This window comes from Pontibacter burrus, assembly GCF_010686685.1.
In the GTDB taxonomy this organism is placed as follows: Bacteria; Bacteroidota; Bacteroidia; order Cytophagales; family Hymenobacteraceae; genus Pontibacter; species Pontibacter burrus.
The window spans coordinates 287,346-474,329 of sequence record NZ_JAAGWD010000004.1 but is presented as its reverse complement, the minus strand read 5'-3'; the positions used below and the strand labels follow the sequence as shown (position 1 = coordinate 474,329).

167 protein-coding genes and 1 tRNA gene (1 of these 168 cut by a window edge) are annotated in these 186,984 nt (G+C 45.7%); 68 read left to right on the top strand and 100 right to left on the bottom strand.

Going from position 1 to position 186,984, the window contains the following annotated elements; genetic code table 11:
* Nucleotides 1-142: 142 nt before the first annotated feature.
* The 9 genes from GXP69_RS11640 to GXP69_RS11600 all read left to right on the top strand — a co-directional run bounded on the left by GXP69_RS11640 (nucleotide 143) and on the right by GXP69_RS11600 (nucleotide 9,270).
* A complete protein-coding gene (locus GXP69_RS11640) occupies nucleotides 143-613 on the top strand; it encodes a hypothetical protein (protein WP_163915231.1) in 471 nt (156 codons plus the stop codon).
* A gap of 163 nt (nucleotides 614-776) precedes the next feature.
* Entirely contained in the window at nucleotides 777-2,324 is a 1,548-nt protein-coding gene (locus GXP69_RS11635; protein WP_163915230.1) for a TlpA family protein disulfide reductase, read from the top strand.
* 125 nt (nucleotides 2,325-2,449) lie between these two features.
* Nucleotides 2,450-2,791, top strand: a complete 342-nt coding sequence (locus tag GXP69_RS11630) for a hypothetical protein (protein WP_163915229.1) — start codon at nucleotides 2,450-2,452, stop codon at nucleotides 2,789-2,791.
* 131 nt (nucleotides 2,792-2,922) lie between these two features.
* Nucleotides 2,923-3,426: a DUF2306 domain-containing protein gene (locus GXP69_RS11625; RefSeq protein WP_163915228.1), complete on the top strand. Its 504-nt coding sequence runs from the start codon at nucleotides 2,923-2,925 to the stop codon at nucleotides 3,424-3,426.
* Nucleotides 3,427-3,516: 90 nt separating this feature from the next.
* Nucleotides 3,517-4,560, top strand: coding sequence for an alpha/beta hydrolase (locus GXP69_RS11620; RefSeq protein WP_163915227.1), 1,044 nt, complete (start codon nucleotides 3,517-3,519; stop codon nucleotides 4,558-4,560).
* 100 nt (nucleotides 4,561-4,660) lie between these two features.
* Complete coding sequence (locus tag GXP69_RS11615; RefSeq protein ID WP_163915226.1) at nucleotides 4,661-5,605, top strand: hypothetical protein; 945 nt, start codon at nucleotides 4,661-4,663, stop codon at nucleotides 5,603-5,605.
* Nucleotides 5,606-5,651: 46 nt separating this feature from the next.
* Nucleotides 5,652-5,864, top strand: a complete 213-nt coding sequence (locus GXP69_RS11610) for a hypothetical protein (protein WP_163915225.1) — start codon at nucleotides 5,652-5,654, stop codon at nucleotides 5,862-5,864.
* A 99-nt stretch (nucleotides 5,865-5,963) separates the two neighbouring features.
* A complete protein-coding gene (locus tag GXP69_RS11605; RefSeq protein ID WP_163915224.1) occupies nucleotides 5,964-7,556 on the top strand; it encodes a hypothetical protein in 1,593 nt (530 codons plus the stop codon).
* Nucleotides 7,557-7,617: 61 nt separating this feature from the next.
* Nucleotides 7,618-9,270, top strand: a complete 1,653-nt coding sequence (locus GXP69_RS11600; RefSeq protein WP_163915223.1) for a hypothetical protein — start codon at nucleotides 7,618-7,620, stop codon at nucleotides 9,268-9,270.
* Between the two features lie 83 nt (nucleotides 9,271-9,353).
* On the opposite strand, the gene GXP69_RS11595 is transcribed toward GXP69_RS11600, so the two are convergent.
* The 6 genes from GXP69_RS11595 to GXP69_RS11570 all read right to left on the bottom strand — a co-directional run bounded on the left by GXP69_RS11595 (nucleotide 9,354) and on the right by GXP69_RS11570 (nucleotide 15,936).
* Nucleotides 9,354-9,839: a hypothetical protein gene (locus GXP69_RS11595; RefSeq protein ID WP_163915222.1), complete on the bottom strand. Its 486-nt coding sequence runs from the start codon at nucleotides 9,837-9,839 to the stop codon at nucleotides 9,354-9,356.
* 100 nt (nucleotides 9,840-9,939) lie between these two features.
* Nucleotides 9,940-10,695 carry an SDR family NAD(P)-dependent oxidoreductase gene (locus GXP69_RS11590; RefSeq protein WP_163915221.1) on the bottom strand — a complete coding sequence of 252 codons (756 nt, stop codon included), beginning with the start codon at nucleotides 10,693-10,695 and terminating at the stop codon, nucleotides 9,940-9,942.
* Nucleotides 10,696-10,702: 7 nt separating this feature from the next.
* Entirely contained in the window at nucleotides 10,703-11,476 is a 774-nt protein-coding gene (gene porT, locus GXP69_RS11585; protein WP_163915220.1) for a type IX secretion/gliding motility protein PorT/SprT, read from the bottom strand.
* Complete coding sequence (ubiE, locus tag GXP69_RS11580) at nucleotides 11,425-12,147, bottom strand: bifunctional demethylmenaquinone methyltransferase/2-methoxy-6-polyprenyl-1,4-benzoquinol methylase UbiE (RefSeq protein WP_163915219.1); 723 nt, start codon at nucleotides 12,145-12,147, stop codon at nucleotides 11,425-11,427. The genes porT and ubiE overlap by 52 nt, the downstream gene beginning before the upstream one ends.
* A gap of 140 nt (nucleotides 12,148-12,287) precedes the next feature.
* Nucleotides 12,288-14,243 carry an OmpA family protein gene (locus GXP69_RS11575; protein ID WP_163915218.1) on the bottom strand — a complete coding sequence of 652 codons (1,956 nt, stop codon included), beginning with the start codon at nucleotides 14,241-14,243 and terminating at the stop codon, nucleotides 12,288-12,290.
* Nucleotides 14,244-14,637: 394 nt separating this feature from the next.
* Complete coding sequence (locus GXP69_RS11570) at nucleotides 14,638-15,936, bottom strand: tetratricopeptide repeat protein (RefSeq protein WP_163915217.1); 1,299 nt, start codon at nucleotides 15,934-15,936, stop codon at nucleotides 14,638-14,640.
* A gap of 141 nt (nucleotides 15,937-16,077) precedes the next feature.
* Here GXP69_RS11570 and yihA point away from each other — a divergent pair, with 141 nt between their 5' ends.
* The 4 genes from yihA (at nucleotide 16,078) to GXP69_RS11550 (ending at nucleotide 18,034) form a co-directional block, all read left to right on the top strand.
* Nucleotides 16,078-16,680 carry a ribosome biogenesis GTP-binding protein YihA/YsxC gene (gene yihA / locus GXP69_RS11565; RefSeq protein WP_163915254.1) on the top strand — a complete coding sequence of 201 codons (603 nt, stop codon included), beginning with the start codon at nucleotides 16,078-16,080 and terminating at the stop codon, nucleotides 16,678-16,680.
* A 44-nt stretch (nucleotides 16,681-16,724) separates the two neighbouring features.
* The gene (locus tag GXP69_RS11560) at nucleotides 16,725-17,126 is read left to right on the top strand and encodes an energy transducer TonB (protein WP_163915216.1); all 402 of its coding nucleotides are present in this window, start codon (nucleotides 16,725-16,727) and stop codon (nucleotides 17,124-17,126) included.
* A gap of 18 nt (nucleotides 17,127-17,144) precedes the next feature.
* A complete protein-coding gene (locus GXP69_RS11555; protein WP_163915215.1) occupies nucleotides 17,145-17,654 on the top strand; it encodes a DUF5606 family protein in 510 nt (169 codons plus the stop codon).
* Nucleotides 17,655-17,719: 65 nt separating this feature from the next.
* Entirely contained in the window at nucleotides 17,720-18,034 is a 315-nt protein-coding gene (locus tag GXP69_RS11550; RefSeq protein WP_163915214.1) for a hypothetical protein, read from the top strand.
* 13 nt (nucleotides 18,035-18,047) lie between these two features.
* Here the strand turns inward: GXP69_RS11550 and fbp are convergent, their stop codons facing one another.
* Complete coding sequence (gene fbp, locus GXP69_RS11545; RefSeq protein ID WP_163915213.1) at nucleotides 18,048-19,052, bottom strand: class 1 fructose-bisphosphatase; 1,005 nt, start codon at nucleotides 19,050-19,052, stop codon at nucleotides 18,048-18,050.
* A 102-nt stretch (nucleotides 19,053-19,154) separates the two neighbouring features.
* Here fbp and GXP69_RS11540 point away from each other — a divergent pair, with 102 nt between their 5' ends.
* From GXP69_RS11540 to GXP69_RS11520, 5 genes are all read left to right on the top strand, one after another.
* Entirely contained in the window at nucleotides 19,155-20,414 is a 1,260-nt protein-coding gene (locus GXP69_RS11540; RefSeq protein WP_163915212.1) for an aspartate kinase, read from the top strand.
* Between the two features lie 125 nt (nucleotides 20,415-20,539).
* A complete protein-coding gene (locus GXP69_RS11535) occupies nucleotides 20,540-20,776 on the top strand; it encodes a hypothetical protein (RefSeq protein WP_163915211.1) in 237 nt (78 codons plus the stop codon).
* A gap of 92 nt (nucleotides 20,777-20,868) precedes the next feature.
* The gene (locus GXP69_RS11530) at nucleotides 20,869-21,642 is read left to right on the top strand and encodes an enoyl-CoA hydratase-related protein (protein WP_163915210.1); all 774 of its coding nucleotides are present in this window, start codon (nucleotides 20,869-20,871) and stop codon (nucleotides 21,640-21,642) included.
* Between the two features lie 550 nt (nucleotides 21,643-22,192).
* Nucleotides 22,193-22,660 (top strand): Fur family transcriptional regulator, encoded by a 468-nt coding sequence (locus GXP69_RS11525; RefSeq protein ID WP_163915209.1) that lies wholly within the window; start codon nucleotides 22,193-22,195, stop codon nucleotides 22,658-22,660.
* 29 nt (nucleotides 22,661-22,689) lie between these two features.
* A complete protein-coding gene (locus GXP69_RS11520) occupies nucleotides 22,690-23,319 on the top strand; it encodes a peroxiredoxin (protein WP_163915208.1) in 630 nt (209 codons plus the stop codon).
* Nucleotides 23,320-23,425: 106 nt separating this feature from the next.
* Here GXP69_RS11520 and GXP69_RS11515 read toward each other — a convergent pair whose 3' ends face one another.
* Nucleotides 23,426-24,097, bottom strand: a complete 672-nt coding sequence (locus GXP69_RS11515; RefSeq protein ID WP_163915207.1) for a hypothetical protein — start codon at nucleotides 24,095-24,097, stop codon at nucleotides 23,426-23,428.
* Between the two features lie 120 nt (nucleotides 24,098-24,217).
* The gene (locus tag GXP69_RS11510) at nucleotides 24,218-25,129 is read right to left on the bottom strand and encodes a ClpXP adapter SpxH family protein (protein WP_163915206.1); all 912 of its coding nucleotides are present in this window, start codon (nucleotides 25,127-25,129) and stop codon (nucleotides 24,218-24,220) included.
* 122 nt (nucleotides 25,130-25,251) lie between these two features.
* Between GXP69_RS11510 and GXP69_RS11505 the strand changes: the two genes are divergently transcribed.
* Nucleotides 25,252-25,566 carry a winged helix-turn-helix transcriptional regulator gene (locus GXP69_RS11505; protein ID WP_163915205.1) on the top strand — a complete coding sequence of 105 codons (315 nt, stop codon included), beginning with the start codon at nucleotides 25,252-25,254 and terminating at the stop codon, nucleotides 25,564-25,566.
* A gap of 86 nt (nucleotides 25,567-25,652) precedes the next feature.
* Here the strand turns inward: GXP69_RS11505 and GXP69_RS11500 are convergent, their stop codons facing one another.
* The 4 genes from GXP69_RS11500 to GXP69_RS11485 all read right to left on the bottom strand — a co-directional run bounded on the left by GXP69_RS11500 (nucleotide 25,653) and on the right by GXP69_RS11485 (nucleotide 27,928).
* Complete coding sequence (locus tag GXP69_RS11500) at nucleotides 25,653-26,300, bottom strand: SUMF1/EgtB/PvdO family nonheme iron enzyme (protein WP_163915204.1); 648 nt, start codon at nucleotides 26,298-26,300, stop codon at nucleotides 25,653-25,655.
* 100 nt (nucleotides 26,301-26,400) lie between these two features.
* Nucleotides 26,401-26,772: a fluoride efflux transporter CrcB gene (gene crcB / locus GXP69_RS11495; protein ID WP_163915203.1), complete on the bottom strand. Its 372-nt coding sequence runs from the start codon at nucleotides 26,770-26,772 to the stop codon at nucleotides 26,401-26,403.
* A gap of 12 nt (nucleotides 26,773-26,784) precedes the next feature.
* Nucleotides 26,785-27,216, bottom strand: a complete 432-nt coding sequence (locus GXP69_RS11490) for a VOC family protein (RefSeq protein WP_163915202.1) — start codon at nucleotides 27,214-27,216, stop codon at nucleotides 26,785-26,787.
* Nucleotides 27,217-27,298: 82 nt separating this feature from the next.
* On the bottom strand, nucleotides 27,299-27,928 hold the full coding sequence (locus GXP69_RS11485; protein WP_163915201.1) for an HAD family hydrolase: 630 nt from the start codon (nucleotides 27,926-27,928) through the stop codon (nucleotides 27,299-27,301).
* A gap of 116 nt (nucleotides 27,929-28,044) precedes the next feature.
* Here GXP69_RS11485 and GXP69_RS11480 point away from each other — a divergent pair, with 116 nt between their 5' ends.
* Both GXP69_RS11480 and rsgA read left to right on the top strand, forming a co-directional pair.
* Nucleotides 28,045-29,289 carry a 3-deoxy-D-manno-octulosonic acid transferase gene (locus GXP69_RS11480; RefSeq protein WP_163915200.1) on the top strand — a complete coding sequence of 415 codons (1,245 nt, stop codon included), beginning with the start codon at nucleotides 28,045-28,047 and terminating at the stop codon, nucleotides 29,287-29,289.
* Between the two features lies 1 nt (nucleotide 29,290).
* The gene (gene rsgA, locus GXP69_RS11475) at nucleotides 29,291-30,214 is read left to right on the top strand and encodes a ribosome small subunit-dependent GTPase A (protein WP_163915199.1); all 924 of its coding nucleotides are present in this window, start codon (nucleotides 29,291-29,293) and stop codon (nucleotides 30,212-30,214) included.
* 53 nt (nucleotides 30,215-30,267) lie between these two features.
* Here the strand turns inward: rsgA and GXP69_RS11470 are convergent, their stop codons facing one another.
* Nucleotides 30,268-30,693, bottom strand: a complete 426-nt coding sequence (locus GXP69_RS11470; protein ID WP_163915198.1) for a vWA domain-containing protein — start codon at nucleotides 30,691-30,693, stop codon at nucleotides 30,268-30,270.
* Nucleotides 30,694-30,907: 214 nt separating this feature from the next.
* Here GXP69_RS11470 and GXP69_RS11465 point away from each other — a divergent pair, with 214 nt between their 5' ends.
* Entirely contained in the window at nucleotides 30,908-31,609 is a 702-nt protein-coding gene (locus GXP69_RS11465) for an SDR family oxidoreductase (RefSeq protein ID WP_163915197.1), read from the top strand.
* A gap of 44 nt (nucleotides 31,610-31,653) precedes the next feature.
* On the opposite strand, the gene GXP69_RS11460 is transcribed toward GXP69_RS11465, so the two are convergent.
* A complete protein-coding gene (locus GXP69_RS11460) occupies nucleotides 31,654-32,280 on the bottom strand; it encodes a fasciclin domain-containing protein (RefSeq protein ID WP_163915196.1) in 627 nt (208 codons plus the stop codon).
* A 127-nt stretch (nucleotides 32,281-32,407) separates the two neighbouring features.
* On the opposite strand from GXP69_RS11460, the gene GXP69_RS11455 reads away from it, so the two are divergent.
* Nucleotides 32,408-32,866: a peptidylprolyl isomerase gene (locus GXP69_RS11455; protein WP_163915195.1), complete on the top strand. Its 459-nt coding sequence runs from the start codon at nucleotides 32,408-32,410 to the stop codon at nucleotides 32,864-32,866.
* Between the two features lie 273 nt (nucleotides 32,867-33,139).
* Entirely contained in the window at nucleotides 33,140-34,444 is a 1,305-nt protein-coding gene (locus tag GXP69_RS11450; RefSeq protein WP_163915194.1) for a dicarboxylate/amino acid:cation symporter, read from the top strand.
* Here GXP69_RS11450 and GXP69_RS11445 read toward each other — a convergent pair.
* Nucleotides 34,422-35,165, bottom strand: coding sequence for a hypothetical protein (locus GXP69_RS11445; RefSeq protein ID WP_163915193.1), 744 nt, complete (start codon nucleotides 35,163-35,165; stop codon nucleotides 34,422-34,424). The genes GXP69_RS11450 and GXP69_RS11445 overlap by 23 nt on opposite strands.
* A 169-nt stretch (nucleotides 35,166-35,334) precedes the next feature.
* Here GXP69_RS11445 and GXP69_RS11440 point away from each other — a divergent pair, with 169 nt between their 5' ends.
* Entirely contained in the window at nucleotides 35,335-36,126 is a 792-nt protein-coding gene (locus GXP69_RS11440; protein WP_163915192.1) for a class I SAM-dependent methyltransferase, read from the top strand.
* A 127-nt stretch (nucleotides 36,127-36,253) separates the two neighbouring features.
* On the opposite strand, the gene GXP69_RS11435 is transcribed toward GXP69_RS11440, so the two are convergent.
* The 6 genes from GXP69_RS11435 to GXP69_RS11410 all read right to left on the bottom strand — a co-directional run bounded on the left by GXP69_RS11435 (nucleotide 36,254) and on the right by GXP69_RS11410 (nucleotide 43,507).
* Complete coding sequence (locus GXP69_RS11435; RefSeq protein WP_163915191.1) at nucleotides 36,254-37,771, bottom strand: sigma 54-interacting transcriptional regulator; 1,518 nt, start codon at nucleotides 37,769-37,771, stop codon at nucleotides 36,254-36,256.
* A gap of 150 nt (nucleotides 37,772-37,921) precedes the next feature.
* The gene (locus GXP69_RS11430; protein WP_163915190.1) at nucleotides 37,922-39,022 is read right to left on the bottom strand and encodes a vWA domain-containing protein; all 1,101 of its coding nucleotides are present in this window, start codon (nucleotides 39,020-39,022) and stop codon (nucleotides 37,922-37,924) included.
* Nucleotides 39,023-39,179: 157 nt separating this feature from the next.
* Nucleotides 39,180-40,160, bottom strand: coding sequence for an acyl-ACP desaturase (locus GXP69_RS11425; RefSeq protein WP_163915189.1), 981 nt, complete (start codon nucleotides 40,158-40,160; stop codon nucleotides 39,180-39,182).
* Nucleotides 40,161-40,350: 190 nt separating this feature from the next.
* A complete protein-coding gene (locus GXP69_RS11420) occupies nucleotides 40,351-41,298 on the bottom strand; it encodes a glycosyltransferase family 2 protein (protein WP_163915188.1) in 948 nt (315 codons plus the stop codon).
* A 683-nt stretch (nucleotides 41,299-41,981) separates the two neighbouring features.
* Nucleotides 41,982-43,097, bottom strand: coding sequence for a DegT/DnrJ/EryC1/StrS family aminotransferase (locus GXP69_RS11415; RefSeq protein WP_163915187.1), 1,116 nt, complete (start codon nucleotides 43,095-43,097; stop codon nucleotides 41,982-41,984).
* A 2-nt stretch (nucleotides 43,098-43,099) separates the two neighbouring features.
* A complete protein-coding gene (locus tag GXP69_RS11410; protein ID WP_163915186.1) occupies nucleotides 43,100-43,507 on the bottom strand; it encodes a sugar 3,4-ketoisomerase in 408 nt (135 codons plus the stop codon).
* Between the two features lie 147 nt (nucleotides 43,508-43,654).
* Between GXP69_RS11410 and GXP69_RS11405 the strand changes: the two genes are divergently transcribed.
* A complete protein-coding gene (locus GXP69_RS11405) occupies nucleotides 43,655-44,257 on the top strand; it encodes an IMPACT family protein (protein ID WP_163915253.1) in 603 nt (200 codons plus the stop codon).
* A 207-nt stretch (nucleotides 44,258-44,464) separates the two neighbouring features.
* Here the strand turns inward: GXP69_RS11405 and GXP69_RS18970 are convergent, their stop codons facing one another.
* From GXP69_RS18970 to GXP69_RS11395, 3 genes are all read right to left on the bottom strand, one after another.
* Nucleotides 44,465-44,683 (bottom strand): hypothetical protein, encoded by a 219-nt coding sequence (locus tag GXP69_RS18970; protein ID WP_204281999.1) that lies wholly within the window; start codon nucleotides 44,681-44,683, stop codon nucleotides 44,465-44,467.
* Nucleotides 44,684-45,031: 348 nt separating this feature from the next.
* Nucleotides 45,032-49,897, bottom strand: a complete 4,866-nt coding sequence (locus GXP69_RS11400) for a choice-of-anchor J domain-containing protein (RefSeq protein ID WP_163915185.1) — start codon at nucleotides 49,895-49,897, stop codon at nucleotides 45,032-45,034.
* Nucleotides 49,898-50,124: 227 nt separating this feature from the next.
* Nucleotides 50,125-51,282 (bottom strand): trans-sulfuration enzyme family protein, encoded by a 1,158-nt coding sequence (locus GXP69_RS11395; protein WP_163915184.1) that lies wholly within the window; start codon nucleotides 51,280-51,282, stop codon nucleotides 50,125-50,127.
* A gap of 210 nt (nucleotides 51,283-51,492) precedes the next feature.
* On the opposite strand from GXP69_RS11395, the gene GXP69_RS11390 reads away from it, so the two are divergent.
* The gene (locus GXP69_RS11390; RefSeq protein ID WP_163915183.1) at nucleotides 51,493-52,524 is read left to right on the top strand and encodes a hypothetical protein; all 1,032 of its coding nucleotides are present in this window, start codon (nucleotides 51,493-51,495) and stop codon (nucleotides 52,522-52,524) included.
* A 443-nt stretch (nucleotides 52,525-52,967) separates the two neighbouring features.
* The gene (gene lysS / locus GXP69_RS11385; RefSeq protein WP_163915182.1) at nucleotides 52,968-54,515 is read left to right on the top strand and encodes a lysine--tRNA ligase; all 1,548 of its coding nucleotides are present in this window, start codon (nucleotides 52,968-52,970) and stop codon (nucleotides 54,513-54,515) included.
* 75 nt (nucleotides 54,516-54,590) lie between these two features.
* Here the strand turns inward: lysS and GXP69_RS11380 are convergent, their stop codons facing one another.
* The 3 genes from GXP69_RS11380 to GXP69_RS19300 all read right to left on the bottom strand — a co-directional run bounded on the left by GXP69_RS11380 (nucleotide 54,591) and on the right by GXP69_RS19300 (nucleotide 56,210).
* On the bottom strand, nucleotides 54,591-55,136 hold the full coding sequence (locus tag GXP69_RS11380) for a YtxH domain-containing protein (RefSeq protein ID WP_163915181.1): 546 nt from the start codon (nucleotides 55,134-55,136) through the stop codon (nucleotides 54,591-54,593).
* A gap of 210 nt (nucleotides 55,137-55,346) precedes the next feature.
* Nucleotides 55,347-55,658, bottom strand: a complete 312-nt coding sequence (locus GXP69_RS11375; RefSeq protein ID WP_163915180.1) for a YtxH domain-containing protein — start codon at nucleotides 55,656-55,658, stop codon at nucleotides 55,347-55,349.
* A 153-nt stretch (nucleotides 55,659-55,811) separates the two neighbouring features.
* Nucleotides 55,812-56,210 (bottom strand): CsbD family protein, encoded by a 399-nt coding sequence (locus GXP69_RS19300; protein WP_163915179.1) that lies wholly within the window; start codon nucleotides 56,208-56,210, stop codon nucleotides 55,812-55,814.
* Between the two features lie 208 nt (nucleotides 56,211-56,418).
* On the opposite strand from GXP69_RS19300, the gene GXP69_RS11365 reads away from it, so the two are divergent.
* Entirely contained in the window at nucleotides 56,419-56,655 is a 237-nt protein-coding gene (locus GXP69_RS11365) for a Kazal-type serine protease inhibitor family protein (RefSeq protein ID WP_163915178.1), read from the top strand.
* Nucleotides 56,656-56,663: 8 nt separating this feature from the next.
* Nucleotides 56,664-57,038, top strand: a complete 375-nt coding sequence (locus tag GXP69_RS11360) for a cupin domain-containing protein (protein ID WP_163915177.1) — start codon at nucleotides 56,664-56,666, stop codon at nucleotides 57,036-57,038.
* Nucleotides 57,039-57,606: 568 nt separating this feature from the next.
* On the opposite strand, the gene GXP69_RS11355 is transcribed toward GXP69_RS11360, so the two are convergent.
* The 9 genes from GXP69_RS11355 to GXP69_RS11320 form a co-directional block, all read right to left on the bottom strand.
* Nucleotides 57,607-58,419 (bottom strand): enoyl-ACP reductase FabI, encoded by an 813-nt coding sequence (locus tag GXP69_RS11355; protein ID WP_163915176.1) that lies wholly within the window; start codon nucleotides 58,417-58,419, stop codon nucleotides 57,607-57,609.
* 91 nt (nucleotides 58,420-58,510) lie between these two features.
* On the bottom strand, nucleotides 58,511-60,190 hold the full coding sequence (recN, locus tag GXP69_RS11350) for a DNA repair protein RecN (RefSeq protein ID WP_163915175.1): 1,680 nt from the start codon (nucleotides 60,188-60,190) through the stop codon (nucleotides 58,511-58,513).
* Between the two features lie 159 nt (nucleotides 60,191-60,349).
* Complete coding sequence (locus GXP69_RS11345; RefSeq protein ID WP_163915174.1) at nucleotides 60,350-60,580, bottom strand: hypothetical protein; 231 nt, start codon at nucleotides 60,578-60,580, stop codon at nucleotides 60,350-60,352.
* Nucleotides 60,581-60,647: 67 nt separating this feature from the next.
* Nucleotides 60,648-61,553 carry a type IX secretion system protein PorD gene (gene porD / locus GXP69_RS11340; RefSeq protein ID WP_163915173.1) on the bottom strand — a complete coding sequence of 302 codons (906 nt, stop codon included), beginning with the start codon at nucleotides 61,551-61,553 and terminating at the stop codon, nucleotides 60,648-60,650.
* Nucleotides 61,546-62,208: a bifunctional phosphopantothenoylcysteine decarboxylase/phosphopantothenate--cysteine ligase CoaBC gene (gene coaBC, locus GXP69_RS19295; protein WP_317164589.1), complete on the bottom strand. Its 663-nt coding sequence runs from the start codon at nucleotides 62,206-62,208 to the stop codon at nucleotides 61,546-61,548. The genes porD and coaBC overlap by 8 nt, the downstream gene beginning before the upstream one ends.
* Nucleotides 62,189-62,749: a flavoprotein gene (locus tag GXP69_RS19290; RefSeq protein ID WP_317164588.1), complete on the bottom strand. Its 561-nt coding sequence runs from the start codon at nucleotides 62,747-62,749 to the stop codon at nucleotides 62,189-62,191. Before GXP69_RS19290 ends, coaBC begins: the two co-directional genes overlap by 20 nt.
* 9 nt (nucleotides 62,750-62,758) lie before the next feature.
* Nucleotides 62,759-63,088, bottom strand: a complete 330-nt coding sequence (locus GXP69_RS11330) for a DNA-directed RNA polymerase subunit omega (RefSeq protein WP_163915172.1) — start codon at nucleotides 63,086-63,088, stop codon at nucleotides 62,759-62,761.
* 13 nt (nucleotides 63,089-63,101) lie between these two features.
* Nucleotides 63,102-63,938: an outer membrane protein assembly factor BamD gene (locus tag GXP69_RS11325; protein ID WP_163915171.1), complete on the bottom strand. Its 837-nt coding sequence runs from the start codon at nucleotides 63,936-63,938 to the stop codon at nucleotides 63,102-63,104.
* A gap of 72 nt (nucleotides 63,939-64,010) precedes the next feature.
* Complete coding sequence (locus tag GXP69_RS11320) at nucleotides 64,011-65,717, bottom strand: OstA-like protein (protein ID WP_163915170.1); 1,707 nt, start codon at nucleotides 65,715-65,717, stop codon at nucleotides 64,011-64,013.
* Nucleotides 65,718-65,839: 122 nt separating this feature from the next.
* Between GXP69_RS11320 and tilS the strand changes: the two genes are divergently transcribed.
* Complete coding sequence (tilS, locus tag GXP69_RS11315; RefSeq protein WP_163915169.1) at nucleotides 65,840-67,180, top strand: tRNA lysidine(34) synthetase TilS; 1,341 nt, start codon at nucleotides 65,840-65,842, stop codon at nucleotides 67,178-67,180.
* Between the two features lie 163 nt (nucleotides 67,181-67,343).
* Nucleotides 67,344-68,285 carry a malate dehydrogenase gene (gene mdh / locus GXP69_RS11310; protein ID WP_163915168.1) on the top strand — a complete coding sequence of 314 codons (942 nt, stop codon included), beginning with the start codon at nucleotides 67,344-67,346 and terminating at the stop codon, nucleotides 68,283-68,285.
* 78 nt (nucleotides 68,286-68,363) lie between these two features.
* Here mdh and GXP69_RS11305 read toward each other — a convergent pair whose 3' ends face one another.
* Complete coding sequence (locus tag GXP69_RS11305) at nucleotides 68,364-68,744, bottom strand: hypothetical protein (RefSeq protein WP_163915167.1); 381 nt, start codon at nucleotides 68,742-68,744, stop codon at nucleotides 68,364-68,366.
* 510 nt (nucleotides 68,745-69,254) lie between these two features.
* Between GXP69_RS11305 and GXP69_RS11300 the strand changes: the two genes are divergently transcribed.
* Nucleotides 69,255-69,659, top strand: a complete 405-nt coding sequence (locus GXP69_RS11300; RefSeq protein WP_163915166.1) for a hypothetical protein — start codon at nucleotides 69,255-69,257, stop codon at nucleotides 69,657-69,659.
* Here GXP69_RS11300 and GXP69_RS11295 read toward each other — a convergent pair.
* The 3 genes from GXP69_RS11295 to mutL all read right to left on the bottom strand — a co-directional run bounded on the left by GXP69_RS11295 (nucleotide 69,643) and on the right by mutL (nucleotide 73,351).
* Nucleotides 69,643-70,548: a rhomboid family protein gene (locus tag GXP69_RS11295; RefSeq protein ID WP_163915165.1), complete on the bottom strand. Its 906-nt coding sequence runs from the start codon at nucleotides 70,546-70,548 to the stop codon at nucleotides 69,643-69,645. The genes GXP69_RS11300 and GXP69_RS11295 overlap by 17 nt on opposite strands.
* Nucleotides 70,549-70,642: 94 nt before the next feature.
* Nucleotides 70,643-71,401: a rhomboid family intramembrane serine protease gene (locus tag GXP69_RS11290; protein ID WP_235925673.1), complete on the bottom strand. Its 759-nt coding sequence runs from the start codon at nucleotides 71,399-71,401 to the stop codon at nucleotides 70,643-70,645.
* A gap of 120 nt (nucleotides 71,402-71,521) precedes the next feature.
* Nucleotides 71,522-73,351 carry a DNA mismatch repair endonuclease MutL gene (mutL, locus tag GXP69_RS11285; RefSeq protein WP_163915163.1) on the bottom strand — a complete coding sequence of 610 codons (1,830 nt, stop codon included), beginning with the start codon at nucleotides 73,349-73,351 and terminating at the stop codon, nucleotides 71,522-71,524.
* 424 nt (nucleotides 73,352-73,775) lie between these two features.
* On the opposite strand from mutL, the gene GXP69_RS11280 reads away from it, so the two are divergent.
* Both GXP69_RS11280 and bshA read left to right on the top strand, forming a co-directional pair.
* Nucleotides 73,776-76,727, top strand: a complete 2,952-nt coding sequence (locus GXP69_RS11280; protein WP_235925671.1) for a glycoside hydrolase family 3 N-terminal domain-containing protein — start codon at nucleotides 73,776-73,778, stop codon at nucleotides 76,725-76,727.
* A gap of 76 nt (nucleotides 76,728-76,803) precedes the next feature.
* The gene (bshA, locus tag GXP69_RS11275; RefSeq protein ID WP_163915162.1) at nucleotides 76,804-77,946 is read left to right on the top strand and encodes an N-acetyl-alpha-D-glucosaminyl L-malate synthase BshA; all 1,143 of its coding nucleotides are present in this window, start codon (nucleotides 76,804-76,806) and stop codon (nucleotides 77,944-77,946) included.
* A gap of 688 nt (nucleotides 77,947-78,634) precedes the next feature.
* Here bshA and GXP69_RS11270 read toward each other — a convergent pair.
* Nucleotides 78,635-79,156: a DUF7935 family protein gene (locus GXP69_RS11270; RefSeq protein WP_163915161.1), complete on the bottom strand. Its 522-nt coding sequence runs from the start codon at nucleotides 79,154-79,156 to the stop codon at nucleotides 78,635-78,637.
* A gap of 155 nt (nucleotides 79,157-79,311) precedes the next feature.
* On the opposite strand from GXP69_RS11270, the gene GXP69_RS11265 reads away from it, so the two are divergent.
* Complete coding sequence (locus tag GXP69_RS11265) at nucleotides 79,312-79,659, top strand: HesB/IscA family protein (protein ID WP_163915160.1); 348 nt, start codon at nucleotides 79,312-79,314, stop codon at nucleotides 79,657-79,659.
* Between the two features lie 75 nt (nucleotides 79,660-79,734).
* Here the strand turns inward: GXP69_RS11265 and GXP69_RS11260 are convergent, their stop codons facing one another.
* A complete protein-coding gene (locus GXP69_RS11260) occupies nucleotides 79,735-80,577 on the bottom strand; it encodes a ChaN family lipoprotein (RefSeq protein WP_235925669.1) in 843 nt (280 codons plus the stop codon).
* A 98-nt stretch (nucleotides 80,578-80,675) separates the two neighbouring features.
* On the opposite strand from GXP69_RS11260, the gene GXP69_RS11255 reads away from it, so the two are divergent.
* Entirely contained in the window at nucleotides 80,676-81,062 is a 387-nt protein-coding gene (locus GXP69_RS11255) for a DMT family transporter (RefSeq protein ID WP_163915158.1), read from the top strand.
* Nucleotides 81,063-81,179: 117 nt separating this feature from the next.
* Here GXP69_RS11255 and GXP69_RS11250 read toward each other — a convergent pair whose 3' ends face one another.
* The 8 genes from GXP69_RS11250 to GXP69_RS11215 form a co-directional block, all read right to left on the bottom strand.
* The gene (locus GXP69_RS11250) at nucleotides 81,180-82,541 is read right to left on the bottom strand and encodes an ABC transporter permease (RefSeq protein WP_163915157.1); all 1,362 of its coding nucleotides are present in this window, start codon (nucleotides 82,539-82,541) and stop codon (nucleotides 81,180-81,182) included.
* Entirely contained in the window at nucleotides 82,534-83,445 is a 912-nt protein-coding gene (locus GXP69_RS11245) for an ABC transporter ATP-binding protein (RefSeq protein ID WP_163915156.1), read from the bottom strand. Before GXP69_RS11245 ends, GXP69_RS11250 begins: the two co-directional genes overlap by 8 nt.
* Before the next feature lie 193 nt (nucleotides 83,446-83,638).
* The gene (gene dnaJ, locus GXP69_RS11240; RefSeq protein WP_163915155.1) at nucleotides 83,639-84,784 is read right to left on the bottom strand and encodes a molecular chaperone DnaJ; all 1,146 of its coding nucleotides are present in this window, start codon (nucleotides 84,782-84,784) and stop codon (nucleotides 83,639-83,641) included.
* A 4-nt stretch (nucleotides 84,785-84,788) separates the two neighbouring features.
* Nucleotides 84,789-85,361: a nucleotide exchange factor GrpE gene (locus tag GXP69_RS11235; protein ID WP_163915154.1), complete on the bottom strand. Its 573-nt coding sequence runs from the start codon at nucleotides 85,359-85,361 to the stop codon at nucleotides 84,789-84,791.
* A gap of 247 nt (nucleotides 85,362-85,608) precedes the next feature.
* Entirely contained in the window at nucleotides 85,609-86,601 is a 993-nt protein-coding gene (obgE, locus tag GXP69_RS11230) for a GTPase ObgE (protein ID WP_163915153.1), read from the bottom strand.
* A gap of 36 nt (nucleotides 86,602-86,637) precedes the next feature.
* Entirely contained in the window at nucleotides 86,638-87,231 is a 594-nt protein-coding gene (locus tag GXP69_RS11225) for an adenylate kinase (RefSeq protein ID WP_163915152.1), read from the bottom strand.
* Nucleotides 87,232-87,345: 114 nt separating this feature from the next.
* Nucleotides 87,346-87,888 (bottom strand): hypoxanthine phosphoribosyltransferase, encoded by a 543-nt coding sequence (hpt, locus tag GXP69_RS11220; protein ID WP_163915151.1) that lies wholly within the window; start codon nucleotides 87,886-87,888, stop codon nucleotides 87,346-87,348.
* 106 nt (nucleotides 87,889-87,994) lie between these two features.
* A complete protein-coding gene (locus GXP69_RS11215) occupies nucleotides 87,995-90,241 on the bottom strand; it encodes a sodium-translocating pyrophosphatase (RefSeq protein WP_163915150.1) in 2,247 nt (748 codons plus the stop codon).
* Between the two features lie 90 nt (nucleotides 90,242-90,331).
* On the opposite strand from GXP69_RS11215, the gene GXP69_RS19210 reads away from it, so the two are divergent.
* Complete coding sequence (locus GXP69_RS19210) at nucleotides 90,332-90,466, top strand: hypothetical protein (RefSeq protein WP_262887435.1); 135 nt, start codon at nucleotides 90,332-90,334, stop codon at nucleotides 90,464-90,466.
* Nucleotides 90,467-90,560: 94 nt separating this feature from the next.
* Here the strand turns inward: GXP69_RS19210 and GXP69_RS11210 are convergent, their stop codons facing one another.
* A complete protein-coding gene (locus GXP69_RS11210; protein WP_163915149.1) occupies nucleotides 90,561-91,475 on the bottom strand; it encodes a M20/M25/M40 family metallo-hydrolase in 915 nt (304 codons plus the stop codon).
* 108 nt (nucleotides 91,476-91,583) lie between these two features.
* Between GXP69_RS11210 and GXP69_RS11205 the strand changes: the two genes are divergently transcribed.
* Nucleotides 91,584-92,834: a tetratricopeptide repeat protein gene (locus tag GXP69_RS11205; RefSeq protein WP_163915148.1), complete on the top strand. Its 1,251-nt coding sequence runs from the start codon at nucleotides 91,584-91,586 to the stop codon at nucleotides 92,832-92,834.
* Here GXP69_RS11205 and GXP69_RS11200 read toward each other — a convergent pair.
* The 3 genes from GXP69_RS11200 to GXP69_RS11190 form a co-directional block, all read right to left on the bottom strand.
* Nucleotides 92,827-93,891, bottom strand: a complete 1,065-nt coding sequence (locus GXP69_RS11200) for a glycosyltransferase family 4 protein (protein ID WP_163915147.1) — start codon at nucleotides 93,889-93,891, stop codon at nucleotides 92,827-92,829. The two genes, GXP69_RS11205 and GXP69_RS11200, sit on opposite strands and share 8 nt — an antisense overlap.
* Nucleotides 93,888-94,778: a glycosyltransferase gene (locus GXP69_RS11195; protein WP_163915146.1), complete on the bottom strand. Its 891-nt coding sequence runs from the start codon at nucleotides 94,776-94,778 to the stop codon at nucleotides 93,888-93,890. Before GXP69_RS11195 ends, GXP69_RS11200 begins: the two co-directional genes overlap by 4 nt.
* A gap of 322 nt (nucleotides 94,779-95,100) precedes the next feature.
* Nucleotides 95,101-96,327: a glycosyltransferase family 4 protein gene (locus GXP69_RS11190; protein ID WP_163915145.1), complete on the bottom strand. Its 1,227-nt coding sequence runs from the start codon at nucleotides 96,325-96,327 to the stop codon at nucleotides 95,101-95,103.
* A 113-nt stretch (nucleotides 96,328-96,440) separates the two neighbouring features.
* Between GXP69_RS11190 and GXP69_RS11185 the strand changes: the two genes are divergently transcribed.
* Nucleotides 96,441-97,688, top strand: coding sequence for a polysialyltransferase family glycosyltransferase (locus GXP69_RS11185; protein WP_163915144.1), 1,248 nt, complete (start codon nucleotides 96,441-96,443; stop codon nucleotides 97,686-97,688).
* A gap of 47 nt (nucleotides 97,689-97,735) precedes the next feature.
* Here the strand turns inward: GXP69_RS11185 and GXP69_RS11180 are convergent, their stop codons facing one another.
* The 3 genes from GXP69_RS11180 to asnB all read right to left on the bottom strand — a co-directional run bounded on the left by GXP69_RS11180 (nucleotide 97,736) and on the right by asnB (nucleotide 102,110).
* Complete coding sequence (locus tag GXP69_RS11180; protein WP_163915143.1) at nucleotides 97,736-98,704, bottom strand: UDP-glucuronic acid decarboxylase family protein; 969 nt, start codon at nucleotides 98,702-98,704, stop codon at nucleotides 97,736-97,738.
* A 2-nt stretch (nucleotides 98,705-98,706) separates the two neighbouring features.
* Nucleotides 98,707-100,053, bottom strand: a complete 1,347-nt coding sequence (locus GXP69_RS11175) for a UDP-glucose dehydrogenase family protein (protein WP_163915142.1) — start codon at nucleotides 100,051-100,053, stop codon at nucleotides 98,707-98,709.
* A gap of 89 nt (nucleotides 100,054-100,142) precedes the next feature.
* Complete coding sequence (asnB, locus tag GXP69_RS11170) at nucleotides 100,143-102,110, bottom strand: asparagine synthase (glutamine-hydrolyzing) (protein ID WP_235925667.1); 1,968 nt, start codon at nucleotides 102,108-102,110, stop codon at nucleotides 100,143-100,145.
* A 91-nt stretch (nucleotides 102,111-102,201) separates the two neighbouring features.
* On the opposite strand from asnB, the gene GXP69_RS11165 reads away from it, so the two are divergent.
* On the top strand, nucleotides 102,202-103,098 hold the full coding sequence (locus GXP69_RS11165; RefSeq protein WP_163915140.1) for an alpha/beta fold hydrolase: 897 nt from the start codon (nucleotides 102,202-102,204) through the stop codon (nucleotides 103,096-103,098).
* A gap of 17 nt (nucleotides 103,099-103,115) precedes the next feature.
* Complete coding sequence (locus GXP69_RS11160) at nucleotides 103,116-103,358, top strand: hypothetical protein (RefSeq protein WP_163915139.1); 243 nt, start codon at nucleotides 103,116-103,118, stop codon at nucleotides 103,356-103,358.
* Between the two features lie 463 nt (nucleotides 103,359-103,821).
* Here GXP69_RS11160 and GXP69_RS11155 read toward each other — a convergent pair whose 3' ends face one another.
* Complete coding sequence (locus GXP69_RS11155; RefSeq protein ID WP_204281998.1) at nucleotides 103,822-104,067, bottom strand: hypothetical protein; 246 nt, start codon at nucleotides 104,065-104,067, stop codon at nucleotides 103,822-103,824.
* Nucleotides 104,068-104,373: 306 nt separating this feature from the next.
* Here GXP69_RS11155 and GXP69_RS11150 point away from each other — a divergent pair, with 306 nt between their 5' ends.
* The 10 genes from GXP69_RS11150 (at nucleotide 104,374) to GXP69_RS11105 (ending at nucleotide 116,528) form a co-directional block, all read left to right on the top strand.
* Complete coding sequence (locus GXP69_RS11150; protein ID WP_163915137.1) at nucleotides 104,374-106,191, top strand: M61 family metallopeptidase; 1,818 nt, start codon at nucleotides 104,374-104,376, stop codon at nucleotides 106,189-106,191.
* Nucleotides 106,192-106,280: 89 nt separating this feature from the next.
* Entirely contained in the window at nucleotides 106,281-106,865 is a 585-nt protein-coding gene (locus tag GXP69_RS11145) for a TonB-dependent receptor (RefSeq protein ID WP_317164587.1), read from the top strand.
* A 118-nt stretch (nucleotides 106,866-106,983) separates the two neighbouring features.
* On the top strand, nucleotides 106,984-108,000 hold the full coding sequence (locus GXP69_RS11140) for an MBL fold metallo-hydrolase (RefSeq protein ID WP_163915136.1): 1,017 nt from the start codon (nucleotides 106,984-106,986) through the stop codon (nucleotides 107,998-108,000).
* A 65-nt stretch (nucleotides 108,001-108,065) separates the two neighbouring features.
* On the top strand, nucleotides 108,066-109,538 hold the full coding sequence (locus tag GXP69_RS11135; protein ID WP_163915135.1) for a sodium:solute symporter: 1,473 nt from the start codon (nucleotides 108,066-108,068) through the stop codon (nucleotides 109,536-109,538).
* Nucleotides 109,539-109,841: 303 nt separating this feature from the next.
* Nucleotides 109,842-111,659: an ABC transporter ATP-binding protein gene (locus GXP69_RS11130; protein WP_163915134.1), complete on the top strand. Its 1,818-nt coding sequence runs from the start codon at nucleotides 109,842-109,844 to the stop codon at nucleotides 111,657-111,659.
* 136 nt (nucleotides 111,660-111,795) lie between these two features.
* Nucleotides 111,796-112,317 (top strand): hypothetical protein, encoded by a 522-nt coding sequence (locus GXP69_RS11125; protein WP_163915133.1) that lies wholly within the window; start codon nucleotides 111,796-111,798, stop codon nucleotides 112,315-112,317.
* Nucleotides 112,318-112,396: 79 nt separating this feature from the next.
* Nucleotides 112,397-113,263, top strand: a complete 867-nt coding sequence (locus tag GXP69_RS11120) for a DUF2911 domain-containing protein (protein WP_163915132.1) — start codon at nucleotides 112,397-112,399, stop codon at nucleotides 113,261-113,263.
* 74 nt (nucleotides 113,264-113,337) lie between these two features.
* Nucleotides 113,338-114,261, top strand: coding sequence for a class I SAM-dependent methyltransferase (locus tag GXP69_RS11115; protein WP_163915131.1), 924 nt, complete (start codon nucleotides 113,338-113,340; stop codon nucleotides 114,259-114,261).
* Between the two features lie 316 nt (nucleotides 114,262-114,577).
* Complete coding sequence (locus GXP69_RS11110; RefSeq protein ID WP_163915130.1) at nucleotides 114,578-116,041, top strand: sensor histidine kinase; 1,464 nt, start codon at nucleotides 114,578-114,580, stop codon at nucleotides 116,039-116,041.
* 52 nt (nucleotides 116,042-116,093) lie between these two features.
* On the top strand, nucleotides 116,094-116,528 hold the full coding sequence (locus GXP69_RS11105) for a response regulator (protein WP_163915129.1): 435 nt from the start codon (nucleotides 116,094-116,096) through the stop codon (nucleotides 116,526-116,528).
* Between the two features lie 9 nt (nucleotides 116,529-116,537).
* Here GXP69_RS11105 and GXP69_RS11100 read toward each other — a convergent pair whose 3' ends face one another.
* The 20 genes from GXP69_RS11100 to GXP69_RS11005 form a co-directional block, all read right to left on the bottom strand.
* Nucleotides 116,538-117,140 carry a ribonuclease HII gene (locus GXP69_RS11100; RefSeq protein WP_163915128.1) on the bottom strand — a complete coding sequence of 201 codons (603 nt, stop codon included), beginning with the start codon at nucleotides 117,138-117,140 and terminating at the stop codon, nucleotides 116,538-116,540.
* Between the two features lie 94 nt (nucleotides 117,141-117,234).
* The gene (locus tag GXP69_RS11095; protein WP_163915127.1) at nucleotides 117,235-118,290 is read right to left on the bottom strand and encodes a DUF4249 domain-containing protein; all 1,056 of its coding nucleotides are present in this window, start codon (nucleotides 118,288-118,290) and stop codon (nucleotides 117,235-117,237) included.
* A 6-nt stretch (nucleotides 118,291-118,296) separates the two neighbouring features.
* Complete coding sequence (locus tag GXP69_RS11090; protein WP_163915126.1) at nucleotides 118,297-120,699, bottom strand: TonB-dependent receptor; 2,403 nt, start codon at nucleotides 120,697-120,699, stop codon at nucleotides 118,297-118,299.
* A gap of 109 nt (nucleotides 120,700-120,808) precedes the next feature.
* On the bottom strand, nucleotides 120,809-121,321 hold the full coding sequence (locus GXP69_RS11085; protein ID WP_163915125.1) for a lipid-binding protein: 513 nt from the start codon (nucleotides 121,319-121,321) through the stop codon (nucleotides 120,809-120,811).
* Between the two features lie 42 nt (nucleotides 121,322-121,363).
* Complete coding sequence (locus tag GXP69_RS11080) at nucleotides 121,364-121,993, bottom strand: DUF5011 domain-containing protein (protein ID WP_163915124.1); 630 nt, start codon at nucleotides 121,991-121,993, stop codon at nucleotides 121,364-121,366.
* Between the two features lie 23 nt (nucleotides 121,994-122,016).
* Nucleotides 122,017-123,486: a SusD/RagB family nutrient-binding outer membrane lipoprotein gene (locus tag GXP69_RS11075; protein ID WP_163915123.1), complete on the bottom strand. Its 1,470-nt coding sequence runs from the start codon at nucleotides 123,484-123,486 to the stop codon at nucleotides 122,017-122,019.
* A gap of 21 nt (nucleotides 123,487-123,507) precedes the next feature.
* A complete protein-coding gene (locus GXP69_RS11070; RefSeq protein WP_163915122.1) occupies nucleotides 123,508-126,612 on the bottom strand; it encodes a SusC/RagA family TonB-linked outer membrane protein in 3,105 nt (1,034 codons plus the stop codon).
* Between the two features lie 449 nt (nucleotides 126,613-127,061).
* Nucleotides 127,062-128,139, bottom strand: a protein-coding gene (prfB, locus tag GXP69_RS11065; protein ID WP_163915121.1) for a peptide chain release factor 2 whose coding sequence is annotated in 2 segments (ribosomal slippage) — nucleotides 127,062-128,078 and nucleotides 128,080-128,139 — 1,077 coding nt in all. Because the reading frame shifts where the segments join, the coding sequence is not laid out codon by codon here.
* A 104-nt stretch (nucleotides 128,140-128,243) separates the two neighbouring features.
* Nucleotides 128,244-129,317 carry a branched-chain amino acid aminotransferase gene (locus tag GXP69_RS11060; RefSeq protein ID WP_163915120.1) on the bottom strand — a complete coding sequence of 358 codons (1,074 nt, stop codon included), beginning with the start codon at nucleotides 129,315-129,317 and terminating at the stop codon, nucleotides 128,244-128,246.
* 24 nt (nucleotides 129,318-129,341) lie between these two features.
* Nucleotides 129,342-129,893 (bottom strand): cob(I)yrinic acid a,c-diamide adenosyltransferase, encoded by a 552-nt coding sequence (locus GXP69_RS11055; protein WP_163915119.1) that lies wholly within the window; start codon nucleotides 129,891-129,893, stop codon nucleotides 129,342-129,344.
* Complete coding sequence (locus GXP69_RS11050) at nucleotides 129,877-130,620, bottom strand: ABC transporter ATP-binding protein (RefSeq protein ID WP_163915118.1); 744 nt, start codon at nucleotides 130,618-130,620, stop codon at nucleotides 129,877-129,879. The genes GXP69_RS11055 and GXP69_RS11050 overlap by 17 nt, the downstream gene beginning before the upstream one ends.
* 11 nt (nucleotides 130,621-130,631) lie before the next feature.
* Nucleotides 130,632-133,682: a tetratricopeptide repeat protein gene (locus GXP69_RS11045; protein ID WP_163915117.1), complete on the bottom strand. Its 3,051-nt coding sequence runs from the start codon at nucleotides 133,680-133,682 to the stop codon at nucleotides 130,632-130,634.
* 15 nt (nucleotides 133,683-133,697) lie between these two features.
* Entirely contained in the window at nucleotides 133,698-133,985 is a 288-nt protein-coding gene (gene gatC / locus GXP69_RS11040; protein ID WP_163915116.1) for an Asp-tRNA(Asn)/Glu-tRNA(Gln) amidotransferase subunit GatC, read from the bottom strand.
* Nucleotides 133,927-134,739, bottom strand: a complete 813-nt coding sequence (locus GXP69_RS11035; RefSeq protein ID WP_204281997.1) for a lysophospholipid acyltransferase family protein — start codon at nucleotides 134,737-134,739, stop codon at nucleotides 133,927-133,929. Before GXP69_RS11035 ends, gatC begins: the two co-directional genes overlap by 59 nt.
* Nucleotides 134,740-135,756: 1,017 nt before the next feature.
* Nucleotides 135,757-136,323, bottom strand: coding sequence for an NUDIX domain-containing protein (locus tag GXP69_RS11030; RefSeq protein WP_163915115.1), 567 nt, complete (start codon nucleotides 136,321-136,323; stop codon nucleotides 135,757-135,759).
* A 59-nt stretch (nucleotides 136,324-136,382) separates the two neighbouring features.
* Nucleotides 136,383-136,763 carry a RidA family protein gene (locus tag GXP69_RS11025; protein ID WP_163915114.1) on the bottom strand — a complete coding sequence of 127 codons (381 nt, stop codon included), beginning with the start codon at nucleotides 136,761-136,763 and terminating at the stop codon, nucleotides 136,383-136,385.
* 26 nt (nucleotides 136,764-136,789) lie between these two features.
* On the bottom strand, nucleotides 136,790-137,368 hold the full coding sequence (locus GXP69_RS18965; protein ID WP_204281996.1) for a hypothetical protein: 579 nt from the start codon (nucleotides 137,366-137,368) through the stop codon (nucleotides 136,790-136,792).
* 166 nt (nucleotides 137,369-137,534) lie between these two features.
* Complete coding sequence (locus tag GXP69_RS11015; RefSeq protein ID WP_235925666.1) at nucleotides 137,535-138,173, bottom strand: alpha/beta fold hydrolase; 639 nt, start codon at nucleotides 138,171-138,173, stop codon at nucleotides 137,535-137,537.
* 468 nt (nucleotides 138,174-138,641) lie between these two features.
* Complete coding sequence (gene acs, locus GXP69_RS11010) at nucleotides 138,642-140,540, bottom strand: acetate--CoA ligase (protein ID WP_163915113.1); 1,899 nt, start codon at nucleotides 140,538-140,540, stop codon at nucleotides 138,642-138,644.
* A gap of 329 nt (nucleotides 140,541-140,869) precedes the next feature.
* The gene (locus GXP69_RS11005) at nucleotides 140,870-141,607 is read right to left on the bottom strand and encodes an SDR family NAD(P)-dependent oxidoreductase (RefSeq protein ID WP_317164586.1); all 738 of its coding nucleotides are present in this window, start codon (nucleotides 141,605-141,607) and stop codon (nucleotides 140,870-140,872) included.
* A 338-nt stretch (nucleotides 141,608-141,945) separates the two neighbouring features.
* Here GXP69_RS11005 and GXP69_RS11000 point away from each other — a divergent pair, with 338 nt between their 5' ends.
* A complete protein-coding gene (locus GXP69_RS11000; RefSeq protein ID WP_163915112.1) occupies nucleotides 141,946-142,740 on the top strand; it encodes a hypothetical protein in 795 nt (264 codons plus the stop codon).
* A 177-nt stretch (nucleotides 142,741-142,917) separates the two neighbouring features.
* On the opposite strand, the gene hslU is transcribed toward GXP69_RS11000, so the two are convergent.
* The 3 genes from hslU to lon all read right to left on the bottom strand — a co-directional run bounded on the left by hslU (nucleotide 142,918) and on the right by lon (nucleotide 147,964).
* The gene (hslU, locus tag GXP69_RS10995) at nucleotides 142,918-144,312 is read right to left on the bottom strand and encodes an ATP-dependent protease ATPase subunit HslU (protein WP_163915111.1); all 1,395 of its coding nucleotides are present in this window, start codon (nucleotides 144,310-144,312) and stop codon (nucleotides 142,918-142,920) included.
* Nucleotides 144,313-144,356: 44 nt separating this feature from the next.
* Nucleotides 144,357-145,400, bottom strand: coding sequence for a type IX secretion system protein PorQ (porQ, locus tag GXP69_RS10990; protein WP_163915110.1), 1,044 nt, complete (start codon nucleotides 145,398-145,400; stop codon nucleotides 144,357-144,359).
* A 74-nt stretch (nucleotides 145,401-145,474) separates the two neighbouring features.
* Complete coding sequence (gene lon, locus GXP69_RS10985; RefSeq protein WP_163915109.1) at nucleotides 145,475-147,964, bottom strand: endopeptidase La; 2,490 nt, start codon at nucleotides 147,962-147,964, stop codon at nucleotides 145,475-145,477.
* Between the two features lie 221 nt (nucleotides 147,965-148,185).
* Here lon and GXP69_RS10980 point away from each other — a divergent pair, with 221 nt between their 5' ends.
* Both GXP69_RS10980 and GXP69_RS10975 read left to right on the top strand, forming a co-directional pair.
* Nucleotides 148,186-150,165, top strand: a complete 1,980-nt coding sequence (locus GXP69_RS10980; RefSeq protein ID WP_163915108.1) for an OmpA family protein — start codon at nucleotides 148,186-148,188, stop codon at nucleotides 150,163-150,165.
* A gap of 11 nt (nucleotides 150,166-150,176) precedes the next feature.
* Entirely contained in the window at nucleotides 150,177-150,926 is a 750-nt protein-coding gene (locus tag GXP69_RS10975) for a DUF4184 family protein (protein WP_163915107.1), read from the top strand.
* A gap of 338 nt (nucleotides 150,927-151,264) precedes the next feature.
* Here the strand turns inward: GXP69_RS10975 and rseP are convergent, their stop codons facing one another.
* The 3 genes from rseP to GXP69_RS10960 form a co-directional block, all read right to left on the bottom strand.
* The gene (rseP, locus tag GXP69_RS10970; RefSeq protein ID WP_163915106.1) at nucleotides 151,265-152,578 is read right to left on the bottom strand and encodes an RIP metalloprotease RseP; all 1,314 of its coding nucleotides are present in this window, start codon (nucleotides 152,576-152,578) and stop codon (nucleotides 151,265-151,267) included.
* 47 nt (nucleotides 152,579-152,625) lie between these two features.
* A complete protein-coding gene (locus GXP69_RS10965; RefSeq protein WP_163915105.1) occupies nucleotides 152,626-153,786 on the bottom strand; it encodes a 1-deoxy-D-xylulose-5-phosphate reductoisomerase in 1,161 nt (386 codons plus the stop codon).
* Nucleotides 153,787-154,495: 709 nt separating this feature from the next.
* A complete protein-coding gene (locus GXP69_RS10960) occupies nucleotides 154,496-155,995 on the bottom strand; it encodes a GH3 auxin-responsive promoter family protein (RefSeq protein ID WP_163915104.1) in 1,500 nt (499 codons plus the stop codon).
* Between the two features lie 156 nt (nucleotides 155,996-156,151).
* On the opposite strand from GXP69_RS10960, the gene GXP69_RS10955 reads away from it, so the two are divergent.
* Nucleotides 156,152-156,586, top strand: a complete 435-nt coding sequence (locus tag GXP69_RS10955) for an OsmC family peroxiredoxin (RefSeq protein WP_163915103.1) — start codon at nucleotides 156,152-156,154, stop codon at nucleotides 156,584-156,586.
* A 58-nt stretch (nucleotides 156,587-156,644) separates the two neighbouring features.
* A complete protein-coding gene (locus GXP69_RS10950; RefSeq protein ID WP_204281995.1) occupies nucleotides 156,645-157,154 on the top strand; it encodes a hypothetical protein in 510 nt (169 codons plus the stop codon).
* Nucleotides 157,155-157,266: 112 nt separating this feature from the next.
* On the opposite strand, the gene GXP69_RS10945 is transcribed toward GXP69_RS10950, so the two are convergent.
* On the bottom strand, nucleotides 157,267-158,673 hold the full coding sequence (locus GXP69_RS10945) for an FAD-binding oxidoreductase (RefSeq protein ID WP_163915102.1): 1,407 nt from the start codon (nucleotides 158,671-158,673) through the stop codon (nucleotides 157,267-157,269).
* A gap of 127 nt (nucleotides 158,674-158,800) precedes the next feature.
* Here GXP69_RS10945 and GXP69_RS10940 point away from each other — a divergent pair, with 127 nt between their 5' ends.
* The 5 genes from GXP69_RS10940 to GXP69_RS10920 all read left to right on the top strand — a co-directional run bounded on the left by GXP69_RS10940 (nucleotide 158,801) and on the right by GXP69_RS10920 (nucleotide 167,656).
* A complete protein-coding gene (locus GXP69_RS10940; RefSeq protein ID WP_163915101.1) occupies nucleotides 158,801-159,382 on the top strand; it encodes a C40 family peptidase in 582 nt (193 codons plus the stop codon).
* Nucleotides 159,383-159,556: 174 nt separating this feature from the next.
* Nucleotides 159,557-162,679 (top strand): TonB-dependent receptor, encoded by a 3,123-nt coding sequence (locus GXP69_RS10935; RefSeq protein WP_163915100.1) that lies wholly within the window; start codon nucleotides 159,557-159,559, stop codon nucleotides 162,677-162,679.
* Between the two features lie 551 nt (nucleotides 162,680-163,230).
* Nucleotides 163,231-166,578, top strand: coding sequence for a TonB-dependent receptor (locus tag GXP69_RS10930; protein ID WP_163915099.1), 3,348 nt, complete (start codon nucleotides 163,231-163,233; stop codon nucleotides 166,576-166,578).
* Nucleotides 166,579-166,690: 112 nt separating this feature from the next.
* Nucleotides 166,691-166,764 (top strand) — tRNA-Ala (locus GXP69_RS10925).
* A gap of 229 nt (nucleotides 166,765-166,993) precedes the next feature.
* Nucleotides 166,994-167,656 (top strand): YbjQ family protein, encoded by a 663-nt coding sequence (locus GXP69_RS10920; RefSeq protein WP_163915098.1) that lies wholly within the window; start codon nucleotides 166,994-166,996, stop codon nucleotides 167,654-167,656.
* A 113-nt stretch (nucleotides 167,657-167,769) separates the two neighbouring features.
* On the opposite strand, the gene GXP69_RS10915 is transcribed toward GXP69_RS10920, so the two are convergent.
* The 6 genes from GXP69_RS10915 to GXP69_RS10890 all read right to left on the bottom strand — a co-directional run bounded on the left by GXP69_RS10915 (nucleotide 167,770) and on the right by GXP69_RS10890 (nucleotide 173,918).
* Nucleotides 167,770-168,438 (bottom strand): winged helix-turn-helix domain-containing protein, encoded by a 669-nt coding sequence (locus GXP69_RS10915; RefSeq protein WP_163915097.1) that lies wholly within the window; start codon nucleotides 168,436-168,438, stop codon nucleotides 167,770-167,772.
* A gap of 11 nt (nucleotides 168,439-168,449) precedes the next feature.
* Complete coding sequence (locus tag GXP69_RS10910; RefSeq protein ID WP_163915096.1) at nucleotides 168,450-169,346, bottom strand: BT4734/BF3469 family protein; 897 nt, start codon at nucleotides 169,344-169,346, stop codon at nucleotides 168,450-168,452.
* 131 nt (nucleotides 169,347-169,477) lie between these two features.
* The gene (locus GXP69_RS10905) at nucleotides 169,478-170,485 is read right to left on the bottom strand and encodes an AAA family ATPase (protein ID WP_163915095.1); all 1,008 of its coding nucleotides are present in this window, start codon (nucleotides 170,483-170,485) and stop codon (nucleotides 169,478-169,480) included.
* Nucleotides 170,486-170,796: 311 nt separating this feature from the next.
* Nucleotides 170,797-171,183: a helix-turn-helix domain-containing protein gene (locus GXP69_RS10900; RefSeq protein ID WP_163915094.1), complete on the bottom strand. Its 387-nt coding sequence runs from the start codon at nucleotides 171,181-171,183 to the stop codon at nucleotides 170,797-170,799.
* Nucleotides 171,184-171,231: 48 nt separating this feature from the next.
* Entirely contained in the window at nucleotides 171,232-172,620 is a 1,389-nt protein-coding gene (locus GXP69_RS10895) for a hypothetical protein (protein WP_163915093.1), read from the bottom strand.
* An 11-nt stretch (nucleotides 172,621-172,631) separates the two neighbouring features.
* Nucleotides 172,632-173,918: a tyrosine-type recombinase/integrase gene (locus GXP69_RS10890; protein WP_163915092.1), complete on the bottom strand. Its 1,287-nt coding sequence runs from the start codon at nucleotides 173,916-173,918 to the stop codon at nucleotides 172,632-172,634.
* Between the two features lie 465 nt (nucleotides 173,919-174,383).
* Between GXP69_RS10890 and GXP69_RS10885 the strand changes: the two genes are divergently transcribed.
* The 5 genes from GXP69_RS10885 to GXP69_RS10860 all read left to right on the top strand — a co-directional run bounded on the left by GXP69_RS10885 (nucleotide 174,384) and on the right by GXP69_RS10860 (nucleotide 178,080).
* Nucleotides 174,384-174,551, top strand: coding sequence for a hypothetical protein (locus GXP69_RS10885; RefSeq protein WP_163915091.1), 168 nt, complete (start codon nucleotides 174,384-174,386; stop codon nucleotides 174,549-174,551).
* 25 nt (nucleotides 174,552-174,576) lie between these two features.
* The gene (locus tag GXP69_RS10880; RefSeq protein ID WP_163915090.1) at nucleotides 174,577-175,062 is read left to right on the top strand and encodes a hypothetical protein; all 486 of its coding nucleotides are present in this window, start codon (nucleotides 174,577-174,579) and stop codon (nucleotides 175,060-175,062) included.
* Between the two features lie 3 nt (nucleotides 175,063-175,065).
* Nucleotides 175,066-175,704 (top strand): AbiJ-NTD4 domain-containing protein, encoded by a 639-nt coding sequence (locus GXP69_RS10875; RefSeq protein WP_163915089.1) that lies wholly within the window; start codon nucleotides 175,066-175,068, stop codon nucleotides 175,702-175,704.
* A gap of 468 nt (nucleotides 175,705-176,172) precedes the next feature.
* A complete protein-coding gene (locus GXP69_RS10865) occupies nucleotides 176,173-177,135 on the top strand; it encodes a hypothetical protein (RefSeq protein WP_204281994.1) in 963 nt (320 codons plus the stop codon).
* A 12-nt stretch (nucleotides 177,136-177,147) separates the two neighbouring features.
* The gene (locus GXP69_RS10860; RefSeq protein WP_163915086.1) at nucleotides 177,148-178,080 is read left to right on the top strand and encodes a DUF4062 domain-containing protein; all 933 of its coding nucleotides are present in this window, start codon (nucleotides 177,148-177,150) and stop codon (nucleotides 178,078-178,080) included.
* Between the two features lie 241 nt (nucleotides 178,081-178,321).
* Here GXP69_RS10860 and GXP69_RS10855 read toward each other — a convergent pair whose 3' ends face one another.
* The gene (locus GXP69_RS10855; RefSeq protein WP_163915085.1) at nucleotides 178,322-179,614 is read right to left on the bottom strand and encodes a Y-family DNA polymerase; all 1,293 of its coding nucleotides are present in this window, start codon (nucleotides 179,612-179,614) and stop codon (nucleotides 178,322-178,324) included.
* A complete protein-coding gene (locus tag GXP69_RS10850; protein ID WP_163915084.1) occupies nucleotides 179,611-180,063 on the bottom strand; it encodes a LexA family protein in 453 nt (150 codons plus the stop codon). The genes GXP69_RS10855 and GXP69_RS10850 overlap by 4 nt, the downstream gene beginning before the upstream one ends.
* Nucleotides 180,064-180,314: 251 nt before the next feature.
* On the opposite strand from GXP69_RS10850, the gene GXP69_RS10845 reads away from it, so the two are divergent.
* Nucleotides 180,315-180,749: a DUF2267 domain-containing protein gene (locus GXP69_RS10845; RefSeq protein WP_163915083.1), complete on the top strand. Its 435-nt coding sequence runs from the start codon at nucleotides 180,315-180,317 to the stop codon at nucleotides 180,747-180,749.
* A 47-nt stretch (nucleotides 180,750-180,796) separates the two neighbouring features.
* Here the strand turns inward: GXP69_RS10845 and cysK are convergent, their stop codons facing one another.
* The 6 genes from cysK to GXP69_RS10815 all read right to left on the bottom strand — a co-directional run.
* A complete protein-coding gene (gene cysK, locus GXP69_RS10840; RefSeq protein WP_163915082.1) occupies nucleotides 180,797-181,714 on the bottom strand; it encodes a cysteine synthase A in 918 nt (305 codons plus the stop codon).
* A 14-nt stretch (nucleotides 181,715-181,728) separates the two neighbouring features.
* A complete protein-coding gene (gene epsC, locus GXP69_RS10835) occupies nucleotides 181,729-182,562 on the bottom strand; it encodes a serine O-acetyltransferase EpsC (RefSeq protein WP_163915081.1) in 834 nt (277 codons plus the stop codon).
* Between the two features lie 111 nt (nucleotides 182,563-182,673).
* Nucleotides 182,674-183,714 carry a hypothetical protein gene (locus GXP69_RS10830; RefSeq protein WP_163915080.1) on the bottom strand — a complete coding sequence of 347 codons (1,041 nt, stop codon included), beginning with the start codon at nucleotides 183,712-183,714 and terminating at the stop codon, nucleotides 182,674-182,676.
* Between the two features lie 298 nt (nucleotides 183,715-184,012).
* On the bottom strand, nucleotides 184,013-184,720 hold the full coding sequence (locus GXP69_RS10825; RefSeq protein ID WP_163915079.1) for a hypothetical protein: 708 nt from the start codon (nucleotides 184,718-184,720) through the stop codon (nucleotides 184,013-184,015).
* Between the two features lie 406 nt (nucleotides 184,721-185,126).
* The gene (locus tag GXP69_RS10820) at nucleotides 185,127-186,194 is read right to left on the bottom strand and encodes a hypothetical protein (RefSeq protein ID WP_163915078.1); all 1,068 of its coding nucleotides are present in this window, start codon (nucleotides 186,192-186,194) and stop codon (nucleotides 185,127-185,129) included.
* Nucleotides 186,195-186,582: 388 nt separating this feature from the next.
* Nucleotides 186,583-186,984: the 3' portion of an MFS transporter gene (locus tag GXP69_RS10815; protein WP_163915077.1), read on the bottom strand. The gene runs 774 nt beyond the window's last position; 402 of the gene's 1,176 nt are visible here — the last part of the coding sequence; the start codon falls outside the window, past its right edge — the gene reads right to left on this strand; it ends in the stop codon at nucleotides 186,583-186,585.

The following is a 186,984-nucleotide window of genomic DNA, read 5'->3' as shown; positions in this document are numbered from 1 at the left end:
TCCCTGAATAAAAAAGAAATTAAGATCAGCAGTCACTACAAAAAAGGAAAAACAAGCACGGATAACTACGCCCATAAACCACCAAGGCCAGCAGGCAAGCCTTGGCGCTTTCTGGCCTTGTTCGTTATAGCTAATTAGAAAGATGAATAAAACATTGAATTGCTACTCCTTTATCCTATTTATACTTTCAGGATTTTTGTTTTCGTGTTCAAACAGCAAAGCCTCTTTCGGCGCCAATGAATCATCTACTGACTCAAGTATAGTAGTTGATACTTTCTCCGAATTTCCACCAGAGATAGAAGGTTGCTCTTGTTACTTCTCCAGTAATAAGAGTGACTTTGAAAGTGACCAGTATATCTATGTGGATGACTATGGAAGCAATGCCTTCGTCTCAATCAATGGAGAAATGAAAAGCTTTAGTCTAAGTAACTCCCAGAAAGTAGCAGACGACCATTTCATCAAAACCTGGATTTCAGAAGATTTTGAAATTTCGCTTGACTATAAACAAGTGGGTCAGGTAGAAGAGACTTGGCAGCAAAAAGGGACAATGCGAATAAAATCAAAGAAGGGTAAAGAAGTAGTTAAAGAGTTTTATGGAGAATGTGGTTGCTGAAAGAACAACAAGCTATAACCACACCTATAGGTCAGCTACGCCACCCTATAGCCCAGTACGTTAGGCATAATTGCTATACCATCAGCTTGTTCAAAGCTCATGTAAATAATTATTTCATTCCAGCGGATCTTAGAGGGAGCTCTCCCAAGTTCAAATCAAAATAATGATGACTAAAATGATGAAAACAAATCTCCTTGGTGTAATCAGCCTTATGTTCTTGTTAGCATGCAAGCAGCCTGTAAGTAAGGGAACAGATTCGACTGCTACAAATGCAGGTCCAACCACAATAGTAGCAGGTACAGCTACATTAACAGGCAGCATTACAAGTCCGAACAATACGAGAAAGGACAGCATTTATGTACATGTTTATGTTCCCCATCCAATTTCGGGAGAGACTGTTTCATATAAAGCGCTCGTTGATCAGTTAGGAAAATTCTCTGTTGATGTGGATGTTGAAACCGCTGTTTCTTTAGTCGGTTTGAATACAAGTTTAAATCCATACAAGACCCTTTATGTAAAATTAAAAAGTGGTGGTGTTACTAATTTCGCAATCGCTTATAATTCGGATTTTGAAGTGGAAAATGTTGCCGTTACGCCTGCAAATATGACTCAGCATGATATGATCCAAGGCTTAGCGATCCTACCTAAAATGTCTTCTGGTAGGCGTGATAAGGCACCGGAGCCTTTGTATAATAAAAGCACAGATTATTTTCTGAAGCATGCGAAGACTGTTTTGTCAGAAAGACTTGAGATTTTGAATATAGATACATTACTGTCGAATGGATTGAAAGAAGTGCTGTCTAAAGATTTTCTTCTAAACATGTATGTAGGGCAAGTCTTTGATTATGAAACTGCGATGATTCGTAATTATGGAAACACAACTGGCGACAGAAGCAATAAACCTGATCTACAGAAGCCTGACAGATCCTACTATCGTTTCCTGAAGGATTTCAAGCTCAATGATCCACAATATTTGCATGCCTCCGAATTTTCTAATTTTCAAAAAGAGATTCTCCAAAATGAAGTAATAGGGCTCCCTAAGATAGGAGAAAGCGATATTCCCTCCTGGCTGGCAAGTGTGAAGGTTATTTTATCGGATTTAGTCGGATTCGAAAACGGACCATACTACGATGTTTTAGCAGCCAATGCTTATGCCAGACAACTAAATGAGGAAGCAAGACCGCTCACCGAAAAGCAGAAAGAGCATATAGCGGCTTATTGGAAAAACGGAGAAATAGCCAAGATACTGTTTCGGAAAAACCAGCAGGTTGCTGCATTAGACAAATTCAAATCACCTGCTGTTGTCATTGACATCTCATCTGTTTCGGACGACAAAGTAATCCAAACAATTTTAGCTAAACACAAGAACAAGGTTGTTTTAATTGACCTTTGGGCAACATGGTGTGGCCCCTGCCTGAAAGCAATGAATGAATTCAGAAGTACAAAAGGTGAGTTTCATGATAAGGATGTTGTTTTTGTATATTTAACAGACACGTCCTCCCCTCGGGAGCGATGGGAAGAGAAAATTAAGGGAATAGGCAGTGAGCATTATTACCTGACAGACGCTCAGTGGGAATACACCATGAACCAGTTTGAGTTCGAGGCTATCCCGGCATATCTATTATACAACAAAGAAGGTGTGCTTATCAATAAATTTACTGCCTTTCCTGGAAAAGAGAAAGTGAAAGGGATGATCAACGGCCTGCTGTAAATTGAGCAACTCCAGGTTGCTAATGGTCTAAATACTGTGCCTAACTAAGCACATGAATAATGCAGCGGCTGAAAGCCTCGCTCACCTCATATACGAATACCGTTGTAGCACATTAGTAATTATTAATGGAAAAAAGTAAAAGCCCATTAATGTTCTGGCTCATAAGTGGAATCATTCTCACTATCACAGGACTACTGGCTTTTATAAATCTGGAAGAATGGTATGTGATTGGCATTTTGAACAGGACAGTTGGTTATCCATTCGGTGGAGAAGGAACAACACCATACTACTATAAAACTCCAGAACTATATGCTTTAGTTAGTTTAATCTGGGGACTGTTATTTACTGGAGCATTTGTTTTTGCTGTTTTGGCAATCATCCAGAAAAATAAAACAAGAATGGTTGCTGCACTTGGGTCAACAGTTTTCCTTTTGGCAATGCTGTTCGTGCACGGGCTTATTGAATAAAGAATAACGTACTACAACGCAATGCATGCTGTATTCACGCGTCCGTTAGCAGCAAAGCTTATTAACTGAAACACAAAATTTTAATTATCTAATAAAGCTTAAAAATAGGTAAGAACTAAAACTACTCGAAAATGTATGGCTTTGTAAATTCTGCCTTAGGCTGGTTTCATTTGGCTACTGCCTTATTGGCTATGATAGCTGGTGCTTTTGTCTTAGCTGCTAATAAAGGTACAGTACAGCATAAAAGGGTGGGCTATGTTTATGTTGTTGCCATGGTTTTAGTTTGTGGGTCTGCACTAGGTATCTACAATCTGACTGGAAGATTTGGAGTGTTTCATATCATGGCTATTGTTAGCTCTCTGACATTGGTATTGGGAATGGCTCCCTTGTTTATTAAGATTCTCCCAAGAAAGTATAAAGCTGTTCATGTTTGGTTTATGTATTATTCAGTCTTAGGACTGTATGCAGCATTTGCATCAGAATTAAGTGTGCGGATCCCAGATAAGCCTTTCTTTGCCATGGTTGGAATTGCAACTGCTACAATATTTGGAGTAGGAACTGTTTTTATCTTAAAAAAAGAAAAAATTTGGACCAAATACTTTGAACAGAGGCTCCAATACCAACAAAGTGCATAATATAGTCTCTCCCACATTATAGCACGAGCGCAGTTAAACAATTTTCATAAAGCTTTTCCCATAACAAACAACCTAATACTCATCACTCACATGAAACACACCCTCCTACTCATTTTTCTGCTTTCTATAGTTTCAGGACAGCTATTCGCACAGGCGAAACCCATCAACGAAGAAAGCTTTATTACCATCGGCGGCATAGAGCAATGGGTAACTATAAGCAGCGAAGATAGGAGCAAGCCAGTTATTTTGTTTCTGCATGGCGGGCCGGGCAGCACCATGAGTCCGTACGACGATGCCATTTACGGGCACTGGAAAAAAGAATTTGTGCCGGTGTACTGGGATCAGCGTGGCGCGGGCAGAACCTTCGGCCGTAACGCCCCCGAAGAAGTAACCGAGGATTATTGGATAGAAAACCCGCTGACCGTGGAGCAAATGACAGCCGACGGCATCGAGCTTTCGGAGTACCTGCTCAAACACCTGGGCAAGAAAAAGATAACGCTTGTTGGCACTTCCTGGGGTTCTATATTGGGCGCTAACATGGCCCTTGCCCGCCCAGATCTTTATACGGCATATATCGGACATTCCCAGATAGTAAACTATACATCCGGGTTTGTAAATGCATACAACATGGTGCAGCAAATGGCAAAGGATGCTAACGACCAGGAATCGCTGGATAAGCTGGCTGCACTGGGCTCTCCGCCTTACGAAGATGCCCGAAAAGAAGGTCAGCTCATGCGCATCATTAAAAATTACGAGAAACAAAACTCAGTAGCAGCGCCACCTACCTGGTGGAAATTGAAGCCTGAATACGACAACGAAAAAGACACTCAGGACCGATACAACGGCGATGATTATTCGTTCCTGCACTTTGCCGGCCACAAACAAATGGGCATTAAACCGATGGCCGCTGATGTCGACTTTATGAAAAACGGCCTGCACTATAAAATACCAGTTTACCTTATACAAGGCGATAAAGACATCTTAACTGCTCCGGATCTTACAAAAGCCTACTTCGATAAGGTAAAAGCCCCGAAAAAAGAATTTGTATTGGTACCCGGTGCTGCCCACGGCCATAACCAGGCGGTAGTAGATGCCCAGTACAAAGCTGTAAAAAAGGCTTTAAAACTTAAGTAATAAAACCGTTAAGTAATAAGCCTCAATGACACTTATCTATAGATTAATTCTTTTAGTTGTTGCTTGCCTCCTTTCTGTGCACATAGTTTCTGCACAAAGTATGAGCAGACCACGATCACTTGCTGCGAGTGGCACCTTTATTCATGCAAAAACCAAGACCCCATTTCCTAAAGATTTGGCTGGTTATAAGCGAAAAAGTGTTTATGCTTTTGATAAAGAGAAAACGAATATTGGCACCGTTTACTGGAGTGCAGACAGGAAAACGAAAATGTCAGTTTATTTATATCCGTATGAAGTAGGTACTGAAGACCGCCTGAAACAAGCTTATTCTACAGCTTACATGGAAGTTGCTGTTACCTCTAAGAAAGGTATTACTGCTACTCAAAAACCAATAAGCTACATAAAGGATGACTATAAGATAAACGGCCTCCAGGCGAACATAAAATATGTAAAGGAAGGAACAAACTCTTACTTATCTGTATTTGAGTGTGGTAAGTGGTTATTTAAATTTAGGATTACTTCTGAAGTACTGGATTCTGCTGCTATCCAAGAACTTGCAACAACAGTAATCGATACATTTGCTCCGACGAATCTTGTAAAGCTTGATCCCTTAGATATTAAGCCCACTCTTCATCTTGCACCCGGCGCCACAGCTGACTCAGTAATAACTGTATCAGTACTGGGAAGTGCTTTTGAAAAGATGCAATGGGTAACCGATAATGTCTCTCCCTTAGAGAGAGCAGCTGGTTTTCCTGGTTTATATTTAGAACTACATGTAGCTTCATTAAAAGCATTTGCAGCACAGGAACAAGATAAGAGAATGACTAACTCAGCTAGATTACCAAGCACAACAGCCTATCTTGCAGAATTAAACAAGATAATTTCCAGCGGGTACCTGAGAGAATTTATCATGAAAGAGTATGACATGCTCCTGATCGTTCCAGAAAATATCACACTAGATTTCGAAGGGTTTCTACAGTGGAGAAAGTTAAATCCAATCAGTATTGATTTAAGTAGCCGATTTTATGTTTTATCCTACAAGTAAATAATTCTTAATAATGTAGCAGCAACCAACTATAAACTATAACCTCATGAAAGACAACTTACCAACCATTACCCTACTCATAGCTACTTACATCATCGTCAACCTGACAAATTACCTGGTAGGCTTTGAATACAAACTGCACGAAGAAGGTGTGTTTACTTATAAGTTTATAGTTGATGTACTGTCGTGGGCAGTAGTATATATGCTTCTGCAGTTCTTATATAAGAAATTAATATTCCGCAGAAACATTTCACAATAGCGGGAATCTTACTTTCGTACAACTCTATAGTTTAATTCGTCTGTAAACATTATATCGGAATTACGTTAGATAGCATCAGAGTTATATTCTGAACTACCTATGAAACCGATATACCTGCAGGCACTGCTTGCACTCATATTTATAAGCATTAGCGGCTGCGCCCGGAAAAATTTCTACGCAAAAACCCCCATTGTAGACCCGGCTGTTTACAAGCAACTACAGCAAAATCCTGCTGCTTTTGATAGCGTTACGGTGCAGGCCGGCAAACACTATAAGCGTGGTGCCATTCACCGGTTATTCTGGGGTACGCATTACAGACCAGTCTGGACAGCGCCGGTAACTGTACCGGTGCTGGACCTGAAAACTGTAAAAGGCGGCCTGAAATTCGAAAAACTTGGCGGTGGTTTCCAGACCACAAGTATGACCCTATCCGATAGCACCGGATTTACTTATGCGCTGCGCTCGCTGGATAAAGACCCTGTGAGTGTGGTACCGGCTGTATGGCACAAAACTTTTGTTGCTAATATCCTGCGCGACCAGACATCGGCCATAAACCCGTACGGCGCCTTGATGGTACCACCTCTTGCCGAGGCTGCAGGAATTCCTCATTCCACTCCCAAACTATATTATGTTGCTCCTAACGATACCAGTTTCGGAGAACACAGCGAGCGTTTCAGCAACAACATTTTTATGCTGGAAGAGAAATACGACGGTAAAGAAGCCATTACACCAGCCCTAGGCGATGCCGTGGATATTGTGAGCTCCAAAAAAATGCTGAACAAAATGTTCGAGGAAGACGACCATTTTATAGACCAGCAAACTTTTGCCAAAGCCCGCCTGCTGGATATACTGATGAACGACTGGGACCGACACGAAGGCCAATGGGAGTGGGCAGAATACAAAAAAGGTAAAAACACCATTTACCGCCCCATCCCCAAAGACCGCGACAATGTGTTTTACCGTTTCCAGGATGGAATCATTCCCTGGATCTTCAGCCGCAACTGGGCCATCCGCAAGTTCGAGTCATTTGATGAGGACATAAACGATGTATACGCCCTGGCTATGAACTCTGAGTTTTTGGATGAGCGCGCCCTGTCGCAGGTAACGCGCGAGCAGTTTGATTCGGTAGCTGTGCTGCTGCAAAAGCAGATTACAGATGACGTGATTCAGGAGGCAGTAAGGCAGCTTCCGCCATCGGTTTATGCTATTGAGGGAGAAGACACGGCAAAAAAACTTCGGAGCCGGCGTGATGGATTGCGCAAAGCTGCAGAGGAGTTTTACGAAATTTTGGCCAAAGAACCTTTTGTAACAGGAACTGATGAAGAGGATAAATTTGAAGTAAAGCGCCTGAACGATAACGAAACCGAAGTTATAGTTTCCCGCAAATCAGATGATGTAATTACTTATCGTCGCACATTTAAGCACTCCGAAACCAAGAAAATCACACTATACGGCCTGGCAGAAGATGACGAATTTGATATCAGCGGGGAGGTAAACAAAGGCATAAAAGTAATGATAGTTGGCGGTCGTGGCGAAGACGAAATTAAAGACAAATCAAATGTAAAACGCGGTGGCAAGAAAACCTGGGTGTACGATACCAGGCGTGGTACCGAAATAGAAGCCGGTCCTGAAACCAAAGACAAAACCACGAAAGATATCCGGGTGCACGCCTTTGACCGGGAAGGATTTTAGAATGTTAAAAAGTTTGAGAGTTAGAGAGTTTTGGCCTTCTGACGCTTATCTTACAATAATAATGGTTCATAAAACTGCTGTTTCAATTAATAAAACGCTGCAGGTGCATCGTTTGCTTTTCGGATTGTTGTTTGCTTTGCTAATGAGCAGCTGCCAGCGTTATCCGCATACCGTAAAGCAGGTAGCCACAGCCCCTGCTAACGCCGGCACTATCACCAACTATAGCGATAGTACCATCACCCTGGCTGCTGGTATGCACTATAAACGCGGAACCTTGCATACCTTGTTGTATGGCAAACACTACCGCCAGGCATGGTACACGCCGGTGCCTGTAAAAGTGCTCGATATCGGTACTGCGCACGGTGGGCTGACTCCCGCAAAAATGGGCGGCAGCCGTCAGACCATCAGCCTGCGTGCATACAACCCGGATAGCATCGAATATGTACTCCGTTCTATAGATAAGGAACCTGCGGGTGCCTTGTCACCGAGATGGCAGAAAAGCTACGTTGCCAACATTGCCCGCGATGCCACCTCGGCCACGCACCCGTACGCCGCCCTTGTACTGCCCGACATGGCCAAGGCAATCGGCATTTACCACACAACCCCGGAAATTGTGTACATTCCGCACGACCCCAGGTTAGGTAAATTTACGGAGCAGGTAGGCGGCACCGTTGCGTTGCTGGAACGTCGGCCTGCAGGCAACCAGCAGGACAACCCGTATATGGGCCACGCCCGCAAAGTAAAGAGTACTCGCTCTATGCTCACCGAGCGTTTATCAGACAACGATACCAGAGTAGATGCCCGCAATTACCTCAGAGCGCGTTTATTTGATATGCTGATAGGCGATTGGAGCCGGCACGAAGACAACTGGCGTTGGGCAGAACTGGAGCCTGAAGACAAAGCCTACCTATACCGCCCTGTACCACGCGACCGCGATAACGTGTTCTATAAATTGCATGATGCACCCATCCCCTGGATAACACGCTTGCTCCGTTTTAAGCCGCACTTCAGAACCTACCGCCGCAACGTGCCCGACCTGGCAAAGCTAAACTATAACGCACGCCACCTGGATGCCCTGATCCTGGCTGAACTTAACCAACAGGACTGGCAGGAAATTGCGGACAGCGTTAAAACGGCCCTCACCGATGAGGTCATCGAAAATGCTTTTAAGGCAATGCCAGATACCATTTATAAATTAACGGCAGCACCCATAGTTGCCAAAGTAAAACATCATCGGAACAACCTGCACAAGCTGGCACAGGAGTATTATGGCATCCTGGCAAAGCAGGCTATAGTTGTGGGCTCTGATAAGCACGAGCAGTTTGTAATAAAACCACTGAACAAAAAAGAAGTACAGGTACAGGTATTTAAAACCACAAAGCAAGGCCAGGTAAAAGAGCTGTTGTTTGACAGAACCTATCATGCTGATGATACCAAAGAACTTATTTTGTATGGGCTGGATGGAAACGATCAGTTCTTACTATCAGGTGAAGACATTAATCCGATAAAGATCAGCATCTGGGGCGGAGATGGGGAAGACACCTATAGTACAGCTACCGAAAAAAAGAAAAAAGGGAAACGTATCTGCATTACCGACACCACATACGGCAACAACTATAAAACCGGTAAAGCTGCCCGTGTTAAGCTGGACGACAACCAACGTGCAAAAGACTTTACAGGCTCCGGGTGGTTGCTACACTTTTACCTTGATTAAAATCTCCGCCAGTTATAAACTATAGAAAAGGGCAGTATCCATACCGGATACTGCCCTTTTCTATAGTTTATCAAGCGTTATAGTTATCTGTCTTTCTTACTCGTGTTCTGGCCACTGTCGCTGCCACTGCGGTTGTTTTGGTCCTTAGCGTTTTGTGCGCCCTGGCCCTGTTGCTGGCTTGATGAGGCATCAGTACCACGCATGCCGGAACTAGTTGCGCCAGTACGGTTAGCCTGGTTAGAATCGCCCTGGTTCATGTCAGTGTTCTGACCCTGGCCACTTCGCTGCTGTCCCATTCCGGAACCCTGGCTGCCTTGCTGGCCGCTCATGCCTGATCCCTGGCCACCGGATTGCTGGTTTCTGTTCTGTCCCTGCATACCTCCTGATTGCTGGCTACCCTGCGGTTGGTTCTGAGATCCCTGCTGCTGGCCTCTGTTCTGGCCTTGGCCTCCTTGCTGTTGGCTGCCCTGTTGTTGACTACCCTGTGGCTGCTGGCTGCTGCCCTGCTGCTGATTTTTATTAGATTGCTGGTTGCCTTGCTGGCCCTGGTTTTTTTGTTCGTCTTTCATAGCTTGTATACTTAATATAGTTAATAAACTGTGGCCTGCTTCGTGCCGGCTACATCCTATTTTATACGTTTACAAGCTACTTTAGTCTAAGCCAGCCAAACTATAGGTTTTTGTTCATTACAGTAGCCGAAGCCTGTGCTGCCGGAAGGATCAGCACCTCAGCCAGGTTTACGTGCGGCGGACGCGTAACTATAAAAGCAATCAAGTCAGCAATATCATCAGCTGTAAGTGGCTGGTAACCCTGGTAAACGGCAGCGGCACGCTCCTTATCTCCCTTAAATCGTACTTCAGAGAATTCTGTTTCCACAGCCCCCGGGTTTACTTCCGATACTTTTATACCTGTCTGTATCAGGTCAATGCGCATGGCTTTTGAGAGAGCATCTACTGCATGTTTAGAGGCGCAATACACATTGCCATTTGCATATACTTCTTTACCGGCCACAGAACCAACATTGATGATATGCCCTTTGCCCTGCTCCTGCATAAATGGGATGATAGCATGGCTCACATAAAGCAGGCCCTTTACGTTAATGTCAAGCATCGCATCCCAGTCTTCCAGCGCGCCGTCCTGTATCGGGGACAGGCCATGGGCATTACCGGCATTGTTTATCAGCACATCAATCTGCTGCCACTCCTCAGGCAACGATGCAAAAGCAAACTGTACAGCCTCCTTATTGCGCACATCAAACAAGAGTGGTAACACAGTAGTAGTGTCTTCCAGCTCCTGCTGCAATTCTTCGAGGCGCTCTTTACGGCGGCCGGTCGCTATAATGCGGTATCCCTGTTTTGCCAGTGCAACGGCCGTGGCGCGGCCTATACCGGATGTTGCTCCGGTAACAACTGCTATTTTAGACATCTCTGTTTTATTCAAAGAAGAAGATTAGTGAAATATTATGGTTTGTCTGCTTTTGCAGCAGGCGGCTATAGGTACTTTGTGTTTGTTTATGCTGGTTCAGTAATCCATGCGAGAAACGGATCTCCGGTGCAAACTTAAAGAACGGGTAAAACATATCTACCCCAAAACCATACTCCAGTGCCAGGTCAAATTTATTTACAGCCAGGCCACGGTCCGGGTTTTCGTCGCTTTTACCGCTGCCCAGGTCAATGCCCGGCTTTACACCTGCCACAAAGTACATCCGCGCATTAGAGCGGCGCTGCGCTTTCAGCTTTAGCAATACAGGCAACTCTACCATGGTCGAGCTGATGGTTTTATCTTCCGTCATCAGTTCGCCGGTTTCCTGGGGCATATCAGTAAACTCGATCCTGCGGCTATAGAAGCCTACGCCAGGTACAAAACGGGCATCCAGGTAATCTGCCAGGCGGACGTTCAGCACCAGACCGGTATAAAAACCAGGGCTGAATTTTGGGTTTACGTTGGTAGTACCTTCCCCACCTGATGGATCGGCAGCCAGTTGATCGGCATATTCCTGCGAGTGCTGGATCTGGTATCTGGTTAGCGGAGCTGCCAAGTAAAAGCCATAATGGATCGGCTTGCTATCGTAGTCAGGTTTATTAAGCGTGTTTATTCTTTTCTGGGCCTGCGCTGCCGGAGCAACTATAAATAGAGCCAGTAAGGATAATAACGCTATTTTCGTCCGGTGTAAATGGAGCTTATGCCAAATGTTAAAGGGTGCCATTGTGTAGATTTAAATCCAACTTTCTCATAGATTTCCAGGAATGCGCGCCCGTCCGGGAAAGCCTGCACCGACTCGGGCAGATACGTATAAGCGGCATTATCCTTAGAAACGATTTTACCTATCATAGGTAGTATGTTCCTGGAATAAAATTGGTACAATTGTTTCATCGGGAAGCTGCGCGGGTTCGAGAACTCCAAAACTACGGCCATGCCGCCTGGCTTCAGAACACGGTGCATCTCGGACAGTCCTTTCTCCAGGTTCTCGAAGTTGCGTACACCAAAGGCTACGGTAATTGCATCAAAGGAGTTATCTTCAAAAGGCAGGTTCTCGGAGTCGCCGTAGCGTAACTCTATCTTATTTGTCAGCCCTTTTTTTGCGATTTTCTCGCGGCCTACAGCCAGCATCCCTTCCGATATATCCACACCGGTAATTTTGTCCGGGTTCAGGCGCAATGTTTCAATGGCAAAGTCGGCGGTGCCGGTGGCAATATCCAGCACTTGCTTGGGTTGAATTGGCTTAAGCATGCTTACCGCTTTTTTACGCCAGATTATATCGATGCCAGCACTAAGGAAGTGATTCAGGAAATCGTACTTACCGGCAATGTTGTTAAACATCTTCGCCACCTGCGATTTCTTGTCCTCGTTCTGGTCTTTGTAAGGTACTACAGCCATAGTTGCAATTAATAAGTATGCACAAAAATACGCGACCTGTACCTATAAAACATGGTTTATCTGCAAAAAAACAGGCCGGGCATATACCCGGCCTGTTCTGCTTATAGTTAAATCCGGCTCCTGTGAGCCCAAACTATAGTTTATTGTTGTGTAGGCTGGTCTGCTCTAGGTATAACCTTAAACTCTGTTCTTCTGTTCAGCTGCATGTTCTGAGCAGAGTTATTTGGAGCAACTGGTCTGCGCTCGCCGTAGCTAACTGTCACCAGTCTTCTTTCAGAGATGCCTTTGCTCTTCAGGTAATCGTAGGCAGCATTGGCACGGTTAGCACCCAGTACCATGTTATACTCGTCGCTTGCACGTGAGTCGCAGTGGCCTTCAATGCTCAGGTTAACCAGTGGGTTGGCCTTCAGGTAAGCTACTACTCTATCCAGTTCGTTCACAGACTCTGGGCGAAGTGTATACTCATCCGTATCGAAGTAGATCGGTTTCACTGCCAGCATACCAGCACGCACAGCTGTTGTATCTACATAATCGATGTAGAAATTACGGGTGATAACAGTAGTATCGTTCAATACCATTGGTATTTCCATTTCTTCAGTTGTAATCAACTTGCCGTCCTTCGAAACCTGGATCTGGAAATTACGGCCAGACAATACATCCACCTGGTAGAATGCTGAGTCAGGGCGTGTTACATCGCGGTAAGAGATCGGACGCTTGTCTGCCTGCAGACCGTTAAAAATTAACTCCACACCTGGTATGGCAAGGCTGTCCAGTTTAGAGAACACCTGGCCCTGCACACGCACGTTGCGGATATAGTTTATAGTGTAGATATCTTTCTCACCGTAACCACCAATTCTGTAAGACGACAGATAAGCATAGCTGCCATCCGGGCTCAGACGGTAATAGGTATCATCGTCTGGTGTGTTTACCGGTGCACCCAGGTTTACCGGCTTTGCCCATCTTCTGGCAACTGAATCATATTTAGAAGCAAAGATATCGTATCCGCCCATAGTATTGTGGCCGGTAGATGCAAAGTATAAGGTACCATTGTGCTCAGAGAAGTACGGGCTATCATCATCAAATGGCGTGTTGATAGTGTTGCCTATGTTTCTAGGAGTTCCCCAACTTCCGTCAGCCTGGCGCTGCGATACATAAATATCCAGGTCGCCATACTCTGAGTAAGCACTTGTAGAGAAAAACAGGGTCTTGCCATCTTTTGTGATATAGGCATCAGACTCATAGTGCTTTGTATTGATGTTTGGACCAATACTCTTCGGCTCACCCCAGGTACCATCAGCCTGACGCTCAGACACCATGATGTCCCCATTATTATCAGCGCGGTAAAGCAGCAGCTTTGTATCGTTATCAAATAGCTGGATAGAAGCATCGTGGCTTGCACTGTTCAGCGCACCTGCTACGCGTCTGGTTGGCGACCACTCGTCTTCTCCAATTCTCGTCGACTCGAAAATATCTTCGTAGTACTCACCATCGCGGGCAGGCGTACCACCAGTGGCTTCAGAGCTGCGTGAGGTATACAGTAGGTAGTTATCGTCAGATGAAATAACCGGGCTGTGCTCTGAGTAAGCAGAGTTTACCACACCACCCAGGTTCTTTACGAAAATGTCTTTCGGGTTCGCTACTTCGCGTTTTGCGTTACGGGCATGCTGAATCAGCATAGCCAGTTCTTCACGGCGCTCCTCATCGCGGCGGCGCAGGTTTTTCTGTGCTTCCTGGAAGTGCTCAATCGCACTATCGAAACGGTAATTAATGTGATCGGCGCGGCCTAACCAGTAACTGATGTCGCGGTCTACATTAGGCTTGATCTTCTGAGCACGGTACAGATAATCAGCTGCTTTTTCCTTATCAAAGGTCATGTAGCTGATACCGGCATAGTAAAGAGCCTGGGCATTGTTTGGATCGTTGGCCAGCACCTGCTCGTAAAATGGAACTGCCGCTCTGTAATTTTCTTTGGCAAAAAGCTTGTTTCCGCTTCTAATCAGCTTTCTATTGCTTTGCGCTGAGGCTGTTACAGCCACAAGGCACAACAGGGCTAACAGCAAAGAAAATCGTGAAAACGATTTGGCTAATTGATTCATGTTGTAAAGGTTCGTTATACTTTTGAGTTTTTGACTGGGCAATTAAACTTCAGGTAAAAAGGCTAAAAAAGAATTAAAAAGGCACAAAGCACCCTTTATTTCGCATCTATACGAGTAATATTAAAATTAGTATATGTCAGTATAGTTTTATTTAGGATCGTAGACTGTAAATTTTTAAGCTACTTGTGCTTATACATAGAAATAATTACAGCGGTTCTGATAAAAAGAAGTAAAAAGCCGCCTAATTATAAAGTTCCTAATATATAATTGTCTAATCGCAAATATATACAAATTATAGTATTTATATATGTTCAGCTATTGTTTTGTATTGGAAATTTATAAAAAGAGCCGGATAAAGTGATTTAACCGGCTTTTAGTGTAATCAGCTATAGTTCTACTGTTCTGAAAATAAGATCTGGTATAAATCCAGTGCGCCCATTCCACCCGGCCTGTCAGAAGAAAAGTAGGCCGTAGTACGTTTCCTGTTAAGCGTAAAATACATATCGTCGTGCGGAGAGTTGATCGGATATCCCAGGTTTTGCGCCTTCTGCCATTTCCCATCGCGCAACTCCGATCTGAAAATATCAAAACCACCCATGGTGTTATGGCCGCGTGAACTGAAGAAAAGGGTTTTCGTGTCGAAGTCTACAAATGGTGAGTCTTCATCATACGGCGTATTAACATCTGCCCCCAAATTTATGGCAGCGCTCCAGGTTCCATCCGGAAACCGCTGACTTACATAAAGATCCAGGCCACCAAAACCACCTGGCCGGTCGCTGGCAAAAAATGCAAACTGCCCGTCTGCTGATATGTGAACCGATGTCTCATTGGCCAATCTGTTAAGTGGTATTGGCATCGGTTTCGGGTTTACCCATTTACCTTTAGACTGATCGTAACTGCGCAGGCCATCGGCAGGTGAGTAAGTGTATAACAATTTACCATCTGGGGAGATTGTTACAATGGAATGCCCTGTTTTAGCATTGCTGGCTGGGATGTACTCTTTTGCGTTCTGCCACTGCCCGTCTTTTTTATGAGAGAACCTGATTTCTTCGGGTCCTTCAGGAGCATCATGGGCTGAAAAAACCAATAAGGAATCGTTTAAACCTAATACCGGAGCAAATTCTACTTTCGCAGAGTTTACAACAGCTCCCATATTTACAACTTGCGCAACAGAAGATTGTGCCAGCAATTCCATTCCTGCGTTACATTCGTCTATACGCTTTCGGATCACCTCAACATAGTTCCAATCGGCACGGCCAGTACCATAAATCTCCTGCTGGTAATATTTTTTGGCTTCTTCAAACTCATAGTTCTGGTGCAGGGCCTCGGCCAGGTTCACGATCACCTTTTGCCCGAAACGCGGGTCCAGTTTGTTTACTTTATCCAGGCACAGGCGTGCTTTGCGTGGTTCGCACATTTCCAGGTAGCTGATGCCAAGTTTATACAGCGCTTGGGTATTGTCCGGGTCTTTATCCAGCACTTTCTGGTACCACACGGCGGCTTCAGCAAAATCAGCTTTGGCATATGCTTTATCGGCGCGGCGCATGTTGGCATCCGGAGCTGTTGAAATCATACTGCTGCAAACTATAAATAAGAGCAGCACAAACGAAACTACAAGTGTTTTACCGGCCGGCTTATACTTTAAGCGGAAAGCAGGCGTTTTACCAGTTGTGCGTAACCAAGGAAAAGGCATATACTTCATGTTTGGCAAATTAAATGTACCTTTGTTCGTGCTTATGCTTCTGTTTTAAGTTGCATAAGATAGCAGATTTATACATTTTGGAACCTCTATATTACTAATATCCGGGGTTTGCACCAAATCAGAAGCGGCGGCATGGTTATAAAAGAAGCAAAATTTTTAATGAGTAATACAAAAGTGGAGCAATGCCCTGCCCCCACTATGCCCGAATATGCTTTTATTGGTCGTTCCAATGTGGGTAAATCGTCGCTCATCAACATGCTCACCGAGCAAAAAGGGCTTGCCAAAACATCTGCACAGCCTGGCAAAACGCAACTCATTAACCACTTCCTCATAAATGACAGCTGGTACCTTGTGGACCTTCCAGGCTATGGTTATGCTAAAGTAAGTAAGGGAGCGCGCGAAGACTGGCGCAAAATGATAAATTATTACTTCCAGAATCGCGAGAACCTTGCCTGTGTATTTGTTCTCATCGATTCGAGACATGAGCCTTTAAAGCAGGACCTGGATTTTATAAATTACCTTGGAAATCTTGGCGTGCCATTTGTACTGGTTTTCACAAAAGCCGATAAGCAGTCATCTGTAAAGACAGACTCAACTATAGCTGCCTATAAGCGTAAACTGCGGGAAACCTGGGATGAATTACCGCACATTTTTGTAACATCTTCGGAAAAACGGGTAGGGCGCGAAGAGTTGCTGAACTTTATAGAAGAGGTGAACGGACAGGTACAGTTATAAAAGCTTTATTTATACTTCGAGATTTTTTTAATTTTTAAATTGTTATGAAAACTAAATTTTCATTTTTGTTTATTTTATTTGTCTTTGTGGCAATAACAGCCTCAGCACAAACTGCTGAAACCGTAAAACAGGAAGAAAAACCAACTTACTGGATACCAAATAACGTTCTGCCTGCCGCAGAGCACTACGAAGGTGGCAAAGAAGCCATGTACGAATTTATTGCCAAGGAACTGAAGTACCCGCCCCTTGCAAAACGTAACCGTGTGCAGGGCGAGTGTATTGTTAGTTTCACTATAAATGAAGATGGCTCTACATCCGGTTACAAAGTATTACGCAATATGGGAGCAGGCACTGGCGAAGAAGCTTTACGCGTAGTAAGACTGCTTAAGTTTAATGCGCCGGGCTATGCGCTTAATGTGAGCCTTCCGATCATGTTTAAACTATAATTTCACGTTTATAAACCTATGCCAATCGATCTAAGACAAGTTGCAGCCATTTCCGGTATGAACGGCCTGTACCGTGTGGTAGCTCCTACCCGTACCGGTGTAATCATCGAATCCTTATCAGACAAGCCGCAGCGCTCTATTGCGCAGGCCCGCCAGCGTATGTCGCTGCTGGATGAGATCTCTATTTACACGACCGACGAGGAAACTACTGTTCCGCTGGCCGAAGTGTTCGACCGCATCAACGAAAAGTATGGCGATGACCTGCCTTTAAGCGAAAAACCAGACGACAGCGAGTACAAAGCCTTTTTGGAATCAGTACTTCCGGACTACGACGATGAGCGCGTGTATGTGTCTGACATGAAGAAACTGGCCGCTTGGTATAAGATCGTAAAAAAGCACGTTGGTTTTACCGCTCCTGAAAAACCAGCAGCTAAAAAGACCAGCAAAAAAGCCGAAAAGGCACCTGAAGCAGCTGAAACTACACCTGCCGAAGGCGAAACCAAAAAGACTAAAAAGAAAAAAGAATAATACTGAATCAAAAAGGCCTTCTCACACAGAAGGCCTTTTTGATTATGGTCACTATTTAAGTGCTTATGGAGTTTGCACCTCTCATTCTGGCAAGTACAGCAAAGCACCTTCAGCTGCTTTTCGAATCTGAGGATGATCTGAATCAGTCAGAGAGCATATTGCAGCTCGAACAGGCTGTGGCGCAAGCCGTGCTACACCTGCTTCAGCAAGACCTGAACCGCCTGCTGAACATCCTGTACCGGGTAGATGTAGATGAGCGACAGGTAAAGCAAGCTATGAAAGCTGCTACGCAGGAAGAAGTTGCGTTACAGGTTGCCCGCTTAATAATAAAGCGGGAACTGCAAAAGGCGCAGACCCGCTTTATATATCGTTATAACTAAGTCTAGTTGCAGGTTATACTGCTACTTCACTTTTCATAAAAGCTTCAACCTTATCTACCATTTCAGCAGAACCGATCACAAGCGGACAGCGCTGATGCAACTCGGTAGGCTCTATATCCAGAATACGGCGTGAACCGTCTGATGCCTTTCCGCCAGCCTGCTCAACTATAAAGCCAAGTGCGTTACACTCATACATCAGGCGCAGTTTGCCATTTGGCGCTTTGGCTGTAGATGGATAAATGTATATACCACCCTTTAAAAGGTTACGATGGAAATCAGCTACCAAAGAACCGATATAACGACCTGAATAGCCACTTTCTTTGCAGTAGTTCAAGTATTGTTTCACACCTTCCGGGAAGCTGTTTACGCCGCCTTCGTTGCATGAATAAACGGTGCCGGTTGCCGGTGTTTTAATATCAGGGTGAGACAGGAAAAACTCGCCGAGCGAAGGCTCATAGGTAAAGCCATTTACGCCGTTGCCAGTTGTATACACCAGCATAGTAGACGAGCCATAAATAATATATCCGGCAGCTACCTGGTGCGTACCATTCTGCAGGCAGTCTTCCAATGTTCCGTCACAGCCTGTTTCAGACTTTCTTCTGTAAATAGAGAAAATAGTACCGATCGATACGTTTACATCAATGTTAGATGAACCATCCAGCGGGTCGATAGCGACAATGTATTTGCCTTTTTTGTTACCAGTCTGGATAATTTCTTCTTCTTCCTCTGAAATGATGGCACATACTTCGCCGCCGTTACGCAGCGCTCTGATGAAGCGTATATTAGCAATTACATCCAGTTTTTGCTGTTCTTCGCCCTGCACGTTCTGCTGACCAAATCCACCTGTCACATCCAGCAGGCCGGCACGGTTGATCTCACGGTTCACAATTTTGGCCGCCAGCGCAATGTCGCGCAACAGCTGCGAAAGTTCTCCGGTTGCATACGGGAAATCTTTCTCTTTTCTCATAATAAACCTGTCGAGCGTGGTGCCTACAGGTAGTGCCAGATTAAAATTCATAAGAGCAGAAGTTTATACTTAAATATATAGTTGTACAAAAATATCATTTTTTGATTCATAAACGAAGGCTACCTATTTTTACGAGGTATAATCGTTAACTGAATGAAAGTATTTAAGTTTGGTGGTGCCTCGGTAAAGGATGCAGCCGCTTTCAGAAACCTGGCCCATATAGTGCAGCAACATGGCGGCATGCGTCATTTACTTATAGTTGTATCGGCGATGGGCAAGACCACCAACGCCCTGGAACAGGTATTTGACCTGGCATTCAGGCAACAGGATTATACGCCGGTACTGGAACAAAGCAAAATGTACCACCTGCAAATTGTACAGGCGCTGTTCCCGGACCAAGGTGCCCCTATATACGAAGAGTTCGAAGACCTGTTATCTAAGCTGAACTATAGCCTGCAGCACCTCAACCACCAGGCAACTTACGACCAACTATACGACCAGATTGTGAGCTACGGAGAGCTGCTGGCATCAACTATACTGCACCATTACTTAAAGTCGCAAAACCTGGCTAACACCTGGGTTGACAGCCGCAAGTATATACAAACCGACACAACCTGGCGCGAAGCCAAAATTGACTGGAACTGGACAGAACGACTTGTAAAACGCGACCTGCCTGCTATACTTAACGAACACCTTATAGTTACACAGGGCTTTTTAGGCGGTACCAACAATGGCCTTACTACTACACTGGGCCGCGAAGGCTCAGACTTTAGTGCTGCTATTTTTGCTTATTGCCTCGATGCTGAAGAGATGGTTATCTGGAAAGATGTGGAAGGTTTACTGAACGCGGATCCGAAATACTTTACCGACACCATCCGGTATAGTGAAATATCTTACCAGGAAACAGTGGAGATGGCTTATTATGGCGCTTCTGTTATCCACCCGAAAACGATAAAGCCGCTCGCTAACAAGCTGATTCCGCTGTATGTAAAATCTTTCCTAAACCCGGCCGGCGAAGGTACTCGTATCTGCGACTGCCGCTACGATAAGTTGGCGCCAGCTTACATTATAAAGGAGAATCAATGCCTGTTGTCTTTTAGTGTAAAGGATTTTACGTTTATATCAGAGAAGAACCTGGGGACTATTTTTAACGCATTGTCTGAGCTAAGGCTTAAAATTAACCTGATGCAGAATTCTGCTATTTCATTCTCTGTATGTACAGACTGGCATGAGCAGCGCATACAAAAATTAAGAGATACCCTGCGGGATGAATTCGTAATTCACTATAACACAGGCCTAAAGCTCTATACGATCAAGAACTATGATGCAGCCAGTATCCGAAAGGTTGCAACTGACAAGGATGTTCTCTTAGAACAACGCACACGAACTACATACCAAATTGTTATAAAATAGTATTAAATCAATCAAAAACTTGTATATTTGCTCATACGGTAGCAAAAGTTCTCCAAAAATTACAGTTAAACAAAATATATTTAACACGTATATACGGGAACAGCTACCACCTTATAGCACTCTGTATGCAGCCAGTAGAACAAGTAAATAAAATCTTTATAGCTAAGTTATTTTTATTGTTTGGTTTACTGTATCTGGGCTTTGTGCTGGAAGTACCGCAGTTTGTAAAGGCTTCTGAAAAGAAACCAAAAGGTGGCAGCTATGCTTCCCCTGCACACGAGGAGGAACCAATGTTGATAAAGAACCTATACTATCAGCTGGTATCTGGAGAATTGCCCGATAAAGAAGAAGTAAGCATCTGATAAAACTATAAGCCTGCAGTAGCAGGCTTTTTTTATGGGCTTGCTACAAAAAACCTTAATTTAGCCTGCATAACAAAAAGCTAAGCATAACTATGGAATTTATACTTGTTACCCCACAGGCACAGCCCCATGTAGCACTGATACAACTTAACAGACCTAAAGAACTGAACGCCCTTAACCTGCAACTGATGGGTGAACTGCGCGATGCACTGAAAGAGCTGGACGATAACGATGAGGTGCGTGCCATTATCATAACAGGAAACGAACGTGCTTTTGCAGCTGGAGCTGACATTAAGCAAATGGCTGGCAAAACCGCCATTGATATGCTTAACATCGATCAGTTCTCGACCTGGGATCAGATCCGCAAAACAAAAAAACCAATTATTGCAGCTGTTTCGGGTTTTGCCCTTGGTGGTGGTTGCGAACTTGCCATGACCTGCGATATGATCATCGCTTCAGAAACAGCTATGTTCGGTCAGCCTGAAATTAAGATTGGCGTGATGCCGGGAGCTGGTGGCACGCAACGCCTGACCAAAGCAATAGGAAAAGCCAAAGCCATGGAAATGGTACTGACTGGTAAGTTTATGCCAGCCGAAGAAGCCGAGAAACAAGGCCTGATAAACCGTGTAGTACCGGTTGAACTGTATTTAGATGAAGCCTTTAAACTGGCAGCCGAAATTGCTAAGATGTCTCCTGTAGCTATTAAACTGGCCAAAGAATCTGTTAACCGCTCTTTTGAAACCCAATTAGACGAAGGCCTGCACTTTGAGCGCAAGAATTTCTACCTATGCTTCGCCTCAGAAGACCAGACTGAAGGCATGAACGCTTTTGTAGAAAAACGCGCACCTGAGTTTAAGGGAAGGTAACTATAGTTAGAAAGTTTAGAAGTTAAAAAGTTAGAAAGTTGTCTACACAACAAGTTTAGCTTCAATATAACTTGCGGCAAACTATAGCCAAAACTATAGAACTATAGTTTTGGCTATAGTTCTATGCTGGCGCGGATCTGTGATCCGTGACTTATCTATAACATTGGATTTGCAATCCAACTGGGCTGAACGCCCAACTATAGTTCGACACGAGCGAGGACGCTCGCACCATGGTAATTATTCCAACCATAACTCAACTATTGTTTCCAGCTAAACTATAATTTAAACTCGCGCAGAAAGCTAGTTACAAACTGATTCTATAGTTGTCCACAAGTTGCACTCTTTTAAACTTATGGTAATCCCCCGTTCAAACCTATAGTTCTATAGCTGAAACGCAAAGTATTGCGTCTCTACATCTTCTAATTCCCAAACTCACTTACTCTCTAACTCCTAAACTTCTTCAACTTTCTAACTTCCAAACTTTTTAACTTTCAAACTTACTTCTATCTTTGCAGGAACTTTCCTTAGTTAAGAATTATTCTTATCTAGTATGCAGCAAAAACTCACGCGAGACGAAGTACGACAGCGCCTATCGGATGGTGGACTAAAGGCCACACATCAGCGCATTGTTGTATTTGAGTCGGTGATGGAACTGCATGGGCACCATCCTACTGCCGAAGATGTGCATCAGCACCTGAGATCGGCAAATCCTACCATCTCGCTGGGTACGGTTTACAAAACGCTGGATACGTTTGTGGAGACAGGCCTGATCAAAAGGGCGCTCTCGGAGAAAGGTGGTAAGCGTTACGATGCGAACACGCATGTGCATAATCACATCTTCTGTAGCAGAACCAAAGAGATAGTCGATTTTGAAGACGAAGAACTGGAGCAACTGCTGACAGACTTTTTCAGCAAACGAAAGCTGGAGAACTTCGAGATCAAAGGCTTTTCGGTACAGCTAACAGGAAATAAGGTGGAGCCCGATAAACAAATCAGTATTATACGAGTTTCTAAATAGATTATTAAAACCCTAAAAATTAAATAAACATGGCAGTATTAGTAGGTAAAAAAGCACCTTCTTTTAAAGCAATGGCCGTTGAAAACGGTGAGTTCGTAGAGAACTTCTCATTGGAACAGTATATCGGTAAAAAACACGTGATTTTCTATTTCTACCCAATGGACTTCACTTTCGTTTGTCCTACCGAGATCATCGCTTTCCAGGACAGAATGGAGGAGTTTGAGCGTAAAAACGTTGCTGTAGTTGGTTGCTCTACTGACACACATTTCTCTCACTTTGCATGGCTGAACACACCACGTAACCAGGGTGGTATCGAAGGTGTTAACTACCCATTGGTAGCTGATGCTTCTAAAACGATTGCTCAGAACTACGATGTATTGGCTGGTCACTACGAGTACAACGAAGAAGGTCAGGTAGAATTTGTTGGTGAGCCGGTTGCTTACCGCGGTCTGTTCCTGATCGACAAAGAAGGTGTAGTTCGTCACCAGGTTGTAAACGACCTTCCACTTGGCCGTTCTATCGACGAGGCGCTGCGTATGGTTGATGCCCTGCAGTATTTCGAAGAGAAAGGCGAAGTTTGCCCGGCAAACTGGTCTGAAGGTAAAGAAGCGATGCAGGCTACAAAAGAAGGTGTATCTAACTACCTTGCAAAGCACTAAGCTTTAAAAGTAACTTATTGATAGAAAAGCCCCGGCAAAAATGCCGGGGCTTTTTGTTTTATTTAAACAGACAGTGTCGCATCCTTCTCAGAGAAGAAGAGCATCCTTATTTCTCAACCTTCTTTAAGTAGATAGTTTGCTTTCTGATCCATAACGTATCAGAACCTTTCAGAAACTGGTTATGTAAATGCTTGTCAGCATCTGTATTTACTGTCAGGAACAAACTTTTCTTTATACTGCCTATCTGCCGCAAGAAAACCTCCTGATACCGCTCAATTGCCAGGATACTATCATTCCGCTTTACAATAAATAGCTTGTGCAATTCTTCCAGTTTTTTGAAATCATTTTCCAGCCTGTAGCCTTCTGAAGCAGATGGGTTCAGAACCATTACCGGAGTTAGTTTTAATGGGTTGAAGGTTATGTTTTGTTTTTGGTACGAGGCAGTATAAGTATGAGAGAAGCTGTTTTCTATGCTTGGATCCGGCTTAAACTCGCTGTAGACAATTACAGTATCCTGCTCCTTAAACTCTGCTTTTAAAACATTGGCAACTATAGTTGAGAACAGGTACTTACTTCCGCCTAAGTGTTTTGCCTTATCGCCGGTTACTTTACCATCTTTGGTATACACTTCAACATCGCTGGTCTCGACGTTGTATAGCTCAAAGGTAGCCGGAGCCTTAATTGTAGGCTCATGCGTTTCAACTTCATCTTTGGAACAACCAGCAAGTACTCCAATAATGGTGATTAGAGAAAGATTATGTATTAACCTATTTATCATCTGCCACAATTAATAATTCCGAAACGTCTATTAACGTAAAACAAGCCTTATCAGCTATAAAATAAAAATCCCCGGCCATTCAGGCCAGGGATTTTTGTTTATATCATTCTATAGTTCAGCTTACTGTTTTATCCACAGCGCGCCGTTCTTGGATGCATATTTGCCAATCTTACCTTCCTCATATAATTTCTGCAGATACACTTCTGCCTCGCTCTTTTTCACACCAGCAAGTACCGCAAACTCTTTGGTTGTAAGCGTGCTATAGTTGGCAAAAAGTGATGTGTAATCAGTATCATACGCTTTTTTAGTTGCGTCCGGGTGTAGCTGCAGCAGCGCCTGCTCATACTGCTCGTAAGGGCGCGAGCCATATACCAGCACACGGTTATCGTTCTCATCCGATACAAAAATGGTCGGGAAGCCCCGAACACCCAGCTGTCGCGCCATAGTTAAATCCTGCTGGAACAGCTCTACTGCTTTTCCTTCAAAATCAGCTTTTAACTGCACTACATCCAGGCCGGTTTGTTCTGCAGCGAGTGCCAGGTTTTCCCAGCGGGCAATGTTTTTCTTCTCTAAAAAGATCATTTCCTTTATCCTGCGCAGGAACTTCACGGCTTTTTCTTCGCCTTGCAACTGGGCCGCTTTAAAGGCTATAGATGGCGGGTAAGAAGATGGCAGCGGATCTTCCAGCCACAGGTCGCCGTCTATTGGCATTTCGTAGTAGGCGCCGGCTTCTTCCCAGTGCTGGGCTACGCTGGCTGGTCCGTTCACGTCGCGGCCACCGTAAGTATCCCAACTTCTCAGCAGGCCGCCCATGCGGTATTCTACTTCAAAATAGGATCCGTACTCCAGCGCCAGTTTCTTTAGCTGCGGATCGATGCCCCAGCACGAAGAACAGATCGGGTCGGTAAAGTATAATAGTTTGATTGGCTTCTTAGTGGCAGCGATATTGGTATCTTCTATAGTTGCTTCTGAAGTTGGTATTTCGCAGATACCGGTTTCCATATCGCAATGCATCATTGGTTTTGTCTCCATGGTTTTATTTCTCGTTAAACATTGTAAAAAATAACCTGTTACTATAGTAGCTAACAGGCTGTATTGAACTACTTTTACAAAGGTCGAACTATAATCAGGGAGAGTCAATTAGTCAAAAAAACATGACTACCAATAATTTTTCACAAGGCGATCCGAGCTGCCCCGCCGAGAACATTTTAAAGCAATTATCAGGTAAATGGAAGCCGCAGATCTTTAGATTGGCGTTGGGAGGGCCGGTGCGGTTTAACAGTTTGCTGCGCCAGTTACCGGGCTCCAATAAGCAATCAGTGGCTACAGCACTCAAGGAAATGGAAGAAGCAGATATCCTGGTTAAAACTATAGTTCAAGAAAAACCGCTGCACATTGAATATACACTGTCAGAAAGAGGACTAGCAATGGTGTCCGTATTCAGAAGTATGGAAGGATTCTTGAACTGATTACTTAGGCCAGCTTAACCCGTGCCGTAGCATGGTTTATCAACTATAGTTAGGTCAACATAGTAGCAAGAAGATAAAGCAGATCTTTATTCCTCATCTACAAACTTAGCAATACATCTAAATCCGAGATATAAATGTGGTGAGTTATACTGCATCGTTCTGGTTGTGCTGCCATCTAACTCGTCTGGGCTATAGTTGTTACCACCCATTGCTACATATTCTGTTAATGTCATTTCACTAACATTATCAAAAATATTTAAAATCCTGTTATCCTTCCGACTTGCATTCTGAACAAAATAAACTCCTGAACGTCTTCGTTGTTTTCTTTTAGTTTTCTCCAGCTCTTTATTAATCCTTTCGAACTCTGAATGTAAGAGAGCTTCAGCAATTTCGCTCCATTCTTCTTTCGTAGGCAGCGTGTACTTAACCTTCCTGTTCATATTTTTACTTACAACCTCAGACCGCCAGTTACAATAATCCAAAGCCTGCTCGTAAGTAATTAATACAATCGGTTTAAAGTAATTTTCGGGTAATGTATACCAGGTATTGCTTTCCTGAGGATAAAGAGTATGCACTTCTGCAGAATCCAGCTGCTTTTTTCTATAAAACATGTATTCCATCCAGTGCACGTTCAGGACTTCTGTTCGATCTATATAATAGTCTTTTACTTTTGCGGTTCCTATAGGTGGGACATCACCCGTTCCCAGGAACAAAATGAAGAGCAGAGCGAACATGACGGATATGGTTGGTTAAAATCAGTATTCCGAATATACTATTTTTAGCTGTTTAATCAGCGGCAGATAATCATAATTTAAGGAAATTTGCGTTAATTACTTACGCTAACTTAACCAGCCATAACCCTATAAAGGTTGCCAGCAACCCAAGCAGTACGCTTGCAAGCACATAAACTATTGCCGGCCAATACTGGCCGCCTTGTAGCAGGCTTATCGTTTCGCCGGAGAAGGCTGAGAATGTGGTAAAGCCACCCAATACGCCGGTCGCCAGGAATAAGCGCCATTCATCTGATAGAGTACCTTTGGCAAAAAGGCCAAAAACAATCCCGATCAGGAAACAGCCTACTATATTTACTACCAGCGTACCAACCGGAAATTGGGTCAGGCTTTTTGATTGTATAAGCTGCGATAACAGGTATCGCCCCACGCCACCTATAAAACTGCCTGCCCCAATTGCCAGAAGTATCTTCATTTAAACTATAGTTTAGTGTTTCTGCTCGTAATCGTAGTTCACCATCCAGTTGATACCGAATTTGTCGGTAAACATGCCGAAAAGCGCACCCCAGAAAGTTTTATTCAAAGCCATTGTTACCTGGCCACCGGCAGATAAGCCATCAAACAGGCGTTTCGCTTCGTCTTCGTTATCGGCGTTGATAGAGATAGAAAAGTTGTTGCCCATTACCGTAGCATGACCGAACGCTTCAGAAGAATCTGATCCCATTAAAGTAGTTTCCTTGCTGATCGGCAGCGAAATGTGCATGATCTTGTCTCCTTCTGATTCCGGGATTGGGTTTTCGGAAGGCATGTCTTTAAAGCGACCTACATACGGGAAATCGCCACCGAAAACAGATCGGTAAAAGTTGAATGCTTCTTCGCAGTTGCCTGCAAAGGTCAAGTAAGGGCTGATTGATGCCATGGTATAGTTTATAAGGTTAGATGATCGTTCTGTTTCCAAATATAGAACAATTAATACCTATCCCAATCAGGTAAACTATAGTTTAGGTTTGCTTTTTATAGGGCTTTAGTTCTCCGTCTTTTACCAACCAGGCTTTATCCGCTTGCTTTACAATTTCTTCTTTATCGTCAGAGTAAGCTTCTACAATTCTGTATTTCTTATCCCCGAAATGCTTGTCTAAACGGGCAATCTTCTCCTCTTCCTTGCAGGCTTTGCCATCAACCAGGTACGTATTGTCAATATAGTTTGCCTTTGTCCCGAAGAACCCATCAATCTTGTATAGTTCAAACAGCGGCTCGACGTAAATTTCCAGCCCGCCGGTAGCGCAGAAAACCTGTACGCCATCCTTTTTCAGCTTATCCAGCCGTTCCTTTATTTCCCGGTTAAAATTCTCCGGGTACTCTTTCTCCCAAAACTCTTTGGCGTATTCTTTCACCTTGTCGGGTGGCAGGTTATCCAGGTAATTAAAAAAGTTCTCTTTAAACTCGGTTTGTCTGATCTGGTGCATTTTCAGCAGGGCTTTATAATAGAGCATCTGCACATAATAAGCAGCTTTATGCGGTTTTTTAGTGCTGATAAACTTAAAGAATTCGTCTTTGGAGCTCTTGTTATAGAAGGTCTTGTTCAGGTCGAAAACTGCTATTTTTATTTCCTGCGCGCTGCTGTCTGCCATTTTGAGTTTGCTGTTTAGGGTAAGAATTGTACGCAACTATAGTTGGCAGAGGTAAACACAATCAAAACTATTGCAACCTAAACCGCTATATTTGCAGCAAATCACAACCTATAGTTTTGAAACTACTCTACGACATTGGCCTGAAAGCTTACAACGGACTACTCACCGTGGCGGCACCTTTTAACCAAAAGGCAAAGCTAATGCTGCAGGGCCGCGACAGGCAGTTTGAGAAGTTGCAAGAGGCGTTTGCTGGCAACACAGCGTCGGTCGTGTGGTTTCATTGTGCTTCGTTGGGTGAATTTGAGCAGGGCCGCCCGGTTATAGAAGCCTTTAAAGCCGAGTTTCCAGAGTATAAAGTGCTGCTTACCTTCTTCTCCCCTTCCGGTTACGAAGTGCGCAAAAACTATAGCGGTGCCGATTTTATCTTTTACCTGCCGCTGGATAGTGCTGCCAATGCCCGGAAATTCATAACTATAGTTCAGCCAAAGCTGGCAGTGTTCGTAAAGTACGAGTTCTGGCATTATTACCTGCAGGAGCTGGAGCAGCATCATATTCCGATACTTTCTATTTCGGCTATTTTCCGGCAAGACCAAGTTTTCTTTAAGCCATACGGGGAATTTAACCGCAACATGCTGCGCCGCTTCACGCACATCTATACGCAAAACAAACAATCGCTGGAGCTGCTGCAAACTATAGGAGTTACCCAGGCAACTATAGCCGGCGACACACGCTTCGACCGTGTACTGCAGACTGCCGCCACTATAAAACCGATACCTGTTGTGGATGCTTTTACTGCCGGGCAAAAGGTGTTTATGGTAGGAAGCAGCTGGCCTGCCGATATTGATGTTTTACTTCCGCTTATCCAGAAGTATAAGTCAACTATAAAGTTCATCATCGCGCCACACGAGATCCACGAGAGTGGCATCTCAACCCTGATACAAACTATAGGCGAAGGTGCTGTTAGGTTCTCGCAGGCGGATGCCCAAACTATAGCCAACTATAGCGTGCTGGTGATCGATAATATTGGCATGCTGTCGGCGCTCTATAGTTATGGCACGTACGCTTACATTGGTGGTGCTTTTGGCAAAGGACTTCATAACACATTAGAGGCTGCCGTATTTGGGTTACCGCTGTTTTTCGGGCCTAAGTATGGTAAGTTTCAGGAAGCGGTGGACCTGGTAAAACTAGATTGTGCTTTTCCGGTGAATAATGCCGATGAGCTGCTGGCTGCTTTTGAGAAGGTACAAACCACACCCGGCGCTAGACAAACTATAACCGACACCGAAAAACAATACGTACAAGAGCAGGCAGGTGCCACCACACAAATTATGGCCGATATACAGCGCCTGTTAAAAAGATAAGATGAAAGGAGTTGTAGTTAAATCGACGGGATCGTGGTATTTGGTTCGGGATGCGGAAGGCAAGCTGCACCGTGCCCGTTTGCGCGGAAAGTTCAAAATAAAAGGCCTTAAGGTAAGCAATCCACTGGCTGTTGGCGACCGCGTGGAGTTTGACGTGGAAACGACCGGCGAAGACACCGCCGTGATCCATAAGATAGAAAACCGCGAAAACTACATCATCCGCCAGAGTACGCATAAAACAGCCTACTCACACATCATAGCTGCCAACCTGGACCAGGCCCTGCTTATAGTTACCCTGGTTTCGCCACGTACCTCCTTCGGATTTATTGACCGCTTTTTAGTCACCGCCGAAGCTTACGACATCCCAACCGTACTAGTCTTCAACAAAACTGACCTGTACGACGAGGAGATGCGCGATTACCAGCGCCAGATCAGCCACATGTACCAGCAAATTGGCTACAGCAGCATCACGGTTTCGGCTAAGACAAACGAAGGAACTGAGGAAATGAACAGCCTGTTGCACGGCAAAACAACCTTACTTTCGGGCCATTCGGGTGTAGGCAAATCTACGCTCATCAACCTTATAGTTCCGGACCTGGAGCTGAAGACTTCTGAAATTTCTGATTTCTCGGATAAAGGCGTGCACACCACTACCTTTGCCGAAATGTTCGAGATCGACAATGAGACTTTCATCATAGACACGCCTGGTATAAAAGAACTGGGTATAGTTGATATCTCAAAAAACCAGCTGGGCCACTACTTCCCGGAAATGCGCGAGCGTATGAACCAGTGTCGTTTTAACAACTGCACCCACTTTAATGAACCCGGCTGCGCTATAGTAGATGCCGTGCGCCACAACGAGATTTCGCTTACCCGCTACGAAAGCTACCTGAGCATGTTGATGGGCGACGATAACCGGAAGTGATTTAGATGATAAAAGGTTAGAAAAGTATAAGTCAGAAAGTAAAGAAGCAGAGTTCAGGAGTCGCGCCTATTGCTATCCTGCAGCCATTCTTTTGCAGTTGCCTGATCATTGAATTCCTTATAAACTATATGGGTTTCTGGTAATGTCTGCAAGTCCGCCACAAGCTCTTTCACAAAATTCTCGCGGTTTATATTAGTAGTGCCTAAACGTGCCACCCTTTCAAGGCGGGTACTGACCAGGTTCTTAGCAAAACTCACATTAAGCTCTACATATTCCTCATCCGATACAGCGACTACATCTTCACGGGCATCTATCAGTAGTCTTTTAATATCATAACTGCGGACCTTTTCCACCAGAATCTGCATGGTATAACTTAACTCAGGGCTTGTAGCGGTATCGCTTGCAAACCATTTAACTACCAGAATGTCGGAGGCTACATCATAATCTAATATGAAAAGGCCATCTTTATGCAGAATCATTTGAGCTGATAAGATATTGTAAGAAAAAACAGAGGCGTAATATAACGAATTATGGTCAACAGCCGGATTCCTTTACAGCTCAACTACTCATTTAGTTTAGGCCCTTTTCTATTTATTTTATGCGTAAAGTAGTCGGGCTATAGTCATGCACCTCATCCTAACATTTCGCCTTAACGTTAACAATTTATATTTCAGATACATAACCACTGTGACAATGAAACTGGATAACGCGAACATTCTGATAACCGGTGGCACCTTAGGAATTGGCCATGCCACTGCAGAACTACTTATAAAATACGGAGCCAATTTAGCCATAACTGGCAGGGACGAAAACCGCACACAACGTGCAGCCCGCGCGCTGGGGGCATTCCCTATCACCGCCGATGTCGCCGACCCCGGTGACATCAGGCATACCTTTACTACCTTCATGAATGAGTTCGGTCGGTTGGATGTACTGATCAATAATGCGGGAATTGGCCTTCATAAGCCGTTAGATGAGGTTACGCTGGAAGACTTTGAAAAAATTTACCGGGTAAATGTTTTTGGCGCAGCTATGATGGCAGCAGGCGCGGCACGGATCTTTAAAAAGCAACGGCACGGACATATCATTAATATCGGCTCTACGGCAGCAACCAAAAGTTATGAGGGCGGCACGGTTTACGCATCGTCTAAGGCAGCGCTGCGCAGCATGACGCAGAGCTGGCAGATGGAGCTGCGCCGGTACAATGTACGGGTTATGTTAATTAACCCCAGCGAAGTAACTACTGCCTTTGGCCGGGAAGAACGGGAAGAGCGGCGCACAGAGCCCAACAAACTGCGTGGCCAGGAAATTGCATGGGCCATTAAAAGTGCTCTGGAGATGGATAACCGCGGTTTTATACCGGAGCTTGCTGTATGGGCCACTAATCCCTTCTGAAACTATAGCAGCGGCAGATAAATACGTGCCGGCTATAGTTTAACTTATTGCGCTATAACTTCTTTGGCTTCGGGTAACAGCACTTTGTTTACCACATGGATCACCCCATTCTTGCTCATCATATCGGCATCCGTTACTTCGGCGCCGTTAATCATCACCTTGTTTTGTTCCTTTGTTACCTGTAACTGCTGGTTGCCAAGCGTTTTTATAGTTGACCCCTCCTGCAGTGCCGATGCATCTACTTTACCTGCAACTATATGGCTGTTAACCAACGCGGTAAGCTCTGCTTTGTTGGCTGGTTTTAGAAGCTCCTGCATTGTATTGGCTGGCAGGGAATCGAACGCTGCGTTGGTGGGTGCAAACACTGTGTAGGGGCCTGTATTGCTCAGCACTTGCACCATCCCGGCTTTCTGAACAGCTTTGTAAAAAGTGGAAAGTTCGCGGTTATAGCGTGTGTTTTGTGGTATTGTTCTGGAAGAGCCTGCATCCGCAGTTTTTTGTAACGTTTGGCTGTTTCCGGAAATCAGTTGCTTGGCAGCCTCCTGGGTATCAGAGGCCGAAACCGAATTACGTTGCTGCAATTGGTCGTGGCTGGCATCTGTACCACAACCTCCCGCCAGTACTATCAGCGCCAGCGCCAGCATATAGTTTATAACCTGTTTTGTTTTCATAAAGCGTTAGGGTAAGGGCGCATCTTCAGGAAATGCCGGCTTTATTGCCACATTATCATTATCATAAACTATAAATTGCTTACTTTTGTTATCTATAATTGATGTTGAAGATTAACCAGAACTATACATGAGAACTGCAGAAATCCATACAGCTAAAGGGATAATGAAAGTTGAGTTTTACGAGAAAGATGCTCCTAAAACAGTAGATAATTTTGTAAAACTGGCTCAGGATGGCTTTTACGATGGACTTACTTTCCACCGTGTCCTTCCTGATTTCGTGATTCAGGGCGGCTGCCCTAATACCCGCGATGGCGCAAAAGGGATACCAGGCACTGGTGGCCCGGGTTATAAAATTGACTGCGAACTGAATGGCGAAAACCAGTACCACGACCGTGGCGTGCTGAGCATGGCTCATGCCGGACGAAACACTGGCGGCTCTCAGTTCTTTATCTGCCACAGCCGTAAAAACACAGCGCACCTGGATCGTAACCACACCTGCTTCGGCAAAGTGGTAGAAGGCCTGGATGTGATCGACCAGATCCGCGCAAACGACCGTATCGAGAAGATTGTGGTGAACGAAGAATAAACACTGCGTTACCTAACTATAGAAGCCGCCCCGCACAGGAGCGGCTTTTTTTTTGCCTGAACTATAGCGTAGTACCTATATTATATAAAGCTATAGTTTAAACTTTCTAACAAAACCGAGTCCTAGCCAGTATTTATTTTTAATTTAGAAATAAAGCAGCCCAGTGTTTTACAAGGGCTCCTGTTTCTGCTAATCCCTCGTTAGCAGAAACATCCTTCTCTCTGAGGCAAATAATATGGTTGCATAACAGCCAGCAGGCTTACAAACAAATTCATGAAGAAACTCGCTTTACATTGGCAGATCCTGATTGGTATGGCTCTTGGCGTAGGCTGGGGCATGATGTCCAGTTCTCTTGGCCTCAATCAGTTCACTGCAGACTGGATCAGTCCTTTCGGTACTATTTTTATTAACCTGCTAAAACTGATTGCTGTGCCGTTGGTACTGGCCTCGCTCATAACCGGTATTGCCAGCCTGAGTGACATCAGTAAACTATCCCGCATTGGCACCAAAACTATAGTTACCTACCTGGCAACAACTGTTCTGGCTGTAGTTTTGGGCTTGGTGCTGGTAAATATATTTGAGCCTGGCAAAGCTTTCTCCCCTCAAAAGCGCGAAGAGTTTAAAGAACAGTATGCTGCTACTACCGTTGAAAAATCGAGTGATGCTGCCGCTGTAGAGCAGTTAGGCCCCCTGCAACCTATAGTGGATATAGTGCCCGAGAACCTGTTTATGGCCATGACCAACAACGGCAGCATGCTGCAGGTTATCTTTTTTGCGCTGTTCTTTGGCATTGCCCTCATCCTGATACCGCCCGATAAGGCTGCGCCCGTCAGTGCTTTTTTTGATGGCGTGAATACTGCTATCCTGAAGATAGTAGACATTATTATGATGGTTGCACCTTATGGCGTATTTGCTTTGCTGGCCGGGCTGGTGGTAGATTTTGCCGGCGACGACCCGGGCGCTGCCTTAGAGTTGCTGATGGTGCTGGGCTACTACTGCATTGTGGTCATTATCGGGCTTTTGTTAATGATTTTTGCGGTTTACCCGATATTGGTTGTTGTTATAGGCAAGTCTAACTATAAGCATTTTCTGAAGGGCATATTTCCGGCGCAAATGCTGGCTTTCTCAACCTCTTCTAGTGCAGCGACTTTACCGGCAACGATGGAGTGCGCTGAGAAAAACCTGGGCATAAACAAGGAGATTACCAGCTTTGTATTACCTCTGGGCGCGACTGTAAATATGGACGGTACCAGCCTTTACCAATCGGTAGCTGCGGTGTTTATAGCCCAGGCCTATGGCATTGAACTGGACTTGGCAGCGCAGTTGGGTATTGTAATGACGGCGACACTGGCTTCGATAGGTGCTGCCGCTGTGCCTGGTGCCGGTATAGTTATGCTGGTAATTGTATTGCAACAGGCAGGCATCCCGATAGAAGGTATTGCACTTATACTTGCGCCCGACCGCCTGCTGGATATGATGCGCACTACCGTAAACATTACCGGCGACGCAACCGTGGCCATGATGGTAGCCCGAACCGAAGGCCAGTTGCATCCACCTACAGAGATAAAAGTAAAATAGCGTATAACCCAGCCCCGAGCGCGAAGGCCCAGTAACGACTTTCGCGCTCTTCGGGCAATTCCTCTTTCAGCACGTTCATAATTACGCCCCCACCTACAAATGCCATCAGTACAATTACCACTGTCTGGGGCACTTCTTTCACAAAACCTACTCCCCAGCCTAGCACAAGAAACAGTACCAGTATCCAGCGGCCATATTTGCGGTAGGTTTCCCGGTGATGCTCCATAAGGCCAAAGTCGTTCACCAGAAAATGTAAGGCCATCGCTATTGAGAAGAGTATCATTTCGTGTACAGGCCCTTCTTCCCGCTGGAAAAGAATGTACCCGATCAGTGCATTATAAATGGCAAACGACCCAATATGTACCCAGAAAATTCCGGTAGGCGCTATCTTACTGTCCTCCTTGTTATCTTTGGCAACCTGTACCCGCTTCATAGATACTACTGAGCGCTCCAGCCCATAAAACACGGCCAGCCCGAAAAGCGACACCAGGTATACATGATGCTCCAGGAACCGGGTTGCCCACCAGGTATTTTCCTGCAGGTGCTCCTGCCCTTCCTGCAACTCCGGGAACAGGTGCAGAAAAACGTAAGCCACTGACACGCCTCCCGCTCCGGACAGCCAGATACTACGTGGCACCCCTGCCAGGAAACGCAACCTGTTCCCGTAAAAATGGATCAGGACAAGAAACAGTATAGGCCAGACAGATATAGGATGCTCCATAGGTATTGGCTACTTTAATTTACCTGCGCAGGTTGCTGCATTTAGTGGCCTATCGTAACTTATTCATTATATTGACTTTGATAGAATGCAGGTTATAGTTACAGCTAATAAATAAGGCAGATAACTATAAGTAACTTAAGTGTAAACGCCTCACAAAAACTATAAAACTATGATACCAGATTATATTAATCAGAATAAGGCATTATGGAATGCCAGAACCCAGGTACATGTCGACTCTGCTTTTTATAATGTGGCGTCTTTTAAAGCTGGCCGAAGTTCTCTTAATGATATTGAGCTTGAACTGTTGGGCAGTGTAGAGAGCAAGAAAATACTCCACCTGCAGTGCCACTTCGGGCAGGATACCTTATCGCTGGCGCGAATGGGAGCGGATGTAACCGGCGTGGATCTTTCGGATGTGGCGATTGCGAAGGCGCAGGAACTGGCAGCTGAGCTAGATTTAAACGCCCGCTTTATCTGCTGCAATGTGCTGGAGCTCGACAAACACCTGGCGGAGCAGTTTGACATCGTTTTCTGCTCTTATGGAGTAATAGGCTGGCACCCCGATATGCAAGTCTTCGCAAGTATAGTTAGCACGTTTCTTAAACCCGGCGGTGCATTTTACCTGGTAGAGTTTCACCCCTTCATCTGGATGTACGACAATAAACAGGAGAAAATTACTTACTCATATTTTAACGAAGGGCCTATAGTTGAAACTGAAGAAGGAACTTATGCAGATAAAGATGCACCTCTCTCGCATGACTCCTACACGTGGAACCATCCACTTAGCGATGTAATAACAGCGCTTCTGCAGCATAATTTAGAGCTAAGCCTCTTTCGGGAATACGACTATTCTCCCTACAACATCTTTCAGGAGACGACTGAATCCGGAAGCCAGTACCGCATAAAGGATCTGGAAGGGAAGTTACCACTGGTATATGCTGTAAAAGCAATTAAAAAGTAGAGAAACGGCTCTTACAGCCAAACATAATTACATTAAGAGATTTGGAACAATGCTTTAAAAGTAAAAGGCAGAACCTTCGCTCTGCCTTTTACTTTTCTAACTTTCTAACTTCTAAACTTTCTAACTGTTAAAAGTCGTCTTCATCCTCTTCCCCGAACTTGGGCATCGTAAACATACCACTGAGCAGGTCTTTGAACTGCAACCCGGTGCTGAGTCGGCTTTTGCTTAACTGGCTGTGCTCTGCCAACCCATGCAGGGCAAATTCCATCATAAACAGTTTCTCATCACCTTTCACGCTTTTCTGGTGTGCTTCAATCAGTTCTTCCAGGCCGGGTACTTTCTTAAGCGCTTTCTTATAGTCTGCCGCCGATGCATCGTTCAGAATATCTACGGTGTTGCCATCGCCAAACCAGTCGGTTATCGTTTTGTAAGGATTGGCCTGTTTGCTTTTCTTCACCTTATCCGGGTCAGGGAAGTATTTCAGAAACTGTGTACGGATGGCTTTCCCCATCAGCACCTGCGCCACATGCCCTGCTCCTTCCTGCTCGCCTTCATACACCAGCTCAACTTTACCTGTTACAGATGGAATGGTGTTCAGGAAATCTGCGACACGCACATAGGTTTTGTTTTCACCGTTCAGTAACGCACGACGCTCGGCAGCGCTCAACAAATTTTCGAAAGCAGATATGGTTAAACGCGCTGATACGCCACTTTTCGGGTCTACATACTCACTCTCGCGTGCTTCAAAAGCCACCTGTTCTATCAGATCGCCGATGATGTCGTTGGTTTGCACCAGTTTATTCTGCTCGTCTTTAATGTGCGCCTCTTGCTGGGTAATTTTCTTACCTACTTCTATCGTTTTAGGGTAATGTGTGATGATCTGAGAATCGATGCGGTCTTTGAGTGGTGTAACGATAGAACCACGGTTGGTATAGTCTTCGGGGTTTGCCGTGAACACAAATTGTATATCGAGCGGCATGCGCACTTTAAACCCACGGATCTGGATATCGCCTTCCTGTAGAATATTGAACAGCGCTACCTGGATTCTCGCCTGTAAGTCGGGCAATTCATTAATTACAAAAATGCCGCGGTGAGAGCGTGGAATCAACCCGAAGTGGATCACGCGTTCATCAGAATAAGGTAACTTCATGGTAGCCGCTTTTATCGGGTCGGCATCGCCGATCAGGTCAGCTACCGATACATCAGGCGTGGCCAGCTTTTCGGTATAGCGGTCGTCGCGGTGCAGCCAGGTAATGGGTGTGTCGTCGCCATGTTCATCTATCAGGTCTTTGGCGTGACGTGAGAGCGGTTGCAATGGATCATCGTTTAGTTCAGAGCCTTGCACAACGGGTATGTACTCATCTAGCAGGTCTATCATCTGGCGGGCAATACGGGTTTTAGCCTGTCCGCGCAAACCCAGCAGGTTAATGTGGTGCATTGAAAGGATTGCCCGCTGCATGTCCGGAATTACAGTTTCTTCGTAGCCCCAGATGCCCGGAAAAACATCTTCCTTGTTCTGTAGCTTTTTGATCAGGTTCTGGCGCAGCTCCTGCTTTACCGATTGTGGTTCGTAACCGGTTGCCTTCAGTTGTCCCAGTGTTTTTATATGTAATAGCTTATCGGCTGGTATGTCTTTATAATCCATTTTTTCAGTTATCAGTTGACACTTATCAGTAAGCAGTTTTAATGGCTAAATGGTTGGTGGTTAAATTGTTTGTTTATTCGTCAGAATCAGGATTAGAGGATTAACAGGTTTTATACCTTTCTAACTTTTTAACTTACAAACTTTCTAACTTTAAAAGCTTTTCTTACGGTTGCGGCCATAGTCACGGAATACCAGGTGGCCGAGGCCCTTGAGCGAACTATAGTATGCCTGGCCGTTATTCACTTTGGTAAATTCGTCCACGAACTGCTGCAGGTAAGGGTCTGTTGCAATCATAAACGTGGTGATCGGAATTTTGAGACGGCGGCATTGTGCAGCCAGGTTCAGTGTTTTGTTTACTACTTTGCGGTCCAGGCCGAAGCTGTTTTTATAGTAGTTAAGGCCAATTTTAAGGCAGGTTGGTTTCCCATCCGTGATCATAAAGATCTGCTTGTTCGGTGTTTTTCGTTTCCGCAGAATATCCATGGCTAGCTCTAAACCGGCAACTGTATTGGTATGGTACGGTCCTACTTCCAGGTATGGTAAGTCCTTTACTTCTATCTGCCAGGCATCATTCCCAAAAACGATGATGTCCAACGTATCTTTCGGGTATTTCTGCTTCACAAGTTCGGCCAGTGCCATCGCAACTTTTTTGGCTGGCGTAATGCGGTCCTCGCCATACAAAATCATAGAGTGCGATATGTCGATCATCAACACTGTTGAAGCCTGCGTTTTGTGCTCGGTCTCGGTTACTTCTAGGTCCTGCTCTGTCAGTCTGAACTCGCCTAAACCGTGGTTTACCTGCGCGTTGCGGATAGAGTCAGTCATGGAGATCTGTTCCAGCGCATCGCCAAACTGGTACTCTCGCCGGTCGGTACTGGCCTCGTCGCCGATGCCGGTGTGTGGGGTGGCATGTGTGCCTTGCCCGCCTTTCTTCAGCTTCCCGAAAATCTCTTCCAACGCACTGCGCCGAATATCCTGTTCACTTTTGGCCGTTAAACTAAAGCTTCCCCGTTCCTGCGGATTTTCGTCCAGGTAACCTTTCCGTTTCAGGTCCTCAATAAAATCACCGATGCCGTACTCATCGCTGGTCAGGTTATATTGTTTATCCAGCGAGCTTAGCCAGGAAAGCGCCTCCGCCACATCGCCGGAACTTATCGTTACCAGCTGCAAAAATAACTTGAGCAGTGTCTCAAAGCTTGGCTTGCTATCTTCCGGCGGAATATATTCTGCAAATCTGTACCCTAAAGCCATAGTTTGTAATGCGTTGTATAGTATAACAACGCTACAGGTGTTTTGTTAGTTTACCTTTCCTCAGCCCCTTCCTAAGAATAGGAAGGGGCTGAGGAAAGGTAAAAAGGGCAGGCTACTTGCGTAACCTGCCCTTTTCTATAGTTCAAACTTTATAGTTTTAGTCAGCTATCCAGCGGAATTTGTACTCCAACTGCGGCACTTTCATACGCTCGGCTACACGCTTTAAACGTGCTGGCAGGGCCACAACGTAGTCGCGGGCACGTTCTCCGGCTTCGTTCAGACCTGTAAGTGTTTCTATTTTCCACTCTTTAATCAAGCCTTCCAAAATGTCGGTATAGTCAGCAGAAGTGTAAACACCAATGCGTTGCGCGGCATCAGTAAAATGCCCGAAGGTTTTGCCCATATCTACGCCAAGTTCGCGCATATAGTGTGCCGGCATCACAATCTTTTTGCGCATCATGTCTTCAAAAGCCAGCATCATTTCGTTTGCATCGGCTTCAAATATTTTACTCACAAACGCTTTATAAGCTTTGGCATGGCGGGCTTCGTCAGCAGCTACGTGACCGCAAAGTTTAGCCAGCACGTTATCGCCTTCACGCTTCGCAATCTGGGCCACACGGCGGTGCGAAATATTGGTAGCAGTCTCCTGGAACGATGTGTATACAAACGAACGGTATGGGTCGTTATCCGTCATCAGGTCAAAACCATCCGCAATCAGGTATTGCGTAGAAGCTTCCATTTCGCGCATGTTAATGCGGCCACTCAGGAACAGATAACGGTTTAGGATATCGCCATGACGGTTTTCTTCAGCAGTCCAGGCACGGTTCCAGCGCATCCACGGGCCGTTCGGATCGCTCGGTAATCCATCTATTGTCATCAGCCAGCTTTCGTAGGTTGGCAGTGCTTCTTCTGTAATAGTATCACCTACCAGCACGGCCAGTAAATCATAAGAAAGTTCTTTGGCGCGCTCGCGTAATTCCTTTATCTCACCCAAAAAGTTATCAAGTGTTGAATCTGGTAAGAGGTCGGCTGGTTGCCAGCTATCTTCTACTGACTTTAACAGTTCAGTAATTTTTTCGCCGACAAAATCTTCCATCCATTTAATTACTTCTGCACGCGAAGAGACTGCTGTGATCATAAGTTGGTGATTAATTTTAAACTCAAATATACAGATTAATGCCGGAACATTGGCAGCCGATTTTAATTAGTTACTAATGAAATAAGCGTATAGTCTGCTTTTAAATAAATATGTACGTGAAAAACACGAATTGTTTATCTGATAAATCTCAGAAAATATAGAACATAGTTTATGTTTTTATAATTCAAACCTAGGACTTGCCGTAGCGTAGACTATAGTATAAGCGTCGGATAAAACTCAACGAGATTTCGCTGTTGCTGAGCCGCGTAATAAGCTGAGAAATAACTCCGGGGTTGGGTGTTATATCCCTCAGCAGCTTCAGAAACTGTTTTGTTTCTGTAAAATGATTGGTCAGATAGGCATGGCGAATCTCATACTTCAGCCGCTGGATTAAGGCTGTTTTTTCGTCTTTGGTTCTCAAAAGTTTTACAGCCTTCTGACAGACCTCTAAAGTAGATCGCAGCATTTTACCATCAGATGTATAGTATTTGGCTGAGAGCGAGTTGTGATGTAATCTACGTTTGGTGGTTATCTCCGGCAAGTAGCTATAGTTCCAGTTTCGGGCAGAACGCACCCAGAAATCAAAGTCTTCATAGGCAAGGGTTTCGTCATAACCATTAAGCTCTTCCAGCACCTCGCGCCGCATCATCATAGTAGGCGGGCAAATAAAGTAGCGTTTCAGAACTTCCCGGAATACATCTGCGTCCAGTGAGGGCTTGTATTTCTGGCTGTGCAGATGCAGAAAATTGGAATGATCATCGATATAAGCCGCATCGGAATACACAACGCCGTAGCTTTTATCTAAGGCCAGAAACTGATTAACCTGCTTTTCTACCCTGTCCGGCAGTAGCACATCATCGGTAGCAAAATCAATTATAAATTCGCCTTCTGATGCACGCCATCCTATGTTAAAAGCTTTGGTGTTGCCCACATTCTGGCCTGTACTAATAAAACTGATTTGCGGAAACCGGCGGCAATATTCATCTATGATCGTGGGGCTGTTATCGGTACTGCTGTCATCTACCACAATCAGCTCCAGGTTTGGATAGGTTTGCGCCAAAGCAGAATCCAGGGCCTCTTTCAAGAACCTTTCGTGATTGTAACACAGGCAGATTATGCTGACGCGTGGTAGTGGCATCGGTTAGTTTAAAGTTCTAATTTAAGCATTTGGTCAATAGGTGGCTTTAAATTTTGTTGCTGCAATTATAAAACCGACGTTTATAGTTTCTCATTTGTCATTTCGAGCCTAAGCGAGAAATCCATTTCAAACTATAGTTGTTTCTTAGTCATGTCGAGCGTTAGTCGAGACATCTTGTATGTCCTATAGTTGGCTATAGTTGCACCTTGAAACAAGCTGTTTCTTTCATTGCTACTACTTATCCTGGGAGCTCTACTCGCCTACAGTTTCATCTCTTGCTTTGGTGCGCTCACGGCCGCGGGGCCCCGTCTTTGGGCATCGCGCTGCTGCCTTCTTGCTACCCTCCTGCGTCGGATTGCCTGCGGCACCGCAACAAGTCAAAGGCGCTCAACCCAAAGACTGTGATCTTTCGATAGCTAAACTATAGTTTGTTTGAGTAGCTTAAGTGCTGTGGCTTTTTCCGTGGTAGTAGTTCCTAGAGGCACGCTGCGCCTGCCTGTTTGTGGTTTGTAACTATAGAACTATAGCCAACTATAGCTATAACCTTAAGTTCCCCTCCTTGGATAAGGAGGGGCAGGGGTGGTTGGACTACCTTTACTATAGAACGATAGCTCAAACTATAGCAGACGCCAACAGTCCAGTCATACTAATCAATCCAATCTCCATTAACCCCGATTCAGAAATTAATCACTGGTCTGTGCAAAAAATTTCTTGACGCAACTAATGATGTGATCCTGCTCTGTTTCAGTGAGGCCGGGGAAGAGGGGGAGGCTCAGGCTGGTATTGACCAGTTCTTCTGACAGCGGTAAATCGCCAGACTTATAGTTAAGGTAATGATAGGCTGGTTGCAAATGAATAGGTACCGGGTAGTGAATTGCCGTCTGGATTCCCTGCTGCTGAAGGAACTCTTTTAATTTATCGCGCAAACGGGTACGGATATTGAAAATGTGGTATACGTGGCTGCAATGGTCGGCTGAGATAGGTAATAGCAGATCACCGGTTTGGTTTAATTCCTGCAGATACACCTGTGCCAACCGTTGCCGTTCTTCGTTCTGCTGTTGCAGGTATCTCAGTTTAACATCCAGTACTGCCGCCTGTAGCGTATCCAGCCGGGAGTTTATACCCACTATGTCGTTTTGGTATTTTGCGGTTTGCCCATAGTTGCGGTACCTGGTTACAAAAGCTGCGACCGCTTCATCATTCGTTACTACGGCTCCACCATCGCCTATAGCACCAAGGTTTTTGGTAGGATAAAAACTAAAAGCAGCCGCATGACCAAACGATCCGGCAAACTGATTCAGGAAAGTAGCGCCATGTGCCTGCGCTGCATCTTCTATCAACTTTAAACTATAGCGCTCACAAAGCTGCAGAATTTCGTCCATTTCACAAGCTTGCCCATATAGGTGCACTACAACTATAGCTTTGGTTTTAGACGTAATAAGCTTCTCGACAGTAGATGCTTTCAGGTTATAGGTTTTAGCATCTGGCTCAGCAAAAACAGGCGTTGCCCCCAGTTGCACAATAGCATTTGCCGTAGCTATAAATGTATTGGCAGGCAAAATCACTTCATCGCCAGGTACAATACCAACAGCTTTCATTGCCAGCACCAGCGCATCAAAGCCGTTGCCCACTCCTACCGCATACCCTGCACCTAAAAATTTCGCAAAGTTCGTCTCAAAAGCCTCAACCTCGGGCCCGAGAATGTACTGTTGTCCGCGCAGCACGCCTGTAACAGCCTGCTCCACTTGCTGCGTTATGCCGGCAGGCCAATCCCTGAATGCGAAGTATGGTACCTGCATAACTATAGTTTGCTGATCAGATTTTTAAACGCCTCATAATCCCGCAGGTAATCATGCTCATCGTAATCGGTGCTGGCCAGGCACAGGGCTATAGTTCCTTCGGAAAAGGTGAGTTCGGTCCAGCAAAGCGCTGGAATGTATAAGCCGGTGTTAGCTTCTGAAAGGGAGAATTCGGTTACCCCTGCACTAGTCTCTGCTTTCACTTTTATAGTTCCGCGCAGTGCAATCAGTACTTCTTCGGTGGTTTTGTTGGCGTGGTGGCCGCGCACCCTATCTGGTGGTGTGTCATTTATCCAGAACACGCGCTTAACAGCGAAAGGCAGTTTATGAGCAAACTGGGTAGATGTAAGCATACCTTCGGCACCATTGCCAACCTGCTCAAAAGCTATTAAATACGGAGTTACAGCCAAACGAAGTGCAGTTATAGTTTAGCTGCAAATAAGTCTAAAATCATCAAAATTGCTAATTCCTGTGCGGGTGCTACGATGGTCATTCTCCGCTTCTATTTACAATTAAGCTGTCATCCTTCCGGAAAGTTTTGCAAATTTGTTTTGATGATGCAGGATACTTACAGAACGATAGCCCAACCGACCGAAAGCATTTACAAAGAAAAAGGCAGTAAATTTCTGGCCTTCGCCTACCCTGTTTATTCCGAAGAAGAAATAAAAGAATACCTGACCGAGCTTCGCAAAAAGTATTTCGATGCCCGCCACCATTGCTATGCCTATATTTTAGGTGCTGATAAAAGCCGCTACCGCGCTAACGACGATGGTGAACCAAACCACTCTGCCGGCGACCCCATACTCGGGCAGATCCGTTCTGCTGACCTTAGCAACTTGCTGGTAGTAGTGGTACGCTATTTTGGGGGAACCAAACTTGGTGTAAGCGGCCTGATAAACGCCTATAAAACTGCCACCGCCGATGCCATTGCAGAAGCCACCATTATTGAAAAACACGAAACTACTTTTCTGAAAATACACTTCGCCTACCCGCAGATGAATGATGTGATGAGCCTGGTAAAGGAGTATAACCTGGACGTGCGAAAGCAGGAGTTTGAACTGGATTGTAAGCTAACGATAGAAATCAGGAAGCAATTAGAAGAGGAAGTAACTGCAAAGCTTGAAGGTATTGTTGACGTACGTGTGGAACAGAAACTATAGTTTGCCTGCCTAAAACTATAGTTAAGTATCTCTACTTATGTTTCTTATTTAAAAGGATCCTTGTGTTTCTATAGTTTCATTTCTGTCATTTCGAACACAGTGAGAAATATAATACAAACTATAGTTGAAGCCATTAGCCTAAAGCTAACTATAGTTGTCACTTGCCACAAGCAGTTCATTTCATAGTTACTACCAATCCTAGGAGCTCTACTCACCTACAGTGTTATAGTTTGCTTTGGTGCGCTCATGGCCGCGAGGCCTCGTCTTCGGGCATCGCGCTGCTGCCTTCTTGCTATCCTCGCTGCGCTCGGGTTGGCTGCGCCGCCGCAACAAGTCAAAGGCGCTCAACCCAAAGACTGATATCATTTCGATAGCACAACTATAGTTTGGTGATAAGCTGTCACTGCATCGCCTTTTCGTGGTCATAGTTCCGTGGGCCAGGCTGCGCCTGCCTGTTCGTAGTCTGGAACTATAGCACAATAGCACAACTATGCCTATAGCCGAAATTCCCCTCTCGGGAGGGGCTGGGGTAGGTTAAATGCCAAGAACTACAGCTCAAACTATAGCAAAGGCAGAAAAGTCCCTCTTTGAAGGGGGGGAAGGGGAAGGGGATGACGAACACTAACTATAGAACTATAACTATCAGCTATAGCAAAAGCCTTAATCCCGAAAATCCATTCATCCTGTAAATCCTAATTCAGAAACTGATCACCTTGAAAAACAAAAAAGGCCTGCTAAATCAGCAGGCCTTTTATAGTTTGCAATATTATATGCTTAGTTCTTCACCATTTTCGTCTGGAAGTACTCTTTACCAGTTTCGATCAGGATGATGTAGATACCGGCTGGCATCGCATTTACTTTGCTATTAAGTGCAGTCTGTACTGCTGCCTGCGTACCAGTTGTAGTTAATACTTTCTTACCATCTGTTGAGTAAACAACCATGTTAACCTTAGCTGAAGGCGCTACACGCTCTGGAAGCTGCAATCTAACATTGCCACCATTAACTATAGTTGGATACACACTGAATTGACCTTTTGTACCATCGGCAATACCTGTTGGGGCATCATTTGCTTCAATAGTCAGGGTAAAGGTTTTAGCAGTTCCTATTGCCAGGGCATTGCTTACACTTGTAATTTCGAAAGTAACCTGCTCAGCCTGTTCTGTTTCAGTGTCGTCGTTAAATGTAATGTTAAACTTAACTGAAGTGGCACCTGCTGGTACTGTTACTACAAGTTTACCATCGGCTACTGCTGGAGTAGTTGTATAGTCGCCTGTAGCGCCGTAAGTAACACCTGTTCCGTTTGTAACTGCAATGGTAATCTGCTGTTCTGCTACCGGCGCTTTGTCAAGCGATAAGGTTACTTCCATAACACCTGCATCTTCACTTACCGATTTTGTTGCAGCAGCAAAAGTAACTGTAGATTTGTCGTTGTCGGTGATGGTTAATGCGTAAGTTTTAACTTCACCAATTGTTATGTTCGCGTTAGCATCTGTGATCTGGAACGTTACTACTTCGTTAGCTTCAACATCAGTATCATCGTTTACTGAAATCTCAAACTTAGCAGTAGTAGCACCAGCTGGTACAGTTACTACAAGCTTGCCATCAACTGTTGCAGGAGTAGTTGTATAGTCGCCGGTTGCACCGTAAGTAACACCTGTTCCGTTTGTAACCGCTACTGTAATCTGCTGGTCAGCTAAAGGAGCCTGATCCAGGCTAAGGGTAACTTCTGTAACACCTGCATTTTCGCTCACTGTTTTAGCAGCCGCAGCAAAAGTAATAGTCGGCTTGTCGTTATCAGCAATTGTTAACGTGTAAGCTTTTGCATCACCAATTACTAAACCAGCACTTACACCTGTAATCTCAAATGCAATCTGCTCAGCGTTCTCAACATCAGTATCATCCTTTACCGAAACTTCGAACTTAGCAGTAGTAGCACCTGCTAGTACAGTTACTTCTATTTTGTCGTCAGCAACAGCAGGGGTTGTAGTGTAGTCGCCGGTTGCACCGTAGGTTACACCTGTTCCGTTAGTAACTGCAATGGTTATCTGCTGCTCTGCTATCGGCGCTTTGTCAAGCGATAAAGTTACTTCTGTAACACCAGTATCTTCATTCACTGACTTTGTTGCAACGGCAAAAGTAACTGTAGATTTATCGTTGTCGGTGATGGTTAAGGCATAAGATTTAGCATCGCCAATTACTAAACCAGCGCTAACACCTGTAATTTCGAATGTAATCTGCTCGTTAGCTTCAACTTCGGTATCATCATTTACAGAAATTTCGAACTTAGCAGTAGTGGCACCGGCAGGTACAGTTATTTCCACTTTGTTGTCAGCAACTGCTGGTGTTGTAGTGTAGTCGCCGTTTGTGCCGTACGTTACACCTGCGCCATTTGTAACAGCAACCGTAATTGTCTGATCAGCAATATGCGCTTTGTCCAGGTTCAGGGTTACTTCAGTTACACCGGCATTCTCGCTTACTTCTTTAGATGCAGCTGCAAAAGTAACGGTAGCCTTATCGTTATCTGTGATGGTTAACGTGTAAGTATTTGCCGCTCCGATGATAAGGTTTGCGCTCTTATCTGTGATCTGGAATACTACCTGCTCATCTGCTTCAATCTCGTTATCATCTGTGATCTCAACTTCGAAAGTAGCTGTAGTAGCGTTAGCCGGAACTGTTACCGTTACCACACCATTAGTAGCACCAGTTACTGTATAGTCAGCCGAGGATGCTGTTGCACCGTTTGCCACACCTATAGTTACTGTCTGAGCTGTAGTCTGTGCCGCAGAAAGCGTCAGGCTTACGTTGTACTTCTCAGAACCTTCGGCTTTAGTAGCAGTTGCCTCTGTGAAAGTTACCATTGGCGTAGCCGACAGATCGAAGCGAGCTGAAACCGGCACGTGGTCAGAAGTAGTGTTTCTGAAACCGCTGATGCTGCCCACAAAGTGATCTTCGATCGTAATAGAACCATTAATATAATCATCAGAAAGTGATGACGATACTATGATATGATCCAGGAAGCTCTTGAAAGAACCTGACTCGTAAGTGTAACCACCTGCTTTACTTATATCCAGTGTAAGCGCATTATAGTTGGCATCGTTTACAAACTTTTCGAAAGTAGATGGCAGGTTATTAACCACTGATACATCCACATCGTCATTGTAGTCACCCAGGATTATGATGTTCTTGCCAGCGTAGTGTGCATCCAGTGAGTCCTTCAGCATCTCTACGTCGAACTTACGTTGTGTGTGCTTGCTTACATCTGTGCCGCTGTTTGCTCTTGTGTGCAGGTTAACCAGGCTGATGTTTTGCTTAACGTTGTTTATAGTTGTCTCGAACTCTACCATAAACGGTAGACGACCACTCGCCCAGAATTTGGCGCCACCTTCCGGATAGCCAACAAATGCATCAGCATACTGTCCGTTTCTTACATCTTCATAGAACTTGCTCAGCAGTACTTTCTGGTTCTTAACTTTTGCTACCTCCGGCTTGTACAGGAAATATAGTTTCTGAGGCACCAGGTTTCTGGTTGCATCCCATGAGTAAGAGTAAGCATCAGAAACAACAAAGTTGTAACCAAGCTCAGTTGCCAGGCGCTGGATTTCAGTGTCGTTCGAAACCTCCTGAAGCGCCAGGATGTCAGCATCCAGGTCAGTGAAAACTTTCTTCGCGTTGGCAAATTGTAAAGCTTCGTCAGCAGGGCCAAGCTCAGCGCCTTTTTCGTCTTTATCTGCGCCAAACCACTCCATGTTCCAGGTAACTACATCCAGGGTAGCGCTTCTTAGCATAGACGTACCTTTTACTGTACCCAGCACTGTTTCAAAGTTTGTGCCTGAGGTTGCCTTAAGCGTGCCTTCAATACGCAGCGCAGTAGACTTTGGAGAGAAACGCACAAACAGTTCTGCACCTGCCGCTGCTTCTGCTGCAGTGTAAGTTGCAGTCTGGCCGAACGTTGTGTTGTCTTTAGATACTTCGAAATCGGCAGTGTTACTTGAGAAAGTGAACTCCTCTGTAAAACCAATTGCTTTGAAAGTTACAGTCTGGGCTGCACTTGTGCTACCTGCTGCAACCGCACCAAAGTCGAACGAAGCATTGCCAGCTACAAATTTGGTTGTCTCATTATTGATAGAGAAATCATCCAGTGTCCAGCGAGATGCACCGTTGGTTTCATCTTTAGACGTATAAACGAATGCGATATACACTGCAGACTGCTTGTACTGATCAAGCAGGAACTCAGACTGCGTCCAGGTGTCAGACCCAACAGCCGGAAGCGATACATTCAGCTCGGTCCAGGTTGCTGTAGATGGTGCGCTTGTACCATCGTAGTTTGTAGACACCATTACTTTTAACGCAGGACCGTTAAATGCAGAGATAGTCCAGAAAGAAAGTACCGGAATGTTAGTAGCAGTAAGGTCAAGAGCCGGAGAAATAAGCCAGTCTTCGTTGTTGTTAGATTTGCTGTTAGCAAAACCATTCAGCTGAACGGCGTTGCCGGTTCTGCCAAACGTAGTACATCCCCAAACCTGATCACCTGTTACGTTATAAGCAGTCCATCCGCCAGGTAGTGTAGTACCACAGTTATCAAAGTTTTGTGCGAATGGGCTTGAAGCTATAGCACTTACAGCAACTACTACATCAGTAGCGTCTTTGGCTGTATGTGTAATGTTTCCTATTACTACACCTATAGTTGCAGGCTTAACGCGCACATAAATACGTGTATCAGCAGCAAGTTCATCACCAGTAAAAGTAAGTGTGTTTGTATAAACACCTGTTTCTGATGTTGAGATCGTGAAAGGAGCATCAGCCGTAACGGTTATGTTCTCGTTCGCTGCGATATTCTTTGCAGATAGCAGGTAAGAACCCTGGAAAGTTGTGTTTACTGCTTTCTCTCCTAGGTTTATAGTTGTTACGTCAGTTTTAAGAGTTGGAGTAGTAATTTGTGAATCATAAACCGGAGTAAACTCAAAGTCGTCTACTGAAAGTCCGTGGTCATTACCCGCATCATTTGCATCTATCCATTTGATAGTAAAGAACTCACCATCTTCTATGTTAACATTGAATGAATGCTCAATAACCTGTCTATTTGCACTTGCATTTCCATCTAGCGCTGCTGCTGTAGTACCAGTTACAGGGCTTACAAAATCCAGTTCTGAAACTCTTGTAAAATTATCCAGTGTGGCTGTAATTTCAGTAATAGCAGCAGCAGTTACTCCGTAGCTAAATTCAATTGTCTGGGCTGAAGCGTTTCCACCATTTCTCCATTGCTCACCGATATATTTAACTTTTACCGAAGATATTTTGCTTCCAGATTTATTCTGAAATTGAACTCCATATGCTATTGCTCCGGTAGAATTAGACTGTACAGCACCTAGAGATCTGTCTGCACTATTTCCAAAACTATAAAGTGCCCCCGCATTTGCACTACCTGGGCTGGCCTGGTAGATCGTCCGGGTTGAATACCATCCAGCAATTGTGGTGTTATTAGTCCATACGTTAGTTGTACCGGTAGTCGCTAATGTATTAAAGTTTTGAGAATAACTTGACCCTTCGCTAAGAAGAACCTGCCCCCAAGCGGTACTACTGCCGAAAAAGGCACAACAGACCACTACAAGAGCGAAAAGCTTTTGTAAATGTTTACTCATAATAAAGGTTGTATAGGTTGATTGATTACTGAAAGGATAATGCGAAGCTTATTGGCACAAGCTGTGCCGATACAGAGTAACTGACTTGTGTATAGCTGCCGCATCACACAAATCTAGCAATTAAGAACTTACTAAATGTTATGGAATTGTAAGATTATTATAGCAATATTCAGATTCATGAATAAAGCATATAGTTAGCAGGTAAAACACAACTAACTATATGTTTCTTATACTTTCGCTAATGCCTGTTCCAGGTCATTTATCAGGTAATCCGGATCTTCCAACCCAATATAAAAACGGATCATGGTAAAAGGTAAGCTCGATTTATAGTTCCCTGTGTTATAGGAAGCGGCTACCGGGTAAATCAGCGACTCATGCCCACCCCACGATGCAGCCATCAGGAAGTGCTTTAAACCATCGCAGAACAGGTCAACTTTGTTTATATCTTCGGTTTTAAGTGTAATAGTAAACTGGCCGGTATTGCTACGCATCTGTTTCTGAGCCAACTCATATTGCGGGTTTGTTTCCAGGAACGGATACAGGACTTGTTCTACTTTCGGGTGGTTGCTCAGGTACGCTACTATTCTTTTGGTGGTGGCTGCGACGCGTTCCATACGCACCGGCAATGTGCGCAGGCCACGCACAAGCAACCAGGCTGCATGTGGGTCCAGTATAGCGCCTAAAGTCATGTATTCCTGCACAAATATCTTGTTTATCGTTTCGTGCTTGCCGCAGATTACACCGCCCATTACATCCGAGTGTCCGCCGATGTATTTGGTACAGGAATGTACTACCAGATCTACGCCCATAGCCAGTGGGTTCTGGAAAAGTGGTGTGGCAAAACTGTTATCGATGATGGTTACACAGTTATGGGCTTTGGCAATGGCAACTATAGCTTTAATGTCCTGTAGTTCAAAGGTAAACGAGTTAGGGCTTTCCAGGTACAGGAGTTTAGTATTCGGTTTCAGGGCGTTTTTATAGTTGTTGGCATCTGTGCCATCTACCATAGTTACTTCCACCCCAAAGCGCGGCAGAAACTTTTGCATTAAGGCATTAGTCCAGGAGTAGGGCTTTTTGATGCACACCACATGGTCGCCGGCTTTTACCTGCGAGAGCACCGCTGCCGACACAGCCGCTATGCCGCTTCCGAATGCAATGGCGTGCTCCGCTCCTTCCAGGGCTGCCATCTTTTTCTCGAGTAGTGTTACGGTCGGGTTGTTGCCGCGCGTGTAGAAGTAAACATCCGGTTCATGCTTCAGCATTTCGCGCATTTCTGCCACGGTTTTGCAGGCAAAATTGCTGGTCTGGATAATGGGCGGCGCTATGGCATTAAAGTATAGTTCTCGGTCTTCGCCAAGCTCGTTCAGAATGTAGGAAAGCTCCATAAGCTATAGTTTGTTTTTAACCCTTTTCTTATTACTCTCAGGCAGATTTTATAGTTGCTTACCGGCTCTTTTTCAGGGATTTACAGATCAGTTACAATTTTATTTCACACACCATGCAACTCCCTGATTTACAATAACTTAATTTAATAAATTCATATCAAAAACACGCCATTTTTGCAACCGATAAGTGCTCAGAAATGTTGAGTATACATGAAAGAGAAAGAAGAAGAAAACGTTGTAGCCCTGTACGCTGGAGAGCAGCAACAGGAGGATAAGGAGTGGCAGAAATCCATACCTGCACAGGTGTTTCTGAACTACTTCTTTGCGATCAATTACCATATAAAAAACACAACCGGGAATGGTCTGGAGCAGCTTGCATTTTTCAGGGAAGCTAAGCCGGAGCTTACCGAAAAAGACATTGAAGCTGTAAAGCGTTTGCTGCTTAACAGCTGGAGCACTGAGTATGCTTTGCGTGCTACCGCCGAACTCGGCGACGAAGCCTATATGCGCAATGCCCTGCACTGGACTTTCCCGCAGGCTTATTATACAGTATTTGCTGGCTTGCAGGCGTTTTTGCGTACGCGCGGTGTAAATTCCAGTAACGATGCCTTGGTACTTCGCGAAGCTGGCCGCTTGGTAGTGAAAAATGCATACCCACATGCCATCAGCTTTTACGCGTCTGGTCATTACGATGATTTTAACATCCATCGTTTGCCATTGGCACACTATAAACCGGGCTTGCAGATTGCCGGCAAAGAGCTGGAAGCTCAGGCACAAATAGGCCAGTTCCTCAGAACCACGCGCCGCATGAAAGCCAAAGCTATCCGCCAGAACGTGCAGGGCAACCCGACTACAGCCATCCGTAGCAGCAAAACAGGTGAGGTGCTGCAGAAGTTTGGTCCGCAGCACTGGCAGCAGTTAACGTGGCGCATTGGCTATACCTCCCTGTTCGACCTGATGGCTCGTCTGCGTATTTCCAGCTCACACCGCGAAATCGAACGTTTTGTGCAGGCTGAGATTGACTTTAAGCTGTTCCACGAATCGCTGCTGGAGATTGTGAGTTACCTGAATGGCATACACGAAGCGTATGTGGCACAGGCTATGAGCATTGAGCAGTACGAAGCCTTTGTAAAGGAGCTACCGAAGCACCTGCAAAACTCGTTTGTTGCGGCAAGGCTCCAGGAAACTATAAAACCACTATTACGCCCCGACGAAGATTACCAGCTCGGCGCAGCTGCCTAATATTTTCCATTTTTACTTTTCCGGAACTCCTGCAGGCTTATGCTTGTGGGAGTTTTTTTGTCTGAATCAGGATTTTCAGGATTAACAGCTATAGTTTATTCTTTTGCTGGCGTGGGTTTGTAACCCATGCCTAACTATAGTGTTGAGTTTGTAACTCAACTGGCCCGGCAGGGACAGATATACAATGGCAGTAACTATTGTTCTATAGTTACAGCATTAACCCACCCCTACCCCTCCCAAGAGGGGAATTTCTGCTACTGCTATAGTTTCAGTTATCGTTCTATAGTTTACTAAGAAATCCTGTCAATCCTTTAATCCTGATTCAGACAAACTTTTTAACTTTCTAACTCCTAAACTCTCTAACTCCTACACTCCCAAACTCTCACAATTATTCATTAATTTTGCAGCTTGATTTTTAGACATCAATTTTAGTATAGAATCGCATGCAACTAAGCGAACAGGAACTGCGCCGCCGCCATGAGCGCGAAGAGCTGGAGAAAATGGGTATCAACCCATATCCATCTGAGACATTTGAAGTTACGGCTACTGCCAAAGAGATAAAGGAGAATTTAGATAAGGATAAGAACAACTACCAGGAAGTAACGCTGGCCGGCCGACTGATGAGCCGCCGCATTATGGGTAAAGCTTCTTTCGCGGAGCTGATGGACAGCACCGGTCGTATCCAGATCTATGTTTCACGTGACGACATTGCGCCGGGCGAGAATAAGGACCTGTACAACACCGTGTTCAAGAAAATGCTGGACATCGGTGACTTTATTGGTATCAAAGGTTATGCGTTCATAACGCAGGTAGGCGAGATTTCGGTGCATGTTACGGAGCTTACAGTTCTGGCTAAATCGTTGCGCCCGCTGCCTATAGTTAAGCGTGAGATAGACGAGAACGGCAACGAGATTGTGCACGATGGCTTTACCGACCCAGAACTGCGTTACCGTCAGCGTTACGTAGACCTTATAGTTAACCCGCATGTGCGCGAAACATTCAAGAAGCGGACGCAGCTGGTAAGCACCATGCGTAACTACCTGGCAGAGAAAGGATACCTAGAGGTAGAAACGCCAATTCTGCAGCCTATACATGGTGGCGCGGCGGCTCGTCCGTTTAAAACGCACCACAACACCCTGGACATGACGCTGTACCTGCGCATTGCCAACGAACTATACCTGAAGCGACTTATAGTTGGTGGTTTTGATGGCGTGTTCGAGTTTGCCAAAGACTTCCGTAACGAAGGCATGAGCCGTTTCCATAACCCGGAATTTACGGTAATGGAGCTTTACGTTACTTACAAAGACTATAACTGGATGATGGACCTTGTGGAGGAAATGGTAGAGAAAGTTGCCCTTGCCCTGCACGGTAAAACAGAAGTTCAGGTTGGTGATAACGTGATCAACTTTGCCCGCCCATGGAAGCGTTACACCATGTACGAAGCCATCGAGCACTTCACAAAGATCGATATCTCGAACATGGAAGAGCCGGAACTGCGCCAGGCTGCACAGCAACTGGGCATCCACGTAGATCCAACTATGGGTAAGGCTAAAATTATAGATGAGATCTTTGGTGAGACTGCAGAGCCTAACTTAATCCAGCCGACTTTCATTACGGATTACCCTGTAGAGATGAGCCCGCTGGCCAAGAAGCACCGCAGCAAGCCAGGTCTGGTAGAGCGTTTCGAGGCAATCTGTAACGGTAAAGAGATTTGTAACTCTTTCTCTGAGCTAAACGACCCGGTTGATCAGCGCGCCCGTTTTGAAGAGCAGCTGGAGCTGGCTAAACGTGGCGACGTAGAAGCCATGGCCTTGGATGAAGACTTCTTAAGAGCACTGGAGTACGGTATGCCACCAACCGCCGGTTTAGGTGTTGGTATAGATCGTTTAGCCATGATCATGACTAACTCTAATTCGATCCAGGATGTGCTGTTCTTCCCGCAGATGAAGCCGGAGAACAAGGATAAAAAAGAAGACGAAAAAGCAGGCTAATACTTCTGCAACTATAGTTATAAAACAAAAACGCCCCACAGCAATGCGGGGCGTTTTTTTATAGTTTATAGTTTGTTACAGGCAACGCTGCATGTTGGTACCACCTGTCGGCCCTAAAGCGGGGTCGGTGTTTGTTGTGTTTACTTCAGTGCTGCTCTGGTTGGTAAGGTTCTGGTAGTGGTTCATGCGCTCTGTGCTAGAATTTGAGTTGCTCTTATTTGTCCAGGAATTTACTTTGCCTTTTGTGCTGTTAAAGCTTTGTGTTACTTTATCGCCTAAGCGTGTAGCTGAGTTTTTAAACTGTTTGCGCAGGTCTTTTCCTTTTTCTGGAGCTAACAAAATGCCGGCAAGCACTCCCACGCTGGCTCCTGCTATCACACCGGCTGCAATCTGCCCTGCCGAAACACCTTTGTTTTTCATACTGGTATGCTGGCCGTATGCGGTATCCTTTGCATCGCGTTCGCTGCTTCTATAGTTCGCTTTGTTGCTAAAGTTTGTGCTGGTTCGGGTGCTGCTCTGCTGTGGCGCAATCAGGTCAGACTGGCGCATTTGTCTTACGGTGGCGTTGGTGTAATTTGTCTTACTCTCCCCGAGTGATCTGCAATCCATGTTTGTTTTCATAAGTAAAGATTTATTGTTCTTAAAATAGGTAAACGGTAGCTCCCTGGCTATTATTATAAACGGGCACCTAAGGGTAAGGTTAAAACTATGTAAAAGATAAAGCGCCTGTTCCGTTACGAAACAGGCGCTTTAAAATTTGCAACTGGTTACAGCAGAGCCTCCTCAGCGAGCAATTCTGCTCTGGCCCGTGCTATGCCATTTGCCTATGATTTAGGCATTACCGCCTCCGGTTGTGGTACCGCTACCAGTAGTTTTGTTACCAGTACTGCCAGCTGCTGTGCCAGCGCCACCTGCATTACCAGAACCGCCAAATTTATCCATTGCGCTGGAGCTCATGTTTTTGATCTCGTCCAAACCTGTCTGCAGGTTTTTCTCAAGATCTTTGCTCATTTTAGAAGCCCATTTTTTTACGCTTGATCTGGTAGCTTCACCAGTATCAGGGGCCATCATTAATCCAGCAATAACACCGGCGCTTGCGCCAGCCAGCAGAGCCAAAATTATTTTTCCGCTATTGTCCTTCATAGTCGTAGTTTTATTTAAGATTGATATAGTTTTATCACGATATGTGTGCCTAGATAACGTCTAAATATAGCATTTAGTTATATTTATAGTATAGAATATTGTTATAATCCGGATAAAGGCACAAAAAACCGTCTCTAATCTGTTTTAAAACAACTATAGACTATTACGGATGTTGTCTATCAGCTTAACAATGTCTTCTTTAGTCTTTCCCAGTTTTATCTGCAGCCTGCCAAAAAGCTCATCTTCCTTACCTTCGGCATACATCAGGTCTTCATCTGTAAGCTCAGCATAGTTTTGCTTTAACTGTCCTTTTACGTCATCCCATGAGCCATGCATTACCAGGCTGCTGCCCGCGCCTGTCGTACCAGATTTCTCCAGTTTGCTCATCCAGTTTTTCATAGTTCTTTCCATATCCTCACCAGCTTTTGTGAGGGTACGTTTCACGCTGTCGCGTGTAGTTTGTCCGTTGTCCGGGGCCAGCAAAATACCAGCTACAATGCCCGCACCAATGCCTGAAAGCGTTGCTAAAAGAATCTTTCCGTTCTTATCCATTTTAAATTTTTGTAAGGTTTGATATATATGTGAAGGTGCCTGGTAAAACCGGCAGTCTCCTACTTGAATTTAATGGCGTATACTCCTACAATAAATTTGTAATTTCGCGCTTCAGTTTACATACGGTAACCTTACTGGTTAGTTAACCAAACTATAAATACCTGTTTAGCTGAGCTCATTTTTTATACTTATACATATACCTTATACTATGAAAAAATCAGTAATCGTGCTAGCGCTGGTATGCATTGGCAGCCTGGGTGCCTGCAAAACAACGAAAGACCAGACCGCCTGCATCGATCCGAGCAAAATCAATCCGGACGCCATTTGCACCATGCAGTACGACCCGGTTTGCGGCTGCGATAACAAGACCTACGGCAATTCTTGTGTTGCTATCAATGCAGGAGTAATCTCATTTACCAAAGGCGAGTGCCCAACTACCAACTAAGCTGCAACATGAGCGAGAAGAAATACTTTAAGCAGACAAAGCCATTCCGGGTGCCAACCACCGATGGCAAATTAATAGAAGAGCACTTTGGCCATGCCTCTACACAAACCGGCGAGTTTAGCGTAGCACACATGGTAGCCCCGCCGCACTGGAGCGAACCACATCAAACACCTGATTTTGACGAGATAACTATAGTTACCCGCGGCCGAAAACTGATTGAGATTGATGGCGAAGAAGTGGAAGTGAAAGCAGGCGAAACGATTCTTATTAAAGCTGGCACACGCATCCGCTACGCTAATCCTTTTAATGAAGAAACCGAGTATTGGTCTGTCTGCATCCCAGCCTTCGACATCAACTCTGTGCACCGCGAGGATGAGCAGTAGATTTGGAGATATGAAGATTTGAAAATTTGGAGATGATCCAAGTATAAATTTAAAAGCCGCAGCTAACTATAGTTGCGGCTTTTTTATCTAAAAACTATAGCATACAGCTTGGTTTAAGCGCAGCAGTAAACCAGGCCAATTAATCATTTGCGGGTGCTGCTGCCCAGAACTATAGTTTCTGAAGTTACAACATCAACGTAATCTGTAACTATAGTTTCTGCTGCTATAGTTCTCTACTATAGTTTCTACTGCTGTTCCGGATTTGTAATCTGGAACCTACTAATCAGCGGATTTGCAATCCGCTTTTCCCAATTGCTGAGGCCTCAACTGTTGCGGATTACAAATCCGCGGGTACTTTACTTTCGGATTGCAAAATCCGAAAGAGCACGATTATTAATCACAACTTGGCGGGACGCCAAAGTATAGCGCACACTCGCGGGACGCGAGCGAGGGCACCAACTATCAGTTATAAAAAACAAAAATGCCCGGCTATAGTTTAGCCGGGCATTTTTTATACTTCAGGACATGAAGATCATTTTCAAATCTTCACATCTTCAAATTTTCAAATCTATTTAGAAATCATTTCTACGATATCCTCAGAGATACCCATAGATGAGAAGCCGCCATCGTGCATCAGGTTTTGCATGGTAACGTAGCGGGTCAGGTCTGAGAACAGGCTGATGCAGTAATCAGCGCAGGCTTCGGCTGGTGCGTTGCCAAGCGGCGACATTTTATCCGCATAATCATAGAACGCATCAAAACCACCCACACCTGTACCGGCTGTAGTTTTAGTTGGCGACTGCGATACAGTATTTACACGGATCTTCTTGCTGCGGCCTAAACGGTAGCCATAGTTGCGGGCAATCGACTCTAATACCGCTTTCGCATGCGACATGTCGGTATAATCAGGGAATACGCGCTGCGCTGCAATGTAAGACAGAGCAACTATAGAACCCCAGTCATTCATGGCATCCTGCTTTTCAGCAACGTGCATTACTTTGTGGAAAGAGATAGCCGAAATGTCCAGCGTTTTCAGGAACCAGTCGTAGTTCAGGTCACCGTAAGATTTGCCTTTGCGGATGTTCGGGCTCGAGCCGATAGAATGCAGTACAAAGTCGATCTTACCACCCAGGATTTCCTGCGCCTGCGTAAACAGGTTCTCCAGGTCTTCAACTGATGTTGCATCAGCAGGTACAATTTGGGCGTTGCATTGCTCAGCCAGTTTGTTGATCTCGCCCATGCGCATTGCAATTGGTGCGTTGGTCAATACAAACTCAGCTCCTTCTTCATGTGCACGCAGTGCTACTTTCCAGGCAATAGATTTTTCATCCAGCGCACCGAATATGATTCCTTTTTTTCCTTTTAAAAGATTGTTGGACATTTCTTTATCAAGTTAATTTTGTTCCTTTTTCAGAAATCCCGATGCACCAACTATAGCTCCCGGAATTACACGGCAATATAGCAATATCTGGTTAAAGCGATAGCAACTCTTTTGCACTTTGATATGCGTTAGCACTTGGGTTAGCACCGGCAATCATGTGGGCAATCTCGTTCACGCGCTCTTCTTCGTTCAGCTGTTTAATGCGGCTAATTGTGCGGTCTTCGCGGTCTTCTTTGTACACAAAATAATGGTAATCGCCCTGAGCGGCAATCTGCGGTAAGTGCGAGATAGCAATGATCTGGTGCTTCTGGGCCATCTGCTGCATCATGCGGCCCACTTTTACCGCTACTTCACCAGATATACCCGTATCGATCTCATCGAAAACTATAGTTGGCAGCGCAGTTTTATCAGCCAGCATGTACTTCACGCTCAGCATCAATCGGGAGAATTCACCACCTGAGGCGGCCTTAACCAGTGTTTGCGGCTGGGCTCCTTTGTTGGCACTGAAAAGAATATTGATCTCGTCGGTACCGGTGGCTGATGGCTGGGCCTCTTTGTGTTGAATTACGATGCGTGCGTTTGGCATACCAAGGTCGGCAACCAGGTCGTGTAGTTCCTGCTCAAATTTGGCAAACGAAGCCTGACGGCGGTCCGATAATTCTTTCGCCTTCTTCAGCACTTCCTGGTAAGCAGCGTCCATTTCCTTTTTTGTTTTGGCTATGGCCGTATCCAGGTTCAGCACGCTACCTACTTTCTGCTGAAGGTCTTCCTGTATAGTTAACAGCTCAGCTATAGTTTGTACCTGATGCTTGCGCTGCAGGGTGTAAATCATGTTCAGGCGCTCCTGCACTTCCAGAGTGCGCTGCGGGTCGGCTTCGGTTTTGCGCTCAGCATCTTCCAGCTCGCCGGCAATGTCGTTTAATTCTATCAGAGCGCTTTCGGTACGGGTGCGCAACTCTTCGTATTTGCTTGAGAACTGCGCCAACTGCCCTATTAGGTAAGCCGTGTCTTTTAAAGCGGATGTGATGTTGAAATCAGATTCTGTCAGGCTTTGCACAGCCTGCGTCAGTTTTAGTTTGATATCCTCAGCATTTTCCAGCTGCTTCAGCTCATCTTCCAGTGCTTCCTGTTCTTCGGCCTGCAGGTTGGCTTCATCCAGCTCATTCAGCAAAAAGGTATGATAATCCAGCTCCTTCTGCGATTGCGCCAGTTGGTCTTCCAGTTTTTTATAGTCCGACTCCAGCTTTTTGTACGTGCGGTAGGTTTCACTATAGGCTTTCAGATACGACAGGTTTCCGGCATAAATATCCAGCGAGGTGTTGCCGGCATAAATATCCAGTATGTTCAGCTGATAGCTGGTATCGCCTAACTGCAACGTATCGTGTTGCGAGTGTACGTCCATCAGGTTCTCGCCTATCTTGCGGATCACATCCAGCGTAACCGGCGTGTCGTTCACAAAGGCACGGCTTTTGCCGCTCGGGCTGATCTCACGGCGCAGAATGCAGGTATTATCAAAATCCAGGTCTTCGGCGGTAAAAACCTCCTGCAGGTTATACTGCGAAATATCGAAAACGCCTTCGATCACGCATTTCTGATCCTGGTTAAAAAGCAGTTTGGTATCGGCACGGTTACCCAGCAGCAGGCCAATAGCACCCAGCATAATGGATTTACCGGCACCGGTTTCCCCGGTAATAATATTCAGCACCGGTGAAGGGTGCATTTCAAGCTGCTCGATCAGCGCGTAATTCTTTATTTTAAGGTCTATTAACATAGATTATGACTCAGGACTATAGACTTAAGATGTAAGACTTTTGTCTATGCGAAAGTTCGGAAATTCTGTTATTTTTTTACCAAGTATAAGTATAGTTTATACCTGTTTCTGAAATTAAAAGAGATAAAACGGATGTCAGGTTACGAAATGCAACTATAGTTACCAGGCAGCTTCTATATCGTAAATTACTTCCTGTATCTGGTTTGTTGGCAGTACCTGCTTGTTTAGGCGCATATCCTGGATGGTTATAGTTTCCGGTGAAGTTTGCAGCAGCTTGCCTGTAACCACTACCCTATTCCGTAGAATCACCTGCACAGCTGGCTGCGAAAGCAGCTCCATCTCATGTTCCTGTAATTTAACTCCGGAGATACGTATCTGGCGTTTGCCCATGTAAATTTCTAACTAAACTATAGTTTAGCTTCCGTGAAGATACGCGCTTTATCTGAAATTCTAAAGCCTAGCGCTTGAGCAACTGGTCGTATTTGGTGCGGTTGGTTGGGTCGGCTTCGGTGAGTAAACTATAGGCTGTTTGCTTGGCAGCAGGCGGGGCAGCTTTAAACATGTTCAGCAACTCATCCGACTTGGCATCGAAGAAAGAGCGAACTATAGCTGAGCCAGGTTTTTGCTTGTTTAGGCGTTGTACTTCCTGCAGCACTTCCAGCACTGTTTTGCGGGCTTTTTCCGGATCTTCGGCCATTACATCCAGGCCTTGGCGGTGCATTTTATATATCCCTTCGCGGAACTGCGCAAACTGTGGGTCCTGCAAATTATCAATCAGCCAGTAGCGGTTGCGATTACTGTCGAATGCTTTCCAGCCCGGGTAGTTTGTGCCCTGCGATGAGGCTAGGTTTACCACACTTCTGGCTTTATCAAATGCCTGTCCGCCACCTAACTTGCCAAAACTGTCGTTGTCCATACCGATGATCATGTAGGCATAAAAAGCGAGCATAGACGTCAAGTTAGAACTATAGTTGTTATCGGCGTACTGCAACAACTGGGCATTGGTGTATTCAAAAGTCCAGTCCTTATCAATAAAGCTAAAGAGAATAGATTCGTAACCTGTGCCATAGGCAGGCCTTACCGACACCACCTGCACATTGGCCCTGAACATGCCGATCTGTGGCATTTCGGTCAGGTTAATGAGTATGCGGCATTTGATACGCTCCTCTGCAGTGTAAGACTGGTTGGTCCAGCGCTGGGTATTCATCAACTCTTCTATGCGGTTCTGCATTTCGGTAAACAGCTGCCTGTCCGTAGACTGTACCTGCTCACTGTTTACTACCACATCGCACAGCAGCTCCTGGGCTTTCGCTCCAAGCGTAGCTATACTCAGCATTACCAGCAATAGAAGTTTCTTAGCCATGTAGTCGGTCCCAAACCAGGTTTACAATATCCTGCGCCACTTCTGTTTTCTGCTTCAGCTCAAACGCAGTGGTTTTGTCAGGCTCTATTATCGTTATTTTATTTGTATCGTGCTTAAAACCGGCACCCTCGTCACGCAACGAGTTCAGCACAATCATATCCAGGTTCTTTTTCTTCAGCTTTTCGGCTGCGTTGGCACTCTCGTTGTCAGTTTCAAGGGCAAAACCTACTGAGAATTGCCCCGGTTTCTTCTGTTTGCCCAAAGCAGCCGCTATATCAACGTTTTTAACAAGTTCTATTGTAAGTTCGTTGCCGGCTTTCTTAATTTTTTTATCCGCTACCACTTTAGGTTTATAGTCTGCCACAGCTGCAGCATAAACTATAATATCGGCGGCATCAGCATGTTCCAGCACCGCTTCATACATTTCGTCGGCAGTAGTTACGGGTAGTACGGTTATAGTTTGGTCTTCAGTTTTCTGATTGGTTGGGCCGGACACCAGGATTACTTTTGCGCCACGAGAGGCAAAGCAGGCAGCCAAGGCAAAACCCATTTTTCCGGTAGAGTGATTGCCAATAAACCGAACCGGATCGATAGGCTCGTAGGTCGGGCCCGCCGTAAGCAGTACAGTCTTGCCTTTAAACGATCTTTCCTTCACGCGCAAAAAAGTTCTGTAGTACTTCTACAATTTCTTCAGGTTCCGCCAGTCTGCCCTGCCCTATCAGTCCGCTGGCCAGCTCTCCGTAGCCTGCTTCTATAATGTGGTTGCCATAGCCGCGCAGCTTAGTAAAGTTACTTTGTACCGATGGATGCTGATACATATCCAGGTCCATGGCGGGAGCTATAAACACCGGGCAACGAGCAGACAAATAAGTAGCAGATAGCAGGTTATCGCAAAAGCCATTGGCAAATTTGGCCACTGTGTTGGCACTGGCCGGTGCTACAACTATAGCATCAGCCCACAGGCCAAGTTCTACGTGGTTGTTCCAGAGGCCGCCTTCGTCGCGTACAAAATGGGTAAGCACGGGCCGTTTTGAAAGCGTGGCCAGTGTGAGCGGGGTTATAAACTCAGAAGCAGAAGTGGTCAGGATAACCTGTACTTCTGCTTCTGCTTTTACGAGTTGGCGAACCAGCAGAGCAGCTTTGTAGGCTGCTATACTTCCGCAAACTCCCAGTATTATTCTTTTATGCCGGAGCATGTGCTGCAATTACAGCGTTTCCTCCTCAGACGATTCTTCTTCCGGGTTGCGCACATATACTTTGCCTTCCAGAAACTCCTCGATAGCAAGGCTGGTAGGTTTTGGCATGCGCTCATAATATTTAGAGATTTCGATCTGCTCGCGGTTCTCGAACACCTCTTCCAGGTTATCTACTGTTGTAGCAAACTCAGCCAGTTTAGAGTTCAGCTCTTCTTTCAGCTTCACAGAGATCTGGTTGGCTCTTTTAGAGATAACTGCCACAGACATGTACATGTTGCCGGTCTGCTCAGCAAAATCGGCCATGTTGCGTGTTACGATTGATGATGGAACTGCTGCCATATATAGTTTATACTTATGAATTTGCTTGATTTCTTTGATTCTTTTGATTTTTGATCCGCTCTAGCTCAGCCAGTGTGTTGTCGTAGATTTGGTTGACACTACGCGTATACTCGCTTTCAGGATACTGATCTACGAAGGCCTGGTAAAAATCTACCACTTCGTAAAAGCGTTCTTCCTGCTTATTCGGCACGCTTTCCTTTGCATATTCGTACTGCGACTCAATTTTAAGGTAAGCGGCCTGCTCGGCATAAGGCGAAGAAGGATGTTCTCTCTGGAAACCGCCAAGGGCTACTACAGCCGCTTTATAGTACCGGATCTTATAGTACAGGTAAGCGCTGTCAAATGCTTTTCTGTCGAGCTTTGTATTCAGATCGTCCAGTATCTGGGTTGCTTCTTCCAGGTGCTCGCTCTGCGGGTAGCGCTGCATAAATTCTGTTACCGCATCTATGGCAGTATACGTGCTTGCCTGGTCCTGCTCAAACTTCGGCGACTGGTTATACAGGGATTTCACTTGCATAAACATGGCGCTTTCAGCTTTATCGCTTCGGCCGTAAGTAGTATAAAAGTTACGGAAATATGCTTCGCTCAGCAGGTAGTTACCCATCTCATAGTTGGCACTGGCCTGGTAATAAAGCGCATCTTCAGCCTGTTCAGTACCTGTCAGCAAAGGAGTTACAGCATCCAGCAACTCGCCGGCACGGTAGTAATCGCCTTTGTTATAGTACTCAACCGCAGCCGCATACTTTTTCTGTACATCGTTGCTTTTTAAGAGCTTCTGATAATTACTGCAACCTGCGGCTGTCAGCAACAGGGCCAGAAGCACAACGATATGGGAGAGTCTTTTCTTCATGAACGGGCAAAATTATACAATATCATTCTGATTTACAACTAAACCTTTGTAACCTGAGCGCACAAAAAAATGCTATTGCTTACGCAGCGTTGCCCCCTGCTTCGTATCTCTTCGCTGCCTGGCAGGCGTGTTTTTCTGATTCTTTTTGGTAGTGTTGGCAGGTTTAACCTGTGGCTTTGGTGCTACCGGAGCACGCCGGGCAAAAACATCAGGTCGTGTTGGCCGCTGGTCTTCCAGCCACACAAAGCCATCCAGTTGCTTTTCGGCTGGCTGTAATTCATGCGGCGGTATAAAACTGGCATCCGGGTTTACCAGAAACGAGATCCTGTTCAGTTTATTTTCTGCAAACAATAAAATCATGTTGCTGCAAATAGTTCTGTTCATGCCGGTCAGGGTTGTATCGCCTTCCAGTGCGAAATAAATACTCTCGCCGTTCCCATTCACATTCACGCGTTTCAGGTCGCCGTTGGCAAAAAAGGCAACCATGTTCCGGCCTTTTACCTGATTGTGGTTTTTCAGGGTGTCTTCTGATGACATAAAGGCGTTGCCGTACATATACATGCGCTCTATGTTGCGGTTGCGCAGGTGCATGTGAATAGTATCTGCCACCAACTGGTTGTTTTCGCTCCAGAGCACAGGCTTCACGTTCATGTGCATCACCGAATCGGTACGGTTAAAGCTCAGTGAGTCGCATTTGCCCTGCAGGTCGTTTTTGAAGATCTTCACGTTGTTAAAGGCAAACAGCATGCTTTTGCCGTTCGGCCCTTTCGCCTCGCGCGAGATGAGCGAATCTGCTGACAGGTACAAGGTGTCAGCGTCCATCACGCTTTCCATAACCGGGCTGCCCGAAACTTTTGCTACCCCCTGTTCACGCCAGTAGCGTCCCAGTTGCCCTCTTATCGTCACATCGTCCTTCAACGACCTGAGTGTTACATTTTTACGGGCAATGCCATAGCCTGTGCTTTGGTCATAGTATAGTTCGTCGCCACCCAATCTATACTCAGGCGTCAGGATATACGCATTTCTGCCAAAGTTCGAGACCTTTGTAAGTGTGTTATAGTTGCCTTCTTCGGCATAAAGATCGCCGCGCTGCCCTTTAATTACCGTTGGCCCCAGGAAGTACACAATCTTGCTCTGGGTATTATAACGCATATTTTCAGCGGTAATGTTATAGTCTGCGGTGGTTACTTTTACATTCTGCTGAAAGTTGAGTTCTTTGGTAACAGTGTTGTAAGTACCACGGCGGCTTTCCAGGCGGTTCTCAGGATCAACGAGCACACCACCTTCTGTGTACACAGCAGTTCTGTTTGTCAGGTTATAGTCCAGGCTTGGTGTGGTCAGGGTCATGCGTGGGTCGCGCATCACTACATTGCCAGTCATACGGGCGGTACGTCTCAGGCCGTCATAGTTTGCCTTGTCTCCGGTTATCGTTACAGAATCGCCCTGTACCATGCGTACATTACCGAAAGCATCCAGCACCTGTGAGTTGCCACTATACTGATACACAGAATCGGCATACAAGTAAGTTTCACGCTGTTTGAAACGCACATTGCCAATAAGCTTATCTACCCTGCGTCCATTTATAGTTGTACCTACCAGGCTGTCGGCTCCGATCAGCTCTACCCTGCCCGACTGTTGCTGCTGTGCAGGCTGCTGTCTGGCTGGTTGCTGCTGCTGGCGTTGTGTTTGCGGGGCCTGCCGTAGCTGACTGTTCTGCCCGAAAACCACCACCGATAACAGTGTAAAGACAATAGAAAACAGTAATTTTGTATACTTCATTTAATTCCCTGACAAAGGATTAAGGACGTTTATGACAAAGGACTTTTCTTTTGTCCATCGTCTAACAGTCTTTTGTCTATTATATACTTCAAAATTAGAAAAAATTTACCAGCCGCTGCCCTATGCTACAGAAAGTTTCAGGTTTTATACAAGCACATAACCTCTGCCAGCCAGAGAGCAAAATTTTAGCGGCCGTAAGCGGTGGCATCGACTCTATCGTTTTATGCGAAGTGCTGCACCAGTTAAAGTATACGTTTGCCATAGCACACTGTAACTTTGGCCTGCGCGCCGAAGATGCCGAAGCCGATCAGCTGTTCGCGAAAAAGCTGGCTAAAAAGTACGAGGTGCCGTTTTTTACCGAAAATTTTAACACCCGCGCTTTTGCCGAACAGGAAAAACTTTCGATACAAATGGCTGCCCGTACCCTGCGCTACCAGTGGTTTGAACAGGTCAGGGAGCAGGAAGGTTACGACTACATTGCCACTGCACACCATAGCAACGACCTCACCGAAACTATATTGCTGCATCTTACAAAGGGTACGGGCATTGCAGGCCTGCACGGCATTCCGGCTAAAAACGGCCATATTATCCGGCCCATGCTTTCTGTTACAAAAGACGAGATTTATGACCTTGTAACCGAAAAGAGACTCATCTGGCGCGAAGACAGTTCCAACGAAACCACCAAGTATCAGCGTAATAAGATCCGCCACGAAGTAATTCCGGTGCTGAAGGAGATAAACCCGAGCCTGGAAGAGACCATGCAGCAAACTGCTGAGCGCGTAAGCCATGCCGAAACTATAGTTGCTGCCTACATCGAAAACCTGCGTGAGCAGAGTGTTAAAGAAGCTGAAGATGCCACCTATATTTCGCTGGTGCCATTACAGAATGCCACCGGTTTGCCCGTGGTGCTGCATGAGCTGCTGCGCCCGTTCAACTATAGCTATAGTGTGGTGCTGGAACTGGTTGATGCATTGGAAGGCATATCGGGTAAGCAGTTTGATTCGCCTACGCACACATTGGTAAAAGACCGCGACCAACTGGTCATCACACCTAAAAACCTGAGCAACTTTGGCAGTGTTGTTATAAACGAAGGAGATACAACTATAGAAGCCGGCAATTTTACTTTTAGTATTAAGTATGCAGATGCTGCCAACTATAAGCTGAATACCAAACCCCATGTGGCCGCCTTAGATGCAGAACAACTAAAGTTTCCGCTGAAGCTGCGTAGTTGGCAGGAGGGAGACTGGTTTGTACCCCTAGGTATGAACGGCAAGAAAAAGATCAGCGATTTCCTGATCGATAAAAAAGTACCGGCCAACCTAAAACCCCAAACCTTAGTACTGGTATCTGACCAATCTATAGTCTGGATCGTTAATCAGCGCCTCGATAACCGCTTTAAAGTGACAGATAAGACGCAAAAGGTGGTGGAAATAAGCCTGCAGGCAAAGCCTTCGGTTTCTTGACAAAGGACGATTTGACAAAAGACAAAGGACTAAATTATCTATAAATAATCTTTTGTCCTTTGTCTGGCAGTCTTTTGTCCAAAACCAACGGTTTTAATAATAGATTTTTCTAATTTTACAGGAGTTAACCGAATTCTCAAACTAACATAAAGTATATCCGATAATGAAAGTAACTGTAGTTGGAGCTGGTAACGTTGGTGCAACCTGCGCTGATGTTTTGGCTTACCGCGAAATCGCGAACGAAGTAGTTTTAGTGGATATTAAAGAAGGTTTTGCTGAGGGCAAAGCGCTTGATATCTGGCAGAAAGCCCCTATCAACCTTTACGACACACGCACTGTTGGCGTAACGAACGATTACAGCAAAACTGCTGGTTCTGATGTAGTGGTTATCACATCTGGTTTGCCACGTAAGCCAGGCATGACCCGCGACGACCTGATTTCTACAAATGCAGGCATCGTAACATCAGTAACAGAAAACATTGTAAAGCATTCTCCTGATGCCATCATCATCGTGGTTTCTAACCCACTTGACGTGATGACTTACGCGGCACACATTACTTCTAAGCTGCCACGCACACGCGTTATGGGTATGGCTGGTATCCTGGATACGGCCCGTTACAGAGCATTCCTGGCTGAGGCTTTGAACGTATCTCCAAAAGACATCCAGGCGGTATTGATGGGTGGCCACGGCGATACTATGGTTCCACTTCCGCGTTACACTACAGTAGGTGGTATCCCGGTAACAGAGCTTATCGATGAAGAAACACTGAATGCTATAGTTGAGCGCACCAAGAATGGTGGTGGCGAGCTTGTGAAACTGATGGGCACTTCTGCCTGGTATGCACCGGGTTCAGCAGCTGCGCAGATGGTAGAGGCTATCGTTCGTGACCAGCGTCGTGTATTCCCGGTTTGCGTTCGTTTAGAAGGTGAGTACGGCATTGATGGCGTTTACCTGGGTGTACCAGTTATCCTGGGCAAAAACGGTATCGAACGCATCATCGCGCTTGACCTGAACGAAGACGAAAAGCAACTGCTGGAGACTTCCCGTGGTCACGTGAAAGAAGTAATGGACGCGCTGGATAACATCAACGCTGCCAAAGCTTAAGCATAAAAGTACTTATTGATAAAGAAAGGGCCGCTTCAGTAATGGAGCGGCCATTTTGGTTTCTATAGTTGTGGAGCTTTATTCTTTAATTCGAATAGCCGCAGGTACAGGAATAGTTACTTTCTCATTCTGTTGAGCTACTCTCTCTGCATACCGGTCCGCAGCTTCAACATTCTTTTTGAATGTAAGAATCACGATTCCATCCTTAAATTCCTCGCTCAGGTTTTCGCCTCCTTCCATTTCTTTAACAACCTGCACTTCATTTATCCAGTCTGGGTTTATCTCTTTTATAGCCGTTTCTGATAATTTATAGGTAGCCCCATTCGTCAAAAGCACCATAAATGGCTTCTTAACTACTGTGTTTTTTGTTTCTACTGGCTGAGTTGGAACAGATTGCGCAACTGCATTACCAGAGATAAGCGCCAGCACCAGAGCCAGGCAAGAGGGGAAGTGTTTCATAGAAAATGTTGGGGTTTGAAATGGAATAGAAGGTAGAGATAAAATGCTTTAAAAGCTAAAACTATGAAGATTTAGTCTGAATCAGGATTTACAGAATTAAAGGATATTCAGGATTAGAACTTTTGCTATAGTTGTGGCTATAGTTTTATAGTTGCTGCTATTTGGCACTATCACCTCAGGAAGGTCTATTTTACTTCCTAATAGCTCAGCTATAGTTTTAGATCCCCCCTTTATCCCCTCAGAGCTACGCTAGCTACCTTCGAAGTCGCTTCTCGGTAGTCTAAGGCGGGGAATTTCTTCTACCTTTCCTATAGTTTGATTATAGTTCTATAGTTATGGCCTTAACACCCCTGTAGTCCCCTCAAGGGGACAATTTCTGCTATTGCTGATCTGAGCCATAGTTCTATAGTTACAGACTACGAGCAGGTAGGCGCAGCCTGGCCCAAGGAACTACCACCACGGAAAAGCCAAGCAACTATAGCAGTTCAAAAACTATAGTTTAGCTATCGATTGATCACAGTCTTTGGGTTGAGCGCCTTTGACTTGTTGCGGGGCCGTCAGGCAATCCGACGCAGGAGGATAGCAAGAAGGCAGCAGCGCGATGCCCGAAGACGGGGCCTCGCGGCCGTGAGCGCACCAAAGCAAGAGATGAAACTGCAGGCTGGTAGAGCTCCCAGGATAATTGGTAACTATAGCACAAACTGCTTGGGGCAAGTGGCAACTATAGGTAGATATAGAACTATAGCTTCAACTATAGTTGGCAACAGATTTCTCACAATATTCGAAATGACAGATTGGCGAATTAAAGGACATCTAAGATCCTTCAGCTTCGCTCAGGATGACCTGATAGAAACTATAGTTGTAACATATTACTCGGCTACACTCGATACGAAAAACCCTACTCTTTCTGACTAGCCTGAAACAACTTCTGTTTTTCTTCTTTAGAAAGGCTTTCGTAACCAGAACTGGAAATCTTATCCAAGATAAGATCGATCTCTTTCTGGCTGGGTTTACCTACAGAGCTTGTAGCACTACCGTTTGATTTACCTTTAAAAGCAGTATTGCTCCGGTGTGTTACTTTTAGTTTTGGTCTGCGATGGAACAGGCCGGTGAAGAAATCAAAGATGGCATGGAGGGGTCGGCCCAGATCGCTGCCGCGTTGCAACTGCTTTATAAACACCCAGCCAATTAATGCGCCGCCTAGGTGAGCAATATTACCACCAGCGTTATCGCCAACGGCACCAGAAATGGAAAGAATAACAAGAAATAAAGCGATATACTTAATGCGAACCGGCCCTATCAGGATAAGGTTAAAGGTATAGTTTGGCAACAGCGTAGCAGCCGCTACAACTATAGCCAGCACACTCGCCGATGCCCCAATCATTACGGAATTGGCTGCCCTGTCTTCAAAATAAGGTATAAAGTTGTAGGTAAGCAGATACAGTATACCTCCCGCAATACCACCAAGTACATACAGACTCAGCAGTTTTTTATCACCAAGGTACTCGCGCACCAACTGCCCGAACCAGTATAGGTTAAGCATATTAAAGATAATATGCAGAAAACCCTGATGCGTGAAAAAATAGGTAATCAGCGTCCAGGGGCGTGTGAGCAATACAGATGGGCTGGAATGCAGCTCAATAAAGCTCATCAGGTATTGAAAACCGGCCTCGCCTACTGTATAATACAGCAATAAACGCAACACGATCAGCACCACGAACACGATCACATTGATCAGGATCAGCTTTTTGAGCGTGTTGTTTGGTTGCTGGAAAGTGTCTTTTATATCTTGAAGTATACTCATGTAATCAGGTCCTCTGAAAGCGACTTAGGTGATACGGATGCTATCTCCGCAAAGTAAACCTATCAGGTATTGATCGTGTCGCAGGATTCTATACTTAATACTCACGGTAATCGTTTCGTCCCCACATCCTGATGAGTATATACGCAAACAGCATCCCTCCAAGGTGTGCAAAGTGGGCCACGTTGTCGCCGGCAACACGGTTAAAGCCAGCATATAACTCATAAGCGCCATATAGGAAAACAAAATACTTCGCTTTTATAGGTATGGGCAGAAAGAGTAGCATCAGCTCCAGGTTCGGGAACAGCATGCCAAAAGCCATCAGAATACCGAAAACTGCTCCTGAGGCCCCTAGCATTGGGCTATTAAAAATAGTATCAAAAACATTGCGCACGATTGCTTTGCTTTGCTCCACATATTGCGGCACATCGGGGTTGTTTCGCATGGCTATGGCCATTTCGCGGCCAGAGCCCTCTTTTACATGATCGTCCATGTAGTTGTTAAAGGCCACAGGGCTAGGATTTTCGATGTAGGCTATAGTTTCCTGGCGCAGTTCGTGCAGCTCGTAAGCACGCACGCCGGAGTATAGCACGCTTGCGCCAAGCCCGGTAATCAGGTAAAATGCCAGGAAACGCTGTGAACCCCAGAAACGCTCCAGCAACGGACCAAAGATGAACAAGCTGAACATGTTACTGAACAGGTGCATCCAATCTCCATGCAAAAACATGTGTGTCAGGAACTGCGTTGGGTTAAAGTAGTCGGAACCGAAGTGGTAGAGCGCGAACTGCCGGGCATCAAAGAAATTACCCTGAAGTATAAAAACCACTATGTTGATGACCAGGAGATTCCTGACCATGGGTGTTATATTGAACATGCGTTATATCTTTTGAAGTATAAAAGCTGCTTACGTAAACAGCCCCACATTTATACCTGGTTTGATACTATGTTTGGATAACAGCAACCTATAAGCTGCAGATTAATTTTTCTGAAACAGATCGTGTAACTGGCTCAGCTCCATAATTACAAGTGTTTTCAGGCCGCCTGGTGTATAGTTTGGCACTTCGCAGGCAAATAGTTTATCTACCAACGAATTCATTTCCAGTTCCGACATACGGGTTTGCAAACGACCGGCCAAGCGCTTGGCAATGGCCCGTGCCAGATTTTCTCTTGTATCTAACTTTAGCGTGGCCAGGTTGTTTTTGTATTGCTCTACCAATTCTTCCAGCAACTCTTTCTCGTTTGCAGCCTGCACATCAGCCGGTATCGCATTCAAAATGATAGTGTTCCCGCCAAAATCCTCGAACTGGAAACCAAGCTCCAGAAACTCCGCTTTCAGCTCTTTTACAAGGGCGGCATCGGCAGGCGATAGTTCTATAGTTTGAGGGAACAGCAGCGTTTGCGAGGTAACTACTTTTTTCTGCAGCGATGTCATGTATTTCTCATACAGTATGCGCTCCTGCGCCGCCTGCTGGTCAATTACCATAATGCCGGACTTTACCTGCACCAGCAGATATTTCTGATGCACCTGCAGCGTTTTGTTGGAAGTAGCCGGGCTGGTATCGGCAGCAAAGGCATCATCCAGCAGGTTAACGCTCGCAGCTGACGAAATGCGCTCTTCGCCGGTAGGCTGGTTGCGCAGTGGTTCGTATAGTTGCTCCCATCCTGCCGAACTTACCCGCTTAGGTGCCGGTGCTGAAAAGCCTGACGATGAAAAAGTAGTACGTTCCTGTTCAAAACCTTGCTCATTGTTCTGAATGCGGATAGGCTGCAGCGGGGCAAAATTTACATCCCCGTCAAAATCTAAAGAAGGGGCAATGTTGTGCGCACCCAACGATTTTCGAACAGCCGAATGAACTATAGCATACACCGTTTTCTCGTCGTCGAACTTGATCTCGGTTTTGGTCGGGTGAACGTTTATATCAATCTTATCTGGCTCGATATCAATAAAGAGCACATAAAATGGATAACTTTCTTTGGGCAACAAGCCTTCGAAAGCCGTCATGACAGCGTGGTTGAGGTAGCCGCTCTTTATAAAGCGATTGTTCACAAAAAAGAACTGCTCGCCACGTGTTTTTTTGGCAAACTCAGGCTTACCAATGTAGCCCCGTACGCTCAGGAACGGTGTCTCCTCGTCGCAGAGGGCCATTTGCTCTTTATAGTTGTTGCCGAAAATGCCAATTATGCGCTGGCTGAGCTTTGACGCGTGCAGGTTAAATACTTCCACATCGTTGTGATACAGCGAGAACGCAATCTCAGGGTAAGCCAAGGCCACACGCTGGAATTCATCCAGTATATGGCGCATCTCTACCGCATTTGTTTTCAGGAAATTGCGCCGGGCCGGCACGTTATAAAATAGGTTCTTGACAGCAATACTGGTACCGGCAGGCGTTACGACAGGCTCCTGGGCAACTATAGCAGATCCTTCAACTATAAGTTTGGTGCCTGCCTCGGCGTTGTGCGGTCTGGTTTTAAGCTCTACCTGTGCTACTGCAGCAATTGAGGCCATAGCTTCGCCACGAAAGCCCATCGTACGGATGCGAAACAGGTCCTCGGTGCTTTTTATTTTGGATGTGGCGTGGCGCTCGAAACACATACGGGCATCAGTCTCGCTCATGCCTATTCCGTTGTCCACTACCTGTATCAGTTGCTTTCCTGCCTCCTTCACGATCAGCTGCACACTGGTAGCCTTCGCGTCGATGGCATTCTCCAGTAATTCCTTTACCACCGATGCAGGCCTTTGCACTACCTCACCGGCAGCGATCTGGTTTGCTAGGTAGTCTGGCAGTAAATGTATAATATCGGGCATCCGGTGTCTGGCTAATTTAAAATCTAAAATTTAGGCCAAAAAACTGGGCTGGTAAAAAGCGGCCGGATTTTTGACTTTTACTAATTTGTAAAAACAGAACTTATTCTGAATAAAATTTATTACTAATTTACAGACGGATTAAGAAAAGACAGCCGGGAGCTTGAAACAAGACTAACTGTTGTATCCTTAAATTTGCAAAATCAGCATGTACGGAATGGGAGTTCGGGACGTTAACAGCAAAAGCAGCAGCCTGCTTGAATAATTTGCTTTAGCAATGATTTGCCTTCGTCACAACAAAGTCCGGGTTCACGGGCAACCTCCTGAGATAGTCCTTATTAACCGGGTTCTATCCATGTTTCCTTAACCGCCTTTTGCAAAAATAGGCTTAATTTCGACTTGTTCCAATATATAATACCAGCGCAGGATGTTGAAGAGTTTTAGTTTAGGATTGCTTATACTTATTTTTCTCGGGATGGGCCCTCTGATGTCGTTATCGCCGTCAGAAGAAATTGTGGTGGGCACAAAAGAGAAGAACTGGGTAGATAGCGTCTTTAACTCCATGACGCCCGACCAGCGCTTAGGCCAGCTGTTTATGGTGGCCGCTTATTCTAACAAAGACGAAAAACATTTCCGCGAACTGGATACCCTTGTAAGCCGCTATGGCATTGGTGGCATCATGTTTATGCAGGGGGGGCCTGAGCGCCAGGCACGCCTGCACAACCGCCTGCAGGCCCGCGCCAAAGTACCAATGCTGATTGCCATGGATGCGGAGTGGGGCCTGAGCATGCGCCTGGACAGCAGCACGCACTTTGCCCGCCAGATGACGCTGGGCGCCATGGAGGACGAGAAATACGTTTACCTGATGGGCCGCGAAATTGCCCTTAAAATGAAGCGCCTGGGTGTGAACGTAAGTTTTTCGCCGGTGCTGGATGTAAATGTCAACGCTGCTAACCCGGTAATCGGGAATCGCTCTTTCGGCGAATCAAAGGAAGAGGTGACAAAACGTGGTATAGCGTATATAAAAGGCTTGCAGGACCATGGCGTAATTGCCGTTGCCAAGCACTTCCCGGGCCATGGCGACACAGATACCGACTCGCACCTGGCGTTGCCGGTTATCAAGCACGACATCAAGCGCCTGACTGAAGTAGAGCTTTACCCATTCAAAAAATCGTTTGATGCAGGCGTGATGGGCGTTATGGTGGCGCACCTTTACCTCCCAACTATAGACAGCACTAAAAACCTGGCTACTACCCTCTCTAAACCACTGGTTACCGGGCTTTTGAAGGAGAAAATGAAGTACAAGGGTCTTGTGTTTACGGATGCCCTGAACATGAAAGGGGTTGCCAATTACTACAAGCCTGGCGAAGTAGACCTGAAAGCCCTGATGGCTGGTAACGACGTATTACTTTTCCCGGAAGATGTGCAGACAGCCGTTAACAAAATCAAAGAAGCTATTAATGCAGGCGAAATAGATACAACTGAACTATACCTGCGTGTACGTAAAATATTACATGCCAAGTATTGGGTGGGCCTAAACAACTATAAACCGGTACAATTAGCTAACCTGAAACAGGATATGGCGCGTCCGCTGGGCAATGTGGTGCAGGAGCAACTATACGAGCAGGCTGTTACCGTCGTACAGAACAAGAACAACCTCATCCCATTCCGTAACCTGGATACTTTAAGTATTGCTTCAGTAGCAGTGGGTGTAGCACCAAACAATAAGTTTCAGGAGGTATTGAGCAACTATGCACCGGTAGCAAAGTTTTCTATCTCCGATCGTTTTGCGCCTGATTCAGCTTTTACCAACATCATTCCGCAGCTGGAAAACCATGATGTGGTAATTGTGAGCATACACAACATGAACAGCACCCCGGCCCGCGATTTCGGGATTGGCATTGGTACCCGCGCTTTTATACAATACCTACAGGACCGCACCGATAAAAAGATCATCGTTACGGTGATGGGCAATGCCTATAGTTTAAAGTACTTCGAAAACGCTGACTGGCTGACTGTAGGCTACGAAGACAACCCGGTTTCGCAGTCGCTGATGGCACAGGCTCTGTTCGGAGCACGAGCAGCTAAAGGGAAGTTGCCTGTAACAGCATCGGCTAAATTTAAATCGGGTACAGGCATCAACACACCATCGCTGAACCGTTTAAAATACGGCACCCCTGAAAGTGTTGGAATGGACTCTAAAGTGCTGGCTCAGATCGATAACATTGCCCTCGAAGCCATTGCTTACGCAGCAACACCGGGTGCACAGGTTTTAGTGGTGAAAGATGGCGCCGTGATCTTTAACAAATCATATGGCAATTACACTTACGACAAAAAAAAGCCGGTTACCAACAACACAATTTATGATGTAGCTTCCATTACAAAAGTGGCTGCTACCTTGCAGGCTGTTATGTTCCTGAAAGATCAGGGCAAGATCAACCTCGATGAAAAGATCTCGACTTATTTACCGGAACTGAAAGGCACCAATAAAGAAGGACTTATTCTCCGCGATATCCTGACGCACCAGGCTGGTTTGCAAGCTACGTTACCGCACTGGCAGAAAACGATGGACCACCGTACCCTTAACCAGGTGTTTTATGCCAGCACACAGACTGATGTGTTCCCGAACGAAGTAACACCAGGCATCTATTCCATTAAAACTATGGAAGACTCGTTGTGGACCTGGACCGTGAACTCTAAGTTACTGGCTAAGAAAAAAGATGCGAAGAGCTACGAGTACAAGTACAGTGATCTTGGTTTCTACATCCTGAAGCGCATGTCAGAAAAGATGTTGAACCAGCCGATTGACGAATTTCTGGAGCAGAATTTTTATGCTCCGCTGGGTATGAGCACGCTGACTTACACGCCACTGTTAAAGCACCCACGCGAGGTTATTGCCCCTACCGAAGACGATAACTATTTCCGTAAATCGCTGATCTGGGGTACTGTGCACGACCAGGGCGCTGCTATGTTGGGTGGTGTTGGTGGCCATGCAGGCTTGTTCTCTAACGCTAACGACCTGGCCAAGCTTTTGCAGATGAACCTGAACCATGGCGACTATGGTGGCCACAAGTATTTTAATTCGGATGTGGTAACTGAGTTTGCCAAGAAGCAATATAAGAGCAGTCGCCGCGGCCTGGGTTGGGACAAACCATCGCCTGACGGAAACGGCCCAACTTCTAACATGGCATCGCTGAACACTTATGGCCACACCGGCTTTACCGGTACCGGCGCATGGGTTGACCCTGACAATAAACTGATTTATATCTTCTTATCAAACAGAGTTTACCCGGATGCAAGCAACACCAAACTGGTGAAATATAACATCCGGACCCGCATCCACGATGTGATTTATAAAGCTATTGTTCCTAAAACATAAATCTTAACTATATTTTAGCAAATGCAGCAACAAAAGTTGGCTGCATTTGTTGTTTACACCGTATCCCGGAATAACTATGAAAATTGGTATAGTTTGTTACCCAACATTTGGGGGAAGCGGCGTGGTAGCCACAGAACTCGGTAAAGCTTTAGCGCTTAAAGGCCATCAGGTACATTTTATTACCTATAGTCAGCCAGCCCGTCTCGATTTTTTTAACGAGAACCTATTTTACCACGAAGTTTACATTCCATCGTATCCGCTGTTTCAGTATCCGCCTTACGAGCTGGCTCTATCAAGTAAGATGGTGGACATCGTAAAGTTCGAGAAGCTGGATGTATTGCATGTGCACTACGCTATACCGCACGCGTCGGCAGCTTACATGGCCAAGCAGATCCTGAAAACGCAGGGTATCCACATTCCTGTCATTACAACACTGCATGGCACCGATATAACGCTTGTTGGCAAGGATGCTTCGTTTGAGCCAGTAGTTACATTTAGTATAAACCAGTCTGATGGCGTAACTGCTGTGTCAGACAGCCTACGCACCGAAACCTACGAATTCTTCCCGATTGAGAAGGACATTGAAGTAATTCCGAATTTTATTAACCTGGATAAGTTTAAGCGTCAGAAAAAAGAGCACTTCCGTACCGCCATCAGCCCAAACAACGAAAAGCTGCTGGTTCATACCTCTAACTTCCGCTCCGTTAAACGTGTGGAAGACGTTATCCTGATCTTCAGCAAAGTAAATAAGCAGATTCCGAGTAAGTTATTACTGGTTGGTGATGGCCCGGAGCGGCCTAAAATGGAAAAGCTCTGCCGCGAATTAGGCATTTACAATGATGTGCGCTTCCTGGGCAAACTCGAAGCTGTGGAAGAAGTGCTGTCTATTGCCGACCTGTTCCTGATGCCATCTGAAAAAGAAAGTTTTGGTCTGGCTGCACTGGAAGCCATGGCCTGCGAAGTGCCAGTTATCTCAACAGATGCCGGCGGCATACCGGAACTGAATATAAACGGCGTAACTGGTTTTGTAAGCCCGGTTGGCGATGTAGAAAGCATGGTGCAGAATGCACTGTTTGTGCTCGCAGACGAGAACCTGCCGACCTTTAAAGCAAACGCCCTAGCCCGCGCCCACGATTTCGATATAGAAAAGATCGTCCCACGCTACGAAGCATTTTACCAGCAAATCATTAAAGCCCAGCTAACTGAAGCAAACAGGTAGTCTCTGTCTGTAACGGGATTAATGAGATTGAGAGTTTGCTATAGTTAATTACCTCTCCCCAGCCCTCTCCTAAGAACAGGAGAGGGAGACCAGCTATAGTTGTATAGTATGCAGTACAACTCACCTCAACTGGACAGTTTCTGCTTTTGCGATAGGTTATAGCTATAGTTCTATAGTTACCAATTAACCCACCCTTACCCCTCCCGAGAGGGGAATTCTGCTGTTCTATAGTTTCAACTATAGTCCTAAAATTCCAAACCACGAGCAGGCAGGCTACGCCTGCCCCAAGAAACTATAACCACGAAAAAGCTACAGAACTATAGCTAACCACCAAACTATTTTTGTAGCTATCGAAGGATATCAGTCTTTGGGTTGAGCGCCTTTGACTTGTTGCGGTGGCGCAGCCAACACGAGCGCAGCGAGGGTAGCAAGAAGGCAACAGCGCGATGCCCGAAGACGGGGCCCCGCGGCCGTGAGCGCACCAAAGCAACTATAAGACGGTAGGCCAGTAAAGCTCCCAGGTAAATGGTAACTATAGAACAAACTGCTTGTTTCTAGTCGCAGCTATAGTTGGCTATAAAACTATAGCCTTAAATAGATATCTCACTCTGTTCGAAATGACTAAGTAGAAACTATAGTTATAAAGCTCTTTCAGAGTTTTACGGAAACGCCAACGCTATCAGCGCAATCAAAACACTTGCGCAATCTCCTGCTTCACATAGTTGAGGGCTCGTGCAGTAGGGTCAGTCTCGGAAGCGAGAATCGATTCCAGGATACGTTTGGCAAGATCAGTGCCTTTCGATTTATCCGGCATGTCGTGGTACGTCTTATTGATCAGGTTTACCACCTCTTCGCGGGCGTGTTTTACCTGCTGCCAGGCCTGCTCACTCATATAAACCTGCTGCGACATGTTATGGCTGAACTCGTTGCGTATCTCACTGAGTAATAAACGATGATAATCGGTGGCTGTATGGCCCGCACCGCTTACGCGCAGCAGCAGGTTGCTTGGCGTAATTCGCTCTAGCAAGAGTACAACCCGTTCGTAGGCCTGTAAGCGTATTTGAATAACGACTTCCCCGTTTTTCTGCTTCAGCTCCATCAGGCGGAGTTTATAATCGCGCTCGTTCTGGTTTTTTACCAGTTGGTACATTGCTACAGCCACAATAACGCCTGGTATTGTAATCTTCAGTATATCTATAATCAGCTCCATGTTCTCAGTTTAGAAGTCTAAATATCGTAAAAAATTAATTTAATAAACCTGAAATCATTTTACGCACTTCACTGTTATGTTGGTAAGGCCCGTAAGTGGTACGTATATATCTTTAGAAATGCGTAACTTTGCTACCTGTTAGAAACTAAACAACTATGGCAACAGAAATAAAAACTGCACCAATAACGATAACTGAAAGAGCGTTAGCTGAAGTTAAAAATATTATGTCTGAGAAGAACGTGCCAGCTGAGTATGGCCTGCGCATTGGTGTGCAGGGTGGCGGTTGTTCTGGTATGTCTTACCTGCTGGGTTTTGACAAGCCGAAAGATGCAGATGAAACATTCCAGCTAGAGGGCGTTACACTGATCATGGATAAAAAACATGGCATGTATGTAATGGGCATGGAGGTTGATTTCCAGGATGGCTTGAACGCCCGCGGCTTTACTTTCAGCAACCCACAAGCAAAGAGCACTTGCGGCTGCGGAAGCTCATTCTCTGCTTAGGAAGTACCTTTTTTCTCTTTATATAGTCAGCGCCTGGCCCACCCGCCAGGCGCTGACGTTTTAGAGCAGTTCACGCTAATAGGTTTTGGTCATAGTAGCAGATACTACCAGTATAAAATCGGCTTTGTTGCGGTGCTCGTCGCTTAGCTTTTCCAGATCTTCCTGGGTTACAGTAGTTATAGTTGCCAGCTTCAGATTTGGCTGTGCTTGCTTCAGGTACCAGCCAATGCCTTCGTAATTATCAGAGTGGTAGGCTCCGTTCAGGTGGAGTAGCTTATTTCCTGCAGTTACCTGGTTTAAAATGACGTGCGCCATGGTGGCATCCTTCAGCGCCTGTGCCTGCACAATGTTTTCGGCTTTGGAGTTACCGTGCGTGCTACCACCAAACATGCTCATCATATTTTTATAGCCCGGCAGGTTCATATCTACAACTATAGGCAAAGGCACTATCAGTTGTTTAGCTTCGGGACTGAGGCTCTCTAATGCTTTTAAGCTACCGGTAGCCACCATGGCAGCATAACGGCGCGGCACATTGGTAGCTACAACCGGAATACCTGCTTCTCTGGCAAACCGAACGATGGGCCTATAGTCTGTTTTATAGTTAGTCCAGGGGCGCGATTCCTGCTCAAAATTGTTCTCCGCTATTTTCCCGCTCAGGTATTCGTTCAGCACCAGCTGCACGTCAGTCTCGAACATTTCGGCACCTACAGTTAATTTCTGCTGATGGATCTTGTGCAGGTCTTTGGTTACTTCCAGCTGAAGCCAGTGCGCGATCGGATCGTTATGTTGCTCTCCAAACAAGATCACATCGGCTTTCTCAAGCTCTTTCAGCATTTTACTGTATTTAATACTTTTACCTTCTTTTGTAAAAAGCTGGTAAGCTGGTTTATCCTGTGCTGTAACAAAGGTTGCTGCCATACAAAGCAATAACAGGGTTAAGTATACAATGCGCATTATCCGGAAGTATAGTTCTACGTTACAGCAATATACAAATTCCCGATTAACCTTATCAGCGTATGAAAGAACTATACTTTGCAATAGCTATATTTGCCGGACTGGCAATTACGGTCCAAACCGGTATTAACTCCCAGTTAAGCATTGTTACCAGAAACCCGGTGCTCACTGCCCTCATCTCGTTTGTGGTAGGCACTGCGGCCCTCCTGCTGTATTTGTTGTTCTCTGACAGAAATGCGCTGTTACAGCCAGTCAGCGTTCAGGCAAAATGGTGGCTGTATACGGGAGGCTTGCTGGGCGCTTTGTATGTCTCAACTATAGTTGTTATCGCACCCAGGTTAGGCGCGGCCACCACGCTCGGCTTTGTAGTTGCCAGTCAGCTTATCTTCGCTGTTATCTTTGATCAATTCGGGTGGCTGGGTTTCCGTTGCGCGAGGTGTCTGCATTAAGAATTGTAGGCGTGCTGCTGCTTATAGTAGGTGTGTACCTCATCCAGAAGTTCTAGAAAACAAAAGAGCCGGTACTGCAAAATACCGGCTCTTTTAAACTATAGCTATAAGTTTATATTAAACTCTGTAAAACAACCACTTGGATAGCTCCTTATAGTTGATCTTTTTACCATACATCAGGATACCAACGCGGTAAATGCGTGCAGCCAGCCAGGTGGTAAAGATAAAGCCAAGGACAAGTAACGCCATCGAAAGCAGCAATTCCCAGGCCGGCACACCAAACGGTACACGCACCATCATTACGATAGGTGAAGTAAACGGTATGATCGACATCCAGAAGGCAACAGGGCCATCCGGGTTTTTGAGCACTACTGAGTAGGACATGATGAAGGAAATTACCAGCGGAATGGTAATCGGCATCATAAACTGCTGGGTATCGGTTTCGTTATCAACGGCTGCACCAATGGCTCCGAAAAGCGAGCCATATAATAGGTAACCGCCCAAAAAGTAAAACAGGAAGCAGCCCAAGATCAGCAGCAAAGGCAGGTTGGCAAAACTCTGCGTTACATCCTGAATTGTGTTGGCAAATTCGTCAGCCTCAGCTTGCGTTGCTTCACCTTTTTCTTCGTTTATTACATCCACACTTTTGCCCTCAGCAGCCACTCTGCCGGCTTCCAGTTGCTCCATTGGCGTAGGTGCAGCATCAATCCCAAAAGCAGCCGACACGGCTGTAACCGCCACAAACGAAAGCACGATCCAAAGCAGGAACTGGGTAAGCCCTACTGCTGCAATGCCTATAATTTTACCCATCATCAGCTGAAATGGCTTAACCGACGAGATGATCACCTCTACAATGCGGTTGGTTTTCTCCTCAATTACACCACGCATAATCTGCACACCGTACAGGAAAATGAAGAAGTAAATGATAATGGCTGCCACTACACCTGCTGCCGACGTTATCATAGCATTGTTATCCTTCTCCCCTTCGGAGCTCAGGTTTATCGTATTCAGCTTTACGTTGGCTTCAATTTTATCAAGCGTTTCACGGTCCAGGCCGGATGCCATAAAGCGCTGATTTTCGATTTCTTTCTCCAGCGCATTTTCAAGTCGCATCTGGGTTTGCAGGCTGGTATTTTTCTTGCCATACACCGTTATGCCTTTTGGATCTTCAATTGAGATTTTCGGGATATAAAGTAATGCGGTGTAGTCAGTTTCCTGGTACAGTGTTTTCGCCTGCTCCAGGCTACCTGCAATCGGTACGAACTTCAGGTCTTTTTTGTCTTCCAGTTTTCCTTCAAACAAGCCACTTTCGTCCAGCACCATCACTGTTTCTTCGTCGCCCGACATGGTCATCAGTAGGCCGGGCAGGATCATAAACGCAGCCAGCAGCAAGGGCGTCAGCAGCGTCATGATGATAAAACTCTTTTTGCGAACACGTGTCAGGTACTCGCGTTGTATGATCAACCAGATTTTACGCATGGTGTGTTTCCTTTACTTTACGGATAAAAATGTCGTTAATGCTTGGTACCAGCTCTACAAATGAATGTACTTCCACTCTGTCAATCAGATAGCGCAGCAGGTCATTTGGTTTTGCCTGGTTTAATATTCTTACGTTTGCCCGGAAAACTCCGTGGTTCTCATGCTGCTCCAGTACTTCAAAATCCGGAGAAGTGATCATCAAATGGCCATTACCGATTATCTGAAAGGTATCGGTCTTGTAGGCATCTTTAATTTCGCGCACCGGGCCGTCAAGTACTTTTTTAGATCGGTTAATCAGGGAAATATGGTCGCAAAGCTCCTCCACCGACTCCATGCGGTGCGTAGAGAAGATGATGGTTGCTCCGTTATCGCGCAGCCTCAGTATCTCATCTTTTATAAGGTTGGCGTTGATCGGGTCGAAGCCAGAGAAAGGCTCATCCAGGATGATGAGTGACGGCTCGTGCAGTACCGTAGCAATAAACTGTACTTTCTGCTGCATCCCCTTCGACAGGTCTTCTATGTTCTTGCCCAGCCACTCGCGTATCTCAAAACGGTCTATCCAGGTTTTGATACGGGCAGTAGCTTCTGCTTTAGACAACCCTTTAAGCTGCGCCAGGTAAAGCAATTGCTCACCCACTTTCATTTTTTTGTAGAGTCCGCGTTCTTCCGGCAGATAACCCATTTCCTTGATATGGTCGGGCTTCAGGCGTTCGCCACGGAAGTAAATTTCTCCTTCGTCAGCACCGGTTATCTGGGTTATTATACGGATAAGGGAAGTTTTACCAGCTCCGTTAGGGCCTAATAAGCCAAAAATGCAGCCAGCAGGTATAGAGAAACTGACATTATCTAAGGCAGTATGGTTGGCATAGCGTTTCGAAACGCCGTCAATCTTTAGAATACTCAAAACTGAAAACCATTTAGTGTAATCAAAATTAACTTTATCTGCTCAGAACGACAACACTATATTATGTGTATCCTATATTTTTCGACAAACCGGAATTGTATCTAGATAAAGAAGTTATAGTTGAAGTCAGAGTATAAACAGAAGAGCCGGTCCTTCAGCAGAAGGACCGGCTCTTATCTATAGTTATAGTTACTTATTGAAAGTAGTCTTTCACTTTCTCAAAGAAGCTTTTTTCGTTCTTGCCCGGGTGCGGCGCAAAGTTATCAGAATCGCGAAGGCGCTCCAATGTAGCACGCTCATCAGCACTCAGGCTCTTCGGTGTCCAGACATTCACATGGATCAGCTGATCGCCTTTTCCATATCCGTTAATGTCTTTTATACCTTTGCCACGCAGCCTGAAGATTTCACCGCTCTGTGTGCCTGGTTTTATGTTAATTTTCACCTTACCGGTTATAGTTGGTACTTCTATATCAGCACCCAGCGCTGCATCTACAAAGCTGATGTACTGGTCGTAAATGATGTTATTACCATCACGCTTCAGGGTAGGATGTACTTCTTCTTCGATCTGGATCAGCAGGTCGCCGGCCACGCCACCGCGCTCTGGTACGTTACCCTTACCGCTCATAGACAGCTGCATGCCATCCATAACACCGGCAGGTACATTAATCGTGATCACTTCTTCCTGTAACTCTCTACCGCTGCCATGACAAACATCGCAGTTGCGGGTTACAATGCGGCCTTCGCCGTTACAGGTAGGGCACGTTGCTGTGCTCACCATCTGGCCCAACATAGTGTTTACCACCTTGCGCACCTGGCCCGAGCCCTGGCACTGACCGCAGGTCTGCATATCAGTACCATTTTTAGCACCGTTACCACCACAGGTACCGCAGGCTACATAACGTTTAACCTTTATCTTTTTCTCAACGCCGTTGGCAATCTCCTCCAGGTTAAGCTTAAGTTTAATGCGCAGGTTGCTGCCTTTACGCTGACGACGTCCGCCTCCTGAGCGACCACCGCCACCAAAAAAGCTTTCAAACGGGCTGCCACCACCAAAAATATCTCCGAATTGCGAGAAGATATCTTCCATGTTCATGCCACCGCCGCCGAAGCCACCATTCATACCCTGATGGCCGAACTGATCGTATCGTTGACGTTTCTGAGGATCGCTTAATACCTCGTATGCCTCAGCCGCTTCCTTAAACTTGTCTTCAGCAGTGTGGTCATCCGGGTTTTTGTCCGGGTGGTATTTAATGGCCAGTTTGCGGTAAGCTTTTTTGATCTCCTCTTGCGAAGCTCCTTTGCTTACCTCCAGCACCTCATAATAATCTCTCTTAGCCATTAGCTTACGCTCCTATTACAACTTTAGCGAAACGGACAACCTTTTCATTCAGCATATAGCCTTTCTCAAGTACGTCCACAATTTTGCCCCTCAGGTCTTCTGACGGTGCCGGAATTTGTGTTACAGCCTCATGAAAATCAGCATCGAAATCGTCGCCGGGCTTTAAATCCATTAACTGCAGCCCTTTTTGATTTAGTGTAAGCTTCAGTTTATGGAATACAAGCTCCAGGCCCTGCAACAGCGCATCTACATCTTTGGTTTCCTCCATCGACTGTTGCGCGCGCTCCATATCATCCAGCACCGGCAGCAGGTTGCTCATCAGGTCTTCGTTGGCAGTTTTAATCAGGTCGATGCGTTCTTTTGCCGTGCGGCGTCTGAAGTTTTCAAACTCTGCCATCAGCCTGATGTATTTATCTTTCATTTCTGCCAACTCTGCAACCGTACTATCTTCCGGGGCTTCTGTTGCGGTCTTTTCGGTTTCGTCTGCCTGGTTCAGATTTTCTTCCGTTTCAGCACTGGCAGTGTTCTCTTGCAACTCCTCGTGCTCCTGCTCTTTTTTAATATCTTTATCTGACATAATGCCTTAAAAAAGTTAGATGAATAGGTCTATTTTGTCTTTTCAATTGTCTTGCCAAACCGCTGCTTGTGCCATTCTGGCACAGGTTTAATTGTCGAATTGCTAAATTGTTTATTGTTGTTTCTCGCAAATCTTAACAATTTAACCACCCAACCATTTAACAATCAGCATCGGAGATGCTTTAAAAAAAATCGGTAGACAGCCTGGGAGCCTCTACCGATCTGTAACTATAACTATAGAAACTGGCTTAGCTGTTAAGTGCGTTCCAGATCATATCTTTCAGTTGGGTTATATTTTTACCGGTTATACTGGATATGAAAACGGTTTCCAGTTCTTTAGGCAACGTTTTGCGCATCTCGTTTTCCAGTTCCTCATCCAGCATATCGGATTTGGTAATGGCAAGTATGCGCTTTTTATCCAGCAACTCCGGGTTATAGGTTTCCAGCTCGTGCAGCAGAATATTGTACTCTTCTGCAATGTCGGCACTCTCACATGAAACCATGAATAACAGCATGGAGTTCCGCTCTATGTGGCGTAAAAAGCGTAATCCCAAGCCTTTACCTTCCGAAGCACCTTCAATAATCCCCGGAATATCGGCCATCACGAAAGATTTATAGTCGCGGTAAGCTACTACACCTAAGTTAGGCTCTAAAGTAGTAAAAGGATAGTTTGCAATTTTAGGTTTAGCTGCCGAAACTACAGATAACAGTGTGGATTTACCGGCATTCGGAAAACCTACCAAACCAACATCGGCCAGTAGTTTCAGTTCCAGCACTACCCACTCCTCTATGCCAGGTTCGCCGGGCTGTGCATAGCGTGGCGTCTGGTTTGTAGGCGATTTAAAATGCGCGTTTCCTAATCCACCACGGCCACCAGGTGTGAGGATGATCTCCTGTCCGTCTTCGGTTATTTCGCACATTATCTCACCGGTCTCGGCGTTTTTGGCAACTGTACCAAGCGGAACTTCCAGTACCTGGTCTCCACCCTGAGCGCCACTGGAGTGGCTTGGGCCACCGTTATGGCCATTTTCGGCAATCACGTGCTTACGGTACTGCAGGTGCAGCAGCGTCCAGAGCTGTGAGTTGCCTTTTAATATAACATGCCCGCCACGGCCACCGTCTCCACCGTCAGGTCCACCTTTAGCGGTTTTCTTATCGCGGTGCAAGTGCGCGGAGCCGCCGCCGCCGTGTCCGGAGCGGGAGCATATTTTAACGTAATCTATAAAGTTGGATGATGCCAAATCTGGTATGGGTATGCGCTTTGGGCGCTATAGTTCTTACTTTTCTTCTTTCTTCGCTTTCAATGCATCTATCTTACTGCAGATAGATCCAAAGATCTCATCAATCTCGCCAATGCCATCTACGGCAAAGAACTTACCCTGCCCTGCATAGTAGTCAGCTACCGGCGTGGTTTTGGTGTTGTATTCATCTACACGCTTCCGGATCAGCTCTTCGTTCTGATCATCCGGGCGACCTGAAGTTTTACCACGAAGCAGCAGGCGTTTCGTCAGCTCTTCGTCGTCTACTTTCAGGGCAATCATGCAGGAAATTTCAGTGCCATGCTCTAACAGTAGCTTATCCAGCCCCTGTGCCTGAGGAACAGTACGCGGAAAACCATCAAAAATGAAGCCGCCGGCGCTCTTGTTCTCAAGCACTTTGTTGGAGATCATACCGATCACCACTTCATCCGGAACAAGCAGGCCGTTATCCATCAAAGATTTTGCTTTCAGCCCGAGTTCGGTACCAGCTGCAATTTCAGAGCGCAGCAAATCGCCGGTCGAAAGATGTATCAAACTATATTTTTCGATCAGCTTCTGGCTTTGCGTGCCTTTACCAGCACCTGGAGGACCGAATAAAACGATGTTAAGCATATCTTAAGTTTGTAATAAAAATCAAAAATAAGTATAAAATTTCTGAAGTGCTTACTTTTTTAACCGCAGGCAGCACCTATCGGTTACAGGCATAAGCTGGTATGAATAAATAATTTAGGATACGATTTTATAGATATCGCGCAGGTTGCGCCCCAGGCCGTTATAATCCAGTCCATACCCTACCACAAAATCATTCGGTATCGCTTTGGCCACGTATTTTACATCCAGCTGATGCTGTAAGCAATCCGGTTTCATCAGCAAAGAAGCTATCTCGACAGAAGCAGGTCCTTTTGCCTGTAGTTGCTGCAACAGGTTATGTACCGTGTGGCCCGTATCAACTATATCTTCGAGCACAATGATATGGCGACCCTCCACATTTTCAGTAAGGCCCAGCACTTCTTTTACTTTCCCTGTACTTTCCATATCCTGATAAGACGATAAACGGATAAAAGCGATCTCGCAGGGGATAGAAACACGTTTCAGCAGGTCGGCAGCAAACATAAAGGAGCCGTTGAGCACAGCTAGAAAAAGCGGGCTTTTGCCTTCGTAATCCAGGCTGATCTGCTCGGCAAGCATGGTGATGCGGGCAATGATCTCTTCTTCGTACAGGTATGTGCTAAAATCGCAGTCGTGCAGCGTGATTGTACGGGGGTTCATAATTAGGCTGTTTGTGAATTGCACAAAGGTAGCATTTTACAATATGATAAAAAAAGAAGCCCGACCTTTACGCCGGGCTTCTTTATACTCTGTTGGCTGGCAGTGGTTACTTTGCTGGAATACCAGCTATAGTTACTGTAGTTTCGGAATCTATAGTTTGGCCTGTTGCCGGAGCCTCCTGCAGTATTTCCGTGTTCAGCTTTGGTTCTTCCGGTATGTCTGGCGTGCGCTCTAAGGCAATGTGCGGCGCAATCACCAGCGATACAATCGACATCAGTTTGATCAGGATGTTCATACTCGGGCCTGAAGTATCTTTAAAAGGATCGCCTACCGTATCGCCGGTTACAGAAGCTTTGTGCGGCTCAGATCCTTTGTATTCCATCACACCATTGATCATCACACCTTTCTCAAAAGACTTCTTGGCATTATCCCAGGCGCCACCGGCATTAGACTGGAACATCGCCATCAGTACACCTGATACGGTAACGCCGGCCAGTAAACCTCCGAGAATTTCTGCAGACGGAGTATCTTCAAACACTCCTCTGAAGCCAAAACCAACTATAATCGGAACTATAAGTGCTATGGCGCCAGGCAACATCATTTCGCGAATAGCAGCCTGTGTAGAGATGGCTACACATTTTTCGTATTCCGGTTTGCCGGTGCCTTCCATAATGCCCGGAATTTCGCGGAACTGACGACGCACTTCGTGCACCATGGCCATAGCTGCCCTACCAACTGCCGCTATTGCCAGCGCCGAGAAGATGAACGGAATCATGGCTCCTATAAACAGACCTGCCAGTACAGGTGCTTTGTAAAGGTCAATAGAGTCGATGCCAGCAATACCAACGAAAGCTGCAAAAAGGGCAAGCGATGTAAGAGCTGCAGATGCAATGGCAAAACCTTTACCAGTTGCTGCAGTTGTATTACCAACAGCATCCAGGATATCTGTTCTGCCACGCACTTCTTTTGGCAGTTCACTCATTTCGGCAATACCTCCGGCGTTATCTGCAATCGGGCCGAAAGCGTCGATGGCCAGCTGCATGGCTGTAGTTGCCATCATACCAGCCGCTGCAATAGCAACCCCGTATAAACCTGCCGCTGCATAAGATAATACGATACCAGCTGCCAGCACTATAATTGGCATTACCGTAGAGTGCATACCCACCGCCAGACCGGCAATAATATTCGTTGCATGGCCCGTAGACGACTGCTGAACGATAGAGTTCACAGGCTTTTTGCCCATGGCTGTATAGTATTCTGTGATGATACTCATTAAGGTACCAACCACCAGACCAACTATAACCGCTATAAACACATCAGTTGCCGAGAAGTCGAAATTGCGCAGGTGCATTTGCTCCGGCAGCATCCAGTGAATCACGAAGTATGAGCCGATAGCAGTTAAAATAACCGAAATCCAGTTGCCACGGTTAAGCGCTGCCTGCACATCGCCACCCTCACTTACCCGGATGAACAGCATACCGATCAGAGAGAAAATGATACCCAGACCGGCAATCAGCATCGGAAGGATAACCGGCGCTAAACCTCCAAAATTATCCTGTGAGATTACTTCGCGACCAAGAACCATCGTTGCCAGAATAGTTGCCACATAAGAGCCGAAAAGGTCAGCACCCATACCAGCCACGTCGCCTACGTTATCGCCTACGTTATCAGCTATAGTTGCAGGGTTACGCGGGTCGTCTTCCGGGATACCGGCTTCTACTTTACCCACCAGGTCAGCGCCCACGTCGGCTGCTTTGGTATAAATACCGCCACCCACACGGGCAAAAAGGGCAATACTTTCAGCACCTAGCGAAAAACCAGTTAGTACCTCCAGGGCTACTTCCATTTCATGGCCGTTAATGTCGCCACCTACACTATATACAAAAGTATAATACAGCACTATAAACAGAGAGCCAAGACCCAGCACTGCCAGACCGGCCACGCCCATACCCATAACTGAGCCACCTGCAAACGAAACGTTCAGCGCGCGAGACAGGCTGGTACGGGCAGCTTCGGCGGTGCGCACGTTGGCTTTGGTAGCGATGCGCATACCTATAAAACCGGCTACAGCCGAGAAAACAGCCCCAATAATAAAGGCTATTACAATGGACCAGTGCGATTTCTCGCCTGTGGCACCCAGATAGCCTAAGAAGATACATGCAATGATTACAAAATAGAAGAGCACTTTGTACTCCGCTTTTAAGAAAGCCATGGCACCATCCGCAATATGACGCGAAATTTCGGTCATGCGTTCGTTGCCAGCCGGCTGCCTCGTTACCCAGGCCGAGCGTACAAAAGTATACAGCAAGGCTGCCAGACCGAGAGCTGGAATAGCGTAAAGAATATTTTCCATTAAAAAAGGGTTAAGAGTGTTTGGTTAAAGAATATTAGAATATAGCTATTAAAGAAAAGCGAAAGGCTTGAATTTTCCAAATATTTTTAAATGAAAGGGCTTTTGCAGCACATCAGCTATAGTTCTTATTCTGAACCGGTTGGGGCTATAGTTAACGGAAACCTGCCTCGCTATCGTTTAAAACACAAAAGCGCAGCCTTTGTAAAGCCGCGCTTTTTATTATAGGAGGGAGTAAAGCCAGTAGATGGACAGCTTCAAACTATAGCCAGGCTATCGCTCTCAAACTCCTAAACTCTCTAACTCCCAAACTCAAAAACTTCTATAGTTTCTCCATCAGCACCTGGTATAGTTTTACCATACTTGCGATGTCGTTTTTGTTCACAATTTCATCGGGTGTGTGTACATTATCTTCCGGGGCACCTACAAAGCACCAGTCCCAGGGGTAAGCTGCCTTTTGTAGTTCTTTAGCATCGCTGCCGCCAGCTCCTTCCACTTCCAGCTGGTAAGGCACCCCGGACTCCTTGGCAATGCTGATGATTTTCTGAACGTACGAGCGTCTTGGAATGAGGCTATCGCGCATCGAGATCACTACGCCTTTGCCCGGTTGCACGCCTTCTGTAACCCAGGTTATATCGGCAATCAGTGCCTGGCGTACATGGTAGTGTTCATAAATATACTTCGCCAGATACGCCACAGAGCCGCCGCCATGTTCCTCCCAGCAACTAAAAGCAATAACACCGTTTTCCAGGCTCTCGGCCAATCTTAATGCTGCCCAAACGCCCAGCCGGTTATCCAGGTAACAGCTTTGCACCGTTTCATTGGTTTCCCGGAAGTCGCAGGCGAAGGTGAGGTCGGTGCCGCGTTCAATTTCACGCTCAAACTCATACTGTAAGGTATCCTCTTCTTCGTTATAGTTTAGGGTGCAGTTTATTTCGCCCTGGCTATCGGTACCGGTAAGTTTATATCCTATTTTGATGGCAGGACCGCCAATAGGCACAAGTTGTTTACCATAGCGTACGGTAAAGCCAATAGAGTCCATGTGGGCAAAAACAGCGGTACGCGGCTCCCCGAAAACAAGCAAAATACAATCCTGAAAATCTTCGTTATTTACTATAACGGGTTGAACCTTCCACTGAACTTTATGCTGATTGATATAGTTAAGCAGGAAGTCAGTCATATTTTTTTCGTTGCCTGACGGGGCATGTACCTGGCAGAGTTGTTTCAGGAGTTGCATGTTTGTAGATTTGGGTCTGAGCTCAAAATTAATAAAAAGTTACACCTCATTTTACTACTTTAGCCGGTAGTTGATGGCGTTTTAAAAGGCAGAATTTTACTATTTTACATGAAGAAGTTTTTGTTCATCACCTTAAGCTTATTCTTACCTGTGCTGGCTTCGGCACAACAGCAGGGTACATCCGGTGATACAACTGCCATGCGCCAGGTTAACATTGGTACTATAGATGTGTTGCCAACAGCCGTGAAAGTAAAGGGCATGCTGCTGCTTAACAAAGACGTGCAGTATGAACTGGAAGGCGCTGTAGACAACATGTACAACTTTAAGTTTGAGCGTGCCGAGAAACAATTTAAATCGCTGCGCCGCCGCTACCCGGACCACCCGCTCCCATATTTCCTGATGGGTTTGAGCCAGTGGTGGAAAATCCTGCCATCCAACATTAAAACACTGGAATATGACAAGCAATTCTTTGCTTACATGGACACGACCATCCAGAAAGCTGAGAAACTATACGATAACAACGAAAATAATACCGAAGCCGCTTTCTTTATAGCTGCGGCAAACGGCTTTACAGCCCGCCTGCACTCAGAACGCAGCAACTGGCGTAAGGCTACCGTGCACAGCAAACGTGCCATAGAGTATATGGAGATTGCCAAAGCCGGCAATGGCCTAAGCCCTGAATTCCTTTTCGGCGAGGCGCTGTTCAATTATTATTCTATCTGGATTCACGAGAACTATAAGATGCTGCGCCCGGTACTGCTATTCTTCCCGGATGGTGATAAAAGACTAGGGCTGAAACAACTGCGCCACGTAGCTAACAACGGTTTTTATACTGGTACAGAGGCTAAGTACTTCCTGATGAAGATCTATGCCAATGAAGAAGGTAACCTGGGTGAGTCGATAAAGGTAAGCAAATCGCTGGCTGATAAATACCCCGACAATGCCTATTTTCAGCGGTTTTATGCGCGACTGCTCTTTATTCAGGGGCATTTTACAATGGCAGAACGTGTATCGCAAGACATACTGGACAAGCTGGAGCAGAAAATGCCTGGCTATGAAGCTGTAAGCGGGCGCTATGCCACCTATATTCTGGGCTACATAAACCAGAACAAATACCGCGATCTTGATAAGGCAAAGCAATATTACCTTAAATCGATCATGTACGCCGAGATGACGGATGAGCGTGAGTCAGGTTATTTTATTAACTCCTACCTTAACCTGGCCCGTATCAGTGATCAGCTAAAAGACAAACCGCAGGCCAAGCGCTACTATACGATTGTACAGAATTCATCTGATAAAAAATCTGCAGCCAACAAAGAAGCCCGCACCTGGCTAAAGGCGAATAAGAAAGTTAAGTAAACAATTTAAGAAAGGCTTCTTTTTTAGCGTCTATAGAATAGTTCTGCTCCACCCATAGTTTACCAGCGCGGCCGAGCTTTGCTCTCAGCTGTGCATCCTGAAGCAACTGCTCCAGGCGTTCATACCATTTCTGGTTACCAGAGCAGGTAAAGCCGGCGATCTCGTTGGGCACAACTAAAGTGTTTGCTCCTACCGCAGAAACTACAGCCGGAATGCCTAATGCCATGTATTGTATGGCTTTAAATGCACATTTCCCTTTTGCCCATTCTGTATCCGGCAAAGGCATTACCCCAATATTTACCTGCAGCAAACTATCCACTTCAGTATCTTCTGACCAGGGTATAAACCGCAACGACTTCAACTGGATATCAGGTTTTTGGTCGGCTATAACTATAAATTCGAAACTATAGTTTTGCTCCAATTGCTGCAAAACAGGCTCAATCAGCTTTAAATAAGGCAAGGTAGAGTGTGAACCGATCCAGCCTATAGTTATAGTTGGGGTACGCTGATCTTTTAGCGGTTGGTATTTATAGTTTGTATCAACTATTGTGGGTACGTAAAAACTGGCTGTATTATGTTTTAACGCATACTGTTGCAGGTAATGATTACCACAGCTTACTTTATAGCTCCATTTAATGATTTGCGTGGTTTTAGAGTGCCATTTATAGTTTGCGACTATGCTGTTACTCTCGGTTGTATTAGCCAGCCAGATGGCATCGTCAAAATCGAAAATAATCTTTGGAAGAAATAGCTTCGCTGCCAGCCATTCAAACCACGGCGGGCCAACTGGAGTCGCTTCGCGGTGGATAAAAACATAGTTATAGTTGCGGAGCTCAAACAACAACTTAACCCGATTCAGTAAACTTTTCGCCAAGCCGGCCAGCTTCAGCACCGTGTTGCCTGATTTGTAAAGTATTGAGTAAGTTGCATCATCCCAGAAAGGTACTAACCTATAGTTTATCTGTTGCTCTTTTAGCACAGGCAGCCACTGCTCCACCCGATACCGTTGCGACGCGGCTTTGCCTTCCGGGTAAGGTACTATAAACAGCACTTTCATGCCTCTTTATGCGGCTGGTTAAAGAAGTAGTCATAAGCTTTCCGGAGCATTTCTACGGACCTGTATTTTAGTGCCAGTTTCGGTATTTCTTGTCGGTGTGTCGGGTCCTGAACTATAGCTTTTATCTTTTCGATAGCGTTCTCCAGGCTGCCAGGTGTGCTTAAATTGAAAAGTGCCCCGCCACCTTCCTTTTTGATGATGTCGGATTCATCTCCAATTCCTTCAGTAAGCAATACAGGAAGTCCGTTTGCCCAGTATTCGCCTATTTTAACCGGTGAAAGATACTTTTTAGATGGCCCGGGTTTGTAGGTAGCAAAAGCGAAATCAGAAGCTGTTAAGTAATCAGGAACCTGTCCATGTGGCACCGAAGCTATGTACGTTTTCTTTGGATCAATTTTATGTTTCTGGAGTTGTTGCTGTATTTCTTCTTTAGCTTGTGGTGAAAGTATCAGTAACCTGAAATCAGGGATAAGTTCGAAACATTTCCGATAAACCTCAAAAGCTTCATCATCATAATAGAGTCCGCCATATTTACCCACATACACTCCTATAGTTGCGCTCTGCCAGTTAAGCTGTTTCCGGGCTTCGGCTCGTTTCTCCGGATCAAAAGCAAAGGCCAAATTGTCAGCAACACAGGGCACTACTCTTATTTTTTCTACCGCTATTCCTTCTGCCAAGAGTGTTTGCTTATAATTGTTCGCAACTGGCATTACTCCTGACGCATGTTTCTTTTGTAGCTCCTGCCAGCGCTTTTGCAGGTTATACTTTAAACTAAACTTACTCCAGACTCCTGATTCCAGCATATACTCGGCATGTGGCTCAAACAAACTCACATAAAACGGCACTTTAATATTTTCCCAGACTTTAAAGGCTAATGCTCCAGCCATAGCTCCATGAGCCAACACAGCATCAACTTTTTGTCGCTTTACTACTTGCAACAACAGCTTCGGGAAAACTATAAAATCATACGCTTTATTAAGAAAGGGAATACTATAGTTCCTGCTGTATATAGGAATATGCTTTACATTATTAAGCTCATCTGGTAAAAGTTTACTTTGTGGCTTGGCCTCCCGTTCTATAGTTATTAGCAGAACTTCAGCGATACTGCCTGTTTGCTTCAGTAGTTTAAGATTAGGCAAAACAGCAGCCTGCGTCAGCACGTCAGATAGCGGCCAGTAGCTGATAAATAGTATTCTCAGGTTTAACACTTTACCAAGTCCCCTCCAGCATGCACATTAGTTTTTGCATATGCACATCAAATGAAAATTTTGACTGCAAATCCTTTTCCAGTACTGCTTCATCAATTAATTGTTCGTTTCTATCTTTATAAATGAAGCTAAGCTTCCGAACACAATCAGAATGGTTCAAGGCTTTGTATAAAAAACCTGTTACCCCATCTCTTACAATTTCATTTGTGCCGTCAATATCAGAGCATAAAACGACTCTTTTAGCCTGTAGCGCTTCTAATATAACCAAAGGTAAACCTTCGTACTCCGATGGCAGCGTAATTAAGTTAAAAGTTGGAAGTAATTCCAATAATAAACTGTTTTCAACCGGCTCTATTACATAGATAAAATCCTGCAGCTTTAAATCCGCAATTAACCGTTCTATTTGCTGTTTCTGGCTCCCTTCTCCCAAAATACACAAAACAATGTCGTTTGGGAAGAGCTTTGCTTTCTCCACAAATGCAGCAAAGGATTTTATAAAGAACATTTGCCCCTTGTAGCCTTCTAATCTACCTGGAAGCAATATCTTATACTTTGATTCTGCCTTTTTCAGCAACGTAACTAATGCATGTCGGCTTTTACTGCCAATACTATTACCAGTTGGTACATTGCCGGGTAGTGCGTTGTAAATTACTTTCTGATGCGCGTGCCTCATCAGATTGAGCTCAACATCTCGCTTTACTGCTTCAGATACAAACAAATGGCCGTTATCAAAACGCTTTGCAAGCAATATATTCACTCTATTTATAATATAGCGCCTTAATGTATTAACCGGAAATTGCCTATACTGGGTGCCATGGAAATATTGAAACAGCCTTAGTTTCCTATCTCTATTCAAAGAAAGACCTTTAACTAACCTCATCAGGAAGTGTGCATAGGCTGTATGAGCAACAACTGTTTCGATTCGGTTTTTCTCAATAAAAGTTTTAATCTTTGAAACTATAGCCGGGGAAGTAAATAATGATTTTATAGAAAGATAAGCATCATCCTGGCCGGCAAACAGCATTCTGCTTTCAGGAAACCTTAATTGAAATGAGTCAAATATTTTCTGATCAAATTGTGAAAGGACTACCAGATATACATTATAAGAATTGTCTTGTAATGTCTTTAGCTGGTTGAGCACCTGCATTGTAATGCCCTCATGTGCTACCATAGGCAGTACAATCAGCACTTTTTTGCGCGTTTGTAACAATTGATCTTCTGGCCCCATTTTAGGTAATTATACAGTAAACTTAGTCAGACGTGCTCCACACAAGTACTTTAGTTGTAACAATAAGTATAAATTAAGAACTTATTCAAAAAACAAAGCCATATTTCTTTTAAATGAAAAAAGAGCGACTGCTGATACTTTGTGATCACAACAGAGCGGATTTTTTATTGCCCTATAAAAGGCTTAAAGAGGAGGCAGAGCTTTTCTTTCTTGAGTTTGCTTCTGAGAGGAGTATTACCAACTATAGTTATAAAGAATATGGGGAAGCAATTTTCTGGAGTGAATACAAAGATGCCTTTGCCCTTTTAGAGCAAGTAAGGCCAAAAAAAGTTATTTTCCTCTGGATTGATTCTTACCAGCAGGTAGCGCTAAACCTGGCCTGTAAATTAAAAGGAATTAAAACCTACATAATTGAGCACGGTATTCGTGACTGGCGGGCTAATATTGAACTGGAAAAGTATTTTTTCAATCCTGCTAAATCGAGCCTATCCTCCAGAGTCAAAGAACTTTCTCTTGAATTAATACCCCGGTTTAAAACACGTCTTTTTTTATTAAAGACATTAAAAAACCTACCTGAGCCTGAGAAATCCTTCTTAAGCAATTATATAAAACTGAGAAGAAGGAGCACCTTTCATACGGTTAAACAAAAAGTACTATCTGAGCTAAGATTACCAAGCGCGTATATTTCCTACAGCCCCAAAGTATTTAGCGTGCATCAGCATTTTGACAATTTACGTCCTGACTTCAGTGTACATTATATTGGGGTACCGATGTATGATGAATTAGCTAACCATATCCACAATGTTGAACCTGTATCTAAATCCAATAACATACTTTTAGTAGACCAAGGGCTAGCTAACCGGAATTTATTGGGATGGAACAAAAACTCTTACAAGCAGTTTTTAAAGAATTTAAGCAACTACTGCCAATCAGCCGGCTTTACCTTGAGTATTAAATTTCATCCATCAGACACAAACGCGATAAGAAATTATGATTTGGGCAATCTCCCGGCTAATGTCATAGATGATGCACAACTAGCGCAAATACTTCCGCACACGCCTGTCATTATTGGTTTCTTCTCTACGCTTCTGCTTCCGTTAGCTGCTCTGCCTCACACTACACTTATTACGTTGGAGAACCACCCCATTGGCAAGTTGGATGTATCTAAATCTTTTGTAGATGCAGGCGTCGCGCATCCTGTCTATAGTTTGGATGAGTTACCTGCAGTATTAGGCAATATTGAACAGTTGCACCAGCAGCAGTTACCTAATAAGAAAAAATTTGAAGAAGAATGGCTTTATAAATTTGATGGGAAAGCGGGAGAAAGGCTACGGGATATACTTTTGAATGACGAACTATAAAAAAAGCCGGCCCCAAACTTTAGTTCAGGGCCGGCTTCTTAATTCAACTATACATTCTCCACAGTTTCAGTGGGGGTTTGTATTTTTTCTTTAAAGTATTCCAGCGTTCTTTTCAGGCCTTCTGCACGATCAACCTGCGGTTCCCAACCCAGAATTTCGCGGGCCTTTGTAATATCGGGCTGGCGTTTCTGCGGATCATCTTTTGGCAGGGGCTGGTATTCCACTTTCAGCTCTACGCCGGTCAGTTTGCAGATCTCTTCGGCGAATTCTTTTATCGTGATCTCCGATGGGTTTCCGACGTTTACCGGCAATGCATAGTCACTGAACAACAGGCGGTAAATGCCTTCCACCAGATCATCCACATAGCAAAACGAACGAGTTTGCGACCCATCCCCAAAAATGCTAAGCGGTTCGCCACGCAGGGCCTGGCTCAGGAAAGCAGGTAGCACACGGCCATCATCGAGGCGCATGCGCGGACCGTACGTGTTAAAGATTCGCACAATGCGTGTCTCCAGGCCATGGTGCATGTGGTAAGCCATCGTCATCGCCTCCTGAAAACGCTTGGCCTCGTCGTAGCAGCCGCGCGGCCCAACCGGGTTCACGTTGCCCCAATAGTCTTCGTTCTGCGGGTGCACCAGCGGGTCGCCATATACTTCGGAGGTAGAAGCAATCAGCATGCGGGCTCCTTTATTTTTTGCCAAACCAAGCAGGTTGTGTGTACCCAGCGATCCCACTTTCAGTGTTTGAATCGGAATTTTCAGGTAATCGATGGGGCTGGCAGGCGATGCAAAGTGCAGGATATAGTCGAGCTTACCTGGCACGTGCACAAACTTAGATACATCGTGGTGGTAAAACTCAAAGTTTTTAAGCTTAAAAAGGTGTTCGATGTTTTCCAGGTTGCCTGTAATCAGGTTGTCCATGGCAATTACATGAAAGCCTTCTTTTATGAATCTGTCGCAAAGGTGTGAACCCAGAAACCCGGCTCCCCCTGTGATTAATACGCGTTTTTTTGCCATGCTTATACTGTTGCTTTTAATTCTGATACCGGTTGTTTCACCCCGATGCCATAGTAGGTGAAGCCTTTTTCGGCCAGGTCTTTGGCCTCGTAGATGTTGCGGCCATCAAAGACCACTTTCTCTTTCATCAACTTGCCGGCCACGGTAAAGTTTGGCGAGCGGAACTCAGGCCACTCAGTTACCAACAGCAGGGCGTCAGCATCAATCAAGGCTTCGTATTCGTCTTTGCCATACTGGATGGTGTCCCCCAACAGGTGCTGGGCCTCTTTCATGGCTACCGGGTCGTAGGCTTTGACCTGTGCCCCCTGCTCGAGCAGCTTTTTGATGATCACCAGCGAAGGCGCCTCGCGCATGTCGTCCGTTTTGGGCTTAAAGGAAAGGCCCCACACGGCAAAGGTTTTGCCAGCCAGGTTGCCCTGAAAGTGATTCATGATTTTATTGAATAGCACTGACTTCTGGTGCTCGTTTACTTCCTCCACCGACTTGAGCACACGCATCTGGTAGCCATTTTCATTGGCTGTCCGGATCAGGGCTTTCACATCTTTGGGAAAGCAGCTACCGCCGTAACCAATGCCCGGGTAGATGAACTTATTGCCAATACGGGCGTCAGAACCAATGCCCCGGCGTACCATGTTCACATCCGCTCCCATGATTTCGCATAAATTGGCAATGTCGTTCATGAAGCTGATTTTGGTAGCCAGCATGGCGTTCGCGGCATATTTGGTCATCTCGGCCGAAGGAATGTCCATGAAGATGAGCGGGTGGCCATTCATCAGAAAAGGCTTATAGAGCTTTTGCATTACCTCTTCGGCTTTCTCAGAGGCTACACCCACCACAATGCGGTCAGGCTTGAGAAAATCCTCGATGGCAGCGCCTTCTTTCAAGAACTCGGGGTTGGAGGCCACATCAAAAGCAAGATTGGCACTCCGGGCAGCCAGCTCTTCTTCGATGGCCTGGCGTACTTTCTGGGCCGTGCCTACTGGTACGGTGCTTTTGGTTACCACCACCAGGTAGTCGCTCATGTGCTGGCCAATAGCGCGGGCCACAGCCAGTACGTACTTCAGGTCGGCAGAGCCGTCTTCGCCCGGCGGGGTGCCCACAGCAATAAAAGCCGCATCGCAGCCCTGGATCGAGGTGGCCAGGTCGGTAGAAAAGGAAAGGCGTTCTTTCTGCGTGTTGCGCAGCACCATCTCTTCCAGGCCCGGCTCATAGATCGGCAAGATGCCCTTTTTCAGATTCTCGATCTTCTGCTGGTCTATGTCAATACAGGTCACATCAATGCCTACTTCGGCAAAACAGGTACCCGTTACCAGGCCCACATAACCCGTCCCAACTACTGCTATTCTCATAAATCAAGTCTTATCTTAACTGCAAATTTATACTTTTATATGTTAGATTATACTTTAAATAAAGTACAACCTGTTTGCTCATTTATTTATTAGTTGTTACGCTGAAAAGTATTTCGCCACCAGTACTGGAACACCAATAACTGCCATATCTGCGTTTGAACTGTCGGGGCAGATTTACTGCTAAACTCTTTTTTTAGTTGCTTTATTTGTCTTGCATCAAATATTTGCTGGGCTTCAATCAGCTCATCTGCTAAATACTCCTGTACTAAACCGGCTCCTTCTGTTTGCAGGAATGACAATAGCGGAACTTCGAATCCTTTTTTAGGGCGCCTGTATAGTTCGGCGGGCAATAATCCCCGGAATGCGTCCTGCAAAATCTTTTTCTGGTATACGTTATCTATTTTAGATGAAACCGGCAGCGAAAAAGCAAACTTCACTACCCGGTGATCCAGAAACGGACTCCTGATCTCCAGGCCGTTTGCCATACCCATCAGGTCTGTTTTAGGGAGCATATCATTTGCCAGCACCAGTTGCCAGTCGGCACAAAGTACGCTGTTCAGGCTATATTTGTTCCTGCTTAAACACTCCAGCAGTCTGCTTTTTCTGGCCTTATATAACCTGTTATACGCTTTGCCCCGATGTTCCGGCTTTAGTAGCATTAAGGCTTGCTGTTCTTGTTGCCAGGTAGCCCAGAACCAGTAACGTTCCGGAGCCGCTAATTTTGCGCCAGCCGCAAACCGGTGCAGTTGTCTTACTTTGTTTGCGATAAAAGAGTTTCTGGATTTAGGAAGATTTGCCCATACCGGATCCAGCGCCGTGATAAACCGGGCAGCAGTACTATTTGTGATTGCCTTTAACTCAGCGCGGTGCTTGTTATATCCGGCAAAAAGCTCATCTGCCCCGTCACCTGACAATACCACTTTTACCTGCTTACTCGCTTGCCTGCTTAAACTATAAACTGCCAGCGCCGACGAATCTGCAAAGGGCTCACTCAGCCCATCCAGCATCCCGAAAATGCTTTGATACAGGTCCTGGTTGCTTAGCCTTACTTCGGTATGGTTGGTTTTGTATTTGTTAGCTACCAAACGGGCATAGTGGCTTTCATCAAAGAAAGGCTGCTCCGGGAAGCTGGCTGAAAAGGTTTGCAACCCGGGAATTAGCTCTGACGCAAGTGCCACAACAATAGATGAATCAATGCCACCGCTCAGAAAAGCGCCAACCGGCACATCGGCAGTCAGGCGTTCGGCTACGGCTTCGCGCATCAGTTGTTGCAGACGTACCTGTTGTTGCCTGTAAGTAAGGTTTGTATCTTCTGTTAAATCCTTGTCAAATGGTGCTTTGTACCAGTTATGATGCTGCACTTTTTCGTTGTGTATAAACAGCGAGTGCCCCGGCATCAGCTTTTTGACACCTTTTAGGATAGTTGCAGGCGCTGGAATATAAGTAAGCTGCAGGTACTGATAAAGGGAGGTATAATCAAGCTCCTGCGGCATGCCCAGTTGCATTAATGCTTTTAGTTCGGATCCGAATAGAAACTGGTCGCTGTCGCGGTAATAAAGCAACGGCTTCTCCCCAAAACGATCACGGGCAATAAAAAGGCTTTGCTCGGCAGCATCGTAAATAGCGAATGAAAAGAAACCGTGGAGCTTTTTAAGGAATTTCTGTCCGTGTGTAATGTATAGTTGCAGTACTACCTCCGTATCAGATTCAGTCTGGAAATTAACTCCTTTTGCTGCCAATTTAGCGCGCAGGGCTTTATAGTTAAAGATTTCCCCGTTATATGTGATCGTGTATCTACCTGTAGCGTCAGTATGCGGCTGGTCTGCACCTAAACCAGGAGCGATTACGGCCAGCCTGCGGTTAGCCAGGGCCACTGGGAATTGCACAAAACTACCGTCTCCATCCGGGCCGCGGTGGCGGAGCGCATTGGCCGCCAGATTCAGCTTTTCAATAGCCGACCTGCCTGCTTCTGTAAATGCGAAAACTCCAGTTATACCACACATATATCCTGTAAAGATAGTTTTTTTATAGTTCCGGCTGCAGTGTTTAACCGGCATATCAAGCTAAAAAGTAAGGCTGATTTACATAAAATTAACAACCTCACGGCCTAAAGACAGTATAGTTTTAGTAATAACACCCTGATTTACTATGAAACCAGACTGGCTAGATCCCCAGGAATATCCATTCGAATCGAAGTACCTGACGTTACCTTGCGGCAAAATGCATTACATAGACGAAGGCGAGGGCCCCGTTATTGTGATGGTGCATGGCACGCCGGCGTGGTCGTTTATTTATCGAAACCTGATAAAGCTCCTTCGCACCCGGTACCGCTGTGTTGCCATGGATATGATCGGATTCGGGCTTTCTGATAAGCCGGACGATTTCAGTTATAAGCCAAGGGCCCATGCTGCCAACTTCGAGGCCCTGATGAACCACCTGCAGCTAAAGAATATTACACTTGTGGTGCACGATTTCGGAGCACCGGTCGGGCTCGCTTATGCGCTTGATCACCCGGAAAATGTGCGCAGCATAGTGATGCTAAATACCTGGACCTGGTCGCTATCAAAACACAACACATTTTCGAAGGCAAGTAAATACCTGGTTGGTCCGCTGGGTAAGTTCCTGCATTCAAAGCTAAATGTATCTACAGACGCTTTGGTAAATGAGCTGTTAGGCGATGCCAGCAACCTGCCGGAAAGTATACGCCAGCATTACATTAAAGCTTTAGGCCAGCCAGAGCAGAAAGTAAAATCGCTTGCCTGCGCGCGCGAGCTGGTTGGTGTAAGTAAATGGTATGAAGAGCTTTGGCAAAAGCGCAAAAGCATACAGGACATTCCTACTTTAATTCTGTGGGGCGAGCGTGACAAGCTCGTTAAAATTGAAGCGCTGCAAAAATGGAAACGATTCTTCCACGAATGTTATGTCATTCATTTTGAGGAAAGCGGTCATTTTCTGCAGGAAGAAAATGCCGATGAACTGGCCAACTATGTTAGCAATTTTATAAAGGAAGAGCAGAAGAGAAACGAACCTGCATATCAACTATAAAGTTTATTATAAGTACCATGAAAGCGAACAAACCTTTAAAGGAAGCCATTTTCAGAGCACCCGAAACTACAGATGAAAATAAGCAACCGCAACAGGAGCAACTATACCACATGGGCACAGATCCTAAAAATGTAAAAACCACAAAGCAGCCCTCACAAGATCTTATAAATGAGTCGCACCGCAACCGCATGGAGACTTTCCAGCAACTACGTGAAATGGACCAAGATGTTGTCGGCAAGATAAAAGACAAGAAAAAATAAAGCTGTCGCAGATTTTATGAGCAGTATAGCCAGTCAAGTTAACTCTAGCAGGCCTCTGCCCTGCTAGATTGGCTATAAATTACAATAGATAAGTGTGCGGTTATCTCAACTCAACTTTCTTATGAATAATTTACACTGCCCGGTAGATAATGGGATTGGATAAATTAACATGATTGGAGCTTTGCTATAGTTGGAGCTATAGTTCTATAATTATTGTTGGTCCAACCACCCCTTGTTTTACCTCACCCCAGCCCTCTCCTTTTATCGAGGGCCCCTACCCCCAAAACAGGAGAGGGAGCTTCTATCCATTGCTATAGTTGCAGCTATAGTTAGCGTTAGTCATCCCCCTTCAAAGGGGTGACTTCTGTCTTTGCTATAGTTGGAGCTACAGCTTTTAGTTGCCAAATGAACACCCCTGTAGTCCCCTCAAGGGGACAGTCTCTGCTTTTGTAATTGGTAGCTGCTATAGTTCTATAGTTACAGACCAAGAGTAGGCAGGCGCAGCCTGCCCATGGAACAACGACCACGGAAAACCCAAGCAACTATAGCCATTCATCAAACTATAGTGGTAGCTATCGAACTGATTGCAGTCTTTGGGTTGAGCGCCTTGTAGATTTCTGGTGCCGTCAGGCATTGCGACTGTAGGAGCAAAGGAAAGGTACACCGCGCGATGCCCGAAGACGAGGCCCCGCGGCCGTGAGCGCACCAAAACATCTATAAAATGATAGGTAAGTAAAGCTCACAGGATTACAGGAAGTTTGAAAGAAACTGCTTGTGGCAAGTAGTAACTATAGTTAACTAAAGGCCATATAAGATGTCTCGACTAACACTCGACATGACAGGGAAAAAACTATAGATTGTGATTAATGCCTCACGCACATCACCCCTCTCTCAACTAACATATTAACAATAACAACGAACAAACTATAGAACTATAAATTTTATAGCAACGCCTCATTTGTGTACCTACATCCTTCTCCTTATCTTTCAAAATCAAACCAACCTAATCCTTAACATGCTATCTAAGTTCTATACTTTACTAACCCTTGTTTTTCTATCAACTCCGCTACTGGCACAACAGAAAGTAAACTATAGCCTCTCGTTTCCGAATGCGGTGCACCATGAAGCAGAGATCAGCGTTACCTTTTCCAGTATTACTTCTGATACCCTAGAGGTACTGATGAGCCGTAGTTCACCGGGGCGTTATGCGCTGCATGAGTTTGCAAAAAATGTGTACAGCGTAAAAGCTACAGACGCTCAGAGCAAAGCACTGAAAGTATGGAAAGCAACTCCGCACCAGTGGAATGTAATTGGCCATAACGGCACAGCAACTATAACTTATACACTGTTTGGCGACCATGCTGATGGTACTTACACCGGCATAGACGAAACGCACGCGCACCTGAACATGCCTGCCACCTTAATGCATGCTGTTGGGTTTGATAATGCACCGGCACAGGTTACCTTCAACATACCAGAGGGCAGTAACTGGAAAGTAGCTACCCAACTGAAGCACGAGCAAGGCAATACCTATTTCGCGCCAAATTTCCAGTACCTTATGGACAGTCCCACCGAGCTTAGCAACTTTGATTTTGCCGAATGGACTGTGCAGGATGGAAACAAAACCCAAACTATACAGGTGACATTGCATCACAACGGCACCAAAGAGCAGTTTAACGACTATGTACAGAAAACAAAGCAGATTGTAGCAGAGCAGCACGCCGTATTCCAGGACATGCCGGACTTTGATTTCGGGCGCTATACCTTTATTGGTTGCTACATGCCACAAGCTGCCGGCGATGGTATGGAGCACCGCAACTCAACTATAGTTACCAGCTCACGGTCTCTCGCCGAAGCAATGACCGGCCAGCTGAACACAGTTTCTCATGAGTTTTTCCATGCATGGAATGTGGAGCGCCTGCGCCCGAGAACGCTGGAACCATTCAACTTTCAGGAGGCGAACATGACGGAAGCGCTTTGGCTTGCCGAAGGTTTTACCAGCTACTACGGTGACCTGACCATGGCCAGAAGCAATGTTTTCAGCCAACAGAAGTATATTTCAGACCTGGCAGGCGACCTGAACTATGTACTGCTCTCGCCAGGTAGCCAATACCATAGTTTAATAGAGATGAGCCTTCAGGCACCTTTTGTGGATGCTGCCCGCTCCGTTGATCAAGTAAACCGACATAACACGTTTATCTCTTACTACACCTATGGCAGCATGATCGGCCTGGCGCTGGACCTGACGCTTCGCCGGGACTATAACAAAACACTTGATGATTTTATGCAGGCACTATGGCGTAAGTATGGCCAAACTGAAAAACCTTATACGATGGCTGATGTTGAGGCTACGCTGGGTGAAGTAAGTGGCAATGCAAAATGGGCTTCAGGCTTCTTCCAGGACCATATTTATGGCAGCAAATTACCGGATTACGAGGCCCTGCTGGCACTCGCCGGCTTAGAACTGCGCAAGGCTAACCCGGGTAAGCCTACACTCGGAACTACTGCATTGAGGTTCGATAAATCAGGTGCAACTATCATGATGGGCACTTATGTTACGAGCGCTGCCTATAAAGCCGGTTTGGAGAGATCAGATGTTATTACCGAGATAAATGGTGTAAAGCTGAAAAAGGAAAAGGATCTTGAGAAGGCTTTGAAAAATAAAAAGCCCGGCAATACCGTTAAGATCACGTACAAGCGCTTAGGCCAAACCAGAACTACAGACCTGGTACTGGATGAAGTGCCAACTTTGGAGGTGGTAATACGTGCCGGAGCAAATCAGGAGACAACGGCGTTGAGAAATGCCTGGTTGGGCAGTAAAAGCAACCAGTAATTGTGTAGTTAATCTCTGATTCAGACGTGCTTGATTTTAAACCTTATAAACCCTAACTTAGTTGTAATAATTCTGAAGATCGACCTTACGTGAATAAAGTAGTAAAAATATGGATGGTTTGCCTGTTCTGCTTTGCCGGAAATGCCATGGCCCAGACAGACATGAAACCAGCTAAAAGCACCACCCCGGCTGCACCCCGCATAAACTATAGTTTAAACCTGGGAGCCAGCTATAACAGTATTTTTGGTGCCAGCAGCTATGTACAGCCCACCGCCCGCTACCAGATAAGCGACCGTTTCAGTGGATATGCCAGCTTTACCTATGTGCATAACATGCCGCAGAACTTTGCGGTTACTACTACCGAAGGTGGAACAATGGTGCGTCGAACCAATGGCCATCAGCAGTATATAGTAAGTGTCGGCGGCGATTATCTTGTAAACGATCGACTGATACTGAGCGGTAACGCCTGGAAAGATTTTTCGACGGTTCCGCAACAGCTTGGTGCTTACAACAACTTTAACTACATGGGCCGTCAGGGCGCGGACTTTAGTGCTACGTATAAGATCACGGATAACTTCTCGGTAACCGGTGCGGTGCGCTATACCGAAGGCGGTTCGCCATACTATAGCCCGTTCTATAACTCCGGTTTTGGCCGCAGTCCGTTCGGTTACTAATACAAGGTTTACATAAGCTAAGGCGCTTTTCTGGCAACAGGAGAGCGCTTTTTGTTTACCTGAGCTAACCTAAACAGTACAATTTTAGTTATTACATCATTACCAATTATTTTACACCTTGCAGCATACCGTTCCCAAAGTAAGGCACATCAACAACCCGAAGCTCGAAACTATAAAACCGGGTTACAAAGGCAATAAGCTCATAAACAACCGCTTCGTTAACGGCGACGAATATTATGCTCCTGATTTCAGCAATGTGTTGCGCTGGAAACTATCCGGCAATCCGCAAAAGGAAGAGAAAAAAGGTGATAACTATTCGCCGCCCCTGATCCGGAATAAGGACTTTATACATGCTGAAGAAGACATGATTGTGTGGCTTGGCCATGCCTCTTTCTTTGTCAGAGTGCAGGGTGTAACATTTCTGATCGACCCGATTCTATACGATCTTCCCCTGATAAAACGGAAGGTAGATTTGCCCTGCCAGCCTGAAGACCTGAAGAACATTGACTTTTTGTTGCTTTCTCACGCCCACCGCGACCACCTGGACCTCAAATCGATCAGAGCGGTTTGCAAAAATAATCCGCAGTTAAAAGCACTGGTGCCCTTATGTGCCGGTAGTTTAGTGCGCAACGCCAGCAAGCACTTGCCCTACCAGGAGGCTGGCTGGTATCAGCGATACGACCTGGTTCCCGAACACCTCGAAGTTTATTTTGTACCGGCTTCGCACTGGCACCGCCGTGGCCTGTTTGATATGAACAAGGTACTCTGGGGCGGTTTCATCATCAAAACAAAAGAACAGACCATTTACTTTGCCGGCGACACCGGCTTTAACGGCCATTTTGATGAAATAGCAGAAGTGTTTGGCCCATTAGATATTTGCATTATGCCGGTTGGAGCCTATAAGCCAGCTTTTATGATGCAGCGCAGCCACTTAAACCCGCATGAGGCCGTGCGTGCCTACAACCAGTTGCGTGGCGGTACTTTTATACCGATGCACTATGGCACTTTCGACCTGTCGGATGAGCCGGCGAGCGAACCGGTGCGGCTTTTGGAACAGATTGCTGCTGCCGGGCTGATGAGCGGCTTACAGTTACCTGCCATTGGAGAACCGCTTCTGCTCCGTAACCTGGTTTAAGCAATGCTAACATAGCTCCGTACTTTTGCTATATTTGCAGGTACTTCTAACTAACAGACAGCGCTATGTCTTCAACCCTGATCATCGGTTTAATTATCGGTTATTTCTGTATACTTATCCTGATTTCTTATTTCACCAGTAAAAACACCGACTCCGAAACTTTTTTCCTGGCCAACCGCCAGTCGCCGTGGTATGTGGTGGCGTTCGGCATGATCGGCACCTCGCTTTCGGGCGTAACGTTTGTTTCGATACCGGGCATGGTGGAAGTAGCGCAGTTCTCGTACCTGCAGTTGGTATTGGGTTACCTATTGGGCTATTTTGTGATCGCTACTGTGCTAATGCCGCTCTACTATAGATTAAACCTGGTTTCGATCTATACTTATCTGGAGCAGCGCTTTGGCTATTGGTCTTACAAAACCGGTGCGGCCTTTTTCCTGCTTTCGCGCACACTAGGGGCTTCCATTCGTTTGTTTCTGGTAGCGGGTGTGCTGCAATTAGCCGTTTTCGATGACCTGGGAATTCCGTTTGCCGTTTCTGTGATCATTTCTATTACGCTGATCTGGGTTTATACATTCCGGGGAGGCATGAAAACCATTATCTGGACCGATACTTTCCAGACAACTGCCATGCTGATAGCTGTAGTTACCACCATCTGGCTGATTTCGGATGAGTTGAACATGGGATTTCAGGGGATGATTGAAAGTGTGCAGAACAGCCAATACTCGCAGGTATTTTTCTGGGATGTAAAAGACAGCAAGTATTTCCTGAAGCAGTTCTTTTCCGGTGCCTTTATCGCTATCGTGATGACCGGCCTGGACCAGGATATGATGCAAAAGAACCTGAGCTGCAAAAACATTGGCGAAGCGCAGAAAAACATGTTCTGGTTCAGCATTATTCTGGTGTTTGTAAACCTGCTTTTCCTGACGCTAGGTGCGCTGCTTTACATTTATGCTAACTCAAAAGGCATAGACCTACCGGCTAAAGGCGACGATGTGTTCCCGTTCCTGGCACTTAACCACTTCACGCCGTTTCTGGGCATTGTGTTTATATTGGGTATTATTGCCATTACCTACGCCTCCGCTGACTCTGCGCTTACAGCCCTTACCACATCTTTCTGTGTCGATTTCCTGAACTTTAGTGAGCGTAGCGAGCATGAGCGCGTACGCCTGCGCTACATCGTACACTTCAGTATTTCGGTGGTGATGGTGCTTGTGATCATTGCCTTCCACAAACTTAACTCCGAAAGCGTGATTACAGCTGTATTTAAAGTGGCTGGCTACACATACGGGCCATTGCTAGGGCTTTACACTTTCGGGCTCTATACAAAACGGGCTGTACGCGACAAATACGTTCCGGCCATTTGTATCATTTCCCCTATCCTTACTTACATTATCAGCGCTAATTCTGTAGAGTGGCTCTATGGCTATGAGTTCGGTTTTGAGGTTCTGATCCTGAACGGCCTGTTGACGCTATTAGGCTTATTTGCCATTTCGTCGGGCAAAACTGATGAACTGGAACTGGCCCAGGAGCAAGCGTAAACTATAAGTTTATAGTTTAGAGCTATGAGTTGAAAGTTGAGAGTTGCTTGTCAGGCCGTTTAGCTTAAAATAGTATAGTTAACTACAAGCTACAAAACGGGGTCTCATCCGTTTAACTCATAACTTTTAACTCTAAACTCTAAACTCTTAACTATTTAAGACCTCTTCCAAATAAAGGCGGCTATACCTGCTATGTGCGCTATTATGCTTACCTTTGCAGGATTATATGGGGTATAATGCACTATACCTTCAAAGCTACGCGGGCAACCGGGTAGCCTATAGTTTTAACGCACAGTATTATTAATGGCAAAACGCGGATTCGGGCAAACAGGAGCACAGGACGGCGAAGAACGGAAGAAGATCACAAAAGAAAGCTTTCGTCGCGGGCTCCGCATTTTCAGCTACGTATTACCCTACAAATATAAGTTTATAGTTGGCCTCACGTTTCTGGTCTTCTCAAGCCTTACGTTTATGGCCTTCCCATACCTGGTAGGTCAGCTTTTCGATTCAACATCCGGCAACACCAACGGCGCCCTGTCAGACATTAACGTGATCGCGATGGGGTTATTCGGCGTGATCCTGCTGCAGGGTATATTTTCGTTTTTCAGAGTCTACTTTTTTGCACAGGTAAGCGAAAATGCCGTAGCCGATATCCGCAGGGATTTATACAGCAAGTTTATGCAGCTGCCAATCTCGTTTTATGAGAAGCGACGCGTAGGCGAAATTACCAGCCGTATTACCACTGATGTGGCCCAGGTGCAGGATGCCATGTCCATCACACTGGCTGAGCTTTTCAGGCAATCCACAACGCTTATAGTTGGCGTCATCATCATCATGTGGACGTCTATCAAGCTGTCGTTGTTTATGCTGGCTACTTTCCCGGTGCTTATAGTTCTGGCACTGGTTTTTGGGCGCAGAATTAAGACACTGGCAAAGAAAACCCAGGACGAACTGGCAAATACCAACGTGATTGTAGAGGAAACCCTGCAGGCTATAAACACGGTAAAAGCATTCACGAACGAAATGTTTGAAGTTGCCCGCTACCGCACTACACTCAGCAAGGCAGTAAAAACGGCCATCACTACGGCAAATTACCGCGGTGCCTTTATCTCTTTCATTATCATAGGTTTGTTCGGAGGTATTATACTCGTGATCTGGTATGGTGCTACCCTGGTAGCCAACGGCGATATTCAGCAGGGCGACCTGGTTTCGTTTGTATTATACACGGCCTTTATTGGGGCATCTGTAGGTGGCCTGGGTGAACTATACGGCAAGGTGCAGTCGGCTTTAGGGGCTACAGAACGCATTTTAGAGATATTGCAGGAGCAGGAAGAACCGACAGATAAGAGCGTTACCGCACTTAGCCAAGTGCCCCGTGTACAGGGCAACATCAGTTACCGAAAAGTTGCTTTCTCCTACCCTACCCGCCCGGATATACAGGTGCTTAAAAATATCAACTTTGAGGCTCTTGCCGGTGAGAAGGTAGCTGTAGTTGGCCCAAGCGGTGCCGGTAAGTCAACTATTATACAGCTGCTGATGCGTTTTTACGATGTGCATGCCGGAACTATAACCGTAGATGGCAAAGACCTGCGTGACATGGACCTGACTACTTTGCGCGGCAATATCGGCATTGTGCCACAGGAAGTGCTGCTGTTTGGCGGAACTATACGCGAGAACATTGCCTATGGTCGCCCCGAGGCAACAGAAGCCGAAATTATTGATGCTGCTAAAAAAGCAAACGCCTATAGTTTCATTACGTCTTTCCCGGAAGGCTTGGAGACCTTAGTTGGCGAACGCGGTATAAAACTTTCAGGCGGGCAGCGCCAGCGCATTGCCATTGCCCGAGCAATTTTAAAAGATCCTGCCATCCTTATACTTGATGAAGCAACCAGCTCTCTTGACTCAGAGTCGGAGCAACTGGTACAACAAGCCATGGATGTGCTCATGAAAGACAGAACCACTATCATTATTGCGCACCGTTTAGCAACTATAAGAAAAGCAGACAAGATATTGGTGATAGATGGCGGCGAGATTGTGGAGGAAGGCTCTCACGAGGTACTCTCCGCAAACGAAGACGGCATTTACGCCAACCTGCTCAGACTACAGTTTGAGCTCAGCTAAAAGTATACTTATTGATTTTCCTGAAAACCTGTCGGAGCTTCCCCGGCAGGTTTTTTATTTTACTGCTATATACTTAACCTTATATTTTTCGTAAGTTCGGTACAAAATTATACTCATAGCCAACGTTGCCTGCTGCATGCGCATTTACCTTACCTGCACCCTTATAGTTCTTCTGGCTTTCTATTTACCTGCTCCTACTCAGGCACAGGAGTTTACCCAAAATATACGTGCGCCTTTTAGCGTCTACCTCGAAATTGGAGGAAACTCCGATGCCTACACCCTCAACCTAGACCGCATCATGTATCAGCGTGAAGAGTGGAAAGGTGGTTTACGCGCGGGTGTAGGAACTAACCTGTTTTTTATGAAAGAGGAGCCAGGTGTTTACCCTGTTGTGCCCGTAGAAGTTTACGCCATGTATGGTAAGTCCAAAAGCAACCTGGAAGTGGGCCTTGGCTATACACGCCGGTTTACGGATGCGCCGGAACTACTGCAGAATATGTTCTTTGCCCGGTTGGGGTTGCGCTACCAGGTACCCAAAGGCGGCTTGCTCGTTCGCTTCGGCCTGACGCCCTTTATCTCGCCGGAAGGAAAGGACAGAAAAACAGGCGAAACAGGCATTGTACCCCGTTTTGGCTTAAGCGTTGGCTATAGTTTATAAGCCTGGCTATAGTTTAACATCCACTAAAAATCGCTAATATTACATACTCATTCATAAACAGATCAAAACAAATAAACTTATGAAAAAGAAACTGATCGGCTTCGCTTTTGCTGCTGCTTTACTTCTTGGGGCCGGCACTACTCAGGCACAAATTCAGACACCGGCTGCCAGCCCGGCTGCTACCCTTACTCAAAAAGTAGGTTTAACAGATGTATCTGTTTCATATTCACGCCCTTCGCTGCGTGGCCGTACATTTGGTAAAGATGTGGCAACTTACGGTGAAATGTGGCGCACGGGAGCTAACAGCCCAACCCTGATCAAGTTCAGCGACGATGTAACAATACAAGGCAACAAAGTGCCAGCCGGAGAATATGTGCTCCTATCCGTTCCTGCCCAAAACGAATGGACCATTATCCTGCATAAAAACAAAGAGCTGTGGGGCAACAACGATGCACGCTATAACCAGGCAAACGATTTGCTTCGCTTCACAGTAAAACCACAGACTAACCCAAGAACAGTAGAGAGCTTTACCATTAACTTTGCTAACCTTAAAAACAATAGCGCAGATATAGAGTTATCGTGGGGTAAGGAGATTGCCACTTTTACTGTAACTACAGAAGTAGACAGCAAAGTGATGGCCCAGATACAGGAAAAGGTAATTAACGGTACTAACGTATCGCCAGCCATGTATGCTACAGCTGCTTCTTATTACCTGAGTGCAAACAAAGATCTGAAGCAGGCTTTAGAGTGGATGAAAAAGGCTAACGTCAACGATCCAAAATTCTGGAACCTGCACACACAGGCTAAAATTCAGGCAGGGCTTAAAGACTATAAAGGCGCTATAAAAACCGCAGAGCAATCTATAGCTTTAGCCAAGAAGGAAAACAACCCTGAATATGTACGTATGAATGAACAGGCCATTGCAGAGTGGAAAAAAATGAAATAAACCTGTTTAGTAAACTATAGAATAAGCCTCTGCTATGGCAGGGGCTTATTTTTTTACTTTAACCTGATCTATAATTGAGCGAACAAAACGAAAAATTACACTCGGAGGAACACCTCGGCCCTGCCCGCGAATTCTGGTGGAACGAAGATTACCTGGAACTACTGGCCCAGCGCCTGCATGTGAACTATAGCCAGACCTTAGTTGATATTGGTTGTGGTAAAGGCATGATGGGTTTTAAATTCTCGAAATACATGCCTGCAGGCAGCCACGTGTATGGCGTAGATTACGAACCCGGCTATATTGCAGAAGCACGCCAGCGGGCCCACTCACAGTTCGGGCACAACCAGATAGACTATACCTTTAAAGTAGGCAATGCCACTGAAATTCCGCTGCCCGACAATATTGCCGACATTACCCTTTGCCAGACCCTCCTGATCCATGTTAAAAATCCACAGCGCGTCATTCAGGAGATGATACGGGTTACCAAGCCTGGTGCCTGGGTGGTAGCCCTGGAACCCAATAACCTGGTACCCAACCTCATGTTCGACCGTTACGGCGAAACCGACTTTAATGTGGAGAGCATGCTGGATGTACTGGAAATAAAACTCCGGATAGAGAAAGGGAAAAAGAACCTGGGCGAAGGCTTTAACTCGCTGGGCGACGTTGTGCCAGACCTTTTCCTTAAAGCAGGCTTACAGAATATTAAAGTATGGATATCTGACAAAGCGCTTTCCATTATTCCACCTTACGATACGCAGGAAAAGATATTGCGCGTAGAGCAGATGCTGCAATGGATAGAGACTGAAGCCATGGGCTATGACTACCAGGATAACCTGAACTATTACATGGCAGGCGGCGGCACCAAAGAAAAGTTTGATGCATACTGGGAACAACTACTTTATAACAAGATCATGCTGAAGCAAAAGCTGCAGAAAGAAGAATATATTTCGGCAGGAGGCAGTCTCGTTTATATTGTGGCAGCACAGAAGCCCCGGTAACTATAGCTAACTATAACTATTGCCTGATTTGCCAGCATTATAATGTCAACCTGGGCATCTTGTGGTTGATGCTGCACATTTTATGTAACCCTGCACCATAAGCCTCGTAAGGACTTAGAACCATTTTAGCCAAAACCCAAAAATTATGCCTCTTCAATCTACTCTTTACCCTTTATCACCTCCTTCTGCACATCATACTCCAGGTAATTTTTCCTTAATTATCTGATCATTAATACTATATTTGTTTTGTAGCGTTTTCCGGCATCTTTATCTCAATGCCCCGCTACGCTCTTTTTGCAGAAAGAAATTCCTTTAAATGAAATTATCGGTAAAACTGTTTGTCGGGTTCCTGCTAATCTCGGCACTGTTTACAGCTGTAGCTATAGTTAACTTCCGGCTCTCCGAAGATGTGATCGAGAACTCAAATTGGGTTACCCGTTCGCAGGCGGTGGTGCGTACATCTGCCGCACTACAACGCAATATCATCGACCTGGAAACTGGTATCCGGGGCTATCTGCTAAATGGTAACGAGACGTTCCTGATACCTTACACGCAGGCAACGGAACGCCTGCCGGGCTTATTTGAAGAGATAAACCAGTTTGTTGGCCAGTCTAAAGAACAGGTAGAAAAAATTGAGCACATACGGGATATGCACCTTGCCTGGCAACGCAAGTATGCCAGGCCCCTTATTGCCATGACCCGTGCTGATATGCATAACAGCACGGTAGAATTATCACAGAAAATCGACAGTCTGGTACTGGGCGAAAAAATCCTGATGGACTCGATGCGTGTAGCGTTCAGTGAGTTTAATGCCTATGAGTACAAAATAAGGGGGGAACGTACTGCCCGCCTAAATAAAAGTATTGAAACTACCCGGCAGGTTTCTTCTATCCTGACTATACTTTCGGTAGTGCTCGGTCTGGGTTGGGCGTATTACATTACCCGCCTGATCACGGGCCGCATCATGAAAATGGTGAACCTGGCCGACCGTATCTCGAAAGGAGAATACAAAACCCAGATTGTTGATACAGCCAATGACGAACTGAGTATGCTATCGCATTCGCTTAATGTAATGGCTGCAACTATAGACGAAACATTTACTGAACTGGAGCGCACCAACAAGGAGCTCGACCAGTTTGCGTATGTGGTATCGCATGACCTGAAAGCGCCTTTGCGTGGCATAGAAGTAGCCTCCAGGTGGGTAGAAGAAGATATGGGCAGAGAGCTTCCGGAGAATGTAAAGCAATACCTGACCATGATGCGCACACGCGTACACCGCATGGAAAACCTGATCAACGGTATCCTTGCCCTGGCGCGCATTGGCCGCTCTACGCCGCAGGAAGAAGAAGTAGACGTACGTGCCCTGCTTCTTGAAATTACTGAACTGCTGGCCATACCAGAGAATTTCAGGATCATATTGCCGGCTTACCTGCCTGTGTTATATACAGCACGCGTACCACTGGAGCAGGTATTTTCGAACCTGATCAGTAATGCTATCAAGTACCATGACAAACCGGAAGGGCGGATCACGATCGGGTACCAGGAACACAATAACTATTACACGTTTTCTGTTTCTGATAACGGTCCGGGCATCGATAAAGACTATCATGAGCGCATCTTCGTTATATTCCAAACGTTGCAGGAGCGCGATGCTTTTGAGAGTACCGGGGTAGGCCTGACTATAGTTAAAAAGATTGTAGAATGGCAGGGCGGCACCATTCAGGTACAGTCCAAACCAGGCGAGGGAGCAACCTTTACTTTTACCTGGCCTAAGAAGTAAATTATATTTATTTGATTATTTTTGTGTTAGAGCACCCTTATACATTTAATAAATGAGTGAAAAAGTAAACAATATCCTGCTTGTAGAAGACGACTACCTGGATATAATGAATGTAGAACGAGAGCTGAAAAAGATTGGCCTGACACAACCTTTGCATGTGGCACGTAATGGTCGTGAGGGTTTAAAGATGCTGCGTGGCGATGGGGTGCCCCGAATTTCGCCTGCGCCCAGCGTTATTTTACTGGATATAAACATGCCGAAGATGAACGGCATCGAGTTTTTAACTGAGTTGCGTCACGACCCGGAGTTCAGCCACATTCCGGTGTTTATCATGACTACTTCCAACGATGAGTCAGACCGCCTGGCTATGCAGAAACTTCAGGTAACAGGTTACATTCTTAAACCACTCAGTTTCGATAATTTCAATAACAACCAATCGTCGTTAGATAGCTTCAGCCTGTTTCTGGACCTGATAAAGTTAAAGTAGACTATGGTTCTATAGTTCGAAAATTGGCAGCTGATTAGGTAAAAGTGTGAACGAGCGCCGGTGGTAAGGTGTGGCTCCGTGCAGGGCAATTGCCTGCCTGTGCTCAGGGGTAGGATAACCGGCATTACGTTCCCAGCCAAACATATCATAGGTTTTAGCCAGTTGCTGCATCACATCATCGCGATGCGTTTTTGCCAGCACCGAAGCTGCCGCAATAGCCAGATACTTTCCGTCTCCTTTCACGATACAGGTATGTGGCACACCGGCATAGGGTTTGAAACGATTCCCATCCACAATCAGGTACTCTGCCGTTTCTGCTAAACTGGCAACTGCACGGTGCATAGCCAGGTATGTTGCCTGCAAAATATTGATCTCATCTATCTCGGCAGGTGTGGCTTCGCCAATAGCCCATGTTACGGCATCACGCAGCACATCTTCACGTATCAGTTCCCGCTGCTTTTTATTAAGCTGCTTAGAGTCGTTGAGGAGCTTATGCTTATAGTCTGGTGGAAGGATTACGGCAGCGGCAACTACAGGTCCGGCCAGGCAGCCACGTCCTGCTTCGTCTACACCTGCTTCTAAAATCTTACCGCTGAAACCTGCTAATAACATACCTGTAGTTTAAGATCTGGAACCAACATACGGCACAAAGCTACATAAAAAATATACCGGTAATGCAGTACCAAACTATAAATGCAACAGCACTTTACCAGAAAACCGGCTGCACAGTAGTGCTGTTAGAGAGCACGCGGCAATCGTCGGGCATAACATACGGCCCTACCCGAATGCCCAGTTCCTCCCGGTTTATAAAAAAAGCTTTGCTGGCCATTGCTGATGCTCCAAAAAAACCAAGCACACGCTCATCCGGGTTACTGATGCTACTCATATTACCGATAACATTAGCTGGAGGCGGGTCCTGTATGCTGCCTCCACGCTCTATTTGCGATTTGAGAATGCGCCAGTAGTTAAAAGCCGCTTCTGAGAGCGAATATTGCTTTACCTCAAGATGGTATTTGAAACCAAACGCCTGTTCCGTTACCGGTATATGGGTAACCAGATGCCGCTTTAAATTGGTTCCGTTTGTCAGCCGGTCGTCTAGCACGTTTATGCTGTTGGTATTGGCTGTAACCCAGCAGGTTTCGCAGCAGTCTTTTGGCATTGGTACACGTACGTTTCCTACTTTCTCGGTATAGTCCCAGGGTTGGGTACTTACCCTGAACGTTCCCTGCCAGCGCCACATATAATAGTTTTTCTCTGCTGCCGGATCTTCCGCATCCAGCAGCACATGCACGGCATACCGTGTTACCTGCACATCTTCTTCATTCAGCTCAAAGTAAGGCCTGACCTCAAAATACAGACTATCAATAGGACCAACAGGCTGCATGGTTTCCGGAGCCGAAGTATATTGCTGGCCGCCTTTTGTGGTTATCTGCAAGGTATAGGTAACTCCAACCTGACCTCTGATGCCGTCGGCACTTGTCTGATAAAGCCCCGGAGCTGTTTCGGTTAGCGTTTCCTGGTTACCTCTGTTGTCGGAAATAATAACGCGGGCACCAGCTTCCACCACACTCCAGTTGTCGTGGTAGGAATCGTATTGTTTGCTCCGGCTCAGGCGTACACTATAGGGCCCTGGCTCATCTGTGATCATGCCATCTACAACCAGCCGCCTGGCATCTGGGTCCAACTCCAGTTCCAGTGGATCGACGCAGCTGTTAAAAAGCAGCAGTATTACTGCCAAAAAAATAAGTCTCAGACTTTTCATAGGGCATTACCTAAATTTAAAATCGTAGGAAATGGATGGTAGCGGCACGCCCACCACCGCCAGCTGATACGCTCTGGGAGGTGAACCAAAAACCTGCTTAAAGAAAACAGAATAAGGGTTTTTGCGACCATACACATTGTACACAGCAATGTTCCAGGTTCCTTCCCAGCGCTTGTTTCTGGATCGGTTTGGGAGTACAGCCAGCGACAGATCCAGCCGGTGATAATCGGGAATACGGTAGGCGTTTCGTTCTCCAAAATCCGGCACGATGTAGCCATCAATTACATAATGTGCAACAGGTGCTGTAATGGGGCGGCCTGTACTATAGGTAAAGTTGAGTGAGGCCACAAGCCGTTTGTTTAGTTCATAACTGCTTACCAGGTTCAGGGTATGCGGTTTATCATAGCTGGCGGGGTAGTAATTGCCCTGGTTTATAGTTTCTTCTGCAGTAGCCCCATTTACGGCAATTTCGGTGCGGGAATAGGTATAGTTTACCCAGCCAGTCAGGCGGCCAGCCGTTTTGCTGATGCTTGTTTCCAAGCCGTATGCCCTGCCCTTGCCCGGCAACAGGTCCGTTTCAATCATTTTGTTCAGGTATAGTATGGCCCCGTTTTTATAGTCGTGTATATTCTCAATGCGCTTATAGTATAACTCCAGCGCGCCTTCAAACCGGTTGTCGCCGCTGTTCCGGAAATATCCTACGCTAACCTGATCACCAATCTGTGGTTTAAGGTATGTGTTGCTCGTCTTCCAGATATCGGTTGGCGAAATAGAAGTAGTGTTGGAAATGAGGTGCAGGTACTGCCGGTTGCGGTTATAGCCAATTTTTACGGCGCTGTTTTTACCAAGGCCAATATTTACAGAAAGCCGCGGCTCCAGACCGTGGTAAGATTTAATTACCTCACCGCTGCTATAGTTCAAGGTATCTGTAATAGTACCCTCCTGCCTTGGTTCGCCTGCCTGGTACAGGTATACCGATGCCGGACCGTACACTGCATATACTGAATACCGCAGGCCATACATCACCGTTATTTTATCCGAAAGTTTTACTTCATCGTTCCAGTACAAAGCGCTCTCCAGGGCATGTTCTTCAGGTAAAACTACCGGCTGCACTTCTGATTGACCAGAAGCAGGCTGCAACTCGCCCTGTGCAAACCTATAGTTTACTGCCGAGGCGCCAAATGTCACCTGGTGCCTGTTTTTGGTCAGGTAAAAGTCAGCTTTCAGGTTGGCCAGCTTAATCCCATTGCTGTATTCAGATGCTGTAGCAGGTTCTTCGGTTAATACTTTAAAACTATAGTTTGTAAGCACACCAGTTAAATCCGCATAAAAATCGGTGTTAAAAATGCGCGTGTATTTTATAGTTGCAGCGTTGGTGCTCCAGTTATACAAGGTATCCCCGGAAAAGCCGAAGCGGTCATAACTGCGGTACCCAAACAGGGTAAGTTTACTTTTCTCGTTAAACGTATAGCCTGCTTTTGCCGAAATGTCATAGAAAGATGCACGGCTGTTCTTTATGTTAACATCTGGCACCCTTTTCAGGAGCCAGTCTGAGTAAGAACTGCGGCCTGCAACTATAAAAGAGCTTTTCTCTTTTGTAATCGGTCCCTCTACTGTTAACCTACCCGAGATGAGCGCGATACCGCCACTCAGCAGGTAATTGGTACGGTTGCCTTCACGCTGTTTTACATCCAGCACCGATGCAATACGACCTCCATACTGCGCCGGTACGCCACCACGGTACAGCGTTATGCTTTCAAGCGCATCAGGGTTAAAAACGGAGAAAAAACCGAACAGGTGGGATGTATTAAAGATGGGCACATCATCCAGCAACACCAGGTTCTGGTCAATGCTTCCGCCCCTCACATTAAAGCCGGTCGCCGCTTCACCCACCGAACTGATGCCGGGCAATAGCTTAATGCTTTTAATAACATCTGCCTCGCCCAGAAGCGCCGGTGAGGTTTTGATCGTGTTAATGTCGATGCTGGAAATGCCACTCATCACGCTCCGTACATTGTCGTGCCGTTCTCGGGCTCCTACTACATTCACTTCTGATAACTGCACAGTAGCGCGGCGGAGAGGGATGTTCAGAACTATATCGCGGGTACTGTTATAGTTTATACTGTCTTTACCATAGCCTACAAAAGAAACCAGTAGCGTGCCGCGGCCAGCGGGTACATTTAAACTATAAGCACCTCTCTCGTTTGTAGTTACACCTGTTTTGCCTGTAGCTGCATACACTGTAACGCCGGGAATTGCTTCGCCATTTGCTGCATCGCGCACTACACCACTGATTTTGATATAGTTGCTTTGCCAAGCCCGACCTGCACATACTCCCTTTATAGTTGTAAGTAAAAAAAACAGGCACAAAAAGCCCACGACGGCAATGGGGTGTACATGCTCTTTCATAAAGGCGGCGCCGGGTTTTAGATGGATGTTAGGTTTAAGCCCCGTTTTTAAGGTATGTAAAAAGACAGGCTGTTTAACCTGTCTTTTTACTTCTTAGCTACTTAAATGATTATTCAAAACCAGTACTTCTGTGCCCATATACGTGGTAAATGGTTCCGAATGGGTCAGGATTGCCCTCCGCATCTTCATCGTCGTTAAACGATACCTGGAAGTAAATGCTATCGCGTAGTATACCGTTTACACGCACCGCATCCACAAACACCTGACCATTGGTTATAGTTACCTGAGAGTCGTAGGTTTCATTCTGCAGCTCATTGCCGCCAAATGTGCGGGCACGTGCATCTGCAGGAGATTTCACTTTAAAATCCCAGAAGCTGCCATGGTCATCAACCCATATTTCAGTTGGTATATTTGCAGATGTATTGTAGATCAGCAGCTCCCCCTGGTCTACCAATGGCTCAAACTGGCCTGGCGCTGTCTCTATACTAAAGGTTACTGTCCAGTCGCCGGAAAGCGGGTACGTGGAAGTGAACTCAATCTCATCATCGTCGTCATCATCGCAGGAGGTAATAAAACCTACAGACAGGAACATGACAAGCAGTAAAATATATTTTGGTTTCATCGCTATCTTATTTTATCGTTCATGAATTTGATTGTCCGGGTTCTACTGTCTTTCCCACACCCTTCTGCTATCTGCTATACCAAAGTTTGGCAACGACACGAGTAGTGTCATCACACCGCCCTGTAAAGTTCCTGTACCTTCCACAGGTCCGAAACCACTGAGTGCATTGCCTGGCAGGGTCAGATTAACGCCATCAGTAGTTATTATATAGGACGGGATCAGGTTAGGCCCCCACACGTTCGGCATCAGGTAAAAACCAGGCGCCAGTTTGGTTACGGTTGATGATACACCGCTTCTAACGTAGGTTCCGGCAATGTTAACACCGGCCTGTTCAGGCGCTGGCAATACAGCTACTGTACGGGTAGTGGAACCTGGAAAACCGTCTGAGTTTACGGCAGTGTATACAATGTCATACACTCCGGGTGTACTGGTATCAACGGTGCCCGATACGGTTACTGGTAGCTCTGTTTCCCCTTCAGTGGCTGTTACGCCCGGGTCCACAAATTCTCCGCCCTGCACTATCGAGCTAAACCTGTCTCCACTCATCTCAAACTGGGCGTAGGTTGTAATGCCCGATACATGTGCTGTATCGTCGTCTTTCTCACAGGCACTAAAGGCAAATAGCAGCATTGTGAGCAGAAATAACCTTAAGCTTATATTTATGCGTTTCATTTTATTTACTTTTTAAGGTTTAATTAGTCCTTCACATCCCACCATACCGGTACATCTATCTCCACCAGGCCAGGGTAGTTCGTATTTCTTACCGCCTCAGTGTTAGGGTACAGTAAACGTTTCGGAATAAGACCAGTACCCAAGGTAGAAGCTGCTGAAGGCTCTATAAAGCTTGGATAACCGGTTCTGCGATATTCGGTCCAGGCTTCAAAACCCTGGGTTCCGCTAAACGATACCCATTTCTGGGTGATGATCTGCTCTACCTGTGCTTCTACTGAACCACCTGTTGGATAAGGTACGCGTTGTAACAGGGCTGTTGCTGCAGCCACATCTTCACCCACATAATCCAGCGATGCTCGGATGCCCTGGGCATAAAGCTCACTGGCATCGCCTACGCCTCCGGTCCAGCCGCGGGCAACGGCCTCAGCCTGCAGAAAGTAACTCTCTGCTGCTGTTATGTAAGGTACTGCAGTTGTTGGACTGGCAACCGCTGGCCCTGGTTTTGATACAGTGTTCGACTGGTTACCAGTACGGTCAGGAGTACATTCCACACCCTGGTCCACGCCTACAAAACTACCCTGGTTGCTACCAGCCTGTGCCGGAGAAAAGAACTTATCTATTCTTGGGTCTTCTGTTTCCTGCAGATAATCCAGTATCGTGTTACTGGCCACTACGTCCACACCGCCCCTGAAAACTACCTGGGTCTGGTAGAATGGGTTCCTGTTCTGAGTCTGGTCGGCAAACGCTATGTCACCGGTTTCGCCAATCTGCAAAAACTCTGCTCCTGCACTGTACATTGCCTGAATGCCTGCCTGTGCTACATCCGGCCGTACATAAGCCTGACGCAGGAATATTTTGAGTTTAAGCGTGTTGGCGAATCTAAGCCATTCGGTCATATTACCACCGTACACAAGGTCATCATCACCTGGTGTTGCACCGCTTGGATCAATCAGCGCGATTGCTGAATCCAGCCGAACCACCATGTCATTATAGATGTCTTCCTGACTTTCATATTCCGGATTAAGATTATTGAGTCCGTTCAATGCTGAACTGTAGGGCACATCACCCCAGGCATCTGTAATCACCTGTATAGTATACACTTCCATTATCTGGCCAATAGCAGCGTAGTTGTTCTGTTCGTCGGTAAGTGCCTGTTGGCTTACAAATCTGAAGTCGTTTAAGGCGCCGGCATAAAGTTCACCCCATACCCTGGCATCGTAACTGGAAGATGTGATCTGGTATAGTTCCAGGTCGCAGTACTGGTTAGCTGCTCCGGCCTGGGTCCAGTGTTGTGCGAAGAAGTTACCCAAAAACTGGAACTGGTTTCCTAAAGTATAGGCCAGTTGCCCCTGCGCTGCCGGTAATGTTAACGCCGGCGTTGAGGTAGGCGGGTTGTTAGGGTCATCGTTCACATCCAGGAAGTCATCGCAGGCAGTAAGTCCTGCTAAAGTGGCAATCACCCCTGCAAGCATGTATTTATATATTCTTTTCATGGTCTTGATCTTCAGTTATCTTTAAAAAGTGACTCTGATGTTGGCACCCCATGACCGTGTACTTGGTGTGCTACTAAAGTCGTATCCTTGCAGGTTACCGTTACCGAAGCTGTTCATCTCAGGGTCGATGTATGTGTTCTCATCTGGTGTCCAGAGGATCAGGTTACGACCGGAAACACCGACTTCTATATTACCGAAGAAGGTTTTCTCAACTATAGATGCCGGCAGCTTGTAGCTCAAGCTCACTTCGCGCAGCTTGGTAAAAGAAGCATCCACTATATTCGTACCTTCAGGCAGGTTACCCCAATACTCGTACAGGTTATCATTTGTAAGCGGAGTAGTATTCTCTACATACTCACCTGTGCTACCAACCTCAACAACTGAGTTAGGGATGATGTATGGCTGGCGGTCGTTGAACAGCGTTTCTGGTGCAGTACCTGCAAAACGCTGGGTACCTCTTGTTCTGGAATACATTTTACCACCCTGGCGGGTATCAAACACAAAGGAGAAACGAGCACCCTTATAGGTAAGCGTATTCACAAGGCCGCCTGTCCAGTCTGGTTGTATGGTTCCCTGGTAAGTTTGTTCTGGCGCTGTTCTTGGGCGACCTGTAGCAGCGTTCACTACGATGCGGCCCTGAGGATCGCGCAGGTAATCTTCTGCTTTAAAGGTACCATAAGGACGGCCTCTTGAAATAACAAGGGCTGCAGATGCCAAACCACCCAGCGAGATCTCGTTCTCACCAAATACATCTTCTACCTCGTTATCATTTTTTGTGAAGTTCACGCTGATGTCCCAGGTAAAGTCATTGGTTTCGATCGGGATACCGCCAACCAGCAGTTCCACCCCTTTGTTGCGTATGGTAGCCGCATTCAGGTTGGCAGAACCAAAGCCGGTAGCAAACGAAATTGGCACACTAATAATCTGATTATCAGACTTAGAATCGTAGTAAGCCACGTCGAAGCGCAGGCGCTCCTTAAGCATTCTTACGTCCGCACCTATCTCCCATGAACTGGTTTCTTCTGGCTGCAGGAAGTTATTACCAATTACGTTACTCACCTCAAAACCAGGTATACCGGCAAATGGGAAGTTCAGGTCAGTACCGGCAAAGCCATCGCTGATGTTACCAGATACAAAGACAGACCGGGTAAAGAAGTTTGGTGCGTCGTTACCCACTTTAGCATAGTTTGCCCTGATCTTTGCAAAGTTGATCGGTGAATTATCAGCTAAACCAAATGCATTGGCAGCATCAAATGCTATGTTAACAGATGGGTAAAAGAAGCGGTTATCGTCTAGAGGCAGTGTAGAAGACCAGTCGTTACGTCCGGTAAGTTCTAACCACAAGTAGTCTCTGAAGCCCAGTTTGGCAGAACCATAAACACCTACCAGCCTTCTGATATCACGGAAACTGGTCGCTAATGGGGTACCAACTATGTTACTAAGAGATTTAAACTGGTTGTTGGCAAGCGCATCCGCTTGTGCAAACAGGTTATCGTTCGTTCTCTGGTTAATGTTATGTCCGATCAACAGTTCCAGGTTCAGGTCTTCTGAGATATCGAAGCCATAGGTTGCCATGATGTCGGAGTTTATCTCACGGTAGTAAAGCTGTGTCTCAGAATACATACCATCATCGTTGTTGGCCTCATTCTGCCCCTCCACATCCCGTATGGCCATCCACTGCTTACGGCGGTCATTGTAAAAGTCTGTACCTAAACGGAAGGTAACATTCAGTTTTTCAATCACTTCGTATCCGATGGTTATGTTACCAAATAAGCGGTCCACATCGTTCTCGAAAGTCTGATTGGCCAGCGACCAGTATGGGTTTATGGTGTAAGGAGAGTAATAGCCTGCCTCATCGTTAAAAGGGTTTGACAAATCCTCCAGCTCCCGAACCGGAATATCACGCGGAGTTTGGATAAGTTGATTGAATACAGAGTTGCCCTGCCCTGTCATGGCAAAGTCGCCGCCCGATTTGGTATAGGTTAAAGATACCGAAGAGTTAAATTTGTTCAGCAGTTTGGTACTTCCTTTTACTGCCAGCGAGTTACGGCTATAGTCTGTAGTAGGTACTATACCACTCTGGCTCGTGTTGGAATAAGAAGCGTAGTAGGTTGCGTTCTCGGCTGCTCCTGAAAGTGAGATCGTATTGATCCAGGTTGATCCATAATCGAAAAACTCCTTGATATTATCTTTCAGGGCTACATATGGTTTATAGCGTTGCTGTCCGTTTATGATCTGGCCCCAAGGCAATACCTCGCCTGTAAAAACCGGGCCCCAGCTGGTGTTTTCCAGCAGGTCGGGTGCACCGAAGAAGCCCTCTCCATAACGGTTCTGGAATTCAGGATAGCGGAGCACGTCTTCTATTGTGTAAGATGATACATAAGACATTTCAGCTTTTTTGGTAGCTCCCCTGCCGGATTTCGTGGTGATCATGATCGCTCCGTTTGCCGCTCTGGAACCATACAAGGCAGCAGCAGCAGGGCCTTTCAGGATGTTGATAGACTCGATATCGTCCGGGTTAATGTCGTTGGCGCGGTTACCGACATCTATACCGTTGTTCAGGTTATCTCCTGTACCGGAGCTACTATTATCTACGGGTATGCCGTCTATCACAAAAAGCGCCTGGTTACTTTGTAATACAGATTTCGCACCCCTGATAACAACCCTGGTAGAAGCACCCGGACCACCGCCCTGGCTCTGAATATTCACCCCGGCCACTTTACCCTGCAGCGCGTTGGCTACGCTTCGTTCGCGACCCTGAGTTAGCTGCTCCGAGTTCACCTGCTGCGTAGCATATCCCAGTGTTCTTTCTTCTTCCTCACGGCCCAGTGCTGTTACCACAACTTCCTGTAGTTGCTGTGCATCGGTTTCTAAAGCCACATTTATAGTTGTTGCGTTGCCGATGCTCCGGGTTACTGTCTGGTACCCAATGTATCGGAACTCGAGTGTATTGCTACCTGCCGGTACGTTTATAGTATAAGCGCCATCTACGTTGGTGGATGTACCTACTGTGGTGCCTTGTACTATTACAGCGACGCCCGGTAGGGCTTGTCCGTTGGCGCGGTCCGTTACGGTACCGGTCACCGTCCTGCCTTGTGCAAACGCCTGCTGAAAGAGGGTGAACATCAAGACAAAACTAAGAAGTAATAGTTTTTTCATTTGCTCTCATTGATAAGATGATTTAAAGAGGTTATGCAGATTACACGAGCCAAACAACCACTACCGGGCTGCGCATGCCTGGCTGCAGTGTTTATGGAAGAGTAATTGCTAAGTAGAGCTACAAGGTAGAAGAGTTCAGGAAACGTTATAGTTTTCCTCAAAGACCACCAAAGTAGGCCTGCATGTAGAGGGAGAGCAATCGGTGTTAAACAATTCCTTATACGTGCCCAATCAAATTTAATCTTATTAAAAGCTTATTTAAGAATCAAAAATCGACGAACAATTGCTTTTAATAGCCAAATTGATGTGCAAACACACAGTTTAGAGGCTAATTGATAACTATAGTTACAAAAAAGCCGGTGCACCTTAGCGTTGAATGGCAAGGCACACCGGCTATCCGGTTTTTTATCAGCTGTTTACTGCTGCATCAGGTAGGCTTTTATAAAATCATCCAGGTCGCCATCCAGCACACTTTGCACATCTGTGCGTTCTACGCCTGTTCTTACATCCTTCGCAAGCTTATAGGGGTGCAGTACATAGTTCCGGATCTGCGAACCAAAGTCAATCTTCTTTTTAGTGCTCTCGATCCGATCGCGTTCTTCGTTACGCTTCTCCACCTCTATCTGGTAGAGCCTGGATTTCAGCATGCGTAAGGCGTGTTCTTTGTTCATGAGCTGAGAGCGCTCTATCTGGCACTCAATTACAATACCAGTTGGCTTGTGCTTCAGGCGTACGGCAGTTTCAACTTTGTTTACGTTCTGGCCACCTGCACCTCCCGAGCGGAAAGTATCCCACTCAATGTCGCCCATGTTCACTTCAATGTTGATCGTATCATCTACCACCGGGTAGGCAAACACCGAGGCAAACGATGTATGGCGCCGCCCACCGGAATCGAAAGGAGAGATACGTACCAGGCGATGTACCCCGATCTCTGATTTCAGGTAGCCATAGGCAAAGTCGCCGGTAATTTCTAGCGTAGCAGATTTTATTCCTGCGCCATCGCCGGCCTGGTAGTTTAGCTGCTTCACACTAAAGTCATGCGACTCAGCCCACATGATGTACATGCGCATCAGAATCTCGGCCCAATCCTGGCTTTCGGTACCACCGGCACCCGGGTTTATTTCCAGAATAGCGCTTAACTGATCTTCCTCACCGCTGAGCATACGCTTAAACTCCAGCCCTTCTACTGCTTCCAGTGCGGCTTTATATTCCTGCTGAATCTCTTCTTCGGTTACGTCGCCTTCTTTGTAAAACTCAAACAGCGTTTCGAAGTCGCCATACTTCTTCTCTACTTCTTCGTAGTGATCGGTCCATACCTTAATGCCCTTTACCTCTTTCAGCACCTTCTCGGCTTCTTTGGAGTTGTCCCAAAAGTCAGGAGCTGTGGTCTTGGCCTCGATGGTGGCTACTTCCTCTTTCTTGTTGTCGTAGTCAAAGGTACCTCCTCAAGGCTTCTACGCGCGCCTTTAAATCTTTTACCTGCTCTGCAGTCATTGTTCTATAGTTTGTGTTTAGTGCCTATACTCTATTTTAAACAAGAAGATGCTGAAGCAACATCCACAGGACTTACTTCAGCATCTCACTTTATAGTTCTGTACTTACAGGTTAATCTTGTAAACCCAATTGTATGGGTCCGGAGCCTGTCCGGTTTTAATTTTATCCAGTTCAGCGGCAACCGAATTTGATATGTCTCTTCCTTCAAAAGGCGGCAATTCCAGGTCTTCGCCGTTATAGTGAATAGTAGCAATCTGAGCTATAGTTGCGGCGGTACCAGTACCAAATGCTTCCTGTAGTTTGCCGGCTCTGTGCGCTTCCACTACTTCCTCCACGCTTACACGGCGCTCTTCTACCTTGTAGCCCAAGTCTCTGGCTAACGTCAGTACGCTGTCGCGGGTGATACCCGAAAGGATTGTTGAGCTTACGGCAGGCGTTACCAACACACCATCTATCACAAACATCACGTTCATTGTGCCCGATTCCTCGATGTATTTGTGCTCTTTGGCGTCGGTCCAGATAAGCTGATGATAGCCTTTCTGTTGCATCTGGCGTGCCGGGTAAAGCGCCGCGCCATAGTTGCCTGCGGCTTTGGCATAACCTGCACCGCCATCAGCAGAGCGCACATAGTTGGTTTCGATGGCTACACGCAGCGGCGCGTTGTAGTAGGCACCCACCGGGCACGAGAAAATGGTAAATCTATAGTTGGAAGATGGCCTTACACCAATAAAATCATCGGTGGCAAACATGAACGGGCGGATGTATAGCGCGCTTCCTTCGGTTGGTGGCACCCAGGCAGCATCCAAACGAAGCAATTGCTCCAGCCCCTGCATAAAAATATCTTCCGGCAGCTGCGGAATGCACATGCGCTCAGCCGACACATTCAATCGTTTATAGTTGTCGTACGGTCTGAATAACAGGATATCGCCATCTGCACTACGATAAGCTTTCATGCCTTCAAAAATCGCCTGACCATAGTGAATAGCAGAAGTAGCCGGGCTTAGCGACATGTTACCGTAAGGCAAGATCTGCGGCGCCTGCCATGCATCATTCTTGTAATCAGCTACCAGCATGTGGTCCGAAAAGATCTTCCCGAACTCGATATTGTTATAGTCCAGTTGTGAAATGCGGGATTCCTGTACCTGCTGTGTAGTTATAGTTAGCGTATCTGTAGTCATAGTGTAGTTGTTGGTGAAGGGTTATTAAACTCTTGGCTTCCAGGTTACTTCCTCAGCCTGCAGCTCGTAAGTCATACGGCGGCACAATGCAAACAGATAATCCGACAAACGGTTTAGATAAATAATTACCAGTTCATCTACCGGCGACTCTTCCTGCAACCTGATGGCAAGGCGTTCGGCACGGCGACACACGCAACGCGCTATATGGCAGAAAGATACCGACTGATGGCCGCCCGGCAGTACAAAAGCACGCAGCGGCGGTACCTCTTCGCTCATAGTGTCGATCTCCTTTTCCAGTAACTGTACGTCTTCGGTATGCAGGTCCGGCGTAACCATCTTCACGTTTTTATCCGGATCGGTAGCCAGCATGGAGCCAATGGTAAAGAGCCTGTCCTGTATCTCTTTCAGTATGTCAGCTCTGGATTTGTTTACTTCCTGGTCGCGTACCAGCCCGATGTAGGAATTTAACTCATCAACGGTTCCGTAAGCTTCTATCCGCAAATGCGATTTGGCTACACGGGTCCCCCCTATCAGCGCGGTAGTGCCTTTATCGCCGGTCTTAGTGTATATCTTCATTGATGCTGTGCGCTTCCCGCATCATGGCTGCGGTAGCTACGTTTTCGTTTATAGTATCCGACTCTATCAAACCATCACGCAAACGAACTATACGGTGGGCATAGCGGGCAATATCTTCTTCGTGGGTTACCATAATTATGGTGTTACCTCTTGAATGCAGGTTCTCGAACAGCTCCATGATCTCGTAAGATGTTTTGGTGTCGAGGTTACCAGTCGGCTCATCGGCCAGAATAATGCTTGGGTCGTTAATTAAGGCACGGGCTATAGCCACACGCTGGCGCTGCCCGCCCGAAAGTTCGTTGGGCTTGTGTTTTCCACGGTTGCCAAGGCCTACACTTTCCAGTGCTTTCTGCGCCCGCTCTTCGCGCTGGGTTTTATTATAACCAGCATAGATCAGTGGCAGGGCTACGTTCTCTAAAGATGTCTGACGCGGCAACAGGTTGAACGTCTGGAAAACGAAACCGATCTCTTTATTGCGCACCTCGGCCAGTTCGTTATCCGTCATGTTGCTCACATCGTTTCCGTTCAGAATGTAGGTACCGCCAGTTGGTGTATCAAGGCAGCCGATGATGTTCATGAGTGTGGATTTACCTGAACCGGAAGGGCCCATAAACGCCACATATTCTCCTTTGTGTATGGTTATAGAAACATCCTGCAGGGCGTTGATTACCTCTGCTCCCATGCGGTATACTTTAGAGATGTGGTGTGTATCGATGATGATGCTCATGCAGGCTGTTTTTATAGTTGCCAGTTATCCAATTTCTGCTGAACAGCCTCGCGGTGCTGCTCAAACTCCTTTATAAATGTAGTGTATTCTTCTTCAGCAAGCAAGTCCTGCAACGTTGCCAGTGCCTGTTCGGCATAGCTGTTAAGCCCTTTGTTCAGGCTCTCCAACGCATAGGCTTTTTGTAACTCTGCCGAGAATGGATTATATGTAATACCTGCCAGTAAAATCTCATAGGCAGTCATTTCGTCGGGCTCCTTTTCTGCAAAATAAGCTGCTGCCCTCTTTACTACTTCCTCATCGTAAAGCAGCAACTTTACGGCCTGTCGGTATTTTTCAGCTGCTTCGCGGTCACGGCCTTTGGCGGCTGCAATACTTGCCTTAAAGTATAGTTTGTATTTTCTGTCGTGCGTTGTAAAATGCAGGTTATCCATGCGGTCTAGCAACACATCGTAGTTTTGGGTATTATTCCAGAGCCTGAGCTGTTGCAGGTTCAGGCGACTGCGCAGTTCGCCTTCGGGCTGCAGCTGCGGTGCCGTTTCTTTAATGGCTTTATTGGCAGATTTCCACTGATGTTTATTCATCAGGTAATCAATGCGATTGATCAGGGCAATGCGGCGAAGCTCCTTTTCGCTGATAGCGTTGATCAGGGCATCCACCTGCTTCACACTGAGCATTGGCAGATAGGTTTGCAGATACCTTACTTTATCGTCGTCCGGGGCAGTTTTTACAATCGTATCAAAATCTTCTTGCAGCACTTCTGCCATCTGGCCGGCAACTTCCTGCGCTGAGGCTATCTCTGTAAAACCTACTTCCTGTAGCGCGTTTATGGCTTGCCGTGGCTCGTTTGCCAGCGCAAGCGCATATCCATGCGACAGGTAAGCCTGTTTATAGCCATGGTCTTTTGCCAGACCAAAGTAGTGGGCAGCCGCTTTATAGTTTTCTTCTTCCAGCATCCAGACGGCCAGAGCATTATAGTAATAACCACTCCGGCCGCTTACCGAAAGGGCCAGGTTCTCAACTATATTTCTGGCTTCTTTAGGGCGACCGTTGTAATGATGTATGAGTGCTTTGCTGTATAAAAGGTCTTCGTGGAAAATCTCGTTCCCCGGTGAGTTCAGATAACGATCAACTGCTTTTAAACGTGTCGTATCACCGTCGTTCAGGCTGCTCAGGGTTTCGTTATAGAACAGCGTAAATTCTTCAACAGCCTCTAGCGTGTCCGGCGCAAAATAATCACTGGTTCTTGTTGTACCCGCTTTTTCGCCGAGCAACTGGCGCAACACTGCCACATTGCTTCGTAGTGGGTTATAATCGGCATTCCGGGCCTCGGCAAGCAGGTTGCGGGCAGGCTCTAACATCCCCTGTCGTGTATAAAAGGCCAACCTGTTGCTCTGAATGGCTTCTTTGTTACTGCTAAATTTCTCTGCCAGGTTAAAATAGTATTCTACAGAATCGGTAACACTGGTTTGCATGTACAGCAAGGCCATGTTATTGTATAGTTCAGCACTTTCCGGAAACTTATCTATGCCCTCGTGCAACACATACAGCTTCTCGAAAAAATATTGTTTCTGGTCGTAGAGGTTGGCCATGCGCACATACAACTTCGGGTTAGGGCGCTTGCTCGCAGCTCCCTTCAGGTGCAGGATTTCGTTGTTGCGCTGCGACTCCGATCTGTAAATTGTGGCCAGGCTATAGTTTGCCTTCACGTTGTTCAGGTCATATACATCACTTTCTTCATAAAAGCGTTTTGCCAGTACAGTATTCCCAGATGCCTGGTAAATATCACCGACATAACTATAGTAACCTGCCTGCGCATTAAAGTAAACACTGTATTGCGAGCGGATGATCAGGATAGCAAGAATTACAGTGCTCATCAGGAAGAACGAGAACAATGTAAATACCTGCGGCTCATAAACCACCTTATACACGGCCTTTCGCTCTTTTATCAGCCTGCCGAAATTCATGAGCAGATAAAGGAAGAAAAGAGCTCCATATACCAGGTGGGTATAAATGATCATGTCCTGGTACAGCACCGTAATGGAGTCGCTGGAAGTAACAAAGGCATAGCCGATGCTCAGGAAGGCTACAGTGGCAAAAACCAGGTATAATACCGCACCTGTAGGCCTGAACGGAAAATGTTTGCCATAGAAAGCTTCGCGTTGCCGCATCCCCCAAAAGCCAGCCACTACCGAAAGCAATAGCAGGAAGTAGGCATTTACGAACACCATATCGGCCTGTATGTAACCGATCTTGCGCAGGTAAAGCAGCAGCAGGTTGAGCAGGTACAGCCCCGCAATCAGGATAAACTGCCACATACTGAAACGGCGCTCCGGTGTGGCTCCCTGTGTATTGATCCAAAGCAGGGCATTTACATTTTCGTACGATACCCAGATTATAAAGACTATCGCAACTACAAGCGTGGCCAGCGAACTATAGTTTACCAGGTGCAAGGCCGTAACCGAAGGCGAAAACCCGGATTCGGCAAAAATGGCTATACCGGCTACCAGAAGCGTCAGCAACATGGCCACTACCCGCAGCCCAAACGAAACGTGTTTCCAGAACGCCTGGAAAGCATAGCTCAGCCCAGCCAACAGAATAATCAGCATCAGCAGTGTTGTCTGCCCCGATTCAGCGCCCAGGATCTGTAGTTGATCTATGTTGAAGGATGCCAGGAAAAGCATGAGCAGCAGTACCCCGGCAAAGTAAGGGATCTGCCGCATGGTACTGATGGCAGCACTGTAGAAGGCAATGCAAACGGCAAGAATACCCAGGAAAACAGCAGCAGGCCAGGTTTTTACTTCAAGGGGGCCTACATCATACTGCTCCAGCAGCAGGTAGCCGTCGGCATACAGTGTAAAGGGTTGGAGTAGTCGCGTAACTTCATGCACCGGTACCGATACCACCTGCAGGTCTGTGATTTTGTCCCAGGCGTAGGCAGCAGTATTACCGGCTATATAATAGTAAGCGCCCAGCAGCAGGGCCGCCGCCGAAAGCACCAGTAAAAAAAGATAGGGATACTTCAGGGTAGCATCCCAGTTCTTCCAAAAGTTCGCTTTACTCATAAACAGGCTTACCGCTTACTCCAGTACCTTTGGCACTCTAAAGTAATCGGAGTCTTTTTTAGGAGCGTTCAACAATGCTTCTTCGTGGGTAATGGTATTTTTGGCTACGTCTTCGCGCATCACGTTCATTTCGGCAGTCATGTGCGTCAGGGGCTCTATGTTTTCCGTATCCAGTTCACGTAGTTTGTCTACCCAGTTCAGGATCTTGTTCAGGTCGCCCAGCATCTCCTGCTCTTTCTCTTCGCTAAATTCCAGTCTGCTCAGATGTGCTAATTTTCTGATGGTTTGAATATCTGTTGACATCCTTGTTATAGTTGTGTTTGGTTAACTCTTGTTGAATAATATGAAATACGCGCTCTTTTAAAGCCGGCAGGTCCTCCAGTGTCATACCTGTGGTTTCAATTGGCTCGTGTATGATCATTTTAAGCGGATGACGGCGGATTTTTAGCCCCACCTCTTCCACGTCGGGCATAAAGCGCTGGTTATACGGCATCGAGACCGGCACAACGGGCAGCTGCTTTTCAATCGCGATCTTAAACGGTCCGTCTTTAAACTCCAGCAACTGTTCTCCGGCTGTCTCGCCTATAGTTCCCTCCGGAAAAATAACCAGACTGCGGCCCTCATCCAGCGTTTTTTTAGACTGGATATAGCTTTTGGCGCTGCTCATGGCACTTCTGCGGTCTACGCTGATGTATAGCGTACCATATACTTTACCCCAGAGCGGCACCTTAGCCAACGAGCTTTTACCTACAAAGTTAAGAAAACCGGGGATAGCCCGCAGCATCATGGGTATATCGAGGTACGAACTATGGTTGGGAGTAAAAATGTAACGTTGTTTCGGGTCGAACTTCATGCGCCACTCCACCTGCAACGGCGTAAGGAACATGCGTAGAAAAATGGCAGACCAGAGCCTGTTGATGTTATGAACATGCCTGTGCCACTGTGGCTTACGAATAAGAAATACCTGAACAGGATATGTTACCACAAATGGCACTATAAACCAGGTACAGCACCAAGTTGTATAAATGCGTTGCGACAGGTATTTGAGCACTTTCATGGTTTCAAATGTAAGAATATTCCGCCATTGTTCAACGCTCCCAAAACCAACTCAGGTATAGAATGATTCAAAAGTATTGTGTGATACCAATGCTATAGTTTCTACTTCTGATATTTCGAAATTCATGAGAAATCTATTTCAGCTTATTATATGTCATCCTGAGCGTTAGCCGAAGGATCTTATATATTCTATAGTTACTACTTGCCACAAGCAGTTTATGCTATAGTTACTACTGATCCTGGGAGCTTTACTGACCTATCGTTTCATTTCTGCTTTGGTGCGCTCACGGCCGCGGGGCCCCGTCTTCGGGCATCGCGCGGTGTACATTTCTTTTGCTCGTACCTCGCAATGCCTGGCGGCACCAGAAATCTACAAGGCGCTCAACCCAAAGACTGAGATCCTTCGATAGTTAATTTATGAGTTTGGTGATAGGCTATAGTTACATCGCTTTTCCGTGGTAGTAGTTCCTAGAGGCAGGCTATGCCTGCCTGCTCGTTGCCTGTAACTATAAAACTATAGGATCAACTATAGCAATGGCAGAAATTCCCCTCTTGGGAGGGGCAGGGGTGGGTTAATTGCCAAATTTAAAACTATAAGGCAAACTATAGCAGTAGCAGAAACTGTCCCTCTTTGAAGGGGGTAGGGGGATGACAAGTGCCAACTATAAAACTCTAGCTCCAACTATAGCATCAACATCAAAGCGCCCTCTCCTGTTTTTAGGAGAGGGATGGGGTAAGGTAAAACTTTAGCAAAAGCCCTGATCCTGTAAATCCTTTAATCCTGAAAATCCTGATTCTGACAAAACCTGCCGGGCCAGTTGGGTTACAAACTCAACCATATCGTTAGACATGGGTTACAAACCAGCGCCAGCGAAATTTAGTACTGCAGCAACTATAGCAATAACCAGGCTCCTTCCCCTGTTTGGGGTAGGGGCTCTCGACAAAAGGAGAAGGTTAGGAAGGGGTGAAACAATAAACTATAGCAGTCGGCCCAACCCTACTTATCCATCAAATCCCCTTAACCCCGGTTCAGACTCACACCTAACAAAAGAGCGGCTTTTAAGATACCGGCTACGCTGATGGCGTCGGTGATCTGGTTGTTCATAGCCATGTGGACGGCTTCTGAGAAAGGCAGGCGCTTTATCTGCAGCACTTCCGTTTCTTCGAAAGCGGTGTCTCCGGGCGTTAGTTCCTGCGCCAGAAAAACAAAGCCTTCTTCGTCGGTAACAGAATTGGAGGTATGCAGGCGGCAAATGTTTGTCCATTTGGCAGCTGTAAAACCGGTTTCTTCCTGCAGCTCGCGCTTTGCCGATTCCAGAATATCATTCTCCACCAGGCCACCGCCCATCGGAATCTCCCAACTATACTCATCAAGTGGGTAACGGTACTGCCCGATCAGGTAAGTATAGCCTTCATCATCTATCGGTATAATGCCAATAGCTTTGTTTTTCATGCTTACTACACCGTAAATTCCTTCGTTGCCGGCTGGTGTCAGCACACGGTCTTCGCGTACCTTTATCCAGGGGTTATGATAAATATCTTCTGATGAAAGTTTAGTCCAGGGGTTATGCTGCTCGTCTGTCATGGCTATAGTTGGTATACTGCAAATGTAAAGCGTTTTAGGCTGATGGCCAGCTTTACAACTTACTTTCGGGCGGCAATCAGCTCTATTTCTACCTGAGCGCCTAAAGGCAGTGCGGCAACACCTATAGTTGTACGGGCAGGGTATGGCGTTGTAAATTGTGTTTTGTAAACCTCGTTCATCGCTTCAAAGTTTGCCATGTCAGTCAGGAACACGTTTACTTTCACTACATCGTCCGGGGTTAAGCCTGCAGCTTTCAGCACAGCAAACAGATTTATAAAACACTGCTTTGTCTGGGCGGAAATGTCTCCTTCTACCAGCTTGCCGGTTGCGGCATCAATCGGGGTTTGGCCAGATAAATATAACAGGTTACCGGTCTCTACGGCATGCGAATAAGGGCCTACTGACACGGCACCTTCGGCGGTAAATGCTTTTCTGCTCATAAAAGTAAATTTTAGTTACTGCTCCCCTATTGCTGAGGTTTCTGTTTGCTTAAGGCTAACAAGATCGTAATTTTTGATAAAGCATAATATATTCCGGGCCGGATAAGCCAATACAGTATTATGCCCATCAGGCTTACCAGAATGCCGAACCCCGTTGGCAGCGCAGCACCAAATGTAAATGTCATTCCGAGCACAAAACCAAGCAGGCACTCGGCCCGGTAAATTGGTATAAAGATCGCAAACGGAAGCATACCTAACACCAGGTAGCCTGTCTTATCTTCGTACCCTAAGGTAAAGCAGATAGCTATTAAACTCCCGAAAAGCAAAGCGCCGGCAAACCTATAAATTATATTTTTAAAAGAGATCCGGGTTTCTGTCTTGTTTCTGAACAAACGCTTTTGGACGCGATATAGTAAATACCAGGTTAGTAAGGGAAGCAAGGCCGCACCCCACCAGTTAGAGATTGCAGGAAAGCTTGCATCTGCTGCGATATGATGACTTGGTACGCCCCCGTGGTTATGTTGCCAGATCAGAAGTGCCCATATCGCAATGGAAACTATAGCTGTAAAGCAAAGACGAAGTTTGTAGAATTCTTTACTGTTCATAATGGCTGAGTTAAGTTATAGTTTAAATTATTAGGTACTCTCTCGATTTCACCCAGCACTTCACAACTTCCACACTCCCGTGGTTTTCCTACAAAACTACCTGCGCTGCACTTCCATTTTGCTACCTTACAAAGCACGGAAATGTCGCTTGTTACAGGTATTGCTTTTAATGGTAATCCTTTATTTTATCACCGATATATTTCAATGCCTTGTCGTAGGTTTCAATCCCGTGCCCCACATTGGCAAACACTTCTATCCCTTTCAGGGTTGTTAAATGTTTTTCTGCATTTTCGACAGACTTTTTAAATGGAAATAAAAGGTCTTTGTCGCCTACCAGCAAATAGGTTTGCGCTTTAACAGCTGCAAGTTCGTTGCCCATATAATAAGGCTTCTGCGTGTTGTCTTTGTAACGACTTATTGCAAAAACCTCATAGTCGACAAGCATTTTTTCTGAAAACTCCGAAAGCTGATGATTGGGTTTTGAGAAAACGGCCTTGTCCAGAAATTTCAAAACGTTCTTTTCGGTTGGTTTTACAATTGGCAGCAGGTTATAATAAAGATTCTGAAACGTTAACGAAAAGGGTTGCAAACAACCCGGATTCAGCAAAAAAGCTGTTTTAATCTTCTCGGGCTTCACAATTCCCAGCTTCATGCATATCAGTCCGCCAAACGAAGCGCCTGCTACAAATGCCTTATCAAGACCTAGCTTATCAAACACTTCGGCTGCCCAAAAACCATAGTCCAGTGATTTTATATCCGGAGTGTTTCCACTACTTAAATTAGGAAGACCGTTTGTTTCCACCATATAGATGCGCAACTTAAGGCCGAGGTTGCCTAGCCCTTTATCAAAATCCCAAATAAGGGCTGTAGTTCTTGCTCCCGGAAAAATCACCAACGTATCCAGGTGCTCTTCCTATGTATTGAGTCCCCAAACATGAGTTACTCCAAGTGCAGTCTCGACCTCGAATCGCTCGTACTTTCTTCCGTTCTGTTTCTCCAACTGTGTTACCCAGTTTTCAAAATAACTGAGGTCAGCTTCAGGATCTTTAAAATAAGATCTGCCCTTTATTTTCATTGTTGTGCTAGCGTATTTAACTACCTCTAATGGTCCTGACACTTGTGCTGCAGCGGATGCTGCTATAGTTTATTCCGCACTATCTCATTTAACCAGATTGGGCCTAATAGTGAAGTACAGTAACTATAGTAAAACATAAAGCTATAGTTATCAGTCATAAGAAACCGATAACTATAGCTCTAAAAGAAAAATATATTTTTACAAAGCCCCTGCTTTGATCTCATCCACTACATCCGGATCGAGTAAAGTTGAGGTATCGCCGAGGTTGGAGGTATCGCCTTCGGCTACTTTGCGCAGGATGCGGCGCATGATTTTGCCGGAACGGGTTTTGGGCAGGCCGCTTACGATCTGAATCTTATCGGGCTTGGCAATCTTACCAATCTTCTCCACTACCGTTTCGATGATTTCGGCACGCAGATAATCTTCGCGCTCCGGTTTGTCCTTGCAGATCACAAAAGCGTAAATGCCCTGGCCTTTCACATCGTGCGGGAAGCCTACCACTGCCGACTCCACCACATGCTCGTTGTGGTTAATGGCTTCTTCAATCTCAGCCGTGCCAAAGCGGTGACCCGATACGTTTATTACATCATCTACACGACCAATAATGCGGTACCAGCCATTCTCGTCGCGTTTGGCGCCATCTCCGGTAAAGTATAAGCCTTTGTAGGTAGAGAAATAGCTCAGGCGGCAACGCTCGTGGTCGCCGTAGGTAGTACGTATCATGCCCGGCCACGGAAACTTCACACACAGGTAACCTTCCACTTCGTTGTCGGTAATTTCGTTGCCTTCGGCGTCTACCAGTATAGGTTGTATGCCCGGTAGCGGGAATGCAGCATGTGCCGGTTTGGTAGGCGTAACATTGGCAAGTGACGAGATCATGATACCGCCGGTTTCGGTCTGCCACCAGGTATCAACTACCGGGCAGCGCTCTTTGCCTACGTGCGTGTGGTACCAATGCCAGGCTTCTTCGTTTATCGGCTCCCCTACCGAGCCCAGCACTTTCAGGGAATCTAAACTATAGGAAAGCACATCATCAATGTCGCCACCCATCAACGAGCGGATGGCCGTTGGCGCTGTATAGAAAATGTTTACGCCGAACTTATCGCACACCTGCCAGAAACGGCCATTGTCCGGGTAAGTCGGTACGCCTTCAAACATCAGCGTAGTAGCACCGGAAAGCAGCGGACCGTAAAGCAGATACGTATGGCCTGTTACCCAACCGATGTCGGCGGTGCACCAGAACACGTCGCTTTCCTGGTACTGGAACACGTTCATGAAACTATACTGGGCATACACCATGTAGCCGCCACAGGTATGCACTACCCCTTTGGGCTTGCCTGTAGAGCCAGAGGTATACAAAATGAACAGCATGTCCTCAGCATCCATTTCCTCGGCTGGGCAATCTTTGGCTACATCTTTTACTTCGTCGTGGAACCATACATCGCGGCCTTCTACCATGTTTACAGCCCAACCAAGGCGCTCAACAACTATAACTTTCTCAACAGAAGGGCAGCTTTCCAGAGCCTCATCTACCACACGTTTTACAGGAATCTGCTTGGCGCCACGGTTTAGGCCATCTGAGGTGAGTACCATTTTGGCACCGGCATCGTTTATTCTGTCAGACATGCTTACAGCCGAGAAGCCGGCAAAAATCACCGAATGCACTGCTCCAATCCTAGCGCAGGCCAATACAGCAAAAGCCAGTTCCGGAATCATGGGCATGTAAATACACACGCGGTCGCCTTTCTGCACACCATTTTTCTTTAGCACATTGGCAAACTGGCACACCTTCTCGTATAGTTCGCGGTAGGTATAGCGCACAAAGCGTTCTTTCGGGTCGTTGGGCTCCCAGATCAGGGCCAGTTTATTGCCGCGCGTTTTCAGGTGGCGGTCCAGGCAGTTTTCAGTTATATTGAGTTTACCGCCTTTAAACCATTTCACATTTGGCTCCTCGAAGTTCCACTCCAGGGTGGTGTTCCATTTTTTGCGCCAGGTAAATGTGCTGGCAATATCGCTCCAGAAGCCTTCGGGGTCGGAGACACTGCGTTGGCAGGCATTCTGGTATTCTTCAAAACTTTTGATCTGATGGCTTTGCATGGGTAAGGCAGGTTGTTTTAAGGTAAGTTAAAAGTACAAGTTGCTTACAATACATTAAACGTGCACACTTGTACTTTGTAGGTATTGTTAAGATAGTTTTTATGCTATAAAGATGCAAGACGCCCGCAACTATAAAAGAGCATAATCACCGGTAAATACACATCAGGCCAATGATTATGCTATACCCGCAACAGCCTGTCGTTGTCCGTTGATCGTTATTTGTTGATCACTAAACTATAGCTTGAATCCAAATTCACTGAACACAAACTATAGCTTCCCAGATAACCTTTCATCCATAATTCGTAATTCATCATTCATAATTAAAAAGCCTACATGTTGCGAACATCCTGCAGCACCTCGCTATAGTTGTCGGTGTTCTGCATGAAGCGGATGATCTTGTGGGCAACATCTTCGGGCTGAGCCAGCACATTACTGGCCTTATAGTCGCGGAATTTTTCGACAGTGCTAAAGCGCTCCGCATCTGCTTCTCGGATCTGGCCCTGCATCTGGGTATCAACCACGCCGGGTGCCAGTGCATATATTTTAACGCCGCTTCCTCGCATGTCCTGCTCTTTCTGGATCGTCATGGAAAGCATATCGAGCGCTGCTTTGGAGGCACAATAGCTTGCCCAGCCATCGATCGGGTATTTGCCTGCGCCAGAGCTGATGTTAATGATAAGCTTTTGGGCGGGATGCTGCTGGTACACCTGCAGGAAAGAGTTCATCAGCATAGCCGGAACGATCACGTTCACGTCAAACACAAACTCAAACCGTTCGTTCGGCATGCCTTCGCCTACATAGCCAATATCGCCCAGCACGCCGGCATTGTTTATCAGCACAAGTTTTTCGGCATCTTTGTAAGGCAGAAACACCTTTTGCAGGTTGTGCTCTACGGCAGGTATATCCGAGAAGTCCAGGGGCTGATGACGGTAGTTTTTATGGTTGATTGTGCTGTTGCGGCAAACGCCTACTACGCAATTGTTATCATCTTTTAACAGTTCTTCTGTCAGGGCTTTGCCTATTCCTTTACTGGTTCCGGTTATGATGTAGATATTCACTTTGCTCACAATTATGAATGATGAATTAAGAATTACGGGTGTGGGGTTGGGAAAGGTTATTCCCGCTCAAGCTTACAAACTATAGAAACTAAACTATAAAACAAAAGCCGGCAGCTCTGCTTCCGCAAATCTGTCGGCTTCTATAGTTTCACTGATCCAGGAAAGCTACACCAGCCCATTAGCATAAGTAGTTACGAGCATTAGATTCCCCTCACATTTCATAAAGGCCTGTTAAGGTTAAAAATCAGCGCATACACTTATCCACCTAAACCATATTACTCTGAATACCTGATACTTGCGTACAAAATATTGTACCCTCCTAGCTGTATTTTTTAAACCTTAATACTATGAAAATTTTTATCAGAAGAGCAGCATTCTTCCTGCTTACTGCTGCCTTATGCCTGCAGGGCTGCGACGGCGATGATCCTCCAAACCCCAACCCCACTATTTCACCTGACCCTGTTGATATCCCCTATCCTAACCAGACAGGCTGCCTCTTAAAAAGTATAATCAGGGATGATGTACGCGAGCTTCATTTCTTCTATGATAAACAAGCTTATATCAACTCTACCACCGAAAATGATATGGTTGTATTTTCGCAACTACAAACTGTTTTTAAATATGACGATAGTAGGAAGATAACACGCCAGGAATACTATTATGATTACCACCCAGACCCCAGCATAACCCATACTTTATACCAATACAAAGATGGGCTCATAAGTCTGGCTGAGCACTATCTTGGCGATGACAGGGTAGTGTATACTGAGAATTTTACTTATGATGAACTTAACCGCCTGATCAGAATTTCTGATACAAAAGGTAATAGCAAGTCCTTTACTTACGACGAAAGAGGGAATGTGATTGAAACTATACAAACTATAGAATCTGAAGAGTTGCGTATAGTTTATGCTGATTACGACGACAAACTTACTCCTCTCAGTAGCGCTACCGGTTACCACAATCTCTATTCTCCCGGAAAGAACAACCCCGGTTCTTCGGCTACTTACCAGAATGGCGATCTGGTTAAAGAAACAACTTATACTTACGCGTACAACGACAAAAACTTACCGACCCGCATCACCGAAAACTCAAGCGACGGAACTACAGAAGTTACAATTATAACGTATCAGTGTAGTTAACTATAGCACTGCTTATAAAACAAAAAGCCGGCAGCTTTGCATCTGCAAAACTGCCGGCTTTTCTGTAAACTATGGTTGCAAACCCAGCGAATCTGAGATTCGCTCCTATAGTTAGGCACCGAAGAAACTTCCGCGCCGGTTTTAACATTCTAACTTTTTAACTTCCCAACTTTCTAACTATAGAATATACTCGCTCAGGTCGCGGTTTTTCACCATGTCTGATAGCTTTTCCTGCACCAGTTCGCGGGTTATCACAATCTGGGCATTGGCGCTTATCTTGTCCGGCACATCAAACAGAATGTCGTTTAGCAGGCGACTCATGATGGTCTGCAGGCGACGGGCACCAATATTTTCTACTTCAGCATTTACCTCATAAGCCAGGCTTGCAATCTCATCAAGAGCTTCGTCGTTAAAGGCAAGCGACACATTTTCTGCGGCCAACAAGGCTTCGTACTGCTTGGTAAGCGCGTTTTTAGGGAACTTCAGAATCTGGTAGAAGTCATCCTTAGTCAGGCTTTGCAGCTCCACACGAATCGGGAAGCGGCCCTGCAACTCTGGTATCAGATCAGAAGGTTTTGCCACGTGGAACGCACCGGCAGCTATAAACAAAATATGGTCGGTATTGATGACGCCGTATTTAGTATTCACTGTTGAGCCTTCAACTATAGGCAGCAGGTCGCGTTGCACACCTTCGCGGCTTACGTCTGGTCCGCCGCCACCTTTTTTGCTGGAACTGGCTACTTTGTCTATCTCATCAATAAAGATCACACCGGAGTTCTCTGCTTTAAAGATCGCTTCTTCCTTCACTTCATCCATATCGATGAGTTTGGCAGCTTCTTCTTCCAGCAATATTTTGCGTGCCTCGGCTATCGTCACTTTGCGCTTTTTGGTCTTCTTCGGCATCATCCCGCTGATCATCTCCTGGATGTTCATCATCGATGCCTCGTCCATGCCAGGTCCTAAAACGCCCATGCCCGGCATAGCACTTTGCTGCACGCGTATCTCAATCTTACGGTCTTCTAGCTCACCATTACGGATCTTTTCACGGAATCTTTCGCGTGTACGCTCGTTCAGTTCATAGTCATTCTCCGGCATGGCATTCGGGTCCGAACTCATATTTACCGGCGATGTGCTACGTCCCTGAACCGGCGGGATCAGTGCATCCAAAATGATGTCTTCCACAATCTCGGCCGCACGCTGCTTTACTTCTTCCTTCTTCTGGGTCTTCACCATGTTCACCGACTGCTCCACCAGGTCGCGCACCATGCTTTCCACGTCGCGGCCAACGTAGCCTACTTCCGTAAATTTAGAAGCCTCAACTTTGGTAAAGGGTGCATCAGCAATTTTGGCAAGGCGGCGGGCAATTTCCGTTTTACCCACACCCGTAGCTCCAATCATCAGGATGTTGTTCGGAACAATCTCTTTCTGAATGTTTTTATCGGCATTCATGCGGCGCCAGCGGTTGCGCAGGGCAATGGCTACGTTACGCTTGGCATCCTGCTGCCCAATTATATATTTATCCAGCTCCGCTACAATCTGGGCTGGTGTTAAATGTTCTAAGGAATCTAACATCTTATTCGTTATTAAATGATCTGCTATAGTTATAACAGGTAAATTTATTCTGTGTTCTTACGCTTCAGTATAGTGCCGGTGTCGGTGCTTATAGTTACATAATGGCTTGCACCAGCCGGGTGATAAAAGGCACTGCTATAGTTCAGTTCAAATGCCCGCACGCGCAGCATAGCACCCACCGAAAAACCTGCCCCTCCCGAGGCGTTCTCTAACCGCAATTCTTTACGGCGCAAATGGTTATACCCGGCGCGTATCTGAAAGTTTTTGCTGAAAATAAACTCCGTACCTACCACAAAATGGCGCGCTATCTTATCTCCAATCGATTTCTCTTCTTTAATCTCGTTACCGTTCGCATCAAGGCGGCCTTTTGCATCAGGGTCCAGATATACAACGTCAAACTGGTACAGATGGTGTGCGGTAAGCGATAACCTGACCGGCATGTGCTCCGGCTTATAGCTGGCTCCAAGCTGTGCATCAAAAGGCATGACCTGTCGCTCGCCGCCATCAAAAGGCTTTAACTGGTAGCCAATATTCTTAAACGCAAGCCCTACCGTAAAGTCTTTCTCCGGATGTTTGAACAAACCACCCACATCGGCCAGCAACCCAACTGCTTTATTACCAGCTATAGTTGATACGGCCAGTCTGGCGGTTGCCCCAATGGTAAAAGCTTCGGCCTGACGGGCGTGGCTCAGGCTAAATGTATAGTCGTTAACGGTAAAACTGCCTTCTTCCATACCTGTGGCATCACGCTGCACAAAATCGCCATAGTTCAGGTAGTTTATAGCTGCAGCCCAACGCCCCAGTTTCTGGTGGTTAAAGGCATAGGCTAAGTTGCTTTGTTTGATGTCGGCCAGATAACTTACATAGCTCAAACTTAACTGGCGATCCATTTCCGGATTCAGTAAGGCCGGGTTGGCTGTTACCATGTTCACATCGTGCCCAAACGAACTAACATTTACTCCACCCAACCCCGCCTGCTTAGCGCTTACCGGCAACTCCAGGAACGTAAAAGCACGCTGCCCTCCCACCTGCGCCGCGAGCGGAAAGCTCAGCAGGAAGCAAAGTAAGAGGGCAGCAGTGTATTTCATATTAATTTTAATTGTTGATTGTTAATGGCTGATTGCTGTCTCCAAAATAACAATTAACAACCAGCAATCAACAATTAATCTATTTCCACTTTGCGGTCTTCGGTTACAGTCAGGTTCAGCGGGTTCTTTACTTTTTCCTGTAGCAGCGCGATCTTCACCACTTCTTCTACACGGTCAACATAATGTATCGTCAGGCCTTTAATGTAGTTCTCCGGAATCTCGTTAATATCCTTGCGGTTCTTCTGGCAAAGGATCACATCGGTAATTCCGGCACGTTTGGCAGCCAGTATCTTCTCTTTTATGCCACCCACCGGCAACACCTTACCCCGAAGCGTTATCTCTCCGGTCATGGCTAATTTAGAGCGAACCTTGCGTTGCGTGTAAACCGAGGCAATGGACGTAAAAATAGCAATACCTGCCGACGGGCCATCTTTTGGAACCGCGCCCTCCGGGAAGTGAATGTGCAGGTCGTACTGCTCAAAAATTCTATAGTCTATGTCCAGCAGGTGCGCATGCGCTTTTAAATGCGACAGCGCCGTAACCGCAGATTCCTTCATTACATCGCCCAACTGACCCGACAAGGTAAGTTTGCCTTTGCCTTTGCTCAGGATGGATTCCACAAACAGAATATCTCCACCCACCGAGGTCCAGGCGAGGCCCGTTACAACACCGGCTGTACTGAAATCCTGGTAAATCTCTTTATCAAAGATCTCGGCACCCATGATCTTCACTACATCCTCGGGTTTTATAGTTGTCGGGTACTCTTCTTCCATTGCCTTTAGTTTGGCAATGTGGCGAACCAACTGGCCAATCTTACGCTCCAGGCTACGCACTCCCGATTCGCGGGTATAGTCTTCGATCACTTTCTGCAGGGCAGGTTTTGTGATCTTTACATCGCTTTCTGTCAGGCCGTGCTCTTTTATCTGCTTCGGTACCAGGTGGCGCTTGGCTATTTCCAGCTTTTCCTCCATGGTATAACCGGTCAGCTCAATAATCTCCATACGGTCGCGCAGGGCAGGCTGTATCGTATCTAAAGAGTTGGCCGTAGCAATGAACAGCACCTTCGACAGGTCGTACTCCACATCCAGGTAGTTGTCCATAAACGTATGGTTCTGCTCCGGGTCCAGCACTTCCAGCAAAGCCGAAGACGGGTCGCCACGGAAATCAGAAGCCAGCTTATCAATCTCATCCAGGATGATGACCGGGTTGCCCGAAGCTACTTTCTTGATCTGGCTGATGATCTTGCCCGGCATAGCACCCACATAAGTTCTGCGGTGCCCACGAATTTCTGCTTCGTCGCGCACCCCACCCAGTGACATTCTGACATACTTACGACCTAAGGCAGATGCAATAGAGCGACCCAGCGACGTTTTACCAACGCCCGGAGGACCATAAAGGCAAAGAATTGGCGCCTTCATGTCGTTCTTCAGCTTCAGCACGGCCAGGTATTCCAGAATGCGCTCTTTTACCTTCTCCAAACCATAGTGGTCGGTATCCAGTATCTTTTTGGTGCGCTTCAGGTTAAAGTTATCCTTTGTATATTCTTCCCACGGCAGGTCCAGCAGAAACTCGATATAGTTCACCGCCACCGGATATTCAGCGGCCTGCGGGTTAAGGCGGGCCAGCTTATCTATCTCTTTCTTAAAATGTTTGGCAACTGCCTCCGGCCATTTCTTCTTCAGGGCGCGCTCTCTGAAATTCTCGATCTCCTTATCAGGCCCTTCCTGTCCCAGTTCGTCCTGCAGTACTTTAATCTGCTGGCGCAGGAAATAGTCGCGCTGCTGCTGGTCTATATCCGTGTGAACTTTGGTATGGATTTCCTGCTTCAGTTCCAGCAGTTGAATCTCGCGTAACATCAGTTGCAGCAGTTGTGTACCGCGCTCGGTGCCATCATTCACTTCCAGAAGCTGTTGCTTCTGAGCCACTTCCACGTTCAGGTTACTCGACAGGAAGTGCGTCAGGAAAGCAGGGCTGTCTATATTATCCAGTGCCACCTGTGCCTCCTGTGGTATTTCAGGGTTCAGTTTCAGGATTTTAGCCGCCGCATCTTTCAGCGATTGCACCAGCGCCTTTACTTCCTTGTTCTTTTTGTTCAGGCCGGTTTCCTCGCAATAGCTTACGCGCGCCTCCAGGTACGGATCCTCCTGGGTTACTTCTTCTATCTTAAAGCGGCTGTGGCCCTGTATAATTATAGTTGTATTGCCATCGGGCAGTACCAGCATCTTTAATATTCTGGCAACCGTACCTATACTGAAAATGTCTTCAGGAGTAGGATCGTCGGCGTTGGTATTCTTCTGGGCAACCACCCCAATCGTTTTATCACCTTTATAGGCTTTGCGCACCAGGCGCACCGATTTTTTACGGCTAACAGTTATAGGCAGCACCACGCCCGGGAACAGGACCGTATTGCGCACGGCCAGAATAGGCAGGCTATCCGGCAGCTCGGCAGCAGGTATTTCGTCTTCAGGGTCAGTAGTGATAATTGGAATCAGATCGTCGCTATCGTTATCTGAAACATTGCTTAACAGGAGATTATGCAAAAAATTATTCAATGTATACTTCATAGTTAAGTGGATGCCATAATGACATAAAAAGGCCACTTTTGCGGCTTTAATGGAGTTGCTGTACTATAGTCAAGACTTGTGCCAAGTATGTTGCACTGCCTTAAGCACTGGGTACAACAGCAGGTATTTTACTTTAGATTAAATGTAATATTACTGCAATTGCTGCAAAAATATAGCTCAAAATTAATATCTTTGAACGACAGGTAAAAACAAGATGGCAAATGAATAGATTGTACCTGCTTGTAGTGTTTGTGCTGTTGCTGCCGGTGTACTGTAAAGCACAGGAATACAAGCATGTACCGCTCGAGCCGGAATCAGGAATTAAAGTACACCGCAAAACTCCTAAGCAGGAGGTGCAACTTTTGTTTCCTAACCTGAACAAACTTCCCTATTACCACGACGCCAAGAAACTCGAAGTCATCCGGAAACTGGAGAGAAAAGGACGCTACGACGAGGTACTGCCATTGCTGGAAGCTTATGTCAATAACTTTGGTATAGAAAACTTCTACAAAGAGACATCGCTGCTCTGGCGACTAGGCCAGCTACTGGAGAAGCAAGGCCAGACCGACAAAGCCAAGGCACTTTATCGTATGGTGCTCAAACATCACCGCTCTGATGTACGCCGCGTGTACTCTTACTACGATTCGCTGGAACAAAATACCAAAGATTATTACGTTCCGCTGGATTACTACTATGAGCTGGTGGAGTACCGTAAATCGATTGCTACATTTAAGCCACCCAAGGGCGTATACCTCAACATGGGTAATGCCATCAACTCGCCTTTCGAAGATTACGGACCAACTATAAATGCTGAAGACGAAGTACTCATCTTTACATCGCAGCGTAATACGCAGGGGTTAAACGGCCGGGCAAACGAGGATCTGTTTTATACGCGCCAGCAGGATGGTTACTGGGAAGAAGCCAAGTCGTTCGGGAAACCGATCAACAGCATATACAATGAAGGTTCTGCCTGCCTGAGCCGGGACGGTAACACCTTATACTTTGCCCGTTGCGAGTCTCCGGACGGCTATGGCAACTGCGATATTTATGTGGCAACCAAACAAGCTGATGGCACCTGGGGCAATATTCAGAACTTAGGCCCTAAAGTCAACTCTTCAGCGTGGGACTCGCAGCCTACCTTATCTACCAGCGAAGACACCATTTATTTTGCATCCGACAGGTTGGGAGGTTTTGGTTTGTCAGATATCTACTATACCTATAAAAACAAAAAAGGCGAATGGGTTCCCGCCGAAAATGCCGGACCTGTCATTAACACCCGCGAAAGTGAGGTAAGCCCGTTCTTTCACCCGATGTACCAGGTTTTATACTTTAGTTCGCGTGGCCAGCTCTATAATTTCGGCGATTTTGACATTTACAAAACATATAGGGTTGGCGGCCAGTGGCAGGAGCCACGCAACATTGGCCCACTGGTAAACGGCCGTGGCAGCGAGTATTACTTCGCCATCGATTCGCAGTCTAAAAACCTGTACTATGCCCGTTCCGAAGCCCGCGACATCCACAACCTGGACTTGTTCTCATTTCCGTTGCCAATGGAAGCGCACCCGCTTGCTGTAACTAAAATTGAAGGAACCCTGCTCGATTCACTGACTCAGAAACCCCTTTCAGGCATTATTTCGGTGATAGACCTGGAAAATGGGATTGAAATATCATCGAAGTACATCCGCCCGGATGGTACTTTTGAGTTTGACCTTATCGACAATACCCGGTATATGATGCTGATCCAGAGCCCCGACTTTTTCACCATCGAGCGGGAGATTTCCCTGATGCAGGATACGGCCCTCCACATCATGACCACACTCATAGACTATAGTATACCGATGGTATTTAAGAATATTGAATTTGATCAGAACCGTGCCGACATTAAAGAGGACATGAAACCGATATTGGATGAAGTAGCCCTGTTCCTGGTTGACCACCCTACTTACCGGCTCGAGATTTCAGGTCATACGGATGCTGCCGGGGACCCTGATTTTAACCTGGCCCTCTCGCTGGACCGCGCAGATGCCATCCGGAGATACATAGAAGGGCAAGGAAATATTACCCAGGGCCGAATAGATGCGTATGGATTTGGCAGCACAAAGCCATTGCGCGAAGAAAAAACGCAGGAAGATCGTAGAATTAACCGGCGCGTGGAGTTCAAACTTATAAAGCCAAAAGCTCCTGCGCAATCGACCCGTTAAACTTATCTTAAATGCCCTTTACAGCTGCCCATCCGGCTATAATCATTCCACTGCAGCGCCTGCACAGCCGATGGCTTTCCACCACAGGGCTTATCGTTGGCAGCATTTCCCCGGATTTTGCCTATTTTCTGCTTGGCCCTAGACTTAGCAACCTAAGCCACTCTTTGAAAGGGTTACTGCTGTTTAATTTACCGATGGCATTTGTGCTGGCTATCTTTTTTCATGTACTAGTTCGTGACCAGGTAATACAGTACCTGCCGGATTATTTCAGAAAAAAAGCATTAGCTATAGAGCCACTTCGCATTGGCAAGTACCTGCTCCGCAATGCATATATTTTTGCCATCTCGGTTTTGATTGGCGCATTTGGCCATTTACTCTGGGACAGCTTTACACACTATGATGGCTACTTTGTAAGGAACAACGCGTTTCTGCTGCAGCCTGTATCGCTCGGGTTTATAGAGGTGCCGCTTTGTCGGGTGCTGCAGCATGTCAGCACCGTTGTTGGCTTTAGCATACTTGGCTGGCACATCAGTACTTTGCCTTCCGCAACTATAACACAAAAGCGCTGGTATGCATGGATAGGCTACTGGATTTTGATTGGCTTTATAGCAGCCGTATTTTTACTCCTTAACCTGCCGACGCATGTCCATTTGTCTTCGCTGGAGAAACTGGTTGTGCCTTATTTAACAGGATTGCTGCTTGCTATAGTTGTACTGGCAATACTTGGTAAAATACGGCAGCTTTTCTCTGCTAACAGCTAATACCTGGGTCAGCTACATCATCTGAAAGGGTAAGCCATTTTGATCTCTGTATAATTTAGCAAGCATAGCATGTTCCACGTAGAACTACAATTGCAACAGTACCGCTCAAACTAGAACAAACTGAATCCACCTGCTGGGTAATTTTCCCGATTAACCGAACCAAAGGCCTAACTATAGTAAGTCACAAGTGAAGATGCTCGCGCCATGATTACAGTGTTGCCGCTATAGTTCTTTAAACCTATAGTTTTGATCAGCTATTAAAACAAAAGCGCTGCTGGTTTACACTCAGCAGCGCTTCATAGTTTATTGTATCAGCCAGTCGGCTATAGTTGTCTTACTTAAAAGATCAGCTTAAACACATCGTTGAAGATCGCGAAAGCCATCAGGCCAAGCAGCAATACCATACCTACTTTCTGGGCATTCTCCAGGAAATTATCGGAAGGCTTCCGGCCGCTGATCATCTCATAGGTCAGGAACATTACGTGGCCGCCATCTAGCGCCGGAATTGGCAGGAAGTTCATAAATGCAAGTACCATTGAGAGCATGGCCGTAATAGACCAGAACTTATACCAGTTAAATGTATCGCCAAAAATCTGGGCAATACCAATCGGGCCACTCACTGATTTAGATGCGGATACTTCGCCACGGAAGATCTTACCAAAACCTTTCAGGTTAGCTGTAATTACGCCAAAAGCCTGTTCTGTACCAGCTGGTATTGCTTCTGTAAAACTATAGTCGCGGGTAGCGTAGTTTAACAACGGGCGCTGTGCAAACCCGATCGTTCCATCTGGTTCTACCTGTGCTTTCAAATCCAGCACTTTTTCATCGCGCTCAACCTGCATCGTAATCTCTTTTCCGGCATTCTTTGCAAGCAGCTGCTTAAACTCATCAAAGAAGCGGGCTTCCTCACCGTTTACTGTCAGAATATAGTCTCCGGATTTCAGGCCAGCATCTGCGGCGTTGCTACCGGCTACTACATAATCCACTACAAACGGCTCGCGCGGCTGTATGAACAATACACGTTCCTGCTTATCAGCCAGTTTATCCATTAAATCAAGCGGCACTGGTATTTCTACATTTTCGCCGTTGCGCTCAACGGTATAGTAGGCACCACGATCCAGCAATACATCCAGCGAATACACATCGTTGAATTTCTCCAGTGGTTTGCCGTTAACAGCTACTATCTTATCACCGGTCTGGAATCCAATCTCTTTCCCGATTTCGTTTGGAACAACGCCATACTTAACTTCCTGAGCCGGCAGGTATCTTTCGCCATAGTTATAGGTCAGGAAAATATAGATTACGATACCTGTGATTACGTTTACAATGATACCGCCCATCATCACGATCAGGCGCTGCCAGGCTGGTTTTGCTCTGAATTCCCATGGTTTCGGTTCTTCCTTCAGAGCTTCCGTATCCATAGACTCATCCACCATGCCGGAAATCTTAACAAAACCACCAAGCGGAATCAGGCCCAGCATGTATTCTGTTTCACCAATCTTTTTACTGAATAATTTAGGAGGGAAACCGATCGCGTATTTCTCTACGCGCATGCCAAACCACTTGGCAGTAAGCATATGGCCCAACTCGTGCAGGCCAACTAAAATTGTAAGTCCCAGAATTAACTGGGCAACCATGATAACTATATCCATCTAAAAAAAATATGCAATTATAAGTCTTGAGTAAAGCCGCTAACCAACTATAAAATCTTGTTTCTTACAAAATCGGTCGCCAACAGGCGGGTTTCCCTATCTGTATCAACATAGTCGGTGTAAGAAGGGTTTGCAATATACGCAACTTTTGCCATACAGCTTTCAATCAGATCCGACATCTCCAGAAAGCCAACCTCGTCCTGCAGGAACGCTCCAACGGCTATTTCGTTGGCTGCATTCAGGATGCAAGGCATGTTTCCGCCCTGCGCCATGGCATCAAAAGCGAGTTGCAGGTTACGGAAAGTTTTCAGGTCGGGCTGCTCAAACGTAAGCTGCGGGTAATCCAGAAAACTGAACCTTGGGAAATCGGATTTCAGGCGGTTCGGATAGCCTAACGCATACTGGATCGGCAGCTTCATATCAGGCAGGCCAAGCTGCGCTTTAATAGAGCCATCCTCGAACTGCACCAGCGAGTGAACGATAGATTGCGGGTGCACCACTACCTCGATCTGGTCGTTGCGCAGACCGAACAGCCATTTTGCCTCAATTACCTCCAGCCCTTTGTTCATCAGGCTGGCGGAATCTATGGTTATTTTGGCGCCCATGTCCCAGTTCGGGTGTTTCAGGGCTTGTACTTTGGTTACAAACTTTAGATCATCTATCGTTCTACCACGGAACGGACCACCGGAGGCTGTAAGAATAATTTTCTCGATCGGGTTATGAAACTCGCCTGCCAAACACTGGAAAATAGCGCTGTGCTCTGAATCAACAGGGTAAATGTTTACCCCTTTTTCGCGGGCAAGGTCGGTTATGAGCTGTCCTGCCACTACCAAGGTTTCTTTATTAGCTAAGGCTATCTCTTTGCCTGCCTCTATAGCACGTATAGTTGGCTGAAGCCCTGCATACCCTACCATGGCGGTCAGAACCATATCCACGGTACCCATTTCAACGACAGAGCAAAGCGCGTTAGCTCCGACGTATACTTTAATGTCTTCGTGTTGGAGGGCGGTGTTTACTTTGTCGTACAGGTCTTCGCGGGCAATTACGACTACATTGGGCTTAAACTGCAGCGCCTGTTCAATCAGCAGGTCGGCGTTGTTGTAGGCGGTTATTACTTCCAGTTCAAAACTTTCGGGGTTGGCGGCAATCACATCCAGTGCCTGTGTCCCGATAGAGCCTGTTGAACCAAGTATGGCGATTCTTTTCATTATCTGTTTGTAAATCAGAAGACAAATTTAATGCCTTTTGATGGTATTTCTGGTTTTATATTGAAAAGCTATTGTTTAAAGCTTTTCGTGATTTTGGGTTTTACCCCAAGGATTTTATCTGTTCTATAGTTTCAGCTTTGTCATTTCGAACACTGTGAGAAATCTATCTTAGCCTATAGTTATTTCTTTGTCATCCTGAGCGTTAGTCGAAGGATCTTATATGTCCTCTAGCGAACTATAGTTACAGCCGGACACAAGCAGTTCGATATAGTTCCCGTTTATCCTGGGAGCTTTACTTGCCTATCGTGTTATAGAGACTTTGGTGCGCTCACGGCCGCGAGGCCCCGTCTTCGGGCCTCGCGCTGCTGCCTTCTTGCTATCCTCCTGCGTCGGATTGGCTGACGGCACCGCAACAAGTCAAAGGCGCTCAACCCAAAGACTGATAGCTTTCGATAGCTACAACCATAGTTTGTTGAAAAGCTTTAGTTGCATCGCCTTCTCGTGGTGGTAGTTCCTTTTGTCAGGCTGCGCCTGCCTGCTCGTAGTCTGTAACTATAGAACTATAGCTGCACCTATGGCAAAGGCAACTATTCCCCTCTCGGGAGGGGCAGGGGTGGGTTAACCCTGTAACTATAGATCTTTAACCCAACTATAGCAAAACCCCAATCCCAAAATCCATTAACTACGTCTTAACTCCAGTCCAGACAAACTATAGCTTCGCGACTTCTATCAGGCCTTCTGCCAGATTTCTGTCGTTACTCAGTCTTGGTACTTTATTCTGCCCACCCAGTTTACCTTGCGATTTCATATAGTTCCGGAACGTACCGAGCGGCAAAACGCGTACTTTCAGATCTGCCAGAATATTGCCGGTTATCAGATCGTCGTAATAACTGTTCTGCTTTTGCAGCTGTGCGTTCAGTTCTTTTTCAAAATCAGGCAGGTTGCCGGGCACCTTCGAAAACTCTATCAACCACTCATGATACGACTCGCCTTCACCACTGCTCACAAACGGGGCTACCGTAAACTCCACCAGTTCTGCCGTCGGGAACTTCTGCATTGTCTGTTGCATGGCCTTCTCTACTTCCTCACCGATCACATGCTCCCCAAAAGCCGAAATAAAATGCTTGATGCGCCCTGAAACGATCACCTTATAGGGCTTTAAGCTGGTAAACTTCACCGTATCGCCGATGGAGTAGCCCCACAAACCGGCATTGCTGCTGATTACAAGCGCATAGTTTTTATCCAGCTCCACCTCACCTATCGTTAAGCGGGTCGGGTTTTCATTAAAATATTCCTCTACAGGTATAAATTCGTAAAAAATGCCGGCATCCAGCAGCAGCAGCAAACCTCTATCCTTCTGCTCGTTCTGGTAAGCAAAAAAGCCCTCCGATGCCGGAAACGTTTCAATGCTATCCACGTGCCGCCCGATAGACTCGAACATCTTTTTGCGGTAAGGCTCAAAATTCACGCCACCATACACAAACAGTGAGAAATTCGGGAAGATATCCTTTATCTGCTTGCCGGTCTGGCGCATCAGCTTATCGAAATACATCTGCACCCATGGCGGAATACCCGAAATGAGCGTCATGTTCTGCTCTATCGTTTCTTCAATGATCTCGTCGAGCTTATGCTCCCAGTCTTCGATGCAGTTGGTTTCGTAGCTCGGCATCTGGTTGGTGCGCAGGTACCCGGGCACGTGATGGTTAACTATACCCGATAAACGCCCTGTTTTAATGCCACCTACTTCTTCCAGCACCGGGCTACCGGACAGGAAAATCAGTTTCCCGTCAAGAAATTTAGAGTTACCGGTTTCGTGTATATAGTCCAGCAGCGCATTGCGGGCGCCGTTTATATGATTCGGGATGGAGTCTTTTGTGATGGGGATGTACTTGGTCCCGGATGTGGTACCAGAAGTTTTAGCCAGATAAATAGGCTTTCCGGGCCAGGTTATATCTTTTTCACCCTCTTTGATCCGGTTAAAGTAACTACTCAGGCCTTCGTAGTCGCGCACAGGTACGGCTTTTACAAAGTCGGCGTGAGTCTTTATAGTCCCGAAATGATGATCCCGGCCGAATGCGGTTTGCCGTGCCTGCGAAATAATACTTTTGAATATATTCTGTTGTGCTTCTAGGGGATGCTGCACCCAATGCTGCTGCTTACCGTGCACATACGCCGCCATGTACTTGCTCAACCACGCTTTTACACCCATACATTGCTGTTTTTATAGTTGGTAAAGATAGACAGTAATCGTTTTAATGCCACCATATTGCCTTACTTAATGCATCCACGATAAATTTTGCCGGATAAAGTAACCTATAACTATAAACAGAGTTTTATACTTTATCTAAACAAACTATAAAAAATCATGAAACAGCACAAAGCAAAAGCCCAATGGAAAGGCAACCTGAAAGAAGGCTCAGGCGAATTTGAAACAGGCCGTGGAAACGTAAAAACCGGCTATTCCTTTGCATCGCGTTTCGGCGATGATACCAGAGCCACTTCGCCGGAAGAACTGATCGGAGCAGCACATGCCGGTTGTTTTTCCATGTTCCTGAGCGCCCTGCTCAGCAACCAGAACATCACCGCAGACTATATCAGCACTACGGCAGATGTAACTTTAGGCGAAACCGATGGTGCCCCAACTATACAGAAAATTGTGCTCACTACCGAAGGTAAGGTGCCAGGGATAGAAGATGCCGAATTTCAGGAACTGGTGCAGGAAGCCAAGCAGAAATGTCCTGTTTCAAAAGCACTGAGCGCTGTACCCGACATCACTGTAAACGCCACACTTAAAAAATAATTTATTATCTTGCACTAAGACCGCCCAAAGGGCATATGTTTCACTTAACCATTAAGGCATGGCAGCATCTGGCAGTAGCAGTGCACGATCGTCGTTGTTTATCCAATTAAGTCCATCACGCAGCGCAAAGCTGTCGTTTACAATTCAGCTTACACTTACATTGCTATGGTTGGTATGGGCAGCCCTGCTGGCTTTTTCCGACACTACTACAACCAGTGAGTCGTATCTGTTTTATGCTTTTTTTGGGCTGGCAGTAGCATTTTTTGTTTATGTGATTCTTCAGAATACTTCTATTTTCGGATTTCAGTCTTATATAGAAGTTACACCAGAGTATTTGGTTCGCAAGCACGGTGTTTTTCGCCCGAAGCATGTGGTGGCCATACCTAATATAAAGGCGGTACATATTACGCCGCTGGCCCTGCGCGTAACCGAGAAAGACGAAACACAGACTTATTTTGATCTGAAACAGGTGCGCAAACGCCGCGACCAGATGAAGATCAAGAATAAGGTACGTGACCTGGCAGCAAAGCACGGTTTCGAACTGACAGAAGCTAACGGCAACCATTAAGCCGGGAATATACCTCTAAAATAATGCGGGCTGCACTGGCTTAAGGTGCAGCCCGCATTATTTTAGATTAAGGCATTAATTTATTCCGGAAAAAACCGGAGTTATTAAACCCTTACTCAAATATTTTGCCCGGGTTCAGAATGCCGTTCGGGTCGAAGAGTTGCTTTATGCCGCGCATCAGGCGTAGCTGTACTTCGTTCAGGGCAATAGTAATATAAGGCCGTTGCACCAGCCCGATGCCGTGCTCCCCGCTTATAGTTCCGCCCAGCTCCACACACAGCCTGAAAATCTCTTTTATTCCTTCCGGTAACCTGTGCTGCCAGTCGTGGTCACTCATGTCGGCTTTTATAATGTTTACATGCAAGTTACCATCTCCGGCGTGGCCGTAACACACCGATTTAAAGTTATACCTGGCTCCTATCTCCTTTACTCCATGCAACAGTTTTGGCAATTCGGCACGTGGCACTACAGTGTCCTCTTCTTTATAAACAGAGTTGGATTTCACGGCATGGGCCACATTCCGGCGCAGGCGCCATAGTTCGTCCTTTTGCTTTTCGGTATCGGCTACCAGAATCTCGTCTATATCAAACTGCTCCAGCACAGTGTATACCTGTTCTGCTTCCTTAAATAGCTGATCCATGTCAGTACCGTCCAGTTCTATCAGCAGGTGTGCCTGTATGTCTGACGGCAAATTAACTTCTATCCCCAGGTAGCGCCCCGACCACTCAATTGCCTCGCGTTCCATAAACTCCAGTGCCGACGGAACTATACCTGCCATAAATAACTTCGATACCGCTTCGCACGCCTGCTCTTCGTTACGGAAAGGCACCAGCATTACAATATTCTGAGGCGGATAAGGGATAAGCCGGAACACGATCTTCGTAATGACGCCCAGTGTGCCTTCGCTCCCGATCATGAGCTGCGTCAGGTTATAACCGGTGGCGTTTTTAAGTACGTTAGCTCCGGTCCAGGTTATTTCGCCGGTTGGCAGCACCACTTCCACGTTCAGCACATAATCCTTTGTTACGCCATATTTTACTGCTCTCGGCCCGCCGCTGCTCTCGCTCAGGTTACCGCCTAAAAAGCAGCTGCCCCGGCTCGATGGGTCGGGTGGGTAATATAAACCTTTGGCAATAACGGCCTCCTGAAATACCTGGGTTATTACACCTGGCTCAACTATAGCCTGCAGGTTACGCTCGTCTATCGTTACAATTTTATTTAACCGTTCGGTAGATAGTATAACTCCCTGATGCACAGCCAATGCCCCGCCACTAAGCCCAGTACCGGCTCCGCGTGGTGTAACCGGAATCAGGTTTTTATTGCAATACTGCATAATAAGGCTGATTTCGGTAGCGTTTGCAGGTTTAAGCACTACTTCCGGAGCATACCGCAGGTCTTCGGTTTCGTCGTGGGTATAGCGCAGCATGGCTTCGGTAGCAGTTGGTAAAATTATATTTTCTTCACCAACTATAGCAGCAAAGGAGGCAATGGCTTCCGGAGTAAGAGAGTTAAATTTCATTTTTATAAAGAAAGGGCATTCACTATATTAGCAATCCCTATTTTTTTATTTGTATTACCCTTGCCAAATTAACGTGTTGAGAAGAGCTTTTACAACTTCAGCCTTATTTATCTTTTTTATCCTGCTCATGGCTTCATGCCAGTCGTCAGGACCCGTATTTAGTAAGCGTGGCGAAGTTTATAAATCGGCCCGCGAAATTGCCGATGAAAAACGCCAGGCACGTAAAGCCCGCAAGCTTGCCCGCAAAAACGGTGGCAGCGAACCAGCTCTGGCCTCAAAAGACCGCACCAGCCGCACAAAAGTAAAACGCGATGTTGACTCCCAAATTGCCAAGGTAATTCAGACCGCCCGCTCCTATACCGGCGTACCATACCGCTGGGGTGGCACTACCCGCGTTGGTATGGATTGCTCTGGCCTGCTTTGCACTTCGTTCGAGAGCATCGATGTTAAGCTGCCGCGCACATCGGAAGAGCAAAGCCGTTTTGGAAGAGAAGTAAGAGTAAAAGACCTGAAGGAAGGTGACCTGGTATTTTTTGGAGCCAACGGGCGCAGCAACCAGATTACACACGTAGGTATGGTTACCGAAGTTGTAGACGAAAACAACGTGCAGTTTATCCACTCCTCCACCACCTTGGGCGTTATCGAAAACAACCTGTTCTCAGACTACTATCAGAAAATATTCATCAAAGCAGTGCGGCCGGCCATTTAGTCTGGTGACTTTTTTAGCCTGGCGGCCTTCGCAGAACTATAGTTCAATCCTGTTATATTTATACAACTATATTATAGTTTAGTACAAAAAAATATTGTAACACACTATTCAAAACCGGCATCCTACGTACTATAGGTAGTTATAAACTATTGCTCATTAACTACTTATAGTCTCATGAAACACTATTACACTTACTTATGCCTTTTGCTGGTAATTATGCTGCCAGTACAATTGGCATGGGGGCAGGGTGCTACTACCGCAGCAATGAACGGAACCGTAAGGGACCAGAGCGGAACGCCTTTACCTGGTGCAACAATTATAGCTGTACATAACCCCACCAATACGCAGTATGTTGCCACTACCAACATAGAAGGCTATTATAACATCCAGAACATGCGTGTCGGCGGCCCCTACACCGTCAGGACCTCTTACGTGGGTTTTCAGGAGCAACGTTCCGAGAACATCAACCTCGCCCTTGGCCAGTCGGCCCGCGTGGATTTTACACTGAATGAAAGCAGCCGCGAACTGGGCGAAGTACAGGTTTTAGGCGAACGGAACGATGTCTTTAACCAGGACCGGACCGGGGCAGCCACCAACGTATCGCGGGAGCAGATTGAACGCCTGCCAACCCTAAGCCGCAGCCTACAGGACTTCACAAGACTTACCCCACAGGCCTCCGGCAACTCAATCGGGGGTACCAATAACCGCTATAACAACATTACAATAGACGGTGCCGTGAACAACGACGTTTTCGGCTTATCTGGCAGCGGTACGCCCGGTGGTTCGGCAGGTACCCAGCCTATTTCCCTCGATGCTATACAGGAGATACAGGTTGTAATTGCCCCTTACGATGTAAAGCAGGGTAACTTTACGGGCGGTGGTATCAACGCGATCACCCGTTCGGGCACCAACAAGTTTTCCGGCTCTGTATACGGTTTTGGTCGTAACGAGAACATTATAGGCAAAGCAGTGGAAGGTCCGCGCGAAAAGGCCGACGAATTTAAGAACTACCAGTATGGCGTGCGTGTTGGTGGGCCTATTATCCCTGATAAATTATTCTTCTTTACAAACTATGATGCTACCCGCATTACAGAGCCTGTCCGGTTTGCACCTGGCTCTGCCGAATCGCAGATACCACTAAGCGCTGCACAGCAGGTAGCTGATTTTGTGTTAGCTACCTATGGCTATGATGTAGGCTCGTTCGGAAATTTCGACCGCGATACAGAAAGTGACAAGATCTTTGCGCGCCTGGACTGGAACATTACAAACAACCACTCGCTTACGCTCCGTCATAATTTTGTAGATGCCTTCCAGGACTCGTATTCCCGAAGCCGCTCTGAAGCCCGTTTTGGCAATAACGCTTACCGGTTCAATAGCAAAACGAATTCTACTGTTCTGGAACTTAACAGCCGTATCTCAAACAGTTTTTCTAACAACCTAATCATCGGGTACTCCCGTATCCGCGAAAACCGCGAAATACGTGGAGCACTTTTCCCGCAGGTAACCATTTTTGACCCGGTAGGCACACTGGTATTGGGGTCAGAACGATCATCTACAGCTAATGAACTAGATCAGGATATCTTCGAATTTACCGACAACCTGTCGTACCTGTTAGGCAAGCACAACTTCACCATTGGCACACACAATGAGTTTTTCAAGTTCCGGAACCTGTTTATAAACAACCTGAACGGCCGCTGGGACTTTAACTCCATCGAAAACTTTATCAACAACATTCCAGCCCGTGTGCGCGCAAGCTACTCGCTAACCAATGACCCGCGCCCGGCTGCTGAATTTAATGCTGCACAGCTTGGATTCTATCTTCAGGATGAATTCACTGCCTCTGACAGGTTAAAACTGACCCTTGGTGTACGTGTGGATATACCGATCTTCCCGGATGAGCCGGCACGTAACACAAAACTGGAAACCGACTTTGCCGAAATTTATCCGAACCTGAGAACCGACCGCACACCGAGCGGGCAGCTGCTCTGGGCTCCTCGTTTCGGCTTTAACTTTACGCCTACCCAGGACCAGAGCCTGCAGATACGAGGTGGTACCGGTATTTTTACAGGACGTGTACCCTTTGTATGGATGTCGAACCAGTTTGTGAATACCGGTACTATACTTGGAACTATAGATGTGCGCAACCCGGCTGAGTTTATAGCAGACCCTAACAACCAGACAGCCGCAGGGCCGCCTGTGCAAACAGTGGAGGTAAACGTAATTAACGATGATTTTAAACTGCCACGCGTTTGGCGCAGTAACCTTGCCTTCGATTATACTTTACCGCTTGGTATAATTGCCACCGTAGAGGGTATTTACTCTAAAACGCTGAACGATGTAGTGTACCGCGACCTGAACCTGGTAGACCCAGTCGGACAGTTGCCTGGCGTTGACAACCGCAACTTTTTCTCTGATGCAAATAACAGCCGACGACGCAACGACGCCTACACCAACGTAATATTACTGGATAACACGGACGAAGGCTACCGCTATAGTTTAACCGGCCAGTTACGTAAAGATTTTACCAGCGGTCTGAATACGTCTATCGCTTACACCTATGGCAAATCGAAGGATGTGAACAGCGGCACAAGCTCCACTGCCTTATCTAACTACGAGTTCAACCAGATCGTTAATAATCCAAACGATCCGGAGCTTGCTTACTCCCGCTACGATGTGCGCCACCGCATAGTGGGTACAGGTGGTTATACTTTTAAATGGGGCGAAATAGCTGCAACTGGCATTTCGCTGTTTTACCAGGGCCAGTCCGGATTGCCTATTACGTTTGTGTATAACCAGGATCTGAACGGTGACGGCAACGTTGCCAACGACCTGATCTATGTACCGCGCAACCAGAGTGAAATAAACCTGGTTCCGGTAACTATAAGCGGCACTACCTTTTCGCCGGAGCAACAGTGGGCTGCGTTGGACGCCCTGATCAGCGGCGACGACTACCTGAACGACAGACGTGGCCAATACGCAGAACGCTACGGAGGCCGAATGCCCTGGACACACCAGTTCGACCTGCGTGTTTTCCAGGATTTCTACATCAACGCCGGAGAAAACCGACACACGTTCCAGATTACATTTGATATCTTTAACGTGGGTAACCTGCTTAACCGCGACTGGGGCCGACAATATTTTGTGAGCAACAACGCGAATGAGCTCATCCGTTTTGCAGGCCGAAATGCAGCCGGCGAACCGACATTCACTTTCAACCCGAACAACCGCATCTACAATATTTCTCAGTTCGACTCCAGATGGCAGGGCCAGTTAGGTTTGCGTTACATCTTTAATTAACAGCTACAACTATAGTATAATAAAACCCCGCAGGTACTTTACCTGTGGGGTTTTGTTTTATCCGGATTAGCTTTGCCAGCTGCATTACCTATAAAAACTGGGGATTGCAGGTTGATATTAATACGCCATATCATCAAACCACTTTTGCTATAGTTTAGCAGCAACTATAGGGTAGTAAGCCCGGGTAAGGTGCGCTTATTTACTTCCCCGGTTACAGCAGACTTACAAGCTGGCATAGGCTACTTTTGAATCTGTTACCTTAACACAGGTGTTTCTCAGCAATCGGTTCTGAGTCAACATTTACCACTTAAACCTGCACAGAAAGGCCTGCTTTCTAAAGTCCTGCTTTTTTTAATATTAAGTTAACATTTCTGTTAGGATTTATCATCTGTAAAAACTTACCTTTGCGCCAAAATCAATCAACCCATTTTATGAAAAACTTTTATAGTATTCCTCAGCCTGTACATAGTACAAGGTGCGGCAGGGAGCAGAGAGTTACAACAAAACATTCGAAGAATTTCGTGCAGAAATTCTTCCTCTCAGCGATGCTTATGTTGTTATCTATTGCTGGCGTACAAGCTCAGGTAACAACAAGTAGTATCAACGGATCCGTTAAGGATGCGAGTGGTGAAGCCCTGATCGGTGCTACCGTAAAGGCAACTCACCAGCCTTCTGGTACAGTTTACGGTGCTGCTACTAACATCGAAGGTCAGTTTAACATTGCCAACATGCGTGTTGGTGGTCCTTACCTAGTTGAGGTAAGCTACATTGGCTTCCAGCCTACAAAGTACGAGGGAATTACCCTGCAACTGGGTCGTCCGTATGTACTGAACGCTACGCTTGCTGAATTAGGCAGAGAGCTGCAGGAGATCGTAGTAAGCGCAGACCGTTCTTCAGTATTCAATGCTCAGAGAACTGGTGCCGCTACAAACGTATCAAGAGAGCAGATCAGCTCGCTTCCAACAATCAGCAGAAGCTTAACAGATTTCACAAGACTTACACCACAGGCCAACAACAATGGTTTCGCTGGTAGAGATGGTCGTTTCAACAACGTTCAGATCGACGGTGCAAACTTCAACAACGGTTTCGGTCTTAACTCAAACCTTTTACCAGGTGGTAGCTCACAGCCGATTTCTATCGACGCTATCGAGCAGGTTCAGGTTAACATCGCTCCTTACGACGTTAGACAAAGTGGTTTTACCGGTGCTGGCGTTAATGCAGTTACAAGAAGCGGTAGCAACGAGTTCTCAGGATCTGTTTATGGTTTCTACAGAAACCAGGACCTGGTTGGTTATAAAGTAAACGGCAACGATCTTCCTGATCCAAACGAAACATCAAGCCGTACAATGGGTTTCCGTCTGGGTGGTCCGATCATTAAGAACAAACTCTTCTTCTTTGTAAACGCAGAGAACATTGAGAACGTAGGTACTAACCCATTTGCGGTTAACCTTTGGAGACCATCTGAAGATGGTGTTGCTAACCCGGATCAAAACATTGCCCGTACGAAGCGCTCTGACTTAGAAGCAGTTCGTAATCACCTGATCAATACCTGGGGATATGATCCAGGTGCGTTTGAGAACTATGCAAATGACAACGGTTCAAAAAGCAATAACTTCTTAGCGCGTATTGACTGGAACATCAGCGACAAGCACAAACTTGCCGTTCGTTACAACCAGGTAATCGGTCAGCAAAGCTCATTGGTTAACGGCGCTTCAGGTCCACAGCCTCGTTCAGGTGGTGGTAACAACTCGGCGTTCAACCGTGTTAGCCAGAACTCTATCGCTTTTGAAAAGACAATGTACTCAACTGACGACATTATTCGTTCAGGTTCCATTGAGCTTAACAGCACCCTTTCTTCAAGGTTATCTAACCAGTTCCTTGCTACTTACAGCCGTATCCAGCAGACTCGTAAATCTCCAAGTGAGATCTTCCCAATGGTAGATATCGGAGATGGCAGCGGTATTGCTAACAACACGTACTCTAACTACATGACTTTCGGTTATGAGTTGTTTACTTACGGAAACGACGTTCTGAACAATAACTACAGCATCCTGAACAACCTTACTTACCTACTTGGTAAGCATACAATTACAGGTGGTTTTGCTTATGAGTCTCAGAAATTTGGTAACCAGTACATCAGACTTGGTACTTCTTACTACAGATACAACTCAGTAGCAGATTTCTTAACTACTGGTACTCCAAATGAGGTTGCTCCTATCATGTTCGGTCTTACTTACCCATACGAAGGTCAGGACCCATATGCTCCTATCGTTCTGGGTACAGGCGGTATCTATGTACAGGATAAATACTCAGTATCTAACCGTTTAGATATAACTGCAGGTGTAAGAGCAGATATCCCGGTTTACATGAACGACTTAACAGCCAACCCATCTATCGATAACCTGGTGCTGTTAGATCAGTATGGTAACCCTAAGAAATACACTACCAGCGAGTGGCCTCGTACAAGAGTAATGCTGTCTCCTCGTATCGGTTTCAACTATGATGCATTTGGCGACGGTTCATTAACAGTACGTGGTGGAACTGGCTTGTTCTCAGGTCGTGTACCATTCGTTTGGTTAACAAACATGCCATCTAACTCTGGTGTGATCCAGAACAACGTAGAGCCTAACGGTTACGCTTCTGTTGCTGGCTGGATTGGCGATATCCGTTTCAACCCGGATCCTTACCACTGGTTAAAGAACACACCTCCAAGCGCTGCTGACGTATTCATCAAGAATCCTAAGGCTGGCGTTCCTAACAGCTTCGCACTTGTTGACAATGAGTTCAGAATGCCAAAAGTATGGAGAAGCAGCATCGGTGCTGACTACACTATACCAGGTACGCCACTTGTAGCTACTACTGACATTCTTTTCACAAAAGATATCAACGCTGCTTACCAGTTTGGTGCTAACAGAAACCAGGCTTCTCAGCATATGAACTATGGTGGCGACGGTGAGAATGATTACCGTGCTTTCTGGCCAGGTGGTGCTAACACAGCAAAATACAATGCTGCTGCTGGTGCTAACACAGGCGTAGTATTAACTAACACTACAGTAAAAGGTTACTCTTTCAGTGCTACAGCTGGTCTGTCTTTACCTGAGCGTAACGGTCTGTACGGTGGCTTATACTATACTTACACTGATGCAAAAGATGTTTCTGGTAACCCAGGCTCAAACGCATCTTCTGCCTGGACTGGTAACCCAACAGTTAACGGACCAAACGAGCAGATATTAAGCTACTCACAGTATGCACTACCTCACAACGTTGTAGCTAACCTTTCTTTCCGTAAGGAATACATCGGTCACTTAGCTACTACTATTTCGGTATTCTACAATGGTTCACACCAGGGTCGTTTCTCTTATATCTATGGTACTGACTTCAACAACGATGGTATCAACGCCGACCTTCTTTATATACCGAACAATTCAAACAACCTGAACTTCGTTGACAATAAAGTAGGTGACATTACATTTACAGCTCAGCAGCAGCGCGAGGCATTCGATGCTTTCATCGAGAATGATAAGTATCTGAAAACTCGTCGTGGCCAGTATGCAGAGCGTAACGGTGCCCTGTTACCTTGGTTAAACCGTTTCGATGTTAAGTTAGTACAGGATGTATTCACTAACATTGGTGGCAAGCGTAACACACTTCAGTTCAGCGCTGACATCATGAACATCGGTAACCTGATTAACTCTGAGTGGGGTATTCAGAAGCAGTCTAACGGTGCTCAGAACCTGTTAAGAAGCTCTTACAACGCTAACACTGGTGTAAGAACTTTCACAATGACTACAGTATCTGAGAATGGTCAGACAGTATTACCAAAAAATCCTTACAGAGATGTAACTACAGTTGCAACTACATGGTACGGACAGCTTGGTCTACGCTATATCTTCAACTAAGCATCGCTTAGACTTTACAAAAAGGGGCAGCAGTAGCTGCCCCTTTTTTATTTGCTTTTTGGCTGTAAATATTTTGCGTTCTGAAAAATTGCTTTAATTTTGTGGCACAAACGGGGGATTAGCTCAGCTGGCTAGAGCGCTTGCATGGCATGCAAGAGGTCATCGGTTCGACTCCGATATTCTCCACTGATAACCAAGCACTTACAGGATAAAACCCGTAAGTGCTTTTTTATTTGCATACAATTTACATACACTTAGCTTGCTACTGCCTTAATTTCGGTTGCTCATTCACTTTCTTCCATCACGGCTTATGTTTCTTTAGACATTTATTTATCATTATCGACTAAATGATTATGATATTACTATATTGACATAAAATTAAACTCCAATTATAATCATCAATGTAGTATAAGATATGGAAACTACTTACTCTAACTGCCCCGCCTGTAAAAGCAAAATAGGTTCAGGTTTATTTTCTGGACATTCCTTAGCAGATGAAAAACTTGTTCCATTTATAAATGAATTTTCAAAATACAAGCACCCAGCTTTTTGTTCAAATTGCCAGTTTAGTGCTCTTGATGAGGCTAAAAAAAATTGGAATGCAGAATTGAGAAGCATAAGAACAGATTTAGAACAGCTAATCAAGATTATTCCCATCGTTACTATTCATACTCCTGTTAATTGGCAATATGAAACTTTAGGAATAGTTACAGGTCAAACTACAACAGGAACGGGTGTATTTTCTGAGGTAGCATCTTCCTTTACGGACTTCTTTGGAGGCCAATCAGGAGCCTATAATGAGAAATTAAAAAACGGTGAGGATTTGTGCATGGCTCAGTTAAGGATCAAGTGCCTTGAGTTAGGAGGCAATGCAATAGTTGGTGCTGACATTGATTATTCAGAAGTTGGAGGGGGTAAAGGTATGTTAATGGTCTGTATGGCCGGAACTGCTGTAAGAATTACAAACTCAAACATTTTAGGAGAAGAAAAGCATAAAGCTTTTGAAACTATTCAGCAACAACTTACAAGAAGGACTTATCTGCAAAACTTTGCCTCATTTAACAAAATCATAGTTTAGATTTTGTAGATAATGTAACAGAGAAAACGGCTGGCTTTATTTGTTTAATAATGGAGTAAAGAAAACAGCCGCTCGCACTATGTATGTTGAAGAGTTCGAGCGGCTGTAAAGCCTTACCTCTTTGGGGGTAAAACACTTTGCAACATTACCTCTAAGTCATTTAGCTGTTCGGTACTAAGTTGTTGTAATGCTTCCTGACTTAATACAGTACCGTTAATTTGAATGTAGTTGTTTTGAGTTTGTATTAGTGTGCTGCCATTTTGCTTTGGAGTTGTAGGTGTCATCACCGTTAGGAATAGTTTAGCCGCTGAAACGTCGCCATTAACAGCATATTTGAATACCCTGGCTAATACTTTATCTGTCATAAGTCGGAACTGCTCTTGATGCTCTAAATAGAGAGGGTTGGTGGCGTACTCTTGCAGGTGCTTATGAATGGTTTGGCGGCTTAAACCTGTTTCTTTTGCTAACTCTCCTTTTGATGGCATACGCCCATATTCCTGCATAAGTGAGGATATTGCATAGGTAATATGATTATGATTTGTTTCCCAGATGCTATTTTTTGTTTCTTTAGCCATTATAGGCTCTATCTTCTTATAGAACTTGTCAAGTTCTTTGCCTTTCAGACTATTGTAAGTATCTGTAAGCATCACCCCAAATTTCTTTTGTTCTTCTTTGGTCAATACTTCTAAATCATCATAAGTAATAGAATCTAATGCCAATAATGTATCTATTTTGGCCTGCGTATCTGTAAACTTTTGTAAACTCTTTTTAGTGGATTTCATACGGTTTAAACTTAGTTGTTAGATTCTGTAAGCAATTCCTTATAGTTAATACCATGTGCAGCGCAACGGCTTAAAAACGCACCTATTGAGGCTATTCCGTTGCACTTCTTTAAACATCTATCATACTGCCTGTCAGTTTCGCTTTGGCTGTACTTGGGGTGGTACTGGCTTATCTGATGGAAATAAACCCGCCCGCTTTCGCCAAATGTGCTGGCAAAATTGCTGCCTATGGGTAGCCAGTCGTTTAGATAAGAAGATGTTATGTCAATACCCTGCTTTGCAATCTCACTTAAACAAGCCTCCACTTTTACCCGCTCGTCTGTTGCTCCTGTTGTCTGTGAGGCCTGTTGTCTGTATACAGGTGTAGCGGTTTCATACTGATAAAGCGGCTTTGCCAGATGGTTAAAATATGCTTCGCTATCACAACTGTAACCCCGTAGACTTGCCACGTTCTTTGGGGCTGGATCAAGTATTACTCCTATTACTGCAAAGGCTTTTTGCAGGTATGCAAAGTGCTGCTTATGCTTGTCGGGGTATGCTATAGGTATTAAACCCCAATACCCTTTACCACTTACACTAAGGCCGCAATACGCCACGTTAGGAATGTTGCATATCTGATGCTTTAAGTCACTATAATTGGTAATATGTTGGTTATCCTTAAAGTCTATATCAAATTGTATAAACCCGCTGTGCAGGATTAAGTCCTTTTCTGATCGGTAAGAGAATATGCCAGACGGTGTTATTGCTGGCAGTAAAGCTTTAAGCTCTTTTCTGCCACTTCTGATTAGCCCTACTGTTGCAGCGTGGTTATCTGATGTGAGCCACGTATGCAAATTTACAGTTACAGGGTTAGCGGCTGTAGTGTAGTCCTTGAAACAGGACACGAATGTATTTAATATACTATCCATAGATAAAGCAAATGATTAGTTAATTGCCCTACTCTGAGCGTTTCCTGTTTCTTTGTACTAAAGAGAAAGAAACAGGAAACGCTATTTCAGGCTTTGTTTCCTTATCGTTTCCATTGTTTCCAGTTGGAAACCTACCATCCGTTTTTTTCAGCTTTAGCAAAAAGTTTAGTAACACTCCCTTTACTGCCGTAGCCTATGCGTTCCGCTATTTTCTCATAGCTCAAGCCACTTTCTTTTAGCTTCTTGGCCTCTTCATATTTAGCCTTTCCAGCTTCATCATCTGGCTGTTTAACCAATAATTCAAAGGGAGTACGTTCGCCTGTGTTGGAAAATGTCAGGCTTTGTTCGTCTAACCTTAATACAAAGCTCTCTTTCTTAAAATTTGCTGGCAGATAGTTACCTTTGACTATGCATAAATGCCGTTGGTCAGGATTGATTAAATCTGCTCTCAACTCAATTACCAATCTCATTTTGGCTTCTAGTCCTTGGCCGCTCAACAGATTGTTTTTACTTGGCTCCAAATGCTCTGTGCGTTTGCCCGTATGATGCAGGAAAAGAATCATACATTGATGCTTTTCAGATAGCTTTTGATAAGGGTTTATAAAAGCTCTGATCTTCTGAGTATCTTTTAGGTCATTACCGAATACATCTGAAAAGCAATCTATAATAACCAGTGCAGCTGGCTTATTGGTTAGTGTATCATTTAATCGACTTAACAAGTCTTCATAATCAAATATAAAGCGTAGGTTATTGAGAGCTTTAGGTGTGTATTGGCTGGCTTGTCGCTGCAATAGAAAGGCTGTTGCTTCTTTGCCGTCTTCTGATGAAACATAAATACAGCTTCTTTGCCTGGTATTAAATTCAAAACCTACAAAGTGGTTTTCACCTGCAACTAGACTTATAGCTAGATTACGCAGGAACATGCTTTTACCTGTATCAGATGCACCCGCAACGGTGGCCACCCCTGTTTTAGGCAAAATTGGATATAATAGATACTCCATTTCCTGCACATCCTCTAACAATAACTGCTCTCCTGTTACTTCTATATCAGTGTAAGCGGATGCAGGCGTATGGTTATCTTCTGCATAGTTGTTTAAATCCAGTCCTGTTGGAATTATTACAGTGTTCTTTTCCATCATTAAAACAGGCTAAGTTGAGAAGAATAGTTAGGGGCTTTTTGGGGATCTGTGGTAAGATAGGATGCCCTAAAACCTGTAAGCTTACAGTAGTTGCGTGTAACCTCCCATAAGCGACCTGCTTTTTCAAGGCGGCGTTTATATCGTGTGAGGCACTTCTGAGGGATACCCGTTGCAGCAGAAACCATTGAGGCTGTGGCTACATGCGATTCTAAAAAACTATAGAATGTTTGCAGTTGGGTTAGGTGGGTGTTACCTTTGGCCTGTCGAGTTACCAAAGATTGCACAGGGGTAAGGTTATGTTTCTTCATGACCTATCCCCTTTTTTGTTTGCGCCTTGCTGAAGCTGCTAATAAAGCCGTAGCATTGTCGCTGCTCTTCTCAACTGTCTGTTCTTCTACCCAGTTAAGAAGTTCCTTACGGCTAAATGTTAGCCTGCTGTTATAGCGTTTGCAAGGCACCAGATTTGAAGCCGATAATTTATAGAGTTTAGACTTGCTAAGCCCTGTAATCTCTAACGCCTCATCAAATGTGCAGCGGTCAGGTTTGGGAGTTGGAGTTGTTTGTGGGGCTAATGCTTTGTTAACTGCACTCTGAATCAGTGTGCTCAGCTGCTCTCCAGTTAATTGAACAATTATCATTACAGTATCATTTAGTAAAACAATACTGCAATAGTATAGCAGGTAGTAGTGCAGCTTCAATGCTACAATATGCAACTGCACTTAAACTGCAGTCGATTTTTCACGGGGCTATGTTGTTATAATTGTTATAGGCATCTTAGGGCGGGAAAAATTATACTTATCTACCATAACTTTGTGTAGGTAGTCTATCTTAAAACATTTCACAACTTTGTTATCTTCTTGATATTCAAAATTTGATATTATCCACTCTTTTAACTGCTTCTTATTACATTTTGTAATCAGTTTCGCACTATAAAGTTCATTAAAAGCGTATGCAAGAAGATTCCCATTATTGCAGAATAACAGCGGCTTTTTAGTTGTTTTACCCTCATTTAAAAGCATCTGCAATGCTTCATAATCTTTTTTTGCAAAATGAGGTTTAAGTGAGTTATAAACGTTATCCCTAATATCTGAATTGAAATAAGGTATACCCGCTTCAGGCTCGTTTATAGGCTCATTACTATTTCTCTGTTGAGGTTGGTTGGAGGTTTGCAGTTCTTTTAGTTGCTCTTCTAACCATTGTTTAAGCAATACATATTCGGCGTATACTTCACTTGATAGATAACTTTGCAACACCCTATCCCCTCTAAACTCTTCTTTGGTTAGCCATAAGTATACAGAATATTTACTGCTCCCATCAAAAGGTTTAAAAGCGTTGTTAATATCGTATTCTTCAGCCTCTTCAATAAAAGTGTTAATCTTTGCTAATAGCTTCTCAAATTTAGATAACCTCAATTCGGCACGGCTTGAAAAGTGCCGTATCTGCAACATTTCTAAATACTGTTGTGCGCTATACCTTACAAAATACTCCCATCTTTCGGCAAAGGTGTTTTGTTCAGGAAATTTGTATTCTCCATCCACTATACTTCTAATCGACTTAATGTATACTTGGCTTTGTATATCAATACCGAATAAGCTTTTATACCAGTAATTGCTATCATATTCCCGCAATCTATTATTTCGTACTATTAGTGCATCAAAGTCAAGAAATGTTGGCAATGGCAAGTGCTGTACACTCTGCCTTACTTCTTCAGGTAAAGACAATTCATATTCTAACCCCTTATACCATGCCTTTAACCCTTTATCTAAAATATCAATAGTAGTAAGTTGCTCATCAAAAAACCACTTACCAATATGGTTATAGTACGGCCTCCCAATGAAATTAAAATGTTGCACAAAACTTAACGCAGATAATTGAAGATCTAAGGGTTTATGCTTAATCTCATTTCCTTCATCATCAATCTCCCACCCTATCTGTTGCAGGCTGATTTTATTAATCATACCCATCCAAACACCTTTAGCCGCAGTTATAGCTTTCTTTAATCCTTCAATAATTTCGGGGTTGGCTGCATGATATTCCTGCACAAAGTTGTGATAATGAGCTTCCCAATCACTATTAAGCATACTAAAGGTTTCTAAGAAACAAGCTGTATAATCCTTAGATAGAAGTTTCTTCATCTATTTACAAATTAGAAGTTAGTGAGCAATGCAGCGTTTTTAACCCGCTCTTCCTGCTCAAATGAGGCTAAATAATTTTCAGTAGTCTTCAGATCGTTATGGCCTAAACTCTCTGATATAAAGGCTATGTTAGCTCCAGACCGTTTTAATACTGTGGCGTAACTATGCCGTGCTGTATAAGTACTAATGTTAGGTATACCCAGCTTCTTACCGATGGCTTTTAGCTTGGTATTCATCAACTTTGTGATGTTCTTGATCTTTGTGCGCTCTTCTTCGGGGCTTTCTTCGCCTTGCAGGATAGGGAATACAAACGTATCAAGGTCTAACTCTTCGTTACCCCAACGGTTTATAATGGCCTGCATTTCGGGTAACAGGGTGGCATGTATTAACTTCTTTTTCTTCGCCTTCGCTAAGGTCTTCTGTCTGTAGAAACAAACCTCTCCATTACGAATATTAGCATATCTTAATTTACAGATATCAGTTATGTTTGCTCCATTGCACAGGTAAGAGAAGAACCACAAATCGCGACATTTTTCTATAGTATCAGTTTCACACTCATACTGTACTATCTTCTTAATTTCGTTTAGGGTTAGGGCAATGTTGCGGCCTGCATGCTGGGGTATTTCATAGCGGCCTTTCCCGAATGGGTGTTGAGCGGGTTTGATGATGTCGGCTGCCTTTGCCTCGTTTACCACAACCTGCAAGGCTCGCATGTACATTGATATTGTGGTATAGCTCTTGCCCTCATCTAATAGGTATTGCTCGTACCTTCGTAACCAATCAACTGTAATATGTTTAAACTCTATTACAATCTTCTCTAAGTCAATTTCTATATTTTTGCCTCTTTTGAATAGCCTAATACTCCTTAGGGTGTACTTATACCAATCTGCTGTACTGACCTTACCTAATGCTTTCAATTCATCAATTTTAGCATTAAAGAAGTCATTAACTGTTCTAATCTTTCCCTTACTCAATCGGTTATTAAGTACTTCAAAACTAAAAGCATCATCTTTAACTAAGGCTTTTATAAATTCTTCAATCTCATCAAAAGCCGCTTTAACACTTTGGCTCAACTCCTTTAACTCTTTTTGCTTCTGCCTTGCAAGATTAGCTGTTTTATAGTTGGACAATAACGCCCAATCTTCAGCCGCAATATCAATAGCTGGAGTCGGTGAGTAATAGCGTTGCTCCCGTTTATGGGTAACTCTTATCTTTAAAGGAAATAACCCGCTCTTCTTTGCCCTCCTGGTGTCAATCATTGCGACAATCGCAACATCTCTATGTATACAATCAAACATGGCTTATAAGCTAAGTGAGTGTATGCAAATTTTCCTTTGCATACAATTTGCATACAAGTATAGAGAATTAATGAAAATTAAAGAAATGACATGTAAAGTATTTCATTAGCTTTACAGTTAATTATCAATGATTTATAAAACAGATACAAATACATGAATTATAAAGAAATACTATCTGTTTTGCATGGCATGCAAGAGGTCATCGGTTCGACTCCGATATTCTCCACTAAAGGCAACTATAGTTTATAGTTGCCTTTTTTGTTTTATGGCCTTCTCCCAAAAAGCAATTGTAACTATAGTTAGTTGCTTTAATCTTTCACTGTAGCTCTTCTGAAATAAAGCTATCAATCTTCTCAATACTCATTAAGCCATAGTTAAAATTCAATACTTTATATATATTGCATACAACATATTGTAATAGCTTATCAGTTGATAGGTATCGGCAACATAGCTGGTAGCTCGCAGGTGAAGCAAAAAATAATGAATGGCGACGAATCAGGTGCTGGTACCGCACCAACTGATAAGGTAACAAAATTACAGCACGAGCTGGCCCTATGCGAGACAGAGCGCAAGGCCCTGCAGCAGCGAGTAAAAGACCAGGAGCGGATTATTCAGCTTTTGGAAGGAAAGTAAGGAGCAATACTTTAATTAGTTTAATATGCCTGAATCTTTTGTATCAATCTTTCTTGGTGTCTTTAGTGGTATACTTACCAGTATTATTATCTGGGCTTTTGTAAAATTATTTAGAAAAGTACTTATCCCCTGGTATCAACAAATCATTTACCGTGGCATAAACATTTCCGGTGAATGGACCTGTAGCGTCGACTTCCCTGGTGGAGTTCATACTGACCAAATGATCAGCTTAATTCAGAAAGGGCACAAAGTCCAAGGTACATTTATAACAAAAACTACAGCCCCAAATAGAGAGGGAAGTACAAATTCATTTAGAGCAATCGGCGAAGTATTTGATAACTATGTAGATATAGAATATAATATTATAGATAAAAGATATATTGGCAGAGGCTCATTTATGTTTAAGGTGTTAGAAGGCGGTGAAAAGCTTCAGGGTGGTCTTGTCGCAATTGATAGAATCTCATCTAATATCATTACTTCAGAATCAATCGAGTGGACAAGGAAAAAGTAAACTATGGACAACCTGACATTCTCTCAGAGAATAGGAGAAAAACCTGTAAGAGAATCAATTCAAATAGATAATGTAGACGAGGATTTAACGATTAGGCTCTGGAATGTAATTGTTATTAACTTCTTTGGGAAATTGCCAAACCTACGTTATAGTCAGAGTAAAATAAGAAATGACAAAGTCTGCCTAAAAATCTGGACAGACTTTTTAGGCAAAAGAGCTGATGAAATATTTACTTCTTCTAGCATTAATATAGATGTAGAATTTGTAATTAATAACACATATCATTGGTTCGCTCAAGCAATATGGTATGACAAATATGACTTTCTTGAGTACTTAGCCAAAATACTAGATAAGCCTAAGCTAGTAGCTGACTTTTCAGAAGCTTGCAATACTGCACTAAAAAGGGGAATGGCCGGCTACAGGATTATAGGCACTAGAGTAGTACAGATAACTTCAAATGAAGAAGTAGTTGAAATTGAGCAGGCTCTCACTAACACATCTTCTATCTGGCAACCTGTAAATATTCACTTAAAAACAGCCATAGGCTTCCTATCCGACAGAGAACCCGGACTACCGAAATTCAATCAAAGAATCAATTTCAGCAGTAGAAGCTACTTGCATAATCATTACTGGCGAAAATAGCACAAGCCTTGGTAAGGCTTTAACTACTATAGAAAAAAAGCACAAGCTTCATTCTGCCTTAAAAAAAGCTTTCTCATCGCTTTATGGCTATACCAGTGATGCAGGAGGTATCCGTCACGCATTACTAGAAGATGGTATAGACGTAACCATGGAGGATGCGAGATTTATGCTGGTAACCTGTGCTGCTTTTATTAACTATCTAAAGGCTAAAGTCGAGCAGCAGATTTTAACAGCATAACAAGAGGCATAGTATGGAAATTAGCAAATCATGGATCACAATTACTTGCCCTAAGTGCAGCTATAGCATGGATGCACAGCTGATTCAGGCCAAATTAGAAGAGACAATTATCTGCCATAACTGCAAAGTCAATATAGAACTGAAAGACTCTACAGCTTCTGTTCATAATTCATTAAGAGATATTGACAATGCACTAAACGACTTAAACAAACTTTTTAAGAATCTATAGGATGTACTATACACATAATTTAAGAAGCAACCTTCAGGAGTGGAGAAACAGGCTGTACAAATCAACCTACAACAATTTTAACAACAACTATAGCTTCTTCTTCAACAAGTTCAAAGAAGTAAGTGTTTTGAATGCAATTATAGAGCAATGTATTTCAGATAACCCTCTAGATGAAACTTCTTTAGAAGAGATGGAGGATCAACTAGATAATAGATTTGGGTTCTCGTTTAACAATGAAAAACATGCAGCTGCAGTTCTCTACCAAATGATAAAGCACTTTGAGCGCAAAGGATACGAGCCTGTTAACATAGCCTTTAATTTAGGTGCTGCCAGCAGTTTTGATGATTGCTTGGACAACTTTCTGAATAATTTTGTTGAGCCTATAGTAGTATACATTCAAGATAACTTAGAGCATAAAAGCTTTATATTATACTTACTTCTAAGGTATAAAATGCGGACAGAGTGGTTTCTGCGAGAAAACCTTTATAACCAATACAAGTCAGCAACTTCTAATTATGAACAGATATTTGAAGATGATTTAAGACTGTTCCTATTCGATCAGGGAGTTGATTACCCATTTTCAACACCAAGTTCCGCTTCTGGCCGTGCAGATATTGTTAGTCAATTAGATAGTAAAGATCCGCTTGTTTTAGAAATCAAGGTTTTCGATAAAGAAAAGAGCTACACCAAAAAGCGCATTGTGAATGGCTTTACTCAAGTTGTGAAATATGCTAACGATTATCACAAAGACACAGGCTACCTGGTAGTGTTCAATTTAGACAATGTTGAAATTGTTATCAATAAGAACGAGCCAGAGAAGCAGTTACCTACAGTTGTGCATTTCAACAACAAGACCTACCATATAATCATCATAAATCTCAAGCGAGAAGCGTCAGCGAGTAAGCTAGGTCAGCTCAAAACTGAGATTATACATGAAAGTGAGCTTTATGAGCAATTGGTTTAAGTAGACTTAATAATGAAAGAGAAGAAACTACAAGTATTCGTTTCATCAACCTTCACAGACTTAAAAGAAGAAAGACAGGCCGCCGTTGAAGCCATACTATCAGCTGGCCACATACCTGCTGGTATGGAGCTTTTTACTGCGGGTGATGAGTCACAGATGACTGTAATCAAAAGGTGGATAGACGAATCAGATGTTTATTTGTTAATACTAGGTGGCCGTTATGGGAGCGTAGAGGCTAAAACAGGCAAGAGTTACACTCACCTTGAGTATGAATATGCCATTGAAAAAAAGAAACCCCACTTTGCTGTTGTTGTAACAGATAAGGCTTTAGATGCCAAAATAAGCGCTATTGGCAGAGAAGCATTAGAGCAAGAGCACCCCAAAGAATTGAAGGAGTTCAAGACTACTGTTTTAAGTGGGAAAGTAGTTAAGTTTTGGGATGACTACAAAGACATAAAACTAGCTATTCATGAAACCCTATCCGAATTCATGTACAGCAAAGATCTAATTGGATGGATTAGAGGAGATAACGCCGTGAACACTGGCGCCCTTGCTGAAGAGATCGCTCGACTTACTAAAGAGAATTCTGAGTTGAGAAACCAAATATCGAACTCTAATTCTAGAAGTGAACCTTTATATGCTGGATTAACATATACGCAACTATCAGGCTTATTGAGAGCCAATATTGTAAAAGTTGAGCATGATGAGTTTGATCTTTTACAGGCTATTGAGTTCTATGGACAAAGAATATCTTTAGGTACTCATGGCTACACTATTGAAGAACGAGACATGTTCAATAAGTTAGCGAACTTTAAACTTCTTCGTACAGAATTAAACTCAAATCGTGGAATGAAGTTTTACTTCACAGACGAAGGCCACAATTTCTATTTACGTATTTTACTTACTGCTGAGAAGGAGTTCACCATAGAAAAACAGCAAAATTAGGTGTGCCAACTGGTGTGCCAAATGCCACTGTTGGCACACTAAAACGCCTAAAAAGCACCTTTTACGATTACCAAAAACCATGTATACACACTTTAAATGGCTATTGGGAGTACTAAGATCAGGGTTTAAAACGTTTGAAGACTTTCCGATATTCTCCACTAAAGGCAACTATAGTTATAGTTGCCTTTTTGTTTTTGGGCATCTATAAACTATAAAAAGCTATAGTTTATAGTTTAACCTATTACTTACTCGACGAATAATAATTCCACCCCACTTTCATCACCTCAGCTACCTTGGTAGTATAACACGGCGAGGCAAACTCTTTTCGTAAGGCGCACTCATTCCCCTCTCCCTGCATGCCGTAGCCTACTGTGGCAAAGCCGAATCTTTCGCGCAGGTTATCGAGTGTCTGCATCAGCCTGGTATCTCTTTCGTGGTGCCCCGCATTTAGCAGCGAAAGTTGCACCTGGTTTTCCGGTACAATATCATTCAGAATGATGCCTGTTTTCTTGTAGCCGTAGCCTTCCCGGAAAATGGCTTTCAGGGCAAGCTTTGCATAGTGCAGCAGTTCCAGCTCGCTGCTGGTAGGTGCGTTAAGCTTTATAGTGCGGCTGTTAAAGTATAGTTTGTCCTGTTCGTTAAAGCGGCTCGTCTGCAGGAAAACAGTCAGGGCACCGGCGCAGCTCTTTTGCTTCCGGAGTTTGGTGGCGCAGCGTATGGTATGTGTTGCCAGTGCTTCTTCTATCGCACTCAGGTTACCTACTGTTTTGGCAAAGCTCCGCGAGGTGCAGATGTTCTGTTTGGCCGGTGGTACCATTTCCATTTCTATACAGGGTTCGCCTCTCAGCTCTTTTACCGTGCGCAAGCCCACTACCGTAAGGTACTTTCTGGCAAAGGCATCGGTTACATGGCGCAGGTCCCAGGCAGTATGCACTCCCAGTTCAGCTAACTTTTTAGCATAGCGCCTGCCTATTCCCCATACATCGCCTGCTTTGGTGCGTTTTAAAGCTTCTTCTATGTGCCGCGGATCTGTAAGCACCAGCACTCCTTTTGCCTTGCTTGATTTTTTAGATAAGCGGTTTGCTACTTTTGCCAGGGTTTTGGTTGGCGCTACCCCGATCGCTACAGGTATGCCCGTCCATTGCTGTACGGTGGCCTTTATCTCTTTAGCATATTCTTGTATGTCGGTATTGTAAAAGTTCGAAAGATCCAGGAAGCTCTCATCTATACTATAAACTTCCAGGTCGGGGCTGAACTGCTGCAGTGTCTCCACTACCCTTCTCGACATATCGCCATAGAGTTCATAGTTGCTGCTGAATACCTTTACCCCATGCGTTTTTACCAGGCTTTTTATCTCGAAGGCAGGTACTCCCATTTTTATGCCCAGCGCTTTTGCCTCGTTGCTGCGGGCAATCACACAGCCATCGTTGTTGCTGAGCACTACTATAGGTTTCTCTTCCAGCGATGGATCGAACAGGCGCTCGCAGCTTGCATAAAAGTTGTTACAATCTACTAAGGCAAACAGTTTACTCATAAGCGTTTTACTATACCTACCACTACTCCCCATATCCGGCAGTTATCCGGGTTCTCAAACTTCATGGCTTTGTATTTCGGGTTCTCGGGCATCAGATAAGCGCCGTCCTTTTTTAATAGCAGCCGCTTTATCGTAAACTCGCCTTCCACAAAAGCCAGTACAATTTTACCTGTTGTTGCTTTCACGGAGCGGTCTATCACAGCCATGTCGCCGGGCTCTATGTGCGCGCCTATCATACTATCGCCTTCTACCCTTACCAGAAAGGTGGCCGTAGGATTGTCGCTGAGCAGCCGGTTAAGATCTATGGGCTCAGAACTATAGTCTGCAGCCGGGCTCGGGAAACCTGCCCTTACGCTCGCCGAGAACAAAGGCAATGTGGTGCCCGCATGCGGGTTAAGGCGGTATATAGTAGGGTAACTATAGTGTAGAGGTATAACTTTTGCTTCCATATGATTCTGTTTTACGAACAATATTAGCAAAAGCTATATTTAAAACTAAAATAATTAGCAATAAATAATTTAGTTTGATTACTTGTGTCTCTTTTTCAATGATTTAACAAAAAGCGGTATGACTGGTTAGGTATACAGAGGCGGTGCTATAGTTACGTTCTCAAAATCTTGCGAAACTATAGAAATCAAACACCCCACCCCAAAGGCCGTACCTCTATTAAAGTGATGTGTAATTTTTTAACCCGGAAACCATGGCTTTTAACTTTGAAGACAACAAGAAAGATGCAACGGTACTGTTGCACACGGTAGCAAACGAATTGCAAACCGACGACCTGAACAAGGCCGGCCGTATTTTCAGAGCTGTGCTGCATGCTATCCGCGACAGACTGCATTTACATGAAGCGGTCCATTTCGCATCACAGCTCCCCATTATCTGGAAAGGCATTTTCTTTGACCAGTACGAACCAGACAAAGTACCGGTAAAGATCCGCGACTCTGATGAATGGGTAAACTATATCCGCAACAAGAACGCCTATGCCGCCAACAACGATTTTCTGCTGGATGATGAGATCATGTTCTCTTTCAGAGCTGTCTTTGCTGCTCTGCAGAAATCCATCTCGGAAGGACCGCTACAGCTGGTAAAAGAATCGCTGAACCAGGAAATTCAGGAACAACTGGAAGTTTAGTCTGAAACTATAACTATAAAGCCGCTGCAGGTGCAGCGGCTTTATAGTTATACAAATAAACCTTCTACTGAAAGGTAACGCTCCCCGGTATCATAACAGAAGGTGAGCACCTTCGCTCCTTCCGGTATTTCGCTCTCCAGTTTCTGCGCTACCGCCGCCAACGATGCTCCCGACGAAGCACCTACAAAAATACCTTCTTCCCGGGCAGCGCGCCGGGCATAGTCAAAAGCATCACTTGCTTCTACCTGCACTACTCCATCCAGCAGCGTGGTATCCATAATGGCAGGTATAAAGCCGGCACCTATGCCCTGTATGGGGTGCGACCCCGGTTGCCCGCCACTCAGTACCGCCGAAGCAGTTGGTTCTACAGCATACACTTTCATGTTCGGATTACGGGCTTTCAACACACGTGCCACACCTGTAATGTGCCCGCCAGTGCCTACTCCGGTTATCAGGTAATCCAGCCCGTCCGGAAAGTCCTGCAGAATTTCTTCAGCCGTAGTCTGGATATGCACCTGCGTATTGGCTTCGTTCTCGAACTGCATCGGCATCCAGGAGTTGGTGTGCTCTTCCAGGAGTTCTTTAGCCCGTTCTATAGCACCTTTCATGCCTTTTTCGCGGGGAGTAAGCTCGAGCCTGGCACCGTAAACTGCCATTAGCCTGCGCCGCTCCACCGACATCGACTCCGGCATTACCAGTATAAGCTGATACCCTTTTACAGCCGCCACCATGGCAAGCCCCACGCCTGTGTTACCAGAAGTAGGCTCCACGATCACGCTGTCTTCTTTTAAGATGCCTTTCTGTTCAGCGTCTTCAATCATGGCGAGGGCAATGCGGTCTTTTATGCTGCCGCCGGGGTTGTTACGCTCCAGCTTCATCCAGACCTCTGCCTTGCCATTGTATAGTTTGTTGATGCGCACATGCGGGGTGCGGCCTATTGTTTCCAGTATCGAGTTTGCTTTCATAGTTTAGTTTATAGTTATATCGAGAAATTGAGCACTTCTTCGGGTTCGGGTGCCTGGCGTACTTTTATCTGCGGATGGTGATATACCCGTGAATAAGGTGGTACGCTTTCGGTGAGCCACACATTACCTCCAATAATGCTTCTGGTACCTATCACGGTGTTGCCCCCGAGTATCGTTGCGCCGGCATAAATCACTACATGGTCTTCTATAGTTGGGTGACGCTTGATGTTGGCCATTGTTTTCTCTACACTTACAGCACCCAGCGTTACTCCCTGGTACACCTTTACATGGTTGCCAATAACCGTAGTCTGGCCAATCACTACGCCGGTGCCATGGTCGATGCAGAAATAAGAACCTATAGTTGCTCCCGGGTGGATGTCGATACCAGTACGGGCGTGCGCATAAGCCGAAATGGCACGCGGAATAAGCGGGATACCCAGTTGGTACAGCGTATGTGCCAGCCGGTAAAAAGCAACTGCCTTAAAACCGGGATACGTCCGGACCACTTCTTCCAGGCTTTGCGCGGCTGGGTCGCCGTTATAAATGGCTTCCGCATCGCCCAGCATCATGCGGTGTACCTGTGGCAGTGCCTCCATGGCGGCCTGGGCCAGGTGTGCGGGTGTATCAGGTAGTTTATCAGCTATGCCATCCAGGATCTGTTCCAGTTCTATCTGCAGGCTGCGGGTGTACAATTCAAATTCGGCAAAAGAACTATAGCGCTTTTCAGACAAAGGCGGAAAAAGCAACTGCAGCACCGAATCAGCAACGCGACAGGTGGCAGACGCCGGCACCAGATGGCGGGTATGGGTATGATCCTGGTATAGTTGCTGTAAAAAGCTCTGTTCCATAAGCTGTGTACGGTAATGGCTTATAGTTTGTGTAGGCATCAACAAAAAAGGAGGAGCCGTTAACCAGCTCCCCCTTTCGTGCTTATTATTTAACTCAGGAATTCAGCAGCATTATTCGTCGCAGTGGCCCGGGCCAACCTCGCCGTTGTTATACTTATCCAGCAGCTCAGACCAGGCAATAAGCTGCGCTCTGGCTGGGGAGGTTTCGCCGTTAAAGTAGGCCTCTGCCCCGGTAAAGGCATCCTTTACATCAGCTGGCATAGATGCGCCGGCAGCTACGTTAAGTTCAGCGGCAATAAACTGGTGTGCCAGTATGAAGTAAGCGTTTCCGCGTGGCGGCTCGTTCAGCACCTGCAGGTAGGTCATACCGCTGCTATAGAACTGCACTTCCAGGTAATTATCCCAGGTGCTGTTGTACTGTTTGCGGCCTGGGTCGGCGTGGTTTTTCCAGTAGCCCTGTGTACGGGTGCAGCCCTGCTCCGGCTCCTCAGGTACCTCAACAGCACGAGTTACACAGAACTTAATATCATCAATAGCAGCAGAACCTACATGGCCTTCGGTGCCGGCCAGTACTACCTTCATGCTTTTAACATTGGCGGTACCTTTCAGGTCTACTGTCTGCTGGCTGTTATCGCCTAGTGGCTGTAGCATGGCATTGTATAGTTCGTTACCGCCGGCATCATACAGGTATATCCAGCTGTTGTCCTCATACTCATCTATATCCAGCACATTAACCGACTGCAGCGTTACAGCCTCAGAGAAAGTAAGCAGCATCTCGCCACCCCATCGGTTATCGTTTGGCTCATGATCTACCCCTATCTCATTTATGATCAGCGCCTTTCCCCAATCCAGTGTATGCAGGTCATCATCATCGCCGGTTGGTATGCCTGTTTCAAAAAGATGTGCGCGGTTATCTTCGGTCAGTATGCCGGCTTCGTTTCGTGCGCGGTTATAAAGTTGTACCTGTACTGTGTTGTTAGCCGATGCTATTTCTGAAATGAACCCGCTAGTAGACCCGTTTTCAAAGTCGATCACGTCACAGAATTCCTCTTGCTTTGGTTGCGGCTCCAGTATTTCTCCTTCCGGGTCGCAGGCCACCAGCGCCACCGACATTACTCCAAGCAATCCTAATTTAGATAAATGTTGTTTCATAGTATGTTACTAAACGTTTAGAGTGAAAAATTACCGCTACTTATATAGAAGTAGCCATATATAAAAAGTACAAAATATTTACACTCCTTATTCATACTAAAAAACCAACAGGTGGTTTTAGTTTTTATAAAAAAATATTCAGATAGATAAATAAGTTAATGATAACACAGGATAAGCAGTACAATTTTATCCAGGCAACGCTCTGCACTACCTGCGCAAAAAAGTTATAAAACAAAAAACCTCTCAAAGAATGGTTTACCATCCTCCGAGAGGTTCTCGCTATAGTTGTTGAACTATATTATCTTGGGCAAACTCCGCCCGGGCAGAACTGGATCACATCAATAGCGCCTGATCCGCCACGTCCGTCTTTGGTTATAAAGTTTACGCGCAACTTAGCCACTCCCGATACGCCGTTACCTTCCAGCACCAGCGGCTGAAACTTGTAGGCTCCTGTTACAGGCAGTTCTTTCTTGTAAATCACACGACCTGAAGCATCCAGCAGTTCCAGTGTAGAGCCGCGTTCGTTCTCTTCGATATCTACAATGTAAAGGCCGCGCATAACTACAGTTCCGAAACTGGAGAAATCAAGCTCTATGCTTCCGCCTCTGTTGTGGATGGTACTGTTAGGGCCGCGCATATCACCTATCGTAAGCACGTTGCCTAACCTGAACGGGCCCTGGTTTACAGCTTTGTAGCCGGCGTTATTTTTATCCGGAGACATTGTGTTATAGGCCAGCGCAAGGTTAGCGCCAACTGGTTTTCCGTTTCTTAGCTGTTTAGCTGTTACTTTAACCGGCAGTGTGGTATAACTGTCTTTCACAACCATTACCTGGCTTAGCGGGCCGGTTGTTTCTGAGAAGTTAAGGATGGTAGTACCCGGAACGGTTCCGAAATTTTTGGTGGCTGTGGTGGTAAGCGGACTTACTTCGGCTTCGGTTTCCTGGTCGCAGGACATGGTAAGGGTGGTGATAAAAGCAAGGGCAAGAGTGTAGATAAATGTTCTCATGGCAACTAATGTAAAAAGTAAAAAAAAGTATGCTGTCGCCAGGGTATCAACGTAGGTTGATAGATCTAAAAATTGTATTTAAATGCACCCTTGGCTAAGAGCATTTCAACCTTGTACGGGAGGGTTTTAAAAAAAGATGGTTGCAAAATAAAAATAAGGCCAACTTTTTTCTGATATGAAAAAATGTACATATCATGAAAATTGTATTATAGATGTCGGAAAACTGCACTTACTAGCCCACAGCTTACATTTTCATCGAAATACTTTCTGTATATACCCTTCATCCTATGTTATAAAAAATTTCAGGTATGCTCCCGTAAAGCAACATTAAGTCCCCGGTAGTTCCAGGTTTTAACTATAAAGGGGAGCCCGAAAGCTCCCCTTTATAGTTATGGCAGGTGGTAAATTATTCTTTATCAGATTCGGCACAGCGGCCCGGGCCAATATCACCTTTGTTATAAGCGTCCAGCACGGCAGCCCAAACCAGTACTTGCGCCACTTCTATATCGGCTTTGCCTTTAAAGTAAGCATCTGCTCCTCTAAGGGCATCGGCTACTTCGGCAGTAGTGGAAGCGCCGCTACGGATGTTCAGGCGGGCTGTGATGTAAGGTTGTGCCAGCATAAAGTAAGGGTTGCCTTTAGATGGCGTGCGCTGCAGCAGTTGCAGGTAAGTTTCGCCGCTGTCGTAGAACTTGGCTTTGGCATAGGTATTCCAGGCGCGGTTATAGTTCTTGGCAGCCGGGTCGGAGTGGTCGAGCCAATAGCGTCTTATCTCCGTGCAGCCATATTTCTCTTCTTCTTCAGGACCATCGGCAGCAAAGCAAAAGGCAATGTTATCGATAGCCGCAGAGCCAACTATACCTTCACCATCCAGCACCACTTTCAGCTTGTGCACGCCGCTTGTGTTACCCAGGTCTACGGTTTGCTTGCTGTTATCGCCAAGCGGTACCAGTTGCGTTTTGCGCAGTTCTTTGCCCGAGGCATCGTACAGGTAAACCCAAGAGTTGTTTTCGTTGTCGCCTTCGCGGTTGTCAATATCCAGCACCCGCATCGATTTCATGGTTACCGCTTCCGGGAACGTGAGTGTTATATCGCCACCCCAGCGGTTATCGTTCGGCTCGTTTTCTTCGCCCAGTTCCTGTATGATCAGCACCTTACCCCAGTCCGAAGTGTACAGGTCGGCATCATCGCCGGTAGGGTTCTGAGAATCGAAGATCATAGCACGGTTCTGGCTCATGTATTCGCCTTTGCTGTTGCGTGCGCGGGCATGTACACGAATGGGGCCATACCCGTTTTCGGTGCTGATCTGTTTGATATAGGTTCCGGCTTTTTCGTTTTCAAAGGTCAGGTTATCGCACACAGTTGCCTTGCCGCTCCGGCCACTTTCACGATCAGCAAAAATGGTTTCGTCGTCGCTACAACTATACAGAAAAAGGGCTGCAATAAATAATAGGGAGAGTTTAAGTTTTTTCATAGTCTGCAGTTTTGGTTCGTAATAAATTTGCATTGCCTCTGCAGGTTTTGCATTACAGGCAACTATAGTTACACAACTATAGCAGCGCGTATTAATCTACCTTTACGAAAAACACTATATAAGGTCAAGCTATTGCATCAAAAATATCCTATCCTACACCTCTGTAAAACCTGACACAAACTATAGATCGCTATTACTTTAACGGCTTTAAAGACAGCTGAACTATAGTTTTATAACAATAAGCATATCACACCATCTATAGTTAAGACATACAGACCACAGTATCTATTATTTAAATAATACAATTAATAAACTATAACATATCATGTTTAATGCTCTACTTTAAGCATAAGCACAGCCTTTAAAACAGGAAAAGAGAAGGGTAAATTTAGAATTTTCGTGAGGTGGCTTTTACGAAGAACAGCAGGTAAAGCAATGCCAGCAGCGTAACAGCTGCCCCCGACCAGAACACCATCCGGAAGTTATCGGCATTGTTGTTATATAGCCAGCCCGAGCAAAGTGCCCCGATACCGATACCGGCTTCCATGGCAATATACATCGTAGCCATTGCGCGGCCACGGTGCGCCTCGTGGCTCAGGTCTATGGTCCAGGCAAAAACGGTAGGTGAGTTCATGCCCTGCCCTACCCCGAACAACACGCCTGCCAGCAGCAACTCCGTAACATTTGATGCCATACCAAGCGCCACCATAGCCAGCAACAACACCAGCGAGCTAACCCGCAACACGATCACGCGCCCGTATTTATCGGATACCCGCCCGGCCACAAACCG

Excerpts from the sequence above, each read along its gene's own strand:
- GXP69_RS11215 (WP_163915150.1), bottom strand. The coding sequence starts at position 90,241 with ATGGAAAATATTCTTTACGCTATTCCAGCTCTCGGTCTGGCAGCCTTG.
- GXP69_RS11445 (WP_163915193.1), bottom strand. The coding sequence starts at position 35,165 with ATGGAGCATCCTATATCTGTCTGGCCTATACTGTTTCTTGTCCTGATC.
- GXP69_RS11260 (WP_235925669.1), bottom strand. The coding sequence starts at position 80,577 with ATGGCAGCAACCTTTGTTACAGCACAGGATAAACCAGCTTACCAGCTT.
- GXP69_RS11200 (WP_163915147.1), bottom strand. The coding sequence starts at position 93,891 with ATGAAAGTGCTGTTTATAGTACCTTACCCGGAAGGCAAAGCCGCGTCG.
- acs (WP_163915113.1), bottom strand. The coding sequence starts at position 140,540 with ATGCAAAGCCATCAGATCAAAAGTTTTGAAGAATACCAGAATGCCTGC.
- GXP69_RS11360 (WP_163915177.1), top strand. The coding sequence starts at position 56,664 with ATGAGCGAGAAGAAATACTTTAAGCAGACAAAGCCATTCCGGGTGCCA.
- GXP69_RS10860 (WP_163915086.1), top strand. The coding sequence starts at position 177,148 with ATGAAAGAGAAGAAACTACAAGTATTCGTTTCATCAACCTTCACAGAC.
- yihA (WP_163915254.1), top strand. The coding sequence starts at position 16,078 with ATGGTTATAAAAGAAGCAAAATTTTTAATGAGTAATACAAAAGTGGAG.
- GXP69_RS11635 (WP_163915230.1), top strand. The coding sequence starts at position 777 with ATGATGACTAAAATGATGAAAACAAATCTCCTTGGTGTAATCAGCCTT.
- GXP69_RS10825 (WP_163915079.1), bottom strand. The coding sequence starts at position 184,720 with ATGAGAACATTTATCTACACTCTTGCCCTTGCTTTTATCACCACCCTT.
- GXP69_RS11120 (WP_163915132.1), top strand. The coding sequence starts at position 112,397 with ATGAAAAAGAAACTGATCGGCTTCGCTTTTGCTGCTGCTTTACTTCTT.
- GXP69_RS11165 (WP_163915140.1), top strand. The coding sequence starts at position 102,202 with ATGAAACCAGACTGGCTAGATCCCCAGGAATATCCATTCGAATCGAAG.
- GXP69_RS11625 (WP_163915228.1), top strand. The coding sequence starts at position 2,923 with ATGTATGGCTTTGTAAATTCTGCCTTAGGCTGGTTTCATTTGGCTACT.
- GXP69_RS18970 (WP_204281999.1), bottom strand. The coding sequence starts at position 44,683 with ATGACCACGAAAAGGCGATGCAGTGACAGCTTATCACCAAACTATAGT.
- GXP69_RS10930 (WP_163915099.1), top strand. The coding sequence starts at position 163,231 with ATGTTGTTATCTATTGCTGGCGTACAAGCTCAGGTAACAACAAGTAGT.
- GXP69_RS11195 (WP_163915146.1), bottom strand. The coding sequence starts at position 94,778 with ATGGCTGGAGCATTAGCCTTTAAAGTCTGGGAAAATATTAAAGTGCCG.
- GXP69_RS11365 (WP_163915178.1), top strand. The coding sequence starts at position 56,419 with ATGAAAAAATCAGTAATCGTGCTAGCGCTGGTATGCATTGGCAGCCTG.
- GXP69_RS11535 (WP_163915211.1), top strand. The coding sequence starts at position 20,540 with ATGCAGCCAGTAGAACAAGTAAATAAAATCTTTATAGCTAAGTTATTT.
- hpt (WP_163915151.1), bottom strand. The coding sequence starts at position 87,888 with ATGAACCCCCGTACAATCACGCTGCACGACTGCGATTTTAGCACATAC.
- bshA (WP_163915162.1), top strand. The coding sequence starts at position 76,804 with ATGAAAATTGGTATAGTTTGTTACCCAACATTTGGGGGAAGCGGCGTG.
- GXP69_RS11420 (WP_163915188.1), bottom strand. The coding sequence starts at position 41,298 with ATGCCACTACCACGCGTCAGCATAATCTGCCTGTGTTACAATCACGAA.
- GXP69_RS11395 (WP_163915184.1), bottom strand. The coding sequence starts at position 51,282 with ATGGAGCTTTCCTACATTCTGAACGAGCTTGGCGAAGACCGAGAACTA.
- GXP69_RS11440 (WP_163915192.1), top strand. The coding sequence starts at position 35,335 with ATGATACCAGATTATATTAATCAGAATAAGGCATTATGGAATGCCAGA.
- GXP69_RS11135 (WP_163915135.1), top strand. The coding sequence starts at position 108,066 with ATGTCTTCAACCCTGATCATCGGTTTAATTATCGGTTATTTCTGTATA.
- GXP69_RS11175 (WP_163915142.1), bottom strand. The coding sequence starts at position 100,053 with ATGAGAATAGCAGTAGTTGGGACGGGTTATGTGGGCCTGGTAACGGGT.
- GXP69_RS11055 (WP_163915119.1), bottom strand. The coding sequence starts at position 129,893 with ATGAAGATATACACTAAGACCGGCGATAAAGGCACTACCGCGCTGATA.
- GXP69_RS19210 (WP_262887435.1), top strand. The coding sequence starts at position 90,332 with ATGAAAGGGCTTTTGCAGCACATCAGCTATAGTTCTTATTCTGAACCG.
- GXP69_RS11505 (WP_163915205.1), top strand. The coding sequence starts at position 25,252 with ATGACTACCAATAATTTTTCACAAGGCGATCCGAGCTGCCCCGCCGAG.
- GXP69_RS11575 (WP_163915218.1), bottom strand. The coding sequence starts at position 14,243 with ATGAATCAATTAGCCAAATCGTTTTCACGATTTTCTTTGCTGTTAGCC.
- GXP69_RS10895 (WP_163915093.1), bottom strand. The coding sequence starts at position 172,620 with ATGAAGAAACTTCTATCTAAGGATTATACAGCTTGTTTCTTAGAAACC.
- GXP69_RS11060 (WP_163915120.1), bottom strand. The coding sequence starts at position 129,317 with ATGACTACAGATACGCTAACTATAACTACACAGCAGGTACAGGAATCC.
- GXP69_RS19300 (WP_163915179.1), bottom strand. The coding sequence starts at position 56,210 with ATGGATAAGAACGGAAAGATTCTTTTAGCAACGCTTTCAGGCATTGGT.
- GXP69_RS11270 (WP_163915161.1), bottom strand. The coding sequence starts at position 79,156 with ATGGAGCTGATTATAGATATACTGAAGATTACAATACCAGGCGTTATT.
- GXP69_RS11630 (WP_163915229.1), top strand. The coding sequence starts at position 2,450 with ATGGAAAAAAGTAAAAGCCCATTAATGTTCTGGCTCATAAGTGGAATC.
- GXP69_RS11525 (WP_163915209.1), top strand. The coding sequence starts at position 22,193 with ATGCAGCAAAAACTCACGCGAGACGAAGTACGACAGCGCCTATCGGAT.
- GXP69_RS11070 (WP_163915122.1), bottom strand. The coding sequence starts at position 126,612 with ATGTTCACCCTCTTTCAGCAGGCGTTTGCACAAGGCAGGACGGTGACC.
- GXP69_RS11095 (WP_163915127.1), bottom strand. The coding sequence starts at position 118,290 with ATGAAAAGTCTGAGACTTATTTTTTTGGCAGTAATACTGCTGCTTTTT.
- GXP69_RS11090 (WP_163915126.1), bottom strand. The coding sequence starts at position 120,699 with ATGAAAGAGCATGTACACCCCATTGCCGTCGTGGGCTTTTTGTGCCTG.
- GXP69_RS10955 (WP_163915103.1), top strand. The coding sequence starts at position 156,152 with ATGAAACAGCACAAAGCAAAAGCCCAATGGAAAGGCAACCTGAAAGAA.
- dnaJ (WP_163915155.1), bottom strand. The coding sequence starts at position 84,784 with ATGGCTAAGAGAGATTATTATGAGGTGCTGGAGGTAAGCAAAGGAGCT.
- GXP69_RS11015 (WP_235925666.1), bottom strand. The coding sequence starts at position 138,173 with ATGGTGGAAACAAACGGTCTTCCTAATTTAAGTAGTGGAAACACTCCG.
- GXP69_RS11235 (WP_163915154.1), bottom strand. The coding sequence starts at position 85,361 with ATGTCAGATAAAGATATTAAAAAAGAGCAGGAGCACGAGGAGTTGCAA.
- GXP69_RS11450 (WP_163915194.1), top strand. The coding sequence starts at position 33,140 with ATGAAGAAACTCGCTTTACATTGGCAGATCCTGATTGGTATGGCTCTT.
- GXP69_RS11550 (WP_163915214.1), top strand. The coding sequence starts at position 17,720 with ATGGAGTTTGCACCTCTCATTCTGGCAAGTACAGCAAAGCACCTTCAG.
- GXP69_RS10915 (WP_163915097.1), bottom strand. The coding sequence starts at position 168,438 with ATGAAATCCACTAAAAAGAGTTTACAAAAGTTTACAGATACGCAGGCC.
- hslU (WP_163915111.1), bottom strand. The coding sequence starts at position 144,312 with ATGTTAGATTCCTTAGAACATTTAACACCAGCCCAGATTGTAGCGGAG.
- GXP69_RS11555 (WP_163915215.1), top strand. The coding sequence starts at position 17,145 with ATGCCAATCGATCTAAGACAAGTTGCAGCCATTTCCGGTATGAACGGC.
- GXP69_RS11375 (WP_163915180.1), bottom strand. The coding sequence starts at position 55,658 with ATGAAGGACAATAGCGGAAAAATAATTTTGGCTCTGCTGGCTGGCGCA.
- GXP69_RS11435 (WP_163915191.1), bottom strand. The coding sequence starts at position 37,771 with ATGGATTATAAAGACATACCAGCCGATAAGCTATTACATATAAAAACA.
- crcB (WP_163915203.1), bottom strand. The coding sequence starts at position 26,772 with ATGAAGATACTTCTGGCAATTGGGGCAGGCAGTTTTATAGGTGGCGTG.
- GXP69_RS11380 (WP_163915181.1), bottom strand. The coding sequence starts at position 55,136 with ATGAAAACAAACATGGATTGCAGATCACTCGGGGAGAGTAAGACAAAT.
- GXP69_RS11130 (WP_163915134.1), top strand. The coding sequence starts at position 109,842 with ATGGCAAAACGCGGATTCGGGCAAACAGGAGCACAGGACGGCGAAGAA.
- GXP69_RS10950 (WP_204281995.1), top strand. The coding sequence starts at position 156,645 with ATGGCAGCATCTGGCAGTAGCAGTGCACGATCGTCGTTGTTTATCCAA.
- cysK (WP_163915082.1), bottom strand. The coding sequence starts at position 181,714 with ATGAAAGCAAACTCGATACTGGAAACAATAGGCCGCACCCCGCATGTG.
- GXP69_RS11305 (WP_163915167.1), bottom strand. The coding sequence starts at position 68,744 with ATGAAACACTTCCCCTCTTGCCTGGCTCTGGTGCTGGCGCTTATCTCT.
- rseP (WP_163915106.1), bottom strand. The coding sequence starts at position 152,578 with ATGGATATAGTTATCATGGTTGCCCAGTTAATTCTGGGACTTACAATT.
- GXP69_RS19290 (WP_317164588.1), bottom strand. The coding sequence starts at position 62,749 with ATGCTCCGGCATAAAAGAATAATACTGGGAGTTTGCGGAAGTATAGCA.
- GXP69_RS11540 (WP_163915212.1), top strand. The coding sequence starts at position 19,155 with ATGAAAGTATTTAAGTTTGGTGGTGCCTCGGTAAAGGATGCAGCCGCT.
- GXP69_RS10865 (WP_204281994.1), top strand. The coding sequence starts at position 176,173 with ATGTACTATACACATAATTTAAGAAGCAACCTTCAGGAGTGGAGAAAC.
- GXP69_RS11210 (WP_163915149.1), bottom strand. The coding sequence starts at position 91,475 with ATGCAACTCCTGAAACAACTCTGCCAGGTACATGCCCCGTCAGGCAAC.
- GXP69_RS11430 (WP_163915190.1), bottom strand. The coding sequence starts at position 39,022 with ATGGCTTTAGGGTACAGATTTGCAGAATATATTCCGCCGGAAGATAGC.
- GXP69_RS10830 (WP_163915080.1), bottom strand. The coding sequence starts at position 183,714 with ATGAAACAACATTTATCTAAATTAGGATTGCTTGGAGTAATGTCGGTG.
- lon (WP_163915109.1), bottom strand. The coding sequence starts at position 147,964 with ATGAAGTATACATTGAATAATTTTTTGCATAATCTCCTGTTAAGCAAT.
- GXP69_RS11100 (WP_163915128.1), bottom strand. The coding sequence starts at position 117,140 with ATGTTATTAGCAGGTTTCAGCGGTAAGATTTTAGAAGCAGGTGTAGAC.
- GXP69_RS11050 (WP_163915118.1), bottom strand. The coding sequence starts at position 130,620 with ATGAGCATCATCATCGATACACACCACATCTCTAAAGTATACCGCATG.
- GXP69_RS11180 (WP_163915143.1), bottom strand. The coding sequence starts at position 98,704 with ATGGCAAAAAAACGCGTATTAATCACAGGGGGAGCCGGGTTTCTGGGT.
- GXP69_RS11520 (WP_163915208.1), top strand. The coding sequence starts at position 22,690 with ATGGCAGTATTAGTAGGTAAAAAAGCACCTTCTTTTAAAGCAATGGCC.
- porQ (WP_163915110.1), bottom strand. The coding sequence starts at position 145,400 with ATGAAATACACTGCTGCCCTCTTACTTTGCTTCCTGCTGAGCTTTCCG.
- GXP69_RS11465 (WP_163915197.1), top strand. The coding sequence starts at position 30,908 with ATGAAACTGGATAACGCGAACATTCTGATAACCGGTGGCACCTTAGGA.
- GXP69_RS11470 (WP_163915198.1), bottom strand. The coding sequence starts at position 30,693 with ATGATTCTGCATAAAGATGGCCTTTTCATATTAGATTATGATGTAGCC.
- lysS (WP_163915182.1), top strand. The coding sequence starts at position 52,968 with ATGCAACTAAGCGAACAGGAACTGCGCCGCCGCCATGAGCGCGAAGAG.
- mutL (WP_163915163.1), bottom strand. The coding sequence starts at position 73,351 with ATGCCCGATATTATACATTTACTGCCAGACTACCTAGCAAACCAGATC.
- GXP69_RS11280 (WP_235925671.1), top strand. The coding sequence starts at position 73,776 with ATGTTGAAGAGTTTTAGTTTAGGATTGCTTATACTTATTTTTCTCGGG.
- porD (WP_163915173.1), bottom strand. The coding sequence starts at position 61,553 with ATGGCTAAGAAACTTCTATTGCTGGTAATGCTGAGTATAGCTACGCTT.
- GXP69_RS11460 (WP_163915196.1), bottom strand. The coding sequence starts at position 32,280 with ATGAAAACAAAACAGGTTATAAACTATATGCTGGCGCTGGCGCTGATA.
- GXP69_RS11330 (WP_163915172.1), bottom strand. The coding sequence starts at position 63,088 with ATGGCAGCAGTTCCATCATCAATCGTAACACGCAACATGGCCGATTTT.
- gatC (WP_163915116.1), bottom strand. The coding sequence starts at position 133,985 with ATGTCAACAGATATTCAAACCATCAGAAAATTAGCACATCTGAGCAGA.
- GXP69_RS11085 (WP_163915125.1), bottom strand. The coding sequence starts at position 121,321 with ATGAAACCAAAATATATTTTACTGCTTGTCATGTTCCTGTCTGTAGGT.
- GXP69_RS10880 (WP_163915090.1), top strand. The coding sequence starts at position 174,577 with ATGCCTGAATCTTTTGTATCAATCTTTCTTGGTGTCTTTAGTGGTATA.
- GXP69_RS11255 (WP_163915158.1), top strand. The coding sequence starts at position 80,676 with ATGAAAGAACTATACTTTGCAATAGCTATATTTGCCGGACTGGCAATT.
- GXP69_RS11530 (WP_163915210.1), top strand. The coding sequence starts at position 20,869 with ATGGAATTTATACTTGTTACCCCACAGGCACAGCCCCATGTAGCACTG.
- GXP69_RS11610 (WP_163915225.1), top strand. The coding sequence starts at position 5,652 with ATGAAAGACAACTTACCAACCATTACCCTACTCATAGCTACTTACATC.
- GXP69_RS11075 (WP_163915123.1), bottom strand. The coding sequence starts at position 123,486 with ATGAAAAGAATATATAAATACATGCTTGCAGGGGTGATTGCCACTTTA.
- GXP69_RS11320 (WP_163915170.1), bottom strand. The coding sequence starts at position 65,717 with ATGAAGTATACAAAATTACTGTTTTCTATTGTCTTTACACTGTTATCG.
- GXP69_RS11510 (WP_163915206.1), bottom strand. The coding sequence starts at position 25,129 with ATGGAGACAAAACCAATGATGCATTGCGATATGGAAACCGGTATCTGC.
- GXP69_RS11390 (WP_163915183.1), top strand. The coding sequence starts at position 51,493 with ATGAAAGAGAAAGAAGAAGAAAACGTTGTAGCCCTGTACGCTGGAGAG.
- GXP69_RS10920 (WP_163915098.1), top strand. The coding sequence starts at position 166,994 with ATGGAAACTACTTACTCTAACTGCCCCGCCTGTAAAAGCAAAATAGGT.
- GXP69_RS11205 (WP_163915148.1), top strand. The coding sequence starts at position 91,584 with ATGAAGAAGTTTTTGTTCATCACCTTAAGCTTATTCTTACCTGTGCTG.
- GXP69_RS10905 (WP_163915095.1), bottom strand. The coding sequence starts at position 170,485 with ATGATGGAAAAGAACACTGTAATAATTCCAACAGGACTGGATTTAAAC.
- GXP69_RS10850 (WP_163915084.1), bottom strand. The coding sequence starts at position 180,063 with ATGGAAGCAAAAGTTATACCTCTACACTATAGTTACCCTACTATATAC.
- GXP69_RS11605 (WP_163915224.1), top strand. The coding sequence starts at position 5,964 with ATGAAACCGATATACCTGCAGGCACTGCTTGCACTCATATTTATAAGC.
- ubiE (WP_163915219.1), bottom strand. The coding sequence starts at position 12,147 with ATGGCTGTAGTACCTTACAAAGACCAGAACGAGGACAAGAAATCGCAG.
- GXP69_RS10875 (WP_163915089.1), top strand. The coding sequence starts at position 175,066 with ATGGACAACCTGACATTCTCTCAGAGAATAGGAGAAAAACCTGTAAGA.
- GXP69_RS11640 (WP_163915231.1), top strand. The coding sequence starts at position 143 with ATGAATAAAACATTGAATTGCTACTCCTTTATCCTATTTATACTTTCA.
- GXP69_RS10945 (WP_163915102.1), bottom strand. The coding sequence starts at position 158,673 with ATGAAATTTAACTCTCTTACTCCGGAAGCCATTGCCTCCTTTGCTGCT.
- fbp (WP_163915213.1), bottom strand. The coding sequence starts at position 19,052 with ATGAATTTTAATCTGGCACTACCTGTAGGCACCACGCTCGACAGGTTT.
- GXP69_RS11295 (WP_163915165.1), bottom strand. The coding sequence starts at position 70,548 with ATGAGTATACTTCAAGATATAAAAGACACTTTCCAGCAACCAAACAAC.
- GXP69_RS11045 (WP_163915117.1), bottom strand. The coding sequence starts at position 133,682 with ATGAGTAAAGCGAACTTTTGGAAGAACTGGGATGCTACCCTGAAGTAT.
- GXP69_RS11265 (WP_163915160.1), top strand. The coding sequence starts at position 79,312 with ATGGCAACAGAAATAAAAACTGCACCAATAACGATAACTGAAAGAGCG.
- mdh (WP_163915168.1), top strand. The coding sequence starts at position 67,344 with ATGAAAGTAACTGTAGTTGGAGCTGGTAACGTTGGTGCAACCTGCGCT.
- GXP69_RS11560 (WP_163915216.1), top strand. The coding sequence starts at position 16,725 with ATGAAAACTAAATTTTCATTTTTGTTTATTTTATTTGTCTTTGTGGCA.
- rsgA (WP_163915199.1), top strand. The coding sequence starts at position 29,291 with ATGAAAGGAGTTGTAGTTAAATCGACGGGATCGTGGTATTTGGTTCGG.
- GXP69_RS11455 (WP_163915195.1), top strand. The coding sequence starts at position 32,408 with ATGAGAACTGCAGAAATCCATACAGCTAAAGGGATAATGAAAGTTGAG.
- GXP69_RS11615 (WP_163915226.1), top strand. The coding sequence starts at position 4,661 with ATGAGCAGACCACGATCACTTGCTGCGAGTGGCACCTTTATTCATGCA.
- GXP69_RS11150 (WP_163915137.1), top strand. The coding sequence starts at position 104,374 with ATGCTATCTAAGTTCTATACTTTACTAACCCTTGTTTTTCTATCAACT.
- GXP69_RS10935 (WP_163915100.1), top strand. The coding sequence starts at position 159,557 with ATGAAACACTATTACACTTACTTATGCCTTTTGCTGGTAATTATGCTG.
- GXP69_RS11190 (WP_163915145.1), bottom strand. The coding sequence starts at position 96,327 with ATGGGGCCAGAAGATCAATTGTTACAAACGCGCAAAAAAGTGCTGATT.
- GXP69_RS10960 (WP_163915104.1), bottom strand. The coding sequence starts at position 155,995 with ATGGGTGTAAAAGCGTGGTTGAGCAAGTACATGGCGGCGTATGTGCAC.
- porT (WP_163915220.1), bottom strand. The coding sequence starts at position 11,476 with ATGGCACCCTTTAACATTTGGCATAAGCTCCATTTACACCGGACGAAA.
- GXP69_RS11105 (WP_163915129.1), top strand. The coding sequence starts at position 116,094 with ATGAGTGAAAAAGTAAACAATATCCTGCTTGTAGAAGACGACTACCTG.
- GXP69_RS11185 (WP_163915144.1), top strand. The coding sequence starts at position 96,441 with ATGAAAAAAGAGCGACTGCTGATACTTTGTGATCACAACAGAGCGGAT.
- GXP69_RS11600 (WP_163915223.1), top strand. The coding sequence starts at position 7,618 with ATGGTTCATAAAACTGCTGTTTCAATTAATAAAACGCTGCAGGTGCAT.
- GXP69_RS11425 (WP_163915189.1), bottom strand. The coding sequence starts at position 40,160 with ATGATCACAGCAGTCTCTTCGCGTGCAGAAGTAATTAAATGGATGGAA.
- GXP69_RS10820 (WP_163915078.1), bottom strand. The coding sequence starts at position 186,194 with ATGAAAAAACTTAAACTCTCCCTATTATTTATTGCAGCCCTTTTTCTG.
- GXP69_RS10975 (WP_163915107.1), top strand. The coding sequence starts at position 150,177 with ATGCCCTTTACAGCTGCCCATCCGGCTATAATCATTCCACTGCAGCGC.
- GXP69_RS11485 (WP_163915201.1), bottom strand. The coding sequence starts at position 27,928 with ATGGCAGACAGCAGCGCGCAGGAAATAAAAATAGCAGTTTTCGACCTG.
- GXP69_RS11595 (WP_163915222.1), bottom strand. The coding sequence starts at position 9,839 with ATGAAAGACGAACAAAAAAACCAGGGCCAGCAAGGCAACCAGCAATCT.
- GXP69_RS18965 (WP_204281996.1), bottom strand. The coding sequence starts at position 137,368 with ATGAACAGTAAAGAATTCTACAAACTTCGTCTTTGCTTTACAGCTATA.
- GXP69_RS11490 (WP_163915202.1), bottom strand. The coding sequence starts at position 27,216 with ATGGCATCAATCAGCCCTTACTTGACCTTTGCAGGCAACTGCGAAGAA.
- GXP69_RS11030 (WP_163915115.1), bottom strand. The coding sequence starts at position 136,323 with ATGACAGACGAGCAGCATAACCCCTGGACTAAACTTTCATCAGAAGAT.
- GXP69_RS10980 (WP_163915108.1), top strand. The coding sequence starts at position 148,186 with ATGAATAGATTGTACCTGCTTGTAGTGTTTGTGCTGTTGCTGCCGGTG.
- GXP69_RS11290 (WP_235925673.1), bottom strand. The coding sequence starts at position 71,401 with ATGGTCAGGAATCTCCTGGTCATCAACATAGTGGTTTTTATACTTCAG.
- GXP69_RS11620 (WP_163915227.1), top strand. The coding sequence starts at position 3,517 with ATGAAACACACCCTCCTACTCATTTTTCTGCTTTCTATAGTTTCAGGA.
- recN (WP_163915175.1), bottom strand. The coding sequence starts at position 60,190 with ATGTTAATAGACCTTAAAATAAAGAATTACGCGCTGATCGAGCAGCTT.
- GXP69_RS11025 (WP_163915114.1), bottom strand. The coding sequence starts at position 136,763 with ATGAGCAGAAAAGCATTTACCGCCGAAGGTGCCGTGTCAGTAGGCCCT.
- GXP69_RS11590 (WP_163915221.1), bottom strand. The coding sequence starts at position 10,695 with ATGTCTAAAATAGCAGTTGTTACCGGAGCAACATCCGGTATAGGCCGC.
- GXP69_RS11000 (WP_163915112.1), top strand. The coding sequence starts at position 141,946 with ATGAAAATTTTTATCAGAAGAGCAGCATTCTTCCTGCTTACTGCTGCC.
- GXP69_RS10855 (WP_163915085.1), bottom strand. The coding sequence starts at position 179,614 with ATGAGTAAACTGTTTGCCTTAGTAGATTGTAACAACTTTTATGCAAGC.
- GXP69_RS11125 (WP_163915133.1), top strand. The coding sequence starts at position 111,796 with ATGCGCATTTACCTTACCTGCACCCTTATAGTTCTTCTGGCTTTCTAT.
- GXP69_RS11515 (WP_163915207.1), bottom strand. The coding sequence starts at position 24,097 with ATGATAAATAGGTTAATACATAATCTTTCTCTAATCACCATTATTGGA.
- GXP69_RS11325 (WP_163915171.1), bottom strand. The coding sequence starts at position 63,938 with ATGAAGAAAAGACTCTCCCATATCGTTGTGCTTCTGGCCCTGTTGCTG.
- GXP69_RS11345 (WP_163915174.1), bottom strand. The coding sequence starts at position 60,580 with ATGGGCAAACGCCAGATACGTATCTCCGGAGTTAAATTACAGGAACAT.
- GXP69_RS10845 (WP_163915083.1), top strand. The coding sequence starts at position 180,315 with ATGGCTTTTAACTTTGAAGACAACAAGAAAGATGCAACGGTACTGTTG.
- GXP69_RS11405 (WP_163915253.1), top strand. The coding sequence starts at position 43,655 with ATGCAGGATACTTACAGAACGATAGCCCAACCGACCGAAAGCATTTAC.
- GXP69_RS11225 (WP_163915152.1), bottom strand. The coding sequence starts at position 87,231 with ATGCTTAACATCGTTTTATTCGGTCCTCCAGGTGCTGGTAAAGGCACG.
- GXP69_RS10965 (WP_163915105.1), bottom strand. The coding sequence starts at position 153,786 with ATGAAAAGAATCGCCATACTTGGTTCAACAGGCTCTATCGGGACACAG.
- GXP69_RS10910 (WP_163915096.1), bottom strand. The coding sequence starts at position 169,346 with ATGGATAGTATATTAAATACATTCGTGTCCTGTTTCAAGGACTACACT.
- asnB (WP_235925667.1), bottom strand. The coding sequence starts at position 102,110 with ATGCCGGTTAAACACTGCAGCCGGAACTATAAAAAAACTATCTTTACA.
- GXP69_RS11250 (WP_163915157.1), bottom strand. The coding sequence starts at position 82,541 with ATGCGTAAAATCTGGTTGATCATACAACGCGAGTACCTGACACGTGTT.
- GXP69_RS11500 (WP_163915204.1), bottom strand. The coding sequence starts at position 26,300 with ATGTTCGCTCTGCTCTTCATTTTGTTCCTGGGAACGGGTGATGTCCCA.
- GXP69_RS11080 (WP_163915124.1), bottom strand. The coding sequence starts at position 121,993 with ATGAAACGCATAAATATAAGCTTAAGGTTATTTCTGCTCACAATGCTG.
- GXP69_RS11035 (WP_204281997.1), bottom strand. The coding sequence starts at position 134,739 with ATGAAAGTGCTCAAATACCTGTCGCAACGCATTTATACAACTTGGTGC.
- GXP69_RS10890 (WP_163915092.1), bottom strand. The coding sequence starts at position 173,918 with ATGTTTGATTGTATACATAGAGATGTTGCGATTGTCGCAATGATTGAC.
- GXP69_RS11110 (WP_163915130.1), top strand. The coding sequence starts at position 114,578 with ATGAAATTATCGGTAAAACTGTTTGTCGGGTTCCTGCTAATCTCGGCA.
- GXP69_RS11355 (WP_163915176.1), bottom strand. The coding sequence starts at position 58,419 with ATGTCCAACAATCTTTTAAAAGGAAAAAAAGGAATCATATTCGGTGCG.
- epsC (WP_163915081.1), bottom strand. The coding sequence starts at position 182,562 with ATGGAACAGAGCTTTTTACAGCAACTATACCAGGATCATACCCATACC.
- GXP69_RS11400 (WP_163915185.1), bottom strand. The coding sequence starts at position 49,897 with ATGAGTAAACATTTACAAAAGCTTTTCGCTCTTGTAGTGGTCTGTTGT.
- GXP69_RS11570 (WP_163915217.1), bottom strand. The coding sequence starts at position 15,936 with ATGCCTTTTCCTTGGTTACGCACAACTGGTAAAACGCCTGCTTTCCGC.
- GXP69_RS11160 (WP_163915139.1), top strand. The coding sequence starts at position 103,116 with ATGAAAGCGAACAAACCTTTAAAGGAAGCCATTTTCAGAGCACCCGAA.
- tilS (WP_163915169.1), top strand. The coding sequence starts at position 65,840 with ATGCTACAGAAAGTTTCAGGTTTTATACAAGCACATAACCTCTGCCAG.
- GXP69_RS10940 (WP_163915101.1), top strand. The coding sequence starts at position 158,801 with ATGGCTTCATGCCAGTCGTCAGGACCCGTATTTAGTAAGCGTGGCGAA.
- GXP69_RS11415 (WP_163915187.1), bottom strand. The coding sequence starts at position 43,097 with ATGCAGGTACCATACTTCGCATTCAGGGATTGGCCTGCCGGCATAACG.